General features: G+C 71.7%; 200 protein-coding genes, 6 tRNA genes and 5 pseudogenes (1 of these 211 running past the window's edge). 99 read left to right on the top strand and 112 right to left on the bottom strand.

Annotation, left to right across the window (positions count from 1 at the left end):
• Positions 1 to 91: pseudogene (locus ACFY0O_RS13860) on the top strand (lytic transglycosylase domain-containing protein); the annotation flags it as partial.
• 149 nt (positions 92 to 240) lie between these two features.
• On the opposite strand, the gene ACFY0O_RS13865 reads toward ACFY0O_RS13860, so the two are convergent.
• Positions 241 to 1,410, bottom strand: a complete 1,170-nt coding sequence (locus ACFY0O_RS13865) for a steroid 3-ketoacyl-CoA thiolase (RefSeq protein WP_344155681.1) — start codon at positions 1,408 to 1,410, stop codon at positions 241 to 243.
• Positions 1,411 to 1,675: 265 nt separating this feature from the next.
• Here ACFY0O_RS13865 and ACFY0O_RS13870 point away from each other — a divergent pair, with 265 nt between their 5' ends.
• Both ACFY0O_RS13870 and ACFY0O_RS13875 read left to right on the top strand, forming a co-directional pair.
• Positions 1,676 to 2,926 (top strand): cytochrome P450, encoded by a 1,251-nt coding sequence (locus ACFY0O_RS13870; RefSeq protein ID WP_388946740.1) that lies wholly within the window; start codon positions 1,676 to 1,678, stop codon positions 2,924 to 2,926.
• A gap of 256 nt (positions 2,927 to 3,182) precedes the next feature.
• On the top strand, positions 3,183 to 4,568 hold the full coding sequence (locus tag ACFY0O_RS13875) for an FAD-binding oxidoreductase (protein WP_388946742.1): 1,386 nt from the start codon (positions 3,183 to 3,185) through the stop codon (positions 4,566 to 4,568).
• Between the two features lie 47 nt (positions 4,569 to 4,615).
• On the opposite strand, the gene ACFY0O_RS13880 is transcribed toward ACFY0O_RS13875, so the two are convergent.
• Positions 4,616 to 6,586, bottom strand: a complete 1,971-nt coding sequence (locus ACFY0O_RS13880; RefSeq protein WP_388947262.1) for a phosphatase PAP2 family protein — start codon at positions 6,584 to 6,586, stop codon at positions 4,616 to 4,618.
• 118 nt (positions 6,587 to 6,704) lie between these two features.
• On the opposite strand from ACFY0O_RS13880, the gene ACFY0O_RS13885 reads away from it, so the two are divergent.
• Positions 6,705 to 7,022, top strand: coding sequence for an antibiotic biosynthesis monooxygenase family protein (locus ACFY0O_RS13885; RefSeq protein ID WP_388946744.1), 318 nt, complete (start codon positions 6,705 to 6,707; stop codon positions 7,020 to 7,022).
• A gap of 84 nt (positions 7,023 to 7,106) precedes the next feature.
• On the opposite strand, the gene ACFY0O_RS13890 is transcribed toward ACFY0O_RS13885, so the two are convergent.
• Positions 7,107 to 7,502 (bottom strand): nuclear transport factor 2 family protein, encoded by a 396-nt coding sequence (locus ACFY0O_RS13890; protein ID WP_388946745.1) that lies wholly within the window; start codon positions 7,500 to 7,502, stop codon positions 7,107 to 7,109.
• 104 nt (positions 7,503 to 7,606) lie between these two features.
• On the opposite strand from ACFY0O_RS13890, the gene ACFY0O_RS13895 reads away from it, so the two are divergent.
• The gene (locus tag ACFY0O_RS13895; RefSeq protein WP_388946747.1) at positions 7,607 to 8,149 is read left to right on the top strand and encodes a GNAT family N-acetyltransferase; all 543 of its coding nucleotides are present in this window, start codon (positions 7,607 to 7,609) and stop codon (positions 8,147 to 8,149) included.
• A 13-nt stretch (positions 8,150 to 8,162) separates the two neighbouring features.
• Here ACFY0O_RS13895 and ACFY0O_RS13900 read toward each other — a convergent pair whose 3' ends face one another.
• On the bottom strand, positions 8,163 to 10,211 hold the full coding sequence (locus ACFY0O_RS13900; protein WP_388946749.1) for a DHA2 family efflux MFS transporter permease subunit: 2,049 nt from the start codon (positions 10,209 to 10,211) through the stop codon (positions 8,163 to 8,165).
• Between the two features lie 602 nt (positions 10,212 to 10,813).
• Between ACFY0O_RS13900 and ACFY0O_RS13905 the strand changes: the two genes are divergently transcribed.
• Both ACFY0O_RS13905 and ACFY0O_RS13910 read left to right on the top strand, forming a co-directional pair.
• Positions 10,814 to 11,485 (top strand): peptidoglycan-binding protein, encoded by a 672-nt coding sequence (locus ACFY0O_RS13905; RefSeq protein ID WP_388946751.1) that lies wholly within the window; start codon positions 10,814 to 10,816, stop codon positions 11,483 to 11,485.
• A 132-nt stretch (positions 11,486 to 11,617) separates the two neighbouring features.
• Positions 11,618 to 12,307 (top strand): HAD-IA family hydrolase, encoded by a 690-nt coding sequence (locus ACFY0O_RS13910; protein WP_388946753.1) that lies wholly within the window; start codon positions 11,618 to 11,620, stop codon positions 12,305 to 12,307.
• Positions 12,308 to 12,336: 29 nt separating this feature from the next.
• Here ACFY0O_RS13910 and ACFY0O_RS13915 read toward each other — a convergent pair whose 3' ends face one another.
• On the bottom strand, positions 12,337 to 12,918 hold the full coding sequence (locus ACFY0O_RS13915) for a TMEM165/GDT1 family protein (protein ID WP_358896355.1): 582 nt from the start codon (positions 12,916 to 12,918) through the stop codon (positions 12,337 to 12,339).
• A gap of 536 nt (positions 12,919 to 13,454) precedes the next feature.
• Here ACFY0O_RS13915 and ACFY0O_RS13920 point away from each other — a divergent pair.
• From ACFY0O_RS13920 to ACFY0O_RS13935, 4 genes are all read left to right on the top strand, one after another.
• On the top strand, positions 13,455 to 14,138 hold the full coding sequence (locus ACFY0O_RS13920) for a DUF1524 domain-containing protein (protein WP_388946754.1): 684 nt from the start codon (positions 13,455 to 13,457) through the stop codon (positions 14,136 to 14,138).
• Positions 14,139 to 14,251: 113 nt separating this feature from the next.
• Entirely contained in the window at positions 14,252 to 15,913 is a 1,662-nt protein-coding gene (locus ACFY0O_RS13925; RefSeq protein WP_388946755.1) for an alkaline phosphatase D family protein, read from the top strand.
• A gap of 105 nt (positions 15,914 to 16,018) precedes the next feature.
• Complete coding sequence (locus ACFY0O_RS13930; protein WP_388946756.1) at positions 16,019 to 16,630, top strand: DedA family protein; 612 nt, start codon at positions 16,019 to 16,021, stop codon at positions 16,628 to 16,630.
• A 147-nt stretch (positions 16,631 to 16,777) separates the two neighbouring features.
• Positions 16,778 to 17,266, top strand: coding sequence for a hypothetical protein (locus tag ACFY0O_RS13935; RefSeq protein WP_388946758.1), 489 nt, complete (start codon positions 16,778 to 16,780; stop codon positions 17,264 to 17,266).
• Positions 17,267 to 17,278: 12 nt separating this feature from the next.
• Here ACFY0O_RS13935 and ACFY0O_RS13940 read toward each other — a convergent pair whose 3' ends face one another.
• Positions 17,279 to 17,506: a DUF2277 domain-containing protein gene (locus tag ACFY0O_RS13940; protein WP_079426589.1), complete on the bottom strand. Its 228-nt coding sequence runs from the start codon at positions 17,504 to 17,506 to the stop codon at positions 17,279 to 17,281.
• Between the two features lie 7 nt (positions 17,507 to 17,513).
• Entirely contained in the window at positions 17,514 to 18,158 is a 645-nt protein-coding gene (locus ACFY0O_RS13945) for a hypothetical protein (RefSeq protein ID WP_388946760.1), read from the bottom strand.
• Positions 18,159 to 18,268: 110 nt separating this feature from the next.
• On the opposite strand from ACFY0O_RS13945, the gene ACFY0O_RS13950 reads away from it, so the two are divergent.
• Positions 18,269 to 18,343 carry a 50S ribosomal protein bL37 gene (locus ACFY0O_RS13950; protein ID WP_099895366.1) on the top strand — a complete coding sequence of 25 codons (75 nt, stop codon included), beginning with the start codon at positions 18,269 to 18,271 and terminating at the stop codon, positions 18,341 to 18,343.
• Positions 18,344 to 18,402: 59 nt separating this feature from the next.
• Here ACFY0O_RS13950 and ACFY0O_RS13955 read toward each other — a convergent pair whose 3' ends face one another.
• Positions 18,403 to 18,840 (bottom strand): hypothetical protein, encoded by a 438-nt coding sequence (locus ACFY0O_RS13955; RefSeq protein ID WP_388946761.1) that lies wholly within the window; start codon positions 18,838 to 18,840, stop codon positions 18,403 to 18,405.
• A gap of 295 nt (positions 18,841 to 19,135) precedes the next feature.
• Here ACFY0O_RS13955 and ACFY0O_RS13960 point away from each other — a divergent pair, with 295 nt between their 5' ends.
• Both ACFY0O_RS13960 and ACFY0O_RS13965 read left to right on the top strand, forming a co-directional pair.
• Positions 19,136 to 19,537, top strand: coding sequence for a pyridoxamine 5'-phosphate oxidase family protein (locus tag ACFY0O_RS13960; RefSeq protein ID WP_388946763.1), 402 nt, complete (start codon positions 19,136 to 19,138; stop codon positions 19,535 to 19,537).
• Positions 19,538 to 19,859: 322 nt separating this feature from the next.
• Positions 19,860 to 20,507, top strand: a complete 648-nt coding sequence (locus ACFY0O_RS13965) for a hypothetical protein (protein ID WP_388946765.1) — start codon at positions 19,860 to 19,862, stop codon at positions 20,505 to 20,507.
• A 417-nt stretch (positions 20,508 to 20,924) separates the two neighbouring features.
• Here the strand turns inward: ACFY0O_RS13965 and ACFY0O_RS13970 are convergent, their stop codons facing one another.
• On the bottom strand, positions 20,925 to 21,062 hold the full coding sequence (locus tag ACFY0O_RS13970; RefSeq protein ID WP_388946767.1) for a hypothetical protein: 138 nt from the start codon (positions 21,060 to 21,062) through the stop codon (positions 20,925 to 20,927).
• 636 nt (positions 21,063 to 21,698) lie between these two features.
• Here ACFY0O_RS13970 and ACFY0O_RS13975 point away from each other — a divergent pair.
• Positions 21,699 to 22,468 (top strand): annotated as a pseudogene (locus tag ACFY0O_RS13975) (tyrosine-type recombinase/integrase); the annotation flags it as partial.
• 55 nt (positions 22,469 to 22,523) lie between these two features.
• On the opposite strand, the gene ACFY0O_RS13980 reads toward ACFY0O_RS13975, so the two are convergent.
• Positions 22,524 to 22,598 (bottom strand) — tRNA-Val (locus tag ACFY0O_RS13980).
• A gap of 85 nt (positions 22,599 to 22,683) precedes the next feature.
• Between ACFY0O_RS13980 and ACFY0O_RS13985 the strand changes: the two genes are divergently transcribed.
• The 3 genes from ACFY0O_RS13985 (at position 22,684) to ACFY0O_RS13995 (ending at position 25,152) form a co-directional block, all read left to right on the top strand.
• Positions 22,684 to 23,949 (top strand): hypothetical protein, encoded by a 1,266-nt coding sequence (locus tag ACFY0O_RS13985; RefSeq protein ID WP_388946768.1) that lies wholly within the window; start codon positions 22,684 to 22,686, stop codon positions 23,947 to 23,949.
• Between the two features lie 276 nt (positions 23,950 to 24,225).
• Positions 24,226 to 24,939, top strand: a complete 714-nt coding sequence (locus tag ACFY0O_RS13990; RefSeq protein WP_388946770.1) for a DUF4383 domain-containing protein — start codon at positions 24,226 to 24,228, stop codon at positions 24,937 to 24,939.
• A 9-nt stretch (positions 24,940 to 24,948) separates the two neighbouring features.
• Entirely contained in the window at positions 24,949 to 25,152 is a 204-nt protein-coding gene (locus tag ACFY0O_RS13995; RefSeq protein WP_045950330.1) for a zinc ribbon domain-containing protein, read from the top strand.
• Positions 25,153 to 25,168: 16 nt separating this feature from the next.
• On the opposite strand, the gene ACFY0O_RS14000 is transcribed toward ACFY0O_RS13995, so the two are convergent.
• From ACFY0O_RS14000 to ACFY0O_RS14015, 4 genes are read right to left on the bottom strand one after another with little or no spacing between them, the layout of a single operon-like run.
• Positions 25,169 to 25,828 carry an O-methyltransferase gene (locus ACFY0O_RS14000; protein ID WP_358896321.1) on the bottom strand — a complete coding sequence of 220 codons (660 nt, stop codon included), beginning with the start codon at positions 25,826 to 25,828 and terminating at the stop codon, positions 25,169 to 25,171.
• Between the two features lie 4 nt (positions 25,829 to 25,832).
• Entirely contained in the window at positions 25,833 to 26,666 is an 834-nt protein-coding gene (locus ACFY0O_RS14005; RefSeq protein ID WP_388946772.1) for an HAD family hydrolase, read from the bottom strand.
• On the bottom strand, positions 26,663 to 29,575 hold the full coding sequence (locus ACFY0O_RS14010; protein WP_388946774.1) for a phosphoribosyltransferase: 2,913 nt from the start codon (positions 29,573 to 29,575) through the stop codon (positions 26,663 to 26,665). Before ACFY0O_RS14010 ends, ACFY0O_RS14005 begins: the two co-directional genes overlap by 4 nt.
• A gap of 29 nt (positions 29,576 to 29,604) precedes the next feature.
• Positions 29,605 to 30,780 (bottom strand): HpcH/HpaI aldolase/citrate lyase family protein, encoded by a 1,176-nt coding sequence (locus ACFY0O_RS14015; RefSeq protein WP_388946776.1) that lies wholly within the window; start codon positions 30,778 to 30,780, stop codon positions 29,605 to 29,607.
• Between the two features lie 194 nt (positions 30,781 to 30,974).
• Between ACFY0O_RS14015 and ACFY0O_RS14020 the strand changes: the two genes are divergently transcribed.
• The gene (locus ACFY0O_RS14020) at positions 30,975 to 31,751 is read left to right on the top strand and encodes a TerD family protein (protein WP_388946778.1); all 777 of its coding nucleotides are present in this window, start codon (positions 30,975 to 30,977) and stop codon (positions 31,749 to 31,751) included.
• 27 nt (positions 31,752 to 31,778) lie between these two features.
• On the opposite strand, the gene ACFY0O_RS14025 is transcribed toward ACFY0O_RS14020, so the two are convergent.
• The 6 genes from ACFY0O_RS14025 to ACFY0O_RS14050 all read right to left on the bottom strand — a co-directional run bounded on the left by ACFY0O_RS14025 (position 31,779) and on the right by ACFY0O_RS14050 (position 36,355).
• On the bottom strand, positions 31,779 to 32,528 hold the full coding sequence (locus ACFY0O_RS14025) for a Tellurium resistance (protein ID WP_388946779.1): 750 nt from the start codon (positions 32,526 to 32,528) through the stop codon (positions 31,779 to 31,781).
• 143 nt (positions 32,529 to 32,671) lie between these two features.
• A complete protein-coding gene (locus ACFY0O_RS14030; protein ID WP_388946781.1) occupies positions 32,672 to 33,808 on the bottom strand; it encodes a DUF475 domain-containing protein in 1,137 nt (378 codons plus the stop codon).
• A gap of 25 nt (positions 33,809 to 33,833) precedes the next feature.
• Complete coding sequence (locus ACFY0O_RS14035; protein WP_344155774.1) at positions 33,834 to 34,409, bottom strand: TerD family protein; 576 nt, start codon at positions 34,407 to 34,409, stop codon at positions 33,834 to 33,836.
• A gap of 127 nt (positions 34,410 to 34,536) precedes the next feature.
• Complete coding sequence (locus ACFY0O_RS14040) at positions 34,537 to 35,112, bottom strand: TerD family protein (protein WP_042816748.1); 576 nt, start codon at positions 35,110 to 35,112, stop codon at positions 34,537 to 34,539.
• Positions 35,113 to 35,234: 122 nt separating this feature from the next.
• Positions 35,235 to 35,693: a peroxiredoxin gene (locus ACFY0O_RS14045; RefSeq protein ID WP_388947263.1), complete on the bottom strand. Its 459-nt coding sequence runs from the start codon at positions 35,691 to 35,693 to the stop codon at positions 35,235 to 35,237.
• Positions 35,694 to 35,929: 236 nt separating this feature from the next.
• Positions 35,930 to 36,355 (bottom strand): DUF3052 domain-containing protein, encoded by a 426-nt coding sequence (locus ACFY0O_RS14050; RefSeq protein ID WP_358896309.1) that lies wholly within the window; start codon positions 36,353 to 36,355, stop codon positions 35,930 to 35,932.
• Between the two features lie 446 nt (positions 36,356 to 36,801).
• On the opposite strand from ACFY0O_RS14050, the gene aceE reads away from it, so the two are divergent.
• On the top strand, positions 36,802 to 39,549 hold the full coding sequence (gene aceE, locus ACFY0O_RS14055) for a pyruvate dehydrogenase (acetyl-transferring), homodimeric type (RefSeq protein ID WP_388946784.1): 2,748 nt from the start codon (positions 36,802 to 36,804) through the stop codon (positions 39,547 to 39,549).
• Positions 39,550 to 39,645: 96 nt separating this feature from the next.
• Positions 39,646 to 40,452 carry a potassium channel family protein gene (locus tag ACFY0O_RS14060; RefSeq protein WP_358896305.1) on the top strand — a complete coding sequence of 269 codons (807 nt, stop codon included), beginning with the start codon at positions 39,646 to 39,648 and terminating at the stop codon, positions 40,450 to 40,452.
• On the opposite strand, the gene ACFY0O_RS14065 is transcribed toward ACFY0O_RS14060, so the two are convergent.
• Together ACFY0O_RS14065 and ACFY0O_RS14070 are read right to left on the bottom strand one after the other, a co-directional pair.
• Entirely contained in the window at positions 40,433 to 40,822 is a 390-nt protein-coding gene (locus ACFY0O_RS14065) for a peptidase inhibitor family I36 protein (RefSeq protein WP_388946787.1), read from the bottom strand. The genes ACFY0O_RS14060 and ACFY0O_RS14065 overlap by 20 nt on opposite strands.
• Positions 40,823 to 41,021: 199 nt before the next feature.
• Complete coding sequence (locus ACFY0O_RS14070; RefSeq protein WP_388946789.1) at positions 41,022 to 42,614, bottom strand: MFS transporter; 1,593 nt, start codon at positions 42,612 to 42,614, stop codon at positions 41,022 to 41,024.
• 130 nt (positions 42,615 to 42,744) lie between these two features.
• On the opposite strand from ACFY0O_RS14070, the gene ACFY0O_RS14075 reads away from it, so the two are divergent.
• The 3 genes from ACFY0O_RS14075 (at position 42,745) to ACFY0O_RS14085 (ending at position 45,780) form a co-directional block, all read left to right on the top strand.
• Complete coding sequence (locus ACFY0O_RS14075; protein ID WP_388946791.1) at positions 42,745 to 43,491, top strand: TetR family transcriptional regulator; 747 nt, start codon at positions 42,745 to 42,747, stop codon at positions 43,489 to 43,491.
• A 153-nt stretch (positions 43,492 to 43,644) separates the two neighbouring features.
• Positions 43,645 to 44,814 carry an alpha/beta hydrolase gene (locus ACFY0O_RS14080; RefSeq protein WP_388947264.1) on the top strand — a complete coding sequence of 390 codons (1,170 nt, stop codon included), beginning with the start codon at positions 43,645 to 43,647 and terminating at the stop codon, positions 44,812 to 44,814.
• Between the two features lie 96 nt (positions 44,815 to 44,910).
• The gene (locus tag ACFY0O_RS14085; protein WP_388946792.1) at positions 44,911 to 45,780 is read left to right on the top strand and encodes a DUF4429 domain-containing protein; all 870 of its coding nucleotides are present in this window, start codon (positions 44,911 to 44,913) and stop codon (positions 45,778 to 45,780) included.
• A 41-nt stretch (positions 45,781 to 45,821) separates the two neighbouring features.
• Here ACFY0O_RS14085 and ACFY0O_RS14090 read toward each other — a convergent pair whose 3' ends face one another.
• Both ACFY0O_RS14090 and ACFY0O_RS14095 read right to left on the bottom strand, forming a co-directional pair.
• Positions 45,822 to 46,841 carry an aldo/keto reductase gene (locus ACFY0O_RS14090; RefSeq protein ID WP_388946793.1) on the bottom strand — a complete coding sequence of 340 codons (1,020 nt, stop codon included), beginning with the start codon at positions 46,839 to 46,841 and terminating at the stop codon, positions 45,822 to 45,824.
• A complete protein-coding gene (locus ACFY0O_RS14095; RefSeq protein WP_358896293.1) occupies positions 46,838 to 47,221 on the bottom strand; it encodes a MerR family transcriptional regulator in 384 nt (127 codons plus the stop codon). The genes ACFY0O_RS14090 and ACFY0O_RS14095 overlap by 4 nt, the downstream gene beginning before the upstream one ends.
• Before the next feature lie 88 nt (positions 47,222 to 47,309).
• On the opposite strand from ACFY0O_RS14095, the gene ACFY0O_RS14100 reads away from it, so the two are divergent.
• On the top strand, positions 47,310 to 48,128 hold the full coding sequence (locus ACFY0O_RS14100; RefSeq protein ID WP_388947265.1) for a serine hydrolase domain-containing protein: 819 nt from the start codon (positions 47,310 to 47,312) through the stop codon (positions 48,126 to 48,128).
• Between the two features lie 7 nt (positions 48,129 to 48,135).
• Here the strand turns inward: ACFY0O_RS14100 and ACFY0O_RS14105 are convergent, their stop codons facing one another.
• On the bottom strand, positions 48,136 to 48,795 hold the full coding sequence (locus ACFY0O_RS14105; protein WP_388946795.1) for a pirin family protein: 660 nt from the start codon (positions 48,793 to 48,795) through the stop codon (positions 48,136 to 48,138).
• Positions 48,796 to 48,877: 82 nt separating this feature from the next.
• Between ACFY0O_RS14105 and ACFY0O_RS14110 the strand changes: the two genes are divergently transcribed.
• The 5 genes from ACFY0O_RS14110 to fabF all read left to right on the top strand — a co-directional run bounded on the left by ACFY0O_RS14110 (position 48,878) and on the right by fabF (position 53,773).
• Entirely contained in the window at positions 48,878 to 50,089 is a 1,212-nt protein-coding gene (locus tag ACFY0O_RS14110) for a helix-turn-helix domain-containing protein (protein ID WP_358896289.1), read from the top strand.
• Between the two features lie 89 nt (positions 50,090 to 50,178).
• Positions 50,179 to 51,093 carry an ACP S-malonyltransferase gene (locus ACFY0O_RS14115; RefSeq protein ID WP_388946797.1) on the top strand — a complete coding sequence of 305 codons (915 nt, stop codon included), beginning with the start codon at positions 50,179 to 50,181 and terminating at the stop codon, positions 51,091 to 51,093.
• Positions 51,094 to 51,112: 19 nt separating this feature from the next.
• Entirely contained in the window at positions 51,113 to 52,117 is a 1,005-nt protein-coding gene (locus ACFY0O_RS14120; protein ID WP_358896285.1) for a ketoacyl-ACP synthase III, read from the top strand.
• 59 nt (positions 52,118 to 52,176) lie between these two features.
• Positions 52,177 to 52,428, top strand: coding sequence for an acyl carrier protein (locus tag ACFY0O_RS14125; protein WP_388946799.1), 252 nt, complete (start codon positions 52,177 to 52,179; stop codon positions 52,426 to 52,428).
• Between the two features lie 79 nt (positions 52,429 to 52,507).
• Positions 52,508 to 53,773: a beta-ketoacyl-ACP synthase II gene (fabF, locus tag ACFY0O_RS14130; protein WP_388946801.1), complete on the top strand. Its 1,266-nt coding sequence runs from the start codon at positions 52,508 to 52,510 to the stop codon at positions 53,771 to 53,773.
• An 84-nt stretch (positions 53,774 to 53,857) separates the two neighbouring features.
• On the opposite strand, the gene ACFY0O_RS14135 is transcribed toward fabF, so the two are convergent.
• Entirely contained in the window at positions 53,858 to 54,352 is a 495-nt protein-coding gene (locus ACFY0O_RS14135; RefSeq protein ID WP_358896279.1) for a DUF3145 domain-containing protein, read from the bottom strand.
• 250 nt (positions 54,353 to 54,602) lie between these two features.
• On the opposite strand from ACFY0O_RS14135, the gene ACFY0O_RS14140 reads away from it, so the two are divergent.
• On the top strand, positions 54,603 to 55,499 hold the full coding sequence (locus tag ACFY0O_RS14140) for an SGNH/GDSL hydrolase family protein (protein ID WP_388946803.1): 897 nt from the start codon (positions 54,603 to 54,605) through the stop codon (positions 55,497 to 55,499).
• Between the two features lie 124 nt (positions 55,500 to 55,623).
• Here the strand turns inward: ACFY0O_RS14140 and ACFY0O_RS14145 are convergent, their stop codons facing one another.
• The gene (locus ACFY0O_RS14145) at positions 55,624 to 58,143 is read right to left on the bottom strand and encodes a glycoside hydrolase family 3 protein (RefSeq protein ID WP_388946805.1); all 2,520 of its coding nucleotides are present in this window, start codon (positions 58,141 to 58,143) and stop codon (positions 55,624 to 55,626) included.
• Positions 58,144 to 58,245: 102 nt separating this feature from the next.
• On the opposite strand from ACFY0O_RS14145, the gene ACFY0O_RS14150 reads away from it, so the two are divergent.
• From ACFY0O_RS14150 to ACFY0O_RS14160, 3 genes are read left to right on the top strand one after another with little or no spacing between them, the layout of a single operon-like run.
• Positions 58,246 to 58,821 (top strand): TetR/AcrR family transcriptional regulator, encoded by a 576-nt coding sequence (locus tag ACFY0O_RS14150; protein ID WP_388946807.1) that lies wholly within the window; start codon positions 58,246 to 58,248, stop codon positions 58,819 to 58,821.
• Positions 58,822 to 58,876: 55 nt separating this feature from the next.
• On the top strand, positions 58,877 to 60,040 hold the full coding sequence (locus ACFY0O_RS14155) for a low temperature requirement protein A (RefSeq protein WP_388946809.1): 1,164 nt from the start codon (positions 58,877 to 58,879) through the stop codon (positions 60,038 to 60,040).
• A gap of 5 nt (positions 60,041 to 60,045) precedes the next feature.
• Positions 60,046 to 60,762, top strand: coding sequence for a carbon-nitrogen hydrolase family protein (locus ACFY0O_RS14160; RefSeq protein WP_388946811.1), 717 nt, complete (start codon positions 60,046 to 60,048; stop codon positions 60,760 to 60,762).
• Between the two features lie 32 nt (positions 60,763 to 60,794).
• Here ACFY0O_RS14160 and ACFY0O_RS14165 read toward each other — a convergent pair whose 3' ends face one another.
• Both ACFY0O_RS14165 and ACFY0O_RS14170 read right to left on the bottom strand, forming a co-directional pair.
• Entirely contained in the window at positions 60,795 to 61,814 is a 1,020-nt protein-coding gene (locus ACFY0O_RS14165) for an alpha/beta hydrolase (protein WP_388946813.1), read from the bottom strand.
• A 139-nt stretch (positions 61,815 to 61,953) separates the two neighbouring features.
• On the bottom strand, positions 61,954 to 62,292 hold the full coding sequence (locus ACFY0O_RS14170) for a winged helix-turn-helix transcriptional regulator (RefSeq protein ID WP_388947266.1): 339 nt from the start codon (positions 62,290 to 62,292) through the stop codon (positions 61,954 to 61,956).
• A 98-nt stretch (positions 62,293 to 62,390) separates the two neighbouring features.
• Here ACFY0O_RS14170 and ACFY0O_RS14175 point away from each other — a divergent pair, with 98 nt between their 5' ends.
• On the top strand, positions 62,391 to 63,296 hold the full coding sequence (locus tag ACFY0O_RS14175; RefSeq protein WP_388946815.1) for an NAD(P)-dependent oxidoreductase: 906 nt from the start codon (positions 62,391 to 62,393) through the stop codon (positions 63,294 to 63,296).
• Between the two features lie 18 nt (positions 63,297 to 63,314).
• Here the strand turns inward: ACFY0O_RS14175 and ACFY0O_RS14180 are convergent, their stop codons facing one another.
• The 3 genes from ACFY0O_RS14180 to ACFY0O_RS14190 all read right to left on the bottom strand — a co-directional run bounded on the left by ACFY0O_RS14180 (position 63,315) and on the right by ACFY0O_RS14190 (position 65,882).
• On the bottom strand, positions 63,315 to 64,301 hold the full coding sequence (locus tag ACFY0O_RS14180) for an EI24 domain-containing protein (protein WP_388946817.1): 987 nt from the start codon (positions 64,299 to 64,301) through the stop codon (positions 63,315 to 63,317).
• A 68-nt stretch (positions 64,302 to 64,369) separates the two neighbouring features.
• Positions 64,370 to 64,795: an organic hydroperoxide resistance protein gene (locus ACFY0O_RS14185; protein ID WP_388946819.1), complete on the bottom strand. Its 426-nt coding sequence runs from the start codon at positions 64,793 to 64,795 to the stop codon at positions 64,370 to 64,372.
• A gap of 64 nt (positions 64,796 to 64,859) precedes the next feature.
• Positions 64,860 to 65,882: an NADP-dependent oxidoreductase gene (locus tag ACFY0O_RS14190; RefSeq protein WP_388946820.1), complete on the bottom strand. Its 1,023-nt coding sequence runs from the start codon at positions 65,880 to 65,882 to the stop codon at positions 64,860 to 64,862.
• A gap of 114 nt (positions 65,883 to 65,996) precedes the next feature.
• Here ACFY0O_RS14190 and ACFY0O_RS14195 point away from each other — a divergent pair, with 114 nt between their 5' ends.
• Positions 65,997 to 66,419 (top strand): MarR family winged helix-turn-helix transcriptional regulator, encoded by a 423-nt coding sequence (locus ACFY0O_RS14195; protein WP_079426654.1) that lies wholly within the window; start codon positions 65,997 to 65,999, stop codon positions 66,417 to 66,419.
• A gap of 25 nt (positions 66,420 to 66,444) precedes the next feature.
• Here the strand turns inward: ACFY0O_RS14195 and ACFY0O_RS14200 are convergent, their stop codons facing one another.
• Entirely contained in the window at positions 66,445 to 67,149 is a 705-nt protein-coding gene (locus ACFY0O_RS14200; RefSeq protein WP_388946822.1) for a hypothetical protein, read from the bottom strand.
• Between the two features lie 78 nt (positions 67,150 to 67,227).
• On the opposite strand from ACFY0O_RS14200, the gene ACFY0O_RS14205 reads away from it, so the two are divergent.
• Positions 67,228 to 67,821 carry a hypothetical protein gene (locus tag ACFY0O_RS14205; RefSeq protein ID WP_388946823.1) on the top strand — a complete coding sequence of 198 codons (594 nt, stop codon included), beginning with the start codon at positions 67,228 to 67,230 and terminating at the stop codon, positions 67,819 to 67,821.
• Here ACFY0O_RS14205 and ACFY0O_RS14210 read toward each other — a convergent pair.
• Entirely contained in the window at positions 67,818 to 68,498 is a 681-nt protein-coding gene (locus ACFY0O_RS14210; protein ID WP_388946825.1) for an esterase/lipase family protein, read from the bottom strand. The genes ACFY0O_RS14205 and ACFY0O_RS14210 overlap by 4 nt on opposite strands.
• Positions 68,499 to 68,721: 223 nt before the next feature.
• Here ACFY0O_RS14210 and ACFY0O_RS14215 point away from each other — a divergent pair, with 223 nt between their 5' ends.
• The 3 genes from ACFY0O_RS14215 (at position 68,722) to ACFY0O_RS14225 (ending at position 72,984) form a co-directional block, all read left to right on the top strand.
• A complete protein-coding gene (locus tag ACFY0O_RS14215) occupies positions 68,722 to 69,759 on the top strand; it encodes a rod shape-determining protein (RefSeq protein WP_388946827.1) in 1,038 nt (345 codons plus the stop codon).
• Positions 69,760 to 69,929: 170 nt separating this feature from the next.
• Positions 69,930 to 71,486 (top strand): GAF domain-containing protein, encoded by a 1,557-nt coding sequence (locus ACFY0O_RS14220; protein ID WP_388946828.1) that lies wholly within the window; start codon positions 69,930 to 69,932, stop codon positions 71,484 to 71,486.
• Positions 71,487 to 71,631: 145 nt separating this feature from the next.
• Positions 71,632 to 72,984, top strand: a complete 1,353-nt coding sequence (locus ACFY0O_RS14225) for a carboxyl transferase domain-containing protein (RefSeq protein ID WP_388946830.1) — start codon at positions 71,632 to 71,634, stop codon at positions 72,982 to 72,984.
• Positions 72,985 to 73,121: 137 nt separating this feature from the next.
• Here the strand turns inward: ACFY0O_RS14225 and ACFY0O_RS14230 are convergent, their stop codons facing one another.
• Positions 73,122 to 74,387: an MFS transporter gene (locus tag ACFY0O_RS14230; protein WP_388946832.1), complete on the bottom strand. Its 1,266-nt coding sequence runs from the start codon at positions 74,385 to 74,387 to the stop codon at positions 73,122 to 73,124.
• A 234-nt stretch (positions 74,388 to 74,621) separates the two neighbouring features.
• Between ACFY0O_RS14230 and ACFY0O_RS14235 the strand changes: the two genes are divergently transcribed.
• Entirely contained in the window at positions 74,622 to 75,800 is a 1,179-nt protein-coding gene (locus tag ACFY0O_RS14235) for a glutamate--cysteine ligase (protein ID WP_388946834.1), read from the top strand.
• 94 nt (positions 75,801 to 75,894) lie between these two features.
• Here ACFY0O_RS14235 and ACFY0O_RS14240 read toward each other — a convergent pair whose 3' ends face one another.
• Complete coding sequence (locus tag ACFY0O_RS14240) at positions 75,895 to 76,803, bottom strand: helix-turn-helix transcriptional regulator (RefSeq protein ID WP_388946836.1); 909 nt, start codon at positions 76,801 to 76,803, stop codon at positions 75,895 to 75,897.
• A 507-nt stretch (positions 76,804 to 77,310) separates the two neighbouring features.
• Between ACFY0O_RS14240 and ACFY0O_RS14245 the strand changes: the two genes are divergently transcribed.
• The 15 genes from ACFY0O_RS14245 to ACFY0O_RS14315 all read left to right on the top strand — a co-directional run bounded on the left by ACFY0O_RS14245 (position 77,311) and on the right by ACFY0O_RS14315 (position 98,668).
• Positions 77,311 to 78,576, top strand: a complete 1,266-nt coding sequence (locus tag ACFY0O_RS14245) for an MFS transporter (RefSeq protein WP_388946838.1) — start codon at positions 77,311 to 77,313, stop codon at positions 78,574 to 78,576.
• 65 nt (positions 78,577 to 78,641) lie between these two features.
• On the top strand, positions 78,642 to 82,478 hold the full coding sequence (locus ACFY0O_RS14250) for a beta-ketoacyl synthase N-terminal-like domain-containing protein (RefSeq protein WP_388946840.1): 3,837 nt from the start codon (positions 78,642 to 78,644) through the stop codon (positions 82,476 to 82,478).
• A 4-nt stretch (positions 82,479 to 82,482) separates the two neighbouring features.
• Positions 82,483 to 83,925, top strand: coding sequence for a hypothetical protein (locus ACFY0O_RS14255; protein ID WP_388946842.1), 1,443 nt, complete (start codon positions 82,483 to 82,485; stop codon positions 83,923 to 83,925).
• Positions 83,926 to 83,973: 48 nt separating this feature from the next.
• Complete coding sequence (locus tag ACFY0O_RS14260) at positions 83,974 to 84,687, top strand: GNAT family N-acetyltransferase (protein ID WP_388946843.1); 714 nt, start codon at positions 83,974 to 83,976, stop codon at positions 84,685 to 84,687.
• A gap of 27 nt (positions 84,688 to 84,714) precedes the next feature.
• Entirely contained in the window at positions 84,715 to 86,109 is a 1,395-nt protein-coding gene (locus ACFY0O_RS14265) for a KamA family radical SAM protein (protein ID WP_388946845.1), read from the top strand.
• Positions 86,100 to 87,401, top strand: coding sequence for an acetyl-CoA carboxylase biotin carboxylase subunit family protein (locus tag ACFY0O_RS14270; protein ID WP_388946847.1), 1,302 nt, complete (start codon positions 86,100 to 86,102; stop codon positions 87,399 to 87,401). Before ACFY0O_RS14265 ends, ACFY0O_RS14270 begins: the two co-directional genes overlap by 10 nt.
• A 3-nt stretch (positions 87,402 to 87,404) precedes the next feature.
• Positions 87,405 to 88,139: a thioesterase II family protein gene (locus tag ACFY0O_RS14275; RefSeq protein WP_388946849.1), complete on the top strand. Its 735-nt coding sequence runs from the start codon at positions 87,405 to 87,407 to the stop codon at positions 88,137 to 88,139.
• Positions 88,136 to 90,013 carry a non-ribosomal peptide synthetase gene (locus ACFY0O_RS14280; RefSeq protein ID WP_388946851.1) on the top strand — a complete coding sequence of 626 codons (1,878 nt, stop codon included), beginning with the start codon at positions 88,136 to 88,138 and terminating at the stop codon, positions 90,011 to 90,013. The genes ACFY0O_RS14275 and ACFY0O_RS14280 overlap by 4 nt, the downstream gene beginning before the upstream one ends.
• Positions 90,014 to 90,018: 5 nt before the next feature.
• Positions 90,019 to 90,279: a phosphopantetheine-binding protein gene (locus tag ACFY0O_RS14285; protein ID WP_388947267.1), complete on the top strand. Its 261-nt coding sequence runs from the start codon at positions 90,019 to 90,021 to the stop codon at positions 90,277 to 90,279.
• 9 nt (positions 90,280 to 90,288) lie between these two features.
• Positions 90,289 to 91,071, top strand: coding sequence for a thioesterase II family protein (locus ACFY0O_RS14290; RefSeq protein ID WP_388946853.1), 783 nt, complete (start codon positions 90,289 to 90,291; stop codon positions 91,069 to 91,071).
• 50 nt (positions 91,072 to 91,121) lie between these two features.
• Entirely contained in the window at positions 91,122 to 92,201 is a 1,080-nt protein-coding gene (locus ACFY0O_RS14295; protein WP_388946855.1) for an L-erythro-3,5-diaminohexanoate dehydrogenase, read from the top strand.
• Positions 92,201 to 93,862: a lysine 5,6-aminomutase subunit alpha gene (locus ACFY0O_RS14300; RefSeq protein ID WP_388946857.1), complete on the top strand. Its 1,662-nt coding sequence runs from the start codon at positions 92,201 to 92,203 to the stop codon at positions 93,860 to 93,862. The genes ACFY0O_RS14295 and ACFY0O_RS14300 overlap by 1 nt, the downstream gene beginning before the upstream one ends.
• Positions 93,859 to 94,686, top strand: coding sequence for an OAM dimerization domain-containing protein (locus ACFY0O_RS14305; RefSeq protein ID WP_388946859.1), 828 nt, complete (start codon positions 93,859 to 93,861; stop codon positions 94,684 to 94,686). Before ACFY0O_RS14300 ends, ACFY0O_RS14305 begins: the two co-directional genes overlap by 4 nt.
• Before the next feature lie 16 nt (positions 94,687 to 94,702).
• Positions 94,703 to 97,774, top strand: coding sequence for an amino acid adenylation domain-containing protein (locus ACFY0O_RS14310; RefSeq protein ID WP_388946861.1), 3,072 nt, complete (start codon positions 94,703 to 94,705; stop codon positions 97,772 to 97,774).
• 48 nt (positions 97,775 to 97,822) lie between these two features.
• Positions 97,823 to 98,668 carry a GNAT family N-acetyltransferase gene (locus tag ACFY0O_RS14315; RefSeq protein ID WP_388946863.1) on the top strand — a complete coding sequence of 282 codons (846 nt, stop codon included), beginning with the start codon at positions 97,823 to 97,825 and terminating at the stop codon, positions 98,666 to 98,668.
• 480 nt (positions 98,669 to 99,148) lie between these two features.
• On the opposite strand, the gene ACFY0O_RS14320 is transcribed toward ACFY0O_RS14315, so the two are convergent.
• Both ACFY0O_RS14320 and ACFY0O_RS14325 read right to left on the bottom strand, forming a co-directional pair.
• Positions 99,149 to 101,308: a hypothetical protein gene (locus tag ACFY0O_RS14320; RefSeq protein WP_388946865.1), complete on the bottom strand. Its 2,160-nt coding sequence runs from the start codon at positions 101,306 to 101,308 to the stop codon at positions 99,149 to 99,151.
• Positions 101,309 to 101,407: 99 nt separating this feature from the next.
• Positions 101,408 to 102,109, bottom strand: a complete 702-nt coding sequence (locus tag ACFY0O_RS14325; protein ID WP_388946867.1) for a hypothetical protein — start codon at positions 102,107 to 102,109, stop codon at positions 101,408 to 101,410.
• Positions 102,110 to 102,481: 372 nt separating this feature from the next.
• Here ACFY0O_RS14325 and ACFY0O_RS14330 point away from each other — a divergent pair, with 372 nt between their 5' ends.
• Positions 102,482 to 103,933: a DNA phosphorothioation-associated putative methyltransferase gene (locus ACFY0O_RS14330; RefSeq protein ID WP_388946869.1), complete on the top strand. Its 1,452-nt coding sequence runs from the start codon at positions 102,482 to 102,484 to the stop codon at positions 103,931 to 103,933.
• Here the strand turns inward: ACFY0O_RS14330 and dndA are convergent.
• A complete protein-coding gene (gene dndA / locus ACFY0O_RS14335; RefSeq protein ID WP_388946871.1) occupies positions 103,925 to 105,076 on the bottom strand; it encodes a cysteine desulfurase DndA in 1,152 nt (383 codons plus the stop codon). The two genes, ACFY0O_RS14330 and dndA, sit on opposite strands and share 9 nt — an antisense overlap.
• A gap of 74 nt (positions 105,077 to 105,150) precedes the next feature.
• Between dndA and dndB the strand changes: the two genes are divergently transcribed.
• From dndB to dndE, 4 genes are read left to right on the top strand one after another with little or no spacing between them, the layout of a single operon-like run.
• Entirely contained in the window at positions 105,151 to 106,281 is a 1,131-nt protein-coding gene (gene dndB / locus ACFY0O_RS14340) for a DNA sulfur modification protein DndB (protein WP_388946873.1), read from the top strand.
• On the top strand, positions 106,278 to 107,780 hold the full coding sequence (dndC, locus tag ACFY0O_RS14345) for a DNA phosphorothioation system sulfurtransferase DndC (protein WP_388946875.1): 1,503 nt from the start codon (positions 106,278 to 106,280) through the stop codon (positions 107,778 to 107,780). The genes dndB and dndC overlap by 4 nt, the downstream gene beginning before the upstream one ends.
• A gap of 4 nt (positions 107,781 to 107,784) precedes the next feature.
• Positions 107,785 to 109,782, top strand: coding sequence for a DNA sulfur modification protein DndD (dndD, locus tag ACFY0O_RS14350; protein ID WP_388946877.1), 1,998 nt, complete (start codon positions 107,785 to 107,787; stop codon positions 109,780 to 109,782).
• Positions 109,772 to 110,149 carry a DNA sulfur modification protein DndE gene (gene dndE / locus ACFY0O_RS14355; protein ID WP_388946879.1) on the top strand — a complete coding sequence of 126 codons (378 nt, stop codon included), beginning with the start codon at positions 109,772 to 109,774 and terminating at the stop codon, positions 110,147 to 110,149. The genes dndD and dndE overlap by 11 nt, the downstream gene beginning before the upstream one ends.
• 73 nt (positions 110,150 to 110,222) lie before the next feature.
• On the opposite strand, the gene ACFY0O_RS14360 is transcribed toward dndE, so the two are convergent.
• The gene (locus ACFY0O_RS14360; protein ID WP_388946881.1) at positions 110,223 to 111,953 is read right to left on the bottom strand and encodes an ATP-binding protein; all 1,731 of its coding nucleotides are present in this window, start codon (positions 111,951 to 111,953) and stop codon (positions 110,223 to 110,225) included.
• Positions 111,954 to 112,407: 454 nt separating this feature from the next.
• On the bottom strand, positions 112,408 to 112,941 hold the full coding sequence (locus ACFY0O_RS14365; RefSeq protein WP_388946883.1) for a hypothetical protein: 534 nt from the start codon (positions 112,939 to 112,941) through the stop codon (positions 112,408 to 112,410).
• Between the two features lie 1,329 nt (positions 112,942 to 114,270).
• On the opposite strand from ACFY0O_RS14365, the gene ACFY0O_RS14370 reads away from it, so the two are divergent.
• Positions 114,271 to 114,474 carry a GntR family transcriptional regulator gene (locus tag ACFY0O_RS14370; protein WP_388947268.1) on the top strand — a complete coding sequence of 68 codons (204 nt, stop codon included), beginning with the start codon at positions 114,271 to 114,273 and terminating at the stop codon, positions 114,472 to 114,474.
• A gap of 469 nt (positions 114,475 to 114,943) precedes the next feature.
• Here the strand turns inward: ACFY0O_RS14370 and ACFY0O_RS14375 are convergent, their stop codons facing one another.
• The 3 genes from ACFY0O_RS14375 to ACFY0O_RS14385 all read right to left on the bottom strand — a co-directional run bounded on the left by ACFY0O_RS14375 (position 114,944) and on the right by ACFY0O_RS14385 (position 117,142).
• Positions 114,944 to 115,426, bottom strand: coding sequence for an NUDIX domain-containing protein (locus ACFY0O_RS14375; protein WP_388946885.1), 483 nt, complete (start codon positions 115,424 to 115,426; stop codon positions 114,944 to 114,946).
• 362 nt (positions 115,427 to 115,788) lie between these two features.
• Complete coding sequence (locus ACFY0O_RS14380) at positions 115,789 to 116,256, bottom strand: NUDIX hydrolase (protein ID WP_388946887.1); 468 nt, start codon at positions 116,254 to 116,256, stop codon at positions 115,789 to 115,791.
• A 61-nt stretch (positions 116,257 to 116,317) separates the two neighbouring features.
• Positions 116,318 to 117,142: a creatininase family protein gene (locus ACFY0O_RS14385; RefSeq protein ID WP_388946889.1), complete on the bottom strand. Its 825-nt coding sequence runs from the start codon at positions 117,140 to 117,142 to the stop codon at positions 116,318 to 116,320.
• Positions 117,143 to 117,453: 311 nt separating this feature from the next.
• On the opposite strand from ACFY0O_RS14385, the gene aspS reads away from it, so the two are divergent.
• Positions 117,454 to 118,770 (top strand): aspartate--tRNA(Asn) ligase, encoded by a 1,317-nt coding sequence (gene aspS / locus ACFY0O_RS14390; protein WP_388946891.1) that lies wholly within the window; start codon positions 117,454 to 117,456, stop codon positions 118,768 to 118,770.
• 62 nt (positions 118,771 to 118,832) lie between these two features.
• Here aspS and ACFY0O_RS14395 read toward each other — a convergent pair whose 3' ends face one another.
• The 6 genes from ACFY0O_RS14395 to ACFY0O_RS14420 all read right to left on the bottom strand — a co-directional run bounded on the left by ACFY0O_RS14395 (position 118,833) and on the right by ACFY0O_RS14420 (position 122,769).
• Positions 118,833 to 119,615, bottom strand: a complete 783-nt coding sequence (locus tag ACFY0O_RS14395) for a hypothetical protein (RefSeq protein WP_388946893.1) — start codon at positions 119,613 to 119,615, stop codon at positions 118,833 to 118,835.
• Between the two features lie 14 nt (positions 119,616 to 119,629).
• Positions 119,630 to 120,511: a radical SAM protein gene (locus ACFY0O_RS14400; RefSeq protein WP_388946895.1), complete on the bottom strand. Its 882-nt coding sequence runs from the start codon at positions 120,509 to 120,511 to the stop codon at positions 119,630 to 119,632.
• Positions 120,508 to 121,809: a radical SAM protein gene (locus tag ACFY0O_RS14405; protein ID WP_388946897.1), complete on the bottom strand. Its 1,302-nt coding sequence runs from the start codon at positions 121,807 to 121,809 to the stop codon at positions 120,508 to 120,510. Before ACFY0O_RS14405 ends, ACFY0O_RS14400 begins: the two co-directional genes overlap by 4 nt.
• A gap of 4 nt (positions 121,810 to 121,813) precedes the next feature.
• Positions 121,814 to 122,173: a hypothetical protein gene (locus ACFY0O_RS14410; protein ID WP_388946899.1), complete on the bottom strand. Its 360-nt coding sequence runs from the start codon at positions 122,171 to 122,173 to the stop codon at positions 121,814 to 121,816.
• A 219-nt stretch (positions 122,174 to 122,392) separates the two neighbouring features.
• Entirely contained in the window at positions 122,393 to 122,557 is a 165-nt protein-coding gene (locus ACFY0O_RS14415) for a hypothetical protein (protein ID WP_388946901.1), read from the bottom strand.
• Positions 122,554 to 122,769: a hypothetical protein gene (locus ACFY0O_RS14420; protein WP_388946903.1), complete on the bottom strand. Its 216-nt coding sequence runs from the start codon at positions 122,767 to 122,769 to the stop codon at positions 122,554 to 122,556. Before ACFY0O_RS14420 ends, ACFY0O_RS14415 begins: the two co-directional genes overlap by 4 nt.
• Before the next feature lie 161 nt (positions 122,770 to 122,930).
• Between ACFY0O_RS14420 and ACFY0O_RS14425 the strand changes: the two genes are divergently transcribed.
• Positions 122,931 to 124,322, top strand: coding sequence for a helix-turn-helix domain-containing protein (locus tag ACFY0O_RS14425; protein ID WP_388946905.1), 1,392 nt, complete (start codon positions 122,931 to 122,933; stop codon positions 124,320 to 124,322).
• Positions 124,319 to 125,233, top strand: a complete 915-nt coding sequence (locus ACFY0O_RS14430) for a phosphotransferase enzyme family protein (protein WP_388946907.1) — start codon at positions 124,319 to 124,321, stop codon at positions 125,231 to 125,233. Before ACFY0O_RS14425 ends, ACFY0O_RS14430 begins: the two co-directional genes overlap by 4 nt.
• A gap of 88 nt (positions 125,234 to 125,321) precedes the next feature.
• On the opposite strand, the gene ACFY0O_RS14435 is transcribed toward ACFY0O_RS14430, so the two are convergent.
• From ACFY0O_RS14435 to ACFY0O_RS14450, 4 genes are all read right to left on the bottom strand, one after another.
• Positions 125,322 to 125,861, bottom strand: coding sequence for a hypothetical protein (locus ACFY0O_RS14435; protein ID WP_388946909.1), 540 nt, complete (start codon positions 125,859 to 125,861; stop codon positions 125,322 to 125,324).
• Positions 125,862 to 126,674, bottom strand: coding sequence for a hypothetical protein (locus ACFY0O_RS14440; protein ID WP_388946911.1), 813 nt, complete (start codon positions 126,672 to 126,674; stop codon positions 125,862 to 125,864).
• Between the two features lie 123 nt (positions 126,675 to 126,797).
• On the bottom strand, positions 126,798 to 127,034 hold the full coding sequence (locus tag ACFY0O_RS14445) for a hypothetical protein (RefSeq protein ID WP_388946913.1): 237 nt from the start codon (positions 127,032 to 127,034) through the stop codon (positions 126,798 to 126,800).
• Positions 127,031 to 127,294 (bottom strand): helix-turn-helix domain-containing protein, encoded by a 264-nt coding sequence (locus ACFY0O_RS14450; RefSeq protein WP_388946915.1) that lies wholly within the window; start codon positions 127,292 to 127,294, stop codon positions 127,031 to 127,033. Before ACFY0O_RS14450 ends, ACFY0O_RS14445 begins: the two co-directional genes overlap by 4 nt.
• 415 nt (positions 127,295 to 127,709) lie before the next feature.
• On the opposite strand from ACFY0O_RS14450, the pseudogene xerC reads away from it, so the two are divergent.
• A pseudogene (gene xerC / locus ACFY0O_RS14455) lies at positions 127,710 to 129,212 on the top strand (tyrosine recombinase XerC); the annotation flags it as partial.
• 134 nt (positions 129,213 to 129,346) lie between these two features.
• Here xerC and ACFY0O_RS14460 read toward each other — a convergent pair.
• The 3 genes from ACFY0O_RS14460 to ACFY0O_RS14470 all read right to left on the bottom strand — a co-directional run bounded on the left by ACFY0O_RS14460 (position 129,347) and on the right by ACFY0O_RS14470 (position 129,756).
• Positions 129,347 to 129,420: transfer RNA gene (locus ACFY0O_RS14460), tRNA-Ile, on the bottom strand.
• A gap of 185 nt (positions 129,421 to 129,605) precedes the next feature.
• Positions 129,606 to 129,678 (bottom strand) — tRNA-Asn (locus ACFY0O_RS14465).
• A 5-nt stretch (positions 129,679 to 129,683) separates the two neighbouring features.
• A tRNA-Asn gene (locus tag ACFY0O_RS14470) sits at positions 129,684 to 129,756 on the bottom strand.
• A gap of 146 nt (positions 129,757 to 129,902) precedes the next feature.
• Here ACFY0O_RS14470 and ACFY0O_RS14475 point away from each other — a divergent pair.
• The 4 genes from ACFY0O_RS14475 (at position 129,903) to ACFY0O_RS14490 (ending at position 135,520) form a co-directional block, all read left to right on the top strand.
• Complete coding sequence (locus tag ACFY0O_RS14475) at positions 129,903 to 130,202, top strand: YtxH domain-containing protein (RefSeq protein ID WP_388946917.1); 300 nt, start codon at positions 129,903 to 129,905, stop codon at positions 130,200 to 130,202.
• A gap of 40 nt (positions 130,203 to 130,242) precedes the next feature.
• Entirely contained in the window at positions 130,243 to 131,679 is a 1,437-nt protein-coding gene (locus tag ACFY0O_RS14480; RefSeq protein ID WP_388946919.1) for an FGGY-family carbohydrate kinase, read from the top strand.
• A gap of 188 nt (positions 131,680 to 131,867) precedes the next feature.
• Positions 131,868 to 133,601, top strand: coding sequence for an ABC transporter ATP-binding protein (locus ACFY0O_RS14485; protein ID WP_388946921.1), 1,734 nt, complete (start codon positions 131,868 to 131,870; stop codon positions 133,599 to 133,601).
• Complete coding sequence (locus tag ACFY0O_RS14490; RefSeq protein WP_388946923.1) at positions 133,598 to 135,520, top strand: ABC transporter ATP-binding protein; 1,923 nt, start codon at positions 133,598 to 133,600, stop codon at positions 135,518 to 135,520. Before ACFY0O_RS14485 ends, ACFY0O_RS14490 begins: the two co-directional genes overlap by 4 nt.
• Before the next feature lie 78 nt (positions 135,521 to 135,598).
• On the opposite strand, the gene ACFY0O_RS14495 is transcribed toward ACFY0O_RS14490, so the two are convergent.
• From ACFY0O_RS14495 to ACFY0O_RS14515, 5 genes and pseudogenes are all read right to left on the bottom strand, one after another.
• Positions 135,599 to 136,738, bottom strand: a complete 1,140-nt coding sequence (locus ACFY0O_RS14495; RefSeq protein ID WP_388947269.1) for an RNA polymerase sigma factor — start codon at positions 136,736 to 136,738, stop codon at positions 135,599 to 135,601.
• Positions 136,739 to 136,940: 202 nt separating this feature from the next.
• The gene (locus tag ACFY0O_RS14500; RefSeq protein ID WP_388946925.1) at positions 136,941 to 137,615 is read right to left on the bottom strand and encodes a DUF6445 family protein; all 675 of its coding nucleotides are present in this window, start codon (positions 137,613 to 137,615) and stop codon (positions 136,941 to 136,943) included.
• 85 nt (positions 137,616 to 137,700) lie between these two features.
• Entirely contained in the window at positions 137,701 to 139,773 is a 2,073-nt protein-coding gene (locus ACFY0O_RS14505) for a molybdopterin oxidoreductase family protein (protein WP_388946927.1), read from the bottom strand.
• 259 nt (positions 139,774 to 140,032) lie between these two features.
• Positions 140,033 to 140,659 (bottom strand): annotated as a pseudogene (locus ACFY0O_RS14510) (SDR family oxidoreductase); the annotation flags it as partial.
• A 1-nt stretch (position 140,660) separates the two neighbouring features.
• Positions 140,661 to 141,332, bottom strand: coding sequence for a vancomycin high temperature exclusion protein (locus ACFY0O_RS14515; RefSeq protein WP_388946929.1), 672 nt, complete (start codon positions 141,330 to 141,332; stop codon positions 140,661 to 140,663).
• Between the two features lie 321 nt (positions 141,333 to 141,653).
• Here ACFY0O_RS14515 and ACFY0O_RS14520 point away from each other — a divergent pair, with 321 nt between their 5' ends.
• From ACFY0O_RS14520 to dnaG, 4 genes are all read left to right on the top strand, one after another.
• Positions 141,654 to 142,364 (top strand): sirohydrochlorin chelatase, encoded by a 711-nt coding sequence (locus ACFY0O_RS14520; RefSeq protein WP_388946931.1) that lies wholly within the window; start codon positions 141,654 to 141,656, stop codon positions 142,362 to 142,364.
• A gap of 67 nt (positions 142,365 to 142,431) precedes the next feature.
• Positions 142,432 to 143,748 carry a deoxyguanosinetriphosphate triphosphohydrolase gene (locus ACFY0O_RS14525; RefSeq protein WP_388946933.1) on the top strand — a complete coding sequence of 439 codons (1,317 nt, stop codon included), beginning with the start codon at positions 142,432 to 142,434 and terminating at the stop codon, positions 143,746 to 143,748.
• Between the two features lie 93 nt (positions 143,749 to 143,841).
• The gene (locus ACFY0O_RS14530; RefSeq protein ID WP_358893010.1) at positions 143,842 to 145,116 is read left to right on the top strand and encodes an FAD-dependent oxidoreductase; all 1,275 of its coding nucleotides are present in this window, start codon (positions 143,842 to 143,844) and stop codon (positions 145,114 to 145,116) included.
• A 34-nt stretch (positions 145,117 to 145,150) separates the two neighbouring features.
• Positions 145,151 to 147,058: a DNA primase gene (gene dnaG, locus ACFY0O_RS14535; protein WP_388946936.1), complete on the top strand. Its 1,908-nt coding sequence runs from the start codon at positions 145,151 to 145,153 to the stop codon at positions 147,056 to 147,058.
• A 107-nt stretch (positions 147,059 to 147,165) separates the two neighbouring features.
• On the opposite strand, the gene ACFY0O_RS14540 is transcribed toward dnaG, so the two are convergent.
• A complete protein-coding gene (locus tag ACFY0O_RS14540) occupies positions 147,166 to 147,606 on the bottom strand; it encodes a gamma-glutamylcyclotransferase family protein (RefSeq protein ID WP_388946938.1) in 441 nt (146 codons plus the stop codon).
• Between the two features lie 168 nt (positions 147,607 to 147,774).
• Here ACFY0O_RS14540 and ACFY0O_RS14545 point away from each other — a divergent pair, with 168 nt between their 5' ends.
• From ACFY0O_RS14545 to ACFY0O_RS14560, 4 genes are all read left to right on the top strand, one after another.
• Entirely contained in the window at positions 147,775 to 148,032 is a 258-nt protein-coding gene (locus ACFY0O_RS14545) for a hypothetical protein (protein WP_388946940.1), read from the top strand.
• A gap of 474 nt (positions 148,033 to 148,506) precedes the next feature.
• A complete protein-coding gene (locus tag ACFY0O_RS14550; protein ID WP_388946942.1) occupies positions 148,507 to 149,049 on the top strand; it encodes a hypothetical protein in 543 nt (180 codons plus the stop codon).
• Positions 149,050 to 149,545: 496 nt separating this feature from the next.
• Positions 149,546 to 150,175, top strand: a complete 630-nt coding sequence (locus ACFY0O_RS14555) for a class F sortase (RefSeq protein ID WP_388946944.1) — start codon at positions 149,546 to 149,548, stop codon at positions 150,173 to 150,175.
• A 44-nt stretch (positions 150,176 to 150,219) separates the two neighbouring features.
• On the top strand, positions 150,220 to 150,819 hold the full coding sequence (locus ACFY0O_RS14560) for a GNAT family N-acetyltransferase (RefSeq protein ID WP_388946945.1): 600 nt from the start codon (positions 150,220 to 150,222) through the stop codon (positions 150,817 to 150,819).
• A 54-nt stretch (positions 150,820 to 150,873) separates the two neighbouring features.
• Here the strand turns inward: ACFY0O_RS14560 and ACFY0O_RS14565 are convergent, their stop codons facing one another.
• Positions 150,874 to 151,650: a TSUP family transporter gene (locus tag ACFY0O_RS14565; RefSeq protein ID WP_358893002.1), complete on the bottom strand. Its 777-nt coding sequence runs from the start codon at positions 151,648 to 151,650 to the stop codon at positions 150,874 to 150,876.
• Positions 151,651 to 151,845: 195 nt separating this feature from the next.
• Here ACFY0O_RS14565 and ACFY0O_RS14570 point away from each other — a divergent pair, with 195 nt between their 5' ends.
• The 3 genes from ACFY0O_RS14570 to nirD are packed head-to-tail and all read left to right on the top strand — an operon-like array spanning position 151,846 to position 156,063.
• Positions 151,846 to 153,207, top strand: a complete 1,362-nt coding sequence (locus ACFY0O_RS14570; RefSeq protein WP_388946946.1) for an NAD(P)/FAD-dependent oxidoreductase — start codon at positions 151,846 to 151,848, stop codon at positions 153,205 to 153,207.
• A 1-nt stretch (position 153,208) separates the two neighbouring features.
• Positions 153,209 to 155,734 (top strand): nitrite reductase large subunit NirB, encoded by a 2,526-nt coding sequence (gene nirB / locus ACFY0O_RS14575; protein ID WP_388946948.1) that lies wholly within the window; start codon positions 153,209 to 153,211, stop codon positions 155,732 to 155,734.
• Positions 155,731 to 156,063: a nitrite reductase small subunit NirD gene (nirD, locus tag ACFY0O_RS14580; protein ID WP_388946949.1), complete on the top strand. Its 333-nt coding sequence runs from the start codon at positions 155,731 to 155,733 to the stop codon at positions 156,061 to 156,063. The genes nirB and nirD overlap by 4 nt, the downstream gene beginning before the upstream one ends.
• A 9-nt stretch (positions 156,064 to 156,072) precedes the next feature.
• Here nirD and ACFY0O_RS14585 read toward each other — a convergent pair whose 3' ends face one another.
• The 4 genes from ACFY0O_RS14585 to dusB form a co-directional block, all read right to left on the bottom strand.
• A complete protein-coding gene (locus ACFY0O_RS14585) occupies positions 156,073 to 156,480 on the bottom strand; it encodes a VOC family protein (protein ID WP_388946951.1) in 408 nt (135 codons plus the stop codon).
• Between the two features lie 170 nt (positions 156,481 to 156,650).
• The gene (locus ACFY0O_RS14590; RefSeq protein ID WP_388946952.1) at positions 156,651 to 157,679 is read right to left on the bottom strand and encodes an ArsR/SmtB family transcription factor; all 1,029 of its coding nucleotides are present in this window, start codon (positions 157,677 to 157,679) and stop codon (positions 156,651 to 156,653) included.
• Positions 157,680 to 158,089: 410 nt separating this feature from the next.
• Complete coding sequence (gene ppdK / locus ACFY0O_RS14595; protein ID WP_388946954.1) at positions 158,090 to 160,798, bottom strand: pyruvate, phosphate dikinase; 2,709 nt, start codon at positions 160,796 to 160,798, stop codon at positions 158,090 to 158,092.
• 366 nt (positions 160,799 to 161,164) lie between these two features.
• On the bottom strand, positions 161,165 to 162,307 hold the full coding sequence (dusB, locus tag ACFY0O_RS14600; RefSeq protein ID WP_358892995.1) for a tRNA dihydrouridine synthase DusB: 1,143 nt from the start codon (positions 162,305 to 162,307) through the stop codon (positions 161,165 to 161,167).
• Positions 162,308 to 162,358: 51 nt separating this feature from the next.
• Between dusB and ACFY0O_RS14605 the strand changes: the two genes are divergently transcribed.
• The 4 genes from ACFY0O_RS14605 to ACFY0O_RS14620 all read left to right on the top strand — a co-directional run bounded on the left by ACFY0O_RS14605 (position 162,359) and on the right by ACFY0O_RS14620 (position 166,545).
• Entirely contained in the window at positions 162,359 to 163,900 is a 1,542-nt protein-coding gene (locus ACFY0O_RS14605) for an MFS transporter (protein WP_388946956.1), read from the top strand.
• Between the two features lie 67 nt (positions 163,901 to 163,967).
• A complete protein-coding gene (locus ACFY0O_RS14610) occupies positions 163,968 to 165,065 on the top strand; it encodes an aldo/keto reductase (RefSeq protein ID WP_388946958.1) in 1,098 nt (365 codons plus the stop codon).
• A 21-nt stretch (positions 165,066 to 165,086) separates the two neighbouring features.
• Positions 165,087 to 165,680, top strand: coding sequence for a TetR family transcriptional regulator (locus tag ACFY0O_RS14615; RefSeq protein WP_358892992.1), 594 nt, complete (start codon positions 165,087 to 165,089; stop codon positions 165,678 to 165,680).
• A 145-nt stretch (positions 165,681 to 165,825) separates the two neighbouring features.
• Positions 165,826 to 166,545: a VC0807 family protein gene (locus ACFY0O_RS14620; RefSeq protein WP_388946960.1), complete on the top strand. Its 720-nt coding sequence runs from the start codon at positions 165,826 to 165,828 to the stop codon at positions 166,543 to 166,545.
• A gap of 74 nt (positions 166,546 to 166,619) precedes the next feature.
• Here ACFY0O_RS14620 and ACFY0O_RS14625 read toward each other — a convergent pair whose 3' ends face one another.
• Positions 166,620 to 168,002 carry a glycine--tRNA ligase gene (locus tag ACFY0O_RS14625; RefSeq protein WP_045946251.1) on the bottom strand — a complete coding sequence of 461 codons (1,383 nt, stop codon included), beginning with the start codon at positions 168,000 to 168,002 and terminating at the stop codon, positions 166,620 to 166,622.
• A gap of 155 nt (positions 168,003 to 168,157) precedes the next feature.
• On the opposite strand from ACFY0O_RS14625, the gene ACFY0O_RS14630 reads away from it, so the two are divergent.
• The 4 genes from ACFY0O_RS14630 to ACFY0O_RS14645 are packed head-to-tail and all read left to right on the top strand — an operon-like array spanning position 168,158 to position 171,284.
• On the top strand, positions 168,158 to 169,123 hold the full coding sequence (locus ACFY0O_RS14630; protein ID WP_388946961.1) for a metal ABC transporter substrate-binding protein: 966 nt from the start codon (positions 168,158 to 168,160) through the stop codon (positions 169,121 to 169,123).
• Positions 169,123 to 169,923, top strand: coding sequence for a metal ABC transporter ATP-binding protein (locus tag ACFY0O_RS14635; protein WP_388946963.1), 801 nt, complete (start codon positions 169,123 to 169,125; stop codon positions 169,921 to 169,923). The genes ACFY0O_RS14630 and ACFY0O_RS14635 overlap by 1 nt, the downstream gene beginning before the upstream one ends.
• A complete protein-coding gene (locus tag ACFY0O_RS14640; RefSeq protein WP_388946964.1) occupies positions 169,923 to 170,789 on the top strand; it encodes a metal ABC transporter permease in 867 nt (288 codons plus the stop codon). The genes ACFY0O_RS14635 and ACFY0O_RS14640 overlap by 1 nt, the downstream gene beginning before the upstream one ends.
• 51 nt (positions 170,790 to 170,840) lie before the next feature.
• Positions 170,841 to 171,284, top strand: coding sequence for a Fur family transcriptional regulator (locus ACFY0O_RS14645; protein WP_388946966.1), 444 nt, complete (start codon positions 170,841 to 170,843; stop codon positions 171,282 to 171,284).
• Between the two features lie 91 nt (positions 171,285 to 171,375).
• Here ACFY0O_RS14645 and ACFY0O_RS14650 read toward each other — a convergent pair whose 3' ends face one another.
• From ACFY0O_RS14650 to leuA, 5 genes are all read right to left on the bottom strand, one after another.
• On the bottom strand, positions 171,376 to 172,197 hold the full coding sequence (locus ACFY0O_RS14650) for an isoprenyl transferase (protein ID WP_358892986.1): 822 nt from the start codon (positions 172,195 to 172,197) through the stop codon (positions 171,376 to 171,378).
• Positions 172,198 to 172,220: 23 nt separating this feature from the next.
• Entirely contained in the window at positions 172,221 to 172,967 is a 747-nt protein-coding gene (recO, locus tag ACFY0O_RS14655; RefSeq protein ID WP_358892985.1) for a DNA repair protein RecO, read from the bottom strand.
• 98 nt (positions 172,968 to 173,065) lie between these two features.
• Positions 173,066 to 174,748: a nucleobase:cation symporter-2 family protein gene (locus ACFY0O_RS14660; RefSeq protein ID WP_388946968.1), complete on the bottom strand. Its 1,683-nt coding sequence runs from the start codon at positions 174,746 to 174,748 to the stop codon at positions 173,066 to 173,068.
• Positions 174,749 to 175,308: 560 nt separating this feature from the next.
• A complete protein-coding gene (locus ACFY0O_RS14665; RefSeq protein ID WP_388946970.1) occupies positions 175,309 to 176,004 on the bottom strand; it encodes a TerB family tellurite resistance protein in 696 nt (231 codons plus the stop codon).
• Positions 176,005 to 176,216: 212 nt separating this feature from the next.
• On the bottom strand, positions 176,217 to 177,980 hold the full coding sequence (leuA, locus tag ACFY0O_RS14670) for a 2-isopropylmalate synthase (RefSeq protein ID WP_388946971.1): 1,764 nt from the start codon (positions 177,978 to 177,980) through the stop codon (positions 176,217 to 176,219).
• Between the two features lie 365 nt (positions 177,981 to 178,345).
• Between leuA and ACFY0O_RS14675 the strand changes: the two genes are divergently transcribed.
• The 4 genes from ACFY0O_RS14675 to ACFY0O_RS14690 all read left to right on the top strand — a co-directional run bounded on the left by ACFY0O_RS14675 (position 178,346) and on the right by ACFY0O_RS14690 (position 180,712).
• Complete coding sequence (locus ACFY0O_RS14675) at positions 178,346 to 179,425, top strand: M4 family metallopeptidase (RefSeq protein ID WP_388946972.1); 1,080 nt, start codon at positions 178,346 to 178,348, stop codon at positions 179,423 to 179,425.
• Positions 179,426 to 179,435: 10 nt separating this feature from the next.
• Entirely contained in the window at positions 179,436 to 179,708 is a 273-nt protein-coding gene (locus tag ACFY0O_RS14680; protein WP_358892980.1) for a protealysin inhibitor emfourin, read from the top strand.
• Between the two features lie 31 nt (positions 179,709 to 179,739).
• Positions 179,740 to 179,931, top strand: a complete 192-nt coding sequence (locus ACFY0O_RS14685; protein WP_388946974.1) for a hypothetical protein — start codon at positions 179,740 to 179,742, stop codon at positions 179,929 to 179,931.
• A gap of 112 nt (positions 179,932 to 180,043) precedes the next feature.
• Positions 180,044 to 180,712 (top strand): SAM-dependent methyltransferase, encoded by a 669-nt coding sequence (locus ACFY0O_RS14690; RefSeq protein ID WP_388946975.1) that lies wholly within the window; start codon positions 180,044 to 180,046, stop codon positions 180,710 to 180,712.
• 24 nt (positions 180,713 to 180,736) lie between these two features.
• Here the strand turns inward: ACFY0O_RS14690 and era are convergent, their stop codons facing one another.
• The 3 genes from era to ACFY0O_RS14705 all read right to left on the bottom strand — a co-directional run bounded on the left by era (position 180,737) and on the right by ACFY0O_RS14705 (position 184,179).
• Positions 180,737 to 181,687, bottom strand: coding sequence for a GTPase Era (gene era / locus ACFY0O_RS14695; protein ID WP_385529032.1), 951 nt, complete (start codon positions 181,685 to 181,687; stop codon positions 180,737 to 180,739).
• Between the two features lie 202 nt (positions 181,688 to 181,889).
• Positions 181,890 to 183,032: a beta-xylosidase gene (locus tag ACFY0O_RS14700; RefSeq protein WP_388946978.1), complete on the bottom strand. Its 1,143-nt coding sequence runs from the start codon at positions 183,030 to 183,032 to the stop codon at positions 181,890 to 181,892.
• A 148-nt stretch (positions 183,033 to 183,180) separates the two neighbouring features.
• Entirely contained in the window at positions 183,181 to 184,179 is a 999-nt protein-coding gene (locus ACFY0O_RS14705) for a GlxA family transcriptional regulator (protein ID WP_388946980.1), read from the bottom strand.
• A 71-nt stretch (positions 184,180 to 184,250) separates the two neighbouring features.
• Here ACFY0O_RS14705 and ACFY0O_RS14710 point away from each other — a divergent pair, with 71 nt between their 5' ends.
• Positions 184,251 to 185,570, top strand: coding sequence for an MFS transporter (locus ACFY0O_RS14710; RefSeq protein WP_388946982.1), 1,320 nt, complete (start codon positions 184,251 to 184,253; stop codon positions 185,568 to 185,570).
• Between the two features lie 106 nt (positions 185,571 to 185,676).
• Here the strand turns inward: ACFY0O_RS14710 and ACFY0O_RS14715 are convergent, their stop codons facing one another.
• From ACFY0O_RS14715 to hrcA, 12 genes are all read right to left on the bottom strand, one after another.
• Positions 185,677 to 186,042: a cytidine deaminase gene (locus tag ACFY0O_RS14715; protein WP_388946984.1), complete on the bottom strand. Its 366-nt coding sequence runs from the start codon at positions 186,040 to 186,042 to the stop codon at positions 185,677 to 185,679.
• A gap of 185 nt (positions 186,043 to 186,227) precedes the next feature.
• Positions 186,228 to 186,581 (bottom strand): MmcQ/YjbR family DNA-binding protein, encoded by a 354-nt coding sequence (locus ACFY0O_RS14720; protein ID WP_388946985.1) that lies wholly within the window; start codon positions 186,579 to 186,581, stop codon positions 186,228 to 186,230.
• A complete protein-coding gene (locus ACFY0O_RS14725) occupies positions 186,578 to 187,885 on the bottom strand; it encodes a hemolysin family protein (protein ID WP_358892972.1) in 1,308 nt (435 codons plus the stop codon). Before ACFY0O_RS14725 ends, ACFY0O_RS14720 begins: the two co-directional genes overlap by 4 nt.
• On the bottom strand, positions 187,882 to 188,379 hold the full coding sequence (ybeY, locus tag ACFY0O_RS14730; protein ID WP_358892971.1) for an rRNA maturation RNase YbeY: 498 nt from the start codon (positions 188,377 to 188,379) through the stop codon (positions 187,882 to 187,884). Before ybeY ends, ACFY0O_RS14725 begins: the two co-directional genes overlap by 4 nt.
• 13 nt (positions 188,380 to 188,392) lie before the next feature.
• Positions 188,393 to 189,454, bottom strand: a complete 1,062-nt coding sequence (locus ACFY0O_RS14735) for a PhoH family protein (protein ID WP_388946988.1) — start codon at positions 189,452 to 189,454, stop codon at positions 188,393 to 188,395.
• 129 nt (positions 189,455 to 189,583) lie between these two features.
• Positions 189,584 to 190,699 carry a carbohydrate kinase family protein gene (locus ACFY0O_RS14740; RefSeq protein ID WP_388946990.1) on the bottom strand — a complete coding sequence of 372 codons (1,116 nt, stop codon included), beginning with the start codon at positions 190,697 to 190,699 and terminating at the stop codon, positions 189,584 to 189,586.
• 173 nt (positions 190,700 to 190,872) lie between these two features.
• Positions 190,873 to 191,775 (bottom strand): ribonuclease Z, encoded by a 903-nt coding sequence (locus ACFY0O_RS14745; protein ID WP_388946992.1) that lies wholly within the window; start codon positions 191,773 to 191,775, stop codon positions 190,873 to 190,875.
• Between the two features lie 6 nt (positions 191,776 to 191,781).
• Complete coding sequence (locus tag ACFY0O_RS14750; protein WP_358892967.1) at positions 191,782 to 192,141, bottom strand: histidine triad nucleotide-binding protein; 360 nt, start codon at positions 192,139 to 192,141, stop codon at positions 191,782 to 191,784.
• 275 nt (positions 192,142 to 192,416) lie between these two features.
• Positions 192,417 to 193,163 carry a 16S rRNA (uracil(1498)-N(3))-methyltransferase gene (locus ACFY0O_RS14755; RefSeq protein ID WP_388946993.1) on the bottom strand — a complete coding sequence of 249 codons (747 nt, stop codon included), beginning with the start codon at positions 193,161 to 193,163 and terminating at the stop codon, positions 192,417 to 192,419.
• On the bottom strand, positions 193,160 to 194,251 hold the full coding sequence (locus tag ACFY0O_RS14760; protein ID WP_388946995.1) for a nitronate monooxygenase: 1,092 nt from the start codon (positions 194,249 to 194,251) through the stop codon (positions 193,160 to 193,162). The genes ACFY0O_RS14755 and ACFY0O_RS14760 overlap by 4 nt, the downstream gene beginning before the upstream one ends.
• A gap of 145 nt (positions 194,252 to 194,396) precedes the next feature.
• Positions 194,397 to 195,536: a molecular chaperone DnaJ gene (gene dnaJ / locus ACFY0O_RS14765; protein WP_358892964.1), complete on the bottom strand. Its 1,140-nt coding sequence runs from the start codon at positions 195,534 to 195,536 to the stop codon at positions 194,397 to 194,399.
• Positions 195,537 to 196,553, bottom strand: coding sequence for a heat-inducible transcriptional repressor HrcA (gene hrcA, locus ACFY0O_RS14770; RefSeq protein WP_388946996.1), 1,017 nt, complete (start codon positions 196,551 to 196,553; stop codon positions 195,537 to 195,539).
• Positions 196,554 to 196,728: 175 nt separating this feature from the next.
• On the opposite strand from hrcA, the gene ACFY0O_RS14775 reads away from it, so the two are divergent.
• Together ACFY0O_RS14775 and ACFY0O_RS14780 are read left to right on the top strand one after the other, a co-directional pair.
• The gene (locus ACFY0O_RS14775) at positions 196,729 to 197,460 is read left to right on the top strand and encodes an MBL fold metallo-hydrolase (RefSeq protein ID WP_388946997.1); all 732 of its coding nucleotides are present in this window, start codon (positions 196,729 to 196,731) and stop codon (positions 197,458 to 197,460) included.
• 28 nt (positions 197,461 to 197,488) lie between these two features.
• Positions 197,489 to 198,298, top strand: coding sequence for a DUF3097 domain-containing protein (locus tag ACFY0O_RS14780; protein WP_388946998.1), 810 nt, complete (start codon positions 197,489 to 197,491; stop codon positions 198,296 to 198,298).
• Here the strand turns inward: ACFY0O_RS14780 and ACFY0O_RS14785 are convergent.
• From ACFY0O_RS14785 to lepA, 4 genes are all read right to left on the bottom strand, one after another.
• Positions 198,276 to 198,863: a Uma2 family endonuclease gene (locus tag ACFY0O_RS14785; RefSeq protein WP_388946999.1), complete on the bottom strand. Its 588-nt coding sequence runs from the start codon at positions 198,861 to 198,863 to the stop codon at positions 198,276 to 198,278. The two genes, ACFY0O_RS14780 and ACFY0O_RS14785, sit on opposite strands and share 23 nt — an antisense overlap.
• 103 nt (positions 198,864 to 198,966) lie before the next feature.
• Positions 198,967 to 200,199 (bottom strand): radical SAM family heme chaperone HemW, encoded by a 1,233-nt coding sequence (gene hemW / locus ACFY0O_RS14790; protein WP_388947000.1) that lies wholly within the window; start codon positions 200,197 to 200,199, stop codon positions 198,967 to 198,969.
• Between the two features lie 57 nt (positions 200,200 to 200,256).
• A complete protein-coding gene (locus ACFY0O_RS14795) occupies positions 200,257 to 202,149 on the bottom strand; it encodes an AMP-dependent synthetase/ligase (protein WP_388947002.1) in 1,893 nt (630 codons plus the stop codon).
• A gap of 255 nt (positions 202,150 to 202,404) precedes the next feature.
• Positions 202,405 to 204,270 (bottom strand): translation elongation factor 4, encoded by a 1,866-nt coding sequence (lepA, locus tag ACFY0O_RS14800; protein ID WP_358892957.1) that lies wholly within the window; start codon positions 204,268 to 204,270, stop codon positions 202,405 to 202,407.
• A gap of 197 nt (positions 204,271 to 204,467) precedes the next feature.
• Here lepA and rpsT point away from each other — a divergent pair, with 197 nt between their 5' ends.
• Positions 204,468 to 204,728, top strand: a complete 261-nt coding sequence (gene rpsT, locus ACFY0O_RS14805) for a 30S ribosomal protein S20 (protein WP_358892956.1) — start codon at positions 204,468 to 204,470, stop codon at positions 204,726 to 204,728.
• Positions 204,729 to 204,928: 200 nt separating this feature from the next.
• Here the strand turns inward: rpsT and holA are convergent, their stop codons facing one another.
• Positions 204,929 to 205,921, bottom strand: coding sequence for a DNA polymerase III subunit delta (gene holA, locus ACFY0O_RS14810; protein WP_358892955.1), 993 nt, complete (start codon positions 205,919 to 205,921; stop codon positions 204,929 to 204,931).
• A 61-nt stretch (positions 205,922 to 205,982) separates the two neighbouring features.
• On the opposite strand from holA, the gene ACFY0O_RS14815 reads away from it, so the two are divergent.
• Entirely contained in the window at positions 205,983 to 206,225 is a 243-nt protein-coding gene (locus ACFY0O_RS14815) for a hypothetical protein (protein WP_358892954.1), read from the top strand.
• Positions 206,226 to 206,245: 20 nt separating this feature from the next.
• Here ACFY0O_RS14815 and ACFY0O_RS14820 read toward each other — a convergent pair whose 3' ends face one another.
• The 14 genes and pseudogenes from ACFY0O_RS14820 to ACFY0O_RS14885 all read right to left on the bottom strand — a co-directional run bounded on the left by ACFY0O_RS14820 (position 206,246) and on the right by ACFY0O_RS14885 (position 220,253).
• A complete protein-coding gene (locus ACFY0O_RS14820; protein WP_388947004.1) occupies positions 206,246 to 207,127 on the bottom strand; it encodes a YceI family protein in 882 nt (293 codons plus the stop codon).
• Between the two features lie 124 nt (positions 207,128 to 207,251).
• Positions 207,252 to 209,657: pseudogene (locus tag ACFY0O_RS14825) on the bottom strand (ComEC/Rec2 family competence protein); the annotation flags it as partial.
• The gene (locus ACFY0O_RS14830) at positions 209,654 to 210,292 is read right to left on the bottom strand and encodes a helix-hairpin-helix domain-containing protein (RefSeq protein ID WP_388947006.1); all 639 of its coding nucleotides are present in this window, start codon (positions 210,290 to 210,292) and stop codon (positions 209,654 to 209,656) included. The pseudogene ACFY0O_RS14825 and the gene ACFY0O_RS14830, both read right to left, overlap by 4 nt.
• Positions 210,293 to 210,856: 564 nt before the next feature.
• On the bottom strand, positions 210,857 to 211,702 hold the full coding sequence (locus ACFY0O_RS14835; protein ID WP_388947008.1) for a DegV family protein: 846 nt from the start codon (positions 211,700 to 211,702) through the stop codon (positions 210,857 to 210,859).
• A gap of 105 nt (positions 211,703 to 211,807) precedes the next feature.
• A complete protein-coding gene (locus ACFY0O_RS14840; protein WP_388947009.1) occupies positions 211,808 to 212,572 on the bottom strand; it encodes a hypothetical protein in 765 nt (254 codons plus the stop codon).
• Between the two features lie 123 nt (positions 212,573 to 212,695).
• A complete protein-coding gene (gene leuS, locus ACFY0O_RS14845; protein WP_388947011.1) occupies positions 212,696 to 215,566 on the bottom strand; it encodes a leucine--tRNA ligase in 2,871 nt (956 codons plus the stop codon).
• Positions 215,567 to 215,812: 246 nt separating this feature from the next.
• A tRNA-Ala gene (locus ACFY0O_RS14850) sits at positions 215,813 to 215,885 on the bottom strand.
• A gap of 145 nt (positions 215,886 to 216,030) precedes the next feature.
• Positions 216,031 to 216,264 carry a hypothetical protein gene (locus ACFY0O_RS14855; protein WP_007264019.1) on the bottom strand — a complete coding sequence of 78 codons (234 nt, stop codon included), beginning with the start codon at positions 216,262 to 216,264 and terminating at the stop codon, positions 216,031 to 216,033.
• Positions 216,265 to 216,407: 143 nt separating this feature from the next.
• A tRNA-Ala gene (locus tag ACFY0O_RS14860) sits at positions 216,408 to 216,480 on the bottom strand.
• Positions 216,481 to 216,593: 113 nt separating this feature from the next.
• Entirely contained in the window at positions 216,594 to 217,274 is a 681-nt protein-coding gene (locus ACFY0O_RS14865) for a histidine phosphatase family protein (RefSeq protein ID WP_358893049.1), read from the bottom strand.
• Positions 217,271 to 217,717: a ribosome silencing factor gene (rsfS, locus tag ACFY0O_RS14870; RefSeq protein WP_358892948.1), complete on the bottom strand. Its 447-nt coding sequence runs from the start codon at positions 217,715 to 217,717 to the stop codon at positions 217,271 to 217,273. The genes ACFY0O_RS14865 and rsfS overlap by 4 nt, the downstream gene beginning before the upstream one ends.
• A gap of 66 nt (positions 217,718 to 217,783) precedes the next feature.
• Positions 217,784 to 219,382 carry an LCP family protein gene (locus tag ACFY0O_RS14875; protein WP_388947013.1) on the bottom strand — a complete coding sequence of 533 codons (1,599 nt, stop codon included), beginning with the start codon at positions 219,380 to 219,382 and terminating at the stop codon, positions 217,784 to 217,786.
• A gap of 26 nt (positions 219,383 to 219,408) precedes the next feature.
• A complete protein-coding gene (gene nadD / locus ACFY0O_RS14880) occupies positions 219,409 to 220,026 on the bottom strand; it encodes a nicotinate-nucleotide adenylyltransferase (RefSeq protein ID WP_079426883.1) in 618 nt (205 codons plus the stop codon).
• 59 nt (positions 220,027 to 220,085) lie between these two features.
• Entirely contained in the window at positions 220,086 to 220,253 is a 168-nt protein-coding gene (locus ACFY0O_RS14885; protein ID WP_358892946.1) for a hypothetical protein, read from the bottom strand.
• Between the two features lie 151 nt (positions 220,254 to 220,404).
• Between ACFY0O_RS14885 and ACFY0O_RS14890 the strand changes: the two genes are divergently transcribed.
• Positions 220,405 to 221,463, top strand: a complete 1,059-nt coding sequence (locus ACFY0O_RS14890) for a M48 family metallopeptidase (RefSeq protein ID WP_388947015.1) — start codon at positions 220,405 to 220,407, stop codon at positions 221,461 to 221,463.
• Here ACFY0O_RS14890 and ACFY0O_RS14895 read toward each other — a convergent pair.
• The 4 genes from ACFY0O_RS14895 to ACFY0O_RS14910 all read right to left on the bottom strand — a co-directional run.
• The gene (locus tag ACFY0O_RS14895; protein ID WP_388947017.1) at positions 221,447 to 222,718 is read right to left on the bottom strand and encodes a hypothetical protein; all 1,272 of its coding nucleotides are present in this window, start codon (positions 222,716 to 222,718) and stop codon (positions 221,447 to 221,449) included. The genes ACFY0O_RS14890 and ACFY0O_RS14895 overlap by 17 nt on opposite strands.
• Positions 222,719 to 222,785: 67 nt before the next feature.
• Positions 222,786 to 223,319, bottom strand: a complete 534-nt coding sequence (locus ACFY0O_RS14900) for a hypothetical protein (protein ID WP_388947019.1) — start codon at positions 223,317 to 223,319, stop codon at positions 222,786 to 222,788.
• 77 nt (positions 223,320 to 223,396) lie between these two features.
• Positions 223,397 to 224,680, bottom strand: a complete 1,284-nt coding sequence (locus ACFY0O_RS14905) for a glutamate-5-semialdehyde dehydrogenase (RefSeq protein ID WP_388947020.1) — start codon at positions 224,678 to 224,680, stop codon at positions 223,397 to 223,399.
• 594 nt (positions 224,681 to 225,274) lie between these two features.
• Positions 225,275 to 225,590, bottom strand: the 3' portion of a protein-coding gene (locus ACFY0O_RS14910; protein ID WP_388947270.1) for a hypothetical protein. It continues 92 nt past the right edge of the window; 316 of the gene's 408 nt are visible here — the last part of the coding sequence; the start codon falls outside the window, past its right edge — the gene reads right to left on this strand; the stop codon is at positions 225,275 to 225,277.

Below are 225,590 nucleotides of genomic sequence, written 5' to 3' on the forward strand. Positions count from 1 at the left end.
CCAGATCAAGTGGGGCCTGGACTACATGAACGAGCGCTACGGCAGCCCCGTCGGCGCCTGGAACTTCTGGCAGGCCAACCACTGGTACTAAGCCGGCGGTCGCGGCGCGGCAGACACACGAGGGCCCCGGTGGCCGGCCTCCCCAGGTCCGGCCACCGGGGCCCCTCGCGTCCCATCCCACGGGTTCAGTGGTCGCCTCCGGGCGCGCGGGCCCAGGGGCTCACGCGCGGGCCCGGGGGCTCAGAGGCGCTGGATGATCGTGCCGGTGGCCAGCGCGCCCCCCGCGCACATGGTGATCAGCGCGAACTCCTTGTCGCGCCGCTCCAGCTCGTGCAGCGCGGTGGTGATCAGCCGGGCGCCGGTGGCGCCGACGGGGTGGCCGAGGGCGATGGCGCCGCCGTTGACGTTGACCTTCTCCAGGTCCTGTCCGAAGACCTGCGCCCAGCTGAGGACGACGGAGGCGAAGGCCTCGTTGATCTCCACGAGGTCGATGTCCCTGAGCGACATCCCGGCCTTGCCCAGGACCGCCCGCGTCGCGTCGATGGGCCCGTCCAGGTGGAAGTGCGGATCGGCGCCGACCAGGGCCTGGGCGACGATCCGGGCGCGCGGCTTCAGCTTGAGCGCGCGGGCCATCTTGCGGGAGGCCCACATCACGGCGGCGGCGCCGTCGGATATCTGGGAGGAGTTCCCGGCGGTGTGCACGGCCGTCGGCATGACCGGCTTGAGCCGGGCCAGGCCCTCCATGCTGGTGTCGCGCAGGCCCTCGTCCCGGTCGACCAGCCGCCACATGCCCTGCCCGGCGGCCTGCTCCTCCTCCGTGGTCGGGACCTGGACGGCGAAGGTCTCGCGCTTGAAGCGTTCCTCGGCCCAGGCGGTGGCGGCCCGCTCCTGGGAAAGCACACCGAGGCGGTCGACGTCCTCGCGGGTCAGGCCGCGGTGCCGGGCGATCCGCTCGGCGGCCTCGAACTGGTTGGGGAGGTCGACGTTCCACTCGTCCGGGAAGGGCTTGCCCGGGCCGTGCTTGGAGCCCGAGCCGAGCGGGACCCGGCTCATCGCCTCGACGCCGCAGGCGATGCCGATGTCGATGACCCCGCCGGAGACCATGTTGGCGACCATGTGGTTGGCCTGCTGGGAGCTGCCGCACTGGCAGTCGACGGTGGTGGCGGCGGTCTCGTAGGGGAGGCCCATGGCGAGCCAGGCGTTGCGGGCGGGGTTCATGGACTGCTCGCCGGCGTGGGTGACGGTGCCGCCGACGATCTGCTCGACGCAGTCGGGCTGGATTCCGGTACGGGCGAGGAGTTCCCGGTAGGTCTCGCCGAGCAGGTAGGCGGGATGGAGGTTGGCCAGGGCGCCCCCGCGTTTCCCGATGGGCGTGCGTACGGCTTCGACGATGACGGGTTCCGCGGCCATGAGCTCGTCCTCTCCTGCACACTCTGCACGGCGCCGGCGTGGCGGGCCGTCCGGCTGCCGCCCTGCTCGAACTAGTACGCGTTCTAGTTATCTACCGCAGTCTTATGACCTGGACCCCCCGCACGCAAGGGTCTTGCACGCGCCCTCCACGGATTCCACACTCAAGAGTTGACGCGGGGACCCTTGTCACTTCTAGAACTCGTTACTACCTTCAAGCCACCTTCTGATGGGCCGTCAGACCCTCGTCAGACCTTGGAGTCGCCCGATGTCCTGTCCCGTGCTGCCCGAAGGCTTCGACGCCACCGACCCCGACCTCCTGCAGGAACGGGTCCCGCTGCCGGAGTTCGCGCGGCTCCGGCAGACCGCCCCCGTGTGGTGGTGCGCACAGCCGCGCGGGATCACCGGGTTCGACGACGAGGGCTACTGGGCCGTCACCCGGCACGCGGACGTCAAGTACGTCTCCACGCACCCGGAGCTGTTCTCCTCGACCACCAACACGGCGATCATCCGCTTCAACGCGCACGTCCAGCGCGAGCAGATCGAGGCCCAGCGGCTGATCATGCTCAACATGGACCCGCCGGAGCACACCCGCGTCCGCCAGATCGTGCAGCGCGGCTTCACCCCGCGCGCCATCCGCGGCCTGGAGCAGGCCCTGCGCGACCGGGCGCGGAAGATCGTCGAGGAGGCGCGGGCGGCTTCGGCGGACGGCAGCTTCGACTTCGTCACCCAGGTCGCCTGCGAACTCCCGCTCCAGGCCATCGCCGAACTGATCGGCGTACCGCAGCGGGACCGGTCCAAGATCTTCGACTGGTCCAACAAGATGGTCGCCTACGACGACCCGGAGTACGCCATCACCGAGGAGGTCGGCGCCAACGCGGCCGTCGAGCTCATCGGGTACGCGATGAACCTGGCCGCCGAGCGCAAGGAGTGCCCGGCCAAGGACATCGTCACGCAGCTGGTGGCGGCGGAGGGCGAGGGCAACCTGCGCTCCGACGAGTTCGGCTTCTTCGTGCTGCTGCTGGCGGTCGCGGGCAACGAGACCACGCGCAACGCCATCAGCCACGGGATGCACGCCTTCCTCTCCCACCCCGGGCAGTGGGAGCTGTACAAGGCGACCCGGCCCTCGACGGCCGCGGAGGAGATCGTGCGCTGGGCCACGCCCGTGGTCTCCTTCCAGCGCACCGCCACCCAGGACACCGAGCTGGGCGGGCAGAAGATCAAGGCGGGCGACCGGGTGGGGATGTTCTACTCCTCGGCCAACCGCGACCCCGAGGTCTTCACGGATCCGGAGGTCTTCGACATCACCCGCGACCCGAACCCGCACCTCGGCTTCGGCGGCGGGGGCCCGCACTTCTGCCTCGGCAAGTCCCTGGCCGTCATGGAGATCGACCTGATCTTCAACGCCCTCGCCGACACCCTGCCCGACCTGCGGCTCGCCCCCGAGGGCGGCGGGCCGCGGCGGCTGCGGGCGGCCTGGCTCAACGGCATCAAGGAGCTCCGGGTCAACGCCGATTGACCCGTGACCCAGGGCGGCAGGGGCCGTCACCTCCCACGCCCCGGCCCCTGCCGTCCGCTGGACCGGCCGCCCGAGTGGCGCGACCGCGGAAGCGGGCCGATCCTTGCAGGACGCGGCGATCCACCGAAGGGGCGCCGGGGCCCGTCGGCCCCGGCGCCCCTTCGGCCGTCCGACCCTCGGTCGGCCGGCCGTCCGCCGCCAGGCCGTTCACCCGTTCGGGCGTGCGGGTCCCGCCGCGCGGTGCCACACTGGGGCCATGACCACGGTCACGGCTGCGCCGGGCCCCTCCTTCCGGGGCCGGCTGGTGCGGCCCGGGGACCCCGCGTACGACGAGGACCGGCGGGTCTGGAACGGCTCGGTCGACCGGCACCCCGCCCTCATCGCCTGCTGCACGGGCGTCGCGGACGTGCGGGACGCCGTACGGTTCACGGCGGGCGAGGGGCTGCCGCTGGCGGTCCGCTCCGGCGGCCACAGCTTCCCCGGGCACTCGGTGTGCGACGACGGCGTCGTCCTCGACCTCTCCGCGATGCGCGGCATACGCGTGGACCCCGAGGCCCGTACCGTCCGCGCCCAGGCGGGGGTGCGGCTCGGCGAGCTGGACCGGGAGACCCAGGCCTTCGGGCTCGCCGTCCCGGCCGGGATCGTCACGACCACCGGGCTGGCGGGGCTCACCCTCGGCGGCGGGATCGGCTGGCTGATGCGCAAGTACGGGCTGACGATCGACCAGCTGCTGTCGGTGGACGTGGTCACGGCCGACGGGTCGTTCCTGACGGCCAGCGAGAAGGAGAACGCCGAACTCTTCTGGGGGATCCGCGGCGGAGGCGGGAACTTCGGGATCGTGACGGAGTTCGAGTTCCGCCTCAACCCGGTGGGTCCCGTGGTCCTCGCGGGCCCGGTCCTGTGGCCGGTGGAGGAGTCGCCGCGGCTGCTGCGCCTGTACCGGGACTGGATCACCGACGTGCCGGACGAGCTGACCACCGCGGTCGTGCACCGCCGGGTGCCGCCGGTGCCGTTCATGCCGCGGGAGCTGCACGGGCGGCCGGTGGTGATGGTGGTGTGCTGCTACGCGGGGCCCGTCGAGGACGGCGAGGAGGTGCTCCGGCCGCTGCGCGAGGCGGGGCCGCCGCCGCTGCTGGACCTGTGCGTGCCCAAGCCGTTCACCGCCCACCAGGCGATGTTCGACCCGTCCTTCCCACGCGGGCGCTGGTACTACTTCAAGTCCTGCGACGTGGACCGGCTGGACGACGAGGTCATCGACCGCACCGCCGAGCACGCGGCCCGGATCGTGTCACCGCTCACCGCCTTCCCGATCTTCCAGCTCGGCGGGGCGATCCGGCGGGTCGGGGACGACGAGACGGCCTTCGGCGGGCGCTCCTCGGGGCACACCTTCAACATCAACGGGACGACGGAGGGCCCCGAGGGGTTCGAGGCGGAACGGGAGTGGGCGCGCGGCCTGTGGTCGGCGCTCGCCCCCTACCAGACCGGCGTCTACTCCAACTTCCTGATGGAGGAGGGCGAGGACCGGGTCGCGCAGGCCTACGGCGAGGCGAAGTACCGGCGGCTGCGGGAACTGAAGCGCCACTACGACCCCGGCAACCTCTTCCGCCTCAACCAGAACATCCCCCCGGCCACCGCCTCCTGACCCGACGTCCGGCCACCGCCTCCTGACCCTTCGTCCGGCCGCCGGTCCTACCGCCGGGCGGCGGCCAGCCGGTCCGGCTCCCCGGCCGTCCTGCGCTGCACCGGCAGGGTGACCCGCAGCCCGCGCGGCCCGGACAGGACGTGGACCAGCCCGAAGCCCGCTCCGACGACGGCCGCGCCGCCCACCGCGTCCAGCACCCAGTGGTTGGCGGTCGCCACGATCGCGCACACCGTGATCAGCGGGTGCAGCGCGCCGAGCAGCTTCTGCCAGCCCTTCGGCGCAAGCACGACGACCACGATCCCGCACCACAGCGACCAGCCGAAGTGCAGCGAGGGCATCGCCGCGTACTGGTTGGAGATCGCGGTCATCGCCCCGTACGAGGGGTTCGCCAGGTCCTGCGCCCCGTGCACGGTGTCGACGAAGCCGAGGCCGGGCATCAGCCGCGGCGGGGCGAGCGGGAACAGCCAGAACCCGGCCAGCGCGAGGGCGGTCGCCAGGCCCAGCGAGGCCCGCGCCCAGCGGTAGTCGCCGGGCCGGCGCCGGTAGAGGACGGCCAGGATCCCGAGGGGCACCACGAAGTGGAAGGAGGAGTAGTAGAAGTTGAAGAACGCCTCCAGCCACGGGGTGTCGGCCACCGCCCGGTTCACGGCCCGCTCGATGTCGATGCCGAGGACCCGCTCGATGCCGTGGATCCGGCTCCCGTTGCGTTCGGCGACGGGGCGGCTGGCGGGGGCGGCGGCGCGGATGTGCGAGTAGACCGCGTAGCCGACCCGTATCAGCAGGAGTTCCAGCGGCAGGCTGGGGCGCGACAGCGCGCGCCGCCACAGCGGCAGCAGCGGCACCCGGGCCCAGCGAGCGGGGGCCGGACGTCCGTAGCGGGTGGGAACGGGCTCGCGCCAGTACGGGGAGGAGCGCGGCAGGAACGGCACGGCGCAGGCCGCCGCCACGGCCGCGAGGAGCGGCACGTTGTCCCGTACGGGGGCCAGCGCGGCCAGGTTGGGCAGCAGGACCGCGCTCGGCAGGGTGATGGCCGGCACCACGACGGCCGGCCACACCCGCCGGTCGGCGGCCCGCTTCCCGACCTTGCCCGCCACGGCGAGCAGCACCCACAGCAGTTGGTGGCGCCAGCCGGTCGGCGAGACGGCGACGGCCGCGCAGCCGGTGACGGCGACGGCGAGCAGCAGCTGGCCGTCGCGGGCGTAGCGGGCGGCGCGGCGCAGCGCGGCCCAGGTGATCGCGGCGGCGAGGGCCGTGTAGAGGAGGATCTCGCCGGGGCCGCTGAGGCCGAAGCGGAGCAGGGCGCCGTGGACGGACTGGTTGGCGAGGCCGTCGGGGGATCCGCCGAGGCCGGTGCCGGCGAGGTGGTGGATCCAGTACGTCCACGAGTCGCGCGGCAGGGCGGCCCAGGCCAGGACGGTGGCCGCGGCGAAGCTCGCGGCGGCGGCGCGGGCGGTGGGGCGGCGGCCGGTGAGCCACAGCAGCGGGGCGAAGAGCAGGAGCGCGGGCTGGAGGGCGGCGGCGAGGCCGACGAGGAGCCCGGCGGGCTTTCCCCCGGGCACCCGGAAGACGGCGAGCAGCACCAGCAGCACGGGCAGGACGGCGGTCTGGCCCGGGAAGGCGGCCGCGCGGACCGGGAGGGAGACCATCATCAGCGCGACCAGCACGGGCGCGGCGAGCAGCGCGGTGCGGCGGGGCACCGGATCGGGCAGCCCGCGCGCCGCGACCACCCCGACGGCGGCGACGAGCAGCAGGGTCACGCAGGTCCAGGCGACCTCCAGGGAGGAGGGCGGGGCCAGGCCGGCCAGGGGCTTGAGGACGAGGCCGGCGAAGGGGGTGCCGGTGAACTGTCCGGCGTCGTAGAGGGTGCCGGGGGCGGCGGTGCCGGCCGAGAGGTGGAGGTCGCCGAACCACTCGGCCGGGGGCACGCGCAGGACGGCGGCCGCCTGTCTGACGGCGAGGACCGCGGCGAGCGCCCACAACAGGAGGCGGGCCGCCCCGAGTCTGCCGCTGCCGCCCATGACCGCGGCACGTCCGTCGGCACCGCCGTGCTCCGCCGCGTCAGCCACGCCTCGCCGTCCTCACTGGGGATCACTGCCTGGACGACGATATCCCCCGCGCGATCCCTAGGATGGCGGCATGAGCATCGTGAAGATCAACGCCCTGACCGTTCCCGACGAACAGCGGGAGGTGCTGGAGCAGCGGTTCGCCTCGCGTGCGGGGGCCGTCGAGTCCTCGGACGGGTTCGAGTGGTTCGAGCTGCTGCGGCCCGTCGAGGGCACGGACCAGTACCTCGTGTACACGCGCTGGCGCTCCGAGGAGGACTTCCAGGCGTGGATGGAGGGTCCGATGAAGGCGGCGCACCAGGGTGGCGGGGACCGGCCGAAGCCGGCGGCGTCGGGGTCGCAGGTGTGGTCGTTCGAGGTCGTGCAGCAGGCGGCGCCGAAGAAGGCGTGAGGACGGAGGGAAGGGCCCGGGGGCGTGCGCTCCCGGGCCCTTCCGTCTTCCGCCTTCCGTCGCTCGGCGCTCGGCTCTCGGCCCTCAGCTCCAGAAGGCGTCGCTCTCGTCGAGGTCCTGCGTGCACTGGTCGATGTCGGTGATCTTGCCGCCGACGATGGTGAAGAAGAGCCCCTCGTGGATCTCGATGCCCCGGTCGCCGCGGTCCGCCATGGTGGTGTGGGAGGACATCGCGTGGCCCCTGCCGTCGACCAGGACGCGCTCCAGGGTCACCCGGAAGGTACCGCCGGTCTCCTCTCCCATACGGCGGTAGAGGTCGAGGACCGCTTCCCGCCCCTTGTGGTGCCCGGACAAGGGGCTGGTGCCGGGCACGTGGTGGATGACGTCAGCCGTCATCAGGCTGCCCAGGGTCTCCATGTCGCCCTTGCCGAAGGCCTCGTAGCCGCGGCGGATCAGGGCACAGTCCGGATGCTCCGACATGACCGTCCACCCTTCGTTCGTGTGATTTACGCCTTTTCTCATCATCGGCCCGTGCCTGTGGATATTCCACGCGGGGAGCGGGGGCGGGTCTCCACAATGGCGGCATGGACAGGAATGTGATCACGACGGCAGGCAGGGCGGGCACGACGGCGGACCGGGGCGGCGCCTCCGGCTGGGCGGTGGCCCCCGAGCCGTTCACGACGGCGGACGCCACGGCCCTGCGGCGCGCGTACTACGCGGAGGTCGCGGGGCGGTACTGGGAGCGGTCCGTCACGGAGGCGGAGATCGACCAGGGGATGCTGGACTTCCCGGCCGACGAGCTGGCACCGCCGACGGGGCGGTTCGTCGTCGGCCGGCTCGACGGGCGGCCCCTGGCCTGCGGCGGCATACGGCTCCTGGACCCGGCCACCGCGGAGCTCACGCGGATCTACGTCGACGCGAGCGCGCGCGGCACGGGCGGCGGGGCGGCGCTGCTCGCCGTCCTGGAGGAGGAGGCCCGCGCGCTGGGCGCCCGGCGGATGCGGCTGGACACCAGGACGGACCTGGTGGAGGCGCGCGCCCTGTACGCGCGTCACGGGTACCGGGAGATACCGGCGTACAACTCCGGGCCGTACGCCCAGCACTGGTTCGAGAAGCCGCTGGTGTGATCGGCTGCGCCGGTCAGCGCGCCGCGTGGTCCCGGCGCGGGAGGGTGTCGTAGGGCTCCTCGGCGTCGGATCCGCACAGCTCCCGGCTGAGTTCCTCGACGAGTTTGACGAGGTCGGTGGGGCGGTCGGGGCCCCACCAGTCGCCGAGCAGTTCGGCGAGGGACTCCTGCCGGGCGCCGGCCAGCCGGTCCGCGGCCTCGCGGCCCCGGTCGGTCAGCACGAGGGAGAGCCCCTCCCTGGCGGCGAGCCCGCGCTCCTCTACCTGACGGGCGGCGTCGGTGACGGCCCTGAGCGGAACGGATGTGCGTTCGGCGAGCAGCGCCGGGTCCACCGAGCCGTACTTCTTCATCCGGAGCAGGATCCAGCTGGCGGCGGGCAGCAGGTCGTAGCCCGCCCTCGCGGTGATCTTCTCGTAGACGTGGACGCGGCCCTCGCGGGTGCCGAGCACCGACAGGGCGCGGGCGACCTCGTCGTGGGATGAGCGCTGGACGGGGTTGGAGGCGAGCGTCTCCGTCACATCGGGGGCGGTGACGGACCCGCGGAGCTTGTCCTCCTTGAGGAACCAGGCGATCAGGAACGCGAGGAGGACGACGGGGACGGCGTAGAGGAAGACGTCGGTGATGGCGCTGGAGTAGGCGTCCAGCACCCGGGGCCGCAGCGCGGGAGGGAGGGCGCCGATGGCCCGGGGGTCCGCCTCGATGCTTTCCGGGCTCGCGGCGGGCGGGAGGGGGACGCCGGCGAGGGTGGCGGTGAGCTTCTCGCCGAGCCGGCTGGTGAAGATCGTGCCGAAGATGGCGACGCCGAAGGAGGCGCCGATGGAACGGAAGAAGGTGGCACCGGAGGTGGCGACCCCGAGGTCGGCGTAGCTGACGGCGTTCTGCACCACCAGGACGAGCACCTGCATGACCAGGCCCAGGCCGGCGCCGAAGACGAAGAAGTAGGCGCTCATCTCCAGGTCGGAGCTGGTGCGTTCCAGCCGGTGCAGGAGCAGCAGGCCGACGGCGGTGACGGCGGTTCCGCTGATGGGGAAGACCTTCCAGCGTCCGGTGCGGCTGACGATCTGTCCGGAGGTGGTGGAGGCGATCAGCAGGCCGAGCACCATCGGCAGCATGTGGACGCCGGACATGGTCGGTGAGACGCCCCGGACGACCTGGAGGAAGGTCGGCAGGTAGACCATCGCGCCGAACATCGCGAAGCCGACGATGAAGCTGATCACCGAGCAGAGGGTGAAGGTGCGGATCCGGAACAGCTTCAGCGGCAGGACCGGTTCGGCGGCCCGGCGCTCGACGAACAGGAAGGCGACGAGGAGGACGGCGCCGAGGACGGCGAGGCCCACGATCCTGGCCGAGCCCCAGCCCCAGCTGCCGCCGAGGGAGGCGACGAGGACGAGGCAGGTGGCGACGCCGGCGATCAGGGCGGTGCCGAGGTAGTCGATGGTGTGCCGGGAGGGCCGGGCGGGGATCCGCAGGGCGGCCGCGATGACGAGGAGGGCGACGAGACCGATGGGGAGGTTGATGTAGAAGACCCAGCGCCAGGAGAGGTGGTCCACGAACAGGCCGCCGAGCAGCGGGCCGAGCACGCTGGTCGCGCCGAAGACGGCCCCGAAGAGGCCCTGGTACTTGCCGCGTTCACGGGGCGGGACGATGTCGCCGACGATCGCCATCGACAGCACCATCAGCCCGCCGCCGCCCAGGCCTTGCAGGGCGCGGAAGCCGATCAGCTGCGGCATGTCCTGGGCCAGCCCGCAGAGCGCGGAGCCGATGAGGAAGATGACGATGGCGTACTGGAACAGCTTCTTGCGGCCGTACTGGTCGCCGAGCTTGCCCCACAGGGGGGTGGCCGCGGTGGACGCCAGCATGTAGGCGGTGACCACCCAGGACAGGTGCTCCATGCCGCCGAGCTCGCTCACGATGGTGGGGAGCGCGGTCGAGACGATCGTCTGGTCGAGTGCCGCGATCAGCAGGCCCAGCAGGAGGGCCCCGATCGAGACGAGCACGTCCCGGGAAGCGCGTTCGGCTCCCGGGGCGGGGTTCACTGGCGACGCGGTCACGTCCTGAGCCATCGGCTCCTCCTCACGCCGGATCAACACCTCCATCCTGAGCGGTCTGTCCGGTTATGGCCTCTCGGAAGGGTTGGGTGGGGCCAAAGGGGTCTGCATAATCGCTGGCAGTGTCCAGGGAGGGGTTGTCAGTGAGCGCTGAGCGCTGTCCGGAATGCGGCGCCGCGAGCGCCGAGTGCGTGTGTGCGCGGGGGGTGGGGTTCAACCCGTTGCGCATCCGCCCCTACATGGCCGCGCCCGGGGCCGAGGGAACGGCCCCTCCCCCGACGCCGCCCCAGCCGGTCCTGGGCTCCGTGGCCCACCCCGACCCCTCCGCCGGCACCCCCTTCCCGACGTACCCGCCGGGCACTCCGGAACCCCCCGAGCCCCCGACGACCATGCTCCCGCCGGTCCCGCCGGTCCCGCCGTCTCCGGACGAGGCGCCCACGGCCATGTTCCCGCCGATACCTTCCGGCGCGGCGGACTGGCCCGGTGGGGGTCTTGAGGCGGCGACGGCCATGATCCCCGCCGTTCCGGCGGCTCCGGGCACGGCGGTTCCCCCGCCCACTCCGGGTGCTCCGGGTGCTCCGGGTGCTCCGGACACGTCGGACGAGGCCCCCACGGCCGTGTTCCCGGCAGATCCGCGCGGCGTCGGGGCGCCGGGGGCCGACCGGACGATGCGGCTGCGGGCCGTGGCCCCGCAGGGGGTGCGGACGGGGGCCGGGCGGCCGAAGCCGCGGTGGCGGGCGGTCCCGCTGCTGGCGGCGGCCGGGGCGGTGGTGGCCGCCGGAGCGGTCGCCCTGGCGCTGGGGCTGTTCACCGGCTCCGGGAAGGACGGCACGACGCTGGCGGACCCCAAGCCGTCGGTGCCCGCGACCGGCGAGGCCCCCGCCGGGCCGTCGCAGACGCCGTCCGGCCCCGCGGAGAGCGCCTCCGAATCGGCCTCGCCGTCCGCGTCGGCCAGTGCGTCCCGGTCGGCGTCTCCCTCCCCGAGCCCCTCCCGCACCTCGGCGGCGCCGTCCCCGAGCCCGTCCGCGAGCCCGCCCCGCGCCACCACGCCCGCCCCGCCTCCCCCGCCGCCCTCCAAGGCCGCGACCCTGCGCAACGGCGACTCGGGCCCCGAGGTGCTGAAACTCCAGCGGCTGCTGGCGGACCAGGGGATGTACAACGGCCGGTTCGACGGCCGGTACGGCCGCTCCGTGGAGCGGGCGGTGGAGGACTTCCAGATGGAGTTCGGGGTCTACGGGGACCCCTGGGGCGTCTACGGTCCGGCGACCCGGCGCGCCCTGGAGGGATAGGTCACGCGGGCGGCGGTGGCGCGCACCGCCCCCGGTTTTGTATCGTGTAGGAACAAAGTGGTTCCGTCCACACCCCCTGACCGGTGGACGGAACCACTTGTTCTCTTCTCCCGCCCCGTCTGGAGCCCGCCGATGTCGGCCAGCACCGCCTTCGCCCACGTCGTCCTCAACGCCAGGGCCCTGCTCCTGGACATGGACGGCACCCTCGTCGACTCCGACGCGGTGGTCGAGCGCTGCTGGCGCGAGTGGGCGCTGTCGCACGGGCTGGACCCGCAGGAGGCCCTCAAGGTGGTCCACGGCCGCCAGGGCTACGCCACGATGGCCATCCTGCTCCCCGAGCGCCCGATGGAGCTCAACCACGCCGAGAACGCCGAGATGCTGGCCCGCGAGACGGCCGACACCGAAGGCGTGGTGCCCGTCGCGGGCGCCCCGGAGTTCATGGCCGCCATCGCCCGCCTGCCGCACGCCCTGGTCACCTCGGCCGACGCCGCCCTGGCCGGAGTCCGGATGGCGGCCGCCGCCCTGCCGATGCCGGACGTGCGGGTGACCGCCGAGTCCGTGGGGGCCAGCAAGCCCGACCCGGAGGGCTTCCTCAAGGGCGCCGCCGAGCTGGGCGTGGACCCGGCCGACTGCGTGGTCTTCGAGGACTCCGGCGCAGGCATCGCGGCGGGCCTGGCGGCCGGCATGCGGGTGATCGGCATAGGCCCGCGCGCCGCCGCCCACGGCCCCACGGCCCACGTGGACGACCTCACCGCGGTGCGGGTCGAAACCGCCGGGGACGGCTCGATCCGCCTCGCCCTCACCCCCGCCCCGGCGCGATAGCCCGGCCGGGGCGGGGGACCCGGCCGGCGTCAGCCCGCGATCGCCTCGTAGAGGGAGAACCCGGCCAGCGCCAGCATGACGCAGGCCGCGACCTTGGTGATGAGCCGCAGCGGGACGTACTTCATGAGGGTGCGCCCGCCCAGGATGCCGATGCCCGCCACCGCCCAGAGCGCCAGCACGGCACCGAGGCCGACGGAGAGCGGGTTGTCGTACCGCGCCGCGAGGTTGGCGGTCATGATCTGGGTCAGGTCACCGAACTCGGCGACCAGGATCAGCATGAAGCCGGCCCCCGAGACCTTCCAGAAGGACTGGTCGGCGGGCGGCTTGACCTCTTCCTCGTCGTCGCCCTTCTTGAACAGCAGCATGGCGGCGCCCGCGAGGAACAGCAGGCCCACGACGGCCTGCACCAGCCGGTGCGGCAGGAGCGTGAGCACGCTGCCCGCGGCGATGGCGAGCGCGACGTGCACGGCGAAGGCGGCGGCCACGCCCGCGAAGACGTAGGAGGCGCGGTAGCGGGTGCCGAGCATCAGACCGGCCAGGGCCGTCTTGTCGGGGAGCTCGGCGAGGAAGACGACGCCGAAGGCGATCGCCAGCACGGTGAAGCTGAACACGGGGTGAAACCTCGATCGGTCGGGCAGGACGCCATCGGGACCGAGAGACCTGGGGTGTTTGAGGGGTCGCTTCGGCTCGGCGGCGCCCTGAAAAATGTCGACACGCCCACACACCGCGCGCATGCGGGATACGCATGCTGCGCCGCGCGCGTCGCGTCACATGGACAGGACACTGCGGCCGAAGGTCTCGCTGGCGGGCCGCTGACGCGATCCGCCTCCGGGCGCCGGCTGGTGTGACCCAGCAGTATGTCGACGGTCCGGCGAAGAGCTACTCCCCTTCTGCTCCGTCCAGGGTACGCGACGACGGCCGCGAGGCCAGGGCGTCCGGAATGTGAGCTTGGCCCCACCCTGCCCCGTCCTGGCGGCCGGAATCTCAACTTCCCCTTGAATGTGGGGCGTTGATCTCCTTGATGTGACGTGCCCATGTCGGCAATCTGTCACCTGGTGCCCATCCCCGCGACATCCGGCGCCGCCAACATGGCCGCGCCCCGCCGGGGCCGCACGGCCCCCACCCCCCCCGCTCCAGGGAGCCCCTCATGCCCCTCACGCCCTTCCGCACGCCCTCGTTCTACGCGCGTCGCCTCCGCCGCGCCGGGCGCGCCGGCGTCCTCGCCTCCGCCGTCGCCCTCGCCGCCCTCACCTCCCTCGTGAACGCGCCGGCCGCCCTGGCCTCCCCGCCCACCCCGATCAGCGCCGCCGAGGCCCGCGCCTACCTGGCCACCGTCACCCCGGCCGCCGAAGGCTCCCTCACCGGTTACAGCCGCAGCCAGTTCCCGCACTGGATCACCATCTCCGGCACCTGCAACACCCGTGAGACGGTCCTCAAGCGCGACGGCGTCAACGTCGCCACCGACTCCTCCTGCGCCGCCGTCAGCGGAAGCTGGTACTCCGAGTACGACGGCGCCACGTGGACCGCCGCCTCGGACGTGGACATCGACCACATGGTCCCGCTCGCCGAGGCCTGGCGTTCGGGCGCCAACACCTGGACCACCGCCAAGCGCCAGCAGTTCGCCAACGACCTCACCCGCCCCCAGCTCATAGCCGTCACGGACAACGTCAACCAGGCCAAGGGCGACCTCGACCCCGGCAAGTGGCTGCCGCCGCGCACCGCCTACCGCTGCACCTACGCCCGCGCCTGGGTCGAGGTGAAGCAGTACTGGGGGCTGAGCATGGACGCCGGGGAGAAGACCGCCCTGGTGAACGTCCTGAACGGCTGCTGACACCCCGCCGCTCCCCGGGAATTTTCACCCCCGCTCTCCCCCGCCAGGGGGAGGCCGGCCCCCCGCCCCGCCCCGTACCGTGATCCAAAGGGCTGTCGAGGAGGGGGAGTCTGATGGCCGGACTGCGACTGGGACCACTGCTGCGCTACGTCGACTGGGACACCGGCGGGTCCGCCACGATCTGGATCGAGGCGGACCGCCCGTGCACGGCGCGGGTGCGGTGCGCCGACGGATCCGGCGGCAGCGCCCGCACCTTCCAGATCACCGGCCACCACTACGCCCTGATACCGGTCACCGGCCTGACGGCCGGTACGGCGACGGCGTACGAGGTGCTCCTCGACGGCGTGACCGTCTGGCCCCCGCCCGACGGCCGCTTCCCGCCCAGCACGATCGCCAGCCCGGCGGTGGGAGGCGGCGCCGGCCACCCCACGCCCGAGCTGCGGATCACGTTCGGTTCGTGCCGGCAGGCCGCCCCGCCCGCCGGCCGGCGCGGACCGCACGGGGCGGACGCCCTCGACACCCTCGCGGCCCGGCTCGCGGCCGACCCGTCGCGGGGCCGCCCGGACCTGCTGCTGCTCCTCGGCGACCAGGTCTACGCCGACCAGCTGTCGAAGGACACCCGGCGCTGGCTGGCGGCCCGCCGCGACCTGCGCGAGGCCCCCGGCGCCCAGGTTGCGGACTACCAGGAGTACACCCGCCTCTACGACGAGTCCTGGGGCGACCCGGAGATCCGCTGGCTGCTCTCCACCGTCCCGAGCCTGCACATCTTCGACGACCACGACGTCATAGACGACTGGAACACCAGCGCCTCCTGGCAGGCGGAGATGCGCGCGACCCCCTGGTGGCCCGAGCGCGTCCTCAGCGGACTCATGTCGTACTGGGTGTACCAGCACCTGGGCAACCTCTCCCCCGCCGAACTCGCCGCCGACCCCCTGTACGCCGCCGTACGGGCCACCCCGGACGGCACGGACGCGCTGCGCGCCTTCGCGGCCGCGGCGGACGCCGACCCCGCGACGGTGCGCTGGAGCTACCGCCGCGACTTCGGCCGGACCCGGCTGCTGATGGTCGACACCCGGGCCGGGCGGGTGCTCGCCGAGGACGGGCGGGCCATGCTCGACCCGGCGGAGCAGCGCTGGCTCCGGGAGAACGCCCTGTCCGGGCACGGCGGCTACGACCACCTGCTGATCGGCTCCTCGCTGCCGTGGCTGATGCCGCCGCTGATCCATGACGCCGAGACGTGGAACGCCGCGCTCTGCCGCGGGGAGCGCGGGGAGCGGTGGGCGCGCATCGCGGAGGACCTGCGGCGGCGCAGCGACCTCGAGCACTGGGCGGCGTTCCCGGCGTCGTTCGCCGCCCTCAGCGATCTGGTCGAGGAGGTCGGGACCGGCCCGAAGGCCCCGGCGACGGTAGCCGTCCTGTCCGGGGACGTGCACCACGCGTACGTGGCCGAACCGCTCATACCCAGCACGGCGCGGGTCTTCCAGCTGACCTGTTCGCCGGTGCACAACTCCATCCACACCGCGGTGAAATGGGGCTTCCGGCTGGGCTGGTCCCGGCTGGGCCGCTGGCTGGGCCGCGGTTTCTCCCGGCACGGCCGGACGGGACGGCCGCCGCTGAGCTGGCGGCGTACGGGCGGCCCCTGGTTCGGCAACCAGCTGATGACGCTGACCCTGGCCGGGCGGGAGGCCGGCCTCCGGCTGGACCAGGCCCGCCGGTCGCGGGCCGGTGCCCGGCTGGTGACGGTGCTGGACCGCCGGCTCACCGGAGCGGAGTAGGCCCGGGCTCCGGGGCGGCGCCGCCGGGCGTACGCTGTATGGCTGTCAAGCCGCCCCTGCCGCTCCCCCGCGACCACGCGGCGCTCCGGACTGGGGAGTCCCGTTGTGATCGAGACGCTGGGGTCGCTGACCGCGAGCCCGTGGATCTACGCCGTGGTGGCGGTGTCGGTCCTGCTGGACGTGTTCCTGCCGGTGCTGCCGAGCGGCATCCTGGTGATCACCGCCGCGGCGGCCGCGGCGGCCGGCGGGCCGCCCGCGCGGGTCCCGGACGTCGCGGTCCTGCTCACGGTGGCCGCCTCGGCCTCGGTGCTGGGCGACCTCTCGGCCTACCGGCTGGCCCGCCGCGGCGGGCCCCGCCTGGACCGGGTCATCGTCCGCTCCCGCCGCCTGACCCGGGCCCACGACCGGCTGGGCACGGCCCTGGCCCGGGGCGGCGGCCTGCTGGTGGTCCTGGCCCGCTTCGCCCCGGCCGGGCGCTCGGTGGTCTCGCTGGGCGCGGGCAAGACGCGGCGCACGCTGGCGGAGTTCCTGCCCTGGTCGGTCCTGGCGGGCATCAGCTGGGCGGGCTACAGCGTTGCGCTGGGCTACTTCGGCACCCAGTGGCTGGGCACGGCCTGGCTGGGCACGGCGGTCTCCCTGCTGGCCCTGTTCACCGCCGGTTCCCTCTCCGCCTTCCTGCTGCGCCGCCCCTCCCCCACACCCCCGGCGACGGCCTGACGCGGTCGGCGTCCCCCGGAAGGATGGCCCGGGTGGGCCAGTGGGTCACCCGTTCACCCGGCACCAATCGCGGCCCGCCGCCCCGGCTTCTAGCGTCCAGAGCACGGCACGCCACCGAGTCGTTCCGAGGAGCCGAGGAGTCCCGCCATGCCCCCCATGCGCATCCGGCATCGTCTGACCGGAGTCGCCGCCGCGACACTGGTCATCGCAGCCGCCGCCGTACCCGCCCACGCCGCCCCCGCCGGCGGCACGACCCCCTCCGCCACCGTCTCCCCCGGCACCGTCTCCCCGGGCGGCCGCGTCGGCCTCAACGTCGACGGCTGCAGCACGCGCACCGGCCGGGCGTCCTCCCGCGTCTTCAACACCGTCAGCCTGGGCCCCGGCAGCGCCACCGCGAGCAACCTCTCCGGAACGGCCACCGTCTTCAGCGACGCGACCCCCGGCTCGTACCCCGTCACCTTCGAGTGCGGAGGCCGCCGGGTCAACGTCACCCTCCAGGTCGCCCCCGGCGCCGCGCGCGGCGGCCTCGGCGGCAGCATGGACTCCATGAGCCGGGCCCAGATCGTGGTCGGCGGCACCCTCGCGGCCGGCGCGCTCGGCGCCGGGATCTGGCTGCTGCGCCGCCGCACGGCCTGACCCCGCCGGCCCTCACACCGCGGCGGCGGCCCGTCCGCGCACCTGCACCCCGTCCAGCAGCAGCCGCGTCGCCTCGGCGACGGCGTCCACGGCGGCGTCGAACACCTCCTGGTTGTGCGCGGCGGGTGCCCTGAACCCGGAAACCTTCCGTACGTACTGGAGCGCGGCCGCGCGGATCTCCTCCTCGGTGGCCTTCTCGGGGATGGCGGGCGGGCGCAGGGTCTTGATGGAACGGCACATACCTCCACTATGACCCCGCGGGCGGCAGCTCCGCCCCGGAAAGCCGCATGACGAGCCCGGCCTGCAGCCGTCCCCGCAGATCCGGATCGGAGACCTCCTCCAGCAGGGCGATCGCCTGCCGGAGGCCCTCCGCGGCCCGCCGGTCCTCGCGGAGGGAGGCGCTCTGGGCGGCCATGTGCCGCAGGGCGGCGTCGGCCCGGCGGTGGAACAGCTGCCCGACCAGGGTGACGACCACCCCGACGGAGCTGGTCACCACGCCGACGTAGACCTCCCCGCCGCTCTCGGCCTTCCACACCCCGAGCCCGATCCCGAAGAGCAGCACGGCCGCGCCGACCCCGGCGAACCACTGGCTGGTGACGAAGCTGGCCCGCGCCTGCGCCAGCCCGTACGCGTAGTACTCGACGAGCATGGGCGTGAAGGAGTCGAGCGGTCCGCCCCCCTCTCCCCTCCCCCCGGCGGAGGCGTCCACCAGCCGCGGATCCCCTGCCTCCGCAGGCCGCTCCTCCCCCCACCGCGCGAGCAGCCGCTCCCGCTCGGCCTCCCGCACCCGCTCGAACCGCCCCCGCCCCGGCCACCAGGCGGCCAGCCCCAGCCACGCGCCCCCGAGCCCGAAGGCCCCGAGGGGCCAGACCCACTCCCCGGCCACACCCATCACCCCCCCTGCGGGATGGTCCCCGCGCCGCCGCGCGGGAAACCGGCCCGGATCCTAGACTGGCGGACGCCCGGAACATCCGCGTCGAGGCGAACCAAGGGAGACTCCCGATGGCCAAGCGAGGAAACAAGAAGCGCGCCCGCAAGAAGAAGAAGGCCAACCACGGAAAGCGCCCCAACGCCTGACCGCGGCGCCGCACACCCCGTAGCCCCCGGCCGACCGGCCGGGGGCTCGTAGACGGGGATCACCTCCCGGGTATGCCGATGAGATTCGGCCCGTTGTCGATCAGCTGGCCATGCCCCTTGGCCCGGTCCCGCTCGGCGGGCGTCACGCACAGGGTGTCCCCGACCCACTTCTCCCGCCACACGTACCCCGGCTTACAGGTCCAGGGCCCGTACGCACCCCCGCCGGGCTGCCGGTTCGGATTCGAGGCATGCACCCGGTCCCGCTCGGCGGGCGTCACGCACAGCGCATCGCCGTCATAGCTGTCCCGCCACACATAACCCGACGGACACGGCAGCGCGCCGGTGCTGACGGCCGCCGGAGCCCGGGGCACGGCGGCCGAGGCGGGCAGGGAAGCGATGCCCCCGGCGATGAAGGCGGCCGTGGTCAGGATCATCATGTAGCGGAACATCCGCCGCTTGGCGGGGGCGGGGCTCGGGGTGTGCACCTGGTGGGACATGGCTACTGCTCCTCTCGGTCTCCCGTCGCTCCGCAGCGACCGGACCTCAAGTAAGCCCCCGCCCCCCACCCCCGGTCACGCCCCGCAACCCCGTGTCTTGACACCACCCGCCACCCGTGCCCGGCCCCGCCACTCCTCGTCACAGCGCTGGCACCATCGTCACCGCCACGACGTGCGTGCCTTCGGCAGGAGCCCTGCCGGATTAGGAGTCCATGAAGGCCACCGCGGGCGAGTTCGCCCTGGCATGGCAAGCTCTAGCCGAACGATCTTCGAACCCGATCGGAAGGCGCACCAGGTGGATGTCGACGAATTCCTCGCCCGCCCCCTCGTGGCACGGGTCGCCACGCAGGGCCCCGAGGTCCGGCCCGTGTGGTTCCTCTGGGAGGACGGGGCCTTCTGGTGGCTGACCGGCTCCTACTCCCGCATGGAACGGATCCTCTCGGCCGACTCCCGCGTCGCACTGGTCATCGACACCTGCGAGCTCGCCGACGGCCAGGTCCTGTCGGTCACCTGCCGGGGCACGGCCGCCGCCGTCCCCCTGGACCGCCCCCGAGCCCTCCGCAAACTGACCCGCTACCTGGGCCCCGACCCCCACACCTGGCCGGCCCGCTTCTCGGAACCCCTGGACGACCCGGCGACCAAACTCATCCGCTTCACCCCGGACCGCCCACCCCACCTCCGCGACCTCTCCTGGTAACCCCCGCCGAACGCCCGTCGCCAGGCCGGAACCACCCGGCACAGCCACTGCAGGCGCGAACGACCCCCCACCGTGATCGGCGAGGGGTCTTTGTGCTGGTGGGCGCGGACGGTTTCGAACCGCCGACATCTGCCTTGTAGGCTCGCCCAAGCCTCTGAGCTGACCAATCGGACCCCAGCCTGGGACCCCTGGAAATACGCGCGGAGCTGTCAGTGTCCGTCCTCGTTGATGTCGTCCATGGATGTCAGACGCAGGGCCTATGCGCGGCCTGTGCTCCTTGCGCCCTCTTGCGCGCCTGACCAGCCCCCCGCACCGTGGGCAAATGCAGCTCGGCGTTCTGACCACGCAGGGAGGGCGACGCATAGTGAGTTCAGCTACACAATGGGCCACCGATACGTTCGGCGCCATAGCCAGCCAGCTGGCCGAAACCGTGCCAGCCTGCCTCGCGGAAGCACACGACAGGGCGCGCCACGCTCACGAAGGAGTCCACACCCAGACCCTGGAGGCGTACGGTCACGGGCTTCACGCAGCGCAATACGAAGCGCTCGCAGCTGGCCTCACACCGCTCGAAGGAACGACCTCCCGCCGGCTACAGGGCCGCACGGTGATGCTCATCGGCAACAACGTCATCTACCCCATCCGCTACGCGAAGAAGGACGTGCCGGTCACCGAGGCGCGGCTCAGGAAAGCTGCCGGTTTCCGAGCAGACCTGATCCGCAGGCACGGCCCAGAACCGATGCAGCAGGCACTCGACCTCGGCCTGGATGAGTTGGACGAGGGGCATGTACATCCAGACGTGGCCCTTCTGCCACCCGACCTTCGCCTGATCATCGTGGCCTACGCTTGCTCAATGGAGCGCGGCGTCATGCGAATCGAGTGGGGTTCGGCTGAGCTACGGCGCGAGGACCGGTATCTCATCTGGCACCACCATGAGGCACTCTTCCCGCCGGCCGCGCGTCGCGCCGCGTAGCCTCGGCGCCCAAAGCAGCCGCACCTGACGCTCGGCCGACCTCACCTGAGGCTGAGCAACCGACCAACGCGCTGACCAGCGGCTGAGCCGCCGCGAGTTGTCAACGTTAGTCACCGACGAGCACCCTCCCACGACCGCAAGACCCGGGAGGGCGCTTGCCTTCCGAGTCTGTAGGCACTGGCCAGGGGCGGGTGCCCGGACGTTCACCTGCGTTCACGGTCGGTCGGCCTCCGTCGTCTCGTAGTTTCCAGGCTCCCCTTTGGACGGGCCCGGACGGAGATGAATGAGACGGAAACTGCGACGGCCCGGCCGAAGCCGAGCCGCCCTTGTTGTGCAACCTTCTGATCCGCTTCTCTAGCGGGACCGGTCAGCAGCGTTCATTCCGGCTGCTTCACGAGCTCTTCGCGCCATGCATAGTCAGGAGCGGTTGCGGTGGTTGCGGTACGCCGTTGCTGTACCCCCACCGACCAAGATCACGGCCAGCGCTTGGGCGTTCGTGTAGGCACCGGCAGCTTCGGCGGCAGCGGGCCACAGGACCAGCACGATCAGGATCACCGTGACCAATCCCTTGGTTCGACCGGGATTTGACTCTTTGGTACATGACGTCAAACTCGACATGGAATCTCCAGGGGTTCCGGCCTGCCCCTCGTTGGCCACGTAGTTCCTAGGCTCACTCGACCACAGGGGCAGGCAGTTGAGACACCATCATGTGCTCGACGCCTGCGATATCAAGCCGGAGAAAATCCGGACCCCATCAACAATTTGCAATTGCGTCAGTCGGGGACGAGATTGCAACTTAGTACACCAAAGAGAGTGGTCAGCGCCGAACTTTACAACGTGCTGTTGTAAACTCTTATGTGTCAACGCGCATCACCACCTGCCCTTATAGGAGCTGATGCCCGAGCCGGCCACCCGCTTGCGCCGTCGGCAGCCACAGCCAGAGCTGCTCACCACTCCCCTTGCTGTGTCATTTAGTCGTCCACCCGGACGTGGCGGCCGTAGCAGGCGCGATGTCGGGGTAAGTGACGTAACTCACATGCTCGGCGGACTCGCGGTCGCTTTGGTTAGCAAGCAGATCTACTTGAAGTTGCCACGCTCCCTGGCCTTCCCTGTGCCCCGCCACTACTCGCCCCAACTCCCATCCCGTCTGCCATCGACCCACACGCATGTGGAGCGACCGCGGTGCCGGGCGCGGCCAAGCTCTCCGAGTGGCTGCCGTACTGGCTCGACAACATCGTGAAGCCCCACCGCAAGCGCACCACCTTCGCCAAGTACGAGATCCATGTACGGCTCTACCTCGTCCCGCTGCTCGGCTCGAAGCGTCTGGAGTCAATGAGCGTGGCCGATGTCCGGCGGGCCCTGGCGCAGTTGCAGAAGAAGACCCGCGCGGCAACGGCGAAGGAGCCACACCAGGTTCTACGGACCGCCCTCACCGCGGCCTGCCGTGAGGAGCTGGTGAGCCGGAACGTGGCCACGCTGGTGGAGCCGCCCAAGGTCGACCCGCGGGAGATGGATTCCCGGAGCCTCCAGGAGACGCTGGACTTCCTGGCCGCTGCCCGGACGGACCCGCTGTACGTGAGATCCGGGTGCGGACTCAGCGGCAACGGGTCGGCGGAGAGGCGTACGAGGACGACCCCAAGGGCCGTCGGCGCCGGCAGACGCTGCCCCTGCCCGGCAGGAGACCGGGTACGTCTTCACCACCCGAACCAGACGGCCGGTCGAGCCCAGGAACGTCTACCGGGTCGTTCACGCGGGTGGCCAAGGAGGCCGGCCTGAGGGTGATCCGGCTGCACGATGCGCGCCACGGCACGGCGGCCCTGTTGACCGCCGCCGGAGTGCCGCCCCGGGTCGTCATGGAGATCCTTGGGCACTCGCAGATCGCCGTGACCATGAACCTGTACACCCACGTCGGGCAGGACACCCAGCGCGAGGCCATCGGGCACCTGGACCGGCTGCGTTGATGTCAGTTGTGGATGCAAAAGACCCCCCACCGTGATCGGCGGGGGGTCTTTTCGCTGGTGGGCGCGGACGGTTTCGAACCGCCGACATCTGCTTTGTAAGAGCAGCGCTCTACCCCTGAGCTACGCACCCGTGGATGAGTGGACAGCCTACATGGCAGGCGCACCCCCCACGCAAACCCGTTCCCGTGGGGGAGAATGGACCCGGGCTTGGGCGGATGGGGTACGGGAGAGGGACTGTGGCGACGGCATCCCGGCGGTGGTTCGGTGGGCGGGACGAGGGGCGGCGGGCGGATGCGCAGGCGGCCAAGGACGCCGCCGCGGCCGCGTTCTACGAACTGGACACCGCCCAGCGGGACCTGCGGATCTCGATGGAGACCATCGCCGCCGCCGACGGGTCGCCCGCCGCGCGGCAGGCCGCCGAGGGGTTCGCGGCGCTCGGGCGGCGGATCGACGAGGTCAGCCACACCTACATCGAGGCCGTCGACGCGCACGACCTGGACCGGGTCGACCTGGAGGGTTCCGTCGCGGCGCAGGCCAGGCAGCAGCTGACCCGGGCCCGGGAGGAGCTCGTCCGGGTCAAGGGGGAGCTGGAGCGGTTCGCGCAGGGGCTGCAGCCGCTGCTGGACAAGGCCGAGACGCAGCTGGCCCGGGTCGCGCCGGCCCGGGAGCGGGCGAAGGCTGCGCTGCTGGCGGCGAGCGACGCGCTGGACGCCGTACGGGCCAAGGGGATGCGGGCCGACGACCTGGCGGCGCGGCTCGCGGCGCTGGGGCCCGAGCTGACGAAGCTGAACCAGGGCGCGGCGCAGCACGGGGTGCCGGAGACGGTGCAGCGGGCGGAGCGGATCCTGCGGGACGCGGGGGCGGTACGGGCCGAGGCGGAACGGCTGCCGGAGCGGGCGGCGGAGATCGACCGGCGGCTGGTGAGCCTGCGGACGCGGGCGCAGGCGCTGCGCAACCGGGCTGACCGGGTGGATCCGGTGCTCAGCGAGCTGCGTCGCCGGTTCAGCGCGGCCTGCTGGCAGGACCTCCAGCACGTGCCGGACCACGCCGTGCGGGAGGTGGCGCAGGCCGAGGAGCGGCTGGCGGAGGCCGGGCGGGCGCGGGACGAGCAGCGCTGGGCGGACGTGACGGCGCTGGTCGAGGCGGTGCGGGCGGGGCTGGACGCCGTCGACGAGGCGGTTTCGGCGGCGCAGGACCGGCTGTCGCGGCTGGAGGCGGTGGCGCGGGACCCGCAGGCGGAGGTCCAGCGGACCCGGTTCGCGATCCGCGACGCGCAGCGGCTGGCGATGGAGGGCCGCAGCGTGCCCGATCCGCGGCACGCGCGTCCGCTGGACGAGGCGGTGGCCCGGATGGAGCGGGCGCTCGCGGGCCTGGAGGGGCGCCACCCCGACTACTGGCACTTCCTGCAGGAGATGGAGGAGGTCCGGGCGGCGGTGGGCCGGGTGGTGGCGGACATGCGGGGCCGCCGCGCCGCCGGGTGAGGGGGCAGGTGAGGGGCCCAGTGCGGGCTCAGTGCGGGACCAGCTGGGGCGCTCTGGTGCGCGACCGGCTGGTGAGCCCGGTGCGGGGCGCGGGTGGGGGCCTGATGGGCGGACGGTTCAGGAGCCTGGTGCGGGGCCCGGGTGGGGAGCCTGGCGCGGGACCGCCCTGGGTGCGGGGCCGGCTGGGAGCCGGGTGAGCGGGCCCGTGGGGAGTTGTCCGGGGTGGGGGTTGGGCGGATGCTGGAGGGTGCCGGGAACGGAATCGAGGAGGGCGTCATGGCTGCCCACACTTTCCACAGGGCCCGCGAGCGCCAGGCACGCCACGCACCCCCCGCGCGCCCGGAGTCGTACGTGCCGCACGCGGCCTACGGGTGCACCGAGCCGCACGAGCACTACGCGCCGTACGTCCCCCACGAGCCCTACGGCCCGCCCCCCGAGCGGCAGGGCCCCCGGCTGGTGGAGCGCGTGCTGCACCCGGTCAACGCACGGCTCGACGAGCACCTGCCCACCGACCACAAGCTGAGCCAGGTCTACCGGGTCGGCGCCGGGCTGACCGGTCTGCTGCTGATCGTCTTCGGGGTCCTGGGCCTGGTCCACCGGATCGGGTTCTTCGACACCGGCGGCGACACCGTGCTGGCCCTGAACACCAATGGCGCGCTGAGCGTGCTGTCGATCTGCATCGGCCTCCTGCTGGTCGCCGGCATGGTGGTCGGGGGGACCTTCGCCTCCACCCTCAACATCGTGCTGGGGCTGCTGTTCATCGCCAGCGGGTTCGTGAACCTGGCGCTGCTGGACACCGGTCTGAACTTCCTCGCGTTCCGCATCCAGAACGTGCTGTTCAGCTTCGTCGTCGGCGTGATGCTGATGTGGTTCGGGATGTACGGGCGGGTGGGCAGCGCCCTCCCCCACGACAACCCGTACTGGCGCGCCCGCCACCCCGACCAGGCCGCCCGCGAGGAACGGGCCCGGGGCAGGGCGGCGGCCCGTTAGCCTGGGCGCATGCCCCGTTACGAATACCGCTGCCGGACCTGCGACGACACCTTCGAGGTCAGCCGTCCGATGGCCGAGTCCTCCGCGCCCGCCGACTGCCCCGCCGGGCACGCCGACACCGTGAAGCTGCTGTCCGCCGTCGCCGTCGGCGGGACCAGCAGTGCCCCCGCGCCCTCGGGCGGGGGCTGCTGCGGCGGGGGCGGTTGCTGCTGAGACCGGGAAGAGGGGCTCAGCGCTTGCGCGACAGGGTGAGGCCGTCCGAGATCGCCAGGAGGACGGAGTCCATGCGGGCGTCCGCCATGGCGTGGTCGTTGAACGCGCGGACGGCCGCGCCCCTGCTGCCGGGGGACTCGTCCAGCACCGTCCCGTGGAAGAGGGTGTTGTCCGTGACGATCAGGCCGCCCGGCCGCAGCCTCGGGACCAGCTCCTCCCAGTAGAGGATCTGGTTCTCCTTGTCCGCGTCCACGTAGGCCAGGTCGATGTGCGGTTCGGCCGGCATGGCGCGCAGGGTGTCGAGGGCGGGGGCGATGCGCAGGTCGATGCGGTCCGCGACGCCGGCCGCCGCCCACGCCTCGCGGCCGTACGCCGTCCACTCCTCCGACACGTCGCAGGCGATCAGGCGGCCGTCGGCCGGCAGGGCCTGGGCCATGGACAGGGCGGAGAAGCCGGTGAAGGTGCCGACCTCGACGATGTGCTTCGCGCCGGTCAGCCGGACGAGGAAGGCGAGCAGCGGGCCCTGCTCCTCCGCCGACTGCATGCCGGCGGATTCGGGGAACTTCTCCCAGGTGGTGGCGACGAGCCCCCGCTGGACCTCGTCCAGCGGGGGGTTGTGCGCGAGGACGTAGCGGTAGAGCTCATCGGTGATCTTGGTGGTGTTGCCCTTGGTCATGCGGTCAGTGTGGCAGCGCCGCGACCGCCTGCCCGAAGGCGCGGACGATCTGCTCTCCGGCGAGTACGCCCGCCTCGTGCAGGGCGGTCACCGTCGGCGCCGTCCAGTCCGCGTCGGCCAGTTCGCCGTGGCCCGGCCGCCAGGCCCGGTCGGCCGCCAACAGCAGGTCGGCGTCGAGGAGGGAGTCGCCCGCGGCGAGGGTGGTGGTGGCGCCCGTGCGGCGGGCCACCTCGCGCATGGCGGCGCTCTTGGTCAGCGGGCGCGGGACGGCGTAGATCTTGCGGCCCTGGAGCGAGACCGTCCAGCCCCGCTCCTCCGCCCAGCGGGTGAGGGCCTTAAGCCATTCGTCCGGGACCAGGGCCCGCTCGACGACCAGGTAGGCGAAGAGGTCCTCGGCGAGGCGGGCCTTGCGCAGCCACTGCGGATCGGCCACGGCCAGCAGGTGCTGGTGGACCTCCTCCAGCGGGGCGCACTCCTCGGCGAGCCGCCGGGCCACCGCGCGCCGCCAGTCCCGGTCGGGCTCCCCGTCGACCAGCAGCTGTCCGCCGTTGGCGCAGATCGCGTACGGGGCCGGGGGGCCGGGGAAGCGGATGCGCTGGTACTGCTTGCGCGTGCGGGTGGTGGTCGGGACGAAGACCGCCGCCGGGTCGGCGGCCAGGGCGGCCAGCAGCTCCGCCGCCGTCTCCGTCATGAAGGACAGCGGCTTGCCCTCGTGCACCTCGACGCACAGCAACCGCGGGGCCTGCGGGTCGGGCATGGTCAGGCCGAGGGCGGCCGCGGAGTAGATGAGCGTGCGGTCGAGGTCACTGGCGACGAGGACGGTTCCTTGGCGGGTCACTGGGCGGCCACTGCCTTTCCGTCGGCGCCGGTGGCGCCGCGCGTGAAGCGGGGGTGGATGAGTCCTACACAGGTGTACGGGAGGCCGTCGACCTCCTCGACCGGAACCCCGCGCTGCGCGGCGAGCAGGCGTACGTGGTCCAGGTCGGAGCCGGCGCCGCGCTGGGCCAGGATCTTCCACGGTACGCGGCGCAGCAGCACGCGGGTGGTCTCGCCGACGCCCGGCTTGACCAGGTTCACGTCGTGGATGCCGTACTCCTCGCTGATCCGCTCGACGGCCGCCCAGCCCACCCAGGTGGGGGTGCGGTCGGTGGCGAGGAGTTCCTTGACCTCGGCGTCGACGGCTTCGGCGACCTCGTCGAAGCGGGCGGCCACGGCGTCCACGAAGGCGGTGGAGACGTCGGCTCCGGCCAGCTCGCGGTAGAACTTCGCGCCGTGGAAGTCGTCCGGGCCGACCAGGTCGGAGCGCAGGACGGTGCGCGAGACCAGGCCGGAGACGGTGGAGTTCAGGCAGGCGGAGGGGATCAGGAAGTCCTCGCGGGTGCCGTACGTCTCGACGCAGGCGCCGGGGTCGGCGAGGACGACGATCTCCGGGTTGAAGCCGGGGAAGCCGGCCAGGGCTTCGCGCAGCTCGCGGGTGATGGCGCCCTTGCCGGTCCAGCCGTCGACGAAGACCACGTCGGCCGGGTCGTGGTGGGCGGCGAGCCAGCGCAGGGCGTTGGCGTCGATGCCGCGGCCGCGCACGATGGAGACGGCGTAGTGCGGCAGGTCCAGGCCGTGCCGGGCGGCGGCCCAGCGGCGCATCAGGACGCCGACGGGGGTTCCGGCGCGGGCCAGGGAGACGAGGACCGGGGAGGGGTGGGGGTCCCTCCCGCGCCGGCCACGGCGCAGGGGGAGCTCGGCGAGGACGGTCTCGGTGACGGTGCCGACGGCGCGGGCGACGCGGGCGGCGGAGGCGGTCAGGGCGCCCTCGTACAGCTCCTGGTAGCGCGCGGAGGGCTGGTACTCCACGGGTAGGGACTCGGCGTAGTGCGCGCCGCCGGCCTGGATGGCCTCCTCCCGCTCCTCGGTCGGGGCCTCCAGCTCGACGGCGGAGAGGTCCTGGAGCAGCCAGCCGACGTCCTCGGGGGCGTAGGAGGAGAAGGCGGGCCCGCGCAGGGGCTCCGGCAGACACGGCTCGGACACGGTCGACGGCTCCTGCCGGTGGGGGGTCTCGGATATACGGACCGCCGTGGCGGCGGGGACGCCGGGGGCGGGGCCGGCCGGGTCGCCGGGGGCGGTGGCGGCCGGGTCGGCTGTGGCACGGGCGGGGAGGCGGCCGAAGGCGCCGGCGGCGGTGCCTCCGGAGGCGGCCGCGGCGAGGTCAACGGAGGCCGTCACGGCCGGGTCGCCGGCGGCGGCGGTGGCGGCCTGGGGGGCGGGGCGGTCCTGGGCGTCCGTGGCGGGGACGGCCGGGGCGTAGGAGGGGACGACGGCCAGCACGACGCGGCCGGTGTGCGGGGCCAGGGCGGCCAGCAGCCCGGTGTACAGCTCGGGGGTGTCCCCGGCGGAGTCCACGACCGCGACGACCGCGTCGAAACCGGCGCCCGCGACGTTGTAGGCGTAGCGGTCGCCGGGGCCGTCGGCGGGAGCGTCGTGGGCGGGGAAGACCAGGCGGGTGCGGATGGCGTAGCCGGGGTCGTCCACGGCGAGGACGGGTGAGCGGGTGGTCGAGGAGAACCGCACCTCGGCCGCCGCCCCGCCCTCCTCCAGGGTCGCCGCGAGGCGCAGCGGGACGTACATCAGCTCCTCGTTGCCGAGTACGAGGACCCGCCCGGGCCCCTCGCCCAGCGCGGCGGCCACCTGCCCGGCCAGGGCGGGCAGAGCCGTCTCCAGCGCCGCCCGGTGGCCGGGGGTGAACCCGTGCCGGCCCCCGTCGGGCACCCCGGCGGGCCATTCCAGGGCCACGCGCACGTAGGGCACGCCGACCCGCCCGGCCGCGGCCGACCCCGCAGCGGCCCCGGCCCCTGGCCCGGCGGCTCCGGCCCCTGCCCCGGCGGCTCCGGGAAGGGAAACCTCCCCGCTGTCGGACACTGCCCCGGCTCCAGGCCCGCCTGGCACGGCAGCCCCGGCTCCAGGCCCGCCTGGCACGGCGGCCGAGCCCCCGGCGGCCCCCGGCACGGCGGTCCCGCCCGCGCCCCCGGTCTCGTACTCCTCCACCAGGGCCTGCCCCTTCGCCAGGACCCCCTCCGGGAGGGAGACCGTGCCCGAGGACAGGGCGAGGAGGTCCACTCGGGCGCCCAGTTCGGCGGCGAAGGCCGTGAGGCGGTCGCGGTCGGCGGCGGAGCGCATGTCGACCAGGGCGACGACCACGTAGTGGCCGCGCGGGTGCCGGGCGTGCAGGTCGCGGATGGTGTTCAGGACGGTGTTGCCGGTGGAGAACTCGTCGTCGACGAGGACCAGCGGCCCGTCCCCCGCCAGCAGCCGCGGGTCCTCGGGAAGCAGCAGGTGCGAGGTGGCGTGCGAGTGCGCCTCCTCGAACCCGCCGGCCGCCCGCACCCCCGGCACCGGCCGGCGCGTGGAGTGCAGGTAGGGGGCCGCGCCCAGCCCGTCGGCGACGCAGTGGCCGAGCCCCGTCGCGGTCTCGGCGTAGCCGAGGACCACGGCGGAGGCGGCCCGGTCGCCGAGCAGGGCCCGGACCCGCTCCCCGAGCCCGTACCCGGCGGCGTACACGGTCGCGGGCGACTGCGGGACGTGCTTGCCGAGCACCCGCGAGACCAGCAGGTGCGCCCGCTTGGGGTTGCGCCGCAGGGCCAGCCCGAGGAGCTCCGTCAGGCCCTCCCCGTCCCCGTCGGCGCCCTCCAGGCGCACGCCGAGCCGCCGCGCGACCCAGGTTCCCGACCACACGGGGTCGTTCGTCTTGCCCTTCATCGTCATCCTCGTCATCGGCGGCGGGCCGCTCACAGCTGGAGCCCGGCGGTCAGGAGGTCGACGAAGCCGACCTCCTCCTTCGCCACACCGAAGACCTCGGCGCGCAGCATGGTGCGCTCGGCCCAGGCCCGGTGGGGCTTCACCTCGTTCATCTTGTTCGTGTAGGTGGAACGCATCACTCCGCCGCCGTCGCGCTCGGGCCGCAGGATGTCCTGGGCGTCGCAGAACTCCTCGTGGGAGACGACCGACAGCGCGTGCACCGGGGTGACGTGCGCGGGGTGGATGCAGGTCTTGCCGAGCAGCCCGTTGGCCCGGTCGAGCTCGACCTCGCGCAGCAGTCCGTCCAGGTCGTGCTCGATCAGCGCGGTGCGCAGTTCCTCGACGCCCTCCTCCAGGAAGGGGCTGCGGCGCAGCTGCGGCTTGAAGAGGCGCTGCTGGCTGCGGAAGTACTCCCAGACGGGGCCGGTGACGGTGAAGCCGGTGCCGTCGGCGCGGCTGAGGACGTTGACCACGTCGGCGATGACGCCGGCCACGATCTGGACGTCGTAGGCGGTCATGTCGGGGGTGCGGCGCAGCCCGTAGACGGAGCAGAAGTCGGTGACTCCCAGGCGCAGGGCCAGGACCCGCTCGCGGTGGCGGTTCACGGTGCGGGAGATGCCGGCGAGGGCCTGGACCCGGGTCTCCAGGTGGAGGAGGTCGGGGGTCTCCAGGACGGGCATGGCGTACAGCCGGGCGAGGCCGCCGACGGCTTCGGCGTGGGCCACGGCGTCGAGGAAGGCCGTCCCACGGCTCTCGGTGAATTTGGGAAGCACGAATCCGGCCAGGTTCCGCGCGGACCGGCCGAGGCGGCGCACGAGGTCGGGTATCTGCTCGGGGGTGCGGACGCGGATGAAGAGGAGGGGGAGTTCCCCGGCGGCGGGGCCTTCGGCCTCAAGCTCGGCGAACTGCCGGACGAGGTTCTCCTCGCCGTCGACCACGTCGGCGTCGCTGATGGAATCCTCCAGGCAGAGGACCATGGAGACGACGCCCCGGCCGGCCTGCTTGCGGATGTCGGCGGCCAGCCGCGGGCGGGTGGCCGGGCTGTAGAGGGTGGCCCCGAGCGCGGCGGCGAGGATACGGGCGGGGGAGGCCAGGGTGAACTCCGCGGGCTCCTGGTGGAAGAGGCCCTTAAGGTCCACGGGCGATATGTGCCCAAAGTGACGCATGCGCTTCCCCCGTACTGCCTCGGCGGCCCAACTGGCGTGGCCGGTAATAGTACGTACGAACGTGAGTCAAGAGTTCCTCAAGCACATGAAGTTCCGGTAACCCTCTCGCACAATGCCCAGCTCCCGGGTCGGGGACAAGGGCCTACGGGGGGCCGCATTGTTCCCCACCCGTCCGGGAGGGCAGGATGACGGGCATGACGCACGCGATGCAGAAGGGCTCGAACATCCCGGTGGCCGCCACGGCGGTCCGGGCGGTGCTGCGCTGGACCACCGGGCCCGAGGTGCCGGACGTGGACGCCTCCGCGCTGCTCGTGGGGGCGGACGGGCGCGTGCGCTCGGACGAGGACTTCGTGTTCTACAACCAGCCCCGCCACCCCTCGGGGTCCGTCTGGCGCCTGGGCAAGAAGCAGATCGGGGACGGCGTCACCGACGCGGTGCAGGCCGACCTGCGGGCCGTGCCGGCGGTGGTGGACCGGGTCCTGGTCGTGGCCTCCGCCGAGGACGTGCCCTTCCAGCGGGTCCACGACCTGCGCATCCAGCTCTACGACGCCTCCCCCGGAGCCGCGCCGGAGCCGCTGGCCCACTTCGACGTGCGGCCGGAGACCGGGGCCGAGACGGCGCTGATCTGCGGCGAGCTGTACCGACGGGGCGAGGGGTGGAAGTTCCGCGCGCTGGGCGAGGGCTACTCCGACGGCCTGGTGGGGCTCGCGACGGACCACGGGATCTCCGTCGACGAGAACGCCGCCGAGGCCGGCGGGAGCGCCGCCGCGCCCGCGCCCGCCGCCGGGGCCGGCGACGACCGGACCGCCGCCATGCGCCCACCGGCGGCCGCCCCGGCCACCCAGGCCCCGCCTCCCGTCCAGCCCGCCTACGGCTACCCCCAGCAGGTGTCCTCGGTGCCCGTGCCGGCTCCGGGCGGGGACCCCTCGTTCCGGCTGCCGGTGCAGGGCCCCCAGTTCATCCGCCGCTGACGGCCGCCGGGTGCCCCCGGGCGGGGCTCAGGCCTTGGTCTTGTAGCCCCGCCCCCACTGGAGCCCCCAGCCGTACAGCCGGTCGAGCTCGGCCTGGAACCCGTACACGAACTTCACCTCGCGGCGCACGATCAGCTCGCCCTTGACGTTCTGCAGGGAGACCACCGCGCAGGAGCGGGCCTGCGCGTGGCGCTCCTCCAGCGGGATCTCGATCCTCGGGCCCGCGGTCGGGTAGAGGGTGACCAGGGCGTGGGTGCGGTCGAAGGCCGGGGTCTGGTCGTAGATGTAGACGAAGACCAGCAGCCGCTTGATGTCGTCGGCGTGGTCGAGGTTGACGTAGAGGGTCTCCCCGGAGGGGGAGCCGAACCGGTCGTCCCCGCTGAGCTTCACGTACGGCGGGTCGTTGAGGTCGCCGAGCAGGTTGCCCAGCGGCTGCACGGCGCCGCGGGTGCCGTCCGTCAGCTCGTACAGGCAGCCCATGTCGAGGTCGACGTTGACCATGCCCTGGGTGTGGGCCTGCACCATGTCGGGCTTGAACAGCTTGAACGGGTGACGCAGGAGCTGACCGCTCTGGCCGGAGCGGGCCCCTATGTCCGAGGTGCGCATCCGCCAGGAGAGGTTGACCCGGAGGTTGCCGTGGACGGCCTGCTGTTTGGTGAGCGAGACCGTCGGCTGCCTCTTGGTCAGCTCGATGGCGTTCGACGAGGCGTTGCCCGCGTCGAACCGCATCGCGCGGGCGCCCCTGATCCCGTCGAAGAACCCGTCGAAGAACCCCATGTGCCCCAACCCCCCTGGTCGGTCCGTGCGCGGACGAGCCGCGGATATGCCGCGGGGCGGCCACGCGGTCCCAGGGGATCCGCGCGGCCGCCCCGCCGAAGAAGTGACGGCTCCTGTAGGAGCGTTCCGCAATCAGGGCCGGGTCACACCCCGGCGCTGACCTCCGCGGTCTCCCCGTCGCCGCCCTCGGCCGCCAGCCGCTTGTTGCGGCGGACGGAGGACCAGAAGGACCAGGCGATCAGCACGACGCCGACGAGGCCGGTGATGACCTCGTTGATCTCGTACTGGATGGTGACGAGCAGGATCACGGCGAGGGCGCCGATGGCGTAGTGCGCGCCGTGCTCCAGGTAGACGTAGTCGTCCAGGGTGCCCTGGCGGACCAGGTAGACCGTGAGCGAGCGGACGTACATGGCGCCGATGCCGAGGCCCAGCGCCATGAGCACGATGTCGTTGGTGATGGCGAAGGCGCCGATGACGCCGTCGAAGGAGAAGGACGCGTCGAGGACCTCGAGGTAGAGGAACATGAAGAACGCGGCCTTGCCGGCCATCACGACGGCCGAGACGGGGCTGCCGCTCTTCTTGGCGGCTTCCTCCGCCTCGTGCTCGGCCTCCTCCTCTTCCTCCAGCCTGTTCTCGAAGTAGCCGGAGAGGCCGCCGACGACCATGTAGGTGATCAGGCCGAGGATGCCGGAGATGAGGACGGTCTGCGCCTTGTCCGCGTGGACGCCGCCGTGCTGGTGGGCCTGGGTGGCGAAGGTCATCGAGGTGATGACCAGGACGATCAGCGCGATGCACGCGGACAGCATGTCGATCTTGCCGAGCTTGGCGAGCGGGCGCTCCAGCCAGGCGAGCCACTTGATGTCGCGGTCCTCGAAGATGAAGTCGAGGAAGATCATCAGCAGGAACATGCCGCCGAAGGCGGCGATGGACGGGTGGGCGTCCGTGACGAGCTGCTGGTACCTGTCCTTGTCGGTCATGGCGAGATCGACCGCGTCGATCGGACCGATCTTGGCACTGATCGCGACGATGACGACGGGGAAGACCAGGCGCATGCCGAAGACGGCGATGAGCACGCCGACGGTGAGGAAGATCTTCTGCCAGTAGGCATTCATCTTCTTCAGGATTCCGGCGTTGACCACCGCATTGTCGAAGGACAGCGAGATCTCCAGGACCGCAAGGATCGCCACGATCCCAAAAGCGGTCCACCCCCCGTAGAACACCGCTGCGGCGAGACCGAGCGCAGTGATTGCGAACGACCAGCCGAAGGTTTTGAGAACCACTGGCACCCCATCGTCTTGTACGGCTTTACGAAACGTTGACCCCGAAGTCTAGAGCGATGCCCCGCAGACCCGACGCGTACCCCTGTCCCACCGCCCGGAACTTCCATTCGCCCCCGTAGCGGTAGACCTCGCCGAAGATCATCGCGGTTTCGCTGGAGGCGTCCTCGGTGAGGTCGTAGCGGGCCAGTTCCTGGTCGTCCGCCATGTTCACCACACGGATGAAGGCGTTGCTGACCTGGCCGAAGCTCTGTCGGCGGCTGTCCGCCTCGTGGATGGAGACCGGGAAGACGATCTTGTCGACCTGGGCCGGGACCTTGGTGAGGTCGATGATGATCGACTCGTCGTCGCCCTCACCCTCGCCGGTGAGGTTGTCGCCGGTGTGTTCGACGGAGCCCTCGGGGCTCTTCAGGTTGTTGTAGAAGACGAAGTACTGGTCGCCGAGCACCCGGCCGTCGCGGCACAGCAGCGCGCTGGCGTCGAGGTCGAAGTCGGCCCCCGTGGTCGAGCGCGCGTCCCATCCGAGCCCGATCAGAACCCGGGTGAGGTTCGGTGCCTGCTTGGAGAGGGAGACGTTGCCCCCCTTGGCGAGTGTGACGCCCATGATGTGGTCCTCCCCGAACGACGTGGTGATGGTGGCCCGGCCACCCGCCCCCATGGTGGCAAAGCCGGTCCGGCGCCGTACACAGAGGTGCACGGCGCCGGACGGACGAACTCGGTTCTGCTCAGGCTCAGACGTTGACGCCGAAGTCCTGCGCGATGCCGCGCAGGCCCGAGGCGTAGCCCTGGCCGATGGCACGGAACTTCCACTCCGCGCCGTTGCGGTAGAGCTCGCCGAAGACCATGGCGGTCTCCGTGGAGGCGTCCTCGGAGAGGTCGTAGCGGGCGAGCTCGCTGTTGTCGGCCTGGTTCACCACGCGGATGTACGCGTTGCGGACCTGGCCGAAGCTCTGCTGGCGGCTCTCGGCCTCGTAGATGGAGACCGGGAAGACGATCTTGGCCACGTCGGCCGGGACCCCGGCGAGGTTGACCTTGATCGCCTCGTCGTCGCCCTCGCCCTCGCCGGTCAGGTTGTCACCGGTGTGCTCGACCGAGCCGTCCGGGCTCTTCAGGTTGTTGAAGAACACGAAGTTCGAGTCGGTGGCGACCTTGCCCTGGTCGTTGGTCAGGATCGCGCTGGCGTCGAGGTCGAAGTCGACACCGGTGGTGGTGCGGGCGTCCCAGCCCAGACCGACGATGACCGCCGTCAGGTTGGGCGCGGCCTTGGTCAGCGAGACGTTGCCGCCCTTGCTGAGGCTGACTCCCACGAGTCCTCCATGTATGTGTGTGGGGCGGTGCCCCGCGTGCGTTGCTACCGGATCAACGGTTGGATCCTAGTGACGGGTTCCCGCCCGCAGGCGGTTTTCGTCCGATACCCGTCGGCAAGTCCTCAGAGGCTGTCGAGGGCCTTGATGTACTCGTTCAGGTCACGCGCGTCGGGCAGTCCGTTGACGACGGTCCAGCGGACGACGCCGTCCTTGTCGATGACGAAGGTGCCGCGGACCGCGCAGCCCTTCTCCTCGTCGAAGACGCCGTAGGCGCGCGAGGTCTCGCCGTGCGGCCAGAAGTCGGACAGCAGCGGGTACTCCAGGCCCTCCTGGTCGGCGAAGACGCGCAGGGTCGGCACGGAGTCGTTGGAGACGGCCAGCAGCTGGACGTCGTCGTTCTGGAAGCGGGGCAGCTGGTCGCGCAGCTCGCACAGCTCGCCGGTGCACACGCCGGTGAAGGCGAACGGGTAGAAGAGCAGCACGACGGCCTTCTCCCCCCGGAAGTCGGAGAGCCGCACGGTGGCGCCGTGGTTGTCCTTGAGCTCGAAGTCCGGGGCCTTCTGTCCGACCTCGATCGCCATCTCTCGCATCCCTTCGTTCCTGCCGTCCCGCACGGGGCCGTTCGGGTGAGACCCACCCTAAGGGTGACCGCCCCGGATCGGGCCGCCGGCGGGGCCGTGGCGCGCGCGGCGGGCCGGGAGGGGCCCGGAAGGAGCCGGGAGAGAGTCCGCCGGGAGCCCGGAAACGCGCACACCCCGCCGTCCCCGGGGTGATCCGGGTCGGCGGGGTGTGCGTCCGCTCGGCTGCGGGGCGCGGCTTACTTCTTGGACTTGGCGACCTTCGGCGTCACCAGCTTGGTGGAGGTCCACTCCTTGCCGACGGGCAGGCCCTTCGCCAGCGAGAGGCCGGCGGTCTCGGCGGCCTCGCTGATGTCGCTGGCCTCCACGTAGCCGTCCCGGCCCGTCTTCGGGGTCAGCAGCAGGATCAGTGCGCCGTCCTCGACCATCTCGGTCGCATCGACCAGGGCGTCCGTCAGGTCGCCGTCCTCGTCGCGGAACCACAGCAGCACGGCGTCGGCGACGTCGTCGTAGTCCTCGTCGGCGAGCTCACTGACGAGTGCCTCGACGGTGTCACGGAATTCCTGATCGACGTCCTCGTCGTAGCCGATCTCCTGGACCACCTGTTCGGACTGGAAACCCAGCCGGGCGGCCAGGCTCTCCGCGTGGTCCGCGGTCGCGCTCACGGGGTGCCTCCTGCTCATGTTCGGTGAATGTCTTTCGGCGGCGCGCGTACGCGCAGCATTGGGCGTAGTCCACACGGGCGCGGCGGATCGCGCAAGTACCCGGCCGCCGAGACCGTCGAAACGGTGACGATTGCGGCCGTCTCGCCGCAACTTTCAGGCTTCCCGCGCGGACCACCGGTGATTCATCCCACACCATTCCAGCTCATTCGGCATCGCAGGGGGACTTTCCTACCTGTTTGAGGAACGAACGGCCTTACGAACCCGTTGATCGCCCTGGGCGTAAGGTTGCGATTTGGCCCCGCCGCGTCCCGGACCGGTACGGCCCGCCCGGCGCTCCTTCCCCGCTCCAGGTGTTACCCAGTGGTAGAGGTGAAGATTCCGGCTGGGCGTAAGACCATGGGAGGCGGCGACCCAAGGCACGACTCCCCTGACAGCGAAGGAACAGCGTGGCTTCCGCATCCGATCGCAATCCGATCATCATTGGCGGCCTGCCGAGCCAGGTCCCGGACTTCGACCCGGAGGAGACCAAGGAGTGGCTCGACTCCCTGGACGCCGCCGTCGACGAGCGGGGCCGCGAGCGCGCCCGCTACCTGATGCTGCGACTGATCGAGCGGGCCCGCGAGAGGCGCGTGGCCGTCCCCGAGATGCGCTCCACGGACTACGTCAACACCATCGCCACGAAGGACGAGCCCTTCTTCCCCGGCAACGAGGAGATCGAGCGCAAGGTCCTCAACGCCACCCGCTGGAACGCGGCCGTCATGGTCTCGCGCGCCCAGCGCCCCGGCATCGGCGTCGGCGGCCACATCGCGACCTTCGCCTCCTCCGCCTCCCTCTACGACGTGGGCTTCAACCACTTCTTCCGGGGCAAGGACGAGGGCGACGGCGGCGACCAGATCTTCTTCCAGGGCCACGCCTCGCCCGGCATCTACGCCCGCGCCTACCTCCTGGACCGGCTCACCGAGCAGCAGCTCGACGCGTTCCGCCAGGAGAAGTCGAAGGCCCCGTACGGCCTGTCGAGCTACCCGCACCCGCGGCTGATGCCGGACTTCTGGGAGTTCCCGACCGTCTCGATGGGCCTCGGCCCGCTCGGCGCGATCTACCAGGCCCGGATGAACCGGTACATGGAGGCGCGCGGGATCGCCGACACCTCCAAGTCCCACGTTTGGGCGTACCTCGGTGACGGCGAGATGGACGAGCCGGAGTCGCTCGGCCAGCTCTCGATCGCGGCCCGCGAGGGCCTGGACAACCTGACCTTCGTCGTCAACTGCAACCTCCAGCGCCTCGACGGCCCGGTGCGCGGCAACGGCAAGATCATCCAGGAGCTGGAGTCGATCTTCCGCGGCGCCGGCTGGAACGTCATCAAGCTGATCTGGGACCGCTCCTGGGACCCGCTGCTGGCCCAGGACCGCGACGGCATCCTGGTCAACAAGATGAACTCCACCCCCGACGGGCAGTTCCAGACGTACGCCACCGAGTCGGGCGCGTACATCCGCGAGCACTTCTTCGGCGGGGACCAGCGGCTGCGCGCGATGGTCGAGAACATGAGCGACCGGCAGATCCAGCACCTGGGCCGCGGCGGCCACGACCACAAGAAGGTCTACGCGGCCTACGCGGCGGCCAAGGCCCACAAGGGCCAGCCGACGGTGATCCTGGCGCAGACGGTCAAGGGCTGGACCCTCGGCCCCAACTTCGAGGGCCGCAACGCCACGCACCAGATGAAGAAGCTGACGGTCGACGACCTCAAGCGCTTCCGCGACCGGCTGCACATCCCGATCACCGACGCGCAGCTGGAGAACGGCGCCCCGCCGTACTACCACCCGGGCCGCAACTCGCCCGAGATCCAGTACATGCACGACCAGCGCAGCGCGCACGGCGGTTACGTGCCCACCCGCGTGGTCCGCGCCAAGCCCCTGGCGCTGCCGGACGACAAGGCGTACGCGGCGGCCAAGAAGGGCTCGGGCCACCAGTCGATCGCCACCACGATGGCCTTCGTCCGCATCCTGAAGGACCTGATGCGGGACAAGGAGATCGGCAAGCGCTTCGTGCTGATCGCGCCCGACGAGTACCGCACCTTCGGTATGGACGCCTTCTTCCCGAGCGCCAAGATCTACAACCCGCTGGGCCAGCAGTACGAGGCGGTCGACCGCGACCTGCTCCTGGCGTACAAGGAGTCCCCGACCGGCCAGATGCTGCACGACGGCATCTCGGAGGCCGGCTGCACGGCCTCGCTGATCGCCGCCGGTTCGGCGTACGCGACGCACGGCGAGCCGCTGATCCCGGTGTACGTCTTCTACTCGATGTTCGGTTTCCAGCGCACGGGTGACCAGTTCTGGCAGATGGCCGACCAGCTGGCGCGCGGTTTCGTCCTGGGCGCGACCGCCGGCCGGACCACCCTGACGGGTGAGGGCCTGCAGCACGCCGACGGTCACTCCCAGCTGCTGGCGTCGACCAACCCGGGCTGCGTGGCGTACGACCCGGCCTACGGCTACGAGATCGCGCACATCGTCAAGGACGGCCTGCGGCGCATGTACGGCCCGACCGAGACGAACGAGCCCGGCGAGGACGTCTTCTACTACCTGACGGTCTACAACGAGCCGATCCAGCACCCGGCCGAGCCGGCCGACGTGGACGTCGAGGGCATCCTCAAGGGCATCCACCGCATCTCGCAGGGCACCTCGGGCGCCGTCGGGGCCCAGATCATGGCCTCGGGCGTGGCGGTGCCGTGGGCGCTGGAGGCGCAGCGGATCCTCGCCGAGGAGTGGAACGTCCGGGCGGACGTCTGGTCGGCGACCTCCTGGAACGAGCTGCGCCGCGAGGCCGTCGCGGTGGAGGAGCACAACCTGCTCCACCCGGAGGAGGAGCAGCGCGTCCCGTACGTGACCCGGAAGCTGTCGGGCGCGGAGGGGCCGTTCGTGGCGGTGTCGGACTGGATGCGCGCGGTGCCGGACCAGATCTCGCGCTGGGTGCCGGGGACGTACACCTCGCTGGGCGCGGACGGGTTCGGCTTCGCCGACACGCGCGGCGCGGCGCGGCGCTTCTTCCACATCGACGCGCAGTCGGTGGTCCTGGCGACGCTCACCGAGCTGGCCCGTGAGGGGAAGATCGACCGGTCGGCGCTGAAGCAGGCCATCGACCGGTACCAGCTGCTGGACGTGGCGGCCGCCGACCCGGGCGCCGCGGGCGGCGACGCGTAACAGCCGCGGCGGGAGGCCCCGGGAGGGTCACTCGTAGGTGGGGGCGCTGGGACACCTGTCCCAGCGCCCCCTTCCGTTGTCCCTACGATGATCCGTATGAAGGAACCCTCCCGCCAGGCGCGGTGGGAGCGCCGTACTCAGGTCCCCCTGCTGGTGCTCGCCGTGGCCTTCGCCGTCGCCTACGCCGTGCCGATCGTCGCGCCGGACGCGGGCGAGGGCGTGCACCGGGCGTGCACCCACGCCGAGTGGGCGGTGTGGGCGGCCTTCGCGGTGGACTACGTGGTGCGGCTGGGGCTGTCGGGGAACCGGAAGGTCTTCGTACGGACGCACTGGCTGGACCTGGCGGCGGTGGTGCTGCCGCTGGTGCAGCCGCTGCGGCTGCTGCGGCTGGTGGCGACCTTGATGCTGGTGGGGCGGCGGGCGCGGATGGCCCCGCAGATCCGGCTGACCACGTACGTGGCGGGCGCCGTGGTGGGGCTGCTGATGTTCGGCTCGCTCGCGGTGCTGAGCGTGGAACGGGACGCGCCCAACGGGAACATCAAGAACCTGGGCGACGCGGTGTGGTGGTCCTTCACCACCATGACCACCGTCGGGTACGGGGACCACTCCCCCACCACCGGGCTGGGCCGGGTCCTGGCGGTGGGGCTGATGCTGTCGGGGATCGCCCTGCTCGGTGTGGTGACCGCCAACATCGCCGCCTGGTTCATCGCCCGGTTCGAGCGCGACGACCAGGTGGAGCGGCTCCAGCTGGCGGCCGTCCGGGAGCTCCAGGAGGAGGTGCGGGCGCTGCGGGCCGAGGTCGCGCGGCTGGGCCACGGATCCCGGTGCGCGATGCCCGCCCAGGCCGCCCAGGGCCCCGAGCCGGCCGCCGGTCAGGCGGGGCCTACCGCTCCCACACCTTGAACGCCCTGACCTGGTAGGGGGACTGGGGCAGCCAGACCCCGTCCCCGGGGTAGGTCTGGAACTCGCCGGTCTCCGCGCACTCGGCCGACTGGTAGGTGGTCACCGGCCGCCCGGTGCGGTTGACGAGGGCCTGGAAGCCCGCCTTGGAAGGCAGTGCGGGCAGGGTGGTGCAGCTGTTGATGTCGAGGGTGCTGAGGTCGTAGGTCTGCCGGGTGCCCTTGAAGTCGGGTTTCGCCCACAGGCACAGCTCCCCCGTGGCACAGGGCGGGGAGGCGGCGTGCGCTCCGGTGGCGGTGGACGGGACGAGGGCGCAGGCGGCCAGGAGGGCGGCGGCGAGGGTGGTGACGCGTGCGGTGCTCCACGTACGCATGACGGGGTCAACTCCTTGTGGACGTACGGGCCCCGGACGGTTTCCGAAGGCTCCGTGGCACCACGCTGACCTGCGGCGACGTGCGGGCGGAAGGGGCTGCGGGCGGGTCCACCCTGATAGGCGACAGCCCCGCCGCACGGCTGCGGCGGGGCTGGGACGGGCGCGGGGTTGACGCGGCCGTAACGGCGGGCGGTGGGGCTCAGATGTGGGCCGCGCCCGCTCCGGCGCCGCCGTTCTCGCCGCGCTTGGTGAAGCAGGCGACGACCGCGGCGAGGACCGCGACCACTCCGGCGCAGGTGAAGGCCGTGCTCATCCCGGACACGAAGGTCTCGTGGGCCACGGAGGAAATGGTCTGGGCGACCGGCTCGGGCACGCCGGGCGGGACCGGGGCGATGCCCACCTGGACGCCCTTCTCGGCGAGTTCCAGCTGCTCGGGGGTGAGCGGGGGCAGGCTCGCCCGCTGCCAGTTGTCCCCGAACGTGTCACTGACCTCGGCCGCCATGACCGCTCCGAGGACCGCCGTGCCGAGGCTGCCGCCCACCTGCATGGCGGCCTGCTGGAGGCCGCCGGCCACGCCGGAGAGCTCCAGCGGGGCGTTGCCGACGATGACCTCGGTGGCTCCGACCATGACGGGCGCGAGGCCCAGGCCCAGCAGGGCGAACCAGAGGGACATGGTCAGGGTGCCGGTGTCCGGGGTCAGGCGGGACATCCCGAAGCAGGCGACGGCCGTGGCCACCATCCCGGCGACGAGGGGGATCCGCGGGCCGACCTTGGTGATGGCGGCGCCGGCCAGCGGCGAGCCGATGATCATCATGCCGGTGAGCGGCAGCAGCCGCAGGCCGCTGTCGACCGGGCTCATCCCGTGCACGTTCTGCAGGTAGAAGGTGACGAAGAACAGCCCGCCCATGAAGGCGAAGGCCATCAGCACCATCAGCACGGTGCCCGCGGACAGGGCCGGCGAGCGGAAGATGCCGAGCGGGATCAGCGGCTCGGCGACCCGGGTCTCCCAGACGGCGAAGAGGACGAAGCACACCAGGGAGGCGAGCAGGAAGAGCACGGTCTTCGCGTCGCCCCAGCCCCACTCGGCGGCCTTGATCAGCGCCCAGATCAGGGAGAACATCGCGGCCGACAGCAGCACGATGCCCGGCAGGTCGAAGGAGCGCGGGGCGTTCTCCGCCCGGTGGTCGAGCAGGATGAACAGGCCGAAGACCAGCGCCACGATGCCGACGGGCACGTTGATGAAGAAGACGGACTGCCAGCTGACGTGCTCCACCAGCAGACCGCCGACGATGGGCCCGGCGGCGGTCGAGGCGCCGATGACCATGCCCCAGATGCCGATGGCCATGTTCAGCTTCTCGGCGGGGAAGGTGGCGCGCAGCAGGCCGAGGGCGGCTGGCATCAGCAGGGCGCCGAAGAGGCCCTGGGCGACGCGGAAGCCGATGACGAGCCCGACCCCGGAGGACAGGCCGATGATCGCCGAGGAGAGCCCGAAGCCGGCGATGCCTATGAGGAAGGTCTGGCGGTGGCCGAAGCGGTCGCCGAGCTTGCCGGCGGTGATCAGGGAGACCGCGAGGGCCAGCAGGTAGCCGTTGGTGATCCACTGCACCTCGGCCAGGCTGGCGCCGAGGTCCTTCTGGATCGCGGGGTTGGCGACGGCGACGATCGTGCCGTCGAGGGTGACCATCATGACGCCGATCGCCACGGCGAACAGCGTGAGCCACGGGTGCCCGCGCAGCCCGGCGCGGACCGGTGACGGACTCGATTCCTTGGCGAGGGTGATCTGACCAGTCATGCGAAACAGGTTAGTGACAGCGACTGACAGTTCACAAACGGCTTAACGCGGCAGTAGCTGTCAGCTCCGTCACAGGTAACCTGACCGCTCACTCAGCGTCAGATGCAGCAGCAGAGAGGACCCCGCGGTGATGACCGACGAGCGGCCCGCCCGGGCGGCGGCCGGACTGCGCGAGCGCAAGAAGCGGCGCACCCGGGACGCGCTGCTGCGCGCGGCGCTGCTCCTGTTCATCTCGCAGGGCTACGAGCACACCACCGTCGACGAGATCACCGAGACGGTCGAGGTCTCCCAGCGCACCTTCTTCCGCTACTTCGCGAACAAGGAGGAGGTGGCCTTCGCCGTCCAGGACCTGGTCGAGTCGCACTTCGTCGCCGCGCTGGCCGCCCGCCCGACCGGCGAGCCCCCGCTGCGGGCCATGCGGGGCGCCGTGCTCGCCGCCTGGGACACCCTCGACGAGGCCCTCTCCGAGGTGGTCCCGGTCGACCTGTACATGCAGGCCTACCGGCTGATCGAGTCCACCCCGGCCCTGCTCGCCGTCCACCTGCGGCGCTCCACCGAGCTGGAGGAGCGGATCGCCCGGCTGGTCGCCGAGCGCGAGGGCCTCGACCTCGACGCCGATCCCCGGCCGCGGATCGCCGTCGCCGCGTTCTGCGGGGTGATGCGGGTCACCGGGCGGCTCTGGGGGCAGGGCGAGGACGTGAGCGTGACCGCGATCCGGCGGATGACGGAGGCCTACCTCGACCAGATCGGCCCCGCCCTGGCCGAGGACTGGCGCGGCCGATCGTCCGGGGCGGGGGGCGGGGGCCCGGAGCATCCGTCGGCGCGTTCCGGCCACCCCGCCGACGACCCCAACAGCCCCTCTCGCGACGGAGCGTGACCGCGCGGGGCAAGGGGTACCCCGGTCGGCCGTGAGTCCGGTCACCCCTGGCACCACTGACTCCAGAGGTCTCCTAGTCTGGCTCCAGTGAACCTGCCCGGCCGCCCCGCCCACCCCGTCGCCGACGCCCCCGTGCGCCCGGCCGCCCTGCGCATGCTGCTCGCGCTCGGCGTCGTCTTCCTCATGCTGGCGACCACCGGCTGGACCGCCGTGCACCGCCCGGACACCGCCGTTCCGGCGCGGGCCGCCGCACTCGCCGCATGGGCCGCCGCGCGGATCGACGGCCGGCCGGTGCCCGCCGCCGACGCCCCCGTACGGACGGTCGCCCGCTTCTTCGCCGGCCTCGACGCCGCCCAGCGGACCCACCTCGCCGACGGCTACCCGCTCGTGGTCGGCAGCCTCGACGGCGTGCCCGCCGCCACCCGCTACCGGGCCAACCACAACGCGCTCACCCAGGCCGCGCGGCTGGAGGAGGCCCGGGGCGAGGACGTCGCCCTCACCCCGGCCGACCGCGCCAACGCCATACGCCGGGCGCACCGCTTCGAGTCCCTCGCCGAGGACGGCCGGCAGATCCTGCTCTTCGACCCCAGCGGCGACGGCCTGGTCGCCGAGGTCTACGGCGACCTCGACAGCGCCCGCCGGGTCTCCGTGATCGTCCCCGGGGTGGACACCGACGCCCTCACCTTCGAACGCAGCCAGCGCCGGCTCACCGCCCCCGCCGGCATGGCGGGGTCCCTGTACGAGGCCGAGCGCGCGGCCGCGCCCGCGGCCCGTACCGCCGTCATCGCCTGGGCCGGCTACGTCGCCCCCGCCGGGGTCGGGGTGGACGCCGCGACCGGCCGGCTCGCCGTGCAGGGCGCCGTGCGGCTGGAGTCCCTCGCCGCGGCGCTGCCCGGGGACGCGAGCGTGGCCCTGTTCTGCCACAGCTACGGCTCGGTGGTGTGCGGGGTCGCCGCCCACGCCCTGCCGCGGCGGGTGACCGACGTCGTGGTGGCGGGCAGCCCCGGCATGCGCGTCGGGAACGCCGCGGAGCTGCGCACCTCCGCGCGGGTGTGGGCCACGCGGGCCGAGGGCGACTGGATCGCCGACGTGCCGCACCTGGAGGTGGGCGGGGTCGGCCACGGCGCGGACCCGGTGTCGCCCGCGTTCGGCGCCCGGCTGCTCTCGGCCGACGGGGCCCACAGCCACACCGGCTATTTCGAGCCAGGCACCGCCTCGCTGGAGAACTTCGCCAAGATCGGAACCGGCGGTTTCGGTTCCGTCGCGTGCGCGAACGGCGGCACCGACTGCCGGGGCGGAATTTCCGGCACGGACGGTAACTGACGGCGGTTGATCCACCGCGAACCCGTAGCAAGTCGAAAAAAACGGCCCGGAGGACGAGGGGGACGCGCGGGGGCGCGTCCCTTTACCATGTGCCGCATGGGTGACGTACTGGCCGGAAATCATGCCGTCTGGGAGTTCGACGCCGACTCGGACTCGGTGCTCATCCGCTTCGCACGGGGGATGCGGACTCCAAGACTCTGGCACGCGCTGGGCGAGCGCCGGATCCCCCTCGAAGCGCTGTCCGGGGTGACGGTGGACACCGTCACGCCCGGAGTCGGGCGCCGGGAGGCCGTGGCGCTGCGCGCCATACCGCGGCCCGGGGCCGATCCGCTGATGGAGGCTGCCGCCGGGCAGCTGAAGGAATCCTGCGATCCGTACCGGCTCGTGCTGCCGGGCGACCGGGCGGAGCAGGCCGTGGCCTTCGCGGAGGCGCTGCGCGAGCGGCTGGGCCCGGGCGGGGACGGGGACGTGACCCCGGCGGAACGATTCCTCGTCGCGGTGCCGCAGCCGCCGCTGACGCTCAAGGCGTACGACGCGCGGGTCGGGTTCGACGGCTCGGCCGTGACGTTGCACTGGTCACGGACGGGCGCGAGCAGTACGAAGTGGCGGGCCGGGGACCAGAGGTACGCGCTGGCCGCGCTGGCCGGGGTGGAGTGGGTCTCCCCCGACCGCCCGGGGGGCGGCTACCTGCGGCTGCGGCCGTGGGACGCCGCCGAGGCCGTCATGGCCCCCGACCACGACCTCGCGGCGGCGGTGTTCGGCGTGGGCTACGGGGCGGTGCACGAGTCACTGCCGTTCGCGGCGGCGGTGCTGGCCGCGCTGCGGGAGCGGGCACCGGTGGGGACGGTGCCCCGGGCCCGGGTGTCGGGGGAGCGGCTGCGGCACCTCAGCGAGCTGCACAGCACCGGGCTGCTGACGGACGCGGAGTACGAAACCCTCCGCGCCCGCTTCACGGCGGGGGCGTAGCCGCCTGCCGGTGCCGGTGGTCCCGCCGCGCGGCGCCGGGGTCAGGCTTCGCGCGCCGCCGACGTGAAGGTCATGTCCGGGTAGCGGGCGCCCGCCACCTGGGAGGCGAGGGGTTCCAGGAGGGCCAGGTCCGCCTCCGTCAGGGTGATCCGGGTCGCGGCCGTGTTCTCCGCGAGGCGCCCCGGCTTCCGGGTCCCCGGGATCGGTACGACCGTCAGCCCGTGCACCGACGCCCGCTGCTGCACCCACGCCAGCGCCACCTGCGCCGCCGTGACCCCGTGCGCGGCGGCGATCTCCCGGACCGGGGCCAGCAGGGCCGCGTTGGTCTTCGCGTTCTCCCCCGTGAAGCGGGGCTGCGCGCGCCGGAAGTCGCCGGCCGACAGCTCGGCGTCCGCGTCCGCGAAGGACCCCGTCAGGAACCCGCGCCCGAGCGGCGAGTACGGCACGAAGGCCACCCCCAGCTCCGCCGCCGCCCCCACCGCGCTGCGCTCCACGTCCCGGCTGAACAGCGACCACTCCGACTGCAGGGCCGCGATCGGATGCACCGCGTGCGCCTCGCGCAGCTCGGGTCCCGTGACCTCGCTGAGCCCCAGGTGACGCACCTTGCCCTCCCGCACCAGCTCGGCCATCGCGCCCACCGACTCGGCGAACGGCACGGCCGGGTCGTGCCGGTGCATGTAGTAGAGGTCGATGACGTCCACGCCCAGCCGCCGCAGGCTCCCCTCGACGGCCTGCCGGACGTACGCGCGGTCGTTGCGGACCCCCCGGTAGGCCGGGTCGTCGCTGCGCTCGATGGCGAACTTCGTGGCCAGGGTGATCTCGTCCCGGTGGGCGGCCACGAACGGCGCCAGGAACTCCTCGTTCGCCCCGCGCCCGTAGACGTCCGCCGTGTCGAAGAGGGTGACCCCGGCGGCCAGCGCCGCGTCCAGGGTCGCGCGGGCCGCCGCCTCGTCGGTGTCCCCGTAGAACTCGCTCATGCCCATGCAGCCGAGGCCCTGGATCCCGACGACCGGGCCCCCCTTGCCCAGCTCGGCGCGTGCGATGGTGGTCTGCTCCGTCATGACTGTGCCTTCCCCGTTCCCGCGTACAGTGCGATCTTGAAGTCCAGGACGTCCAGCGCGTCCGTCAGCTCCGCGACCCGCGCCAGCACCTCCCGGCGCGTGCGCTCCAGGAGCGCCCGGCGCTCGTCGACCGTGTGGTCCCCCTCGCGGACGAGCTCGGCGTACCGGACCATGTCCGCCACCGACATCCCGGTGGCCCGCAGCTTGCCCACGAAGGCCAGCCAGTGGAGATCCTTGTCGCTGAACCGCCGCTGCCCCGAATGGGAGCGGTCCACGTGCGGCATCAGGCCGATCCGCTCGTACCAGCGCAGCGTGTGCTGGGTCAGACCGGTCCGCGCCTCGACCTCGCTGATCGTGTACCGCGTCTCCGTCAGGTTCATGACCTCTACGCTAAAACCCTTGAGTGCACTCCAGGCAAGTGCGCCCAGTAGGCTCGGGCGCATGGAGAGCATGGAGGGCGTCAACCGCCTGGAGAGCCTGCGGGCCCTGGAGAACTGGCCGGTGCCGACCGCCGCGGCGGCCGTGGTGCGCGCCGACGGGAGCCTGGCCGGAGCCCACGGTCCGGTGGACCGCCGTTTCCCGCTGGCTTCGGTCACCAAGCCGCTCGCCGCGTACGCGGTCCTCGTCGCGTACGAGGAGGGGGCGGTCGAACTGGACGAGCCAGCCGGCCCCGAGGGCTCGACGGTCCGTCACCTCCTCGCCCACACCAGCGGACTGGCCTTCGACGAGCACCGCGCGACGGCCCCGCCCGGACAGCGCCGGCTGTACTCCAACGCCGGCTTCGAGGTGCTCGGCGACCACCTCGCGAAGGCCACCGGGATCCCCTTCGCCGACTACCTGCGCGAGGCCGTCTTCGAGCCGCTGGGCATGAACTCCTCGTCCCTGGAGGGCTCCCCCGCCAAGGACGGCGTCTCCACCGTCTCCGACCTGGTGCGCTTCGCCGCCGAACTCCAGGCGCCCCGGCTGCTGGACGTGCGCACCGTCGCCGAGGCCACCGCGGTGGTCCACCCCGGCCTCAAGGGCGTCCTGCCGGGCTACGGGCACCAGTCGCCCAACGACTGGGGGCTCGGCCTGGAGATCCGCGACGGCAAGTCCCCGCACTGGACGGGGCTCACCTCCTCCCCGCGCACCTTCGGGCACTTCGGCCAGTCCGGCACCTTCCTGTGGGTGGACCCCGACGTCCGCGCCGCCTGCGTGGCGCTGACGGACCGCGCCTTCGGCCCCTGGGCGATCGAGGCCTGGACCCCCTTCACCGACGCGGTCCTCGCGGAACTGCGCTCCCGCTAGGGGCGGCCTAGGCCGGCAGTTCCCAGATCAGCAGTTCGCCCGGGGAGCCGGCCGTGACCTCCAGGTCCTTCTCGCCGGTGATCCGGGCCGAGTCCCCGGGCCCGAGCTCCGCCCCGTCGAGCCGCAGGTCCCCGTGGACCACGTGCAGGTAGACCCGCTCCGCGGCCGGTACGGGGAAGCGCTCGCCCGCGCCCGGCCGGCGGACGTGGAGCACCGCGCCGGCCGCCGGGACCTCGTACGGGGTGCCGTCCGCGAGGTTCCGCACGACCTCGTACGAGGGCTCCCCGCCGGCGGCCAGCGGCGCGAGCCACGTCTGCACGAACCGCAGCGGCCGGTCGCCGTCGTTGCGCTCGACGTGCCGGGCCCCGCTGCCGGAACCGAGGCGCTGGACGTCCCCGGGGCGGACGGCGGAGGTGTGGCCGGTGGTGCTGTCGCGGTGGGTGAGTTCGCCCTCGACCACCCAGGTCACGATCTCGGTGTGGCTGTGCGGGTGCTCGTCGAAGCCGGATCCTGGGGCCAGCAGCTCCTCGTTGCAGGCGAGCACCGGGCCGAAGCGGATGTTGTCCGGGTCGTAGAAGGACCCGAACGAGAAGGCGTGCCGGGTGGTGATCCCGGTGAGCGGAGCCCCTCCCGCGTACCGGTCGGCGGCGCGGCGTACATCGATCATGGGTGCCACCGTAGCCGCCCCGCCCGGACCCGGGCCCGGGACCCGAGTCCGCGCCGGGCCGCCGATAAGGCAGTCTTGTCCCGTGCCCCAACCCGAACGTGAGCATTCCCCCGAGACCCGGCCCGCGCATCCGGCCCATCCGCACGCCGCGACGCTGCGCCGGCTGGAGAAGTCCTCCGGCCGGCTCGCCGCCAACGCCATCGCGCGCATGGACGAGTCCCTGCCGTGGTACCGGGCGATGCCGCCGGAGAACCGGTCCTGGATCGGCCTGGTGGCCCAGGCCGGCATCGCCGCGTTCACGGAGTGGTTCCGGCACCCGGAGACCCCGCAGGCCATCTCCACCGACGTGTTCGGCACGGCCCCCCGGGAGCTGACGCGGGCGATCACCCTGCGCCAGACCGTGGAGATGGTCCGGACCACGATCGAGGTGATGGAGGCCGCGATCGACGAGGTGGCGGCCCCCGGCGACGAGTCGACCCTGCGCGAGGCGCTGCTGGTGTACGCCCGGGAGATCGCCTTCGCGACCGCCCAGGTGTACGCGCAGGCCGCCGAGGCCCGCGGGGCGTGGGACGCCCGGCTGGAGTCCCTCGTCGTCAACGCGGTGCTGTCGGGCGAGGCGGACGAGGGCGCCCTGTCCCGCGCGGCGGCGCTCGGCTGGAACTCCCCCGAGCACGTGTGCGTGGTCCTGGGGACCGCTCCGGAGGGGGACAGCGAGCTGACGGTCGAGGCGATCCGCCGCGCGGCCCGCCACCACAAGCTCCAGGTGCTCACCGGGGTGCTGGGCGACCGCCTGGTGGTGATCGCCGGTGGCAGCGACAATCCGCTGCAGGTGGCGAAGTCCCTGATCGGGCCGTTCGCGGCGGGGCCGGTGGTGGCGGGGCCCGTGGTCCCGGACCTGCTGAACGCGACGAAGTCGGCGCAGGCGGCGGCCGCGGGGCTGAAGGCCTGCACGGCCTGGCAGGACGCCCCCCGTCCGGTGCTGGCGGACGATCTCCTGCCCGAGCGCGCGATCGCCTCGGATCCCTCGGCCAGGGAGCAGCTGGTGGAGGAGATCTACAGACCGCTGGAGGAGGCGGGCTCGGCGCTGCTGGAGACGCTGAGCGTCTACCTGGAGCAGGCGAGCAGCCTGGAGGGGGCGGCGCGGATGCTCTTCGTGCACCCCAACACGGTGCGCTACCGGCTCCGACGTGTGACCGACGTCACCGGTTGGTCACCCTCCGATGTCCGGTCGGCCTTCACGCTGCGGATCGCCCTGATCCTCGGGCGTCTGGCCGACGGAGATCAGCAGCCCTAGACTTTTGTCGGACATCAACAATTACCCCGACGGTTCTTCGTCCCTGTCCCCACGGGCGGCGGAGACCACCCACAAGAGAGAGTGTGAGGGTGCTCGTACTCGTCGCTCCCGGCCAAGGCGCTCAGACGCCCGGCTTCCTGACTCCCTGGCTCGAACTCCCCGGCGCCGCCGAACGCGTCGCGGGGTGGTCGGACGCCATCGGGCTGGACCTCGTCCACTACGGCACCAAGGCCGACGAGGACGAGATCCGCGACACGGCGGTGGCCCAGCCCCTGCTGGTCGCGGCCGGCCTGCTGTCCGCTTCCGCGCTGAACACCTCGGCCTTCGGTGCCGTCGCCGGCCACAGCGTCGGTGAGATCACCGCCGCCGCGTACGCCGGTGTGCTGGGCGAGGGCGACGCGCTGTCGTTCGTCCGCAAGCGCGGGCTGGCGATGGCCGAGGCCGCCGCCGTCACCGAGACCGGCATGGCCGCGGTCCTGGGCGGTGACCAGGACGTGGTCGTCGCGCACCTGCAGAACCTGGGCCTGACGCCGGCCAACATCAACGGCGCGGGCCAGATCGTGGCCGCCGGCACGGCGGAGCAGATCGCGGACCTGGTGGCGAACAAGCCCGAGGGCTCGATGAAGGTCGTCGCCCTCAAGGTCGCGGGCGCCTTCCACACGCACCACATGGCGCCCGCCGTCGCCACGCTGGCGGAGGCCGCCCAGGCCCTCGCCCCGGCCGACCCGGCGCTGAAGTACGTGTCCAACAAGGACGGACTCGTGGTCGAGTCGGGCGCCGACGTCGTCGCCCGCCTGGTCGGCCAGGTCGCGAACCCGGTGCGCTGGGACCTGTGCATGGAGACCTTCTCCAAGCTGGGCGTCACCGGAATCGTCGAGCTGAGCCCCGGCGGCACCCTGACGGGTCTGGCCAAGCGCGCGCTCAAGGGCGTGCCGAACGTGGCACTGAAGACGCCGGACGACCTCGACAAGGCCGCGAAGCTCATCGCCGAGCTGACGGCCTGAGAGTAGGAGCCCACACAGCATGTCCAAGATCAAGCCGGCCAAGGGCTCCCCGTACGCCCGCATCCTCGGCGTCGGCGGCTACCGGCCGACCCGGGTGGTGCCCAACGAGGTCATCCTCGAGAAGATCGACTCCTCGGACGAGTGGATCCGCTCGCGCTCCGGCATCGCGACCCGGCACTGGGCCTCGCCCCAGGAGACCGTCGCCGCGATGTCGGTGGAGGCCTCCGGCAAGGCGCTCGCCGACGCCGGGGTCTCCCCCGAGCAGATCGGTGCGGTGATCGTCTCGACGGTCTCGCACTTCAAGCAGACCCCGGCCGTCGCGACCGAGATCGCGCACCGGATCGGCGCCGTCAAGCCCGCCGCCTTCGACATCTCCGCGGGCTGTGCCGGCTTCGGCTACGGCCTGACCCTCGCCAAGGGCATGGTGGTGGAAGGTTCCGCCGAGTACGTCCTGGTCATCGGGGTCGAGCGGCTGTCGGACCTGACGGACCTGGAGGACCGCGCGACGGCCTTCCTGTTCGGCGACGGCGCCGGCGCCGTGGTCGTCGGCCCCTCGGACGAGCCGGCCATCGGCCCCACGGTGTGGGGTTCGGAGGGCGACAAGTCCGAGACCATCAAGCAGACCGTGCCGTGGGACGAGTTCCGCAGCACGGACGCCGCCCAGAAGTTCCCGGCCATCACCCAGGAGGGTCAGGCGGTCTTCCGCTGGGCCGTCTTCGAGATGGCCAAGGTGGCCCAGCAGGCGCTCGACGCGGCCGGGATCACCGCGGATGACCTGGACGTCTTCATCCCGCACCAGGCCAACATGCGGATCATCGACTCGATGGTGAAGACTCTCAAGCTGCCGGAGCACGTCACGGTCGCCCGTGACGTGGAAACCACCGGCAACACGTCGGCCGCCTCGATCCCGCTCGCCATGGAGCGGCTCCTGGCGACCGGAGCGGCGAAGAGCGGCGACACCGCGCTCGTCATCGGCTTCGGGGCGGGGCTCGTCTACGCCGCGACGGTCGTTACCCTCCCCTAGGGCCCGGATCACCTCCCGGACCTGAACCACCAGCTAGCTAGCTACAGAAGGAGCGCCACATGGCCGCCACGCAGCAGGAGATCCTCGAAGGTCTCGCGGAGATCGTCAACGAGATCGCGGGCATCCCGGTCGAGGACGTCGAGATCGACAAGTCCTTCACCGACGACCTGGACGTCGACTCGCTGTCCATGGTCGAGGTCGTCGTCGCCGCCGAAGAGCGCTTCGAGGTGAAGATCCCGGACGAGGACGTCAAGAACCTCAAGACGGTCGGCGACGCCGCCGACTACATCCTGAAGCACCAGGCCGCCTGAGCCTGACGAGCGTTTGTCGCCACCCGGCGGTGGCGCCGTGACAATTCAGCACCCCCTGAGACGTGGAGAAAGAATTCCTGTGAGCCCGACCAATCGCACCGTGGTCGTCACCGGTATCGGCGCAACCACTCCGCTGGGTGGCGACAGCGCTTCGACCTGGGAAGGTCTGCTCGCCGGCCGGTCCGGCGTCTCGCCCCTGGAGGGCGAGCGCTTCGCCGAACTGCCGGTCCGCATCGCCGCCCAGGCCGCCGTGGACCCGAGCGAGGTACTCCCCCGCCCGCTGGCCCGCAAGCTCGACCGCTCGGCGCAGTTCGCCCTCATCGCGGCCCGTGAGGCCTGGGCCGACGCGGGTTACACCGCTCCGGCGGGCGAGGACGAGAGCATCGTCCCCGAGCGTCTGGGCACCGTGATCGCCTCCGGCATCGGCGGTGTCACCACCCTGCTCGACCAGTACGACGTACTGAAGGAAAAGGGTGTGCGCCGGGTCTCCCCGCACACCGTCCCCATGCTCATGCCGAACGGCCCCTCGGCCAACGTCGGCCTGGAAGTCAACGCCCGCGCCGGTGTGCACACCCCCGTGAGCGCGTGCGCTTCCGGCGCCGAGGCCATCGGCTACGCCGTCGAGATGATCCGTACCGGCCGTGCCGACGTGGTCGTCGCCGGCGGTACCGAGGCGGCGATCCACCCGCTGCCGATCGCGGCGTTCGCCAACATGATGGCGATGTCCAAGAACAACGAGAGCCCGACCACGGCCTCCCGCCCGTACGACAAGGCCCGCGACGGCTTCGTCCTCGGCGAGGGCGCCGGCGTCGTGGTCCTGGAGTCCGCCGAGCACGCCGCCAAGCGCGGCGCCCGGGTCTACTGCGAGGTGCTGGGCCAGGGCCTGTCCGCGGACAGCCACCACATCGCGCAGCCGGAGCCGACGGGCCGCGGTGTCGCCGCCGCCCTGCGCAACCTGCTCGACAACACGGAGCTGGACCCGTCCGAGCTCGTCCACGTCAACGCGCACGCCACGTCCACCCCGCAGGGTGACACGGCCGAGCTGAAGGCGCTGCGCAAGGTCCTGGGCGACGACCTCGACCACATCGCGATCTCCGCGACCAAGTCGATGACCGGTCACCTGCTGGGCGGCGCCGGCGGCATCGAGACGGTCGCGACCGTGCTGGCGCTGTACCACCGGATCGCCCCGCCGACCATCAACGTCGACGAGCTGGACGACGAGATCGACGCGGACATCGTGCGCGGCGAGCCCCGCAAGCTGCCCGTCGACGGTCCGATCTCCGCGATCAACAACTCCTTCGGCTTCGGCGGCCACAACGTCTCCCTGGCGTTCCGCACGGTCTGAGTCCGGGGGTAGAGACCCGTACCACGGGGAAGGCCCCCTCCCGGCAGTGCCGGGAGGGGGCCTTCCCCGTACGCGTCCGCGGGCTCAGACCACCTGGTGCAGCCAGCGGACCGGGGCGCCCTCGCCGGCGTAGCGGAAGGGTTCCAGTTCGTCGTCCCAGGGCTTGCCGAGCAGCTTGGCGATCTCCGCCTCCAGCTCGGTCTCGCCGCGCGCGGAGCGGGCGAGGGCGGCGCGCAGCCGGTCCTCGGGGATCAGGATGTCGCCGTGCATGCCGGTGACGGCGTGGAAGATGCCGAGGTCCGGGGTGGAGCTGTAGCGCTCGCCCTCGGCGGTCGGGCAGGGTTCGGCGGTCACCTCGAAGCGCAGCAGGTGCCAGCCGCGCAGGGCGGAGGCGAGTTTCGAGGCGGTACCCGCCTCTGCCTGCCAGGAGAACTCGGCTCTCCAGGTGCCGGGGGAGGCGGGCTGCCGGATCCAGTCGAGGTTCACCCGCACCCCGAGCACGCCCGCAACAGCCCATTCCACGTGCGGGCAGAGCGCGCGCGGTGCGGAATGCACGTACAGAACTCCACGTGTCGTCACCGGGACCTCCAGTGTGGGACGAGGTCGGGAATAAACTCCAGAAAACGGACAGTATGTGACGTGATGTAATGTAACGGAAAATAATGGACATTGCTTAGCGGCACCTGCGGCCGAAACGCCACGGGAAAAAGCTACCGTGCGCCGGGGGTCATGGTGTGACGTACGGTCGCTCCGAAGCCCGTAAACACAGAGCATTCACTCAGCAGGACGCCCTCGGAAGGACACGGGGCGACGAGGGAGGGACCACCCGATGCGCACCACCGTCGCGCGCCGCCGCGTACGCCGGACCGTCACCGGCGTGGGCGTGGCGGCGGCCGTTCTGGCCGCGACGGTGACGGGCTGTGACGACGGCGGCCCGCCGAAGGCGGGCGAGCGGGGGGCGCAGGCGAAGCCGCGCTGGAACCCGGCTCCGGCGTCCGTCGCCGCCGTCGGGGACTCCATCACCCGCGGGTTCGACGCCTGTTCGGTACTGGCCGACTGCCCGGAGGTCTCCTGGGCCACCGGCAGCGACCCGACCGTGAACTCCCTGGCCGCCCGGCTGCTGGGCGAGGCGCAGGTGCCCGCCCGCAGCTGGAACTACGCGGTGACGGGCTCGCGCATGGCGGACCTGCCCGGGCAGCTGGCCGAGGCCGCGGAGCACAAGCCGGGCCTGGTCACGGTGATGGTGGGCTCGAACGACGCCTGTCGGCCCACGGCTTCGTCGATGACCTCGGTGGCGGACTTCCGGGCCCAATTCGAACAGGCGTTGAAGGGACTGCGGGCGGCCTCGCCGGAGTCGCAGGTGTACGTGTCCTCCGTGCCGGACCTCCAACGGCTGTGGGAGCAGGGCAAGGACATCCCGATGGTCCGGCAGGTCTGGAAGCTGGGCATCTGCCAGTCCATGCTGGCCGAGCCCCTGGCCGCGGACACGGGGGCGACGGCCCGGCGGGAGAAGGTGCGGGCGCGGGTGGTCGAGTACAACGAGGTGCTGCGCCAGGTCTGCGCGGCCGACGCGCTGTGCCGCTACGACGGCGGGGCCGTCTTCCAGTACCCGTTCGGGGCGGAGCAGCTGAGCCACTGGGACTGGTTCCACCCGGGCCGGGACGGGCAGGCGCGGCTCGCGGAACTGGCCCACCGGCAGGTGACGGCGGCCGAGCCGCCGCGTTGACGGCGTAGCCGTGGAAGGGGGCCGGGAGCCGGTGTCAGGGGCCGCTCCCGGCCCGGTCTTCCGGCCGGGGCGGGGGTGATTTCCGGCCAATCCCCCGCCCCGGCGTGTCGTGGGCCCGCTGCGGCTACAGGTCGAGGGTGGCCGTCAGCCGGATGTCGGCGTGCGAGTGGCTCGCGCGGACCTCGTAGGTGCCGCCGATCCGGCGCCAGCCGTACGCCTCCTCGTCCCAGATCTCGAAGGCCCGGGCGGGCAGCGGGATCTCCACCTCGACGCCCTCGCCGGGCGCGGCGGCGACGGAGGCGAAGGCGGCCAGCCAGCTCGCCGGGCGCTCCACGGGGTCGGCGACGGGGGCGAGGTAGATCTGGACGACCTCGCGGCCGGGCCGGGTGCCGGTGTTGGTGAGGCGGACCCGGACGGACTCGGCGGTGGCCTCCAGGGACTCGTAGGCCCAGCCGGTGTAGCCGAGGCCGTGCCCGAAGGGGTAGGCGGGGGTCACGCCGTGCGCCTCGTAGGCCCGGTAGCCGATGAGCAGCCCCTCGCGGTACTCCAGGCGCCCGTCCTGCGGGACCACCTCGGTGACGGGCGCGTCGGCGAGGGTGGCGGGCCAGGTGGTGGGCAGGCGGCCGCCGGGCTCGGCGTCCCCGAGGAGCACGTCGGCCAGCGCGGCCCCGCCCTCCTGCCCGGGGAACCAGCCCAGCAGGACGGCGGCGACGTCCTCGCGCCAGGGCAGTTCCACCGGGGAGCCGGCGTTGACGACGACCACGGTGTTCGGGTTGGCGGCGGCGACGGCCCGTACCAGGTCGTCCTGGCGGCCGGGCAGCGCGAGGTCGGCGCGGTCGAAGCCCTCGGACTCCACCCGCTCGGTGGTGGCGACGACCACGACGGCCGTGTCGGCGGCGCGGGCGGTCCGGACGGCCTCGGCGATCAGCTCGTCGGGGTCGCGGCGCGGGCCGAGGTGGAGGAGGGAGAACATCACGGCCTTGAGCGGCATCGCGTCCATGTCGGGGACCTGGTGGGCCAGCGAGACCTCGACGGGCTCCCCGGCGGTCAGGACGGCCCGGGCGCGCTCGCTGGGGGCGCCGAAGAAGGCCTCGAACGGGTCGGCTTCCGCGCCCATCTCCTGGACGCCCTCCCACAGGGTCCGGCCGCCGACGGCAAGGCGGAAGGCGCCGAGCCCGCGGGTGCCGAAGACGTGCTCGCCGCTCTCGCGGGGCAGGAACGTCCCGGTGACCTCGATGGAGGCCATCGTCTCGTACGTGACCCCCTCGGGCAGGTCCTCGCCGATCCACTGGACCTGTCCGGACGGCAGGGCGGCCTCGCCGAGGACCGTCCCCGAGGCGTCCCGGCAGACGGCGCGCAGCTCGAAGCCCTGCCCGGCGGGGGCGGGTTCCTCGCTCGGGTCGGCACCGACGGCGTAGGTCAGGGCGCCCTCGGGGAGGGCGGCGGTGAGTCCGTCGAGCGGGGAGAGGACGCGTTCGGGGAAGACGGTGGCGCTGCCGCCGCCCAGGATCCGGGCCTCGCGGGCGGCGGCGCCGATCAGGGCGACGGTGCGGCCGGCGGCGCGGTCCAGCGGCAGGGCGCCGCCCTCGTTGCGGACGAGGACGGCCCCGCGGGCGGCCAGCTCGCGGGCCAGGGCCTGCCCGTCGACCGGCGCCGGGAGTTCGGTGACGGCGGCGGGGGCGCCTTCCAGCAGTCCCGCGCGGGCGGCGAGGCGCAGGACGTTGCGCACGGCCCCGTCGACGGTGGCACCGGCGGCCTCCCCGGCGCGGACGGCGGCGGCGAGCGCGGGCCCGTAGACGGTCGTCGGGCCGGGCATGGCCACGTCGAGGCCGCCGTCGATGCAGCCGGTGGTGGAGCGGGCGGCCATCCAGTCGGAGACGTTGCAGCCGTCGAAGCCCCACTCGCCGCGCAGGATCCCGTTCACCAGCCGCGCGTGCTCGGTCATGGTGGTGCCGTTGACCCGGTTGTAGGCGGTCATGACGCCCCAGGGGCGGGCGCCGCGGACGATCGCCTCGAAGGGCGCCAGGTAGAGCTCGCGCAGCGGCCGCGGGGCGATGGCGCAGTCGACGGTGAAGCGCTCGGTCTCGGCGTCGTTGCCTGCGAAGTGCTTGACGGTGGTGCCGATGCCGCCGTCCTGGACGCCCCGGACGTAGCCGGTGCCGATGGCCCCGGTCAGGTACGGGTCCTCGGAGTAGCACTCGAAGTGGCGGCCGCCGAGCGGGGAGCGGTGCAGGTTGACGGTGGGCGCGAGGAGGATGTGGACGCCCTTGCGGCGGGCCTCCTGGGCCAGGAGCCGGCCGGCCCGGCGGGCCAGGGCCGGGTCCCAGGAGGCGGCGAGGGCGGTCGGGGAGGGCAGGGCGATCGAGGGGTCGTCGGCGGTCCAGCGCACGCCGCGGACGCCGACGGGGCCGTCCGACATGACCAGGGAGCCCAGCCCGATCTCAGGGAGGGCGGGCAGGGACCACATGTCCTGGCCGGCCAGCAGCCGGGTCTTGGCGTCGAGATCCAGCTTGTCCAGGGCGGCTCCGACGGCGTCTTCGCGCAGCTGCTGGCTCGCGCGCTCGTCGGGGACCTGATCGGCAGCGGTCACGGCCGTGCCTCCTCGCTCTGTGGGTGCGGTGCGGTGGGCCCATCGTGGACCCATCCCCTGTAGGACGGTATGCCTTGTAATCTTTTCGTGATGCATTGATGACGTACGGTCGTACGACAGCCGGGCAGGTCCGGCCGGAAGGGGCGTGACGGGGCGATGGCCAGGGCGAAGAGCGAGGAACGCCGCGGCGAGATCGTCCGCGCGGCGGTCGAGGTGATCGCCGAACGCGGCTACCGGGGCGCCTCCCTGGGCTCCGTCGCCGAACGCGTGGGCCTGACCCAGCAGGGCCTGCTGCACTACTTCCCGACCAAGGAGGCCCTCCTCGTCGCGGTCCTGGAGGAACGCGACCGCTGGGACACCGGCGGCGGCTCCCGCGCCTCGGCCGGCGCCTGGCGCCTGGACCTGCTGGCCTCCCTCGTCGACTACAACGCCATGCGCCCCGGCATCGTGCAGACCTTCTCCGCCCTGCTCGGCGAGAGCGTCACCGACGGCCACCCGGCCCGCGCCTTCTTCACCGAGCGCTACGCCCAGGTCCGCGCGGAGATGGCCGACCTGCTGCGCGCCGAGTTCGGCGAGCGCCTGCCCTCCGGCCTCACCCCGGAAGCGGCCGCCCCGCTGCTGACGGCGGTGATGGACGGCCTCCAGTACCAGTGGCTGCTCGCCCCGGAATCGGTGGACATGCCCGCCGCGTTCCGCTCCTTCCTGACCCTGCTGAGGGGCCCCGACGCGTAGCCCCCCACCGCCGACGGGCATCCTTTCCCCCGGACTTCGAGCGGGGGGACACGACATGGAGCCGCAAGCGCCGCAGCACGCGGAGGAGCGCGAGAAGAAGGTCACGTGGTCGGAGCTGTTCTTCGACCTGGTGCTGGTGTTCGCCGTGACCCAGGTCTCGGCACTGCTCCACCACGACCACGGCTGGGCCGGCACCGGCCGGGCCCTGATCGTGTTCATCCCCGTCTACTGGGTGTGGGTGGGCAACACCGTCCACTCCAACACCCATGACGCCGACCGGCCCCTGGAGCGGCTCGGCCTCTTCGCCGCCGGGCTGTGCGGCCTGCTGATGGCCCTGGCCCTGCCCGACGCCTTCGGGGACCGCGGACCGCTGCTGGCCGGCGCCTACCTCTGCGCCCGGCTGGTCCTCGCCGCCCTCGCGCACGGCCGCAACCGCCGCCTGCGGCTCACCCCGGTGACCCTGTCCGTGCTGGTCAGCGGCCCGCTCCTGTTGGCCGGATCCTTCCTCGACGGACCGGCCCGGATCGCCCTGTGGGCGCTGGCCGCCGCCGTGGACCTGGCCGCGCCCCGGCTGACCCGCCGCGCCATGGTCCGCATCGCCTTCGACTCCGGCCACCTCGCCGAGCGGTTCGGCCTGTTCGTGATGATCGCGCTCGGCGAGTCCATCGTGGCCGTCGGCGCCCCGGTGGCCTCCGCCCCCGAGCTGGACACCGGCGCGCTGGCCGCCGTCGCCGTGGCCTTCACCCTGGTCTGCGGCCTGTGGTGGGTCTACTTCCACCTCGCCGCCGACGCCGTCCGGCACGGCCTGGAGACCGCCGCCGTACGGGCCGACGTGGCCCGGCAGGTCCTCTCGTACGGGCACCTCTCGCTGATCGCCTCGATCATCGCGGTCGCCGTCGGCATGGCCGAGGCCGTCGCCCACCCCGGGACCCGGCTCCCGCTCGGCGTCGCCGCCCTCCTCCACGGGGGCTGCGCCCTGTTCCTGGCCACCTTCGGGTACACCCGCTGGCACCTGTTCCGCTCCTGGTCGGTGACCCGGCTGACGGCCTCCGCCGTCGTCCTGCTCCTGCTGCCCGCGGCCGTCCTGCTGCCCTCGCTGGCGGCGCTCGCCCTGCCGACCGCGGTGGTGACCGGGCTCAACCTGGTCGAGCTGGCCTTCGTCCGCCGCCGCGGCGAGCTCCCCGGCGCCCCCGCCGCCGCCCCCGCCCTGACATCCTGAAGCCCATGAAGATCGCCGCCGCACAGCTGACCTGCATACCCGCCGACGTCACCGCCAACGCCGCCCGGGCCACCGCCCTCGCCGCCCGGGCCCGGGACGAGGGCGCGGAGCTCGTCGTCTTCCCCGAACTGACGCTCACCGGCTACGAGATGGAAGCCCTCGCCCAGGACCCGGCCCTGTGGCTGTCCGGCCCCGACGACCCCCGCCTGGACGGGCTGCGCTCGGCCGGCCCCGCCGTCGCCGTCAACGCCGCCCTGCGCACGGACGGCCCGCTGCCGGCCCTCGCGACCCTGGTCTACGACGCGGCCGGCGCGCACCTCACCAGCTACGCCAAGCAGCACCTCTACCAGCACGAACAGGGCGCCTTCACCCCCGGCACCACGGACGGCCGCTTCGCACTCGGCGGCATCCGCTTCTCCCTGGGCGTCTGCTTCGACAACCACTTCCCCGACCTGCCCGCCCGGGGCGCGGCCGACGGCTGCCGCGTCCACCTCGCCAGCTCCCTCTACGGCACGGGCGACGGCATCACCGAACGCGCCACCGTCTACCCGGGCATGGCGAAGGAACACGGCCTCTACGTGGTCCTCGCCAACCACGTCGGCCCGGCCGGCCCCTGGACGGGCTGCGGCGGCGCGGCCGTCTGGGCCCCGGACGGCACCCTCCTCGCCGAGGCCGACACCTACACCCCGACGGTGGCCACGGCGGACGTCCCGGCCGCCTAGGTCTGAGGCGCGCCTGCCGGACCGGGCGGGGCTCAGCGGAGCAGGCTGCCGAAGAAGTCCAGCATGCGGTCCGCCGCGACGCTCCAGTAGGGCCAGTTGTGGCCGCCCGGCCGCAGGACCGTCTCGGTGTCGGTCCCCCGGGCCGCGAAGGCGGTGGTCAGGTCCTCGGTCCCCGGCAGGTGGTTGGCGTCCTCGGTCCCGCAGGCGAGGTGGTAGCGGGCGCGGCGGAGGCGGTCGGGGGCCGTGCGGCGGAGGATGTCGGCCAGGTCGTACTCCCGGAAACGGTCCGTCAGGCGGGCCGGGCCCTCCAGGTCACGGCCGAAGGCGTGGCCGAAGAAGCGGTTCCACTCCTTCATCGGGATCGCGCGGTAGCCCTCGTCGGTGAAGTGCGCCGTGCTCAGTCCGGCGGCGGCGCCGAACAGGCCCGGGTAGCGCAGGGCGTACATCAGCGCCCCGTAGCCGCCCATGGAGAGTCCGGCGACGGCCCTCCTCTCCGGCCGGCCGCCCAGCCCGTGGGCCTTCTCGACGGCCGGGACGAACTCCTGGACGAACATGTCCTCGTAGCGCAGGGTGTCCCCGCCGGATCCGGCGGCGGCGATGTCGTTGACGTAGAACGTCTCGTCCTGGCCGCCGCCCGGCCGGCCGGGGTCGCGCCGGGCGTCGGGCATGACGAGGGCGCACGCCGGGATCCGGCCCGCCGCGACGGCCCGGTCCAGGGTCGCCACGATGCCGCCCTTGACGACCCAGTCGGTATGGCTCCCGCTCGTGCCGTGCAGGAGGAACAGGACCGGGATCCCGGTACCCCGCCCGGAGCCCGCCCGGGCCGACAGGTAGAGGCTGTACGGGACGTCCCGCCCGAGCAGCCTGCTGCGCACGGCCAGGTCCGTGCGCAGCGAGCCGGCCCCGGAGGCGGACGGACCCGGCGACGCGACGGAGCCCGCCTCCCCCGGCGCCCCGCCGCCGCCCCGCAGCAGGAAGGCCGCTGAGGCGACGGCCGCGACCGATCCGCCGACCCCGGCCGTGAGCAGGGAACGGCGCGCGGGACGTTTCATCATGGCTTCCTCAGCGTCGGCACCGGGCGCCCACTGGCCCGCACCCATGACACGCCCACCCTCCGCGTCGAGGCGAGCAGCCACGCCGCCGGGGCGGCGGAACGGGGGACGCCCCCCGCCCGCGGACCGGCGCCCAGCCCTAGACCGAATCCGGCAGCAGGTGCTTCGTGCCCCACTCCCCCAGGGACTCCAGGGCCCCGCTCAGCTCCCGGCCGAGCGGGGTCAGCGAGTACTCCACCCGCGGCGGGACCTCGTCGAAGACCTCGCGGTGGACTATGCCGTCGGCCTCCAGCTCGCGCAGCTGCGCCGCGAGGACCTTCTCCGACACCCCGGGGACCAGTCGGCGCAGCTCACCGAACCGGCGGCCCGGGCACTGCTCCAGCTCCCACAGGATCGACACCTTCCACTTCCCGTCGATCACCGCCATCGCCGCCGCGATCCCACAGTGGTCCGCACCCGGCCTGCGCACCGTCGCCATCCCGCCCACCCCTCCCACCTGCACGCTCACCCCGGGGTAAGCACCCACTCCCAAGTGCGTACTTGAGCCCCCGTCAGCCTGCCACCAGGCTAAACGCCATGACCGACAACGACACCCGGCACCGCCCGCTCACCCTGCTCGGCCTCGGCGACATGGGCACCGCCCTGGCCCGCACCTGGCTCGCCGCCGGCCACCCCCTGACCGTCTGGAACCGCACCCCCGCCAAGGCCGGGCCCCTGGCCGCCGAGGGCGCTTCCGTCGCCGCCACCCCCGCCGCGGCCGTCGCCGCGAACCGCCTGATCGTGCTCTGCCTGCTGGACGACGCGAGCATCGCCTCCGTGCTGGACGGGATCGACCTCACCGGCAAGGACCTGGTCAACCTCACCACCGGCACCGCCGCCGAGGGCCGCGCCCGCGCCGCCTGGGCCGAGACGCGCGGCGCCCGCTTCGTGGACGCCGGGATCATGGCCACCCCGTCGATGATCGGGGTCCCGCAGGCCGGCGGCTACGTCTTCTACAGCGGCTCCCGCGCCCTCTTCGACACCCACCGGACCACCCTGGAGGTCCCGGCCGGCGCCCGCTACGTCGGCGAGGACCCTGGCCACGCGGCCCTGCACGACGTGGCTCTGCTGAGCGCCATGTACGGCCTGTTCGCCGGGGTCTCGCACGCCTACGCGCTGATCGAGGGCGAGGACATCGCCCCGAAGGACCTGGCCCCGCTGCTGTCGGAGTGGCTGGGCGCGATGGGCTTCTTCGTCGGGAACGCCGCCGAACGGCTGACCTCCCGGGACTTCACCACCGGGGTGGTCTCCAGCCTGGCCATGCAGGTGGCGGCGAGCGGCACGCTGCTGCGCACCGCCGCCGACCAGGGGGTCAGCGCCGAGCTGCTCGCGCCGTACCTGGACCTGATGCGCGAACGCCTGGAGGCCGACCCGGCCGCCCACGGGGCCGAGGACACAGTGGGCGCCATCACCCTCCTGCGCCGCACCGCCCCCGGGCACTGAGCCGCCAGGGGCCCGGCCTCAGGAGGAGGAACGCGGGTCCTGCCCGGAGACCGGGGGGTAGCCGTATGGCTGCCGGTACGGGGGCGCCTGACCCGGAGCCTGCTGTCCGTAGCCCTGCCCGGGAGCCGGAGCGTAGCCCTGGCCGCCGTACGGGCCCGCCGGGGCGGGGCCACCGTAGGGTCCGGTCGCGCCGTAGGGTCCGGTCGCGCCGTAGGGAACCGCCGGGGCCTGGGCGGCGTCCCCGTCCCCGCCCTCGGAGGCCTCGGCGTCGTCCCCCACCAGGTCCCGCGCCAGCAGGGTCGCCCCCGCCACCGCGCCCGGCATCAGGAAGACCGCGAGCAGCGGGATCAGGAACAGCAGCACCAGCGGTACCCCGAAGCCGAGCGCCGTCGCGCGCCGCCCGCGCAGCAGGGTGAGCTGCTCGTCCAGGTCCACCCGGCGCCGCTGGAGGGCGACGGAGGTGAGCTCCTGGGTGAGGAAGAAGCCGGAGACGCAGAACCCGATCGCCGGGACCACCGTCTGCCCGACCACCGGGATGAACCCGAGGGCGAACAGCAGGATCCCGTACAGCAGCACCCGCACCAGCAGCCGCAGGCTGTCCCGGGCGGAGATCCACAGGTCCGCCCAGAACGAGCGCCCCGACTCCGGGACCCCACCGCCCTCGGTGCGGTCGACCTGCTCCGAGAGGGACTCGTAGAAGGGCTGGCCGACCAGCAGCGTCACGGCGGTGAAGGTGATCACCGAGACGAAGAGGCCGAGGGAGACGACCACGGCGGTCAGGAACCCGCGGAACAGCCCGAGCCAGGGCGAGGACCAGTCCGAGGCGAACGGCGTCGCCCACACCGTGAAGTCGTCGGCCCCGTAGAAGAGGCCGGTCAGCGCGGCGCCGTAGAGAACCAGCGTGACCAGGCCCGGCAGCAGGCCGAAGCCCAGCCAGCGGCCGTTGCCGAACACCCATCTCTGTCCGGCCCACAGGTACCGGAAACCCCCCGCAAGATCACGCATGCGGCCAGTTTACGGCGAAGGCCGCACCCCCCGAGGGGGTGCGGCCTTCATGAGCTGCGGCGCGAGCGTCAGGCGACGTTCAGCTCGACCGTGATGTTGCCGCGGGTCGCCTTGGAGTAGGGGCAGATCTGGTCGGCCTTCTCGACCAGGTCCTTCGCCACGGCGGCGTCCACGTTCGGGATCGAGGCGGTCAGCTTGACGATGATGCCGAAGCCCTCGTCGTTCTTGCCGATGCCGACCTCGGCGGTCACGGTGGAGCCGGTGACGTCGACGTTCTCGTTGCGGGCCGCGACGCTGAGGGCGCCCTGGAAGCAGGCGCTGTAGCCGGCGGCGAACAGCTGCTCCGGGTTGGTGCCGGCGCCGCTGCCGCCGAGCTCCTTCGGCGGGTTCACGACGACGTCGAGCCGGCCGTCGTTGGTGGCGACGCGGCCGTCACGGCCGTTCTCGGCGATGGCGACGGCCGTGTACGCGACGTCGGACTGGGTGATGGACATGAAAACGGATCCTCCAGATAGTCGCCGCGACTCGCGCCCACGATCGCGACGGTATGGAGGGAGCCTAACGGGTGAACGTGACGATCATCTTTCCGGTGTTCTCGCCGCGCAGCATTCCGAGGAAGGCGTCGGTCGCGTTCTCCACGCCCTCGACGACCGTCTCGTCGTAGCGCAGCTCGCCGGAGGCCAGCCAGCCGGCCACGTCCTTGACGAACTGCGGCTGGAGGGCGGCGTGGTCGCCGACGAGGATGCCCTGGAGGCGCAGGCGCTTGCCGATGACCAGGGTGAGGTTGCGCGGGCCGGGGGTGGGCTCGGTCTCGTTGTAGCCGGAGATCGCGCCGCAGAGGGTGGCGCGGCCGTGCGGGTTCATCTCGGCGATGGCGGCCTCCAGGTGGTCGCCGCCGACGTTGTCGAAGTAGACGTCGACGCCCTCGGGGGCGGCTTCCTTCAGCTGCTTCGCGACGGGGCCGTTCTTGTAGTTGAAGGCGGCGTCGAAGCCGTACTTCTCCGTGAGGAGGGTGACCTTCTCGTCCGAGCCGGCGGAGCCGATCACCCGGGAGGCGCCCTTGATCTTCGCGAACTGGCCGACCAGGCTGCCGACCGCGCCCGCCGCGCCGGAGACGAAGACGGAGTCGCCCTCCTTGAAGGAGGCGACCTCGAAGAGGCCCGCGTAGGCGGTCAGGCCCGGCATGCCGAGGACGCCGAGGTAGGCGGAGAGCGGGGCGAGGGAGGCGTCGACCTTGGTGGCGTGCTTCGCGTCGAGCTCGGCGTACTCGCGCCAGCCCAGCATGTGCAGGACGTGGTCGCCGACGGCGAAGCCCTCGGCGTTGGAGGCGACGACCTCGCCGACCGCGCCGCCCTGCATCGGCTCGTCCAGCTGGAACGGCGGGATGTAGGACTTGGTCTCGTTCATCCGGCCGCGCATGTACGGGTCCACCGACATGTGGAGGTTGCGGACCAGGATCCGGCCGGCGCCGGGCTCGGCGGAGACGGGCACCTCACGGAGGGCGAAGTCCTCGGCCACGGGCCAGCCCTGCGGACGGCGGACGAGGTGCCACTCGCGGCTGACGGCGGGGATCTGAGACATGAGGGACTCCAGGAAGTGGGAGGGGAGGCGGGCGGGAAGCGGAATGCTTCACGTCCTGAAACAACCATGCTCCTGGATATTTCATGTTGTCAAGCAAATGGGTACGCTGGTGGCATGTCCAGTCGTCGCGCAGATCCAGTGACCGTCGAGGTCGTCGAGCTCATCGGCGACGTCGTGGCCCGCTACCACATGGAGTACGAGGAGGCGGCCGCCCGCCACCAGCTCACCGGCGCCCAGGCGAAGGTCCTGACGCTGCTGTCGCTGGAGCCGCTGCCCATGCGCCGCATCGCGCAGAAGCTGCGCTGCGAGCCGTCCAACGTCACCGGCATCATCGACCGCCTCGAAACCCGCGGCCTGGTCGAACGCCGGCCGGACCCGGCCGACCGCCGGGTGAAGCTGGCCGCGCCGACGGAGGAGGGGGCCGAGACGGCGGAGCGGCTGCGCGAGTCGCTGGACTTCGCGCGCGAACCGCTGGCCGGACTCTCCGCGCAGGAGCGCACGGCACTGCGGGACCTGCTCAGGCGGATGCTGGGCTGAGCGGGCGGGCCGGGTCCGGTCAGCCCTACGAGCAGCCGAAGATCCAGAACACGCAGGTCTTGGTCGGCTCGGGCTTCGGATTGCCCGGCTTGGTCTTCGTCGGGGTGGGCTGCGCCGTGCCGGTCGTGCCCGGTGCGGGCTGCCCCGGCGTCGTCGTCTTTACGGCTCCCCCACCGCCGGAACCTTTCTGCGAAGGCGTCTCCGTGGGGGCGGAGGCGCTCCCGCTCGGGCTCGCCGACGCCGACCCGCTCGGGCTCCCGCTGGGCCGGGCCGTCCTCGCCGCCCCGCCCGCGCCCTTCGGCATGGCGGAAGGCGCGACCGGAGCCTGGCTGGGCAGGGCGTCGGGCTGGGCGGGTCCGCTGTCGGTGAGCTCCACCCGGTCGGCCCGGTTCACGCCCCCGTCGTCGCCCGCGATGCGGGCCACGGCGATCGAGCCGCCGGTCGCGAGCGCCAGCCCCAGGCCGACGGCCAGGGCGGTCCGCCCCCGCCTGCGGCGGGAGGCCGCGCGTTTGCGCGTACCGGCGCGGCCCTGGTGGGGGGCGGTCAGCACGACGAGGGAGTCCGCGAACACCTCGGCCAGCGCCGGCTGTGCCTCCGGGCCCGGGTGCGGGTGCGCCCCGGCGGCGGCGGTGGGCGCGGCGGCCACCAGATACTCGGCCGGGGTCCCGCAGCCGGCGCACGCGAGCGCTCCGTTGAGGTGCCTCTGACAGGCGGGGCAGAAGTAGTTCATGGCGCCCGCAGGCTATGCGGTCCCCGGCAACATAAGTATTCCGGGAGCGTGAGGATTATGTGTGGAATCGTGGCCTCCATGACCGCGACCCCGAACCCGGACCGTCCGGCAGCCTTCGGGCCGGGCGCCTTCCAGCTGGTGCTGCTGCGCAGGATGGCGGACTTCCAGCCCGCTCTCGCGGAGGCGGCCCGGCTGCGGCTTGGGGCGACCCTCGCCGAGCAGCGGGAGGCCAACCGGCGCTGGCAGGCGATGGTCCGATCACCCCGCTCGCGCGGGGCGCTGGCCCGCTACCGGTCGGTGCTCGGGCCGCCGGAGTCGGCCGAGCCGCGCCGGATCGGGGACCTGGAGTGCGAGGCGCTGCTGTGGCCGGTGCCGCTCTGGCCGGAGCTGCGCTTCGAGGTGCTGGCCGCGCCGGACGGGGCGGTGTGGAACGAGTGGCTGGTGCGCGCCCCGGGCCTGCCGGGGCCCGTACTGGAGACGGAGGCTGACCTGCTGCCCTGGGCGGCGACGGTGGACGAGGTGGCCCGCGCCTTCGCGCCGGCCCGGCCGATGGAGGGCACCGCGCCGACGCGCTGGCGGCTGGCGTTCAGCGCGTCGGGACGGGCCCTGGTGGCGGAGTTCACGTACGGGCTGCTCCAGCGGGTGCAACCGGCGGACGAAGAGACGGCCTAGGAGCGCAGGAAGGCGCGGACCCCGGCCGAGGTGGCGGCGTCTCCGAGCAGATCGTTGTGGGTCAGGCAGCCGACCGGGGTGTTCAGGGCGCCGGTGAGCGGGACGCTGCCGTCGGGGTTGACCACCTCGTCGCAGTCCGACCAGAAGGTCGCGTACTTCACCGCGCCCGGGGTCTCGTCCCCGGCGGCGAGGTTCTTCACCACGTAGGAGCCCGGGGTCATGTCACGGCACGCCTGGTCCCACAGGGCGCAGGCCCATGCGGTGGAGGTGCCGTGGTTGGGCCCGGCCAGCGAGACCCAGTGGTCCACGGTCTGCGTGCCGCCGCCGTACTTGACGTACCAGCGGCTGACGAGCGAGCCGAAGGAGTGGCCCACCATGTCCACGCGGGCGGCGCCGGTCTGGCGGCGGACCTCGTCCACGTAGGCGGCGAGGCGGCCGGAGAGCACCTCGTTGACGGACTGGTGGGTGTCGTAGCCGAACGAGAACAGCTCGGAGTCCGCGTACCCGTCGGCCCGCAGGTCCGCGCGCAGGGAACCCCAGACGCCGGGGTCGGCGTTGTATCCGTGGACGAAGACCACCGGATTGCGGGCGACGGCCGCGGCGTGGGCCGTGACCGGTGTGAAAAGGGTGAGGCAGAGGGTCAGGAGCGCCAGGAGTCTCTGGCGGGGCGTCAGCATCGGGTCCCCTTTACCTTGTTACGCACGGGTAGCGCGGATGGTGCGCGCATGGTGCTGCCTGTCGGTACAGAAATCCACCCCCGTGCAGCACGTGCGCCCCGTACGACCCGCCCCGGCCGGAGCATTCCAGCGGGCGGTATGCCCCATTGACCCGAGAAGATATGAATTGCGACCGGCATCCGCCGGTCCCCTTCTGCACCAAGCGCTCTCGGGAGGACCTGCCGTGACCGTCAGTCTTGAGCAGTTGCGCCGCTGCCACGTCGCCGTCGACCTGGGAGCCGCGAGGACCCGCGTCTACGTGAAGGGCGCCGGGCTGGTCGTCGACGAGCCCAGCGTCGCCGCGGTCAACACCCGCACCGGCGCCCTCATCGCCGTCGGCACCTTCGCCGAACGGATGACGGGCCGCACGCCCGACTACATCCGCGTCGTCCGCCCCGTCTCCGGCGGCACCGTCGTCGACATCGAGATGGCCCAGCGGATGCTGCGTCACCTCCTCGGCGAGAAGCTCCGCCGCGCCCTGCGCCGCAAGCCCCGGCTGCGCGCCGCCTGCTGCACCCCGCACGACGCCGACCCGCTGGCCCAGCGCGCGGCCGTCGAGACGATGGTCGGACTGGGGGCGCGGCGCGTCGAGCTGGTCGACACCCTGATCGCGGCGGCCGTCGGCTGCGGCCTGCCCGTGGAGCAGCCGACCGCGACGATGATCATGGTGTGCGGAGCCGCCGCCACCCAGGTGGCGGTGCTCTCCCTCGGCTCGATCGTCACCGCCCAGCGGATCCCCGTCGGCGGCGAGGCCATCGACCACGCCGTGGTCCAGCACCTGCGCCACGCCCACGAGCTGATGCTGCCGAGCCAGGCCGTCCGCCCCCTCCAGCTGGCCCTGCACGGCAACGGCATCACCCCGGACGGCCCCGCCTCCACCCTGATCCACGGCCGCGACGTGTCCACCGGACTGGCCCGCTCGGTCCACGTGGACACCGCCGCCGTGCGCGACGCCATCCACACCCCGCTGACGGCCGTCCTCGACGGCATCGGCCGGGTGCTGCGCGACTGCCCGCCGGACCTGGTCGCGGACCTGACGGACCGGGGGATCATGATGGTGGGAGGCAGCGCCCTGCTGCCGGGGCTGGACCAGATGCTGAGGGACTCCACCGGAATGCCCGTGGCCATCGCGGAACGGCCCGACGTGTGCGCCGTAATGGGTCTCGGCGCGATGCTCGAAGGGAAGATCGCCCCGATGGTCCTCAACCCGCTGGCCGAATGACGCGGGAGCCAACCGCCGAGGGCCCGGGACCGGGGTCGGGACCGGGCGCGGGCTCGGGCTCCGGTTCGGAGCCCGGGTCCGGGGCGAAGCCCGGGTCGGGGGCGGAGCCCGGGTCGGGGGCGGAGCCCGGGTCGGGATCGGAGCCCGGGTCGGGATCGGAGCCCGGCGGGGTGGTGGCGGGCGCGGCGCCGGCCAGCCTGCCGGTGCTGCTCGACGCCGTCCTCAGCGTCGGCTCGGAGCTGGAGCTCCAGGCCACCCTCCAGCACGTCGTGGACTCCGCCACCGACCTGTGCGGAGCCCGCTACGGCGCGCTCGGGGTCGTCGACCCCGAGCGCGGCCGGCTGACCCAGCTGTTCACCGCCGGGATGAGCGAGGCCGAACGGGCCGCGATCCCCCGGCTGCCGGACGGCCGCAGCGGCGTGCTCGGCGCACTGATCGCCGACCCCCGGCCGCTGCGGCTGGACGACCTCACCCAGGACCCCCGCTCGGCCGGGTTCCCGCCCGGGCACCCGCCCATGCGCAGCTTCCTGGGCGTGCCGATCAGGGTCCACACCGAGGTCTTCGGCAACCTCTACCTCACCGAGAAGCGCGGCGGCGGCCCCTTCACGGACGAGGACCTCGCGCTGATGCGGGTGCTGGCCTCGCAGGCCGGGATAGCGATCGGGAACGCCCGCCTGTACGAGACCGCCCGCCGCCGGGAGCGCTGGATCGAGGGCGCGGCCGCCGTGACCACCACCCTGCTGGCGGGGCGGCCGGCGGCCGACGCCCTGATGTGCGTGGCCGAACGGGCCCGGCTGCTCGCGGACGCGGCGGCCGGCGTGGTGCTCCAGCCCACGCCGGAGGGCGGCATGGAGATCGTGGCCGCCTCCACCCAAGGGGACCCCGGCGACCTGGTCGGCACGACCATCGCCCCCGGTTCGGCGGTGCTGGTGCAACTGCTGGGCGGTGAACCCGTCTTCATAGAGGACTCGGCGACCGACCCCCGGATGACCACGCACGTGCGCAAACGCTTCGGGCCGAGCATGATGCTCCCGCTCCAGAGCGGCGGCCAGCTGATCGGCACCCTCGCCCTGCCCAGGGCCCGGGGCGGCCGCCCCTACGACGCCGTGGACCGGCTCCTGGCCTCCCAGTTCGCCTCCCAGGCGGCCCTCGCCCTGGTCCTGGCCGACGCCCAGCACGACCGCGAGCAGCTCGCGGTGTACGAGGACCGCGACCGGATCGCACGCGACCTGCACGACCTGGTCGTCCAGCGGCTGTTCGCGACGGAGATGATGCTGGAGAGCACCCGACGCCGCTCCTCGAACGCCCCCACGGGCGACGGGGCGGACGTAGGCGACGAGCTGAGCCGGGCGGTGGACGAGCTGGACTCCACCATCCAGGAGGTCCGCACCGCCATCTTCGCCCTCCAGCAGCCCCCGACGGACGCCCCGACCACCTTCCGCGGCCGGGTCCTGCGCGAAACCGGCGGGGCGGCGGTCCTGTTGGGCTTCCAGCCGTCGGTGCACTTCGCGGGCGCGGTGGACGCCCTGCTCCCGGACCGCGTGACGGACGCCCTCCTGGCCACCCTCCGCAGCGCCCTGGCGGCGGCCCACCGCCGCCGCGAGGTCACGGCGATCGAGGTCGAGATCGACGCCACCCCCTCCCGAGTCCGCCTCACGGTCTCGGACGACGGCTACACGGAGACGGACACCCGAGGCACAACGGTGACATGGGAGTCGGGCCTGTAGCCCACGGCGCGGGGGTGGGCCGGAGCCGGGAGGCCGGGCAGGGTCGGGGGAGGGCCGGGTCCCGGCGGGGCGGTCTCAGAGCAGGGTTGGGGCTGGTGATTCCGTCACCGCCCGCCGTGAGCCCCCACCGCCTACCCTGGGCCCCGTGACGACCCGTCTCTCGGCCCGTGCCGCCATCGCCGCCCTGACCGACCCCGGGAGCTTCGGGGAGTTGCCCGCGCCGTGTGCGGAGTATCCCGATGACGACGGCCCGCTCGGGTGGGACGGGTACGACGCCTCGCTGGCGCGGGCCGGCGCCCGGACCGGGGAGCGGGAGTCCGTGGTGACCGGGACCGCCCGGGTCGGCGGGTTCGAAGCGGTGCTCGTCTCCTTCGAGTTCGGGTTCCTCGGCGGGAGCCTCGGCCGCCGTACCGGTGACCGGCTGGAGGCCGCGTACGCGCACGCCCGCGAGCGCCGGCTGCCGCTGGTCTCCCTGATCGCCACCGGCGGCTCCCGCATGCAGGAGGGGATGCTCGCGCTGACGCAGCTCCAGCGGGTGGCCCGCCAGTGCGTGCTGACCCGGGCCGCCGGGCTCCCGCAGATCGCGGTGCTGCGCGACCCCACCACCGGCGGGGGGTGGGCCACCCTCGGGGCGGGGGCCGACGTGGTGCTGGCGCTGCCCGGGGCGCAGGTCGGCTTCGCGGGGTCCCGGGTGCGGCCGGCCGACGCCGATCCGGCGGCCTACACCGCCGAGGGGCAGTACGGCGCCGGGCACGTGGACGCCGTCGTCCCTCCGGCGGAGCTGCCCGGGGCGGTCGGGGACTGGCTGCGGGTGCTGGCCGCGCCGCGGGCCGCCGGGCCGGTCGAACCCCCGGCCGCGCTGGGCGGCGTGACGCCCCCGCAGACCGGCTGGGACGCCGTCCGGCAGGCCCGGCACCCCGGGCGGCCCCGCGCGCAGGCCTACCTGGACGCGTACTTCGGGCTGCGGATGCCGTTGCGCGGGGACCGGGCCGGGGCCTTCGACGCCGGGATGCTGTGCGGGTTCGGGCTGCGGGAGGGCCGGGCGGTGGCGTACGCCGCCCAGTGCGGCACCGCCACCCGCCCGGCGGGCTACCGTACGGCCGCCCGTGTGATCCGGCTGGCGGACCGGCTCGGGATCCCGGTGCTCACCCTGGTCGACACCCCGGGCGCGGCCAACGACGCCGCCGCCGAGCACGCGGGCGCCGGCCCGGCCATCGCGGACTGCTTCGCGGCGGTCGCGGCGGCCACCGTCCCGGTGACGACCCTGCTGATCGGCGAGGGCGGCTCGGGCGGGGCGCTCGCCCTGGCGGCGCCCGGGAACACCTGGGTGACCCCGGACAGCTACTTCTCCGTCATCGCCCCCGAGCTGGCGGCGGCCATCCTCAAGCGCCCGCCCGAGGAGGCCCCGGCCACGGCGGACCAGCTGCGCATCCGGCCCCAGGACCTGGTCGACCTCGGCGTGGCCCGGGGCGTCGTGGGCCCGGAGGACGGCGCGTAGGCGCCTCCGCGGGGCCCTGGCCTCTGCCGCCGCCCTCCGGCGGGCGGATGCCCGCCGGCATGGCCCATCTCGACACGTGGCGGCAGAGGCGGCCGGGCAGCGCAAGGGGTCCCCGGGCTGCCTCCGCCGGACAGGCCCTAGGCCTGCGGCGACCGCGCGTCGTACCGGGCGAACGAGCGCCACCGGGCGGCCAGCAGCCCCAGCACGACCACGCACGCCAGCCCGCCGCCCGTGATGGCTACCGCCGGGGAGGTGAGGTCGGCGACGGTGCCGGCCAGGAAGTCCCCGAGGCGGGGCCCGCCCGCGACGACCACGATGTACACGCCCTGGAGCCGGCCGCGCATCCCGTCCGGGGTCGCGGCCTGCATCATCGTGGAGCGGAACACCATCGAGATGGTGTCTGCGCATCCGGCCAGCGCCAGGAAGAAGAGCCCCAGCCACAGGTTCCGGGTCAGCCCGAACACGGCGATGGCCAGCCCCCACGCCGCGACGGACAGCAGGATCGCCAGGCCGTGCCGCCGGATCCGCCCCTGCCAGCCGGAGAACACCCCGCCGAGCAGCGCGCCCACGGCGGGGGCGGCGACCAGCAGGCCGACGGTCTTGGCGTCGCCCCCGTACCAGAGGACGGCGATGGCCGGGAACAGCGCCTTCGGCTGGGCGAAGATCATCGCGGCCATGTCGGAGAAGAAGTTCATCCGGATGTTGGGCCGGGTGCCGAGGAAGCGCAGCCCGTCCAGCACCGAGGCCCGACCCTTGCGGCCCTCCGGCAGGGGCTCGGGCAGCATCGAGGGCAGCCGCCACATGGCGTACAGGGCGGCGATGAAGGTGACGGCGTCGATCAGGTAGGCCGCCTGGTAGCCCCACCAGCCGACGATCAGCCCGCCGAGCACCGGGCCCAGCATGGTCCCGGAGGTCATGGTGACGGAGCCCAGCGCGTTCGCGGCGGGCAGCTGCTCGGGCGGCAGCAGCTTGGGGATCATGGCCGAGCGGGCGGGCCCGTTCAGCGCCCCGCAGACCGACTGGAGGGCGACGACCGTGTAGAGCAGCCAGACCTGGTGGTAGTCGAGCAGCGCGGCGGCGGCCAGGCCGGAGGAGAGCACGGTGAGCCCGACCTGGCTGCGCAGGCCCAGCTTGCGCCGGTCCACGGTGTCGGCGATGGCGCCGCCGTACAGGCCGAAGACGACCAGCGGGACGAGCGAGAAGAGACCGACGAGGCCGACGGAGAAGCTGGAGCCGGTGATCTCGTAGACCTGGAGCGAGATCGCCAGGGCGGTCATGGCCTGGCCCATCCAGGAGATGGTGCCGCCCACCCACAGCCGTCTGTAGTGGGCGGAGGTGCGCAGCGGGGTCAGGTCGGCGAATATGCGTCGCCTCGGTCGGGGCGGGGAGGCAATACCAGTCACACGGGATGGTAACCAGCGCGGTCTAGGGCGCCCCTGGAGCCGGGGACGGGTTCATCGGGGTTCATGGGGCCATCACACACGCGCAACGTGCGACCCACCCGGACCGGGGGTTTCAGGGCGGGATCGCTCTTGCCGCTAACTCGCCATTATCACCCGACATTTGACCGGATCGGCGTTGCCCCGTGGCCGCCTGTTCGGCCCATGATGAAAGACTCGTATGTCCAGGGAGGCGTAGTGATCGATCCTGGCAACAGCACCACGAGCACCGGTGACACCGGCCCCGCGGGCCACGGCCTGCGCACGGCGAGCGGTGCCACCACCCCCCTCACGGTCGGGGTCGAGGAGGAGTTCCTGCTCGTCGACGACCGCACGTTACGGGTGGTCCCGGCCGCGCCCCGCGTCCTGGCCACCGCCGCCGGGCTGCCCCAGCAGCTGCACCCAGAGGGGACCCGGTACCAGGTGGAGATCTCCACCCCGGTCGCCGATTCGGCGATCACCCTGCGCGAGGAGCTCGCCGCCCTGCGGCGGACCCTCGCGGCGGCGGCCCGCGAGCACGGCTGCCGGCTGCTGGCCGCCCCCTCGCCCGTCGTGGCCGTCGAAGGGCCGCTGCACCTGACCGACGACGAGCCGCGCCAGCGCGAGCAGCACCGCCGGTTCGGCGCGCTCACCGACACCCTGGTCAGCTGCGGCCGTCACATCCACATCGGCACCCTCGACGTGGACACGGCCGTGGCGGTGTCCAACCGGGTCCGCCCCTGGCTGCCCACGCTGATCGCGCTGGCGGCCAACTCCCCCTTCTGGGGCGGCCGTGACACCGGCCACTCCAGCTGGCGGGCGATGGCCTGGGCCGGCTGGCCCTCGGCGGGTCCGCCCCCGCACTTCCCGTCCACGGCCCACTTCCGGCGCTCGGTGCAGACCCTGCTCGGCTCCGGGGCGGCCCTGGACACCAAGATGGTCTACTGGGACCTCCGTCCCTCGGGGAACTGGCCGACCCTCGAAATCCGGGCGCCCGACATGTCCCCGGACATCGACACGGCCGTGCTCCAGGCGGAGCTCGGCCGCGCCCTGGTCTCCTCGGCGCTGCGCGACATCGCGGAGCAGCGGCCCGAGCGGCCGGTACGGGACGAGGTGCTGCGGCTCGCGCGCTGGCGAGCGGCCCACGACGGCCTGGAGGGCTTCGGCCTGGACCCGTACACGGGCGCCGAACTCCCGGCGGCCGACCTGGCGGAGGCCCTGCTCGACCTGGTCGCCCCCGACCTGGCCGCCGCCGGAGACCTGGACCACGCGGCGCGGACCCTGGGCGGACTGCTGCGCGACGGCTCGGGCGCGGCCCGGCAGCGGGCGGCCTTCGCGCGCCGCCAGGACCTGATGGACGTGCTGCGCCACCTGGTGGAGGAGACCGAGAAGGCCTGACCGGTCCTTCCGCACGGCCACGGTCGCGGCGCCCGCTCGGGGCGTCCGCGGCCGCGGCGCGTCCCGCGGGGGGGCCGGTGACCTGCTCAAGGGGTCAAGAAACCGACAGGGCCGCGCCTTTGGCTTCGAGCAGATCCGAACGGGCAATGGCGTAACCGAGTTCGCACCTGCTGCGCGTGTCGAGCTGGGTCATCAACGCCTTCACGTGCTCCCGGTAGTTGCGGAGGCTCAGGCCCGCGCGGCGGGCTCCCACCTCGTCCGTTTCCCCCTGGGTGACGAGCCGGGCCACCGAGAGCCGGGTGCTGTCGATCGCGTACCGGTAGGCCTTCTGGTCCATATCGACGGAGAACTGTGTCGCCCGCGTCCAGGAGCGCTCGAACGTTCCCTTGAGGAAGCGTACGACCGCGGGCTGTCTGACGGCTATCGCCGTGGACCTCTCGTCGTTGCAGGGGATGAACGCGACGGTTTCGTCCACGATGATCAGGCGGTCGAAGAACTCTTCAAGAGTGCGCACCTTCGATCCGTGACCGCTGACGCGCTCCACGTAGTAGCGGGTGGCGGCACTGAAGCGGGCGGTGTGCTGGTAGAGGGTCCGTATCCGCACTCCGCGCCCGAGGAGCCGCACTTCCCGGTCGAAGGAATGGTCGAGGGTCTCGGCCTGGCGCCCGCCGCCGGGCTGGGCCGTGATCACCTCTGTTTCCACCGTTTCGAGTGCAGCATTGATGGCGTCGTTGATCACTTCGAATCCCTGGAGCACTTCGAACTCGGGAGTGCCCAGCAATTCGACCCCGTGGATCGCGTCGGACGTCGACGGCCCGCGCGGCTGGGCCTGAATTCGCCCTACGTGATCCTCGATCTCTGATACCTGTCGGCGCAGCTCGCGCTGGATCTGGCGCAGGAGAGGCAAGGCGGCGGCTGTCTTCGGCCCCCCGGCCGAAGAAATGTGCGCTGTGGCCTGAAGCGCACCCAATGAGGGGGCATGTGCCCCCGAAGCGTCGTTCATGTCCGAAAATTCCACTCATATCCCCCATCAGCTTGTGGCTGGATAGATGATGATACCCAGGGCTCCTTCCGTGGATTCGGGGGCACTGGCAGAGTGACCCGGTGAAAAGGATGGCCTGCCGAATGTGGATTACGACTGCGCGGCGGGAAGTAATTACGGGGAGTTCAGAGCACATGTTCATTCGGTTTGTCGTGGCTCTGACGTGTGCGGCAGTCGCCTCTTTCGGGTTCGCGTTCGCCGGCACCCACTCCACTGCGGGCCACGCAGGTGCGCCGGCCGTCAACGACATCGGCTGGGACTAGTCGATTCGCCTGGCCACACACCACGTGACCTTTGAGGCCCGCATCAAAGATGCGTGCGGTCGCAGTTGATGAATCGGCTTCCCTGACGGCGGCAGGACGGTAGCGGGGTCTGGTCGCCCATGTGCGGCACATTCTCCGCGGGACGGTACAGGTCTTCAAAGCGATGAGTTTTTCGTCTTTCATGGGCGTGCTTCGGCGTGCCCGCATGGACGTCACGCCGCTTCGGCAGCGTGATTTCCGGCTGGTGATGGCGAGCGGTGTCATCACCATGTTCGGAAACTTCACCACCTATGTGGCGATCCCCTACCAGATCAAGGAGCTCACCGGCTCCTACGTGGCGGTGGGCCTCGTCGGCGTGATCGAGCTCGTGCCGATGATCCTGTGCGGGCTGTACGGCGGTGCGCTGGCGGACTCGATGGACCGCAGGCGGATCATCCTCACGACCGAGATCGGCATGACGGTGCTCGGCCTGGCCCTGCTGGGCAACGCCCTGCTCGAGAACCCCGTCGTGTGGCTGCTCTACGTGGTCGCGGGTGCCATGGCGGCCCTGGACGGCCTGCAGCGGCCGGCGCTCAACGCGCTCACCCCCCGGTTGGTCCCGCGCGACCAGATCCCGGCGGCCAACGCCCTGCAGGGGCTTCGCTGGCAGATCGGCGCCATCGCGGGCCCCGCGATCGGCGGTCTGCTGGTGACCCAGGTGGGGCTGGGCGCCGCTTATGGGCTCGATGTCGCTTCCTTCATCGTCTCCGCCCTCCTGCTGTCGCGCCTGCGTCCGACGGCCGTTCCCGAGGGCGCCGAGCCCCCCAGCCTCAAGTCGATCGCGGACGGCGCCCGGTACGCCTTCTCGCGCCAGGAGCTCGTCGGCACCTACCTGGTGGACATCGCCGCGATGTTCCTGGCCATGCCGACCTCGCTGTTCCCCTTCGTGGCGGACGCCCTCGACGCGCCGTGGGCGCTCGGTCTCATGTACACAGCAACATCGGTCGGCGCCCTGCTGGTGACGCTCACCAGCGGGTGGGTCAAGCACGTGCACCGGCATGGACTGGCGGTCCTGCTGGCCGCGGCGGTCTGGGGCCTGGCGATCACCGGCTTCGGCGCGGTGTCGAACATCGGCCTCGCGGTGACCTTCCTGGTCGTGGCGGGCGCCGCCGACATGGTCAGCGGCCTCTTCCGGCAGACGATCTGGAACCAGACGATTCCCGACAGCTACCGCGGGCGCCTCGCCGGCATCGAACTGCTCTCGTTCTCGATCGGCCCCACGCTCGGGCAGACGCGGGCCGGCGGCATGGCCGCGGTCTACGGCCTGCGCGGAGCCATCGTCTCGGGCGGACTCATGTGCGTGGGCGCCGCGGCGCTGCTCGGCGCCGTACTTCCGCGCTTCACCCGCTACGACGAGCGCACCAGCCCCCACAACGACGCGAGTCCGGAGCCACAGGCCGAGGCGGACGCCTCCGTGCCGCAGCAGGGCTGATCTGACCTCGACCCCCGGCGACGGGGGTGAACCGAAGAGTGAACGAAGTGGATCTGAAACAGCACATGGACGCGCAGGCAAGCGTGGAACAGCTGGACATCTGGCTCGCGGTCCAGCAGGACCCGGAGTCCGCCCGCTACAACGTTCCCGTCTACCTGGACCTGCAGGGGCCGGTGGACGTGGCGGCACTGCGGCTCGCCCTCGCGGATGTGGCGGGCCGGCACGGCGCGCTGCACAGCCGGTTCACCCTTGAGGGAGGTGCGCTGCGCGAGACGCGCGGGGAAGCAGTACCCGTACCACTGCTCGTGCACGACCGGGGCGCGGCCGCCGGCCGGGACGAGGCCTTCCGGCTGGCCGTGTCCGACGCCGCCAGGCCGCTGAACCTCTCGGGCGGAAGCCTGCTGAGGGCCGGCCTCTTCCCGTACGCCGACGCCCGTGCCGACACCGCAGTGCTGTGCCTCGTCACGCATCACATCGTCGCGGACCGCTGGTCCCTGGACGTGCTGTCGCGCCACCTCATGGAGGCGTACTCGGCACGCGTCGAGGGCCTCGCCCCCGACCTGGGCGCGCCGGCCCCGCAGGAGGCCTCCTCGCCCGAGGCGGACCGGTTCGGCGCCCCGTACTGGCAGGAGCTCCTGGACGGCGAGTGGGCGTGGCTGCTTCCGCTGCCCGACCGGGTACGGGAGGAAGCCGCCCCGCAGGCCCTGCGCAGCTCCGGGACATTCCTTTCGGACGGTGCGTTCGCAGGCCTGCGCGAGCGGGCCGGTGAGCTCCATCTGTCGCCCACCCTCGCCGTGTTCGGCGCGTGGACGCTGCTGCTGCACGGCTGGAGCGGCATCGGCGACGGCATCATCGGCATGCCGTTCAGCGGACGCAACGCCGAGTCCAGCCATGACGAGGTCGGCCTGTTCACCCGCGTACTGCCGGTCCGCAGCAGGCTCGCGCGGGACACGGCGGTCGCCGGCCACCTGGAGGAGCTGCGCGACCAGGTCCTGGAGTCGATGGAGTACTCCGAGGTACCGGTCGATCACCTGCGCGGCCGCCAGAACGCCGCCGGGGACAGCGCGTTCGTCCCCCGCAGCGTGTTCACCCCGTACGGCGAGCCCCCGACCCTCACCGCCGCCGGAGGCCTCACCGCTCGGCCGCTGGACGACCCCGAGGACCTGGCGCACTACCCGGTCTCCCTCGTGATGCTGGAGGAGGACGGCCGTCTCCAGCTCCGGGTCGACTACGACTCCCGCATCTACGGTCCGCAGACGGCGCAGCTCCTGCTCCGCCAGCTCGTGACCGTCGTCGAAGGACTGTGCGAGGACGCCGACCGCACCTGTGGCGAGCTCCTCGACGACCTCGCCCGCCCGGTGCCCGGCACGGCCGACGCTCCGTCGGACGCACAGCCGGTCCCCGGCCTGCTGGAGCTCGTGACGGCCCAGGCGGAGCGGAGGCCCGGGGCGGTCGCCGTGCGGCGCGGCTCGTACGAGCTGACCTACCGCGAGCTGGTGGACCGTGCGCGGGCCGAGGCCGTCCGGTGGGAGGACGCGCCGGCCGGCACCGCGGCGCTTCCCGGTGCGCCGGGCGCCGAAGCGGTGGTGCGTGCGCTGGCCGACGCGTTCGCCGCGGCCGAGCCGGGCGTGACCGGGTCCGAAGGAGCGCAGGACGCGCGCCGCGCCCTCCACGCCCTCGGCCGCGTCGTCTCGGGGGACTTCCTGGGATTCGGCGAGGACGACACCGTCGCGCACCTGGCTCCGGCGGGCTCGGACGGCGCCGCCTACGAGATCTGGGGAGCGCTCTCGCGGGGAGCCTGCCTGGCCGTCCCCGACGAGGAGGACGGGTCGGGCGCCGAGGGGCTGCGCCGCACGCTGCACCGCCACCACGTCACGGCACTCGTGCTGGCCACGGACCGGTTCCACTCCCTCGTGGACGGGGCGGTCGACGTCCTGCAGAGCGTCCGGCACGTGCGGGTCTTCGGCGGTCCGCTCTCGGTGCCCCTGGTGCGCCGCGCCCTGCGCTGGTGCGGTGCGGGCGTCCTGAGGTTCGGGTACGTGCCGCGCCCGGGAGCCCTCGTGGCGACCTGCGCCGTCCTCGACGCCGTCGAGGAGCACGCGACCGCCGTACCCCTCGGCGAAGCCGGCCCCGGCGTCCGTGCGGAGGTCGTCCTGGCCGGTGCGGCGTGCCCGGCTCCGGTGGGCATGCCCGGTGAGCTCGTGGTCGACGGCGTACGCGCTGCCTCCGGGCCGCGGGTGCGCAGGACGCCGGCCGGACGGCTGGAGCCGGTACGGGAGGACCGTCCGCGCCGGGAGGAAGCGGCGGCCGTCGCCGCCCCGAAGGCCCTGGCGCCCCCGCGTCCGGCGGACGGCGAGGCGGTCGGCCTGGTCCTCGCGGCCTGGGGTGCCGTACTGGCCGCCGGGCCCGAGGGCATCGACGACAACTTCTTCGACGTCGGTGGCAATTCGCTGCTGGTGATCAGGCTCCAGCAGTCCATCCGTGAGCTCTCCGGGGTCACGGTCGCCATACCCGACCTCTTCCGCCACACCACGGTCCGGACGCAGGCGGCCCTGCTGGAAGGCGGGCCGACGCCGGTGCTTCCCGCGGCCCCGCAGCAGCCGGCCAGGACCGTCCAGTCGGACGACGACATCGCGGTGATCGGGATGGGCTGCCGTTTCGCCGGATCTCCGGACAAGGACGCCTTCTGGAGCAACCTGCTGGCCGGCAGGCAGCTCATCACCACGAGCCCCGACCCGGAGCAGCCGGACCTCGGCAACGGCTCGAAGCGCATCCCGCGCTGGGGCCTGATGGGCGACGGCGTCGGCTACGACGCGGAGATGCTCGGTTTCTCGCAGGACGAGCTGGCCACCGCCGATCCTCAGCACGGCGTGCTCTACGAATGCCTCTGGGCGGCGGTCGAGGACGCCGCTCTGAAGATCTCCGACATCGGCCCGTCGACGAGCCTGTTCGTCGGGGCGGACCGTTCGAACGAGAACACCTACTGGGGCACCCGCGAACAGCCCCTCCGCGCCGACGACGTCATCGCGACCAGCGCCACCTTCATGCCGTCGCGCTTCGCCTACTGGAACAACCTGTGGGGTGAGAACCTCCTCATCGACACGGCGTGCTCCACCTCACTGGTGGCCGTACACCTGGCCTGCGCGAGCCTGCGCAGCGGCAGCAGCGACTACGCGCTGGCCGGCGGGGTGTCCATCGACAACCCGGAGGACGGCGGCTACACGTTCACCCCGGGCCACCTCTACTCCAAGGACGGCGTGTGCCGTCCGTTCGACGTGCACGCGTCGGGAACCGTCGGCGGGGACGGCGCCGGAGCGGTGCTGCTGCGCAGGCTCTCCGACGCGGTCCGTGACGGCGACCCGATCTACGCGGTCATCCGCGGCAGCGCGGTGAACAACGACGGCATCTCCCGCGTCGGGTACTCGGCGCCCGGAGTGGAGGGCCAGGCACGGGTGATCCGCAAGGCCCTGGACGCGGCGGGCGTCACGGGGGACCAGGTCGACTACGTGGAGCCGCACGGCACCGGAACGCGGCTCGGCGACGCGATCGAGGCGATCGCGCTGTCCGAGGCCCTGGGTCCGGACGGTCCGGAGGTAGCCGTGGGCGGGCTCAAGTCGTCCATCGGTCACACCAACCACGCGGCCGGAGTCGCGGGTCTGATCAAGGCGGCGCTCGCCGTGCACAGCGGGATCCTGCCCGGCACTCCGACGGCGAGCGAGCCCATCGGCGAGATGAGCGCGAACGGCGGCCGGCTCCGGCTGACACCGCAGACCCGGGCCTGGCCCGAGCGGGAGCACCCCCGTACCGCGGGTGTGAGTTCGTTCGGCGTGGGCGGCACCAACGCCCATGTCGTCCTGCAGGAATTCCGAGGCAGTGACCTCGAAGCGAAGAGCGGGGTCTAACGGCATGACGACGAACGACGTGTTCGGCAGCGCGCATCGGATCATCGCGCTGTCCGCGCGGTCTCCGGAGGCACTGCTCGCCGCACGCGGCAGCCTCGCCGCCCGGCTGACGGCCGAGCCCGGGCTGAGCGTGCACGACGTGTCCACCACGCTCGCGGTCGGCCGCGAGCAGCTGCCGGAGCGGTGGGCCGCGGTGGTGGCTGATACGGCATCGGCCGTGGCGGCGCTGCGCGGTGAACCGGCGGGCACGGCCGCGCCGGTGGCCGAGGGCCGGCCCGCCACGGCCGTGCCGCCGCGGGTGGTCCTCTCCTTCACCGCGGCGGGTTTCGAAGGCGCCCGGGCGCGGGGGGTCCGCGCCTACGCGGCGCACGGTGAGGCCCGCCGGTGGCTGGACCGTGCGGCCCAGGTGCTCGACGACGTCCTGCCCGTGCCGCTCCTGAAGTGGTTCGAGCTGTCGGACGACGAGTGGTCGGACGATCCGGCGATGACCGCGCCGGCGGCACTCGCCGTCGACTTCGCGGTGGCGCGCACGCTGATGTCCTGGGGCGTCACCCCGAGCGCGGCGACCGGCGCGGGAGTGGCGGGCTTCACCGCCGAGGCGGCCATGGACTCCCTCGGGTTCGACGACGCGCTGCACCGGGTCGCCAACTGGGGACGCATGGTGTCCGAGGGCGAGATCGACTACGACGACTCCGAAGCCGTCGAGCACCCCGAGGACCCCGGTGCCCTGGTCGTCGAGGTCAGTACGGAGAACGATCTGCCGTTCCTGCTGGCCCGGTTGTGGTGCCAGGGCGTGGTGGCGGACCTGACGACGGGGCTGCCCGGCCGTCGGCTGCGCCTTCCCGTCTACCGGTTCCAGCGCGATTCCAGCTCCCGTACGGCGCCGCGCACCGAGCCGGAGGGCCGGCCGCTCAACGCCCTCGAGCAGCGTCTGGTCTTCCACGACCTGGTGCGCCGGAGCAGCAATGCCGAGCACACCGCGGTGGCGCTGGCGGAGGTGGACGGACCGGTGGACGCCGCTGCCCTGCAGGAGGCCTTCGCCGGACTGCAGGCCGACCGGCCGGCGCTGCGGACCACGTTCCGCAGGATCGGTGACAAGTGGCGGGCGGTCGTCGGCCCGCAGACGGCCCGGCTGTCCGTCCGGACGCCGTCCGTCGCGGCGGACGGGGGCGAACAGGACGCCGGGGCCGCGCGCGCGGAGGTCGTCCGAGAGATGGAGCTGACCGCCTTCGCCCCCACCGACCCGGTCCTCGTGCACGGCCTGCTGGCCGTGGGGGACGACGGCAGGAACCTGGTCGGTCTGGCCGTCCACCGCGCCCTCCTGCCGGGCACGTCGGCCGCAGCGCTGCTCGAAGAGCTCGCCGGGCGCTACGGGCGCCGGACGGACCCCGCCGGCGAGCGGGGCGACGGCGGCTGGCACGCACTGCCGGCCACCACACGTACATGATCTTCAGCAAGGGAATTCCAGCACATGCGTAATTGGCCCATCTCGGGTTTGAGTGTCACGACGCCGCGGGTCGAGCTCCGGTGGCCGTCCCAGCACGACCTCGACGACCTCGCCGACCGGGGCGCCGAAGGCGTCCACGACCCGGCATACATGCCCTTCTTCTCGCAGTGGACCGACGGTGACCAGGCCACGGTCGCCAAGCGGGTCCTCCAGCGTCACTGGGGTGCGCTGGGTTCCTGGACGCCCGAGGACTGGACGCTGTACCTCGCCGTGGTCCACGAGGGCACCGTCGTGGGTTCCCAGAGCCTCGGGGCGCGCAACTTCGCCACGGCGCGCGAGGTTCTCCTCACCTCCTGGCTCGGCTACCGGTTCCATGGCATGGGGCTCGGTACCCAGGCCCGCGCGGCGGCCCTGCACCTCGCCTTCGAGGGGCTGGGCGCGGACTACGCGGTCGTCGTCGTACGGCAGGACAACGGCCCCTCCCAGCGGGTGTGTGAGAAGTTCGGCTTCCTCAAGGACGGCACCCAGATCAACTCGGTGCGCGGCACGGTGTCGGTCAGCGACCGCTACCGCCTCGACCGCGAGCGCTGGGAAGCCCGCCGTGAGATCACCGCCGAGATCCGCGGGCTCGAGGCGGGGCGCACGCTCTTCGGCCTGGACGGCGGCATCGCGGAGCCGGCCGCGCCCGCGTCGCGCGTCTCCCACGCCTCGACGCTGTCCGGTGTCCATTACCTGGAAGAGTCCGACCAGGAAGTCGGCTGACCTTCCCCCATGCGAATCGGATAGCCCGTGACCATTCTTGAACAACCCTATGCCTACAGTCATCGTGAACTGGTGGAGCCGGACTGGCGCCGATTTCCCGCATGGCGTGACGTAACTCCGGCCGAATGGGCGTCGCTGCAGTGGCAGCGGCTCAATTGCGTGCGAAACGTACGGCAATTGCGCAAGGTGCTCGGCGACCTGGTGAGCGAATCGTTCTACGCGGATCTGGAGCGCGACCGCGAAGAGCGGGCGACCATGTCGCTGCTGATTCCGCCGCAGATGATGAACACCATGGCCGTCGGTGTGGAGCCGGCCGGCCCCGGCAGTCTGACCGAGGCGTTCTACGCGGACCCCGTGCGCCGCTACATGCTGCCGGTGTTCTCGGACCGTGCGACGGAGTGGCCCTCCCACCCGCGGGCGACCCGTGACTCGCTGCACGAGCAGGAGATGTGGGCCGTGGAGGGGCTGACGCACCGCTACCCCACCAAGGTGCTCGCGGAGATCGTCTCCACGTGCCCGCAGTACTGCGGGCACTGCACCCGCATGGACCTCGTCGGGCAGTCGACGCCGGTCATCGAGAAGCTGAAGTTCGAGGCCAAGCCGCAGGACCGGCTCACCGCCATGCTCGACTACATCCGCAGCCAGCCGGGCGTGCGCGACGTGGTCGTCTCCGGCGGCGACGTGGCCAACCTGCCGTGGCCCCGGCTCGAGGCCTTCGTCGACGAGCTCCTGCGGATCGAGAACGTACGCGATGTGCGCCTCGCCTCGAAGGCCCTGATCGGGCTCCCTCAGTACTGGCTGTCGGACGAGGTCCGGGCCGGCATGGAGCGGATCGCGGCCACCGCCAGGAAGCGGGACGTGCAGCTCGCGATCCACACCCACGCGAACTCGGCGCAGTCCGTCACCCCCCTGGTGGCCGATGCGGCCCGCGCCATGCTCGAAACCGGGATCCGCGACATCCGCAACCAGGGCGTGCTGATGCGCGGGGTGAACAACTCCGCGAAATCGCTGCTCGACCTCTGTTTCGCGCTGCTCGATGACGCGGCGATCATGCCGTACTACTTCTACATGTGCGACATGATCCCGTTCAGTGAGCACTGGCGGGTTTCCGTCGCCGAGGCCCAGGAACTGCAGACCCAGATCATGGGATATCTGCCGGGCTTCGCCACGCCGCGCATCGTTTGCGACGTCCCGTACGTCGGAAAGCGCTGGGTCCACCAGGTCTCGGAATACGACCGGAGCCGCGGCGTCTCGTACTGGACGAAGAACTACCGCACATCCATAGAAATGCAGGACCCCGACGCCCTGGTGCGCACCTACGAGTACCTGGACCCGGTCGACACGCTCCCGGCCGAGGGCCAGGAGTGGTGGCGCAAGGAAGCGATCCGTGCCGCCGAGGAGGAGGACGGCTCATGCCGCTGATCGCGCTGTTCAACCTCGGGGGCGCGGTAGGACTGCCGGAGCTCCTCGACGCCGCCGATGCCGAGTACCGCCTCCTGGTGGTCACTTCCGGGGTGGAGTCGCGGGCGGCTTCGGACCTGGCGGCGCTCGAAGGGATCGTCGACCACCTCGACGCCTCGGGCATGGCACCGGACGCGCTCTGCGACGCCCTGGCGGCCCGCGGGGTCGAGGGTGTACTGACCTTCAGCGACGAGATGATCCCGACCGTCGCGGCGGTCGCGGAGCGCCTGGGCCTGCCGTACCACTCCCCGGAGACGGCCGCCGCGGTCACCCGCAAGGACGTCCAGCGCCGGGTCTTCGCCGAGGCCGGTGTGCAGACCATGCGGCACACGACCTTCGACGACGAGGCCGGCATGCGACGTGCGGCCGCCGAGGTGGGGTTCCCCGCCGTACTCAAGCCGGTGGCCGGCAACGGAAGCACCAACGTCTACCCCGTCGACAGCGTCGAGGAGCTCACCGCCGCCCTGCGGAAGGCGGCTGCGGGCACCCCGTCGGACGCCATCCGCTTCGGCGACTTCCCCGGCTTCGGCGACTGCGTGTGGCAGCTCGAAGAGCGGCTGCGGGACGGCTCTCACCCCAGCGTGCCCTGGCTCGGCGACTACGTCTCGGTGGAGACGCTCAGCCTGGGTACGGACGGCCACTGGCACTTCTGGGTCACCGACAAGCTCCCGCTGCTCCCCCCGTTCCGTGAGTCCGGCGCGGTCGGCCCGACCCAGCTGCCCGACGACCTGCGGGAAGAGGTCTGCGCCCTGGTGTCGGCGGGACTGACCGCGCTCGGCGTCTCCTCGGGGGTCAGCCACACCGAGGTGAAGCTGACCCCGGAGGGCCCGCGCATCATCGAGGTCAACGGCCGCGTGGGCGGGCAGATCCCGGCCCTGATCGGCCAGGCCAGCGACCTGGACGTGGTGCGGATGGCGCTGCACGCCGCGGCGGGCCGTGCGGATCGCGTACCGGTACGGATCACCGGAACCGCGGCCCTCCTCGACATCCACGCGCCCGCCACGGCCACCGTGGTGGAGCAGCTCGCGGACTCCGAGGAACTCAAGCGGATACCGGGAGTCTGGCGGGTCGACGTACGGGCGGCCCCCGGCACCCGTGTCGACTACCGGGCGGGCCTGCTCGGCAGGGTCCAGAACGTCTGGTTCACCGTCGGCTCCCTCGAGGAGCTGCACCGGTCGCTGACCGCCGTCCACGAGTTGGTCGACGCGACGAGCCGGTACACCCACGCCCACGCCCCGGAAGGGACGGTCTGACCCGTGACATCCGTTCCCGTGGTGTGCTTCCCGCCCGCCGGTGCGGGCCCCAGCTTCTTCCAGCAGGCGCAGGGCCGCTCCGAACTGCTCGACCTCCGGCCGGTCGATCTCCCCGGCAAGGAGGCCCTCTTCACGGAACTGCCCGCCGAGACCATCCCCGAGCTGGTCGAGGCGGTCCTACCGGCCGTCCGGGCCGCGCTCGGCGACGCCCCGAGGGCGGCGCTGTTCGGCCACTGCTTCGGCGCGGTCGTCGCGTACGAGACCGCGCAGGCGCTGCTGCGCGACGGTCACCGGGGCGAACTCGTCCTCTTCGCCAGCGGATCCCATCCCCCGGGCGTACCCAACGCGGTCAGGCTCACGGGCCTGTCCGACGAGGAGTTCATCGCCGGGGTCCGACGGATCGCCGACTACGACCACCCGGCACTGGACGACCTGGAGCTGCGCGAGCTGCTGTTGCCCGCGCTGCGGGCCGACATCGCCGCGCACGAGTCGTACGCGCCCGCCTGGCCGGACGTCCTGCCGGCACCCGTCGTCGCGGTCCGGGGCGCCGACGACGCCCTCGTCTCCGCCGCCTCCTCCTCGGGGTGGGCCGCGGTGACGTCCGGCGGCTTCGTCGCTCGGGAACTGCCCGGCACCCACATGTATCCGACCGACGACTGGTCCGGGCTGAGCGCCCTCATCGAGCGGGAACTCCTGCCGGCGCGCGCCACCTCGAGCACCGCTGGGAACAGAACGTGATCACGACACCCCACCCCTCGGCCCAGGCCCCCGCGGCCACCTTCGGCGCAGGACTCGTCCACGGCGGGTTCTCCGAGCAGGCCCGCCGGACCCCCGACGCCCTCGCGCTGACCGCGGACGGCACCTCGGTCACCTACCGGGACCTCGACAAGTGGTCCGACCGGCTGTGCGCCGGGCTGCGCGCCTCGGGCGTGGAGCCGGGATCCCGCGTGGGAATCCTCCTGGACCGGTCCACGGAGCTCATCGCCGTACTGCTGGCCACGCTCAAGGCCGGCGCGGTCTACGTGCCGATGGACCCGGCCACCCCTGCCGACCGGCTCCGCTTCATTGCGTCCGACGCCGCTCTGGTCCTCACGGTCGTGGAGCAACGGGACGCGTCCCGCGACGCCGGGAGCCCGCGGGCCACCGTCGCCGCCCTGCTCGCTGCGGCCCCCGACGGTCCGAGGAGCGCCGCGGCGCCGTCCCCGGGCGAGCCGGCCTACGTGATCTACACCTCCGGTTCCACGGGGAAGCCCAAGGGCGTCGTGGTGCCGCACGGGAACGTCATCGCGCTGCTCGACGGCACGGCGGACGAGTACGCCTTCGGCCCCGACGACGTCTGGACCTGGTTCCACTCGGCGGCGTTCGACTTCTCCGTCTGGGAGATGTGGGCCTGTCTGCTGACGGGCGGCCGTCTGGTGATCGTGCCGGAGTCGGCGCGGCGCAACCCCGACGAGTTCCGGCAGCTGCTCGTGGACGAGTCGGTGACCGTCCTCAACCAGACTCCGTCCAGCTTCGCCCAGGTACTGGACGTGGAGTGCCGCCGGCCCGCCCGGCTCGCCCTGCGCCTGGTGGTCTTCGGCGGCGAGCCGCTCGACACCCGCTCCCTGCTGCCGTGGTTCGACCTGCACCCCGAGACGGAATGCCGCATGGTCAACATGTTCGGCATCACCGAGACCACCGTCCACGTCACCGCGCAGACCATCACCCGGGAGCTGGCCCGGGCCGGATCGCGGTCGGTCGGCCGCCCCATCCCCGGCTGGTCCGTCCGGGTCGTGGACGAGCAGCAGCGCCCGCTGCCGCCCGGCGAGAGCGGCGAGATCGTCGTCGGCGGGGCGGGCGTCGCCTCGTACTACCTCAACCGCCCCGAGCTGACGGCCGAACGCTTCGTCGCCGACCCGGACACCGGGGAACGGCTCTACCGCAGTGGGGACCTGGGCCGGCTGGCCGCCGACGGCACGCTGGAGCACCTCGGGCGGATCGACAGCCAGGTGAAGCTGCGCGGATACCGCATCGAACTCGGCGAGATCCGCAGCGTCCTGCTGGACGACGCCCGGGTCCTGGCGGCCGCCGTGGTGCTCACCAACGCATCGGACGCGGCGACCGCCCGCCTCGACGCCTACGTGGTGCCGGCGCCCGGAACGGACCCGGCGGAAACGGGCTCCATCCTCGCCGCGGCGGCCGGGACCCTGCCCTCCTACATGGTGCCGAGCACGCTCACCCTGCTGGACGCCCTGCCGCTCACGGCGAACGGGAAGCTCGATCCGTCGGCGCTGCCGCCCGCGACCGTCGGCACCGCGTCTCCCGCCGGGGAAGGAACCGGCCAGGGGGGCGACGCCTCGGAGGAACCGGCCGGCCTGGAGGGCGTCGTACTGGCCGTATGGCGGGAGGTACTGGCCGCCCGGGTCGGTCCCGACGACCACTTCTTCGACATCGGCGGCAACTCCCTGCTGGCCGCCCGGGTCACCAGGGCTCTGCGGGACGCGGGCGTGGACCGGATGTCCGTCCGGGACCTGTACGTCCACCCGACCCCGCGCCGGCTCGCCGGACACCTGGCCGCGCAGGGCTCCGCGCCCGTGCCGGACCACACCTCGCACCGAACGGAAGGCCGTTGAACACCATGCACGTGCCCGCACACGACTCGGAGACCGACGTCGCAGCCCTGGTCAGGGACGCCTGGACGGAGGTGCTCGAAACGGAGGACTTCGCCGACGACGCGCACTTCTTCTCCATCGGCGGCAACTCCATAGCGGCGATCCGCGTCATGGGTGCCATCAGCAAGGTGGTCGGGCAGCGTGTCCCGGTCCGACTGCTCTTCGAGAACCAGACGGTGCCCGCCCTGACGGCCGCGGTCGCCTCCTGGCTCGACGCGAACAAGTAGGCCGCACCCATGACGACGGTGAGCACCCGGACCGGACCGGCGTACCAGCAGAGGCTGCCGGTACAGCGGTTCGGCCGGAACCCCGGCGCCGAGCTCGTCCTCTACTGTTTCCCGCACGCTGGAGGCAACGGAGCCGCCTACCAGCCGTGGACCGCGCTGGTGCCCGGCACGGTGGACGTGCGGAGCGTGCGGCTGCCCGGCCGCCCGGGCCATCTGGAGGACGACCCGTTCACGGACCTGCGTGGACTGGCCGCCGCTCTGGCCGGTGTCGTGGCCCAGGACGCGGCGGGAACGCCGTTCGTGCTGTTCGGCCACAGCATGGGGGCACTGCTCGCCTTCGAGGTGGCCCGGGAACTGCGTCGTTCGCACGCGCCGCAGCCGCTCCGGCTGGCCCTCTCGGGTACGTCGGCGGCCCACCGGCGCACCCCGCTCGCGCCGGTACACACGCTCGGCGACGACGAACTGGTCGCCGCCGTCAGCGCGCTGGGCGGCCTGCCGGACGAGGTGGCGGCCTGTCCGGAGCTGCTGGAGCTGCTGCTCCCCTCCCTGCGCGCGGACTTCGCCATGGTGCACGGCTACCGGTACGAGGAGCAGGCGCCGCTCGCCGTCCCCTTCTCCGTCTTCGGCGGCTCGGACGACGAGCGCGTGCCGGCCGCGGACCTGGGCGGCTGGGCCGAGCTGACGAGTGCGCGCTGCTCCGTCCGCACCCATCCCGGTGGCCACTTCTACCTCGGCGAGTTCGCCGCCGACGTCGTGGCCGGGATCCTCACCGACCTCGGATCCGCACAGTGACGTATCCACAGCAAGCCAAGCAGCAGGACAATGAGCCAAGGAATCACTCCATGACCAAGACCGCGCAAGAGGGGTCTGCGATCGGACTCCACCGGGTCCTCGAACCCGCCGGCGTCCTTCCCCAGGCCGCGCACCGCCTGGACACGCGCCCGCAGCTGTGGAGGGACGAGGTCCGGATCCGGGTGGAGCGGCTCAATCTCGACGCCGCCTCCTACCGTCAGCTGTCCGCCAAGCACAACGGCGACGGGAGCCTCATCCGCGACGAGGTCTGCGCGATCATCCGCGAGCGGGGCAAGATGCACAACCCGGTGACCGGGTCGGGCGGCATGCTCGTGGGCGTCGTCGAAGAGGTCGGGCCGGACTCCGCCCTCGGCTTCGCCGTCGGTGACCGCGTCACGACCCTCGTGTCGCTGACCCTCACCCCGCTGGCCATCACCGACGGCCTGCGCGACTGGGACGGCCTGTCCGAGCAGGTGCCCGCCGAGGGCCACGCCATCCTGTTCGGCCGTTCGGTCGCCGCGGTGGTTCCCGATGAGGTGCCGCCGCCGGTGGCCACCGCGCTGATGGACGTCTGCGGAGCGCCGGCGCTCACCGCACGCGTGGTGGCGGACCATGTCGCACGCGGCCGCGCACCGCGCGTGGTCGTGATCGGCGCCAGCGGCAAGAGCGGCTCCCTGTCGCTGGTCGCCGCCCGGCGCGCGGGCGCCGCGCAGCTGATCGGCGTCGTACCGAACGAGCGGGAAGCCCGCCGGCTGCGTGAGGCGGGGCTCGCCGACGTGGTCGTGGTCGCGGACGCGCGCGACGCCGTGGCCTTCGCCGCGGCGGTGAGCGAGGCGGCCGGCGGGCCGGCGGACGTGACGGCGGTCTGCGTGGACGTCGCGGGCTGCGAGGGAAGCGCGATCCTCGTGACGGGTGACCGCGGAACCATCATCTTCTACTCGATGGCGACCTCCTTCCCCGCGGCGGCGCTGGGGGCCGAGGGCCTGGCCGCGGACGTGACCATGCTCATCGGCAACGGCTACGCGGCCGGTCATGCCGAGTACGCCTTCGACCTCCTGCGGTCGGAGCCCGGTGTGCGCACGCTCTTCGAGGGACGGCTCGCGGCCGAGGCGGGGGTGGACGCGAAGTGATGAACGGGGAAGACTTCTTCAGCCTGGACCAGGAGCGGCCGACGGCCCTGTCCTCCGTGAATTCCGGCCCGAAACTGGATCTGGATCCGGCGCTGGTGGCCAGGGCCCGGAAGCTGGCGGAGCGCGCCGGAGCACCGGTGATCGAGCTGGCCAAGACCCACACCACCGTAGCGGTGGAGCGGGCCGTGCTCCGGCTTGGCGGGCTGTCCGGCGCCGACCGGGAAGGCGTCCCCCGGGCGAACCTGCTGCTGGACTCGGTCCGGGCACAGGTCGGTCTCGAACACGGTACGGCGCTGCCGGTCTGGGACGCCTGGAACACCGGCGACTTCGCCGACCTGAACGAGCTCGCCGACCAGGCCGCCGCGGGCCGGGTGAAGTTCCGTATCCCCAAGGGTGCGGCGGCCGACCGGGCCCGGGCCTCCTCGCTGGCGTTCGTCGGCACGGGAATGGACCGGATCGACCGGCAGCGCAGCCGGCGTACCGCGATGACCAAGGGGTTCGGCGACGCGGTGAAGCCGTGGATCTACCTCATCGTGGCCACCGGCGACATCTACGAGGACATAGCCCAGGCCCAGGCGGCGGCACGGGCCGGTGCGGACATCGTCGCGGTCATCCGGTCGACGGGGCAGTCCCTCATGGACTACGTCCCGGAGGGGGCGACCCGCGAGGGATTCGCCGGGACCTACGCCACGCAGGAGAACTTCCGGCTGATGCGTGCGGCCCTCGACGACGTGTCCAAGGACGTCGGGCGCTACATCCGGCTCACCAATTACGCCTCCGGGCTGTGCATGCCGGAGATGGCGGTGCTGGCGGGGCTGGAACGCCTGGACATGATGCTGAACGACTCGATGTACGGGATCCTCTTCCGCGACATCAACCCGCTCCGCACCTTCGTCGACCAGCGCTTCTCCCGGCAGATCCACGCACGGGCCGGCATCATCATCAACACGGGCGAGGACAACTACCTCACCACCGCGGACGCCGTCGACGCGGCGCACACGGTGACCGTCAGCCAGCTGCTCAACGAGCACTTCGCCCGCGAGGCGGGCCTGGAGGACTGGCAGATCGGTCTCGGCCACGCCTTCGAGATCGATCCGGAGCGCAAGGACTCGTTCCGGCTGGAACTGGCCCACGCGATGCTGGCGAAGACCCTCTTCCCCGACGCACCGCTGAAGTGGATGCCGCCGACCCGCCACATGACGGGGGACATCTTCCGCGGCTACCTGCTGAACGGTTTCTTCAACCTGGCCGGTGCCCTGACCGGGCAGTCCATCCTGCTGGTCGGAATGATGACCGAGGCCGTGGTGACCCCCTGGCTCTCCGACCGGGACCTCGCCCTGCGCAACGTGCGCTACGTACTTGACGCGGCCGGAGGGCTGCACGAGGACTTCCGCCCCGCGCCCGACGGGTTCATCGCCGGCCGTGCCCGGCACGTCCTGGGCGAGGCGGTGGAACTGCTGGAACGGATCTGCGACGACTCGCTGATCACGGCGATCGCGGAGGGGACCTTCGGGCTCATGCACCGCCCCCCGGAGGGCGGCAAGGGCCGCGAGGGCACCCTGGCGCACGCCGAGGGCTATTTCAACCCGGCCACCGAACTCCTGGAGTGCGGACCGACGAAGGTTCTGGCCGGTGCCGGAACGAACGGAGGAACGGCATGACCATGTATTCCGCAGCAGACGAGGCCGCACAGGGGGGCACCCCGCGGGCCAAGCCGAAACAGCTCGTCCGCCCGTACGGGGACACCACCGGGGACGGTATGGTCCAGGTGTCCTTCTCGCTGCCCCTGCCTCCCGGGAAGCTCGCCGAGGGCGCCGCCCTGCAGCTGGCCGGGAAGATGGGCGTCGAGTCGGCCATGGTGGTCCATGTCCAGGGCATGGGACCGGACTTCACCTTCTTCGTGGTGTACGGCCGGATGCGGCACGGCGTGGACCTCTCGGAGGTGGTGGTCCTGGAACGGGACTACCCGCTGCTGGGCACGAAGGAGACCAACCAGAGGATCGAGGCGACGCTCGGGCGCAAGCTCGTCGTCGTGGGCGCCTGCATCGGGACCGACGCGCACACGGTCGGTATCGACGCGATCCTGAACATCAAGGGGTTCGCCGGCGAGAAGGGCCTGGAGTACTACCGGGAGATCTCGGTGCTGAACCTCGGTGCCCAGGTGACCGTGCCGGAGCTGCTGGCGCGGGCCAAGGAGGCGGGAGCGGACGCGGTCCTGGTCTCCCAGATCGTCACCCAGCGCGATGTGCACCTGAGCAACACCCGCGAGTTCGCGCAGGCCTTCCGGGCCGGGTACCCGGAGGGCCGCTGCCCGCTGCTGATCGTGGGCGGTCCCCGCTTCGACGAGACGATGAGCGCCGAACTCGGCGTCGACAAGATCTTCTCGCGCGGGGCCACTCCGGCCGAGGTCGCGAGTTATCTCGTCCACGCGGTCACGGGCGACAAGGACCGCCACCTCGATGAGCAGCACGTCGTGACGGCGTAGCAGGAAGAAGACTCAGGTGAACTACATCGTCGTGGCCAACGCCGGCGGGCAGTACGCCGTCCGCGCGGCCGACGGCCCGCCGCTGCCGTCCGGCTGGCGGGAGGCCGGCGTCCGGGGCACGGAAGAGGAGTGCCTCGACCACGTGGCGCGGACCTGGACCGACGTCGTGCCGGACCCGGACCCCAGCGGGTCCGCGTCCGGATCCGAGCCCGGTCACGGGTCCGGTTCCGCCGACGGCCGGTTCCTTCCCGCCGTGCTCAGGGAGGTCGCGCGGCGGACGCCGCTCGCCCCCGCCCTGCGCTGGCGGGACGGCGGGCACGTGAGCCACGGCGAGCTGGACGCGGCGTCGGACCGGCTGGCCACCCGGCTGGCCGGGGCCGGCGTCCGGCGGGGCGATGTCATCCCGGTGCGGCTGCCCCGTTCCCCGGGGCTGGTGACGGCGCTGATCGCGGTGCTGAAACTGGGCGCGGCCTACGTCGCCGTGCCGGCGGACTGGCCCGTCACCCGGCTGGAGCAGCTCGTACGGGTCTGCCGGTCACCGGTGGCCGTGGACGACGAGGCGAACCCCACGCAGTGGACCTGCCCGTCCGTCGACCTGACCGCCGCCATGCCCGATGTCGGCGCCTACGCTCCGGCCGCCCCCGTCGAGATCGACGGCGGCGACCCCGCCTGCGTCTTCTTCACCTCCGGCAGCACCGGTGAGCCGAAGGGAGCGGTGTGCCCGCACCGCGCCCTCACCGGTCTGCTGACGGACCCGGACTTCGCGGACTACCGCGACGGAGTCGTCACCCTGCAGGCCGCGGCCCTCCCCTGGGACGCCTTCGCCCTGGAGCTGTTCGGCGCCCTGCTGAACGGCGGCTGTTGCGTCCTGCCCGACGGCGGGCCGCTCGGGCCGCTCGAACTGAGGGCCGCTGTCGAGGAGTCCGGGGTCAACACCCTCTTCCTCACGACGTCCTTGTTCAACATGCTCCTCGACGTCGACCCCGGCTGCCTGTCCGGACTGCGACAGGTGATGACCGGCGGCGAGAAGGTGTCCGTGCCGCACTTCCGGCGCTTCCGCGAGCTCCACCCGCGGACGAGGCTCATTCATGCCTACGGGCCCGTGGAAGCCACCGTCTTCACCACCACCCACACCGTGACGGACGCCGATGTCGCTGACGAGGCCACGGACATCCCGATCGGAATTCCGGTTCGGGGCGCGGGCCTTCACGTGCTGGACTCCGCCGGATCCCCCGTGGGCGCGGGCGAGACCGGTGAGCTGTACGTGTCCGGCATCGGCCTCTGCCACGGCTACCTCGGCAACTCCCGCGAGACGGCCCGGCGATTCGTTCCGGTTCCCGTACCCGGACGACCCGGCAGCCGGGCGTACCGGACCGGGGACCTGGTCCGGATGGCGCCGGACGGGGTGCTCAGCTACGTGGCACGAGCCGATCGCCAGGTGAAGCTCCGGGGCGTACGCATCGAACCCGGCGAGGTCGAGTCCGCGCTCCGGACCTGCGGCGGAGTGCTCGAGGCGGCTGTCGTTCCGGTACGGGACGCGGCGGGCCGGGTGATCGCCCTGCACGGCTGGTACACCGGACGCGGCGCGATGAACTCCTCGGCGATCCGCGCCGAGTTGGGCGGGAAACTCCCGGCGGCCTGTGTGCCCGCGACACTGGGGCGCCTCGAAACGCTGCCGCGCGGCCACTCCGGCAAGATCGACACCAGGGCGCTGGAGACGCTGGCGGGCACGGCGGTGACGGTTCCCCCCGTCACCCGTGAGCTGGTGATCCGGCTGCTGAGCGAGGTGCTGGGCCGCCCGATGCAGGACTCCGACGCCGAGTTCGTCCACCTGGGGGGCTCCTCGCTCTCCGCGACGACGCTGGCGGTCCGGCTGGCCCGGCTGACGGGACGGCGGATCGGTGCGGCGGACATCCTGGCGAACGGCACCGCCGGCGGCATCGCCGAGTACCTGGAGCAGGCGCCGCTGAGCGTCCCGCCGACTGCCGCCGCTTCCCCTGCTCCCCTTCCGCCCGTCGAGCACCCCGACTCCGCCGCCCGGCTGTTCCGGGTGACGGGGGTGGTGGACCAGGAGGCACTCGGACTCGCCCTCGACGACGTGGTGAAGCAGCACCCCGTGCTGTCGCAGGGCCGGGGCGCGGTGCTGTCCGTCGCCCCTGCCGTAGGAGCTCCCGAGGAACTTCTCGACCGGCAGCACGCGGCCGGACCCGGCCCGGGGGACCCGACCGTACGGATCGTCCTCGCTCCGGTGGCCGAGGCCGAAGACACCGGTGGCGGCGAGTGGGCCCTGGCCGTGTCGGTGCGGCGCGCCCTGGTCGACGAATGGTCCGTCCGCATCCTGCTGGAGGACCTCGGTTCGAGCTACCGGGCCCGTCTCGCGGGCGGCCGTGCCGAGCTCGAACCCGAAGAGCGTCCGTTCCAGGAATGGCGGGGCGGCGCGCTCCAGGAGGCCGCGCCGGGCGGCCTGACCGGGATCGCCTGGCCTTCCCCGTCCTCGCAAGCGCACGGGGCACCCGGGGGACGCGAGGCGCGGGTCGTCAATGTGCCGGCGCACGTGCGCACGTACGCCCGTACGGAAGGCGTCACCTTCACCGCCGTCCTGCTCGCGGCCACGGCGGCGGCGTTGCGGTCGGTCACGGGCGCGGACGACCTGCTGGTGGCGGTTCCGGTTTCGGGCCGGGACGCTCCCGGCCTGGAACGCACGATCGGACCCGTCGCGCGCTTCCTCCCCGTACGGCTGGGCCCCGCGTCCGGCCCCCGCGGCGCCCAGGAGGCCCTGCTGACCGCCATGCGGGCCGGCGCGGCCGCGGGCGGAAGCACGGCGCAGAGCTTGCCGCAGCCGTGCCAGGTCGCTGTCGTGCACCACCTGAGGCCGGTGGAGAACCTGGCACTGCATGGTACGAAGGTGCGTCCGGTGCAGCCCGAGCCCGATGGCACGGGGTATCAGATGGCGCTCGACGTCCGCCCCCGGCCCGGCGGCGCCTGGTCGGTGTCACTCGTCACCGACCGGTCCGTGGTGTCCGGCGGGACGGCTGCGGCCCTGCACGCGGCACTTGAGGCGGAGTTGTCGGCTCCGGTCTCCCGCTGAGATTTCTGTTGCATTCGGTCCGACGTGGAACAAGGAGAACGATTTCCGATGGAACCGCACGCTGATACCGCTCAGGCCCTGTTGGAACGACTGGAGGGCTTCTTCGACGCGGTTCCGCGCAACGGTGCCCGCGCCGAGGACCACGGGCCGCTGACCCTGTTCATCAGGGAGGGCTCGGGCTGGCCCTTCTACGCCCGTCCGCTGCGCGGGTGGCAGGGGCGGCCGGTGACCGCCGCGGACGTGAGCGCGGTCCGTGCCCGGCAGCGCGAGCTCGGCGTACCGGAAGCCTTCGAATGGGTCGCCGAGACCGCCCCCGGGCTGCGGGCCGCGGTCGAGGAGTCCGGGCTGGAAGTGCACGAGTACCCGCTGATGGTGCTGGTGGACGACGCTTCCGCGACCGCCCTGGACGACCCGCAGGAAGGGGTCTCCGTACGGATGCTGACCCCGGGCGACGAGGCACTGGCCGGGGCCCTGGCCATGCCGCACGTCGCCTTCGCGGCACCGGGCACCACGGTCGGAGCGGCCGGCTCCGCCGAACTGGCCGAGGTGGTGGAGTCCCGCGCGGGCGACGGCTCCGTGGAGCGCTCCACGGCCCGCATCCGCGCCGGGCTGACCGGGATCGCCGCCGCCCTGGAGGAGGGCGACGTCCTCAGCTCGGGACAGCGCAACTCAGTGGACGGCGTCAGCGAGGTCGTCGCCGTGGGAACCCTTCCCGCCGCCCGTCGGCGCGGCCTGGGCCTCGCGGTGACGGCGGCCCTGATCGCCGACGCGCGTGCGCAGGGCAGCGAGGTCGTCTTCCTCTCCGCGAGCGATGACGACGTGGCGAGGATGTACGGCCGCCTCGGCTTCCGGCGCGTGGGCACGGCCCTGACCGCGGAGCCCGCCGAAGCCTGAGCCGCCCGGCAGCGGATCCGTGGAAGCCCCAGGACTCACTCACCGGGACCTGGGGCTTCTGCCGTTCCTCCCCCGTGACGCTCGTCACCTGCCTGCGCGACGACCCCAGAAAACGCCGGAGCCGCAGGTGAGAACGATTCTTCACCTGCGGCTTGCGGTGGGGCGGGTGGGACTCGAACCCACGGCCGACGGATTATGAGTCCCGGGGAGATCGTCCAGGACGATCAAGCCTGACCCCTACCTGTCCTTAAGTGCCTGGTCAGCGGCCCCTCGCCGTCCAGCTGAGTGAGCCTTAACGGGCTTGGATCAAGATCCTCCAAGCCCGTCCGCTCACGCATCGCTCACGCAGGAGGCGATCCTTCACCCATCATGCAACTCGGCGTGCCACAAAGCTGTCGTTTGCCTGTGTCGAGCAACCGTGGCGCGACACCGGCCAGTCGGCAGTCAGCCTCGCTTACAGAGGATGACTTGGCCAGACTGTCACTCCTCGTCGAGCAACTCCTCGTAGCTCAGCGGACGAGAGTCTGCATCAACCGCCTCGTCGTCATCTGTGGAATCCCCGTTGTCGTCCGCAGTTGCAGCAGCGTCCCGGGCCACGCTCGCAAGAGCAGGAGAGAGCCACGCATCGAACTCTGACTCCTCCACGAAGAACCAGTTCACCAGCGCCTTGCGAAGTGCCTTGGTGGCCAAGTCTTCCGCCGCGCTGCGTCGCTGGGCGTCCGTCTGACCTGGCTTGCTGGTCTTGAGTGCTTTGACGCGTTCCTCGATACAGAAGGCCAGGTACATCCTGCGGGCGTCCGACACCAACCTCTCGAATCCCTCTCGCCCGTCGAACCACTCAGCGACGTGCTTCCACGAGTCAGGGCCGGCAAGAGCCTGGAGCCAGAAGTATCGGAAGTAAACGGCACGCGCTGTTTCCAGTTTTGGAATCTGGTTAATTGGATCCGGAACCGTTTTACCAAAGGCGAGTCGCCTGTCCCGAACCCTCCCCTTTCCTGCATCGTTCAGGAAGAAGGCGTTCCACCCTCGCGCGAGCGCGTCAGTAAATTCTGGAAGCTCGTCAAGCTTCCATTTCTTAATTTCGCTCTTCCTCAGCTCCCAAAGGGAGCCCAACGTCATGGCCAGGCCGAGTTGGCAGGCGTGAGTATTCAGCACCAGGTACGCAGACTTGCTAGCCTCACGCTTGTCCTCTGCGGTCGATCCGAGGTATTCTTCCGCCCGAAGCACCTCGAAAGACCCCTCCTTCTCCTGTATCACCTCCCAAGCTCGGAGAACATCATCGTCCGGCTTCCGCCGACTGACCCCCGGCTTGTTTCGCGACTCTTCCTTGTAGTGCTCATAGCTGTCTTTCAATGTCCAGTACACTCCTACGCCACCAAATAGCGCATCGCGCGCGAGCGAAGCGAAGATCTCCACACCACTCCAACCCGCCTCCATTCGACGGAGAGCGCGAGCGTGCGCGGCGTAGGGGGCTACTTTCGACAGCAAGGTGAGGATAGAAATCCCCCAAGTCTCGGAGAAGCGAGCACTCAGAACCTCGGACTTTCCAAGCGGGAAGTTCTCATTACCAATGGCGTCCCGGCGGTACGTGAATCCTTCGTCCTGCACCTCCGCCTTAAACAGCTTCCCTACTTCAAGCTGCTGCCGCATGAAGGCATCCCGCTCAGGCTTATTTTCACGACTACTAATCTTCTTCGTGACATCCCTCAAATATTTCGGCGGACCAAAAACGCAACGGTTCACCGCTTCCTTGAGTAGGTGAATGTTCGTCATGACAGACCAGCGCGCCGGCCGAGTTGTGTTGACGTCGGGATTGTCGTACTCGACGGCATACAGGGGAATCAGGCCGTCACTCTCAGGACGCCTTAGGCCGCTGAGCATACTGCGGGTAAGGACATTCACAAGCTCTGCATCGGAGAGCAGGATGATCCTCGACTCACTTGGGGCTTTAGCCTCCTTGTTCACGTCAACGAACAGGGTTCGCGCCGCCTCGTGCGCGTGACCTGATTCGCCGACCCGATCAGGAAACCAGCAAACAGTGACAGGGACTTCGACGTTGGACAAGTCCACGTGGGAGGAGATGGCCTCGTCTGCGAGGTACCTCTGCACCTGCTTCTCATAGAAATCGCGGAATTTCTCACCTCGACTTCCCCTCCACTTGTGCGACATAGTGCGGTCAATGGCGAGCAGCGCCATCGCCCTATGCTGGCCGTCCAGAACAACCAGTCTGGAAGCATGCTCATTCCAACGCAGCTGGGCCAAGTTCACAGGGTGGTACTCCCCCTGCTCGTCGACCACGCGTCGCACAGCAAAGGCATCGCCCGCCTGCACTTGCTTCCAGACAAGATCTTGGTCTTCGACCTTCTCCGTTTCCCCAAACGCAGGAAAACGCGAGGGCGCCCCCTCGCTGAAAGGCAAGAGAACAGCCATGATCGGCGGGAAGAACGCGGGTCCGGTCGCACGGTTCTTGAGCAGATAGGGGATCAAGCCCGTTGCAACACGGTGGTCATCGAGGTCGCGCTGGAGCAGTTGATTGAAGTCGAGGACATCCGCATCCATCACCTCGCGAACCGGGGACAAGTGCTGTGTCAATAGCCGCTCGGGCGCCGGGGACTCCTGCCCCAAGCGCGCCTTGGTCATAATGTATTCGACCCGCCCGGCAGGGGTACTGAAGGTGCCCCAAGTCCCCTGCACGTAGTCGCGAAACGTACTCTTGACGGTAGAACGGAACAAAACAGATCACTGCCTTCCCAGAATTGGCGCGAAAAGACGGTGGAGCAACCACTCTGCCGATTGGGCGCTCTCACGCAGAGACTTGGCGTCAATATTTGATTCGAGCACCTTCAGATCAATGACCCAAGCTTCCAGGTTTTCCATTGCAATACCTCGCGATGCAGCACGCTGCCCGAATGTCCTTGCGTCTGCCCTCAGCCTGTCTGCATCATTGGGATTGGTTCGGAGCCACTCCATAGCCTTGTTGTAGCTCGTGCGATGTCTCTGGAGACGCTCATTGAGATTCTCAGCAACGCCGATATACAACGGGGACGAGAAGACCGGCGTCGCACGAGCAAGGAACTGAGCCAGCAAGCGACGCCCCGTCTGCGAGCTGATGGTGTTTTCCAAGGCATCCCTGTCCCGCTCCCGCCGTTCCCTCTCCCGGCGGTCGACGTCCTCGGCACGCAGTTGGAACTCGCGCCGGCTGACGCCATGGTCAAGCTCAAGGACCCCATCCCACCGGCCCCCGTAAGGGGCAGACCCGCGGAGAGTTATGGGTAGCGGTTCGTAGTAGCTGGCGTACTCACGCAAAAGACCGAGGAACCCCTCGATAGAAGCATCCTGACCGTCGACCGGCTTCGTCTCCCAGTCCTGAGGGCTCGCCTGGAACCTCACATACCAGGCGTAAATCCCTGGCGACTCGGGTGCCTGTTCAACTTCGAGCATGCCGAATCGCGATGCTGCGTGATCCTCAGCCCCAGCACGCGCGTCCTCCACTGCCCCCAAGATCGACCCCGTCTTCTGTTGTTTGTTGCTCTTCTCTGACGGTCCAGGCGGCGGACCTAGATCAGAGTATGCCGACCACCAACCCTTCGCGGCGGTTCCCCATGCATCGCCGGCTGTGAAGGTCCCTTGTCCAGACGGCGGGCTGGCGGCCGGGCTGACAGCCGAGTGCGCGTCGGGTTCGAGGGCTCGGGTCGGTGGTGCAGTTGTCGCAGCGGAAGCTTCACCAAACAAACGGACAGTGCCCGGGCTGTGGGTGGCGCACCTCCCCGCCGTTACCCTGCGGGCGTCCCCCAAGTTTGCAAGGGCGTGAGCATGGAGCAGCAGGCATGGAGCAGCGACCGCAGACTCACCGCGATCAGTCGCGCACACCTCTCCGTGCCCGCCAGACAGGCAGTGATCGACAGACAAGTACTCCCCGGACGTACCGTCCTTGACTACGGTTGTGGCCGCGGTGGTGACGTGCGCACCCTTCAGAAGCTGGACTACCGCGCCGTTGGTTGGGACCCGTTCTACCTACCCAAGACGACGCTGGAGCCCGCGGACGTTGTTCTTCTTACCTACGTCCTCAACGTCATCGAAGAGCCGCAGGAGCGGCGTCGGACGCTGAAGACAGCGTGGGAACTGGCGGGAACAGTCCTGGTCGCCTCAGCGCGCCTGACCTGGGAAAGGTCAAAGATTCGCGGTGAGACGTTCGGTGACGGCCTGCTAACCAGCCGGCAGACGTTCCAGCACCTCTTCGGGGCGAGCGAACTTCGCAACTACGTTGAAGAAGTAACGGGCGTGCGGACAGTCTCCGCGGCACCAGGGATCGTCTATGCCTTTAAGGACGAGAGGGCGCGGCTGGGCTACCTCGCTCAACGGATCGTTCCCGACGCGGAGTGGCTCGCCTCCGAAGACACGACCTCGGCGATCGCCGCAGTGGTCGACCACATGGAGCGGCGCGGGCGCCTCCCCCGCATGGAGGAAGTGCCACAGCCAATGGCTGAGTGTCTCGGCCACCTACGCCCCAATGAACTGCGTCGCCTTGTCCGGGACTCTGCCGAGGAAGCCAAGGTCGAGGAGGGCCGCAAGCGGTCCATGCTCAATACCCTGCTCTTCCTGGCCGTCGAGCTCTTCAACGGCCGCGGCCCTTTCAACAGCCTCCCCGTCAGTGTCCAGCTCGATGTCCGCGCCTTCTTCACCTCCTACAAGGAGGCATGCCAGCGATCCGACCGTCTCCTGCTGAAACTCCGCGACGACGCGTACCTACGCGGAGCCATGAACGCCTCCGCGGTTGGGAAGCTGACCCCAACCGCGTTGTACGTCCACCAGCGCGCCCTCGACCGCATGCCCACGGTCCTGCGTCTGTACGAGCACTGCGCCTCGATCGCGGCCGGCCGTCCACAGGATTGGACCGTGGCCAAGCTGCGTCACCAAGGACGCGCAGTGAGCTGGCTCGACTACCCCGACTTCGACAGCGACCCGCACCCGCGGATCTTGTCGTCGTACCAGGTAGACCTCAAAACTCTCGAGGCCTCCCACACCTCATACGCGGAATCCATGAACCGGCCTCTGCTGCACCGCAAGCACGAGTTCCTGGCTCCCGACGATCCGGACGTCGAGCGGTACAAACGACTCACGGCAGCAGAGGCGAGAGCGGGGCTGTACGAGCACCCTCACCTCATCGGTACGGAGAACGGCTGGGAAGCCGAGCTCCTCCGCTGTGGGCGCGAGTTGCGGGGGCATCGTCTGGTCCGGCGGGCACCGCATGACCGATCAAGCTGAGTCCGGCTGCAAGCGCATGATCGTATTTGCCAGCTCGGTGGGGTCCAGGTCCATCGTCTCGTTGGGGCACCACGACAGGCGGAGCCCGTTGGAAGCCACTTCTTCGGGCAGACCCATGGCGGTCAGGACGTGGCTGGGGGTGTAGGAGGCGCTCGTACAGGCAGAGCCCGTCGCTACGGCGACCTGGTCCTTCAACATCACGATGAGCGCCTCGGCGTCTACGCCGTCGAACGTCAGGTTGAGAATGTGAGGAACAGTGTGATCCTGATCGCCATTGACCCGGAAGCGGGTCTTCGCGAGGGCGTCCAGGAGCCGGATGCGGAAAGCAGTCGCCTCCTTGCCCCACTGGGCGTGTTCCTTGTGGAAGATCTTCGCCGCCTCAGCCAACCCCATGATCAACGGGACCGGGAGGGTACCCGGTCGCAAGTTCCGTTCCTGACCGCCGCCAAACATGATCGGCTTGAGGGGCAGGGTGTCCCAGCCACGGTGGCGGGCCAGCAGCATTCCGACGCCCTTGGGGCCTCCGATCTTGTGGCCGCTGACGCTGATCAAGTCGATCGGTGCCGTGAGGTCCGGCGTCAGCTTCCCGTAGCCCTGCGCGGCATCCACGTGCATGTACGTGGATGTCTCCCGCAGCTTCTGAGCGAGCTCAGCGACAGGCTGTACGACTCCGGTCTCGTTGTTGACGTGCATGAGCGACACCAGCAGGGTGTCCGGCCGCAAGCGTTCCATCACGGCGTCGACGCTGACGCGCCCTGACGGGCCAGGTTCGATGAAGTCGACCTCGAAGCCTCGTGTCTGCAGGTGCTCAAGAGGCTCGATGACCGCTTTGTGCTCAATTGCAGAGGTGATAATGTGACGTCGGCCACTCTCTTCGCCATGGGGGGCTAGACCCAGCAGCGCGATGTTGTTGCCCTCAGTCGCACCGCTGGTGAAGATCAACTCATCCACCTCGGCATTGAACGTGCCGGCTAGGTACTGCCGCGCACGCTGCACGGCACGTTTCGCCCGGGAGCCGTACTCATGGGTGCGGCTGCCCGCGTTGCCGAACTCTTCAGTCATCCAATGCAGGACAACCTCAGCCACACGCGGGTCCACGCGCGTGGTCGCTGCCGCATCGAGATACGTCACCACTAGCCCCACCACACCTCTGTGCGTTAATCCTGCACGACCTGTACGTCTAATCCCTGACGTACAAGTACGATACCGTTGCGCAGGTGGGATCACAGTCACCTTCGCAGCTCGCCGACGCTGCCACCTCTTCAGGCTTCGAGTACATCTTCCCAGCCATCCGAGGAGTCCAGGCGGGGCGCGAGTTCTACGTGTCCATGTGTCCGCTTCGCCTCATTCCGAAGATCTTCCTGTTCGATGAGGACGAGCTGGCCCCTGAAGTGCGCGCCCAGCGGGTGCTGAACAAGGGGAGACTCCCAGCCCTCACTCGGTACATCGTGGACAATCCGGACGATTACGTTTTCAGTGCGCTGACGGCGTCCGTGGATGGCGAGATGTACTTTGAGAGCATCTCCGACTCCGGTGTGGGGATGCGGGCAGGGCAGATCCGCATCCCCATGGCCGCGCGCTTCCTCATCAACGACGGCCAGCACCGCCGCGCTGCGATCGAGCAGGCACTCAAGGAGAACCCGGATCTCGGCGAAGAGACCATCGCCGTCGTCTTCTTCCACGATGCCGGCCTAGCCCGCTGCCAGCAGATGTTCGCCGACCTCAACCGACACGCCGTTCGCCCGGCCCGGTCCATCGGCGTGCTGTACGACCACCGAGACGACCTAGCCATCATTACCCGACTCCTTGCGATGAAATCGCCCGTCTTCAAGGGGCACGTGGAGATGGAGAACAGCACCCTCTCCCAGCGGTCGCGCAAGCTTTTCACTCTCAGTGCGGTCTATTACGCAACCCAGTCACTTCTTCAAGGGCTTGAAGTTGAGAAGGAACAAGCGCAGACGCTCGCTGAGGAGTACTGGGAGGCTATTGACGTGGTCATCCCGGAATGGTCTTTGGTGCGCCGCCGCGAGTTGACTGCACCCGAGGTTCGTCGTGACTTCATCCATAGCCATGGCATCGCATTGCACGCCCTAGGAAGAATCGGTAACACCCTCCTGAGGAACGCGAATGCGCCCAAAGCGTGGAAGTCGAAGTTGGCCCGCTTGAAGTCTGTGGACTGGACGCGCGGGAACATCGACTGGGAAGGACGAGCACTCGTGGGTGGCCGGGTGTCAAAGAGCCACCAAAACCTGACTTTGACCGTGAATTACCTCCGACAGCACATGGACCTTCGGCTAAGCCCCGAAGAACAGCGTGTAGAGGACGCATACGCACGAGGAGATGCATGAGCACCGTGGCACGTCCCGTGGCTTTCCAGGGCCGGGGCCTTTCCGAGATTGTGAACGAGCTAACGGATGAAGTACGTGAGCTCTACACCGCGGACGAGGTGCCTTGGGTAATCGGCTACAGCGGTGGTAAGGATTCCACTGCTGTCCTTCAACTCGTATGGCTTGCTCTGCAAGGATTGCCGGCTGACCAGCGCACCAAGCCGGTGTATGTGATCAGTACTGACACCCTGGTCGAGAATCCAATCGTTGCCGCCTGGGTGTCGCAATCACTTGAGACGATGAAGAAGGCTGCGACCGAGCAGAGCCTGCCGATCGAACCGCATCGGCTCACCCCCAAGGTGGAGGACACCTTCTGGGTCAACTTGATTGGCCGCGGCTACCCGGCCCCTCGGCCGAAGTTCCGTTGGTGCACTGAGCGCATGAAGATCAAACCATCGAACCGCTTCATTCGCCAGGTTGTACGTCGTCACGGTGAGGCCATCCTCGTCCTCGGCATCCGCAAGGCTGAAAGTCAAGCCCGCGCTCGAGCTATGGCAAAGCACGAGAAGCGGCGCGTGCGCGACCGCCTATCCCCCAACGGCAACCTCCCAAACTCGCTCGTGTACAGCCCCATCGAGGACTGGACCAACGATGAGGTCTGGGCGTTCCTCATGCAGCAGGCCAATCCATGGGGCTACAAGAACAAGGACCTGCTCACCATGTATCAGGGGGCATCCAGCGACTCCGAATGTCCGCTGGTTGTGGACGACACCACCCCGTCCTGCGGTGACAGCCGGTTCGGCTGCTGGACATGCACGCTTGTGGACCAGGACAAGTCCATGACTGCCATGATCCAGAACGACCCGCAGCAAAAGAAGTGGATGCGTCCCCTCCTCTCTCTGCGCAACGAGCTGGACGATGTGTCGAAAGAGAAAGAGACACGTGACTTCCGTCGGATGAACGGCCGCGTGCAGCTGTTCAACGACCGCATCATCCAGGGCCCCTACACCCAGAAGGCTCGTGAGGACTGGCTGCGGAAGCTGCTTCGCGCCCAGGCGCACGTCCGTAAGGAAGGTCCCGAGGAGGCCCGCAACATCGAGCTGGTGACGATGGAAGAGCTCCATGAAATCCGTCGCATCTGGGTGTTCAAGAAGCACGAGGTAGAAGACATTCTCCCGCGGATTTACGAGGAGGAGACGGGCGAGAAGTTCCCCGGGCAAGACCTGGAGGAAAGCCTGGTCATCCGCGCAAACGAGATCGACCTCCTTCGCAAGATCTGCGGTGACGACGAGATCCACTTCACCATGGTCCGTGAACTACTGGCTGTCGAACGTGAATACAGGACCAAGACGCGGCGAAAGGGTCTCTACGAGGCTCTCGAAAAGGTGATCGAGAAGGGGTTCTACGAAAGTAAAGAAGACGCGCTGGAATTCGCGCAGCTTAAGCAAGCTACGCACGAGGGTGGCATCCGACCCGAGACCGCAGAACAGCCCCAGGCCCTGACTTTGGACGAAGAGTAGAACGATGCTCCTGCATAACATCACGCTGCGCGACTTTGGGGCCTACCAAGGCGAACAACGGCTCGACCTCCGCACAGAGCCCGGACGCCCCATCGTCCTAATCGGCGGACTGAACGGCTGCGGTAAGACCACACTTCTCGATGCCATCCAGCTCGTTCTCTATGGTCCCAAAGCAGACTGCAGCGGCCGCGGCAGCCGCCCCTACAATGACTACCTTCAGCAGTGCATCAATAGGAAGGCCGACCCCGCTGAAGGCGCGTCCATCGCCTTGGAATTCTCCATTATCGTAGAGGGAGAAGAACGCTACTACCGAGTTGTCAGGAACTGGTACTTCACCGGCAGTAAGACTCTGCGTGAATTTCTGACTGTCTTGGTCGACGGAGAGTTCAGCCGCACAATGACGGAGGGTTGGGCCGATCACGTCGAGACGATCCTTCCGCTCGACGTAGCCACACTCTTCTTCTTCGACGGAGAGAAGATCGAGGAGCTTGCCGACCCACGCAGCGCAGCCAGGGTCATCGAGTCCGCCATTCACTCCCTCCTCGGCGTCAGTGCCGTAGAACGACTGCGCCAGCTCCTCAAGACCCTTGAGAACCGTCAGCGACTGTCCGATGCCGACCAAGATGTACTGAACAAGATCCGCAAGCAGGAACTGGAGTTGGAGCAGGCCACCCAGGCCGCATCTGACGCCCACCAACTCATGGCGGCTGCCCGTTCAGAGCTTCTCGTGCGGCAAAAAGACTTGGGTGACATCGAGGGAAAGTTTGAGGATGCAGGCGGCAACGAGTACGAGCGCAGAAAGGAACTGGAGGCCGAGCGTAACCGCGTCAAGAATCAATCGGTGGCTACGAACAAGGCTTTGGTCTCTCTAGCCGAGGGCCCGCTTCCCCTTCTGCTCCTGCAGGATCAGCTCGCCGGCGTCAAGAAGCAGGCAAGCCTGGAAAAGGAAGCCGATGACGCCTCGCGCTTTCTCGGCGTCCTAGAGGAGCGCGACGAGTGGCTGCTCAAGCAGGTCGCTGAGGAGCTGCCCGCTGACGCCCGCTCCGCGCTGCAGAAGAAGCTGACTAGCGACCGCAAGAAGCGTGCGGCGGCCACAGACTTGGAGCATAACCTGGGGCTTCCGCACGACGCCTTGCTGCAATTGTCAGCACTGGACCAAGCCCTGGCTAGTGACCTTGCCCGTGCCCGCGATCTCCTGCAGGAAGCTGCCGACATCGCGGAGCACCTCGAGGTCGCGCAGCAACGGGTGGAAGCCGTGCCTGACGATGAGTTCATTGGCCGGCTCGTTGATGAGCGCCAGACTGCTATGGACAGGATGGCGGTCGCACAGGCCGAGTTCCAGCGAGGCGAAAACCTCCACACTGAAGCAGTCGCGCGACGCCGACGGCTTGAGGAAGAGCTGGACCGTGTTCATCGCTCCCGTCGTGCGGCCGAGTGGCGTTCTGAGTGGCTCAAGCGAGTGGTCAAGTATTCAGAGAAGACACGGGGCACCCTTGAGCAGCTCGGGGACGATCTTCTCGCCCACCACATCGAAAACGTCGAAGCCGCTGTTTTGCACAGCTTCAATACGCTCATGCGTAAGCAGGGTCTCATCCGTGACATCGAAATCAACACGGACGACAAGTTTGCTCTTGCCCTCACTGGGCCGGACGGCGAGACCATCGACCCCAGCCGGTTGAGCGCCGGCGAGCGTCAGCTGCTTGCGGTCTCCCTCCTGTGGGGGCTGGCTAAGACCGCGGGCAACCGGCTGCCGAGCATCATCGACACCCCGCTCGGCCGCCTGGACAGCAAGCACCGGGAGCACCTCGTGGACCGTTACTTCCCCAAGGCTGGTCGCCAGGTGCTGCTCCTGTCCACGGACGAGGAGATCGATGAGAAGCTACTCGGTCGCCTCAAGCCATATCTCTCCCATACGTACACCCTCGTGCACGATGACAGGACCTTCACCACCACCGTCGAACCGGGCTACTGGTGGACCGCAGGAGCAGCGCATGTCGCTTGAGACCATCCGCCTCTCGCAGACGGCGAAGGACCAGCTCGTCTGGCTCAAGCGCCACACAGGCATTACACACTGGAATGTCCTATGCCGCTGGGCCCTTGCCCTGTCGCTGCGTGACGCTTCGACTCCGCTAGTGAAGGACGTCGTCACCGACTCAAACGTCGAGATGAGCTGGAAGACGTTCGCCGGGGCCTACGGAGACGTATACCTAGCCTTGCTGAAACAACGGTGCCTCGCAGACGGAGAGGAGCCCACGGACGAAGCCGTATCCCGTACGTTGATCATCCACATTCACCGCGGGGTCGGCTTCCTCCACGGGCGGCGCAATCTGAGAAGCATCAGCGACTTCATGTCGCTCGCGGTGGCTTAGCAGCCCGAAGGGCCGGCGCGACACCCATGTGTCCTGCCGGCCCTTCATACTGTCCGCGAGCCGTCAGCTGAGCTCAGAGGACATCCTTGATCTTCGTGAGGTACTGCTCGGTGAAGCTGCCCCACCACTTTCGCAGCTCCTTGTACTGGTCGACGGGCGTCTCGTGCATGGACTCGGCCTTCGCGTACGCCACGAGGAGCAGGGTGATCGCTTCGACGGCTCGGCGAGCCGTTGCGGACACGTTGGGCCCAGTGCCCGTGCTGCCCTCCTTCGACAGCAGCTGCAAGGGCTCGTACATCTCCTGGTAGAAGACGTGGCGCTGGTTCAACCGGATGATCGTCTGGTCCTTGAGGTGCGTGAGCTGGAAGAGATCATCTCCGGGAACATCCACCGTCTCGATGACGAATGGAAGCTCCTTGATCTCCTCCACGTAGGCAGCCTTCTCCTCCTCCGTCGTGTTCCGTCCAGCGTCCTTCGCCAGGTTGTCGTACTCCCTCTCCTGCTGAGCCGGCGTGGGAACCTGCTTGACCCGGGCCTTGGGCATGGTGCGGTCCACGTCCTTGAGGGCCTTCGTGATGGGGGCGTGCTCGCCGGACTTCACTGCGTCGTCGCGGTTGACCTCGCCCCACACCCGGTCGATCTCGTCACGCGCCTTTGGGATAACGCTCTCCGCGATGGTCCGCAGGGTCCTGCGGAGCTCATCAGCGGGGACGGCCCCGCGCTTCACGTTGCGAACGCCCATCATGCGGTCGAGCTCCGGGGTGAAGTAGACCTCGAAGCCGATGTACCGGTCCTTGGTTTGGATGCCGGAGGGAAAGAGCTTGGCTACGGGGGTGTAGCTGATCTCGCGGTCAAGCCGCATGAAGCTGATGGCGCCCTCGTTCTCCGGGATCCGCAGCCGCTTGGCGAAGGCGTCGCCGCCAGCGCCCTTGAAGCGCAGGATCTCGGGCGGTGCCAGAGCGATGACGACGCGGATCTTGTGATCAGTGCCCTGCACCTTGACTTCTTCGTTGAAGAACACCTGACCGTGGAAGTGCCGTGCCTCAGCGCGTGACTCGCCGTTGGTGCGTGCCAGTTCCTCGGTGAGCACCTGGTCGGCCCAGGTGCCCTTACGGAGAAACGTCGGGTCGTGGGGCTTCAAGTCCGTGTGGTCGACGGTGATCCGGATGCCACCGCTCAGGAACTCGCGGAAGATGCGTGCCAGCTCCTTGTTCATCTCGTTGCGAATGTGATCCGGAGTGCTCCGGCCATGGCCGTCAGATACCCGGTCGATCTTCGACCACGTCACCATGGTGCCCGAGCCCTCCGGAAAGTAGACCTCGAGGTGGGGGGGGAGAGGCTCGTCATCGGGAGGATAGATCCCGACCTTGTCGCCGCGCTTCTCGGCCTCAATGCCCTCTTCGAGATCGAAGAACACATGCCGGATCTGCTCGCTGCCCTCGACGCGGGACCAGGCGTCGATGCGCATGCCGACACTGAGACCGGCGAGCTTCGCACCGACACCGAACTTCCCGATGGTCTTCTCGGACATGAACCTCTTGGAGAAGCCCAGCTGCAGATAGTGCTGCAGCGTCTCGTCGTCCATGCCCTCACCGTCATCGATGAAGGAGACCTGGGTGAGGGTCTTCTTGCGGCTCTTCATCGCTTCCTCGGTGATGATCTGAATGTGGTTCGCGCGGGCTTCGAGGCTGTTGTCGATCACCTCTCCGACAGCAGACGGGAAGTTGTGGCCCGACTCGCGGAGGCTGAGAAGTGCCTGCCCGGAGAGGACGACCGGGATGATGTCCATGCTGGCAGTGGTCATGATGTGCTCCTGGTGTCAGAAGGGCGTGGTCGGGGAAGGGCCCGCCTCAAGGCGCGTTCGATGGCCGTTTCAGGGCAGAACGGGCAACGGCGGCCCGTCCCGGCGGGGCTGGCAGGGTGTATCTGATTCCGGATCGTGTGGCCCGCGGACCGGTACTGGTGGTACCAGTACGACTCGATCGCATAGGCCTGGTGGGAGTTGCGGGCCGGGGCCACGAGGAAGTGAGTTGCACACCCGCGGAGTGGATGACGCGACAATCTCCGCCGGAGGCAGTTGTCCGACCGCCCCACATACAGCGGGCGCGCACCTTCCTGCTCGTGCTCCATCAGTAGATAAGCCCCGAGGGTCCCGGTCGGGATCTGCATATTCACGATGCTCCGCGTGAACCGGAGAGCGACCCCGGAGGTGCCCTCGTACGGTTCAGCCACCCGGACGTGAACCTTGGTGGACATCGTCATGCGCTGCCGCTGATGAGCGCCCGGGCGTGGACACGGAGGGCGCGTCGGGCACGCTCAACCGTTGCCACGGAGACGCCGGTCTGCCTGGCGGAGTCAGAGACGGTCGCCATGTCCAGCATGCCCTGGAGGCAGCCAAGGCCGTGAGAGCCAATCGTCGCAGCGAAGGCGGCCAGCTCCTGAATGGTTTCGGCTGCGAGTGCCCACGCCTCGGGGGTGTCGTAGGTGACCATATCGATGACGAGCGAACCATCCGCTGCGGTCGTGGACACTCGGCGGCGAGCAGCGTCGGCCAGGGGCTGGCAAGCGGCACGCCGGCGGGCACTGGCCTCCGAGCGGCGGATCGTACGACGCGCGTCCCGGATGACGTTCCTGCACAGGAGGTCGGGATCATCGGCCACACGTTTGTGACCAAGTGCGAGGTTCAGAGCGGTGTCGAGCACGTCGAGGTACTCGCCGTCCCACGCCCTTGCCTTGCTCTTCCCGTACAGACGGCGCATCGTCTCGGCGCGCACGTCGTTGATCTGGAGCATCAAATGCCCCTCCCCGGGTGCCCGACTGCTGTATGTCGGACCCACTCAGTTGTGACCCGCTCGCCCTTTGGCCGTCGTCGCCGTTCGGTCGACTTCGGCATGAGCAGGTGTTGGAACTGTAGAGCAGGCCGCCGACGCTCGGCGGTGGAACGCTCACATCACCTAGGGGACAGCAAAACAGCACCTCCCGTCACGGAAGTTGCGTTGGACACCAGGTGTGCAGGTCAAAGGGCTGGCGGGGAGCAGGGGTTACGAGACGTGCGATGCCGATCAGCCCCCAGCGGGTGGCGTTGGAACCATCTCGGATCAGGCCCCCTGCGTGGTCGCTAGGGCCGTCGCCTACACGTGCCCAACCGGCAACCGCCGGCCAAACCTGTAGTTCTTCTTCACAACGCCAGCTACATAGATCGATCCCCAGGTCGGATCTCGGTCCCACGGTCCAGCACCAGGGGCTCCTGATGCTGGCTCAGCTAGACTCGGGAGCCATCAAGACAACCTGTCGTATGGCAGCCCTGCCTGAGGGGCATCGACATCGGCCGACCTGCGTCCGACACGCTCCAAAGCGCAAGGAGCAGCAGGAAGTTGTCTCAGTCAGGCGCCTCGTCGTCGGCCGGGCAATGGCTTCCTGGCTGGCCTTGCCGGAACGGCATAGGTACTGCGACATACCTGAGCCCGCCACAATGACAGCAGTCGCACGAGTCGCTCACTAGTGCTGACTGCACACCCACGTCGTCGGTTCTCCATGGACGACCAGATCGAGGTCCACGGTGGTGGCTGCATCGCACATCTGGCACGCCACCTGGTAAGTGCGCCGCATGCGCACAGGCTGCACGAGTTCATGGGCATGCAGCGTGAACGGGACCCTCTTGCACCTGACGGTAATGATTAGCCATAGGTCAAGCTCAGGATGAGGCGAAATGCTCCTGACTGTCAGGTGTTCGTCGGCGTTTGACCGGAGCGCGAAGACATCGCCGCGCTTCAAGCGGGATGTGGTGAGCGCCGACGGAAGGCTGACAGTGACGAGTACACCCTTAGGCACGACGGGGGCAGGCATCTGCGGCTCATCGCGGGCGCCCGCTTCTACCCCTTCACGTTCATTGTGTTGCGGCTCCGGCAGGGACGTCTGCGCCTGCCTGTCGATTGAGCCCCTCATGCCACCCGCTCCCTTGCGACCGACCCGGATCGCGCACGCAATCGCGGGGTCCCCTTTGCGGGCAGACTACAGCATGCTAGGCATGCTACAGCTCGCCAGGTGCCCGATTACATGCCTAGCTTGGCGCTGTGATCGAATTCGCCCCCGACGTTCCTCGCTGGCGACAGGTGGCCGAGGTGCTGCGACAACGCATTGCTGATGGCACGTACCCGCCGCGCTCTCGCGTGCCATCAGTAGTGCAATTGACCGAGGAGTTTGGAATCGCCGCGGCCACTGCACAGAAGGCGTTGCGCGCACTCCGGACGGAGGGGCTGACGTATACGGAGCCGGGTTTGGGCTCGTTTGTCTCGAGAGAACAGCCTTATACCTCCTCCGGTTGAGCGTGAAGAGAGGCTGATCGAAGTTTCAGGAGGATTGGCTGAAGCGTCCACACCTCCGGCGAGGTGGCCCTGAATCGCTGCGTCCTCCTTACCTTCACCAGTAGGTCACCACCGGGGCCCAGCGCGAGCAAGCACTGCTCGACGTCCTGCTGAAGCAGGCAGAGGAGAAGGGCATGAGCGCCGAGCCCATGTAGGACTACGCGAACATCTTCCGCTTCGGCTGCCCGCCAACACGGCGGACTCGGCGCTGGCCTGGGGCGGATCCTAATGATCGTGCTCGGCCTGGACTCCATCCGCGAGGCGGCGATCCTGTTCCGCGGGGAGAACCGCCTGACCGCCGTAGGAGCAATGCCGGAGCTTCATCCGTCGGCTGTGTTCCGAGCCTGCTTGTTGGGCGGTTGCCGCTGCCTCCGCGAGGCGGGGGCGCGGGGACGGCCCTCGGTCGGCCAGAGCGTCCGTCGATGATTGGTTACGTTCCCGTTGCCGGCGGCTCCCCGTGCTCCAGATAGGCAGTCAGGTCGGACGCTCGTGCCTGAATGGCGGCGGCAATTCGGCGCGCCAGGCGAGGGATGGTGAGCGCCGTTACCTGCTCAGCGTTGTGGAAGTCGTAGCCGTGGAGCTCGTCCGGTTGCAGGGCGATCTGCCGACGCTCGTCGGTGCTCAGGCGGCCGCCGTCGAAGAGGTAGAGGACCTTGTCCCCCTCACCCGGGTTTGGTGCCCAGTCCACGACGAGGAGGCGGCCGATGTGTGGGGTGATGCCGAGCTCCTCCTGAACCTCACGCACACAAGCTTGTCGGGGCGACTCCCCCTCCTCGACGTAGCCCCCGGGGATGTCGCGGTAGTCCTTGTAGGACGGCTCGACGAGGAGGACTCGATCGGCTTCGTCGAAGAAGAGAGCGCCGGCTGCCATGCGGGGGCGGGCCATCTTCGCTTCGTGCTCGTTCTCGCTCACAAATCGGACTCTAGCTGCCCGTGCCGATGCCCAGCCTCGGGCGGGCAGGCGAGGAAATGGGAAGGCCGACCTCTGGTCCCGCGCCTGTAGCCGGTGACAAGCTCACAGCTCAAGTAGTGGGGGAATCGGTGGCCGAAGGGTGCGCGCTAAAGGAGGTGCTGGCGCGCGAGTTCCGCTTGCGACGCGTGTCTGCTCGTGTATGCGCTCGTGTACTGCGACATGACGACGCCGCCCGCCTGCGAACGGGATACCGCCGATGTGCGGGTGGCGGAGATCGTGGGCCGTTACGGAGCCGACAGACTCGTGGGGCGATTCATCCGTCGTGCTTCGCCGGAGCTCCTCGCGGCAGTGGCGCGCGAGGATCAGCCGAGGTAGGGGTAGCTGCCGGCGAGGTAGTCGCCGATCTGCTGGCGCATGCTGACGTGGATGTCGTATTGGTCGAGGTCGGCGGGCTGGACGAAACGGACGCCGTTGGCCTCGTCGTTGATCGTGGGCTCGCCGCCGACAGGGCGGCCGATGTAGGTGTTCTCGTACTGCTGGCGGATCTCGCCGTCGGTGTAGGCGACGATGTGGTTCGGGTTGGTGTAGACGCCGAGGAAGCCGGTGATCTCGGCGACGATGCCGGTCTCCTCCAAGCACTCGCGTACCGCGCACTGGGCCGCGGTCTCGCCGATGTCCTGGGCTCCGCCCGGCAGAGCCCACTGGCCGGTGTCGCGGCGGCGCTGGAGCAGGATGGCGCCGCGGTCGTCGACGACGAGCAGGTTGCTGGCCGGGATGAGGGTGTTGGCCTTGGGTGCGTCGGGATCGTTGTAGTACTCAGTCCTGCCCATGTGTGCCGGTCCCCTCGTGGTCGGGTATCCGGGCCCCGCAACGACCTGGACAACGTGCAGCTTACGAAAGCTGACGGTTGACTCGGGACTGTCGGCTCTCGTCGCTGGCTATTCCAAGGGCGCCGAGGTGTGCAGCAAAGCTCTCCACCAGGTTCGCGAGCAGTGCCTTGCCCTTTCCTGCGGTGGCCTGGGACGGGTACCCGACGACGCCCGAGGTCGTGTATTCGGTCATGCCGTGTACGAGGAGGAAGGGGCGTGCTCCTCCGTCGTGATCGGCCTTGGCGTAGCCGTCGCGGACCAGTTCGGGTGCCGCGTGGAGGAGGATGGAGGTCTCGACCTCGCCGGCGTGCATGTCAGCGTGGCGGTCTGAAACGAGGCCAGCGTGGGCGCGGGCGCGGTCCCATTCAGCGCCGAGGGGAAAGAGGGACACGACAGGACCGTCGACGTTCGCTTCCTGGACGATGTTGGACAGGACGTAATTGCCGCCGTGGCCGTTGATGATCACCAGCTTGTGGATGCCCGTGTGGGCAAGGGAGACCCGGATGTCCTCGATCACCGCGTACAGCGTCTTCGCGCTGATGCTGACGGTGCCGGGGAACGCAGCATGCTCATGACTGCATGACATCGTGATCGGCGGGAGAAGGTGCACTCGGTAGGCGTCGACTATCGCCCGGCCGATGATGCACGCGATGGCTGTGTCGGTGATCAGCGGCAGATAGCGGCCGTGCTGCTCGAAGGCACCGACCGGCAGCACAGCCACCTCAGGCTGCTGCTCCTGGACATCCGTGCTGGTGGCAAGCGGCAGCAGGTCCATGACACTCCTGATGTCGGCAGCGGCAGCCGCGGCGAGGGTTGTCGCAAAATCGATCACGCCGTGCGACGTCACGCTGATTCCGTTGCGGGGCTCTTGCGCGGTCCCTATTCTCAGGGGCAACGCGTCGACGGAGACAAGTAGCTGAAGATCACGCGAGCAGAGAGAGCCGCCGGTAGCTGGGAAGGCGGACTCGCGCCCGAGGTGAAGACCCTCCTGAGCGCGGGGAGGAACGGCCGCCTGGCCCAATGCCCCGCCGGTTCGCCCCCGTCACAGGGCTGAATGAGGCTGCTGCCCTCGGGTGGCGGCGAAAGTGCGGTGGTACCGCGAGTTCCCTTCTCGCCCGCACTCCCAAGGGATCATGACGACGCCCCTGGAGGGCTGCGATGATCCACACTACGAGCCGCGTTCTGACCTCTGACCTACGCGGCCACATCGACCAGACCGTCTCTGTCTCCGGCTGGGTGAACGCACTCCGGCTGCAGCGCAAGATGCAGTTCGTGATCCTGCGCGACCACTCCGGCATGGTCCAGGTGACCCACAAGCGCGACGGCGGCCCGCTGGAGGCCGTGCTCGAGTCCCTCACCCCGGAGTCCGCCGTGCGGATCACAGGGCGCGTCGTGGACGCGGCCCAGGTCAAGCTCGCCGGCCTGGAGCTCGTCCCCGAGTCGGTCGAGGTGCTGAACCTGGCCGAGACGCCACTGCCGATCGACGAGCACACCGGGCCCGAGCACCGGCTGGACTGGCGGTTCCTCGACGTCCGCAAGCGGGAGACCGCGCAGCTGGTGTTCGCCGTGCAGACGACCCTTGAGCAGGGCCTGCGGGAGTACGCCATGGAGCATGGCTGCACGGAGATGCACACCCCGAAGCTGATGGGGACCGCCTCGGAGTCCGGGGCGGAGGTGTTCAAGCTCGGGTACTTCGACCGGTCGGCGTACCTGGCGCAGTCGCCGCAGTTCTACAAGCAGATGGCGGTGGGGGCCGGCATCGACCGGGTCTTCGAGATCGGGCCGGTCTTCCGTGCCGAGCCGTCGTTCACCTCCCGGCACGCGACCGAGTTCACCGGCGTCGACGTGGAGCTGTCGTGGATCGACGACGTCGAGGACGTGATGGCCTTCGAGGAGCAGATGCTCGCCCACGCCATCGCCAAGGTCGCCGAGGTCCACGGGGAGCGGATCCGGGAGGTCTTCGGGGTCGAGGTGGCGGTACCCCAGACTCCTTTCCCGCGGATCACGATGGCCGAGGCGCAGGAGGTCCTGCGGGCCGGCGGCTGGGACCCCGAAAGGGTGAAGGAGGACCTGGACCCGGACGGTGAGCGACGGATCGCCGCGCACATGAAGGAGCGCACGGGCCACGAGTTCGTGTTCATCACGCACTACCCGGCGACCATCCGGCCCTTCTACCACATGCGCCCTGCGGACCGGCCGGACCTGACGCTCAGCTTCGACCTGCTGTGGAAGGGCTTGGAGGTCACCACCGGCGCCCAGCGCGAGCACCGCTCCGACGTCCTGCTGAAGCAGGCGGAGGAGAAGGGCATGAGCACCGAGCCGATGCAGGACTACCTGAACATCTTCCGCTTCGGCTGCCCGCCGCACGGCGGACTCGGCGCCGGCCTCGGGCGGATCCTCATGGTCATGCTCGGCCTGGACTCCATCCGCGAGGCGGCCTTCCTCTTCCGCGGACCGAACCGTCTGACTCCCTGATCGAGTTCGTACGGCCGCTGCCCCCGCCGCCGTCTGGCGGTGGGGGCAGCGGCACAGGGTGCTCAGTACCGGGTGTGGCCCAGGTCGAGGGTCCACGCCTCAGCGGGGTGCTTGTCCCAGTGGGACCGCAGGGCCAGCTCACGGTCGGCGTAGCGTCCCTGGTGGCACAGGCCGCCGTGAGACAGCGTGACGCTGAGGGCGAGCGGGGACTCGGTGGTCACCCAGTGCGGCGTCAGGGCGTGGCTCCACAGTTGGTCGCCGGGGTGCATGGTCACCGACTGCCGATCCGTCTCGTCGTGGGCCGGCGGTTCCTCGGCGGTGGTCTCCCCGATCACAGCGGCTTCGGCCGTGAGGTGCTTGTCGGGGTTGTGATAGCTGTGGAAGGTCTTGGTGCCGTGGACCTGCCACACGAGGCCGTGCGAGTTGTCGTTGTGGTACGTCGAGGCCGCCTCCTGGGAGGACAGGAAGAGGATCGGCGTGCACCGCTGCCAAGTGAATCCCTGGGAGGCAAGGTATGTGCGCCAGGGGACCATGACCTCGTCCTGGAAGCCGTCGAGGAGTTCGTCATAGAACCGGGCGAGGTTGAAGTGCACCAGGCGGAAGGGCCAGGTGGTGATCTCCTCGACTGGTGCTGTCCGGAAGGCGGCAGTTCGGTCCATGCGGACCTGCCAGTCCTCGTCGCCGAGGATCGTGAAGCGGACCTCCTCGTCCCGGCGGATGTGGTCGAGGATGTCGATGGCGGGCATGAAGAGGTAGTCGAACGGGACGTGCAGGCGGAAGTTCGGCGGTTGCCTCCAGCAGGCGGTGAAGTTGTGCGGGTCGGTAACGGAGACCGGCGGGTGCACGATGACTCCCTCGCTCAGGCCGCCGCCGCGCAGGCGCGCGATGCGGGGCGGCAGATGGCAGCACAGTCGGGCCCGACGCGATCCTTGGCCGGGGCCTCGAGGAACCCCCTGATTTCGGTCCGCCTGGCGTGGACGTTGACCGCGTCCGAGCCGTAGGGGCAGCGCCGTATCTCACCCTCGGCGGACATGTAGAGGGTCGCCGACCGGCAGCGGTGGCCCTCGTCGTCGGACAGCTGCATCCGGCGAAGATCATCGAGGTAGGACCGGTAGGCGTTGGACAGGCGGAAGCGCCCGGCCAGGGCGGCCGTGTCGGCCTCCCTGCGCTCCACGGAGTCCTGGAGCGACCCGCCGCCTCTGCGCAGGCCCTGTGCGCTGAGGAGTACGGGGCTGAGCTGGACCTCGATGTCCGTCCCGGCGACGAGGTCGGCGATGTGCTCGACCTCCTTCTCCGCCACATCCCAGTAGGTCAGGTGGAGGACCTTCGCGGGGACGTCCACGGCACGCAGCGTCGCAACGGCGGAGGCCGCGGTTCGGGTCGTCCTACCGAGGGCCATCGCGCCCTCGGAATCGGCGGAGACGGTGACGTTGGCCAGCAGGTGCTCGACCTCCGCGAGGGCGGTGACCTCTGCCTCGGTCCGGGCCGAGGTCACCATGGACACCGCCATGCCGAACTGGTGGGCCAGCCGGACGAGCTGCCGGAGATCCGGATGGTGGGTGGGCTCGCCTCCGGTCAGGCAGACACCCTCCACCCCGGTCTCCTTCAGCCGGGACAGGGCGCGGCTGTACGTGTCGATGGTAAGGAAGCCGTGGGCGCGGTCGGCGCGGAAGCAGAAGCCGCAGGCGACCTTGCAGTGGCCCGCCGTCGAGACCAGCGCAGTACGGGCGGCGGCGCTCATTGGACCCCCGTGTTGTCCCAGACCGCGATGGACACGGTGCTCGTGTAGAAGGCGCACATCTGCGGGTCCGGGGTGTCGCCGCTGATGAGGGCCTGCTCGTTTCGGGACGGTCCGCCGCATATGGCCAGGGCCGGGCAGTCGACACAAGCGGGGATCGGGGCAACCTTCTTGGCCGCCGCAGCCAGCAGGCCGGGGTTCTGGCGGAGCTCATCGACGGTGTGGAGGAACGAGGGCTCGGTGAAGTTGATGTCGCACACGCTGACGCGGTTACCGGGCAGCAGGGCGGCGTTCAGGCTGCGGTCGCCCTGCATGTGGTCGAACAGCATCGGCCGTCGGGTGTCGAGGGCCTGGAACGCGCGGTCGAGAACCGAGAAGAGCATGCCGCCCCTGCCGAGCGCGGTCAGCCGGGCCTCGTACAGCTCGCGAGCCAGCTCGGCGCCGTTGACTCTCCACTCACCCCCCGTGGGGATGGGGGTGTTGACGTAGATGAACTTCAGGCCGAGGTCGTCGATGATCCACCGCACGGTCTCGGCCAGGCGTCCGATGTTCGAGGCCGTGGGGGTGAGGTTGCAGCCGACGTGCAGGCCCTTGGCCGTGACCAGGCGGCCGACGTTGCGGCGAATCCGGTCGTCTGCGGGCTGGCCACCGAGAAGGAGCCGGTTGGCGGAGTTGATCCCCGGCGGGCCGTCGATGGAGATCCCGACCCCGTACTCGCGCTGCACGAAGTGGTCGAGGGCTTCGTCCGTGAGCCGGGCGCCGTTGGTGACGACGGTGCGGCGGACACGTGCGACGCCGTAGCGGGCGGCGAGGGTGTCGGCGAGCTCGTCGCCGTACTTCATGAGGTCGAAGCGGATCGTCGGCTCGCCGCCGAACCACTGGATCGACACCTCCTCCTGGCCGGCGTTCTGCTCGAACAGGAACTCCAGGCCGGTAGCGAGCTCCTCCTCGGTCATGTCCGGCTTCCCGGTGTTGGTGTCGACGAAGCAGTACGTACAGGCCATGTTGCAGCGGTCGGTGAGGACCACCCGCAGCCCGCTGATCCGCTGCGGTGTCGGGTCGAAACCGAGAGCGTCGAGGCGGTTGTGGAGTGCTTCACGGCGGTCGGCGGCGGGGCCGTCCTGGGTGAAGCCGAGCCCGGCGAGGGCTTCATGGGTCGCGGTCGGGGAGACTCCGGCGAGGTCAGCGACCTCGCCGGAGTCGAGAAGCACACTGTCCAGGGTGACCGGGTCGAGGAGGACAGCCTCCCCGTCCCGGTCGTACTGGAAGTACTTCCCCCACAGCAGCAGGGGAGCGGCCACTGGGTCAGGCCGCCGTTTCCTCTTCGGCGATGCCCAGCTCGCCCATGACCGCGCGGACCTGCTCCTCGGCGTCGGCCTGGAGCCGGGCCGAGGCCGCGGGGCTGCCGCCGTCGGAGAGGACGATGACGCCGGGCAGCGTCGGGTTGGGCGCGATGACCGTGAGGCCGGCGGGCTCGGTGCTGATGACCATGATCGCGTCGGTCAGCTCGACCCAGTCGGTGCGGTCCTTGAGCGCGTCGAGGATGCGGCCCTGCTTCTCGCGGAAGGAGGCACGCTCCCCCATCCACACGCCCGCCTTGGACTTGGAGTCCACGACGTCCGCGTAGATCAGGTGGTTCTGCTTCTCTTTCCTGGGTTGTGGCATGGCTGAGCTCCTTCATCGGAGGTGTCCGCCCATCGGGACGGTTTCGAGGTCCGCGCTGTGGCGGCGCCCCGCGTACGTGCTGCTGGTGGCGCCGTCTCCGGTGCCGAGCGGCACCGTTGCGGATTTTGTGCATCGGGCAGCCCCAAGCCCGCGGGGCTCTGGGCTGGCCATCCCTGCCGCTGCCGTGTCACAGAGCGCAGCGAGGGCAGGGAAACCTGTTCAGCTCTCCGGAGTGCTGTCCGGTGCCGACCACGAGGGGGCCGCCTGGTCGGCGTACGCGGCGTGGGCTGCGGAGAGCGCGATGGCGGCAAGTCCCGCGGCGGTACCCAGGGCCCACAACCAGGCGAGGGCCGTGCCGAGCGTGTCGGAGGACCGGCCTGTCATCGGGGGTTCAGCTCCCGTTCGCGCCGGTCGATCGCCTGGCCGGTCTGGATGTGCAGCAGCTCGACCTGCGCCGGCGTCATCACGAGTACCGTCACCTCGGTCGTGCCGTCGTCGAGGTGCACGGTGACGGGCAGACGCGCCTGGCCGGCCTCGTGGTCGTACTGGACGTCCCGCTGGACCGGGGTGACGCGCGCTATTCCTCTCGGAAACATGGCTCGGCCTTCCATGACGGGGCTGGGTTGTCCGAAAAAGCCGCCAGACCAGCGGCAGTTGGGTCGTTCGCTTGGTAGAAACCTTGCGTGCTGGCCCCGTTACGGGGCCAGCTGTGGATGCGTACAGCCACGCTGTACGCATCAGGGGGAAGGGAGCGCACATGCCTCAGCCATCGAAAGACCTTGACCCGACCAGGTCACCGCGGGACTGGTTCGGTGCACACCTGCGCCACTGGCGGAAGGTCCGCAGGCTGTCTCAGCAGGCGCTCGGGCAGGCCGTCCACGTCAGCGGCAGCCTGATCGCCAAGATCGAGAAGGCTGAGCGCCCGTGCGACCTCGCTCTGGCCCGCCGCCTCGACCGCGCGCTGGACACCGGGGGAATCCTGGAGTGGCTGTGCCTGCGCGCGGGCAGCGATGTGGACAAGGTCCTCGACGATGCGGACAACACGGCCGTGGCCCCGGTTCCGGCGGGTGCACTGAGCTTTCCCGGGGTCATGCTGCCTGTGGCCGAGAGCACCACCGATGACGGGAAACACGTGGAACGCCGCACCTTCCTCGCCGGCTCCGGAGCCGCCGCCTTGTTAGCAGGCACGCCCCTCTCCCACCTGATCAGACCCAGCGAACCCTCCCTGCTCCCCACCACGATCCGTCCCCAGGACATCGATCAGATCGAGGCCGCTGCGACCGTGCTCGCCGGGTGGGATCACCACTACGGAGGCGGCGGGATCGTCCGCACCGCTGCCGAGACCCAACTCCGCTGGGCCTCCGCCCTACTGGAACTCCCCTGCCCTGAACCGCTGCGGCCAGCCCTCTTCGCCGCCGCGGCCCGCCTCGGGATGGTCGTCGGCGCTGCCGACTTCGACGCCCAGGCACACCAGGACGCACGCAGGGTCTTCGCCTTCGCCGCCGCCTGCGCCGAGGAGGCCGGCCAGTGGCACCTCCGCGCCAAGGTGTACTCGTACCGGGCGCGGCAATCCGTATGGCTGGGAGACGCGGACTCCGGCCTCACCTACGCCGAACTCGGACTCGCACACGAGAACAGGCTCACCGGCACTGAGCGCGCCATGCTCCATATCGCCAGGGCTCGCGCCCTGGCCAAGACCGGGGACGTTCAGGCGACGCTGCGGGCGGTCGGCCAGGCCGACGATGCATTCGCCCAGGCGAGGCCCCACGAGGATCCACCGTGGATGTCCTACTATGACGCCGCGCAGCACGCCGGCGACACCGGCCATGCGCTCTATGACCTTGCTCTGGTCGGCTACAAACCCGAAGCAGCTGCGGAGCGTCTCAGAACCGCGGTCGAAGGCCACACGGCCGCCTACCCGCGTTCCCGCGTGTTCTCCCGAACGAGACTGGCCTCCCTGACCATGGCCTCCGGAGACCCGTCCGAGGCCAGCCTGATCGGGCACCAGGCTCTCGATGAAGTCACCAAACTACACTCGGGACGGGCAGTTGATGACGTACGGCACCTCGCGAAGGTCGCCGCCGCCCACCGGATGATCCCCGAGGTGACCGAGCTGCGCGACCGCATCAAGGAGACGATCAGAACGTGACCCTCGCCCCCACCGACAGCGTCACGCTCTCCCGCCACACGCTACTCGCCGCCTGCCTGGAACTGGGCCTTGCCACTGCGGATGCCGAGCCGATCCGAATCGCGGAGAACGCGATATGGCGGCTCCCTGGGCAACTCGTGGCCCGGATCTCTCGGCCAGGGCGTACGCGTGTTGCCCAGCGCGAGATCGCGGTCGCCAATTGGCTGGGCAGTCATGGCATCCCTGCCGTCCGTCCCGCTCCCGGGCTCGACCAGCCGGTCACCATCAACGGCAGGGCTGTGACGATCTGGGAGGAACTGCCCCCACACCGTGACGGCACGGTCAGCGAGATGGCCCACCTCCTCAAGGCCCTGCACTCGCTACCTGAGCCCGACTTCGAACTTGAGCCCCTGGAGCCGTTCGGCAAGATCCGGACCAGGCTGAACCAGGCGAAGGCTCTGGACAGTCCCACTTCGTCGTGGCTTCACGCGTACACCGACAGGCTGGAGGAAGCCTGGCTCCAGCTGCTGCAGACCCCGGCCCTCTCCACCTGCGTTCTGCACGGTGATGCCTGGGTCGGCAACGTGGCGTCCGCCGAGGATGGCACGGCCTATCTCCTCGACCTCGACAGCTTCACCACGGGCCCTAGGGAGTGGGACCTGACGTCCACCGCTGTGAAGCTCACTTCTACGGGCAGCATCACCCTGGACGACTACGAGGGCTTCTGCGCCATCTACGGCGTCGATGTCACCGCCTGGGACGGGTACGAAGTCCTCCGCGACATCCGGGAGCTCCGCATGACCGCCTACTCAGCACGGATCGCGACGGAGCACCCGGACCACCCGCACGTCCTCCGCGAGGCTCTGCACCGAGTCGAATGCCTGAAGGGCCTTCAAGGGCAACGGCCTTGGCACTGGACAGCCGTGCCGTAGCCCGCTCGGCCGCCCCGCGCAACGGAGCAGCGGAGCAACCTGGAAACGGGCAGAGGAGAAAACGTTCAAAGAGCCCAGGTGTGGGGCACTACGCGGCGACGGTTTCGTGTCGCACGGGGAGCGCCCGGTAAGGGGCGAGTGCGCGGCGGGCTTCGGCAGGGATTGGGCTGCCCGTAGCCGCCACTCGTGCCGCGACTTCCGCAGTCGGTCGCGTGCTGGTCAGCTGGCGCTGCTCGACCGGCGGAGTGAGGCCGACGGCAACGGCATGGCGAATGGCCCGAAGCTCGGCCAAATAGGCGACCGTGTCGTCGGGGTCGGCCTCCGGGACGGGATCGATGTGTCGCTGGAGGAGCTCAGCGCGGCGAGGGGCCCAGGCGCTGAGGATGTCGGTCGGTTCCACGGATCGGTACTGCGCGGTGCGGTCGCGCCCTTGCTGCTCGTAGAAGCGGTCCACGGCCCGGGCTGCGTCCCAGCTGACCGAATCCTGGACCGCCGGAACGCCGGCAAGCGCATCGCCCCACGGCCGGATGAGCTCGGCAGCCTGGTGATGCGTGGACATCAGGCGGCGCAGGCGGCTGTCGAACATGCCGGCGTGATTGAGCAGCGCGGCCACTTCCTGCAGATCCATTCAGACGCCTCCGTCCTGGGTGAGAAGGGCGAGTCCGCCCATGAGGGCGGCGGTGTGGCCGCTGTGGGTCGGTTGGGTGAGTGGGACGACGTTCGTGGTCAGATTTGGAGGGAAGGTGCGCTGGTCCAGATCAGCCCATGCCCGGAGCCAGTAGCGGGCCGACTTGGGAGCGTCTCCTGGCGCGGTGCGGCGGGCGACGACCTCGACCAGGGCGTGTGTGCCGTGGTGCTGGATGAGGTCTTCGAGATCGTGCTGCTCGCTGGGGCTGAGGTTCCAGTGGACCGGCAGTCCCTCGGCCTTCATCGCAAGGGCGAGTTGGCGAACGGGTTCGCTGGTCATGGAACGGATGGAAGTCGCGCGCGGCTGCTGTTCTTTGTGTTGTTTCTGGTTCCTTGCGTTCTGGGGGCCTGTGACCGGCCCCCTGCGGGCCTGTGACAGGTCCCCCACCGGGCCTGAGACCGATCCCCTGGAGGCCTCTTGCCGACCCGGGTCTGTGAGCGGCCCAGGCTTCTCACAGGCCCCCTGTTTCTGTCCACGAACATGATCCACCGCAAGCGGCAACTGGTAGACGGTCTCGCCGCGCGGCCCCTTGGCCTCCTCCTTGATGGCCAGCTCACCCATCTTGATCAGATTGTCGATCGCCGCTCGCAAGCCCGATCGCGTGGCGTTGGTCCGCTGCAGGAGCATGGTCGTCCCGGCGTACGCGGTGCACTTCGCGTCTGGGCACTTGTCGGCGATGGCCAACAGGGCCATACGTGCGAGGCCTCGGGATGAAGAGTGGTTCCAGACCCAGTCCATGGCGTCGAGGCTCACCGGTCACCCCGCCCGGTAACGATGAAGTGGCAGGCGGGACGCGGGATAGGGTTCGTCATATGCACCTCCTGTGCGGCGGCGCGGGGCGGGCTTGGTCGTTCACACCCCGTGCTGCCGTCTGGTCTATGCGGCGGCTGCTGTGGTGGCCGTTTCCGGCTGGATGCCGAGGACTTCGAGAAGTTCGGCGGTGAGTACGCGTTGCGCCCTGCCGAGGCGCAGGGTGCTGACTGGTAGCTCGCCGCGCCTGGCGAGGTCGTAAGTCGTGCTGCGCTTGAGCCCGAAGGCTCGCCCTGCGGTCTCAAGGTCGATCACTGGTGGCAGTGCCAGCAGTTCGTCGCGTGTGAGGGGCGCCCCGCTCATCGACTCGCCTCCCCTGAGACTTGGGCCGTCAGATCCCCCAGCACCTGCGCGTACCTGAGGGCTGGCTCGCCTCGGGGCGCACGCTTGCCTCGCTCCCACCGCCAGACGGTGGAGGGATCGACCTCGCAGAGGGCTGCGATCTCGGCGAGGGACAAGCGAGCCGCCAGCCGAGTACGGCGCGCTGCACCCGATATCGCCTCTTCCCGGACGCGGGAAAGGCTCAGAACGTCGGCATTGATCATGGCCCGAACGTAGCCCATATTTTTCCGAATTCAAAACTTCCGCCGTTAAGCCGGGGCCGCAACGAGAGGCGAATAATACTGTAGCGAAGCGCACGGTTCGCCAAGTTAGGAATGGGCGCCTTTAGGCTCCTCGCCTGTGCCGCGCTCAGGGCATCAACACAGCGATTTCGTCGCGGTTTGACCTTGCCGGTTCGTTGCCTATGATCAGCCCCAGATGACGCTTCCAGCAGGTCAGGGCCCTGCGACTTGCCCCTCGGAACGCCACAGGGCCCGCACGCCCTGCTGAAACCGCACCACCGAAATGGCGTCCACGGAATTTCGAAAGGCAAGGAAAAATAAGGAAAGGTGAGGGCACCCAGGGTCAGATAGGGGCATCTTCAGTCACTGCTAGATACCGGCCGATATCCCAGAACAGCCAGCAAGGAGACAACTCATGAAGGGCTCGACGTACCGTCGTTGCCATTGCAGGGACGCCGAGACGGGGAAGCCTCTCGGCAGTAAATGCCCGAAGCTGAAGCAGCGGCGGCACGGTAGCTACTCGGTGCGGCAGGAGCTGCCGCCGCACGAGGATGGCCAGCGGCGGTCGTTCAGCCGGGGTGGGTACGAGACGAAGGTCGCCGCCCAGGCCGACCTCGACCACATACGGGCCCTGCTGGCGCTGCCGGAGGCGGACGACGAGGAGGGGCGGCGGCAGATCGCGGAGCTGCTGGAGCTGGTGGCCGACGAGAAGGGGCCGCTGCCGGACCTGGAGGAGACGCGGCGGCGGTTCGCGACCGGGCAGAAACTCACGTCCCGTCTGACCGTTGGCGACTGGCTCGACATGTGGCTGGCAGGGAAGAAGACCCGTAGGACCACCACCAGTGGCTACAGCACCCACGTTCGCGTCCACCTCAAGCCGCGCATCGGGCACGTGCGGCTGGACCGGCTGAACGTCGGGCACCTGCGCGACATGTTCGACGCCATCACGTTCGAGAACGAGGTGATCGCCTCGGACAACGCAGCTCGTCGCGAGCAGGCCGCCCGCTGCAAGTGGGAGAGGGACAGCAGGCCCCCGGCGGCGGAGCGGGCGCGACTGGACGCGGAGAAGGCCAAGCTCGCCGCCATGAAGCCCTTTCGGAAGATCACCGGGCCCGCGACCCAGCAGAGCATCCGCCGGACACTTAGGGCGGCTCTGAACGCCGCGATCGCCCAGCAACTGCTGACATTCAACCCGGCCTCACATGTCGAGCTGGCGTCCGGGAAACGACCCAAGGCGCAACTGTGGACCGATGAGCGGGTGCGGCGGTGGCGCGAGACCGGTGTGAAGCCGAGTGCCGTCATGGTGTGGACTCCCGATCAGGTCGGGGTGTTTCTCGATGCCGCGGAGGGCGATCGGCTGTACGCGCTCTTCCATGTGATCGCCTTCCGCGGACTGCGGCGCGGCGAGGCCGTCGGTCTGGACTGGACGAACGTGGACCTGGAGGGCGGTCTGCTGACGCCGGCCAAGGAGATCGTCGTAGACAACTGGGAGGCGTTCGAGTCCGAGCCCAAGACCGACGGCAGCGCGGCCACCATCGCCCTCGACAGCGGCACGATCGAGGCGCTGCGGGAACATCGGGCGCGGCAGAGGCGTGAGCGGCTGAGGTTCGGAACGGCGTGGCGGGACACGGGAAAGGTGTTCACGCAGGAGGACGGGTCCTGGCTGCATCCGGAGACGGTGTCCGACGCGTTTCGGCGGATCCTGGGGTCCACCGATCTGCCGCCGATCAGTCTGCGTGATCTACGTCATGTCGCTGCGACGCTGACGCACGCGGGCGGCGGGGACATCCACACGATCAAGGAGACCCTGCGGCACTCAACGATCACGCTGACCTCGGACACGTATACGAGTCTGCTGCCGCAGGTGGACAGGGCGGCGGCGGAGGGAGCCTCGCGGATCGTGCCGCGGGCCCGGCGCATAGCCGCTTCCGGAACTGGCGCTCACGCATCGCTCACGCACACGACCCGGAACGACGAGGTGCCCCAACCCAAGAAGCCCGGGCGGGGCACCAAGTCTGCTGGTCAAAACGATTCTGCTGACCAGCTTTGCGGTGGGGCGGGTGGGACTCGAACCCACGGCCGACGGATTATGAGTCCGCTGCTCTAACCGGCTGAGCTACCGCCCCTTCACGGCGTGGCGCGTACATGTGTGCGCGCCGTCTGCCGCAGCATAGCCGCTCATACGATCTCCTGCTTCGGTTGCCTCGCATGATCGGCTTCGCATGTTCAGAGAGACCGCGCTGACGGCTGCCCGGTTCCAGGTCCGGGCCAAAAAAGAAAGAGGACCCGACCGGGTCCTCTTCCCTTCTTGCTCCCCCGACTGGACTCGAACCAGTAACCTGCCGGTTAACAGCCGGCTGCTCTGCCAATTGAGCTACAGGGGACCGCGCTCCCCCGACTGGACTCGAACCAGTAACCTGCCGGTTAACAGCCGGCTGCTCTGCCAATTGAGCTACAGGGGATTGCTGCGGTGCCACGAACAGCCCACCTCCGGCCTTGCCGGGGGGCGAGCGCCCGTTGCGAGTCATAGATTAGCGCAAGCAGGGGGGTGCTCCGCCAATCGGTATCGCCAGCCGGCCGGGCACCGACACGACGAAGGGTGGCAGGCATGCGGTACAAGGTCACGTTCCTCGCCGGGGTGGCCGTCGGCTACGTGGTGGGAACGGCCGCGGGGCGCGAGCGGTACGAGGGGATGAAGAAGTCCGCGCGGCGCGTCGCGCAGAACCCGGTGGTGCGCAACGCCGCCGAGACGGCGGGGCAGACCGGGCGGGCGTTCGCCGGGAAGGCCTTCGCCGTCGTCGGCGACAAGGTGGGCGGCGCGCTGCCGGCCTCCGTGGCGCGGCGGGTGCCGGGGCTGCGGGAGCGGGGGCAGGGATACGAGGACGAGTGGGGGACCAGCAACACCTGACCCTCCTGGGAGAGCCGTCCGGTGGGGCAGAATTCTCCGCATGGGGATAGTCGCCGGGCTGGACAGCTCTTCCACCTTCACTCGCATCGTCGTCTGTGACACGGACACGGGCGCCGTACTGCGCCAGGGCTACGCACCCCATCCGCAGTCCGCGGGCGAGACGGTCGCCCACGAGACCGACCCGCAGGCCTGGCTGCTCTCCCTGGGCGAGGCCGCCGGCGGCGGGCTGCTGGAGGGCGTCCAGGCCATCGGGGTCTCCGCGCGGCGCGGCCTGCTGGCACTGGACGCGCAGGGCGGGCTGGTCCGGCCCGCGCTGGTCGGCAACGACCGGCGCGGGCAGGTCGCCGCGGCCGACCTGGTCGAGGCGCTCGGGGGCAAGGCCGCCTGGACGGCGGCCGTGGGCTCGGTCCCGCACCCCGCGCAGCCGATCGTGAAGCTCGCCTGGCTGGCCCGTACCGACCCGGAGGCCGCGCGCCGGGTGGCGGTGCTGATGTCCCCGCACGACTGGCTGGTCTGGCAGCTGCTGGGCCGGCCCGCCCGCCGCACCACCGACCGGGCGGACGCCTCCGGGACCGGGTACTGGTCGGCGGCCACCGGCTCCTACCGGCCGGACCTGGTCGAGTTGGCGCTCGGGCACCAGGCGCTGCTGCCCGAGGTGCTCGGTCCGTGCGACGCCGCCGGGATGACCCCGGAGGGGCTGTTGATCTCCGCCGGGACCGGGGAGACCACGGCGGCCGTCCTCGGGCTGGGCCTGGGCCCCGGGGACGCGGTGGTCTCGCTGGGGGCCACCGGTTCGGTGATGGCCGTGCACCACGAGGCCCTGGTGGAGCCGGGCGGCCTGGTCACCTCCCTCGCCGACGCCGGCGGCATGCACCTGCCGGTGGTGAACACCTCCAACGCCGTACGGACCCTGCGCGGCACCGCCGACATGCTCGGCACCGACCTGGAGGGGCTGAGCGCGCTCGCGCTGAAGTCGACGCCGGGTGCGCACGGGCTCGTACTCCTGCCGTACCTGGAGGGAGAGCGCACGCCGAACCTGCCGCACTCCGCCGGGACCCTGTCGGGGCTGCGCCGGGACTCGATGAAGCCGGAGCACCTGGCGCGGGCCGCCTTCGAGGGGATGCTGTGCGGGCTGGTGGACGCCCTGGACGTGCTGCGGCACCGGGGCGTGGGCATCCGGCGGGTGTTCCTGCTGGGCGCGGCCGCCGAGCTGCCCGCCGTGCAGGCCGCCGCGCCGGGGCTGTTCGGAACGCAGGTCGTCGTGCCCGCGCCGGCGGACTACGCGGCGCTGGGCGCGGCCCGGCAGGCGGCGTGGGCGCTGGGGGTGCGGCAGGGCACGCTCGCCCCGCACACGCCTCCGCTGTGGCCGGCGCCGGCCGCGCAGGTCTTCGAGCCGGACGAGGAGTTCGCGGCCTGGCAGGCGGTGCGCCAGCAGTACGTCACCACGCGGGAGCAGCTGCACCCCGGGGCCTTCTGAGGCGCGCGGGGCAGAGGGCGCGCCCGGTGCGCAACCCCTGTGCGGGCGCGAATCCTGGCAGCAAGGGGACCTTGGCACGAAGCGGCCTACTCCTTTTGTCCCGGCTTTGCGAAAAGCGGTAGGGATCAAGCCCCCGGTTGCCGCAGGATGGGGTGAACCCCTCGATCTTGCCTACCCGGAGCCTGCGCGTGCTCATACGACTCCTGCGGACGTACCTGCGTCCGCACCGCAAACCCATCGCCGCACTGGTGCTGCTGCAACTCCTGCAGACCAGTGCGAGCCTCTACCTGCCCACGCTGAACGCCGACATCATCGACAAGGGCGTCGTCAACGGTGACACGGGATACATCCTGCGCTTCGGCGCACTGATGCTCGGTGTCTCACTCGTCCAGCTCGTCTGCAACATCGGGGCCGTCTACTTCGGCGCGCGGACCGCCGCCGCGCTGGGCCGCGACGTCCGCGCCGCCGTCTTCGACCGGGTGCAGAGCTTCTCCGCCCGCGAGCTGGGCCAGTTCGGCGCGCCGTCGCTGATCACCCGCACGACCAACGACGTCCAGCAGGTGCAGATGCTGGCGCTGCTGACCTTCACGCTGATGGTCTCGGCGCCGATCATGTGCGTCGGCGGCATCGCCATGGCGCTCTCGCTGGACGTGAAGCTGTCGGGCGTGCTGCTCGCGGTGGTGCCGGTGCTGGGCGTCTCGGTCGGCGCGATCGTCTGGAAGACGCGTCCGCTGTTCCGTCTGATGCAGCAGCGCCTCGACGTGGTCAACCGGGTGCTGCGCGAGCAGATCACCGGCAACCGGGTGATCCGCGCCTTCGTCCGCGACGGCTACGAGGAGGAGCGCTTCCGCGGGGCGAACACCGAGCTGACCGGGGTCTCGCTGGCCTCGGGGCGGCTCCTCGCGCTGATGTTCCCCGTCGTGCTGCTGGTCGTGAACATCTCCAGCGTGGCCGTCATCTGGTTCGGCGCGATGCGCGTGGACGGCCGGGAGATGGAGATCGGCCAGCTGACGGCCTTCCTCGCCTACCTGATGCAGATCGTGATGGCCGTGATGATGGCCACCTTCATGTTCATGATGGTGCCGCGCGCCGAGGTCTGCGCCGAGCGCATCCAGGAGGTCCTGGACACCGAGTCCAGCGTGGTCCCGCCCACCGACCCGGTCCGCAAGCTGCTGCGGCGCGGTCAGCTGGAGCTGCGCGGCGCGGACTTCCACTATCCGGGGGCCGAGGCGCCGGTGCTGCGCGGGGTGGACCTGGTGGCCCGCCCCGGTGAGACCACGGCGGTGATCGGCTCCACCGGCAGCGGCAAGTCCACGCTGCTGGGCCTGGTGCCCCGGCTGTTCGACGCGACCGGCGGCGAGGTCCTCGTCGACGGCGAGGACGTGCGCCGGCTGGACCCGCAGCTGCTGGCCAAGACGGTCGGCATGGTCCCGCAGAAGCCGTACCTGTTCTCCGGGACCGTGGCCTCCAACCTGCGCTACGGGCGCCCGGACGCGACGGACGAGGAGCTGTGGCGGGCGCTGGAGGTGGCCCAGGCCAAGGAGTTCGTCTCCGCGCTGGAGGGCGGCCTGGAGGCGCCCATCACCCAGGGCGGCACGAACGTGTCCGGCGGCCAGCGCCAGCGTCTGGCGATCGCCCGCACGCTCGTGCAGCGCCCGGAGATCTACTTGTTCGACGACTCCTTCTCGGCCCTGGACTACGCGACGGACGCGGCGCTGCGCGCGGCGCTGGCACGTGAGACGCAGGAGGCGACGGTGGTCATCGTCGCCCAGCGGGTCTCCACGATCCGCGACGCCGACCGGATCATCGTCCTCGACGAGGGCCAGGTGGTCGGCGAGGGCCGCCACCACGAGCTGATGGCCGGCAATGAGACCTACCGGGAGATCGTGCTCTCCCAGCTGACGGAGGCGGAGGCCGCATGAGCGGGCCCGGAGGACGGATGATGACGGGCTCGCCCCAGAGGTCCATGGACTTCAAGGGGTCGGGCAAACGGCTGCTGGGGCAGCTGGCCCGGGACAAGGCGAAGCTGTGGGGCATGGTCGCGGCCGTGGTCGGCAGCGTCGGCTGTTCGGTGGTCGGGCCGAAGATCCTCGGCGAGGCCACGGACCTGGTGTTCGCGGGCATCGTCGGCCGGGAGATGCCGGAGGGCCTGACGAAGGAGCAGGCGCTGGAGGGGCTGCGCTCCCAGGGGCACGGCGGCATGGCCGACATGCTGGCGAGCACCGACTTCACGCCGGGCGAGGGCATCGACTTCGGCGCCGTCGGGGTCGTGGCGCTGTGGGCGCTGGCCGTCTTCGGCATGGCGGCGGTGCTGATGCTGGTCGCGACGAGGCTGTCGAACCTCGTGCAGAACGGCATGGTGTTCCGGATGCGCGAGGAGCTCCAGGCGAAGCTGTCGCGGCTGCCGCTGTCGTACTTCGACCAGCAGAAGCGCGGCGAGGTGCTGAGCCGGGCGACGAACGACATCGACAACATCGGGCAGACGCTCCAGCAGACGCTGGGCCAGCTGATGAACTCGCTGCTGACGATCGTCGGCGTGCTGGCGATGATGTTCTGGATCTCCCCGCTGCTGGCGCTGGTCGCGCTGGCGACGGTGCCGGTCGCCATGGTGGTGGCGGCGAAGATCGGCAAGAAGTCGCAGCCGCAGTTCGTGGCGCAGTGGAAGACCACCGGCGCGCTGAACGCCCACATCGAGGAGATGTACTCCGGCCACGCGCTGGTGAAGGTCTTCGGGCGGCAGAAGGAGTCGGCGGAGGTCTTCGCCGAGCAGAACGAGGAGCTGTACCGGGCCTCGTTCAGGGCGCAGCTGGTCAGCGGCATCATGCAGCCGGTGATGTTCTTCATCTCGAACATCAACTACGTGCTGGTGGCGGTCGTCGGCGGGCTGCGGGTGGCCTCGGGCACCCTGTCGATCGGTGACGTGCAGGCGTTCATCCAGTACTCGCGCCAGTTCTCGATGCCGCTGACGCAGGTGGCGTCGATGGCGAACCTGGTGCAGTCCGGCGTCGCCTCGGCGGAGCGGGTGTACGAGCTGATGGACGCGCCCGAGCAGGAGCCGGACGCTGAGGTTCCGGAGCGTCCGGAGCAGCTGCGCGGACAGGTCGTCCTGGACAAGGTGGCCTTCCGCTACGAGCCGGACAAGCCGCTGATCGAGAACCTGTCGCTGAGCGTGGAGCCGGGCCAGACGGTCGCGATCGTCGGCCCGACGGGCGCGGGCAAGACCACGCTGGTCAACCTGCTGATGCGGTTCTACGAGGTCACCGGCGGCGAGATCGCCCTCGACGGGGTGGACATCGCCAAGATGACCCGCGAGGAGCTGCGCTCGGGGATCGGCATGGTCCTGCAGGACACCTGGCTGTTCGGCGGGACCATCGCGGAGAACATCGCCTACGGCGCGGCCCGCGAGGTCACGCGCGCCGAGATCGAGGAGGCCGCGCGGGCGGCGCACGCGGACCGGTTCGTCCGTACGCTGCCGGACGGCTACGACACGGTGCTCGACGACGAGGGCGCGGGTGTCAGCGCGGGCGAGAAGCAGCTGATCACCATCGCCCGGGCGTTCCTGTCGGACCCGGTGATCCTGGTCCTCGACGAGGCGACGAGCTCGGTGGACACCCGTACCGAGGTGCTGATCCAGAAGGCGATGGCGCGCCTGGCGCACGGCCGTACGTCCTTCGTGATCGCGCACCGGCTCTCGACGATCCGGGACGCCGACGTGATCCTGGTGATGGAGAACGGCTCGATCGTGGAGCAGGGCACGCACACGGAGCTGCTGGCCGCCGAGGGCGCGTACGCGCGGCTGTACGCGGCGCAGTTCGCGCAGGCGGTCGCCGAGGTCGACTGACCGGCGGTGCGCGCGAGCGGGTGGGGGCGTCCTTCGGGGCGCCCCCTTCCCGTTCGCGGGGTGGCCGGGCGCGCGGCGTCAGTCGAGGTAGCCGCGCAGCTGGTCCGCGAAGGCGTGGTCGCGGAGCTTGGCGAGGGTCTTGGACTCGATCTGGCGGATCCGCTCCCGGGTGACGCCGAAGATCCGGCCGATCTCCTCCAGGGTGCGCGGGCGGCCGTCGGCGAGCCCGTAGCGGAGCTGGACGACCTTGCGTTCGCGTTCGCCGAGGGTCGACAGGACGGCTTCGAGGTGTTCGCGCAGCAGGAAGAAGGCGGCGGACTCCATGGGGGAGGCGGCGTCGCCGTCCTCGATGAGGTCGCCGAGCGCGACGTCCTCCTCCTCGCCGACGGGGGCGTGCAGGGAGACCGGTTCCTGGGCGAGGCGCAGGACCTCCAGGACGCGTTCGGGGGTCAGTTCCAGGTGGAGGGCGACCTCTTCGGCGGTGGGTTCGTAGCCGCGTTCCTGGAGCATGCGGCGCTGGACGCGCACGACGCGGTTGATCAGCTCGACGACGTGGACGGGGACGCGGATGGTACGGGCCTGGTCGGCGAGGGCCCGTGACATGGCCTGGCGGATCCACCAGGTGGCGTAGGTGGAGAACTTGTAGCCGCGGGCGTAGTCGAACTTCTCGACGGCCCGGATGAGTCCGAGGTTGCCCTCCTGGACCAGGTCGAGCATGGTGAGGCCGCGGCCCACGTAGCGTTTGGCGACGGAGACGACGAGCCGCAGGTTGGACTCGATGAGCCGGCGTTTGGCCATGCGGCCCATGACGACGAGTTTGTCGAGGTCGACGGCGAGCTGGGAGTCGAGGTCGGTGGCGCCGGCGAGCCGTTCCTCGGCGAAGAGTCCCGCTTCCACCCGGCGGGCGAGTTCGACCTCCTCGGCGGCGGTCAGGAGCGGGATCCTGCCTATCTCGCGCAGGTACTGGCGGAAGAGGTCGGCGGAGGGGCCGCCCGCGGCCGGTCCGGCGGGACCGCGGGCGGGCTGCGGGGGCGGCTGCTCGATGAGTTCGAACACCTCGGGTTCTTCGTCCCCGCCGTGCTCGGCGGCTTCGTGCGCGGCGGTGTCCGCGGTCTCGTCCACGGCCTCGGCCTCTGCCTCTGCGGGTGCGGCTTCACCGGCGTGGAAGGAGCTGCCGGCGGGGTGGCTCACGTTCACGGTCAGGGTCCGGGTCTGCACGGGGGCGACCTCCAGGGGCTCCGAGGACGGTGGCACCGCACCTCAGTGTGGGGTACGACACATCGCTGCCACGAGGGGCGTGCGGGCACTTTCTGACCCGCTGCGTGACCGGATGGTTACCCCCCGGCGGCAACCCCGATGCGGATCGGACTCATGTCCGAGACGATCGGGGCCGCGGCCCGGGCCCGTGCGGGGCGTCCCGTCAGGCCATCCAGAAGAAGACGGCCGTCATCCGCTTGTCCTCCAGGGTGGTGCCCCAGTAGCCGGTGGCGCTGTGGATCAGGTTGGCGGAGTAGAGCAGGAGGCGGTTGTAGCGGTGGGGGACGCGGAGGTCCTCGGTGAAGGAGTCCTCGGGGACGAAGCGGGTGCCGAGGGCGTCGACGAGGTTGTTGTGCGGGGCGAGGACCTGGTTGCCGCCGAGGACCCCGCCGGGCAGGCTCTGCCGGTAGAAGCTGGTGCCGCAGTCCTTGGGGATGCCGGGGGTCAGGTAGAGCACGGCGGCGTAGCGGCACACGGTGCGGGAGTCGGTGTGCGGGCGGGACTCGCACTCCCCCTCGCCGACGACCTGGACGCAGTTGTGGTTGAAGGTGCCGGCCCCGGCGGGGTCCTCGGCCCAGATCCGCTTCGCCCCGGTGGCCTGCCGCACCAGCTTCTCCACGTGGGCGAGTTCGGCCGGGTCCAGGGCGGGCATGGCGCGCAGGCCGGGCCAGGGCTCGGGCTTGTGCGGGGCGCCCTGGACCCAGTCGCCCTTGGCGAGGCAGCGTTCCCGTACGGCGTCGGCGTCGGGCAGGACGTCGTCCAGCACCCAGTAGTCGCGGCCGCGGGTGGGCTTGCGGTAGGGCAGCACGGGGAGGGTGTTCGAGGGTCGAGATGACATGCGCGGAACGCTAGTTGCGGGAGCTGTGAGGCTCCCCAAAGCGGGTCCCAAGAACGCGGCAAGAGATGGTCCGCGGGCCTGCGGGCTACGCGGGCTCCACGCGGACCGCGCAGACCTTGAACTCGGGCATCCGGGAGACGGGGTCCAGGGCGGGGTTGGTGAGGGTGTTGGCGCGGCCCTCCCCGTACCAGTGGAAGGGCATGAACACGGTGTCCGCCCTGATGGCGTCGGTGATCCGGGCCGGGGCCACCGCCCGGCCGCGCCGCGAGGTGACGGCCAGCGGGGCGCCGTCGGCCACCCCGAGGCGGGCGGCGAGGCGCGGGTGGAGCTCCACGAAGGGGCCGGGGGCGGCCTCGTTGAGCTCGGGCACGCGGCGGGTCTGCGCCCCGGACTGGTACTGGGCGACGACCCGGCCGGTGGTGAGCAGCAGGGGGTAGTCGGCGTCGGGGGTCTCGGCGGCCTCGCGGTGGGTGACGGGGGCGAAGCGGGCCCGGCCGTCCTCGGTGGCGAAGCGGTCCAGGAACAGCCGGGGCGTGCCCGGGGAGCCGTCGGGGCAGGGCCAGAAGACGCCCTGTTCGGCGGTGATGCGGTCGTAGGTGATGCCGGAGTAGTCGGCGGGGCCGCCCGCGGAGGCGCGGCGCAGTTCGGCGAAGACCTCCTCGGGGGCGGTGGGGAAGCCCTTGTCCAGGCCGAGGCGGGCGGCGAGTCCGTGCAGGACCTCGAGGTCGCTGCGGACGCCGGGCGGCGGGGTGAGGGCCTGGCGGCGCAGCAGGACGCGGCCTTCCAGGTTGGTGGTGGTGCCGGTCTCCTCGGCCCACTGGGTGACGGGCAGGACCACGTCGGCGAGGGCGGCGGTCTCGGAGAGGACCACGTCGGCGACGGCGAGGAAGTCCAGGGAGCGGACGCGTTCCTCGACGTGGGCGGCGCGGGGCGCGGAGACGAGGGGGTTGGAGCCCATGAGGAGGAGGGCCTTGACGTCGCCGCCGAGGGCGTCGAGGAGTTCGTAGGCGCTGCGGCCGGGGCCGGGCAGGGTCGCGGGGTCGACGCCCCAGACCCGGGCGACGTGTTCCCGGGCGGCGGGGTCGGTGAGCTTGCGGTAGCCGGGGAGCTGGTCGGCCTTCTGGCCGTGCTCGCGGCCGCCCTGGCCGTTTCCCTGGCCGGTGAGGCAGCCGTAGCCGGAGTAGGGGCGGCCGGCCCGGCCGGTGGCGAGGCACAGGTTGATCCACGCGCTGACGGTGTCGGTGCCCTTGGCCTGCTGTTCGGGGCCGCGGGCGGTGAGCACCATGGCGGCCTCGGGGGCGCAGAACAGCTCGACGGCGCGGCGGAGCCGGGGCACCGGGACGCCGGTGATCCGCTCGACGTGCTCGGGCCAGTGGGCCATGGCGGCGGCCCGGGCGTCCTCCCAGCCGGTGGTGCGGGCGGCGATGAACTCCGGGTCGGTGCGGCCCTCGGCGACGACGAGGTGCAGCAGGCCGAGGGCCAGGGCGAGGTCGGTGCCGGGGCGGGGGGCCAGGTGGAGGTCGGCGAGTTCGGCGGTGCGGGTGCGGCGGGGGTCGACGACGACGAGGGTGCCGCCGGCCTCCTTGAGCTCGGTGAGGTAGCGCAGGGCGGGGGGCATGGTGTCGGCGGGGTTGGAGCCGACGAGGATCACGCAGCCGGTGCGGGGGATGTCCTCCAGGGGGAAGGGCAGTCCCCGGTCCAGGCCGAAGGCCCGCTGGTGGGCGGCGGCGGCCGAGGACATGCAGAAGCGGCCGTTGTAGTCGATCTGGGAGGTGCCGAGGGCGACGCGGGCGAACTTGCCGAGGGCGTACGCCTTCTCGTTGGTGAGCCCGCCGCCGCCGAAGACGCCGACGGCGTCGGGGCCGTGCGTGCGGCGGGTGCGGGTGAGGCCGGCGGCGACGGCGTCGAGGGCCTCGTCCCAGCCAGCCGGGACGAGGGGGCCGCCGGGGCGGGTGCGGATGAGCGGTTCGGTGAGGCGCACCCGGGAGGAGAGCACGGCGGGGGCGGTGCGGCCCTTGCCGCAGAGCGCGCCCCGGTTCACCGGGAAGTCGGCCCGCTCCTCGACCGTGACGCCGTCGGTGTGCGGCCGGAGGTTCATGCCGCACTGCAGGGCGCAGTAGGGGCAGTGGGTGGGGGTGACTGCCTGGGTGCTGTGCATACGGGCCAGGGTGCGGGTGGGGTGTTACGCGGGGTGCGGGCGCGTGTTACGGGCCGGGGTGCGGCGGCTCAGCGGCGCCGGCGGGGGGCCGTGAGGCTATGGACAGCCCGCCTGGGCCCCCCAGCGGTAGCTGGGGGAGTTCGAGGCGACTGGCGCGCAGTGCCCGTACGGGGTCAGGGGCGGAGCCCCTGGGAACGGAGGAAGGGCGGGTAGGGGACGGCCCCGCGCAGCGGCGCTCCCGGCCCCGGCCCAGGATCGGCTACTGCCCCGTCAGGTACCGGACCGTCAGGCCCGCCGTCCAGCCGCCGTCCACGGCCAGCTCGGCCCCGGTGACGTAGGACGCGGCGTCGGAGAGGAGGAACGCGACGGCCGCCGCGATCTCCTCGGGGACGCCGACGCGGCCCAGCGGGGCGCCCGGATGGTGACCCTCCCCCGCCTGGATCCCCACCGGCGCCGTCATCGGGGTCAGCGTCATCCCCGGATGCACCGAGTTCACCCGGATCCGCGCCTCCGCCAGCTCCACCGCGCCGATCTTCGACAGCCCCCGTACGCCCCACTTGGACGCCCCGTACCCGGCCGTGAGGGCCAGCCCGGTGAGCCCGGCGGCCGAGGAGATGTTGCCGACGGAGCCCCCGCCGTTCGCCCGCAGCAGCGGGATCGCGGCCTTGAGGCCGATGAACGTGCCGACCAGGTTGACCTCGACGCACCGGCGGAAGTGCTCGACGCTCTCGTGCTCCAGGAAGTGCCCCGTCGCGATCCCGGCGTTGTTGACCAGTCCGGCGAGCCGGCCGAACTCGGAGACCGCGTGGTCCAGGACGGCCTGCCAGTCGGTCTCGCTGGTGACGTCGTGGCGCAGGAAGCGGGCCGCGTCCCCGAGCTTCGCCGCGTCAGTCTGTCAGAGCGCCCAGGGCCCGCGACACCCCCTCCTCCTTGGGCCCGAGGAACGTCGGCCGCGGCTCGAAGACGGCGTCGACGGCCGCCTTGCCGGCCGCGAAGACCTCGCGGGCGCCGCCGTAGTACCAGGTGGAGTCGTGCTTGTTGTCGACCCCGACCCCGTACGCGTCCACGCCCGCGGCCCGGCACAGCGTGACGGCCCGGTGGATGTGGAAGCTCTGGCTGACCAGCACCGCCCGGCGCACGCCGAAGACCTCCCGGGCGCGCACGCAGCTGTCCCAGGTGTCGAAGCCGGCGAAGTCGCTGACGATCTGCCGGTCGGGCACCCCGTGCCGGGTGAGGTAGGCGCGCATCGCGTCGGGCTCGTCGTACCCGGTACGGCCGTTGTCCCCGGTGACAAGGACGGCCTTCACCTTCCCGGACCGGTACAGCTCGACGGCCGCGTCCAGGCGGGACGCCAGGTACGGGGTGGGCCGGCCGTCCCACAGCCCGGCCCCGAAGACGACGGCCACCCCGGCCGCGGGCGCCTGCGCGGTGGTGCGCAGCCGGGCGGCGGCGGTGGCGTGGGTCCAGGCCGACGGCAGCAGGGCCAGCGCGCACAGCGCCATCACGGCCTGCACCGCCCGCCGCCGGGCCCGTACGGTGCCGAGGCTCGGTCGGCGCATGGCTCTTCCCCCTGGTGGTCGTGGCTGCGCCGCCCCCGGCGGCTCTTCCCGGGTCAGGACGGTCCGGACCGCCGGGACGGTTCCCGGTCGGCCGGAGCTGTGAGCTCCCGGCAAACACCCGTCACCGCCGCGCAACGCACCGGCAACGTGCGGCCCGCAGGATCGGTCCATGACGGAGCCGGTGCACCCTCCCGAAAGCCAGTCCCCGCTCTCCCTCCCGTTCGGCGGCGCGGCCGAGCTGCTGACCCGGATCACCCACCAGCTCGGCGCCCAGCTGAGCGGAGTGCGCCCGCCGCGCGCCCGGCCCCACGGAGCCCCCTCATGCACCCCACCCTCGTCGCCGTGGCCCACGGCAGCCGCGACCCCCGTGCCGCCCTCACCGTCCTCGCCCTCCTCGAACGGGTCCGCGAGCTCCGCCCGCGCCTCGACGTCCGGCTCGGGCACGTCGAGCTGAACCGGCCGCTGCTCGCCGACACCCTCGCGGACGCCACCGGTGCGGCCGTCCTCGTCCCCCTGCTGCTCGGGCACGGGACCCACGTCAAGCGCGACCTGCCCGCCGCCGCGGCCCGCGCCGGGCACCTGCGCGTACGGGTCGCGGCGCCGCTCGGGCCGCACCCGCTGCTGGTGGAGGCCCTGTTCGAGCGGCTCCTGGAGGCCGGCTGGCAGCCCGGCACCGCCGTGGTGCTGGCCTGCGCCGGTTCCCTCGACCCCGAATCCGCGGCCGGCTCGCGCCGCACCGCCGCCCTGCTCTCGGAGCGGCTCGGCGGGGTGCCCGTGGTCCCGGGGTACGCCTCGGCGGCCGCGCCGGCCGTCCCCGAGGCCGTACGGGCGCTCGTGGCCCGGGGCCACCGGGTGGCGGTGGCCTCGTACTTCACCGCCCCCGGCCGCTTCGCCACCGCGAGCGCCGCCGCCGCACCGGGCCCGGCCGCGGGCCCCCTGGGCGCCCACCCGGCCCTGGCCCGGCTGGTCCTGCACCGCTACGACCAGGCCCTGGCCCGCCCCGCGCACGAGCGGGAACTGGCCACCGCCTGACGACCGGACGGGACCGGGCTGGACCGGATTGCTCGGATTGTCGGTGTCTCCGGTTACCTTCTGATACATGGAAGGCACCGCGCTCACCCCCGCGTACGAGTCCTACGACCCCGCCGCCACCGAGCGGTGGGCCGCCGAGCCCGACAAGAGGCCCGGGCGGACCGCCTTCCAGCGCGACCGCGCCCGGGTGCTGCATTCGGCCGCGCTGCGCCGCCTCGCCGGCAAGACCCAGGTGGTCACCCCGGGCACCCGCTCGTACGACTGGGACGCGAGCCCCCGCACCCGGCTGACCCACTCCCTGGAGTGCGCGCAGGTCGGCCGGGAGCTCGGCGCGGCCCTCGGCTGCGACCCGGACCTCGTCGAGGCCGCCTGCCTGTCGCACGACATGGGGCACCCGCCGTTCGGGCACAACGGCGAGGAGGCGCTCAACGAGTTCGCGAAGGACTGCGGCGGCTTCGAGGGCAACGCCCAGTCGCTGCGCCTGCTGACCCGGCTGGAGCCCAAGCGGTTCGTGCCCGACCCGGCGACGGGCGAACCGGCGAGCGTCGGACTCAATCTGACCCGGGCCTGCCTGGACGCCGCCACCAAGTACCCGTGGGCGCGTGGCGGACACCCCACCGACCCCGATTCGGTGAAGTTCGGCGCCTACGAGGACGACCTGCCCGTCTTCGAGTGGCTGCGGCGCGGCGCGCCCGCCGACCGCAAGTGCTTCGAGGCCCAGGTGATGGACTGGTCGGACGACGTCGCGTACTCGGTGCACGACTTCGAGGACGGGCTGCACGCCGGGCACCTCGACCCCAACCTGCTGTTCGCCGAACCGGAGCGGGCCGCGATCTGGCGGGTCGCCATCGGCCGCTACGTGCCCGCCGACACGGATCCGGAGGAGCTGCGCGAGGCGCTGGACCGGCTGATGGAGGAGGAGTGGTGGCCGCACGGCTACGACGGCTCCGCCGTGGCGCAGGCCCGCCTGAAGGACGCCACCAGCCAGCTGATCGGCCGGTTCTGCCTGGCCGCCGAGACCGCCACCCGTGAGGCGTACGGGCCCGGCCCGCTGACCCGGTACGCGGCGGAGCTGGTGGTCCCGCGCCGGGCGCGCAACGAGTGCGCCGTCCTCAAGGCGGTCGCCGACCTGTACGTGATGCAGCGCGACGAGCAGGAGCGGCTGCGGGCCGACCAGCGCATCGTCCTGGCCGAACTCGCCGAGGCGCTCAGCGCCCGCGCGCCGGAGGGACTCGACCCCCAGTTCCGGGCGATCTTCGACGCGGCGGGAGACGACAAGGCCCGCAAGCGGGCGGTCATCGACCAGATCGCCTGCCTCACGGACGCCTCCGCCCGGTCCCTGCACGCCCGCCTCACCCGTCGCGGGCGGCGCGCCGAAGGGTGAGCCGATCGGGCCATTCCCCCTTCACGGGGCAGGCTCGGTGCGGGACGCTCGCATGTGGCCGCACATGGCGGAGAGGTTATGAGGAGGCATCAGGTGGTCGACGCACACCAGACGTTCATCATCGTCGGCGCGGGGCTGGCCGGGGCGAAGGCCGCCGAAACGCTGAGGTCGGAGGGGTTCACCGGCCGGGTGATCCTGATCGGCGACGAGCGCGACCATCCCTACGAGCGGCCCCCGCTGTCCAAGGGCTACCTGCTGGGCAAGGAGGAGCGCGACAGCGTCTTCGTGCACGAGCCGTCCTGGTACGCGGGCGCCGACATCGAGCTGCACCTGGGGCAGCCCGCCGTGCACCTGGACCGCGAGGCGAAGACGGTGCGGCTGGGCGACGGCACCCTGCTGCACTACGACAAGCTGCTGCTGGCGACCGGCTCCGAGCCCCGCCGCCTGGACATCCCGGGCACCGGCCTCGCCGGGGTGCACCACCTGCGCCGGCTCGCCCACGCCGACCTGCTGCGCAAGGCCCTGACCTCCCTGGGCCGGGACAACGGCCACCTGCTGATCGCGGGCGCGGGCTGGATCGGCCTGGAGGTGGCGGCCGCGGCCCGCTCCTACGGCGCCGAGGTGACCGTGGTCGAGCCGCTGGCCTCCCCGCTGCACGCGGTGCTCGGACCGGAGATCGGCCAGTTCTTCGCCGACCTGCACAGCGAGCACGGGGTCCGCTTCCACTTCGGGGCGAGGCTGACGGAGATCGTCGGCCAGGACGGCATGGTGCTGGCCGCCCGCACCGACGACGGCGAGGAGCACCCGGCGCACGCGGTGCTCGCCGCCATCGGGGCGGCACCGCGCACCGCGCTCGCCGAGACCTCCGGGCTGGCCCTGGTCGACCGGGAGCACGGCGGCGGCATCGCCGTGGACGCCTCGCTGCGCACCTCCGACCCGGACGTCTTCGCCGTCGGCGACGTGGCCGCCGCCCAGCACCCGGCGCTGGGCACCCGGGTGCGGGTGGAGCACTGGGCCAACGCCCTCAACGGCGGCCCGGCCGCCGCGCGGGCGATGCTGGGGCAGGAGGTCTCGTACGAGCGGGTGCCGTACTTCTTCTCCGACCAGTACGACGTGGGCCTGGAGTACTCGGGGTACGCCCCGGCGGGCAGCTACGACCAGGTGCTGGTGCGCGGGGACGTGGCCAAGCGCGAGTTCATCGCGTTCTGGCTCTCCGAGGGCCGGGTGCTGGCCGGGATGAACGTGAACGTGTGGGACGTCACCGAGCACATCCAGAACCTGATCCGCTCCAAGGCCCCCGTGGACCGCGAACAGCTGGCGGACCCTTCCGTTCCGCTTGACTCCCTGGTCCCCGCCCAGGGGGCCTGACGGGATTGCCGCCGCCCCACCGTAGAATTCACGGGTGGCAGGACGGATCAACGACGACGACGTGAAGGCGGTACGGGACGCGGTCCCGATCGACGCCGTGGTCTCGGAGTACCTCCAGCTGCGCAACGCCGGCGGCGGCAACCTCAAGGGCCTGTGCCCCTTCCACGACGAGAAGTCCCCGTCCTTCCAGGTCAGCCCGAGCAAGGGGCTCTACCACTGCTTCGGCTGCCAGGCCGGCGGGGACACCCTCGACTTCGTCATGAAGATCGACCACCTCTCGTTCTCGGAGGCGGTCGAGCGGCTGGCCGGCCAGGCCGGCATCACCCTGCGCTACGAGGAGGGCGGCTACACCGCCGGCACCAGCGGCCGCGGCGAGCGGATCCGGCTGGTCGAGGCGCACAAGGCGGCCGCCCAGTTCTACGCGGACCAGCTCGGCGGCGCCGAGGCCGAGATCGGCCGCCGCTTCCTGGCGGAGCGCGGCTTCGACCAGGGGGCGGCCGAGCACTTCGGCGTGGGCTACAGCCCGGCCGGCTGGGACCACCTGACCCGGTTCCTGCGCGGGCGCGGCTTCAGCGACAAGGAGCTGATCCAGTCCGGCCTGGCCCAGGACAGCCGCAGCGGCAAGCCCATCGACCGCTTCCGGGGCCGGCTGATGTGGCCGATCCGGGACATCAGCGGCGAGGTGGTCGGCTTCGGCGCGCGCAAGCTGCGCGAGGACGACAACGGCCCCAAATACCTGAACACCCCCGAGACGCCGATCTACAAGAAGTCCCAGGTCCTCTACGGCATCGACCTGGCCAAGAAGGAGATCGCCAAGACCTCCCGGGCCGTGGTCGTCGAGGGCTACACCGATGTGATGGCCTGCCACCTGGCCGGGGTCACCACCGCCATCGCCACCTGTGGCACGGCCTTCGGCGGGGAGCACATCAAGATCCTGCGCCGGCTGCTGATGGACAACGCGACGGCCGAGGTGATCTTCACCTTCGACGGCGACGCGGCCGGGCAGAAGGCGGCGCTGCGGGCCTTCGAGGACGACCAGAAGTTCGCGGCGGAGACCTCGATCGCGATCACCCCGGGCGGGATGGACCCCTGCGACCTGCGGCTCGCGCAGGGCGACGCGGCGGTGTCCGGTCTGGTGGAGTCCCGCACCCCGCTGTTCGAGTTCGCGCTGCGGCACATCGTGTCCCGGCACAACCTGGAGAACCCGGCGGGGCGGGCGGCCGCCCTGGACGAGGCGGCCCCGGTGGTCGCCGGGATCAAGAACATCGCGATCCAGCACGAGTCGGCGGTGCAGCTGGCGGGCATGCTGGGCATCCGCGACGAGCAGTTCGTGGTCAAGCGGGTCGCGCAGCAGGCGCGCTGGGCGCGCGAGCGCGGCCAGCAGTCGGGGCAGCGGCAGCCGGGCCGCCGTTACGAGGAGGCCCCGGCCGCGCCGTCGTCCGCCGCCGCCCAGCCGAGCGGTCCGGCGCTGAACCTGCGCAGCCCGGCGCACCGCACGGAGCGGGAGCTGCTGAAACTGGCGCTCCAGCGGCCGGCCCTGGTCTCCCCCGCCTTCGACGCGTACGGGACGGACGAGTTCACCGCCCCGCCCTACGCGGAGGTCCGCCAGGCCATCCAGGACGCGGGCGGTGCCGCCCAGGGCACGGAGGACTACCTGGCCCGGGTGCGGGAGGCGGCCCCGAACGACACGGTGCGCGCGCTGGTGACGGAGCTGGCGGTGGAGGCCATCCACGCGAAGACGGTGGACGAGGTGTACGCGGGGGTCCAGCTGGTGCAGGTCCGCCTGCGGGCGGTGGACCGCCGGGTGCACGAGATCCAGGGCCAGATGGCCCGCCTCGGGCCTGCGGCCCCGCCCGAGCAGCACGCGGCGGTCCAGCAGGAGCTGTGGGTCTTGCAGCAGTACGCCCAACGCCTCCGCAACCGGGGCGCGGAAGGCCTGTAGGCCCTGGGGGCTCCGCCCCCAGACCCCCGCGCCTCAAACGCCGGCGGGGCTATTCATAGCCCCGCCGGCGTTTGAGGCGATGGGCGCGCAGCGCCACCCCGCCCCCACTACCTTCGCAGCCAGTCCCCGTCGGGGATCTCGGTGCCCGCCCGCGCCAGCCGGAGGGCCAGCGGCGCGGCCGCCAGGTACACCCAGGCCCGCACCCGGCTCCCGTCCCTCCGGACGGCCTCCCGCGCGACCCGGTCGTAGACGTTGCGCGGGCTGCCCGGCCCGGCGTACTCCTCCAGCAGGTCCAGCGCGCCCAGCAGCTCCCCGTACGCGTCCGCCGCCGGCGTGATCAGCTCCCCCGCCGTCACCGACCCCGCCCGCTCCACCGCGTACGGGTACCCCGGCCCCTCGTACAGCGCCACCCCCGGCAGCCGGGCCGGCTCCTCCGCGGTGGTGCGGCCGCGCAGGAACAGCCGGTGGTTGACCTCGCCGGGCCGCAGCGTGCCGTACACGAAGAACGGCAGGACGCCGCCGGATCCCGGCCGATCGACCGATGTCACGAGCCCCTCCTTCGGCTACGCCGGACCTGCCCGGGCCGGGCCGAAAGGCCCGTCTTTCCCGTGCACCCCCACCGTACGCACCGCTGTTACACGATCTCCCGGTCGCTGTGACAGTCGCCGATTACCGTCCGATTCATCCCCCTCCCTCACCCCCACGGTTCCGTTCCCATGTCGCGATCACCCCGCCGCCTCCCCACCCCCGCGCTGCTCTGCGCCGCCGCCGCACTGGCCGCCGGGGGCTGTGCCGCTCCCGGCGGGCTGGCCGCCGGGGAGCCCGTGGCCCCGGCGTCGGCGCAGCCCCGGCCGCAGGCCCTCTGGCCGGCCTGGGCCGACGACTCCCCGAAGACCCCCGGCGCGGCGACCGGCACCCGGCAGCCCCCGCCGGGCCGCTGGCGGACGCGCCCGAGGTGGGCCCCGAGGGGCTGACGGCGGTACGGGCGGCCGAGGTCGCCGAGGCCGACCCGCGCATGCGGATGTTCGCCGAGAAGGCCGCGATCAGCGCCCCCGGCCGGTCCGGGATCCGTCCGCCCGTCTACCTGGACCTGACCGGGGACGGCCGCAAGGAGCTGATCGTCGCGGCCGACACCGAGACCGGCCGCACGGCACTGAGCCATCGCCTTCGGGCAGGCCCAGGTGATCGGCGCCGGGGTGCGCCTGTGGAACCCGGCGGACGGGGGCGCGGCGGCGACGGTGACCCTGCCGCAGGCCTGAGCGGGGCGCTTGAGGGGCGGGTGTCACCCGGACGGGGTGGGGGTGCCCGGATGGCCGCGCGGGGCCTGTGACGTGCACGGATCCCGTTCCCGGGGGCGCCCGGAACGGGATCTGACGAGGGGTCAGCAGGCGGTTGCCGGGCGGCCCGGTTTTCCTCAAGACACGACCCCGTGTCCCCTGGAGTGACGCATGCGCCGCAGGACCGCCCACGCGCTGACCGCCGCCGCACTGACCGCCGCCGCCTTCGCCGGCCCGGTCGCGGGAGCGGTGGCCGCCGCGGACCTCGGCATGCCCCCCTTCGCGCCGGGGGACTTCGCCGTGCTGGAGGTCTGGCCGAAATCCGCCGTGCCAGGCACCACGGTCACCGTGAACACGAAGGCCTGCGGCCCGGGCGGCCACGCCGAGGGCGACGCCACCACGGTGGGCGGGGGCCGGTTCAAGCTGACGCCGGGCACCCACAAGGAGGTCGTGGCGGGCCAGTTCCAGGTCGCCCGGGACATCCGGCCCGGGAAGTACGGCATCGGCGCCACCTGCGCCGACGGCAAGTTCGCCACCGGCGACCTGGTCGTCACCGAGCACGGCCCCCAGGGGCACGTGCGCACCGGGGTGGGCGGTGGCACCTCCACCACCACCGATCCGGCCAAGATCACGGCGGGAGCGGCAGTGCTGGCCGCGGCCGCCGTCGGCGGTACCTGGCTCCTGCGTCGCCGGGCGAGCGGCACGCGGAGCTGACGGGCGCCCACCGCGGCCGAGGCCGCGGTCCGACCGGTACCGCCCCCCGTCGCCCGCCCCGCGAGGTCCCCCCGTTCGCGGGGCCGGCGACGGCCACTCCTGTCCACGGCGAGGCGAGGGGGTACGAGGCATGGCCGGCTTCCCGGGCTTCCGGGGCGACCGCGCTCCGCGGGCCACGGGCCCCGCACGACACCACCGCCCCGGCCCCGCCACGGACGGGGCCCCGGCCCCCGGGACGGCCCCGGGATCCCGCACGGGTTCAGGGCCGGCCTCCGGCAAGCAAACGGGCCCGGGCCCCTGGACGGCCCCGGGTTCCGGCGCGGGCTCAAACGCGGCAGTCGGCGTAGGGGGGACCTCCGGCCCGCAGACGGGCCCGGGGCCCTGGGCGGCCGGCGGCGCGGGTGCCGGCCGCTGGGCCCTCCGGGCCTCCGGGACGGGTACGGGCTTCCGGCGCTCCGCCGGACACGGCGGTCCCGGCCACGACTCCGGCCACGCCATGCGCCCCGGCCGCCCCGGGCGGCGCGGGCAGGTCGGGCTGGTGGCGCTGGCCGCCTGCGTCGGCGTATGGCTCGTGACCAGCGGTTCCGGCGAGACCGTCCGGCCGCCGCTGCCCTCCCCCGCCGACGCCCTGAGCGCGCAGGCCCGCTACCCCGGCAGCATCGCCGCCCTGCCCGGCTCCCCGCCGACCCGGATCCGGATCCCGTCCATCCACGTGGACGCCCCGCTCACCGGGCTCGGCCTGGAGCACGACGGCAGCCTTGAGGTGCCGCCGCCCGCCCGGGGCGACCTCGCGGGTTGGTACCGGGACGGCACCACCCCGGGCGCGACGGGCACCGCCGTGGTCGCGGGCCACGTGGACAACGCGAGCGGCCCCGCGGTCTTCTACCACCTGGGCGCCCTGCACCGGGGCGCCGCGATCGAGGTGGCACGCGCCGACGGGCGCACGGCGGTGTTCACCGTCCACGCGGTCGAGGTCTACGACGCGAAGTCCTTCCCGGACCGCCGCGTGTACGGGCCGTCGCCGCGCGCCGAGCTGCGCGTGATCACCTGCGGCGGCGGCTTCTCCCCGCGCACCGGCTACCAGGGCAACGTGGTCGTTTTCGCCCATCTCACCGGGACCTACTGAAACCCGGCACCCCACCGTCCCGACCAAGATCATCGGCTTGCAGAATGACCCGTATGTCGACAACGAACACGCCCAGGGCAGCCACGGCCGACGACGCCGCGGACATCGGCCGCAGCCTGGCCCGCGCCTTCTCCGACGACCCGATGATGTGCTGGTTCTTCCCCGACGGGGCCACCCGCGAGGAGGGCATGGCCCGGTACTTCGAGACGCTCCTCACCCGGCACTACGGCCGCCACGGCGTGTGCGAGCGCACCGACCTGGCCGCCTCCTTCTGGGTGGCGCCGGACGGCCGCGCCCTGCCCGACGACGAGACCCTCGACGAGCTCGCCACCGTGCTCGGCGACCGGGCGGGGGTGTTCCGCGAGGGCATCGTGGCCGCCGCCGAACACGCGCCCCCGGAGAAGCACTGGTACCTGGCCGTGCTGGGCGCCGACCCGGCCGGCCAGGGCCAGGGTCACGGGGCCGCGCTGCTGCGCTCGGGCCTGGCCCAGGCCGACGCGGCGGGCCTGCCGGTGTACCTGGAGTCCTCCAAGGAGTCCAACGTGCCCTTCTACGAGCACTTCGGCTTCACCCTGCTCGGCGAGGCCCAGCTGCCCGGCGGCGGCCCGACCCTCTGGGTGATGCGCCGCGCCCCGCAGGCCTGACGCACCGGCGGGCGCGCGACCCCGGGGTCCCGCGCCCGCTTCGGCCCAGGCCGCCTACCCCCACTGCTCCAGACCCAGCTTGACGACCAGCGCGCCGACCACGGTCAGCAGCACGCCCCGGACGAAGCCGCTGCCCTTCTTCAGCGCCATCCGGGCACCGACCATGCCCCCGGCCAGGTTGAACACGGCCATCAGCGCGGCAAGCTGCCAGAACACCATCCCCTGGTAGGCGAACATCGCCAGCGCCCCGGCGTTGGTGCAGCAGTTGACGATCTTCGCGGTGGCGGAGGCGGTGACCAGGTCGAGGTGGAGCAGGGCGGTGAGGGCCAGCACCAGGAACGTTCCGGTGCCGGGGCCGATGAGGCCGTCGTAGAAGCCGATGCCCAGGCCGGCGAGGGCGATGGTGAGCAGGACCCGCCGCCGGGAGACGGGCGAGGCGGAGGGGGCGGCGCCGAAGCCGGGCTTGAAGATCACGACGGCCGCGACCACCACGAGCACGCCCATGATCAGCGGCCGCATCGTGTCCTTGCTGATCCCGCCGGCCAGCGCCGCCCCGCCGACCGACCCGGCGAGCGCGGCCAGCCCGATCCGGACGGCGAGCTTCACGTCCACGGGGGTCTTGCGGACATAGGTGACGGCCGCCCCGGCCGTGCCGACGATGGCCACCGCCTTGTTGGTCCCGAGGACGGCGGCGGGCTGGGCGTGCGGGAGGCCGAGCAGCAGGGCGGGCAGGAGCAGCAGTCCGCCGCCGCCCACCACCGCGTCGATCCAGCCGGCCGCCGCCGCGGCCGCGCACAGCACGATGATCATGGTCGTTGATATGTCAGGCACGGACCCGACCCTAGGGAGCGGATCGATGCAGGTCGCATCGATTCCCGGAAAGTTGCGCGAAGCTTGAGCTTCACGCCCCCGCCCCACCGCCCGCCGGACGCCTCACCGGCCGCAGCGGCAGGCGCTGAGGGCGGCGTTCCGTCCGGGTAACAGGAGCGATGCGGCGGGGAAACAGCCGCCCCGCACGCTCGTTCCATGACCTCGAAGCAGCGTGTGGTGGTGATCGGCGGCGGCCTGGCGGGCCTGCGGCTCGCCGCGCGGCTGGGCCCCTCCGCCGCGGTGACCGTCCTCGGCGAGGAGTCCCACGCGCCCTACAACCGGGTCCTGCTGGCGGAGGTGCTGGCCGGCCGGTACACGCCCGACGTGGCCGCGCTGCCGGCTCCCGGGCCGGTGCTGCGGCGGGGGGTGCGGGCGGTACGGATCGACCGTGACGCGCGCCGGGTGCGCTGCGACGACGGCACGGCCCCGGAGTACGACGTCCTCGTGCTGGCCACCGGCTCGAACCCGGTGCTGCCGCCGCTGCGCGGGCTGTTTCCGCCCGGCGGCGGGGAACTCCCCGACGGGGTGCACGCGTTCCGAACCATGGACGACTGCCTCGCCCTGGACGCGGCCGTGCGGCCGGGGCTGCGCGCTGTGGTGATCGGCGGCGGCCTCCTGGGCGTCTCCGCGGCCCGTGCGCTGGCCGCGCGGGGTGCGCAGGTGGTCGTGGCCCAGCAGGCGGAGCGGCTGATGGAGCGCCAGCTCGACGCCGACGCCTCGGCGCTGCTGCGGGAGCACCTTGTGGGGCTGGGGATGGAAATCCACACCGCGTGCCGCGTCAGGGGGCTGGCGACCACGCCTGCGGAGCCGCCGCGCGGGGAGGTGAGCGCACCGGCCACGCAGCGCCCGGAGCGGGGTCCGGGGCGCAGCCCCGGGGACCGGGGGAACGGCGGGGCGGGGAGACGGCTCCGCGCAGCGGCTACCGGCACCCCGCCCGGCCAGGGCCGCCGCGTCATCGGGGTCGAACTCGCCGACGGCTACCGCCTCGCGGCCGACCTCGTCGTCATCGCCTGCGGCGTCCGCCCCCGCACCGGACTGGCCCGGGCGGCCGGGCTGGAGGTCCGCCAGGGCGTGGTCGTCGACGACCGGCTGCGCACCAGCGACCCGGCCGTCCACGCCATCGGCGACTGCGCCGAGCACGCCGGTCGCCTGTACGGCCTGGCCGGCCCCGCGCTGGAGCAGGCCGACGCCCTCGCCGCCGCCCTCTGCGGCTCCCCCGCCGACTACACCGGCACCCGCGCCCTGACCCGGCTCACCCTCGGCGGCGCCGACCGCCCCCTGGACCTGGCCGCCTTCGGCGACCCCACCCCGCTCCCCGGGGACGACGTGGTCCGCCTCGCCGACGCCACCCGCCGCACCTACCGCAAGGTCGTCCTGCGCGGCGACCGGCTCGTCGGCGGGGTCCTGCTCGGCGAGCTCTCCACCGTGGGGGCCCTGGCCCGCACCTGGGCGGGCGACGAGTCCCTGGACGCCCCGCACGACACGTTCCACCTGCTCACCGACGACGGAGGCCACTGACATGACCGAGCCCCAGCCCGCGATCGTGCTCATCGGGCACGGCATGGTCGGCCAGCGCTACCTTGAGGCGCTCGCCGAACGCGGGGCCACCGCCACGCACCGGGTGACCGTGCTCTGCGAGGAGCCCCGGCCCGCCTACGACCGGGTGCACCTCACCTCGTACTTCTCCGGCACCAGCCCCGAGGAACTCTCCCTCGCTCCGGCCGGGTTCATGGCGGAGCACGGCATCGACCTGCACCTGGACGACCCCGCCGAGTCCGTCGACCGGGAGGCCCGTACGGTCACCTCCCGCTCCGGGCGCGTCTTCCCGTACGACGTGCTGGTCCTGGCGACCGGCAGCTACCCCTTCGTCCCGCCCGTCCCCGGCAAGGACGCCCGCGGCTGCTTCGTCTACCGCACCGTCGAGGACCTCCTCGCGATCGAGGAGTACGCGAAGACCCGCACGACCGGCGCCGTCGTCGGCGGCGGCCTCCTCGGGCTGGAGGCGGCCGGCGCCCTGCGGGGCCTCGGGCTGTCCGCGCACATCGTGGAGTTCGCGCCGCGGCTGATGCCCGTCCAGGTGGACGAGGGCGGCGGCGCGGCCCTGCTGCGCACCATCGAGGAGATGGGCCTGACCGTGCACACCGGCGTCGGCACCCAGGCGGTGCTGACCGGCGAGGACGGCTCGGTCACCGGGATGAGCCTGTCGGACGGCTCGTCCCTCGACACCGAACTCGTCGTCTTCTCCGCCGGTGTCCGCCCCCGCGACCAGCTCGCCCGGAACTGCGGCCTGGCCGTCGGCGAGCGCGGCGGGATCTCCGTCGACGCCCGCTGCCGCACCTCCGACCCCCGCGTGTACGCGATCGGCGAGTGCGCGCAGGCCGTCGACGGCCGGGTCTACGGCCTGGTCGCGCCCGGCTACGAGATGGCCGAGACCGCCGCCGAGGACCTGCTGGGCCGCGAACGGGAGTTCACCGGCGCCGACCTGTCCACCAAGCTGAAGCTGCTCGGCGTGGACGTGGCCTCCTTCGGCGACGCGCACGGCACGGCCGAGGGCAGCCTGGACGTGGTCTGGTCCGACTCCCGCTCCGGGATCTACAAGAAGCTCGTCCTGTCCGCCGACGGCGTCCTGCTCGGCGGGGTCCTGGTCGGCGACGCCGACGCCTACGGCACGCTGCGCCCGCTCACCGGCAGCGTCCCGCCCATCGCCCCCGAGCAGCTGGTGCTGCCCGCCGGGCTCGGCCCCGCCGCGCAGCTGGGCCCGGCCGCGTTGCCCGACACCGCGGTGATCTGCTCCTGCCACAACGTCACCAAGGCGGCGATCACCGCCTGCTCCACCCTGGCCGAGGTCAAGAAGTGCACCAAGGCCGGGACGGGCTGCGGCGGCTGCGTCAAGGTGCTCGGGCAGCTGCTGCCGCCCGCCGCCGATCCGGGACTGTGCGGCTGCTTCGCGCACACCCGGGCGGAGCTGTACGAGATCGTCCGCACCCGCCGCCTCGCCTCGTTCCGGGAGCTCCTGGACGGGCACGGCCGGCCGGAGGCCCGGGGCGGCGAGGGCTGCGAGGTCTGCAAGCCCGCCGTCGGTTCGATCATCGCCTCGCTCGCCCCGGCCGTGGGCGCGAGCGGCTACGTCCTCGACGGGGAGCAGGCCGCCCTCCAGGACACCAACGACCACTTCCTGGCGAACCTCCAGCGCAACGGCTCGTACTCGGTGGTGCCGCGGATCCCGGGCGGCGAGATCACCCCGGAGAAGCTGATCGTGATCGGCGAGGTGGCCCGCGACTTCGGCCTCTACACGAAGATCACCGGCGGCCAGCGGATCGACCTGTTCGGCGCGAGCGTGGACCAGCTGCCCGCGATCTGGGCCCGGCTGGTCGACGCCGGCTTCGAATCCGGGCACGCGTACGGCAAGGCCCTGCGGACGGTGAAGTCCTGCGTGGGGCAGACCTGGTGCCGCTACGGGGTCCAGGACAGCGTGCGGATGGCCATCGACCTGGAGCTGCGCTACCGGGGCCTGCGCGCCCCGCACAAGCTGAAGTCGGCGGTCTCCGGCTGCGCCCGCGAGTGTGCGGAGGCGCAGAGCAAGGACTTCGGGGTCATCGCGACGGCCAACGGCTGGAACCTCTACGTCGGCGGCAACGGCGGAGCCGTCCCCCGCCACGCCGACCTCCTCGCGCAGGACCTCTCCGACGCCGAACTCGTGCGCCTCATCGACCGGTTCCTGATGTTCTACATCCGCACCGCCGACCGGCTGGAGCGCACCTCCACCTGGCTGGAGCGGCTGGAGGGGGGCCTGGACCACCTGCGCGACGTGGTGGTGCACGACTCGCTCGGGCTGTGCGCGGAGCTGGAGGCGCTGATGGCCGAGCACGTGGCCCACTACCGCGACGAGTGGGCCGAGACCCTCCAGGACCCGGACCGGCTGCGGCGGTTCGTGTCCTTCGTGAACGCGCCCGGCGCCCCCGACCCGACCGTGCGCTTCGTCCCCGAACGCGACCAGGTCAAGCCCGACCTGGCCGTCCTGACCCTGGGAGGTCCGGTCCGATGACGGTGGAACTGCGGGTGGCCGAAGGCTGGCTGACGGTGTGCGAGCTGTCCTCGCTCGTCCCCGGGCGCGGGGTGGCGGCCCTGCTCCCGGACGGGAGCCAGGCGGCGGTGTTCGTCGACCGCGCGGGGCGCCCGTACGCGATCGGCAACCAGGACCCCTTCACCGGTGCGCAGGTGCTCTCGCGCGGGCTGGTGGGCTGGTCGGCGGGCCGGGCGTTCGTGGCCTCGCCGCTGCTCAAGCAGCGCTTCGACCTGGAGTCGGGGCGCTGTCTGGACGACGAGGAGGTGACGGTCCGGACCTACCCGGTGCGGACCGCCGCGACCTCGTGAGGCGGAGGGTCAGCCCTGGACCACGGACGGATCCATCCACATGATCTCCCAGGTGTGGCCGTCGAGGTCGTCGAAGGCCCGGCCGTACATGACGCCGTGGTCCTGGGCGGGGCGGGGTTCGGTGGCCCCGGCCGCCAGGGCCCCGTCGACCAGCTCGTCGACCGCGTCGCGGCTCTCGGCACTCAGGCAGACCAGCACCTCGGAGGTGGTGCGGGCGTCGGCGATGGCCTTGTGGGTGAAGTCCTTGTAGCGGCCGTGGGTCAGGAACATCGCGACGATGGTGTCGGAGATGGGCATGGAGGCGCAGTTCTCGTCGGTGAACCGGGCGTTGAAGGAGTAGCCCAGCTTGCCCCAGAACGCCTTGGTGGCCTCCAGGTCGCTGACGGGCAGGTTGACGAAGATCATGGTGGAGGACATCCCGGCGTCTCTTCTCTCTGGGGCGGGCCGCGCGGTGCGCGTGCTCCGTTCGCTGCTGTCGAGGGGTAGACCGGGGGCGCCGCCGGAACTCATCGCCGGGCGCGGGATTTTTTTGCCGCCGAAGCGGCGGCGGCCGGAGGGGCCGCCGCCGCTTCAGGTGAACCGATCCTTCAGGAGACCACCGCGCCGCCCTTGAGGAGGGCCGCGCCCAGCGGGGTCACCGTGTGCAGGACCGCGTTGCCGTGGCGCAGGGTGGTCACCAGGCCCGCCTCGCGCATCACGCAGGCGTGCTGGCTCGCCGACGCCAGGGAGACCCCGGCGCGGCGGGCCAGTTCGCTGGTGGTCGCCCCGTCGCCGATGGCCCGCAGCACCACCGAGCGGGTGTGGCCCACCAGCTTGCCCAGGGTGCGCTGGCGCTGCTCCTCGGCCGGCCGGGCGGCCTCCCCGCCGGCTCCGGCGCCGGCCAGCTGGGCGGCGGCCGGGTAGACCAGCACCGGCGGCAGTTCCGGGTCGTGGAGGGTCACCGCGGTGCGCCGGCAGAAGAACGACGGCTGGAGCAGCAGCCCGCGCCCCCGCAGCCGTACGTCCCGGTCCACCGGGTACTCGCACTCCAGCACCGGCGCCCGCCAGCGCAGCATCGGCGGCAGCGAGGCCAGCAGCTCGTCCGCGCCCCCGTCGAGGAGGGCGCGGCCGCGTGCGGCCCGCTCGGCCTCGATCTGGGCCTGGATGTGGGTCCAGTACGGTTCCACGGCCGCGCGGTGGTAGCCGCGCAGCTCGCCCAGCAGCCGGGGCAGGTACTTGGTGCCGCCGTCCATGAACTCCCGCAGCCGGGTCGGCGGCGGGGTCCCGAAGGCCGCGCCGAAGCCCGCGGCGGCGCCCGCGCCCACGAGGGAGAGCTCGTGGCGCAGCCGGTCCGCGGGGAGCCCGCGCAGGGCGTCGAGGCCGACGTCCCACCCGTACTGGCCCTCGGAGGGGGTCAGGAAATCGGGGAAATAGCCGCGAGCCGGTATGAGCGCGCTCAGCAGCCTTGTTTCACCATTCAACCGGCTCCGGGCTTCCGTACGCCATTCGCCGAACAGCCGGGCGTCACGCCGGTCTCTTAAGCGATGAAAACTAAGAATCGTTTCCCACAACGCATCGGGACGCCCTGCCATCCGTACGCGTGCCAGGTCCACTCCAGTGAAATGGATACGCAGCACCGAACCCCCACCTGTGCAACCGCAATCCCCCCGCCCCACGAGTATGCACGCCGTCACACGTGGTCACCACGCCCTTTCGGCCACAGTTGAAACCCCTTTCGGCAGGGGCGTGACAAGCGAAATCCTGTACTCCGCCAGGCACACTCCGGCGCGACCGAAACGCTCCGTGAAGGCCGTGGGGGGCTTTGCGGGGCCTGGCGGTCGGTCGCACCGGGAAGCGCCGACGTGCCTGGCGGATAGGCGGCAGGCGGCGGACGGGTGGGGATCCGTCCGCCGCCTGGCGCCGTAATGACTTCGTTGAATATTTCGCGAAACCCGGCCGGGTGAGGCCCAGGGGTCTTCCGCACAGTGGGAAGCGCCCGCCCCCGGCAGTCAGGGAACCGGGGGCGGGCGCTGTCAGGGGGCCGGGCTCAGCGGCTGTCGGAGCCCTTGGCCTCGGCGGCGGCCCGGCCGGCCTCCAGGCGCGCCACCGGGATCCGGAAGGGCGAGCAGGAGACGTAGTCGAGGCCGACCTCGTGGAAGAAGTGCACCGACTCGGGGTCGCCGCCGTGCTCGCCGCAGACGCCGAGCTTGAGGTCGGGGCGGGTGGCCCGGCCCTGCTGGACCGCGTGGCGCACGAGGGAGCCGACGCCGTCCTTGTCGATGGTCTCGAAGGGCGAGACCCCGAAGATGCCCTTCTCCAGGTAGGCGGTGAAGAAGCTGGCCTCGACGTCGTCGCGGGAGAAGCCCCACACCGTCTGGGTCAGGTCGTTCGTGCCGAAGGAGAAGAACTGCGCGGCCTCGGCGATCTGGGCGGCGGTCAGCGCGGCGCGCGGCAGCTCGATCATCGTGCCGATGCTGAGCTTGAGGCTGGTGCCGGTGGCGGCCTCGACCTCGGCGATGATCGCGTCGGCCTCCTCGCGGACGATCTCCAGCTCCTGGACGGTGCCGACGAGCGGGACCATGATCTCGGCGCGCGGGTCGCCCTTGGCGTTCTTGCGCTCGGCGGCGGCCTCGGCGATCGCCCGGACCTGCATGGCGAACAGGCCGGGGATGACCAGGCCGAGGCGGACACCGCGCAGACCCAGCATCGGGTTCTGCTCGTGCAGCTTGTGCACCGCCTGGAGCAGGCGCAGGTCGTTCTCGTTGGCGTCCTGGCGGGACTCGGCGAGGGCGACGCGCACCGACAGCTCGGTGATGTCGGGCAGGAACTCGTGCAGCGGCGGGTCCAGGAGGCGGACGGTGACGGGCAGGCCGTCCATCGCCTCGAACAGCTCGACGAAGTCCTTCTTCTGCAGCGGCAGGAGGGCACTGAGTGCCTCCTCGCGCTCGGAGTCGGTGTCCGCGAGGATCAGGCGCTCGACCATCTCACGGCGCTCGCCGAGGAACATGTGTTCGGTGCGGCACAGGCCGATGCCCTGGGCGCCGAAGCGGCGGGCGCGCGAGGCGTCCTCGGCGTTGTCGGCGTTGGCGCGCACCCGCAGGCGGCGGACGCGGTCGGCGTAGGCCATGATCCGGTGCACGGCGGCCACCAGCTCGTCGGCGTCGTCGGCGCCGGCGTGCATCCGGCCCTCGAAGTACTCGACGACCGGGGACGGCACGACGGGTACCTCGCCGAGGTAGACCTTGCCGGTGGAGCCGTCGATGGAGACGACGTCGCCCTCCTCGATGACCTGCCCGCCGACCGTCATGCGGCGGCGCTTGGTGTCGACGTCGAGCTCCTCGGCGCCGCAGACGCAGGTCTTGCCCATGCCGCGGGCGACGACGGCGGCGTGCGAGGTCTTGCCGCCGCGCGAGGTCAGGATGCCCTCGGAGGCGATCATGCCGTCGAGGTCGTCGGGGTTGGTCTCGCGGCGGATCAGGATGACCTTCTCGCCGGAGCGGGACCACTTGACGGCCGTGTACGAGTCGAAGACGGCCTTGCCGACGGCCGCACCCGGGGAGGCGGCGATGCCGCGGCCCAGGAGGGTGGTCTTGGCGGACTCGTCGAAGCGCGGGAACATCAGCTGCGCCAGCTGGGCCCCGGTGACGCGCTGGAGCGCCTCGGCCTCGTCGATCAGGCCCTGGTCCACGAGCTGGGTGGCGATGCGGAAGGCGGCGCCGGCGGTGCGCTTGCCGACGCGGGTCTGGAGCATCCACAGCTGGCCGCGCTCGATGGTGAACTCGATGTCGCAGAGATCCTTGTAGTGGGTCTCCAGCGTCTCCATGATCGTCATGAGCTGGTCGTACGAGGCCTTGTCGATGGCCTCCAGGTCCGCGAGCGGGACGGTGTTGCGGATGCCCGCGACGACGTCCTCGCCCTGGGCGTTCTGCAGGTAGTCGCCGTAGACGCCCTGGTGGCCGCTGGCGGGGTCGCGGGTGAAGGCGACGCCGGTGCCCGAGTCGGGGCCGAGGTTGCCGAAGACCATGGAGCAGATGTTGACGGCGGTGCCCAGGTCGCCGGGGATGCGCTCCTGGCGGCGGTAGAGCTTGGCGCGGTCGGTGTTCCAGGAGTTGAAGACGGCCTCGACGGCGAGGTCGAGCTGCTCGCGGGCGTCCTGCGGGAACTCGCGGCCGGCCTCCTTCGCGACGATCTTCTTGAAGGCCTTGACCAGCTTCTTGAGGTCGGCGGCGTCGAGGTCGGTGTCGACGGTGACCTTCTTGGCGGCCTTGGCCTCGTCGAGGGCGTCCTCGAAGAGCTCGCCCTCGACGCCGAGGACGGTCTTGCCGAACATCTGGATCAGGCGGCGGTACGAGTCCCAGGCGAAGCGCTCGTTGTCGGCCTGCGCGGCGAGGCCGACCACGGACTCGTCGGAGAGGCCGATGTTCAGGACCGTGTCCATCATGCCGGGCATGGAGAACTTGGCGCCGGAGCGGACGGAGACCAGGAGCGGGTCGTCGGACTGGCCGAGCTTCTTGCCCATCTTCGTCTCGAGGGCGGCGAGGTGCGCGCTGACCTCGTCACGCAGCTCGGCCGGGGCCGAACCGCTGTCGAGGTAGACCTTGCAGGCCTCGGTGGTGATGGTGAAGCCGGGAGGGACCGGGAGACCGAGGTTGGTCATCTCGGCGAGGTTGGCCCCCTTGCCGCCGAGAAGGTCCTTGAGGTCCCGGTTGCCCTCGGTGAAGTCGTAGACGAACTTCTGATCTTTGTTTTCCGACACGGGTCTCGACTCCTCGAGGACTCGGGTGGCTGCCCTGACGGCCAGGAACATACCCAGATCGAAGGCTTATCGGTACGTCCACTTGGCGGTCATGGGGCCGTAACCACCCGTGCGCCACCGTATCGAAAGTAACCGGTCGGTAATGAGAACCTCCGAACAGCGTTCACATCCCGAAGGGTGAGGTGCCCAGAACCGCTAGATTGCGCTCGGATGAGCGATCATCGATACATTTGCGTTCAACTCTTGAACGAACAAAGGGTGGCACCCAGTGCCACCCTTTGGAAGTCTTACCCGTGACTTGCGCGCTCATCTGAGCGAAACCTCTCCCATGCGTGGCGTATATCACGCACGCCGCAGGGCGATTTGTCAGCCTCCGGACGTGTCCAGCTCGGCGTCCTCGCTCACACCGGCGCAGTCGTACGGATCCTTCAGCCAGCCGTCCGGCAGGACAACCCGGTTGTTTCCGGACGTCCGGCCGCGCGGGCCGTCCGCGCTGTCGGGCCAGGCCTGGTCCAGGTCGAGCTCGCTCAGATGAGCGTCCAATTCGGCCAGGGAGGAGACGACCGCCATCTTCCCGCGCATCTCCGAGCCGACGGAGAACCCCTTGAGGTACCAGGCGACGTGCTTACGGAAGTCGATCACCCCGCGCGCCTCGTCCCCGATCCACTCCCCCAGCAGCTGCGCGTGGCGCAGCATGGCGGCCTTGACCTCGCGCAGGGTGGGCTTGAGGAAGTCCTCCGGGCGGCCCTCGAAGGCGGCGACCAGGTCGTTGAACAGCCACGGGCGGCCCAGGCAGCCGCGCCCCACGACCACGCCGTCGCAGCCGGTCTCGCGGACCATGCGCAGGGCGTCCTCGGCGCACCAGATGTCGCCGTTGCCGAGCACCGGGATCTCCGGCACGTGCTCCTTGAGGCGGGCGATGGCCTCCCAGTCGGCGGTGCCGCCGTAGTGCTGGGCGGTCGTGCGGCCGTGCAGGGCGATGGCGGTGACCCCCTCCTCTACGGCGATCCGGCCGGCGTCGAGGTAGGTGAGGTGGTCGTCGTCGATGCCCTTGCGCATCTTCATGGTCACCGGCAGGTCGCCGGCGCCCGCGACGGCCTCGCGGAGGATGGCGCGCAGCAGGTGCCGCTTGTAGGGGAGGGCCGAGCCGCCGCCCTTGCGCGTGACCTTGGGGACGGGGCAGCCGAAGTTGAGGTCGATGTGGTCGGCGCGGTCCTCCTCCACGATCATGCGGACCGCCTTGCCGACCGTGCCGGGGTCCACCCCGTACAGCTGAATCGACCGCGGCTTTTCGCTCTCGTCGAAGTGGATCAGCTGCATGGTCTTCTCGTTGCGCTCGACCAGGGCGCGGGTCGTGATCATCTCGCTCACGAACAGCCCCTTGCCGCCCGAGAACTCGCGGCAGAGGGTCCGGAAGGGGGCGTTGGTGATGCCGGCCATCGGCGCGAGCACCACGGGGGGCTGCACGGTGTGCGGGCCGATCGCGAGGGGGGCGGGAAGCGTGGTCATCCCCCCATTGTCCCGCAGCGCCGTCCCCTGCTTATTCGTACGATCGGCGGTATGCATCACATCAGTGGCGTGGATCACGGGAGCCGTCGGCACCGCCTGCTCGTCCTGGGCATCTGCTGCATGAGCCTGCTGATCGTCAGCCTGGACAACACCGTCCTGAACGTGGCCCTGCCGGCGATGCGCCGCGAGTTCGACGCGTCGGTCTCGGGGATGCAGTGGACCATCGACGCGTACACCCTGGTCATCGCCTCGCTGCTGATACTGGCCGGGTCGACGGCGGACCGGGTCGGGCGGCGGAAGGTCTTCGCCCTGGGGCTGGTGCTGTTCACGGCGGGGTCGGTGCTGTGCTCCCTGGCGCCCGGCCTGCACTGGCTGATCGTCTTCCGGATGGTCCAGGCCGTCGGCGGGGCCATGCTCAACCCCGTCGCAATGTCGATCATCACCAACACCTTCACCGATCCGAAGGAGCGCGCCCGCGCCATCGGCGTCTGGGGCGCGGTGGTCGGCATCTCGATGGCCGCCGGTCCGCTGATCGGCGGGCTGCTGGTGGACTCGGTGGGGTGGCGGTCGATCTTCTGGGTCAACCTGCCCGTCGGGCTGGCCGCCCTGGCGCTGACCCTGCGGTTCGTGCCGGAGTCCCGCTCCGAGCGGCCGCGGCGGCCGGACCCGGTGGGGCAGCTGCTCGTCGTGGCGCTGCTGGGCGGGGTGACGTACGCGATCATCGAGGCGCCGTCCGAGGGCTGGGGCTCGCCGCCGATCCTGGCGTGCGCGCTGGGGGCGGCGGCCGCGCTGGGCGGGCTGCTGTTCTACGAGTCCCGGCGCCGGGACCCGCTGATCGACCCCCGGTTCTTCCGCAGCGCCCCGTTCAGCGGGGCGACCGTGATCGCGGTGAGCACCTTCGCCTCGCTCTCCGGGTTCCTCTTCCTGACCACCCTCTACCTCCAGGAGGTGCGGGGGCTGAACGCGCTGGACGCGGGGCTGCACATGCTGCCGATGGCCGCGATGGCCTTCTTGTGCGCGCCGGTCTCGGGGCGGCTGGTGGCCAACCACGGGCCGCGGCCCTCGCTGCTGGTGTCGGGGGTGGCCATGGGCGCGAGCGGGCTGCTGTTCGCGGCGTTCTCGGCGGAGGCCTCGACTCCGCTGATGTTCACCGGTTACGTCCTCTTCGGCATCGGCTTCGGCCTGGTCAACGCCCCGATCACCAACACGGCGGTGTCCGGGATGCCGCGTTCCCAGGCGGGGGTGGCGGCCGCGGTGGCCTCCACCAGCCGGCAGACCGGCGGGGCGCTGGGCGTGGCGGTGATCGGGGCGGTGCTGGCGGCCGGGACCTCGGGCGGCGCGGACTTCGCGACGGCGACCCGGCCCGCGTGGTGGATCATCACGGGCTGCGCGGTCCTGGTGCTGGTCGTGGGGGCGGTCACCACCGGCCCGTGGGCCCATGCCACCGCGCTGCGGACCGCGCGGGAGCTGGAGCCGTCGACGACCGCCCCGGCCTCTCCCCCTCCCCCTCCTCCCCCGGCGCCGGGCCAGGCCCCGGGCCCGCGGATGGACGGCGGACTGCCCCCGGCCCCGGGGCCGGCTCCGGCGGGCTGACGCCCCCGGCCGACCCCGTGGGGTGACAGATATTGAAATCTGTCATCCGTCATGCCACTCTTGTTCCATGACCACGAACGAGAGCACCTCCGCGTCCACCTCCGCGTCCACCTCCGCGTCCACTGCCGCATCCGTCCCCGCCGCCGTCCGCCTCGGCGCCACCGGGCCGTCCGTCTTCCCCCTGGGTCTGGGCTGCATGGGCATGTCCGCGCTCTACGGCGAGGCCGACCGGACCGAGTCCCTGGCCACCCTCCACGCCTTCCTGGAAGCCGCCCCCGAGGGCATGGACGCGCTCCTGGACACCGGCGACTTCTACGGCATGGGCCACAACGAGCTGCTGATCAACGAGGCCCTGCGCACCGCCCCGGCCGCCGCCCGCGAGCGGGCGCTGACCAGCGTCAAGTTCGGCGCCCTGCGTACGGTCGAGGGCGGATTCACCGGGTACGACGGGCGCCCCGAGGCCGTGAAGAACTTCCTGGCCTACTCGCTCCAGCGGCTCGGCCGGGACCACATCGACGTCTACCGGATCGCCCGCGTCGACCCCGACGTCCCGATCGAGGAGACCGTCGGCGCCATCGCCGAGGCCGTCCAGGCGGGGCACGTACGGCACATCGGCCTCTCCGAGGTCGGCGCGGACACCCTGCGCCGGGCCGCGGCGGTGGCCCCGATCTCGGACCTCCAGATCGAGTACTCGCTGATCTCGCGCGGCATCGAGGACCGGATCCTGCCCACCGCCCGCGAACTCGGCATAGGCGTGACGGCGTACGGCGTGCTGTCCCGAGGCCTGATCAGCGGGCACTTCAGCCGGGACCGCGCCCTCGCCCCCGGCGACTTCCGCGGGATGAGCCCCCGCTTCCAGGGCGAGAACCTCGGCCGCAACCTCGACCTGGTCGAGGCCCTGCGCAAGGTCGCCGAGGAGAAGGGCGTGAGCGTCGCCCAGATCGCGATCGCCTGGGTGCTCGCCCAGGGCCCGCGGCAGGGAGTCGACATCGTGCCCCTGGTCGGTGCCCGCCGCCGGGACCGGCTGACCGAGGCCCTCGGCGCCCTGCGGGTCGAGCTCGGCGACGCCGACCTGGCCGCCATCGAGGCGGCGGTGCCGGCGGGGGCCGCGTCCGGCGACCGGTATCCGGCCGCGCAGATGGCCCACCTCGACAGCGAGCACTGAGCTGGCGGTACGGTCGTACCCATGCCCTCCGCTGCTGCCGAGCCCCTGACCCCCGAGCGCATCCTCGAGACCACCGAGGAGGTGCTGCGCCGCTTCGGCCCGACCAAGGCCACCGTCGTGGACGTGGCGCGCGCCCTGGGCGTCAGCCACGGCAGCGTCTACCGGCACTTCCCCTCGAAGGCGGCGCTGCGGGAGGCCGTGACGGACCGCTGGCTCGCCAAGAGCGTGGTCATGCTGGAAGGGATCGCGTCGGCGCCGGGCGAGACGGCCCCCTCCAAGCTGGAGTCCTGGCTGGAGGCCCTCTTCGAGGCCAAGCGCCACAAGGCGGGCGACGACCCGGAGCTGTTCGCGACCTACACGGTGCTGCTGGGCGAGAACAGCGGGGTGGTCGACGCGCACCTGACGGAGCTGATCGACCAGCTGACCCGGATCATCGCCGAGGGTGTCGCCGCCGGCACCCTGGCCGCGCCCGACGTGCCGGCCGCCGCGCGGGCCGTCTTCGACGCCACGGGCCGCTTCCATGACCCGCAGTACGTGTCGGAGTGGCTCTCCCCCACGATCACGGCGGAGTTCGAGGCCGTCGTCGGGCTGGTCATCAGGGGCCTGCGCGCCTGAACTGGCGCGGCCGCGCGCCCCGTTGTGCGGAATTCGACGCTCCGCACGGCTTGGCGATCATTTTGAGCCGTGTCGACTTGTACATGTCAGTGACAGTTCCTTACGGTCCCCTTACCGCACTACTCAGCACGTTCCAGGGGGAACCTTGTCCACGGCAGCAGTACAGCCCTCACCTCCCGCACGCTCCGGCGGAGCCGCCGCCATCGGCCTGATCCTGACGATCGCCCTCAGCATCGTCGCGCCGATCGTCACCTACAACACGCTCGTCGACGACCACGGCTGGAGCGAGGCCTCGGCCCTGCTCGTCAGTGGCGCCTGGCCGGTCCTCGACAGCGCCATCATGGTGGCCTGGCGGCGCAAGCTGGACGAGTTCGCCATCGTCACCCTGGTGTTCCTGGCGATCACCGCCGCCGTCTCCCTCGTCGGCGCCAACTCCACCCGTGCCCTGCTGGTCAAGGACTCCGCCGTCACGGGGCTGTTCGGCCTCCTGTGCCTGGCCACGCTGCTCGCACCGCGTCCGCTGATGTTCTACTTCGGCCGGAAGTTCGGCACGGACGGCACCCCGGCGGGCGTGGCGTACTACAACGGCCTGTGGCAGTACGAGGGCTTCCGCAACGCCCAGCGCCGCATGACCCTGGTGTGGGGCGTGGTCTACCTGATCGAGGCGGCCGTCCGGGTCGCCCTGTCGTACGTCCTGGACACCTCCACCATGGTGACCATCAGCCCGTTCCTGATCTACGGCACGCTCGGCGGCCTGGCCCTGTGGACGGTCGGCTTCGTCAAGCGCACCAAGGCGGAGGGCGAGAAGCGGGCCGCCGCGGCGGCCACCGCCGCGGCCGGACAGGCCGGGAGCCCCGCGGCCTGACGGCCGCGGCCGCGAAAAGACCGGTGGCCCGGCGCGCGATCCGCGCACCGGGCCACCGGTCTTTCGTGCAGGTCCTAGCAGCCGAGCAGGCGGCTGCCGAGGTAGGCCTGGATCTGGTCCAGGGAGACGCGCTCCTGCTTCATGGTGTCGCGCTCGCGCACGGTCACCGCGTTGTCCTCAAGGGTGTCGAAGTCGACGGTGACGCAGAACGGCGTACCGATCTCGTCCTGACGGCGGTAGCGGCGGCCGATGGCGCCCGCGTCGTCGAACTCGATGTTCCAGTTCTTGCGCAGGTCGGCGGCGAGGCCCTTGGCCTTCGGCGACAGCTGCGCGTTGCGGGACAGCGGCAGGACGGCGACCTTGACCGGGGCCAGGCGCGGGTCGAAGCGCATCACGGTGCGCTTCTCCATGGCGCCCTTGGCGTTCGGGGCCTCGTCCTCGACGTACGCGTCGATCATGAACGCGAACATGGCGCGGTTGACACCGGCCGCCGGCTCGATGACGTACGGGGTGTACTTCTCCTTCGACTCCTGGTCGAAGTAGACGAGGTCCTGGCCGGACGCGGCGGAGTGGGCCTTGAGGTCGTAGTCCGTGCGGTTGGCGACGCCTTCGAGCTCGGAGAACTCGTTGCCGCCGAAGTTGAAGCGGTACTCGATGTCGGCGGTGCGCTTCGAGTAGTGGGACAGCTTCTCCTTCGGGTGCTCGTACCAGCGCATGTTCTCCTCGCGCATACCGAGGCCGCGGTACCAGTTCCACCGCTCCTGCATCCAGTACTCCTGCCACTGCTCGTCCTCGCCCGGCTTGACGAAGAACTCCATCTCCATCTGCTCGAACTCGCGCGTGCGGAAGATGAAGTTGCCCGGCGTGATCTCGTTGCGGAAGGACTTGCCCATCTGCGCGATGCCGAACGGCGGCTTCTTGCGCGAAGAGGTCTGCACGAGGGCGAAGTTGGTGAAGATGCCCTGGGCGGTCTCGGGGCGCAGGTACGCCTTGGAGCCGGTGTCCTGGGTCGGGCCGAGGTGGGTCTCCAGCATGCCGGAGAACTGCTTCGGCTCGGTGAACTGGCCCTTCACGCCACAGTTGGGGCAGTTGACGTCGGCCAGGCCGTTCTCGGGGAGGCGGCCGTGCTTGGCCTCGTAGGCCTCCTCCAGGTGGTCGGCGCGGTGGCGCTTGTGGCAGGAGGTGCACTCGGTCAGCGGGTCCGAGAAGGTCGCGACGTGGCCGGAGGCCACCCAGACCTCGGGGGCCAGGATCACGGAGGAGTCGATGCCGACGATGTCCTCACGCCCGGTGACCATGGCCTTCCACCACTGGCGCTTGATGTTCTCCTTGAGCTCGACACCCAGCGGGCCGTAGTCCCAGGCAGCCCTGGAGCCGCCGTAGATCTCACTGCAGGGGTAGACGAAGCCACGGCGCTTGCTCAGGCTGACGAGGGTTTCGATCTTGTCGGCGGCCACGGTGCTCTCTTCATTACGAGGACGAACGGCGAAGGCTTTAGGTTACCGGCGCCCGCACCCTCCACTTCAAGTCGGTACCCCCTTCCAGCATGCTCCTCCGGGCCCCCCACCTGGCTTTTTGACAACGGTTTCCATCTTTGATGAAAATGGATGTCATGAACGTACGACGCCTCATACCCACCGCCGCTCTCGCCGGCGCCGTCGCCCTGGCCGGGACGGCCCTCACCGCCTGTTCAGGGGCGGGCGCGGCGGGCGCGGACCAGGACGGCAGGCTGAGCGTGACGGCGTCGTTCTACCCCCTGCAGTTCCTCGCCGAGCGGATAGGCGGGGACCACGTGAAGGTCTCCAGCCTGACCAAGCCGGGCGTCGAACCGCACGACCTGGAGCTCACCCCCCGGCAGATCGGCGGGCTGGGCGACTCGGACGTGGTCCTCTTCCTCAAGGGCCTGCAGCCCGCCGTCGACAAGGCCGTCGCCCAGTCCGGCGTGAAGGACGTGGTGGACGCGGCCACGCTCACCCGGCTCGAGGTACACGGCACCTCCGGCGAGGAGGACCACGACCACGCCGACGGGGAACACGACCACTCCCACGGCGAGGCGGGCGAGGACCCGCACGTCTGGCTCGACCCGGTCAAGTACGCGGAGATCGCCAAGGGCTTCGGCGCCACCCTGGAGAAGGCCGACCCCGCCCACGCGGCCGACTACCGCAAGAACACGGACGACCTCGTGGCGAAACTGGGCGCACTGGACGGCGAGTTCAAGGAGGGCCTGAAGAACACGGCCTCCAAGACCTTCATCACCACCCATTCCGCTTTCGGCTACCTCGCCGAACGCTACGGCCTCGACCAGGAGGGCATCTCCGGCGTCGACCCCGAGGCCGAACCCAGCCCGGCCCGGATGAGGGAACTCCAGGCCGTGGCGAAGAAGGACAATGTCACCACCGTGTTCTTCGAGGCCCTGGCCAGCGACAAGACGGCCAAGACCCTCGCCCGGGACACGGGGCTGCGGACCGACGTCCTCGACCCCCTTGAGGGGATCACCGGCAAGTCGCAGGGCGCCGACTACTTCGAGGTCATGCGGTCCAACCTGAAGAACCTCCAGAAGGCCCTCGGAGCGAAGTGATGACATCTGCGACGACACCCCGGCCGGCGGACGACGACCAGCCCGTCATATCCCTGCGCGGGGCCACGGCCTCGCTCGGCTCCCGCCCCGTACTGCGCGGGGTCGACCTCACCGTCCACCGGGGCGAGGTCGTCGCCCTGCTCGGCGCCAACGGCTCCGGCAAGTCCACGGCCGTCCGCGCCGTGGTCGGCCAGGTGCCCCTCAGCGACGGCACCCTCTCCCTCTTCGGCACCGACTTCCGGCGCTTCCGCCAGTGGTCGCGCATCGGCTACGTCCCCCAGCGCACCACCGCCGCCAGCGGCGTCCCGGCCACCGTCCGCGAGGTCGTCTCCTCCGGCCGCCTGGCCCGCTCCCGCTTCGGGATCCTGCGCAAGGCCGACAAGGCCGCCGTCGACCGCGCCCTGGCCCTGGTCGACATGGACGCGTACGCCGACGCCTCCGTCAACGCCCTCTCCGGCGGACAGCACCAGCGCGTGCTCATAGCCCGGGCGCTGGCCGTCGAACCCGAGCTGCTGATCATGGACGAGCCGATGGCCGGGGTGGACCTGGCCAACCAGGGGGTCCTCGCGAACGCCCTGCGCGAGCAGGTCGCCGCCGGCACCACCGTCCTGCTCGTCCTGCACGAGCTGGGCCCGCTGGAGCCCCTGATCGGCCGCGCCGTCGTCCTGCGCGACGGCTGCGTCGTCCACGACGGCCCGCCGCCCGAGGCCGTCGGGCAGCACGCCCTTCCCGGGCACGACCACGTACACCCCCACGCGGCGCACGACGCCGAGCCCCTGCGGACGGGACTGCTGAGCTGATGGACATCCTGCACGAACCCTTCATGCAGCGGGCGCTGATCGCCGCCGCGCTGGTCGGCATCACCGCCCCCACGATCGGCACCTACCTCGTCCAGCGCCGCCAGGCGGTCATGGGCGACGGCATCGGCCACGTCGCCATGACCGGTGTCGCCCTGGGCTTCCTGCTGGGCACCAGCCCGATCTGGATGGCCACCCTCGTCGCGATCGTCGGCGCGGTCGGCATGGAGCTGATCCGCTCCCGCGGCAAGACCAGCGGGGACATCGCGCTCGCCATGCTCTTCTACGGCGGCCTGGCCGGCGGCGTCATGATCATCAGCATGGCGCCCGGCGGCTCCACCGCCAACCTCAACAGCTACCTCTTCGGTTCGATCAGCTTCGTCTCTCCCGAGGACGTCACCGCCGTGGTGATCCTCGCCGCCTTCGTCATCGCCGTCACCCTCGGCCTGCGCCGCCAGCTGTTCGCGATCAGCCAGGACGAGGAGTTCGCCCGCGTCACCGGCCTGCCGGTGCGCGCGCTGAACCTGCTGATGGCCGTCACCGCCGCCGTCACCGTCACCGTGGCCATGCGCATCGTGGGCCTGCTGCTGGTCAGCGCCATGATGGTGATCCCCGTCGCGGCCGCCCAGCGGGTCGCCCGCGGCTTCGCCGCGACCCTGTCGCTGGCGATGGCGATCGGCGTGGTGGTCTCGCTGAGCGGCACGGCCGCCACCTACTACATCGACGCGCCGTCCGGCGCGACGATCGTGCTGCTCGCGATCGCCGTCTTCGTGGCCACGACGGCCCTGTCCACGCCCCTGGCCAGGCGCCGTGCCAAGGCCGCCCGGGCCGCCGAGGAGGTCTGCACCCGGGACGACGTGAAGGTCTAGGACGACCGGCCGCCTGGCACAATGAGGCGAGGCCGAAACGAGGAGGAACCGGTGGCGACTGCGCCTGGCGAGACGAATACCGCGCCAGTACGAGGGCGATCCACCCGGCAGCGGGCCGCCGTGGCGGCGGCGCTGGACGAGGTGGACGAGTTCCGCAGTGCCCAGGAGCTGCACGACATGCTCAAGCACCGCGGCGACTCCGTGGGCCTGACCACCGTGTACCGCACCCTCCAGTCCCTGGCGGACGCCGGCGAGGTGGACGTGCTGCGCACCAGCGACGGCGAGTCCGTCTACCGGCGCTGCTCCACGGGCGATCACCACCACCACCTGGTGTGCCGCAAGTGTGGCAAGGCGGTCGAGGTGGAGGGGCCCGCGGTGGAGAAGTGGGCGGAGGCCATCGCCGCCGAGCACGGCTACGTGAACGTGGCCCACACCGTCGAGATCTTCGGCACCTGCGCGGACTGCGCGGCCGCCGGCTCGTCCGAAAGGGTCTGATTCCGGTCGAACACCGGTCGGGATCCGGCCGATGTCGTACGGCTCCGCCGCCGGCCCCTCGGGGGTCCGGCGGCGGAGGCGTATCCGGGGGTCAGCTCTCGGAGCCCTCCGGCTGGTTCGGGACCGCGCCGCCGAAGCGGCGGTCGCGCTTGGCGTACTCCAGGCAGGCGTCCCACAGGTGGAGCCGGTCGAAGTCCGGCCACAGGACGTCCTGGAAGACCATCTCGGCGTAGGCGCTCTGCCAGATCAGGTAGTTGGACGTGCGCTGCTCGCCGCTGGGGCGCAGGAACAGGTCCACGTCCGGCATGTCCGGGTAGTAGAGGTACTTGGCGAGGGTCTTCTCGTTGACCTTCGAGGGGTCCAGCCGGCCGGCCTTCACGTCCTCGGCGAGGGCCTGCGCGGCGTCGGCGATCTCGGCGCGGCCGCCGTAGTTCATGCAGAAGTACAGGGTGAGCTTGTCGTTGCCCTTGGTCTGCTCCTGGGCGACCTGGAGCTCCTTGGCCACGGACTTCCACAGCTTGGGCATGCGGCCCACCCAGCGCACCCGGATGCCGAGGGCGTCGAGCTGGTCACGGGTCTTGCGGATGAAGTCCCGGTTGAAGTTCATCAGGAAGCGGACCTCGTCGGGCGAGCGCTTCCAGTTCTCGGTGGAGAAGGCGTACAGGGAGATGTTCTTGACGCCCATCTCGATGGCGCCCTGGAGGACGTCGAGGACGCGTTCGGCGCCGACCTTGTGGCCCTCGGTGCGCGGCAGGCCCCGCTCCTTGGCCCAGCGGCCGTTGCCGTCCATCACGATCGCGACGTGCTCCGGGACCAGCTCGCCCGGGATCCTCGGCGGGCGGGCGCCGGTCGGGTGCGGTTCGGGGATCGTGTACTCACGGCGGGAGAGTCCCAGGAATCCGCGTACTGCCATGGCGCTTCGGTCTCCGATCTCGGTCACTTCTCTACGTAACGCAGGGAACGCAGCCCGCGTTCCAGATGCCAGTGCAGATAGGCGGAGACGAGTCCGCTCCCCTCGCGCACGTGCCGCGGCTCCGCCGCGTCGGCCGTCGGCCAGTCCCCCGTCAGCAGGGCGCTGAGCAGCCCGATGGCCTCAGCAGATGGTACGACGCTTCCGGGGACCCGGCAGTCGCCGCATATGACCCCGCCCGCGCCGACGGAGAAGTGCCGGTTGGGGCCGTGGATGCCGCATTTCGCGCAGTCGTCGAAGCTGGGCGCGTAGCCGTTGACGGCCAGGGAGCGCAGCAGGAAGGCGTCGAGGATCAGGTGCGGCTCGTGTTCGCCGCGCGAGAGCGTGCGCAGGGCGCCGACCAGCAGCAGGTACTGCTGCACGGCGGGCTCGCCCTCGTTCTCGGTGAAGCGTTCGGCGGTCTCCAGCATGGCGGTGCCGGCGGTGTAGCGGGCGTAGTCGGTGACGATGCCGTTGCCGTAGGGGGCGATGATCTCGGTCTGGGTGCACAGCGGCAGGCTGCGGCCGACCAGCTCGCTGCCCCGGGCGAAGAACTGCACGTCGGCGTGGGAGAAAGGTTCAAGCCGGGCGCCGAACTTGGACTTCGTGCGCCGTACTCCGCGGGCGACGGCCCGCACGCGGCCGTGGCCGCGGGTGAGCAGCGTGATGATGCGGTCCGCCTCTCCCAGCTTCTGGGTGCGCAGCACGATGCCGTCGTCGCGGAAGAGACTCATGGGCCCATTGTCCCCCGTGCGCGGACAGCACCGGCCCCCGTCCGGAGCGGTCGTCCGGACGGGGGCGGCACCCCTTGGGAGGTTCGGTGGGGCGGCGGTCAGACGGCGGGGGCCCCCGCCGCGTCGGCCTCCTCGGCCCCTGCCCCGGCCGCGCCGTCCTCGGCGGCGTCCGGCTTGACGGAGCCGCCCGGCTTGGCGGAGCCCTCCTCGGCGGCGGCCGGCTGGGCGGAGTCCTTCGCGGAAACCGTCGCGGAATCCTTCACGGAGTCCTTCGCGGCGTCCGGCTCGGCGGCGTCCTTGGCCGGGCCCTTCTCGGCGGTCGCGGGGGCGGCGGCCGGCTGGGCGGGTACCTCGGCGCGCCCGGTCAGGGTCTCGGCCAGCGCCTCGGCGAGGGCCTCGGCCGGGGCGGCCGTCTGCGCGTCGTCCTTGGCCAGGCCGTTGAAGACCAGGTTCAGGACGATGGCGGCGGTGGCACCGAGGGTCACACCGCTGTTGAGGAGCGAGGACACGTCCGGGCTCATGTGCTTGTCGAAGTAGGCCGGGACCGTGGCCGGGAAGAGCGCGAAGGCCAGGGAGACGCCGACGATCAGGGCGTTCTTCTCCTCCTTGAGGTCCACCTTGGCCAGGGTCTGGATACCGGCGAGGGCGACCATGCCGAACATCACGGTGGCGGCGCCGCCGAGGACGCCCGGCGGGACGGAGGCGACGATCGCGGCGGCCTTGGGGATCAGGCCGAGGACGATCATGAAGACACCGGCGGCCACGACCACGAAGCGGCTCTTGACCTTGGTCATCCGCACCAGGCCGACGTTCTCGGCGAAGGCGACGTACGGGAAGGAGTTGAGGATGCCGCCGAGGGCGGTGGCGGCGCCGTCGGCGCGCAGGGCGCGGGCGACGGTCTCGCTGTCGACCTCCTTGCCGACGATGTCGCCGACGGCGTAGGTGTCACCGGTCGTCTCGACCATGGTGATCAGCATGACGATCAGCATGAGGAGGATCGGGAACCATTCGAACTTCGGGGCGCCGAAGTGGAAGGGGGTGGTGACGCCGATCCAGTCGGACCTGCCCACGTCGCCGAACTTGGCGTCGCCGAGCAGGAAGGCGACGGCCGTGCCGCCGACCAGGCCGAGCAGGATGCCGATGCTGCGCAGGAACGGGCCGCCGAACTTCATCAGGACGAGGATGAAGAGCATGGTGCCGCCGGCGTAGGCCAGCTGCGTGGGCACGCCGCCGTCGGCCACGGTCGGGGCGCCGCCGGCCGCGTCCTTGAGGCCGACGGGGATCAGGACGATGCCGAGGACCGTGATCACCGTGCCGGTGACGACCGGCGGGAACAGCCGCATGACCGCGCGGAAGGCCTTGGCGGGCAGCCAGGCGAAGGCGAAGGTCGCGATGCCGGCGGTGATGACCGCGCCGTAGATGACCAGCAGGGCGGCGGTTCCGCCGCCGGCGCCGAGGCCGATGGCGATCATCGGGGAGACCGCGGTGAAGGTCACGCCCTGGATCAGCGGGAGCCGGGCGCCGACGCGGCCGACGCCGAAGGCCTGGATGATCGAGGCGATGCCGCAGGTGAAGAGGTCCGCGTTGATCAGGTAGACCAGCTGTTCAGGGCTCAGCTTCAGCGCACTGCCGACGATGATCGGGACGATCACCGCGCCGGCGTAGAAGGCGAGTACGTGCTGGAAGCCGTACAGCGCGAGCTTGGGGAGGGGGAGCACCTCGTCGACCGGGTGCGAGCTCTGCTCTCCGCTTGCGGAAAGCCGGGCGGCGACACGTGCCATCTCTGCCTTGCCCTTCAAGGAGGTAGGTAATTGAGAGGAAGCTGGTTATCCCCTGGCCGGAGTGGGTCGCTAACCCGTTGGTCCGCCGGGGTTGTCAGTGGGAACACGCAGATCTCGTCGTGTGACCGGAATTGAACGCCTGTGGGAGGGCTCACAGGTATCGGACACTCCGACAAAGTGTGGCCGATCCGGAACGCTCTCTCTGGAGGTTTCTCCCATGGCGGGGCGCCGTGGACAGGAGTATGGGAATCCGGTCCTGAAGCCCGCCGTTCTCCCCGCGCACCTGCGCAGTTCCCTTCCCTGACAGGGGATTTGCGGGTTCACGTGTATGCGGACGCGCACATCGGAGGACCCCGTTCCGGCCGTCCGGAATCCGGAATTCGTGTACGGAATGGGGTACTCCACCCCCGAAACGGACGCTTCGGATCTCTGTTTCCGGCCGGTACGGCCGAATCGTTACTCCACAACCGCCCACATGCCGGGATTTCCACCCCGAAAACGCGTCCGGGCCCGGCGGAAAAGACTCCGCCGGGCCCGGATCCGCACACGGGAGGGGCGCGTCAGGGCGCCCGCACCGCCGACAGCAGCCCGGCCACCTCGTCCGAGCCCATCCGCAGCGCCGCGCCCACGGTGGCGAGCACCTCGCGCTCGGCCGGGATGTACGGCCCGTCGGCGAGGGCGATCCGCGCGCCCTGCAGCAGGATCGATTCACGTCCGGGGCCGGCCAGGTGCGCGGCGAGCGGTTCCAGCGCCTCGTGGAGCTCGATCGACAGCGCCGCCCCGCAGCACTCGGGTCCGTCGTAGAGCCCCAGCCGGCCCTCGTCGGTGGCCAGCGCCTCCACGAGGGACTCCAGCTGCTCCTCGGTGCAGTCCGTGAAGCCGGCGCCCCGTACGGCCGTCACGGCGGCCTCCAGCGCGCTGCGCGAGGAGGTCCCGCCCGCGGCGAGCACGGCCAGCGTCACGGTGTGCACGGCGTCGCGCAGCAGCGAGGAGAACCGGGTGGTGGTCAGGTGGTCCAGCACCTCGGTGCCGAAGCGCTCGCGGCAGGCCTGGCACTCGACGACGGGTCCGGCCTGCCCGCGCGGCAGCACCGGCAGGCCGAGCACGGTGAAGCGGCGGCGCCCGGTGCGCCGGCGGTAGTTGCGGTCACCACCGCAGCCGGGGCAGAAGAACTCCCCGTCGCCCACGGTGTTCCAGCTGGTACGGATGCCCCAGAGCGTCAGCTTCCGGCCGTTCCCACCCCGAACTGGCAGCACGTCGCACCTCCGTAACTCCCCGGGCAACGACGCCGGGTTGGCGTGATGTTAGCCACATCGGTGAGTGTGCGTCAGTCGTGCGACAAGACAACATGGCCCCGGGGGCGCACTTGGCCGATCTGCGCCCCCGGCCGGCGGGCCCTCGGACGGCCCCGGAACGCGGCGGAGCCCCGCTCCTCCGGCTGGAGGGGCGGGGCTCCGTCAGGGGTGGTTCAGCGGCCCGCGCGGTTGACGGCGGAGATGACCGCCTTCAGGGAGGCACGGGTGGTGTTGGCGTCGATGCCGATGCCCCACAGGACCCGGCCGTCGATGGCGCACTCGATGTACGAGGCGGCCACGGCGGAGGCGCCCTCGCTCATCGTGTGCTCGGTGTAGTCCAGCAGTCGGGCGTCCACGCCGATGCCGGCCAGCGCGTCGAAGAAGGCCGAGATCGGACCGTTGCCGGTGCCGTTCAGGACCGTCTCCACGCCGTCCACGACCGCCTCGACGGTCAGCGTGTCGGTGCCGTCCTTGTCGGTGGTGGTGGAGCCGGAACGCAGCTGGATGCGCCCCCACGGGTTCTCGGGGTTGGGCAGGTACTCGTCCGAGAAGACCTCCCAGATCGCCTTCGGCGTGACCTCGCCGCCCTCGGCGTCGGTCTTGGCCTGGATGATCCGCGAGAACTCGATCTGCATGCGGCGCGGCAGGTCCAGCTTGTGGTCGTTCTTCAGGACGTACGCGATGCCGCCCTTGCCGGACTGGGAGTTGACCCGGATGACGGCCTCGTAGGAGCGGCCGACGTCCTTCGGGTCGATCGGCAGGTACGGGACGGCCCACTCGATCTCGTCGACGGTCTTGCCCCGGGCGGCCGCGTCGGCCTCCATGGCGTCGAAGCCCTTCTTGATGGCGTCCTGGTGGGAGCCGGAGAAGGCGGTGTAGACCAGGTCGCCCGCGTAGGGGTGGCGCGGGTGGACCTCCATCTGGTTGCAGTACTCGCTGGTGCGGCGGATCTCGTCGATCTGCGAGAAGTCGATCTGCGGGTCGATGCCCTGGGAGAACAGGTTCATGCCCAGGGTGATCAGGTCGACGTTGCCGGTGCGCTCGCCCTGTCCGAACAGGCAACCCTCGATGCGGTCGGCGCCGGCCATCAGGGCCAGCTCGGCGGCGGCGACGGCGGTACCGCGGTCGTTGTGCGGGTGCACGGAGATGCAGATGTGCTCGCGGCGGGTCAGGTTGCGGGCCATCCACTCGAAGCGGTCCGCGTGGGTGGAGGGCGTGGAGCGCTCGACCGTGGCGGGCAGGTTCAGGATGATCTCGCGGCCCTCGGCCGGCTGCCAGACGTCGCAGACGGCCTCGCAGACCTCCAGGGCGAAGTCCAGCTCGGTGTCGGTGAAGATCTCCGGGCTGTACTGGTAGCCGAAGGTCGTCTCCGGGCCCAGCAGCTTGTCGGCGTACTCCATGACCAGGCGGGTGCCGTCGACGGCGATCTGCTTGATCTGCTCCTTGGAGCCGCGGAAGACGACCCGGCGGAAGGTCGGGGCGGTCGCGTTGTACAGGTGCACGGTGGCGCGCTTGGCGCCGACCAGCGATTCGACGGTCCGCTCGATCAGGTCCTCGCGGGCCTGGGTCAGTACGGAGATGGTGACGTCGTCCGGGATCGCGCCCTCTTCGATGATGGAGCGCACGAAGGCGAAGTCGGTCTCGCCGGAGGAGGGGAAGCCGACCTCGATCTCCTTGTAGCCCATGCGCACCAGCAGGTCGAACATCTCGCGCTTGCGGGCGGGGGTCATCGGGTCGATCAGCGACTGGTTGCCGTCGCGCAGGTCGGTGGAGAGCCAGCGCGGGGCCTTGGTGATGCGGGCGTCCGGCCAGGTGCGGTCGGCGATGTCCACCTGCTCGTACTGGCCGTACTTGTGGATGGGCATCCCGGAGGGCTTCTGGGTGTGGGTCGCGTTGGTGATGGGCGTGGGGCGACCGACAAAAGGCTGCTGGCTCATGGCGTTGGGCTCCTCGCGTGTCCGCGTGTAGTTCGCTGAACGGCCGACGGCGGTAGTGAAAACCGCAACACCAAACTCCGCGGGGAGGGGGCCGGCCTACGACTACAGACCCTCGCCGCGGCAGCTAAGGAGAAGCAGCCCGAAACGCATGATGGGCCGAGCCTAACCGAGCCGCGCCGTGTCGCGAGGACCTGTTTCAGTATGCAAGACCGCCGCGTCCGATTTACACCCTTTGTGACCCAAGACGCCCTTCATCCCGCAAGGTCCGGCGGATCCGTCAACACGGCGCGTCGGCTTTGAGACAACCGAATGAATCATGCTCGCCGCTAGTGACAGAGACATCACCCACTGCCACATTTCCGGGCATGGATGCCTTCCTTTCCCACGGACACACCCCCCACCACCCCGTCTTCTGCACCGTGGTGCCGCCGCACCTGCTGGACGAGGTCGCCCGGTCCACGGATTCCACCCGGGCCGACGCCGCCCAGCGCACCCTGGAGACCGACGCCCTCCTGCGCACCCGGCGCCGGATCAGCACCGTCCGCGGGATCGTCCCGGCCGACGCGGACCCGTCCCCCGTCGAGGGCCCGCGGCGCACGATCTACGACGCCCAGCACCACACCCGGCTGCCCGGGAAGAAGGTCCGCGCGGAGGGGGCCGACGCCTCCAAGGACGCCACCGTCAACCGCGCGTACGCGGGGCTGGGCGCCACGTACGAACTCTTCCTCAAGGCCTACGGCCGGCACTCGATCGACGGCTCCGGCCTGCCGCTGGACGCGAGCGTCCACTACGGCGAGGCCTACGACAACGCCTTCTGGGACGGGCAGCAGATGGTCTTCGGCGACGGGGACGGGGACCTGTTCCTCGACTTCACCGTGTCGGTGGACGTCATCGGGCACGAGCTGACCCACGGGGTGACCCAGTACACGGCCAACCTCGACTACCACGGCCAGTCCGGCGCCCTCAACGAGTCGATGTCGGACGTCTTCGGCTCGCTGATCAAGCAGTACTCCCTCGGCCAGACGGCGGACCAGGCGGACTGGCTGATCGGCGCCGGGCTGCTCGGGCCCAACGTCACGGGGGTCGCGCTGCGCTCGATGAAGGCGCCGGGGACGGCGTACGACGACGACGAGCTCGGCAAGGACCCGCAGCCGGCCACGATGGACGGCTACGTGACCACCTCCCGCGACAACGGCGGCGTCCACATCAACTCCGGCATCCCCAACCACGCCTTCTACGTCGTGGCGACCGAGCTGGGCGGCAAGGCCTGGGAGCGGGCCGGGCAGATCTGGTACGACACCCTGACCGGCGGGCAGCTGGAGTCCCGGGCGGACTTCAAGGACTTCGCCCGGCTGTCGACGGCCGCGGCCGTCGCCCGGTACGGGGAGGGCGGCGCCGAGCACCAGGCGCTCCAGAAGGCCTGGGCGGCCGTCGGCCTGGGGTAGGAATGGGGACATGAAGATCGAAGTGGTGCGGACGGGCGGATTCGCGGGCATCGAGCGGCGGGCCGAGGTGGACACCTCGGGCCGGCCCGACGAGCAGGAGTGGCGGGACCTGGCCGAGCTGGCCCTGACCCCCCACCCCCTGGCCGCCGAGGGACCGGGCGGGGTCCGCGACGGGTTCGCCTACCTCATCACGGTGGACGGGCGGACGGTGTCCTGCCAGGACCCCCACCTCACGGACGCCCAGCGCGGCCTGATCACGCGGGTGCTGAAGGAAGGCGCGTAGCGGCGGGGCCCCCGGCCCGGGCGGTAACGGGATGCCCCGGGCCCGGCGGCCCCGGCCCTCGCTCGGAGGCCCCGAGGCCACCCCCGCCGACGTACGGAAGGTGCTGGAGGGGCAGCGGGAGCTGGAGGTGCCCGAAGCGTTCGCATGGGTGGCCGAAAACAGCCCCTCCCTGCGGGCCGCCGTGGAAGCGGCGGGGCTGCACGTCCGGCGGCCTGACGCCTGAGCCTCAGCCGCTTTTTTGCGGAAACGGCAAGAAGGTTTGCCCGGGTCACGGGCGGGGGCGGAGCATCGGCGGTGTCCGTACAGGCGCTCACCGCACCCACCGAGGAGACCGCGTGCCCACCCCCTCCCCCACCCACCACGAGCACGAACACGGCCACCGCGTCGAGGCGGCCGGCCAGGCGTTCTGGGATTCCCGCTACCGCGAGAGCGAGCGGATCTGGAGCGGCCGGCCCAACTCCGTGCTGGTCCGCGAGGCCGCCGGCCTCGCCCCCGGCCGGGCCCTGGACCTCGGCTGCGGCGAGGGCGCCGACGCGGTCTGGCTGGCCGGACGCGGCTGGACGGTGACCGGCACCGACATCTCCCCCGTCGCCCTGGAACGGGCGGCCGGGCACGCCGCCGAGGCGGGCGTGGCCGACCGGATCGCCTTCGAGCGCCACGACCTCGGGGAGTCCTTCCCCGCCGGGGAGTTCGACCTGGTCGCGGCCTGCTTCCTGCACAGCCCGGGCGAGATGCCCCGCGAGCGGATCCTGCGCACCGCCGCCGCGGCCGTCGCCCCCGGCGGGGTCCTGCTGGTGGCCGGGCACGGCGGCCCGGCGCCGGGCGCCGAGAACCCGCACCCCGACCTGCACTTCCCCACCCCCGAGGAGGTGCTGGCCGGCCTGGAGCTGCCCGAGGACGGCTGGGAGGTGCTGGTCTGCGCCGAGCACGAGCGGGTCGGCACGGAGGCCGACCGGCCCGGGCACGGCTACGACAACACCCTCACGGTCCGCCGCCTGGCCTGAGCCGGGACCGCGCCGGGATCGGGATCAGAAGCCGAGCTTGCGCAGCTGCTTGGGGTCCCGCTGCCAGTCCTTGGCGACCTTCACGTGCAGGTCGAGGAAGACCGGCGTGCCGAGCAGCGCCTCGATGTGCTTGCGCGACTTCATGCCGACCTCCTTCAGGCGGGAGCCCTTGGGGCCGATGATGATGCCCTTCTGGCTGGGCCGCTCGATGTAGACGTTGGCGTGGATGTCGAGCAGCGGCCGGTCCGCCGGGCGGTTCTCGCGCGGGATCATCTCCTCGACCACGACGGCGATGGAGTGCGGGAGCTCGTCCCGGACGCCCTCCAGCGCGGCCTCGCGGATCAGCTCCGCGACCATCACCATCTCGGGCTCGTCGGTGAGGTCGCCCTCCGGGTAGAGCGGGGGGCTCTCCGGCAGCATCGGGGCGATCAGGTCGGCGAGCAGCTGCACCTGGGTGTCACCGACGGCGGACACGGGGACGATCTCGGCCCACTCGATGCCGAGCTCGGCGCCGAGCTGCTGGATCGCGATGAGCTGCTCGGCCAGCTGCTTGGACTCGACCAGGTCGGTCTTGGTGACGATGGCGATCTTGGGGGTCTTCTTGATCCCCGCGAGCTCCTTGGCGATGAACTTGTCGCCGGGGCCGAGCTTCTGGTCGGCGGGCAGGCAGAAGCCGATGACGTCGACCTCGGCCCAGGTGGTGCGCACCACGTCGTTGAGCCGCTCGCCGAGCAGGGTGCGCGGCTTGTGCAGACCGGGGGTGTCCACGAGGACCAGCTGGGCGTCGGGGCGGTGCACGATGCCGCGGACGGTGTGGCGGGTGGTCTGGGGCCGGTTCGAGGTGATCGCGACCTTGGTGCCCACCAGCGCGTTGGTCAGGGTCGACTTGCCCGCGTTGGGGCGGCCGACGAAGCAGGCGAAGCCCGCGCGGTGCGGGGCGGTGGGCTCGGGGGAACGATCGCTCATACGGGCCATTCTCCCCGATGCCGCCCTGCCCGCCGACCAGCCCGCCCCGCAGGGGTGCCGGGTGCCGCTGCGCGGGCTGTCCCCGACCCGCCGTTCCACCGTTCCCAGGGGCTCCGCCCCGGACCCCGTGCGTGCGCTGCGCGCCCGTCGCCTCAAACGCCGGCGGGGCTATTCATGGCCCCGCGCAGCGGCAGCCGGGCGGTGGGTCGGGCTAGGACAGGGTGAGGGTCAGGGTCGCCCGGTACGCGCCCGGCCGGGTGTACGCGGGCAGCCGCAGGGTGACCGGCGCGTCGACCGTGAACCGGCCGCCCTCCCCCGAGGCGAGCACCGCCCCCTCCGCACCGACCGCCCCCGCGGGACCGGCGCCGCACCCGCCCCCGCACACCGGGTTCCACGACAGCGAGGCGCCGGGGACCGGGGCACCGTCGGCCCCGGTGAACCCCGTCAGCCTCCCCCGCAACGTCCACCGCCCCGCACCGGGACCCCGCGTGTCGACCACCGTCACCGTCCCGATCCGGCCGGCCGCGCCCGCCGCGCCCCCGTACCCGACCGCGCCCAGCGTGATCGCCGCCCCGGCCTGCGTCATCGTCAGCGAGCCCACGGCGGGGACCGGCTCGACGACCGTGTACGCCTCCGGCCGCGCACCCCGCTCCGCCGACCAGGCCGCGCCCTCGTAGGCGACGACCCCCGTCGTCCCGGGGTCCGCCACCACCAGCTCCGCCGTGAACGCCCCGGACCGGTCCGCGGTGGCCGCCGCGCGGTCGGCCGTCCCGGCGGCGCCCGCGCGGCCGGCGACCGTCACGGCCGCCCCCGGCGTGAACCCGGCCCCCGTGACCCGGACCCGGGCGCCCGGCTCCCCGTACGAGGCGCCGAGGGCGAGGCCCCGCAGGTTCATGAGGGGCAGCGGGGCCACGGTGAGCCGCGCCGCGACCGGCGCCGACGGCCCGGCCGCCGCGCAGGCGGCCCCCGCCAGCGCGTAGCCGCCCGGGGTGAGGGTGATCGGGCCGCCCCCGGTGACGACGAAGCTCCCCTTCATGACCGCGCCCCCGGATCCGCCCGCGGCAGCGACCGGCACCTCGCCGGTCTGGGCCCCGCCCAGCAGGATCCGCCCGGTCGGGGCGGGGAGGGCGCCCTCGGCCGGGGGCGGCAGGGGGGTCCGGTCCAGCCGGTAGGTCACCGTCACCGTGTCGCCGGCCCGCGGCGCCGGGTCGTCCACCTCGATCCGGGCCGCCGTCGGCCCCTCGGCGTCCGGCAGGCAGTGCGTGGGGAACTCCACCCGCCCCGGGGGCGTTTCACCGTCGGCCGCCGCCGGCGCCCCCAGCGCTCCCCCGGCGGTGGCCGCGAGTACGGCCATGCCCGCGACCGCCGCCCGGCTCCTCCCGCGGCGCGCCCCGCTCCTCATCCGCCCGGCCCCCTCCCGCCGCCCCGCCCTGCCAGAGGGCCATTCACGGGCGGGCGGCGGGAGAAGTCAATGCGCACGGACGGCAGAAGCTGACGCAGCGTCAGGAACCGGCGGCCTCGGCCCCCGCGGCCCGGAACGTCCGCCGGTAGGCCGTCGGGCTCACCCCCAGCACCGCCTGGACGTGCTTGCGCAGCGACTGCGCCGTCCCGAAGCCCGCCTCCCGCGCCACCGCCTCCATCGGCAGTTCCGTCCGCTCCAGCAGCTGCCGCGCCCGCTCCACCCGCTGGCCGGTGATCCACTCCCCCGGGCTGACCCCCGACTCCTGGCGGAAACGGCGCGTGAAGGTCCGTACCGACATGGCCTCCTGCCGGGCCAGGTCGCTCAGCGGGAGCGGCTCGTGCAGCCGGTCCAGCACCCACGCCCGCGCGGCCGCGGTGCTGGACCGCTGCGGCTCCGGCACGGGCCGGGAGACGAACTGCGCCTGCCCGCCGTCCCGGTGGGGCGGCACGACGGTCCGCCGGGCCGCCTCGTTGGCGACGGCCGCGCCGTGGTCGCGGCGGACGATGTGCAGGCACAGGTCGACGCCGGCGGCGACCCCGGCGGAGGTCAGCACGTCCCCGTCGTCGGTGTAGAGCACGTCGGGGTCGACCCGTACGGCCGGGAACAGCCGCTGGAAATGCTCGGCGGAGGCCCAGTGGGTGGTGGCGGGCCGGCCGTCCAGGTACCCGGCGGCCGCCAGGACGTAGCCGCCGGTGCAGATGGAGACGAGGCGGGTGCCGGGCCGGATGTGGGCGAGGGCCGCCGCGAGCCCCGCCGTCAGCCGGCCCTCCTCGTAGACCGGCCCCAGCTCGTAGGAGGCGGGCACCACCACGGTGTCGGCCGTGGCGAGCAGCTCCGGGCCGTGCTCGACGTGGATGGCGAAGTCGGCGTCCGTGCGGACCGGCCCGGCGGCGAGTCCGCAGGTCAGGATCTCGTACAGGCGGCGTCCGCCCGGGCTCTTGGCGTAACCGAAGATCCGGTGCGGGATGCCGAGTTCGAAGGGCAGCAGCCCGGCGAGGGCGAGGATGACGACGCGGTGCGGCTTCGCGGCAGGGGCCATGGCCCGATCGTATCGAAGGGTGTCGGTCAGGCCACTGTCGTACGGGCCCCTCCTGGCCGGAAGCTGTCGGGGTGACGCAGACAGCACCCACCTCCAGCACCCAGGACACCGCCCCCGCGGCGCCCCGCGAGCCCGGCCGCATCCACCGGGCCTGGTTCGCCGCGGCCGTCGCCTTCGTGACGATCATCGGCGCGGCCGCCTTCGCCTCCCTGCCCGGACTGCTCATCGAGCCGCTGCACCAGGAGTTCGACTGGTCGCGCGGGACCATCGGTTTCGCGGTCTCCGTGAACCTCGCCCTCTACGGGCTCACCGCCCCCTTCGCCGCCGCCCTGATGGATCGGTTCGGCATCCGGAAGGTCGTCGCGCTCGCCCTGACCGTGATCGCGGGCGGCTCGCTGGCCACCGTGTGGATGACGGCGTCCTGGCAGCTGGTGCTGTTCTGGGGCGTGCTCGTCGGCCTGGGCAGCGGATCGATGGCGCTGGCCTTCGCGGCGACGGTGACCAACCGCTGGTTCACCGCCCGGCGCGGGCTCGTCACGGGCATCCTCACCGCCGCGGGCGCCTCCGGGCAGCTGATCTTCCTGCCGCTGCTGTCCTGGCTGGTGGAGCACCACGGCTGGCGGCCGGCCTCGGTCACCGTGGCGCTGGCGGCCCTGTCCGTCGTCCCCTTCGTGTGGCTGCTGCTGCGCGACCACCCGGCGGACGTGGGCCTCGCCCCGTACGGGGGCGCCTACGCGCCCAAGCCCGCGCCGGTCCAGGGTGCGGCGCGGCGGGCGGTGGCCGTGCTCTTCCGGGCGGCCCGGACGGGGCCGTTCTGGCTGCTGGCGGGCACCTTCGCGATCTGCGGGGCCTCCACGAACGGGCTGGTCCGCACCCACTTCACCCCGGCCGCCCACGACCACGGCATGCCGGTGACGGCCGCCGCCGGGCTGCTCGCGGTGATCGGGGTGTTCGACGTGCTGGGGACCATCGCCTCCGGCTGGTTCACCGACCGGTTCGAGGCCCGTCGCCTGCTGGCGGTCTACTACGCCCTGCGCGGGGTGTCGCTGATGTTCCTGCCGGTGCTGCTGGCGCCGGCCGTACATCCGCCGATGGTGCTGTTCATCGTCTTCTACGGGCTGGACTGGGTCGCGACCGTGCCGCCGACCATCGCCCTGTGCCGGGAGCACTACGGGCAGGACGGCGCCATCGTCTTCGGCTGGGTGCTGGCCTCGCACCAGGTGGGGGCGGCGCTGGTGGCCTACCTCGGCGGGGTGGCCCGGGACGCGCTCGGCTCGTACGACCTGGTCTGGTACGCCTCGGGCGCGCTGTGCGCGGTGGCGGCGCTGATGGCGATGGTGATCCGCCGCCGCCCGGCCGGGACCGCTACGGCCGCGGCCGCCGCCGTCTGAGCCCCGGCCCTCGCGGGACCAGGACCGGAACCCCCGCGAGGACCGGAACCGCGCCGCCCGGACCGGAACCGCGCCGCCCGGATGCGTCGGGCGGCGCGGAGGGGGTTCAGGCCCCGGCGGGGGTGGTGGACTTCAGAGTGCCGTCCGGGCCGGCGAGCAGGACCGGGGTGGCCGGGCCGCCGAGGTCGCGGACCGCCGCGCGGTCGGCCTCGGCCGGGGCGTCGGCCGCGCTGACCACGGCCGCGGCCTCCAGGGAACGGGCGCCGCTGGCCACCGCCATCGCGACGGCCGTCTGGAGCGCGCTGAGCCTGAGGGAGTCCAGCTCCACGGTCCCGGCGACATAGGTGCGCCCGGTCTCGTCGCGGACCGCCGCTCCTTCGGGGACCCCGTTGCGCGCCCGGGCGCTGCGCGCCAGGGTGATGATCTTGCTGTCCTCGGGGCCGATCCCCGCGCCCACGCTGCTCTCGGTCATAGGCGAAAGCATAGGGAGCACCCCGGCAGGGCCGCGCAACGACCCCGCCGGGGCGGTTCCCCCGTCGCGCCTCCCCCCGGGGCGCAGGACAAACCTAAACAGCGAAACGGCTGCCCCCTGCGATCCGAAGGTCCCGAACCGATATGACCTTCGACCCTAACCTTCGGCCGGGAAGCAGCCAGGACTCAAGGCCGGTCCAGCCGCAGCCGCTCCGCCCTCGGCAGGCCCGCCACGACCAGGTCGTACGAGTCCTCCACCAGCTCGCGCACCAGCGCGTCCGGCAGTTCCCGGACCGACACGGTGTTCCAGTGCCGCTTGTTCATGTGCCAGCCGGGCACGATCGCGGCGTGCTGCTCGCGCAGCCGCACCGCCGCCTCCGGATCGCACTTGAGGTTGACCTTCAGCGGCTCGCCGTCCAGCGCCGACAGGGCGAACATCTTGCCCAGCACCTTGAACACGGAGGTCTCCGGGGTGAAGGGGAACTCCTCCACCGCCGCGTTGAAGCTCAGACAGAACGCGCGCAGCTCCGCCGGGGTCATTCCCCCTCCTCCCGCTCGACGGCCTGCGGAACCACCGGCTCCACGAGCACCGTGACGATCTTGTTCCGGCGGCCCGCCGGGGATTCGGCCGTCAGCCGCAGGGGCCGCCCGTCCGGCAGGTCCACCACCGCCGAGGCCCCGGCGATCGGCACCCGGCCCAGCGCCTTGGCCAGCAGCCCGCCGACCGTCTCCACGTCCTCGTCGTCGAAGGCCAGCGCCCCGAACAGCTCGCCCAGGTCGGTGATGTCCAGGCGCGCGGTGACCCGGTAGCGGTCGTCGCCGAGCTCCTCCACGGGCGGGAGTTCCCGGTCGTACTCGTCGGTGATCTCGCCGACGATCTCCTCCAGGATGTCCTCGATCGTGACGATGCCGGCCGTGCCGCCGTACTCGTCGATGACGACGGCCACGTGGTTGCGCACCGACTGCATCTCGCGCAGCAGGTCCCCGGCGTTCTTGGTGTCGGGCACGAAGACCGCCGGCCGCATCACCGTGGAGACCAGGTCGCTCTCGGCCTCCCGGTTGATGTGCGTCCGGCGGACGAGGTCCTTGAGGTAGACCATGCCGACGATGTCGTCCTCGTTCTCCCCGGTGACCGGGATCCGGGAGAAACCGGAACGCAGGGCGAGGGTGGTCGCCTGGCGGATGGTCTTGTAGCGCTCGATGCAGACGAGGTCGGTGCGCGGCACCATCACCTCGCGCACCAGCGTGTCACCGAGCTCGAAGACCGAGTGCACCATCCGGCGCTCGTCGTCCTCGATCAGCGATTCCGCCTCCGCGAGGTCCACCATCGCGCGCAGCTCGGCCTCGGAGGCGAAGGGCCCCTTGCGGAAGCCCTTGCCCGGGGTGAGGGCGTTGCCGATGAGGATCAGCAGCTGCGGGATCGGCCCCATGATCCGGGCCAGCGGGACGAGGACGTACGCGGCCGCCGTCGCCGTGTTCAGCGGGTGCTGGCGGCCGATCGTACGGGGCGAGACGCCCACCGCCACGAACGAGACCAGCACCATCACGGCGATGGCCACCAGCAGCGCGGTCCAGTTCTCCCCGAACGCGTCGAGGCAGACGTACGTGACGAGCACGCCCGCCGCCATCTCGCAGGTGACGCGGACCAGCAGGGCCACGTTGACGTAGCGGGTGGGGTCGCCGGCGACCTGGGCCAGCTTGGCGCTGCCGCGCCGGCCCTCCCGTACGGCCTGGTCGGCGCGGAAGCTGGAGACGCGGGCGATCCCGGACTCGGCGCAGGCGGCGAACCAGGCCACCACCGTCAGCAGGACCGCCCCGGTGATCAGCTGGTAGGCGCCGGTCACGAGACGGTCGGGGCCGGGGAGGGACCGGTCAGCCCGCGCTCACCGCGCCAGCCGTCGACGATGGCCGCCTGGAGGCCGAACATCTCGGCCTTCTCGTCCGGCTCCTCGTGGTCGTACCCCAGCAGGTGCAGCACCCCGTGGACGGTCAGGAGCTGGAGCTCCTCGTCCATGGAGTGCTGCGTGGGGGCGTCCTCGCCCTGCTTCTTCGCCACCTCGGGGCACAGCACGATGTCGCCGAGGAGCCCCTGCGGGGGCTCCTCGTCGTCCTTCGACGGCGGCCGCAGCTCGTCCATCGGGAAGGACATGACGTCGGTGGGTCCGGGCAGGTCCATCCACTGGATGTGGAGCTGCTCCATGGCGTCCTCGTCGACGACGATGACGGAGAGCTCGGAGAGCGGGTGGATCCGCATCCGGGTGAGCGCGTAGCGGGCAATGTCGAGGATCGCCTGCTCGTCGACTTCGGTTCCGGACTCGTTGTTGACGTCGATCGACATGGTGCGCTGGGTTCTACTTCCGCTGGTTGCCGTTCCGGGCCGGACCGGTCTCCCGGGCCGCCTGGCTGTCGTCGTACTTCTCGTACGCGTCGACGATACGGCCGATCAGCTTGTGCCGGACGACATCCTCGGAGGTGAGCCGCGAGAAGTGGATGTCGGGTACCCCTTCGAGGATCTCCTGGACCTGGCGCAGACCGCTCCTGGTGCCGTTCGGGAGATCGACCTGCGTGATGTCACCGGTGATGACGATCTTCGAGTCGAACCCGAGGCGGGTCAGGAACATCTTCATCTGCTCGGGGCTGGTGTTCTGCGCCTCGTCGAGGACGACGAAGGCGTCGTTCAGCGTCCGGCCGCGCATGTACGCCAGCGGGGCCACCTCGATGGTGCCGGCGGCCATCAGCCGGGGGATGGAGTCGGGGTCCATCATGTCGTGCAGGGCGTCGTAGAGCGGGCGCAGGTACGGGTCGATCTTGTCGAAGAGGGTGCCCGGCAGGAAGCCGAGCCGCTCCCCCGCCTCGACGGCGGGCCGGGTCAGGATGATCCGGCTGACCTGCTTGGACTGCAGGGCCTGCACGGCCTTGGCCATGGCGAGGTAGGTCTTGCCGGTACCGGCAGGGCCGATGCCGAAGACGATCGTGTTCTTGTCGATCGCGTCGACGTACCGCTTCTGGTTGAGGGTCTTGGGGCGGATGGTGCGGCCGCGGCTGGAGAGGATGTTCTGGGTGAGCACCTCGGCCGGGGTCTCCAGCGGGCGCCCCTCGGCGTCGCTGCCGTTCGCCTTGAGCATGGCGATCGAGCGTTCCACTGCGTCCTCCGTCATCGGCTGCCCGGTGCGGAGCACCAGCATCATCTCGTCGAACAGGCGCTGGATCAGGGCGACTTCCGCCGCTTCCCCGACCGCGCTGACCTGGTTGCCCCGGACGTGGATGTCGGCCCCCGGGAAGGCCTTCTCGATCACGCGCAGCAGCGCGTCGCCCGAGCCGAGCACGGTCACCATCGGGTGCGTCGCCGGGACGGTGAAGTGGGCTCGCGTCTGGCCCGGAACGGGGCTGTGGGCTGTCGGTGTCTGAGTCATGGGCCGGCACTGTGGCCTGCGCATACCTCCCGCTGAGGGGCCGCGCCGATCGACGGCCTCCGGAGTACCAAGGGTACGTCCACCCCCGACCGTTCCCGAGGGGTTTTCCGGCCCGGGCCGGGGCCCCTCCTAGGCGGGGCTGCGGAAGCCGATGGTGGGGACGGCGCGGCGGCGGGAGCAGGGGCCGGCGCCGGGCGGGACGAGGGCGTCCAGGAAGCCGTAGCGGCCGCGCAGCTCCTCGGGGGCGGTGCGCCACCAGTGGGCCACCTCGGACCAGCCCGGGGCGGAGAGGGAGCCGCCGAACTCCTGCACCGAGAGGGCGGCGGTCAGGCCGGCGAAGGCCAGCCGGTCCGCCAGCGGCCACCCCGCCAGGCTGCCGGTGACGAACCCGGCCACGTACACGTCCCCGGCCCCGGTGGGGTCCAGGGCGTCGACGGTGATGGCGGGGGCCTCCGCGGTCTCCCCGGTCCGGGAGTCCACGGCGTACGAGCCCTCCGAGCCCATGGTCACCACCGCGACCGGCACCTTCTCCGCCAGTGCCCGGGCCGCGGCGCGGGGACAGTCGGTGCGGGTGTAGCGCATGGCCTCGCCGGCGTTGGGCAGGAAGGCCTCGCAGTGCTCCAGGTCGGTCAGGGAGCCGAGCTCCCAGCGGCCGGTGTCGTCCCAGCCGACGTCGGCGAAGATCCGCGAGCCGCGGCGGGCCGCCTCCCCGATCCAGTCCTCGCGCCGGTCGGCGGCGAGCGAGGCCACGGCGGCCCGCGTCCTCGGCGGACACCAGGGGAAGGGGCCGGGGCCGGCCGGGGGCGGGGCCTCGTGGCCGTGGGAGACCATCGTGCGCTCGCCCTCGTAGGCCATGGAGACGGTGACCGGGCTGTGCCAGCCCTGGACGGTGCGGGACATCGACAGGTCGATGCCCTCGCCCTGCGCCAGGGCGTCCCAGCAGTACTCGCCGTAGTGGTCGTCGCCGAAGGCCGCGGCGAGGGAGGTGCGGAGCCCCAGGCGGGCCAGGGCGGTGGCCATGTTGGCGACGCCGCCGGGGCTGGAGCCCATGCCGCGCGCCCAGGACTCCGTCCCGCGGACGGGGGCGGAGTCGAGGCCGGTGAAGATGATGTCGAGGAAGACCGTGCCGGTCAGGAAGACGTCGCAGCCCGGCTCCTGGGGGTCGCGCAGGGGGCCGAGCGGGTCGAGGTCGTCGAGTGCGTGGAGCGCTCCGGGGCGGCTGGTGCGGCTGTCCCGACTGGTCACGGTGTACTCCCCGTTGAAGTGTCGTTTCTGCGGTCGGCCGAGGGGCTGCCAGGTCTGCCCGGGGGCCCCGAGGCCGAATCCAGTGTGACGCACCTCACCTGAGCCGGGCTCTCCTCCCGCCTTCGCCCCACTGGTGCGCGGAGCGGGCCCCTGCCCGCACCCGCACCGCGCGGCTACCGCTTCGGCAGGGCGACCCGGGAGAGGTCGGCCGCGACGGTCAGCTCCCCCTCGAACCCCGCCGCCCGCGCCTCCCGTTCGAACTCCGAGGGGTCGGAGTAGCGCTGCGAGAAGTGCGTCAGCACCAGGTGCCGGACCCCGGCGTCCCGCGCCGCGCCCGCCGCCTGCCCGGCGGTGAGGTGGCCGTGGTCCTCCGCGAGCGCCCGGTCCGCGTCGAGGAACGTGGACTCGATGACCAGCATGTCGCAGCCCTCGGCCAGCTCGGTCACCCCCGGGCACAGCCGGGTGTCCATGACGAAGGCGAACCGCTGCCCCGCCCGGTGCTCGCTGACGTCCTCCAGGGTGACCTCCCCCAGCCGCCCCTCGCGCTGGATCCGCCCGACGTCCGGGCCCTTGATCCCGTACCGCGCGAGCAGCTCCGGCCGCATCCGGCGCCCGTCCGGCTCGGTGAGCCGGTAGCCGAAGGACTCCACCGGGTGCGACAGCCGGCGGGCCTCCAGGACGTACGAGGGGCCCTGCGCGAGCACCCCGTCCTCCGCCACCGGCTCCTCCCGCAGCCGTACCGTCTCCCGGTAGGCGGTCGCGTACCGCAGCCGGTCGAAGAACTTCTGCCCGGAGGCCGGGTAGTGCGCGGTCACGGGGTGCGGGACCTGGTCGAGGTTGATCCGCTGGATCACCCCGGCCAGGCCGAGGCTGTGGTCACCGTGGAAGTGGGTGACGCAGATCCGGTTGATGTCGTGGGCCGCGACACCGGCCCGCAGCATCTGCCGTTGCGTGCCCTCGCCCGGGTCGAAGAGGATGCCCTCGCCGTCCCAGCGCAGCAGGTAGCCGTTGTGGTTGCGGTGCCGGGTGGGCACCTGGCTGGCGGTGCCGAGGACCACGAACTCGCGTACGGACACGGACCGCTACCCGGGGGGCCACTGGAGGCCGCGGCCGCCCAGGACGTGCAGGTGGGCGTGGAAGACGGTCTGGCCCGCGCCCGCGCCGGTGTTGAACACGACCCGGTAGCCGTGGTCGGCGACCTTCTCCTCGGCGGCGATCTCCCCGGCCTCACGCAGTATGTCGGCGATCACGGCCGGCTCGGCGGCGGCGAGGGAGGCGGCGTCGGGGTAGTGCACCTTCGGGATGACCAGCACGTGCGTCGGCGCCTGCGGGTTGATGTCCCGGAAGGCCAGGGTGGTTTCGGTCTCCCGGACCACGGTCGCGGGGATCTTCCCCTCGACGATCTTGCAGAACAGGCAGTCCGCCTGCGGTTCCCCGGCCATGGCTGCGCCTCCCGTGACGTTGATCGGTCGGGGCATGCTACCGGCCCGGCCCCCGCGTCCGCCCGACCGGCCGAGCGGGCCTCGACCTTCCCGCGCGAGCGCCCCGAGCGGCGCGGGCGGGGACGGCGGCGCCCACGCCCCGGCCCCGCCCGCGGAACACGGCGCGTACGGCCGGCCGCACGCGCCGGCCCGTGCGGCCGCGGCGCCCGACCCGCGGCCGCCGGATCAGCCCGCCGCGCCCGGTGCCGCGCACCGGCGCGTTGACGGAGCGCCTTCTAGCCCCAGCGTCCCGTGCGTGCCAGCAGCACGGCGGTGGCCGCCGTGCCCGCCGTCGAGGTGCGCAGGACGCTGGGGCCCAGCCGGTACGGGCGGGCGCCCGCCTCCGCGAAGGCGGCCAGTTCCTCCGGGGAGACCCCGCCCTCGGGGCCGACCACCAGGACCACCGAGCCCGACTCCGGCAGGGCGGCCGTCGCCAGCGGCTCCGAGCCCGCCTCGCGGTCCTCGTGCAGCACCATCGCCAGGTCGGCTCCGGCCAGCAGGGCGGCCACCTGCTTGGTGGACAGCGCCTCGCCGACCTCCGGGAAGCGCACCCGGCGCGACTGCTTGCCCGACTCCCGCGCGGTGGACCGCCACTTGGCCAGGGACTTGGCCCCGCGGTCGCCGCGCCACTGGGTGATGCACCGCGAGGCCTGCCACGGCACGATGGCGTCGACGCCGGTCTCCGTCATCGTCTCGACCGCGACCTCGCCGCGGTCGCCCTTGGGCAGCGCCTGCACCACCGTGATCCGCACGGTCGGCTCCGGCTCCTCCCGGATCTCGTTCAGGTCCATGACCACCAGGCGGTCCTTGCCCTCGGCCGCCTTGACCACGCCCTCCGTCCAGCGGCCCCGCCCGTCGGTGAGGACCACGTCCTCACCGGGGCCCAGCCGCTTCACGGACACCGCGTGCCGTCCCTCGGGGCCCTCCAGCACGAACTCCGGCCCCGCGGGGACCTCTTCGACCACGAACACGGGGGCCGTCATGACGCTCTCCTCATCTGCAACACCTTCAACGCACTCTGCGCCTCGGCCAGTTCGGCCGCCAGCACCTCCACCAGCTCCCCCGCGGGCAGCGCCCGGGCCAGCCGGTGCCCCTGCCCGGCCCACAGCCCCATGCCCTGCGGGTCCCCGGCCGCGGCGGCCGCCTTGCGCAGCCCCGAGGTCATGTGGTGGATCTGGGGGTAGGCGGCCGGGGCGTAGGGGCCGTGCTCGCGCACGAACCGGTTCACCAGGCTCCGCGCGGGCCGGCCCGAGAAGGCCCGGGTCAGCTCGGTGTGCGGGAACATCGGGTCGGTCAGGGCCTTCTTGTGCAGGGGGTGGGCGCCCGACTCCCGGCAGGCCAGGAAGGCCGTGCCGAGCTGCGCCGCCTCCGCGCCCGCCGCGAGCAGCGCGGCGATCTGCGCGCCGCGCATCACCCCGCCCGCCGCGATGATCGGCAGGGCCACGGCCTCGCGGACCTGGGTGACCAGGGTGAGCAGTCCTACGCCGGCCGTGCCGTCGGTCTGCGGGTCGTCGCGGTGGGTGCCCTGGTGACCGCCGGCCTCGACGCCCTGGACGCACACGGCGTCGGCGCCGGCCGCCTGGGCGGTGCGGGCCTCCTCGGCCGAGGTCACGGTGACGATCGTGTAGGTGCCGGCCGCCCGCAGGCGCGCCAGGGCCGCGGGGTCGGGGCAGCCGAAGGTGAAGGAGACGACCCGGACCGGGTCCTCCAGCAGGATGGCGAGCTTGGCGTCGTAGCCGTCGTCGCTGGTGCCGATGATGTCCTCCTCGGCGAGGGAGACCTCGTACCAGCTCGCCTCGCCGGCCAGCTGCCCGCGGTAGGCCTCGACGGCGGCCGGGTCGGCGTGGTCGGCCTGCGGCAGGAAGAGGTTCACGCCGAAGGGGCGCCGGGTGAGCCCGCGCGTCTGTTTGATCTCCTGGTACATGCCGTCGGCGGTCTTGTAGCCGCCGGCCAGGAAGCCGAGGCCGCCCGCTTCGCACACGGCGGCGACGAGGGGCGGGCCGGAGACGCCGCCCGCCATGGGAGCCTGCACGATCGGGTACGGGTGGAGACCGTTCGGTGCGGAGGACATGGACTGCATCGTGCCATGTCCGGGTCACGGCTCCGAATCATGGCATTCGCCTGGCATAGTCCGCTTTCCCGGCGGGGCCGGAGCGGCGAGAGCCCGGTACGGGGTCTCCCGTACCGGGCTCTCGCGGAGTCCGTCCGCCGAGCGGTCAGCGGCCGTTGAACGCGTCCTTCAGGCGGCTGAACAGGCCCTGCTGGCCCGGCGCGAACTGGCCCATGGGCCGCTCCTCGCCGCGCAGCTTGGCGAGCTGGCGCAGCAGCTCCTCCTGCTGGGCGTCCAGCTTGCCGGGGGTGGTGACCTCGACGTGGACGATCAGGTCGCCGCGGCCGCCGCCGCGCAGGTGCGTGACGCCGCGCCCGTGCAGCGGGATCGCCTGGCCGGACTGGGTGCCCGGGCGGATGTCGATCTCCTCCATGCCGTCCAGCGTCTCCAGCGGGCACTTGGTGCCCAGGGCCGCCGCCGTCATGGGGATGGTGACCGTGCAGTGCAGGTCGTCCCCGCGCCGCTGGAAGGTCGGGTGCGGCAGCTCGTGGATCTCCACGTAGAGGTCGCCGGCGGGGCCGCCGCCGGGGCCGACCTCGCCCTCGCCCGCGAGCTGGATCCGGGTGCCGTTCTCGACGCCGGCCGGGATCTTGACCGTCAGGCTGCGGCGGGAGCGGACCCGGCCGTCGCCCGCGCACTCGGGGCACGGGGTCGGGACCACGGTGCCGAAGCCCTGGCACTGCGGGCAGGGGCGCGAGGTCATGACCTGGCCCAGGAAGGACCGGGTGACCTGCGAGACCTCACCGCGGCCGCGGCACATGTCACAGGTCTGCGCGGAGGTGCCGGGGGCGGCGCCCTCGCCGGAGCAGGTGCCGCACACCACGGCGGTGTCGACCTGGATCTCCTTGGTCGTGCCGAAGGCGGCCTCGTCCAGCTCCAGGTCGAGGCGGATCATGGCGTCCTGGCCGCGGCGGGTCCGCGAGCGCGGGCCGCGCTGCGAGGCCTGGCCGAAGAAGGCGTCCATGATGTCGGAGAAGTTGCCGAAGCCGCCCGCCCCGAAGCCGCCCGCGCCGCCACCGCCGCCCGAGGAGGACAGCGGGTCGCCGCCGAGGTCGTAGACCTGCTTCTTCTGCGGATCGGAGAGGACCTCATAGGCCGCGTTGATCTCCTTGAAGCGCTCCTGCGTCTTCGGGTCCGGATTCACGTCCGGGTGGAGTTCACGCGCGAGGCGGCGGAAGGCCTTCTTGATCTCGTCCTGCGATGCGTCGCGGCGCACGCCGAGTACGGCGTAGTAGTCCGTGGCCACTTACGACTCCGCCAGGATCTGTCCGACGTAACGTGCCACTGCGCGTACCGCTCCCATCGTTCCGGGGTAGTCCATGCGGGTCGGTCCGACCACGCCGAGTTTGGCGACTGCTTCGCCGCCCGAACCGTAGCCGACGGACACGACCGACGTGGAGTTGAGCCCCTCGTAGGCGTTCTCGTGCCCGATCCGTACGGCCATCCCCGACTCCCCGGCCTCGCCCAGCAGCTTGAGGAGCACCACGTGCTCCTCGAGCGCTTCCAGGACGGGCCTGATCGTCAAGGGAAAATCATGTCCGAAGCGAGTGAGGTTGGCGGTGCCGCCGATCATCAGCCGCTCCTCCGCCTCCTCGGCCAGGGTTTCGAGGAGGGTCGCGAGCACCGCCTTGACGGTGGCCCGGTCGTCGACCTCGAACGACTCCGGCAGGTCCTGCACCAGGTTCGGGACGTCGGTGAAACGCCGGCCGACCACCCGGCTGTTGAGCCGTGCCCGCAGGTCGGCGAGGGATTGCTCGCCGAAGGGGGTCTGGGTGTCCACCATGCGCTGCTCGACCCGTCCGGTGTCGGTGATCAGCACGAGCATCAGGCGGGCCGGGGCCAGCGACAGCAGCTCGACGTGCCGGACGGTGGAGCGGGTCAGCGACGGGTACTGGACGACGGCCACCTGGCGGGTGAGCTGCGCGAGCAGCCGCACCGTGCGGCCGACGACGTCGTCGAGGTCGACGGCCCCGTCGAGGAAGTTCTGGATGGCCCGGCGCTCGGGCGTCGACAGCGGCTTGACGCCGGCCAGCTTGTCGACGAAGAGGCGGTAGCCCTTGTCGGTGGGGATCCGGCCGGCGCTGGTGTGGGGCTGGGCGATGTAGCCCTCCTCCTCCAGCACGGCCATGTCGTTGCGCACGGTGGCCGGTGAGACGCCCAGCTTGTGCCGCTCGGTGAGGGCCTTGGAGCCCACGGGCTCCTCCGTCCCGACGTAGTCCTGGACGATGGCGCGCAGCACTTCGAGTCTGCGTTCACTGAGCATCGCGCACACCTCCGGATGCGGTCGGTCGTCGGGCGGTCGTGGTCGGGCGGTCCTGCGGTCCTGCGGTCTTGATCGGCTGGCACTCTGCTCGGCCGAGTGCCAGAGATCCCCCGGTCAGTGTACGGCCGGGTAGTACGCAGCAGGCAAGGGTGGCCCGCCAGGGTAGCGTCGCGGCATGGACGTACGTTGGGAAGAGGCGGGCTGGGAACGGGTGGCCCCGCGGGTGGGCCGGCGACGGCTCCCGGTGTGGGACTGCACGGTGGGGCTGGTGGTGGGGGACGACTCGGTGCTCCTGATCGACCCCGGATCGAGCGTCCGGGAGGGGGCTGAGATCCGTGCCGAGGCGGAGCGGCTGACCGGCCGGCACGTGACCCATATCGCATTCACGCACGGACATTTCGACCACGTGCTGGGCGGTGCCGCCTTCGCGGGCGCCCGGACCTACGGCGCGGTGGGGCTGGACCGGCTGCTGGCCACGCCCGGGGGCCGTGAGGAGCTCCGGTACAGCGCGGTGGCCCAGGGCCTGGCGGAGGACGAGGCCGCCGAGGCGTGCGACCTGCTGACGGCGCCCGGGCACCTGGTGTCGGGCGAGTGGACGCTGGAGCTCGGCGGGCTCCAGGTGCTGCTGGCGAACGTGGGGCCCGCGCATTCCCAGCACGACCTGGCCGTCTTCGTGCCGGGCGAGCGGGAGACGGTGTTCTGCGGGGACCTGGTCGAGGAGTCCGGGGAGCCCCAGGCGGGCTCGGACGCGGTGCCGGGCCAGTGGCCGGCGGCGCTGGACCGGCTGCTGTCACTGGGCGGGGAGGACGCCCTGTACGTGCCGGGTCACGGAGCGGTGGTGGACGCGGGCTTCGTGCGTGCGCAACGCGCCACACTGGCGGCCCGGTTCGGCGTGTCGGGAGCGTGAGGGCCGCGGCTCTCCTAGTGTCGGCCGGATGCGTGAGTACTCCCCCGACCTGACCCCGCAGTGGAAGCGCCCCAAGCCCGTGCCGGAGGTGCCTGCCGACCCCGATCTGGTGGTCGAGGTGGCGGGCACGGACTTCTGCGGCGCGGTGGTGGCGTGCGAGGCGGGCACGGTGACCCTGGAGGACCGCTTCGGCAAGCGCCGGGTCTTCCCGCTGGAGCCGAGCGGCTTCCTGCTGGACGGGGCCGTGGTGACCCTGACCCGCCCGTCACGGGCCCCGGCCGCGCCGGCCCGTACGGCCTCCGGCTCGATCGCCGTCCCGGGGGCGCGGGCGCGGGTGGCCCGGGCGGGGCGGATCTACGTGGAGGGGCGGCACGACGCCGAGCTGGTCGAGCGGGTGTGGGGTGACGACCTGCGGATCGAGGGCGTGGTGGTGGAGTACCTGGAGGGGGTCGACGACCTCGCGGCGGTGGTGGCGGAGTTCGCCCCGGGCCCGGACGCCCGCCTCGGGGTCCTGGTGGACCACCTGGTGCCGGGTTCGAAGGAGTCCCGGATCGCGGCGTCGGTGACCGGCCCGGACGTGCTGGTGGTGGGCCACCCGTACGTGGACGTCTGGCAGGCGGTGAAGCCGTCGGCGCTGGGCATCCGGGCGTGGCCGGAGGTCCCGCGCGGCCAGGACTGGAAGACGGGCGTCTGCCGGGCCCTGGGCTGGCCGGAGAACACGGGGGCCGCCTGGCAGCACATCCTGTCCCGCGTGACGTCCTACCGCGACCTGGAGCCGACGCTGCTGGGGCGGGTGGAGGAACTGATCGACTTCGTCACGGCCGGCGGTAGCGCTTGAACTTTGGAAGTGTGCGGAACTCGGTGGTGTCCAGCTTGATCCCCAGGACATCCACTGGAACCGGCAACCCGAACGCAGTGGTGAGTTCCACGTCGTAGTCCGCTTCCTCTCCCCGCCCCGTCGGCTTCGTCAGCAGGACGCACACAGCCTCAAAGGGGTCGATGATCAGATATGCCGGAACCCGGCCGGCCGCGTACATCGACCGCTTGATCTCGTAGTCGGTGTGGACGCTGTTCTTCGACACGACCTCAACCAGCAGAGTGGTCGCTGGGGCCGGAACAAGCCTCCCCGGCCCCTCAAACGCGCCGTGCTCAACCACCACCAGGTCGGGCTGCGGCTCCGATGTCTCGCCGGGAATGGCGATGTCCTGCGTCTGAACCGGATACCACCTGTCGAGGGGAATCTGCTTCAGCACATGCAGGATGATCAGATTGTGGACCCAGTCGAGCCCGGCCATCATCACGATGTCCCCCCTGAGGAGCTCAGCCTTGAAGCCCTCCGGGACCACCAGGTCCTCGAAGAACTTGGCGACATCCGTGATCAGCCGGTCATCCACAGCAGTCATCTCCGTGGTCCTCCGCGTTCGCCGCCGTCGCTTACGGCGGCGAGCCTAGGTCCAGCGTAAGCAGTGGCATCCGGGTTCCGCGGGCATTCACCCGACTGGGGGATCAGTCCACCAGGTCCCGCACCACCGCGTCCGCCAGCAGCCGCCCCCGCAGGGTCAGCACCGCGCGGCCGGCCTCGTACGGGGCCGCCTCCAGCAGGCCGTCGGCCAGGGCGCGGCGGGAGGCCTCCAGGCCCGCCGGGGCCAGCAGGGACAGGGGGACGCCGTCGACCAGGCGGAGCTCCAGCAGGATCCGCTCCACACGCCGGTCCTCCTCCGAGAGGAGCTCGCGGCCCGCGCCCGGGGAGCGGCCCTCGGCGAGGGCGGCCGCGTAGGCGCCGGGGTGCTTCACGTTCCACCAGCGGACCCCGCCCACGTGCGAGTGGGCCCCGGGGCCGGCACCCCACCAGTCGGCGCCGCGCCAGTACAGCTCGTTGTGCAGGCAGCGGCCGGCCTCGGAGGTGGCCCAGTTCGAGACCTCGTACCAGGAGTACCCGGCCTCGGCCATGACGGAGTCCGCGATCAGGTACCGGTCGGCGTGGACGTCGTCGTCGGTCATCGGGACCTCGCCGCGGCGGATCCGGCGGGCCAGCTGGGTGCCCTCCTCGACGATCAGCGCGTAGGCGCTGATGTGGTCCGGTCCGGCGCCGAGCGCGGCCTCCAGGGAGACCCGCCAGTCCTCGTCGGACTCGCCGGGGGTGCCGTAGATCAGGTCGAGGTTGACGTGCTCGAAGCCCGCCGCGCGGGCCTCGGCGACGCAGGCCTCGGGGCGGCCGGGGGTGTGGGTGCGGTCGAGGACCTTCAGCACGTGCTGCTTGGCGCTCTGCATGCCGAAGGAGATCCGGTTGAACCCGCCGGCGCGCAGCTCCGCCAGGTACTCGGGGTTCACGGACTCGGGGTTGGCCTCGGTGGTGACCTCGGCGTCCTCGGCCAGGCCGAACTCGTCGCGGATCGCCCCGAGCATGCGGACGAGGTCCGCGGCGGGCAGCAGGGTGGGCGTGCCGCCGCCGACGAAGACGGTCCGTACCGCGCGCGGGTCGTCGCCGAGCACCTTGCGGGCCAGGCGGACCTCGTCGATCAGGGTGTCGGCGTAGTTCTCGCGGGAGGCGAGGACGCCGCCGGTGCCGCGCAGCTCGGTGGCGGTGTAGGTGTTGAAGTCGCAGTACCCGCAGCGGGTGGCGCAGTACGGGACGTGCAGGTAGAAGCCCAGGGGCCGCTCCCCGGCGCCCGCCAGGGCGTGCGACGGCAGCGAGCCGTCTTCGGGCATGGGTTCACCGTCGGGCAGTGCGGAAGGCATGCGCCCATTGTCCCGCACCGCCCCATGGTCGTTTACGCCCTCGGTCCGGGGGCGGGGTCAGGCCTCCCGGGAGCCGGCGTACATCTCCTCGATGAGGTGCTTGAACTCGCGCTCGACGACCGGGCGCTTCAGCTTCAGGCTGGGCGTGAGGTCGCCGTGCTCGACGTCCAGGTCGCGCGGCAGGATCCGGAACTTCTTGATCGTCTGCCAGCGCTGGAGGTTCTCGTTGAGGGTCTGTACGTAGGTCTCGATCAGCCGGTCGGTCTCGGGGGCGGCCAGGACCTCGCCGTACGTCTTGCCCTCCAGGCCGTTCTCGGCGGCCCAGCCGAGGATGGCGGGCTCGTCGAGGGCGACCAGGGCGGAGCAGAAGTTGCGGTCGGCGCCGTGGACGACGATGGCGGAGACGTACGGGCAGATCGCCTTGAACTGGCCCTCGATCTCGGCCGGGGCGACGTACTTGCCGCCCGAGGTCTTGATCAGGTCCTTCTTGCGGTCGGTGATGCGCAGGTAGCCGTCCGGGGAGAGCTCGCCGATGTCGCCGGTGTGCAGCCAGCCGTCGCTCTCCAGGACCTCGTCGGTCTTGTCGGGCTGGCGGTGGTAGCCCTGCATGATGCCGGGGCCGCGCAGCAGGACCTCGCCGTCGTCGGCGATGCGGACCTCGGTGCCGGGGAGCGGCTTGCCGACGGTGCCCGTGCGGTAGGCCTCGCCGGGGTTGACGAAGGAGGCGGCGCTGGACTCCGTGAGGCCGTAGCCCTCCAGGATGTGGATGCCGGCGCCGGAGAAGAAGTAGCCGATCTCGGGGGCGAGGGCGGAGGCGCCGGAGACGGCGGCGCGGAGCTTGCCGCCGAAGGCCTCGCGGAGCTTGGAGTAGACGAGGGCGTCGGCGACCTTGTGCCGGGTGGAGAGGCCGAAGGGGGCGGTGGCGCGGCCGGTGCGGCGGTAGTTGTCCTGGGTGACCTTGGCGTACTCGCGGGCGACGCCGACCGCCCACTGGAAGATCTTGTACTTGGCGCCGCCGCCGGCCCGGGCCTTGGCGGCCACGCCGTTGTAGACCTTCTCGAAGATGCGCGGGACGGCCGCCATGTAGGTGGGCTGGACCACCGGCAGGTTCTCGATGATCTTGTCGATGCGGCCGTCGACGGCGGTGACGTGCCCGACCTCGATCTGGCCGGAGGTGAGCACCTTGCCGAAGACGTGCGCGAGCGGCAGCCAGAGGTACTGCACGTCGTCGCTGTTGATCATGCCGGTGGCGACGGTGGCCTTGGCCATGTACGACCAGTTGTCGTGCGGGAGGCGGACGCCCTTGGGGCGGCCGGTGGTGCCCGAGGTGTAGATGAGGGTGGCGAGCTGGTCGGCGGTGATGGCCGCGATCCGGTCCTTGACCGCCGCCGGGTGCTGGCCGAGGTACTCCTTGCCGCGCGCCTCCAGGTCGGCCAGGGAGAGCACCCAGCCCTCGGGGTCGCCGTCGGCGGCCACCGCGTCGGCGGCGTCCATGACGACCACGTGGCGCAGGTCGGGCAGGTCGGCGCGGCGCTCGCGGGCCTTGGCCAGCTGCTTGCCGTCCTCGGCGATGAGCACCCGGCTCTCGGAGTCCGAGAGGATGAAGGCGGACTCGTCCGCGTTGGTGCTGGGGTAGATCGTGGTGACGGCGCCGCCGGCGCACATCACGCCCAGGTCGGCGAGGATCCACTCGACGCGGGTGTTGGAGGCGAGGGCGACGCGCTCCTCGGCGTGCAGGCCGAGGGTGATCAGGCCGGCGGCGATGGCGAAGACCCGGTCGGCCGCCTGTCCCCAGCTGAGCGACTTCCAGTCGTCGGGGCCCCCCTCGGGGCGGGCCGAGGGCACGGGGTAGCGGTAGGCCTCCCCGTTCGGCGTGGCGGCGACGCGGTCAAGGAAGAGGGCCGCCACGGTGGGCGGACGGTTCTCGATCAAGGTCTGTGTGTCGCTCACGACATCCTCCGGACCGGGTCCACGCGGCCAGGGCGTGGGCGTGGGGCGCTTGGGACTGGCGGGGGCCGGCCGCCGGGTACGCGGCTGGCGGGTTTTCATTACCGGCCGGTTAACTGGCCGGTAACCATCGAGCTTTGATCAGGGTAGAGGCCGACCGGCCGGTACGTAAGGGCCCCCGAGCGGCCGCTTCATAACGAAAAGGGCCCCCATGCGTGTGCATGTGGACCCTTTTCGCGCGACATGGAACGGCCGCGGCTACTTCTTCTTGGCGCTGGACTCGTCGCTGGAGAGGACGGCGATGAAGGCCTCCTGCGGGACCTCCACGGAGCCGACCATCTTCATGCGCTTCTTGCCTTCCTTCTGCTTCTCCAGCAGCTTCCGCTTACGGGAGATGTCACCGCCGTAGCACTTCGCGAGGACGTCCTTGCGGATGGCGCGGATGGTCTCGCGGGCGATGACGCGGGAGCCGACGGCCGCCTGGATCGGCACCTCGAAGGCCTGCCGCGGGATGAGCTCGCGCAGCTTGGCGACCAGGCGCACCCCGTAGGCGTAGGCGGCGTCCTTGTGGCAGACGGCGGAGAAGGCGTCGACCTTGTCGCCGTGGAGCAGGATGTCCACCTTGACCAGGCTGGAGGCCTGCTCGCCGGTGGGTTCGTAGTCCAGGGAGGCGTAGCCGCGCGTCTTGGACTTCAGCTGGTCGAAGAAGTCGAAGACGATCTCCGCGAGCGGGAGCGTGTAGCGGATCTCGACGCGGTCCTCGGAGAGGTAGTCCATCCCGAGGAGGGTGCCGCGGCGGGTCTGGCAGAGCTCCATGATCGCGCCGATGAACTCGGTGGGCGCGAGGACGGTGGCCCGGACGACCGGCTCGTATACGTCCTTGATCTTGCCCTCGGGGAACTCGCTCGGGTTGGTGACGGTGACTTCCTTGCCGTCCTCCAGCACCACCCGGTAGACCACGTTGGGCGCGGTGGCGATCAGGTCGAGGCCGAACTCGCGCTCCAGGCGCTCGCGGACCACGTCCAGGTGCAGCAGGCCGAGGAAGCCGACGCGGAAGCCGAAGCCGAGGGCCGCGGAGGTCTCCGGCTCGTAGACGAGCGCGGCGTCGTTGAGCTGGAGCTTGTCCAGGGCCTCGCGCAGCTCCGGGTAGTCCGAGCCGTCGAGCGGGTACAGGCCCGAGAAGACCATCGGCTTCGGGTCCTTGTAGCCGCCGAGGGACTCGGTGGCGCCGCCCGTCATCTGCGTGATGGTGTCGCCGACCTTGGACTGGCGGACGTCCTTCACACCGGTGATCAGGTAGCCCACCTCGCCGACGGACAGGCCGTCGGCCGGGAGCATCTCCGGCGAGTTGGTGCCGATCTCCAGCAGCTCATGGGTGGCGTTCGTGGACATCATGCGGATGCGCTCGCGCTTGTTGAGCGTGCCGTCCACGACACGGACGTAGGTGACCACGCCGCGGTAGGAGTCGTAGACCGAGTCGAAGATCATCGCGCGGGCCGGGGCGTCCTTGACGCCGACCGGGGCCGGGACGGTCTGGACGACGCGGTTGAGCAGGGCGTCGACGCCGAGGCCGGTCTTCGCAGAGACCCGCAGGACGTCGTCGGGGTCGCAGCCGACCAGGTTCGCGAGCTCCTCGGCGAACTTCTCCGGCTGGGCGGCCGGCAGGTCGATCTTGTTCAGGACCGGGACGATCGCGAGGTCGTTCTCCATCGCCAGGTACAGGTTGGCGAGGGTCTGGGCCTCGATGCCCTGGGCGGCGTCCACCAGGAGGATGGTGCCCTCGCAGGCGGCGAGGGAGCGCGAGACCTCGTAGGTGAAGTCGACGTGGCCCGGGGTGTCGATCATGTTCAGGATGTGCGTGGTCCCCGTGCCGTCGCCCTCGGTCGGGGCCCACGGCAGGCGGACCGCCTGCGACTTGATCGTGATGCCGCGCTCACGCTCGATGTCCATGCGGTCGAGGTACTGGGCGCGCATCTGCCGCTGGTCGACGACGCCGGTGAGCTGCAGCATCCGGTCGGCGAGGGTCGACTTGCCGTGGTCGATGTGCGCGATGATGCAGAAATTGCGGATCAGCGCCGGGTCGGTACGGCTCGGCTCGGGCACGTGGCTGGGGATGGCGGGCACGCAGTGTCCTGATTCTCGGGTCGCTGTCGGATCTGCTGTCGAACGGTACGCAGGCTCCCATGGTCCCATGGACGGGGCCATGCGCTCGGTTTGGGCCGGTCGGAGCGCGCCTGGTAGCCTGGGTGGCTGTGTCTCGCATGCCCTCTAGCACTCGAGGCACATCCGGAAAAATACTCTGAACCTGAAAAGGCTCTTTCGTGGCGAACATCAAGTCCCAGATCAAGCGGAACAAGACCAACGAGAAGGCCCGCCTTCGCAACAAGTCGGTCAAGTCCGAGCTGCGCACCTTCATCCGCAAGGCCAACGAGGCCATCCTCGCCGGCGACACGGAGAAGGCCACCGCTGCGGCCCGCCTGGCTTCCAAGAAGCTGGACAAGGCCGTCTCGAAGGGTGTCATCCACAAGAACGCCGCCGCCAACAAGAAGTCGGCGCTGGCCTCCAAGGTTGCCGCCATCTGAGGTTCCGCACTCGATGTGAACGCCGGGAAGGACCAAGCGGGCCCTCTCATCCGCTCCTGACCGGCATCCAGCGCCGCACGCGGCCTGCGTTCGCCACGCGGGTGCGGCGCACACAGCAGTGACCGAAGGCCCCGGCCTCCGCCCTTCCCCAGGGCGGCGACCGGGGCCTTCGTGTGTGCGCGGACGGGGCCGGACAGGCCCTAGCGGCGCTGCGGCCGCGCGGCCCGGGCCACCGCCACGACGGCCTTCTCCAGGGCGTACTCGGGGTCGTCCCCGCCGCCCTTGACCCCCGCGTCGGCCAGCGCGACGGCGCGCAGCGCCTCCGAGACCCCGTCCGCCGACCAGCCGCGCATCTGCTGGCGGACCCGGTCGATCTTCCACGGCGGCATGCCGAGGTCCCGGGCGAGATCGCCGGGGCGGGCTCCGCGCGGGGCGGAGGCCAGCTTCCCGATCGCCCGGACGGCCTGCGCCAGCGCGCTGGTGATCAGCACCGGGGCGACCCCGGTAGCCAGGGACCAGCGCAGGGCCTCCAGGGCCTCCGCAGCCCGCCCCTCGACCGCCCGGTCGGCGACGGTGAAGCTGGAGGCCTCCGCGCGGCCGGTGTAGTAGCGGCCGACCACGGCCTCGTCGATGGTGCCCTCGACGTCCGCGCACAGCTGCGCCACCGCGCTCGCCAGCTCCCGCAGGTCGGCGCCGATCGCGTCGACCAGGTTCTGGCAGGCCTCGGGCGTGGCCGAACGGCCCAGGGTCCGGAACTCCTGCCGGACGAAGGAGAGCCGGTCCGCGGCCTTCGTCATCTTGGGGCAGGCGACCTCCCGGGCCCCCGCCTTGCGCGCGGCGTCCAGTACCGCCTTGCCCTTGACCCCGCCCGCGTGGAGGAGGACCAGGGCGATCTCCTCGTACGGGTCGGCGAGGTAGGCCTTGACCTCCTTCACCGTGTCCGCGCCCAGGTCCTGCGCGTTGCGCACGATCAGGACCTTGCGCTCGGAGAAGAGGGACGGGCTGGTCAGCTCGGCCAGGGTGCCGGGCTGGAGCTGGTCTGAGGTGAGGTCCCGGACGTCCGTGTCGGCGTCGGCCGCGCGGGCGGCCTGCACCACGTCCCGGACGACGCGGTCGAGCAGCAGGTCCTCCTGCCCCACCGCGAGGGTGATCGGGGCGAGGGGATCGTCGGTGGGGTTCTTCCTGGTGGCCATCGGCTCCAGCATCCCACGCCGCACCGACAGCCCCCCGCGTCCGGTGCCCGAGAATGGTCCGGTGAACCTGCGACATGTACTGGTCCTGCCCGACCGTGACGCCGCCGAGGAGGTGGCCCAGGAGGCCGTCGACCGCTTCGGCCTGCCCGAGGAGCCGCAGCTGGTGCGCGACGCGCTGGCCGGCGAGGACGACGCCGAGGACGCCCAGTGGCTGGTGGTCGTCGAGGACCCGCAGCAGCGGCTGGAGGCCGCCGTGCTGGACGAGCTCGCCGCCGAGTACGAGGGCTGGCTCGAAGCCCCCTGAGCCCCCCGGCCGGGCCGCCCTCAGGCCTTGTGGACGATCTGGACGTCCAGCGTCACTTCCACGCTCGAACCGATCGCAGCGACCCCCTGGGCCAGCATCGACTGCCAGTTCAGGGCGAAGTCCTCGCGCTGCAGCTCCGCCGTCGCCCGGCAGGCGGCGCGCGGCTCGCCCTCCAGCCCCGTGCCCACGCCCAGGTACCGCGTGTCCAGGGTGACCGAGCGGCTCACCCCGTGCAGGGTCAGGGCACCCGCGACGGCCCAGCTGCTGCCGCTGCGGTGGATGAACCGCTCGCTGTAGAACTCCACCGTCGGATGGCGCGCCGCGTCGAGGAAGTCCGCCGACCTCAGGTGGTCGTCCCGCATCCGCATCCCGGTGTCGATGCTCGCCGCGTCGATGATGACGTGCATGGAGGAGTCCTCCATGCGCTCCCCGATCCGCACCGCCCCGGCGAAGGTGTTGAACCTGCCGCGGATCCGGGCGAAGCCGATGTGCTTGGCGGTGAAGCCGATCGAGGAGTGCGACGGGTCCAGTTCCCAGTGGCCGGGCTGCGGGAGCACCGGCGGCTCCACCGCGTCCAGGACGATCTCCGCCGTGCCGGGCTGCGCCGGGTCCCCCACGAGCGTCGCCCCGTGGAACGGCGCGTAGCCCTCGGCGCTGACCGACAGCCGGTACTCCCCCTCCGGCATGGCTGCCGTGAACCCCCCGTACGGGTCCGTCTCTCCGCTGACGACCCGTCGGCCTATCGGGTCGGTCACCTCGAACTTGGCCTGCCGGATGGGCTGGTGGACCGTGTCGAGGACCCGGCAGCTCAACAGGCGTGCCGTGGGCGGCAGTGTCAGTGTGGCGGACGTCTGCGAACTTCCGCTCCCGGCCGTATCCGTCCCCCGTCGGCGACCGAACATGGCTGATGCACCCCCGTGCTGTGTGTACTTGGTCGGTCCTGGCGAAGAGGCATTCGATCATGCTGTCGGGTTGTGGGCAAACAGAATGGTCGCGCCCGGTATGACCGCGCCTTTTCGGACGCCGTCCGGCCGGAACCGCACGCAGCCCCGGACCGCTGCCGCAGACCGCCACGGAGCCGTCCGTATCGGTGCGCAGCACAGCCGCCCCAAGGGATTCGAGCCGTGCGAGGGTGCTCCGCGCAGGGTGCCCGTAGCGGTTGCCGGAGCCGACCGGGACCAGGGCGAGCCGTGGCCGGATCCGTTCCGTCAGGGCCGGGTCCTGGTGGGCCGAACCGTGGTGGGCGACCTTGAGCACGTCCACCGCGCCCAACTCCGGATGCTCCCTCAGCAGGGCCTGCTGGGCTGCCGGTTCGAGGTCTCCCAGCAGCAGGAACGTCAGCCCCGAGGCGCGTGCCAGCAGGGCCACGCTCGCGTCGTTGGGCCCCTGTGGCGCCGGTGCGTCGGCCGAGGGCCACAGCACCTGCCATTCCAGCCGCCCGGCCCGCCGCCGCTCCCCCGCCACCGCCGCCACGACGGGCACCCCGGCCCCCGCCGCCGTCCGCCGGACCTGGGCCGCCCGGCCGGGCGGATCCGCCACCGCGGTGGTTTCGATCACACCGACGGAACGGCCCCGCAACACCCCGGACAGCCCGCCCACGTGGTCGGCGTGAAAGTGCGTCAGCAGCAGCAATGGGATGCTTGTCACACCGAGGGCGCGCAGGCAGGCGTCCACCGGGCCCGGTTCCGGTCCGGCGTCGACCACGACGGCCGTCCCCGGTCCCACGGCGAGCGCGGCGGCGTCCCCCTGGCCCACGGCGCACTGGACGTAGCTCCAGTCCGGCGGCGGCCAGCCGGCGAGCGCACGGGTCAGCTGCGGCGGCCGCACCACCGCCACCAGCAACAGCACCGCCACTCCCGCCCGGACACCGCGCCGCCGGCCGAACCGGACCCCGAGCCCCACCAGGGCCGCCGTGACCCCCGCCAGCAGCAGCCCTCCCGCGACCCCGCCGGGCCAGGCCAGCTCCGCCCCCGGCAGCCGCGCCCCGGCCCGCGCGACGGCGGCGATCCACCCCGCCGGCACCCCCGCGCACCGGGCCAGCAGCTCCGCGAGCGGCATGCACCACGGGGACGCCGCGAGCGCGGCGAAGCCGAGCACCGTGGCCGGCCCCGCGGCGAGCTCCGCCAGCAGGTTGCACGGCACCGCCACCAGGCTCACCCGGCCCGACAGCACGACCACCACCGGGGCGCACACGGCCTGCGCCGCGGCCGCGGCCCCCAGGGCCTCCGCGAGCCTCGACGGCACCCCGCGCGCCCGCAACGCCCCGGCCCAGCGCGACCCGAGGGTCAGCAGCGCACCGGTGGCCAGCGCCGACAGCAGGAACCCGTACGCCCGGGCCAGCCAGGGGTCGTACAACACCAGCAGCAACACCGCCGCGGCCAGGGCCGGGAGCAGGGACCTGCGCCGGCCCGTGGCCAGGGCCAGCAGGGTCACCGCCCCGCAGGCGGCGGCCCGCAGCACGCTCGGATCGGGCCGGCACACCACCACGAACCCCACCGTCAGGGCCGCCCCGCACAGGGCGGTGAACCGCAGCGGCAGCCCCAGCCGTGGCGCCAGCCCGCCCCGCTCCACCTGCTGCGCGCGCCCCGGGGGCCCGATGAGCAGGTAGAGCACCACGGTCAGGTTGGACCCGGAGACGGCCAGCAGGTGCAGCAGGTCGGTGGCTTCGAACGCGTCGTGCAGCTCGGACGGGACCCGGGAGGTGTCCCCGACCACCAGGGCCGGCAGCAGGGCGCGGGCGTCCCCCCGAAGCCCGTCGGAGGCCTCCCGCAGCCCGGCCCGGAGCCTCCCGGCGGCCCGCTGCGCGAGCTCCGGGCCACCCCTCACCCGGGGCGGGACGTCCCCGGCCGGCCGCAGCAGCGCCACGGCCCGCTCCCCGTCCCCCGCCGGGGCCAGCCGGGCCGCCACCGCGACCCGGACCGAGGGCTGCAGCCGGGCCCACTCCGGATGCCCGGCCAGCACCCGGACCGGGGTCTCCACCCGGGTAGCCGTTCCGTCGGGGCCCGTCACCCGGGTCACCACCGCGTCCAGCACCACCACGGGCGGCCCGCTCCCGCTCCGGGCGGCCCGGGGGTCGGAACCCACGGTGAGCTCCGCGACGACCTCGGCATGCTCCCCGGCGAGCCGGGCCACGGGCCCCGCCCGCGCCTCGGCCCGCTCCAGCCCGGCCACCCCCGCCCCGGCGGCGGCGCACAACAGCGCGGCCGCCACCGCCGTACCGACCCGCCACCCGGGCCGCCCGCCACGGCCCCCCGCCACCAGCAGCACCCCCGCACCGACCACCGCGACCCCCACCCCGAGGGCGCACCACCCGGCCGGCACCCCGAGCCCCACGGCGGCCGCGCCCCACGCCGCGAGGGCGGGCCCCACCAGCCGCAGGTCCGCCGGCCCGGCCCGCTCGGCCCCGGCGTCGCCCGGCCCGGCGGCGCTCACAGCCGGACCAGCTTCCGGAGCTCGGCGAACCTGCGCTCGCCGATGCCGTCGACCTGCCGGAGGTCCTCCACGGTCCGGAAGCCGCCCCGGGCGGTGCGGAACTCCACGATGTGCCGGGCCAGCACCGGCCCGACCCCGGGCAGCCCGTCCAGCTGCTCGGCGGTCGCACTGCCGAGACTCAGCGGACCGGGGCCGGGGCCGCCCCCGGAGCCCCCGCCACCCGGCGCGGGCGGCGCGCCGACCCCGACCAGGACCTGCTCCCCGTCCACCAGCACCCGGGCCCGGTTGAGCCCGGTGGTGTCCGTACCCGGCCGCACTCCCCCGGCGGCGGCCAGCGCGTCCTCCACCCGCGAGCCGCCGGGCAGCCGCAGCACGCCGGGCTCACGGACCTTGCCGCCGACGTCCACCACGATGCGCCCGCCCGGCCCGCCCCGGCCCGCTCCCGCCACCGGGGGCGGGGTCGCGGGCGGCGCGGGGGCGAGCACCGCGGGCGCCGTCACCGGCTGCGGCCGGGCCGACCAGTACTGCTGGGCGGCGAACCCCACCGCGAGGGCCAGCACCACCCCCACGGCGGCCACCGCCCGGGGCTCCACCCCGCACCGGGCCTGCACCCACACCGGCAGCCGCTCCCGCACCGCCGGCCACCGCCCGGCCCCCGACGCCGAAAGCCGCTCCCCGCCCCCCAAGGGCGCCTCGGACAGACCCTCCGGCACCGAAGGCGACCCGGCGGCCGGAGACCGCCCAGCAGCCGAAGGCAGCCCGGGCACGGGAGGCGGCCCCGACACCGGAGGCGGCCCGGGGTCGATCTCCGGGACGGAAGGCGGCGGCTCAGGCACCGGAGGCGGCTTGGGGTGGCGGGGCGGCGGGGCGGCGCCCAGCAGCGCCTCCGCCCGGCGGCGCACGGCGGCGGGGTCCGGGCGGGGCTGCGACCGGGCGCGGCGGTGGTCCCGCAGCCGCCCGTCGGACCGCCGCCCCCTCCCGGGCCCGCTCCCCGCACCCCGGCCACGGCCGAGGTCGGAAGAGGCGTTGTCGTCGAAGGATCCGGAGGTACCTGAGAGGCGGCGTGCGGCACGCGTTCGAAGAGTCATGCCACGACGCTAGGCCCGGCCCCCGACACCCCGCTCGGAGTCATCAATTCCGGTGCATAACCAGCCCGTTGTGGAAAACTCCGCCACCCGTTCCGGTGTATCCGCCCCGGATCAGCGCGGCGAAACCACCGCCGCCAGCAGCCCCGGCCCGGTGTGCGCGCCGATCACCGCCCCGACCTCGCTCACATGCAGCTCGACCAGGCCCGGGATCCGCTCCCGCAGCCGCTGCGCGAGCTTCTCGGCCCGTTCCGGCGCCGCCAGGTGGTGGACCGCCACGTCGACGCCGCGCGCCCCGGCCCGCTCGACGGCGAGCTCCTCCAGCCGGGCGATGGCCCGGGAGGCCGTCCGCACCTTCTCCAGCATCTCGATCCGCCCGCCGTCCAGCGTGAGCAGCGGCTTGACCGCGAGCGCCGACCCGAGGAGGGCCTGCGCCGCCCCGATCCGGCCGCCACGGCGCAGGTAGTCGAGGGTGTCCACGTAGAAGTACGCCGACATCTCCGCGGCCCGCTTCTCGGCGGCGGCCACGGCCTCGTCGACGGAACCGCCCGCCTCGGCCGTCTCGGCGGCGGCGAGGGCGCAGAAGCCGAGCGCCATCGCGACCATGCCGGTGTCCACGACACGCACCGGCACGGGGGCCGTCTTCGCGGCGACCACGGCGGCGTCGTAGGTGCCGGAGAACTCGGCGGAGAGGTGCAGGCTCACGATCCCGGTCGCACCGGCCTCCGCCGCCGCCCGGTAGGCCTGCACGAAGCGGTCCGGGGCAGGGCGGGAGGTGGTGACCGAGCGGCGCTTCTGCAGGGCCGTGGCCAGGCTGCGGGCCGAGATCTCCGTGCCCTCCTCCAGGGCCTCGTCGCCCAGTACGACGGTCAGGGGCACGGCGGTGATCCCGTGCCGCTCCATGGCCGGCGGGGGCAGATAGGCCGTGGAATCGGTGACGATCGCGACATGGCGGGACATGAGCCGGAGGTTACCGCCCGAGGGGGCGATCCGGCAGCCCGGGCCACGACCGTCACCCCTACCGCTCCGGCCTGCCCGGTCCTCAGCCCGCCCCTGCCGCCGCGCTCAGGAAGCGGCCTCCGGCCGGGGAGCCTTCTGCCAGGGGTAGGACACCGCCGGCCCGGACGGATCCAGCGCGGGCCGCTGCCGCCCGGAAGCCTCGCCCGCCGCACCCGAGGCAGCCGCACCCGAGGCAGAGGCACCCGCGCCCCGCGCGGGCCCCGGTCCGGCTCCAGCGTCCCACGCCGCAGCCGCGGCCGTCAGGTCGTCCACCGACTCCCGGGACCAGTCGCGCAGCGCGCTCGACTCCACCTCGATCTGCGCCGACAGCGCCGCCAGGTCCTCGTCGGCGAACTGACGGGCCCGGTCGCGCGCCGCCCAGCGCAGCGAATCGGCGGACTCGGTGATCTGGGCGGTGCGCTCGCGCAGCCCGGGCAGGCACTCCGCGATCCGCTTGCGGTCCGGCTCCTGCTCCAGCCGCTTGAGCTCGTCGTCCAGCTCGTGCCCGTGCCGGCTGAGGCGCTCGAAGAGGGCGATCGACTCCTTCAGCGAGGCGTCCGCCTGGACCCCCTGGTAGAGGGCCGCCTGCGTGGCCCGCATGGACGTCCGCAGGTCGAGCCGCAGCTGCGCCAGCGCCGCCGTGACCCCGGACTGGCCGAGGGTCTTGGCCCTGAGGGTGGTGTCCTCGACCGTCCGGCGGGCCTGCGTGATCGTCCGGTCCACGCCGCGCTTCGCCGCGCCGACCGCCTTGACCGCGGCCCAGGCGCCCAGCCCCAGGAAGGCGAACAGCACCACCAGGGCAAAGATGATGACCAACGCGCCTACCTCCATGAGGTTCCCTTCCCCGGCCTGTCCCCGTCCCCTCCACCGTAAACGCCACGGGCAGGCCGGGGGTTCCAAACGAACCCCCAACCTGCCCGTACGGGATCACCCCGAGACGCGGTACCCGCGCCCTCAGATGACGATGTTCACCAGCTTCGGCGCGCGCACGATCACCTTGCGGACCTCGGCGCCGCCCAGCGCGGCGACGACGGCCGCGTCGGTGACCGCCAGCTGCTCCAGGTCGGCGTCCGAGATCGTCGGCGGCACCTCCAGGCGGGCCTTGACCTTGCCCTTGACCTGGACCACGCAGGTGACCGTCTCGTCCACGACGTACGCCGGGTCGGCGACCGGGAAGTCCTGGTGGACGACCGAGTCGGTGTGGCCCAGGCGGTGCCACAGCTCCTCCGCGATGTGCGGGGCCAGCGGGGCGATCAGCAGCACCAGGCGCTCGGCCACGGACCGCTCCAGCGGGCGGCCCGCCTTCGTCAGGGCGTTGTTCAGCTCGGTGATCTTGGCGATGGCGGTGTTGAACCGCAGGCCCGCCATGTCCGAGCCGGCCCCGTCGATGGCCTTGTGCAGGGCGCGCAGGGTGTCCTCCGCGGGCTCGGCGTCGACGACCGTCACCGCGCCCGTCTCCTCGTCCACCACGTTGCGCCACAGGCGCTGCAGCAGCCGGTACTGGCCGACGACGGCGCGGGTGTCCCACGGGCGCGAGACGTCCAGCGGGCCCATCGCCATCTCGTACAGGCGCAGCGTGTCCGCGCCGTACTCCTCGCAGATCTCGTCCGGGGTGACGGCGTTCTTCAGGGACTTGCCCATCTTGCCCAGCTCGCGCCTGACCTGCTCGCCCTCGAAGAAGAACTTGCCGTCGCGCTCCTCGACCTCGGTGGCCGGGACCGGGAAGCCGCGCTCGTCGCGGTAGACGTAGGCCTGGATCATGCCCTGGTTGAAGAGCTTGTGGAACGGCTCGACCGAGGACACGTGGCCCAGGTCGAACAGCACCTTGGACCAGAAGCGGGCGTACAGCAGGTGCAGCACCGCGTGCTCGGCGCCGCCCACGTACAGGTCGACGCCGCCGTGCGGGGCGCTCTCGCGCGGGCCCATCCAGTACTGCTCGATCTCCGGGTCGACCAGCGCGTCCGCGTTGTGCGGGTCCAGGTAGCGCAGCTCGTACCAGCAGGAGCCGGCCCAGTTCGGCATGGTGTTGGTCTCGCGGCGGTAGGCGCGCACCCCGCGCCCGTCGCCCAGGTCCAGCTCCACGTTGACCCAGTCGGCCTTGCGCGACAGCGGGGTCTCCGGCTGGGAGTCCGCGTCGTCGGGCTCGAAGGTGCGCGGCGAGTAGTCCTCGACCTCGGGCAGCTCCAGCGGCAGCATCGACTCGGGCAGCGCGTGGGCCACGCCGTCCTCGTCGTACACGATCGGGAAGGGCTCGCCCCAGTAGCGCTGGCGGCTGAAGAGCCAGTCGCGCAGGCGGAAGTTCACGGTGCCCTCGCCCAGGCCCCGCTCGGCCAGCCAGTCGGTGATGGCGGCCTTGGCCTCCGCCACGCCCAGACCGTCCAGGGAGATGCCCTCGCCGGCCGAGTTGACCAGCTTGGCGTCGTAGGAGCCGAAGGCGTCCTCCCACTCGGCCGGGTCGGTGCCGCGGCCGTCGGTGGGCTCGACCACGCAGCGCATCGGCAGCTCGAAGGCGCGGGCGAACTCGAAGTCGCGGGCGTCGTGCGCCGGGACGGCCATGATCGCGCCGGTGCCGTAGCCCATCAGCACGTAGTCGGCGACGAAGACGGGGACCTTCTCGCCGCTGACCGGGTTGACGGCGTACTCGCCGGTGAAGACGCCGGTCTTCTCCTTGGCGTCGGCCTGCCGCTCGACGTCGGACTTGGCGCCGGCCTGCTTGCGGTACGCGGCGACGGCCTCGGCCGGGGTGGCGTGTCCGCCGGTCCAGGCCTCGCGGGTGCCCTCGGGCCAGGCGGCCGGAAGGAACTTCTCGACCAGCGGGTGCTCGGGCGCCAGCACCATGTAGGTGGCGCCGAACAGGGTGTCGGGTCGGGTGGTGAAGACGGTGATGGCCTCGTCGCCCAGGGGGAAGTCGACGCGCGCGCCCTCGCTGCGGCCGATCCAGTTGCGCTGCTGGAGCTTGATGGCCTCGGGCCAGTCCAGCGCGTCCAGGTCGTCCAGCAGCCGGTCGGCGTACGCGGTGATGCGCATGTTCCACTGGCTCAGCCGGGACTTGAAGACGGGGAAGTTGCCGCGCTCGGACCGGCCGTCGGCGGTGACCTCCTCGTTGGCCAGCACGGTGCCCAGCCCGGGGCACCAGTTGACGGGCGCGTCCGAGGCGTAGGCCAGGCGGTACTGGTTCAGGACGTCGGCGCGCTCGGCGGGGGTCAGCTCCGCCCAGGCACGGCCCCCGGGGACCTCACGGGAGCCGTTCTCGAAGGCGGCGACCAGCTCGGCGATGGGCCGGGCCTTGTCCGCGTCCGTGTCGTAGTAGGAGTTGTAGATCTGCAGGAAGATCCACTGGGTCCACTTGTAGTACTCGGGGTCGATCGTCGCGAACGACCGGCGCTTGTCGTGGCCCAGGCCCAGCCGGCGCAGCTGGAGCTTCATGTTCTCGATGTTGGCCTCGGTCGACACGCGCGGGTGCGTGCCGGTCTGCACGGCGTACTGCTCGGCCGGCAGGCCGAAGGCGTCGAAGCCCAGGGTGTGCAGGACGTTGTGGCCCGACATGCGCTGGTGGCGGGCGTAGACGTCGGTGGCGATGTACCCGAGCGGGTGGCCGACGTGCAGGCCCGCACCGGAGGGGTACGGGAACATGTCCATGATGAACTTCTTGGGCCGGGCGACGACGGCCGGGTCGCCGGCCAGGTCACCGGTCGGGTTGGGCGCCTCGTAGGTGCCCTCCGCGTCCCATACGTCCTGCCAGCGTGCCTCGATGTCGGCGGCCATGGCAGCCGTGTAACGGTGCCCCTCGGCCGCCTCGGGGGCCGGGGTGTTCGTCTCGCTCATGATTCCTGAAGCTCCATCGATCGTCTCTGCCGTCTCTGCCTGCCCAAACGAAAAAACCCCTCGCACAGGAGGGGACGCCGCGCCGATGCCGACCTTCTCGGGGTCGGTGCTGCTCAGCGCGGCTCGGTAAGCAGAAGGCGTACGGCACGCATGGCGCCAGGGTACCGCAGGGGCCCGTGCGGCCGCTCTGCCGTTCCGCACAACGAGAAGAGGGCCACCCGATCCGGGTGGCCCTCTTCCACACTGTGGAGCTAAGGAGAATTGAACTCCTGACCTCCTGCATGCCATGCAGGCGCTCTACCAACTGAGCTATAGCCCCTTGTTTCTCTCTGCCGCCGGGCCCCTTCTCGGTTTCCCTTGCCGGTTCCCCCTGGCGACATCGAGAACATTACACGGTCATGGCCCCAGACCAAAAATCGGTTTCCCGGGGGTCGTTATGACCGATTCGCCCGCCATCGACCGGGTCATGCCCGGGCGAACTGGTAGAAGCGCTTGAGCGTGCAGTGCTCGTCGAGCAGCCGGCCGTAGATCGGCTCGCCCTCCAGCTCCCGGTACGTCTCGATGGGGTCGCCCTTTATGATCAGCGCCCGCGCGCATTCCTCGCACCAGTACTGGTAGTCGGGATTGACGGGCTCCATGTCCCGAACGATCGGCGTGCCGTTGTTGCACCAGTCGCAGCGCCGCCGGTGTGCACCCATCCGTCAGCGACTCCCTCCCGCGTCGGACCGTCGTGTCCCCCTCCGGCCGTCCGATTCTGCCACGCCGGTCCCGGCGGGGTCAGCAAGCACAGGAGGGACAAACGCAAGGATCCCGCCCCCTGTTGGGGACGGGATCCTGATTGTGGAGCTAAGGAGAATTGAACTCCTGACCTCCTGCATGCCATGCAGGCGCTCTACCAACTGAGCTATAGCCCCGCTCTCCGCGGCGTTCCCCCCGTTTCCGGTGTTCTTCGCTGCGAACAAGAAGAACTCTAGCCTGTGACCAGCCGGAAAGTGAAATCCGGGTCGGAGCGGCCCCGCGGAGGGGCTCAGTCGTCGTCGCCGAGCACCGGCTCCGGCAGGGTGCCGGCGTTGTGCTCGAGCAGCCGCCAGCCCCGCGCGCCCTCGCCGAGGACGGACCAGCAGCAGTTGGAGAGCCCGCCCAGGCTCTCCCAGTCGCGCGCCTCCAGCCGCAGCAGGCGGCCGATGGTCGTACGGATGGTGCCGCCGTGGCTGACGACGACCAGCGTCCCGCCCGGGGGCAGCCGGTCCGCGTGGTCGAGCACCACCGGGGCGGCCCGGTCGGCCACCTCGGTCTCCAGCTCGCCCCCGCCGCGCCGCACGGGCTCGCCGCGCTTCCACGCCGCGTACTGCTCGCCGTACTTCGCGACGATCTCCTCGTGCGTCAGGCCCTGCCACTCACCGGCGTACGTCTCGCGCAGCGCCTCGGTGTGCGCCACGGGCAGGCGCGTGATGGCGGCCAGCTCGGCGGCCGTGGCCGCGGCACGCTTCAGGTCGGAGGCCACGATGGCGTCCGGACCCAGCGAGGCGAGCAGCCGGGCGGCGCGGCGCGCCTGCGCCAGCCCCGTCTCGGTCAGCTCGATGTCGGTGGAACCCTGGAAGCGGCGCTCCAGGTTCCAGGAGGTCTGGCCGTGCCGCCAGAGGACGATCTTCCTGCCGGTGCGGGCGGAGCCGCCACCGGAATTCGCCGTACCGGTGGCCCCGCTCAGAACAGATCACCGTCCAGGTCTTCGTCGCCCTGTGCCTCGCGCAGCTTGGCGTGCTCCTCGGCCTTGCCGATGGTGAGCTTGGCGTCCTCGGGGAGTTCGATCTCGGGGCAGTCCTTCCACAGGCGCTCCAGCGCGTAGAAGACGCGCTCCTCGCTGTGCTGGACGTGGACCACGATGTCGACGTAGTCGAGCAGGATCCAGCGGGCGTCGCGGTCGCCCTCACGGCGCACCGGCTTGGCGCCGAGCTCCTTGAGGAGCCGCTCCTCGATCTCGTCCACGATCGACTTGACCTGGCGGTCGTTGGGCGCGGAGGCGAGCAGGAAGGCGTCGGTGATCGACAGCACGTCGCTGACGTCGTACGCGATGATGTCGTGCGCGAGCCGGTCGGCCGCCGCCTGGGCGGCGGTGGTGATGAGCTCGATGGAGCGGTCCGTGGCGGTCACTGGCCATGCTTTCGGGTTGGCGGGCAGATCCCTACAAGGGTCTCATGTACTGCAGGCCCCGCCCCGTCAGGACGGTTTCCAGTCCTTGCCCAGGGTCACCACGACGTCCGCGTTCACCACGCTCTCCGCCTTCTTCACGGCCGTCTCCGCCAGCCCCAGCGTCTTGGCGACCTCGACCGCGCGGGCCCGCTGGCCCTCGTCCTGGTACGTGACCTGCGAGGTGGCCGCCGGCCGGTCGGCCCTGCCCCCGTCCACGAGGGCGTAGCCGCCGTTGAGCAGCGCGGCCTTCGCCGCGACCTGCGCCTTCTCGTCGCCGGTGGCGTCCTTGAGGCCCACCCGCGGGGCCGCGCCGGGCTGGGCGGCGGCGACGGATCCGCCGAGGAGCTCCTTGACCACCTTCTTGGAGGCCTCGTCGGTGAGACCGCCGTCGGGCTTCACCGAGAGCACCTCGGTGCGGTACGCGGCCGTCTTGGCGTGCTCGCCGATCCGCGCCAGGAGGCCGCCGAGGTTCTGCGCGTCGAGCCCCGGGTCCAGGATCTGGCCCATGCTCTCGACGGTCGTCGCGGCCGCCTTCGGGTCGGAGGGGATCTTGCGCAGGACGGCGTACAGGACCCGGCCGGTGCGCTCCAGCTGCTTGGCCTCCGGTTCGCCCGGGGCGCGGTAGGTGGCGTAGGCGACGGCCATGGCGCCGGTCAGGCTCTGCCGGGGGCCCTGCCCGACGGCCGGGGTCTTGGCCCGGTCGTCGGAGGGCACGGCGGTGTCGGTGTCGGTCTCGATGCCGCCGACCAGCTCGACCAGGCGCTCCAGGAAGGGGGTGTCCAGGCGCCACGTGCCGCCGATGCGGGTGCCGAGGGCGGTGTCGAGGGCCTCGCGGGTGCCGATGCCGCCGTCCTCGACCGACTGGCCGAGGGTGGTGCCGGTGCCGTCGTCCTTGGTGACGGCGAGGGTGTTGGGCAGCAGGACGGTGGCGCCCTGCCGCGCGGTGACGTTGTCCACGAGGAGGGCGGTGGAGCTGCCGCCGCGCTTGGTGTTGCGCAGGTGGACGACGATCATGTCGCGCTTCTGGGCGCCGACCGCGGTCGCGGGGCCCTTGGTCCGGCCGGGGCCGTCGAGGAAGGGCAGCTCGTCCGCGTACCAGAGCCAGCCGAGGCCGCCGACGAGGAGCAGGGACAGGGCGACGGCCAGGGCGACCACCCGGTGGCGGCCGCGGCGGCGGGCCTCCTCGCGGCGCTCGGTGCGGCTCTCGGTGAAGGCGAGCCAGTCGATGACGTCCTCGGAGTCCTCGTCCGGCTGGTCGATGAAGGCGAACTGCTCGGTGCGGTAGCCGGCGGGCTCCCGCCCGGCCGGCTCCGCCGGGTCCGCCGGTTCCGGCCGGCGCGGCTCGGGGACGGGGACCGGGGCGGGGGCGGAGGGCTGGGCGGGGGCCTGGGGGGCGGCGGCCTGCGGGGGGATCCACTGCGGGGGCTGCTGGTGGGTGTCGTACCCGTAGGAGGGGGCCTGGGGGGCGTACCCCTGCGCCTGCTGCCCGTAGTCGTACTGCTGCTCGTACGGGGGCTCGTACTGCTGCGCGGGCACCTGGCCGTACAGCGGCCGGCCGTACGGGTCGTAGCCGATGAGCTGCTGCTGGGCGGCGTACGGGTCGTACGGATCCTGTGGGTCGTTCACCGCGGGCCTCTCGTCGTTCCGGAAGCTCAGGCTCCCCGGTACAGCTCACGCTTGTCGATGTAACGCACGACGCCGTCCGGGACCAGGTACCAGACGGGGTCGCCCTCGGCGACGCGGGCGCGGCAGTCGGTGGAGGAGATCGCCAGGGCGGGCACCTCCACGAGCGAGACGCCGCCCTCGGGCAGGCCGTCGTCGGTCAGGACGTGGCCGGGCCGGGTCACCCCGATGAAGTGGGCGAGGGAGAAGAGCTCGTCGGCGTTGCGCCAGGTGAGGATCTGCGCGAGGGCGTCGGCGCCGGTGATGAAGAAGAGGTCGGCGTCCTCGTTGAGCGCGCTCAGGTCGCGCAGGGTGTCGATCGTGTACGTCGGCCCGCCGCGGTCGATGTCGATGCGGCTCACCGAGAACTGCGGGTTCGAGGCCGTCGCGATGACCGTCATCAGGTAGCGGTCCTCGGCGGGCGACACGGCCCGCTGGGACTTCTGCCACGGTTCACCCGTGGGGACGAACACCACCTCGTCGAGGTGGAAAAGGGCGGCGACCTCGCTGGCGGCCACCAGGTGTCCGTGATGGATCGGGTCGAACGTCCCGCCCATCACGCCGAGCCGGCGCTTGACCGGGCCCGTAGGCACTTCCTGCTCTCCCATGAGCGCAGAGCCTACTGGCCCGGTGCCGCGCGCGCGGAGGCCCGGTCCGGACGAAGGGTTCAGCGGTCGCGGTTCAGACGCGTGGTCACCCAGAGCAGCAGCAGGAGGACGAAGAGCGCACCGCCACCGGTCAGGTAGGGGCTCAGGCTCTCGTGGTTGCCACCGTGCTGCTCGGTGCCCTCCGAGGCGAGGAGGACGAGGTTGTTGGCGGTGGTGGAGAGGCTCATCAGGCAGGTACCTATCGAGTCGGGGAGCGAGCGGAGACTTCCCTCACATCGTATGCGGGGGCCCGGGGCACGCTCACGCCGACTCATGCGTTGGAGAGGATGGACAGAGGATGGACGCAGTGCAGCACAGGCCGATCCAGGGGGAAGCGCCATGACCGACAGCGGATTCGAGAAGACACCGGCACGCGACCGCCGGAGGTTCCCGGGCATCTCCTCGCGGGCCTACGAGCACCCGGCGGACCGCTCGGCGCTGGTCGCCCTGCGTAAGCTGACCGGTTTCGACACGGTCTTCAAGGCCCTCAGCGGGCTGCTTCCGGAGCGCAGTCTGCGGCTGCTGTTCCTGTCGGACTCGGTGCGGGTGGGCGAGACCCAGTTCCCCCATCTGTACGAGATGCTGCGCGACGCCTGCTCCATCCTGGACCTGGAGAAGGTCCCGCAGATGTACGTACAGCAGGACCCGAAGCCGAACGCCATGTGCATCGGGCTGGACGAGCCGATCATCGTGGTGACGACGGCGCTGGTGGAGCTGCTGGACGAGGAGGAGATGCGGGCGGTCGTGGGCCACGAGGTGGGCCACGCGCTGTCGGGGCACTCCGTGTACCGCACGGTGCTGCTGTTCCTGACGGGCCTGGCGCTGAAGGTGGCGTGGATCCCGCTGGGCAATGTGGCGATCATGGCGATCGTCACCGCGCTGCGGGAGTGGTTCCGCAAGTCCGAGCTGTCGGCGGACCGGGCGGGGCTGCTGGTGGGGCAGGACGTGAACGCGTCGATGCGCGGGCTGATGAAGATCGCCGGCGGCAACCACCTGCACGAGATGAACGTGGACGCCTTCCTGGCCCAGGCCGACGAGTACGAGGCGGCCGGGGACCTGCGCGACTCGGTCCTGAAGATCCTCAACGTGCTGCCGCGCACCCACCCCTTCACCACGGTGCGCGCCGCCGAGCTGCGCAAGTGGTCCAAGAGCCGGGACTACCAGCGGATCGTGGACGGGCACTACCCGCGGCGGGACGAGGACAAGGACACCTCGGTGGCCGACTCCTTCCGCCAGTCCGCCTCGCACTACGCGGACTCGGTGCGCACGAGCAGGGATCCGCTGATGAAGCTGGTCGGCGACATAGCCGGCGGCGCGGGCGACCTGGGCGGGAAGCTGCGCGACCGGTTCGGCGGCGCTGCCGGCGGCGAGCAGAAGCCGCCTACCGGAGAGGGCTGACGGAGGCCGGCGGGGGCGGCGCCTGGGGCAGGGCCACGGGCGGTCCCGCCGCGGCCGGGCCCGGCTGCGGCCCGGCCGGGGACGGCGCGGACCGCGACGGTTGCGAGGGTTGCGCGGGCTGGGCCGACGGGTCCGGTGGGGCCGCCGCCGGGTCCATCACCCCGCAGAGTCCGGCCGTGCGCCGGGGGTGGCCGCTGGCGTACGGGTCGCTGGCCGGCGGGCCCACGGTGGTGGGGCCGGCTCCGGCCGGCAGCGGGCGGAAGCTCCCGGCCGGGTCCGCGGCGCAGTCCTGGGGTCCGGCCATCGTGTAGGAGGAGGCCACCTCCGCCCGCCGGCTGGTGAGGTCCTCGTGGTCGAAGCGCAGCCGCAGCTCCCGGCGGACCGTGAACAGCGAGGCCGTGTCGGCTCCGGCCGGCGGCCCGGAGGCTCCCCGTACGGCGTACACGAAGGTGTGGTCGGTGGTGACGACGAGCACCTCCGGGCTGACCTCCTCGAAGGCGAGGGTGCCGCTGACCCGGACGCGGGAGTCGGCCAGGGCCGCGGTGTGCGGGTCGAAGCGGACCAGCCAGCCGGTGGCGGCGTGCCGGCCGTCCCCGGAGGGCGAGGCCATGCTCTCGTCGAACTGGGCGAGTTGTCCGGGGTCCAGCAGCACGCGCACGGGCCGGGAGGCGCTGCCGGAGAGCACGTCGGGGTCGAGGGAGGACTGCACCAGGTAGTCCTTGGCGATCGACAGCGCGGCGAGGACCTGGCTCTCGGTGAAGTGGTGGGTGCGGCGTACGGCGGGCAGGGTGATGCCGGCCGCCCCGGTCCGGTAGTCCGCCGCGGGGCTGTGGGCGTACAGGTCGGCCGGTGTGCCGCCGGGTACGGCGGCCGATGGCGCCAGGGGCACGACGGTGCTGCTGAGCGGCTCGGCGTTGCCGCCGGCCGGGGGCACGTACGGGTTGCGCACGCCCAGGTAGACGGCGACCGCGAAGGCCGAGGCGATGAGCAGGACCAGCAGCATGCCCTGGCGTGCGCCACGGCCCGGGGTGCCGGTGCCCCGGCCCGCGGAGCCGCCGGAGGACCAGATCGAGCGGCTGCGGACGGCCCGGGCGTGCTCGCCCATGCGTTCCTCGGCGGAGAACTCCTGGAGCCTGGCGGCACGGACGAAGTCCTCGTCGAACACCACCGACCGGTACTCGTCCGGGCGCAGTTCGTCGTCACCCCCGCCGATTCCCTCGGGGGTGCCGTTGGGTGGATCTCCTGGTACGGCCATCGCTTCTCCCCGCTGTCCCCGCTTCAGAGAAGCCCCCAGCTCCTGACGGGAGAGCGGGGTCGTACCTTCAGGGTTGGCGGACGACGGGGTACGTAAACGCGCCGACGCCGGCGACTTCCCCGAGCGGGGTACTGGCGGGCGCGGGGGCGGGGTCCGCCTCGCCCGCGGCGCTGCGGTAGACGGCGCTGAAGGCCAGGGCGACCATGCCGAGCCCCATGACGACGGCGAGCACCCAGGCGACCGGTCTCAGCCAGCCGGCCCGGCCGCGGTAGGGGCGCAGGCTGCCGCCGTAGGCCCCGTACGGTCCCTCGGCGTAGCCGTGGGGCCCGGCTCCCCAGGCGGGGTCGTCGAGCGGGTACCCGTCCGGGTGGCCGTAGTCGTCCTCGCCCGCCCAGCCTCCGGCGACGCGGGCGGCCTCCGCCTCGGCGCGGGCCAGGTCGGCGGCGCGCTGGCGTTCGGCCGCGCTCGGTTCAAGTATCTCGGCGCTCCGGACGAAGGCCTCGTCGAACACCACGGAGGCGAAGTCCTGATCCGCGCCTCCGCGGTCGTCGTCGGGCTCCCCGTCGTCCGGGAACGGCTTGCCCCCCACGTCGTCCGGCACGGGAACAGCGTAGACCTGGGGGGCCGCTTTGGGCAGGGTGAAAGCCGGAATCCGGCCACACCGGGTTCGGGTGGCGGTTACCGGATGTGACCGTCGCCGGTGACGATGTACTTGGTGGAGGTGAGCTCGGGCAGGCCCATCGGGCCCCGGGCGTGCAGCTTCTGGGTGGAGATGCCGATCTCGGCACCGAACCCGAACTGGCCACCGTCGGTGAACCGGGTGGAGGCGTTCACGGCGACCGTGGTCGAGTCGACCAGCTGGGTGAAGCGGCGGGCGGCGGCCTGCGAGGTGGTGACGATCGCCTCGGTGTGGCCGGAGGTCCAGCGGCGGATGTGGGCGACGGCGTCGTCGAGGGAGTCCACGACGGCGGCGGCGATGTCGTAGGACAGGTACTCGGCGGCCCAGTCCTCGTCGGTGGCGGGCAGGGCGGTGACCTTGCTGTCCTCGGCGGCGGCCAGGACCCGGGCGTCGCCGTGGACGGTCACGCCGGCGTCGGCGAGGGCGTCGAGGGCGCGGGGCAGGAAGGCGTCGGCGATGTCGCGGTGGACGAGGAGGGTCTCGGCGGCGTTGCAGACGGAGGGCCGCTGGGCCTTGGAGTTGACGAGGATGTCCACGGCCATGTCGAGGTCGGCCTGGGCGTCGACGTAGACGTGGCAGTTGCCGGTACCGGTCTCGATGACCGGGACGGTGGACTCCTCGACGACGGTCTTGATGAGGGAGGCGCCGCCGCGCGGGATGAGCACGTCGACGAGGCCGCGGGCGCGCATCAGCTCGCGGACGGAGTCGCGGGACTCGCCGGGGACGAGCTGGATCGCGTCGGCGGGCAGGCCCGCGCCGGCGATCGCGTCGCGCAGGATGGCGACGAGGGCGGTGTTGGAGGCGTAGGCGGAGGAGCTGCCGCGCAGGAGGACGGCGTTGCCGGACTTCAGGCAGAGCGCGGCGGCGTCGACGGTGACGTTGGGGCGGGCCTCGTAGATGATGCCGACCACGCCCAGGGGGACGCGGATCTGGCGGAGGTCGATGCCGTTGGGGAGGGTCGAGCCGCGGACGACCTCGCCGACGGGATCCGGGAGGGCCACGACGTCGCGCACGTCGGAGGCGATGGCGGCGACCCGCTCCGGGGTGAGGGTGAGCCGGTCGACGACGGTCTCGCTGGTGCCGGCGGCGCGGGCCTTCTCGATGTCCTGGGCGTTGGCGGCGACGATCTCGTCGGTACGGGCCGTCAGGGCGTCCGCGATGGCCAGCAGGGCCGCGTCCTTGGCGGACCGCGGGAGTGGGGCGAGGGCCGCGGCGGCCGTGCGGGCCGCTGCCGCGGTGGCGAGGACGGGGGAGGTCGCGGGGGCGTCGTCGAGCGAGGTCATGCCGCCAAGGTTAGTCCCCGCTCCCCGGCCGTCCCACGGGGTTCCACCCCGCGAGACGGTCCCATCGGCGGGTGCCGGCTCCCGTGCCGGGGCGGCGGCCGCGAACACCCCGCTGCGCGGAGCCGTCTCCCCGCCCCGCCCTTCCCCCGTTCCCGCCTCAGTCGCCGGCGCGGCTGAAAGACTCTGGGGCTCCGCCCCAGACCCCGCGCCTCACCGGGCGCGGAGCGCACGGTGTCGGGGGCCGGGGCTAAGCCCCGGGATCCTTCAGCCCCGGCGGCGATTGAGGCGCGGGTCCGAGGGCCCGGGGAACGGGCGAAGGGCGGGTAGGGGACATCGCCCCGCGCAGCGGCCCACCGCCGCAGCCGGCATCAGGCCCCGGCCACAGCGGCACCAGCCCGCACACCACGACCGCCCCAGCCGCTGGCGCGCCGGCCCCGGCCACAGCGGCACCAGCCTGCACACCGCGACGACCCGCACCCGGCACCCGACGCCCGCCGGGGCCCCCGGGTCCGCCCCGCCGTCGGCGGTCGGAGGCCGCCGCAGCGGCGCGAAGCCGGGGAGGCGCCCCGGCGCCGAGCCGCGCAAGCGGCGCGTTTAGTAAGGGTGCACGCCCACCGGGTGGGCCGGGGGTGGCCCGTAGCCCTCGGCGACGCGTTGGTGGTAGGTCGTGCGGTCGATGACCTCCAGCCCGACGATCTCCCACGGAGGCAGCCGCGCCGTCGACCGGTGCTCGCCCCACAGCCGCAGGGCGACGGCCGCGGCGTCGTGGAGGTCGCGGGCCTCCTCCCAGTACCGGATCTCCGCGTGGTCGTCGGCATACCGGCTGGTCAGCAGGAAGGGGTGGTCGTGCGCGAGCTGCTCCAGCCCGCGCCGCACCTCCGCCAGCGGCGCCGGTCTGCCCGAGACGCTC

Origin of the sequence: Streptomyces sp. NPDC001594 (assembly GCF_042893675.1) — a bacterium.
Classification (GTDB): domain Bacteria; phylum Actinomycetota; class Actinomycetes; order Streptomycetales; family Streptomycetaceae; genus Streptomyces.

Coding starts and splice junctions, on each gene's coding strand:
- ACFY0O_RS14020 (WP_388946778.1), top strand. CDS start 30,975: ATGACGCACGCGATGCAGAAGGGCTCGAACATCCCGGTGGCCGCCACG.
- ACFY0O_RS14300 (WP_388946857.1), top strand. CDS start 92,201: ATGAACGGGGAAGACTTCTTCAGCCTGGACCAGGAGCGGCCGACGGCC.
- ACFY0O_RS13935 (WP_388946758.1), top strand. CDS start 16,778: ATGCCCCCCATGCGCATCCGGCATCGTCTGACCGGAGTCGCCGCCGCG.
- ACFY0O_RS14060 (WP_358896305.1), top strand. CDS start 39,646: ATGAAGGAACCCTCCCGCCAGGCGCGGTGGGAGCGCCGTACTCAGGTC.
- ACFY0O_RS14570 (WP_388946946.1), top strand. CDS start 151,846: ATGACCTCGAAGCAGCGTGTGGTGGTGATCGGCGGCGGCCTGGCGGGC.
- dndE (WP_388946879.1), top strand. CDS start 109,772: ATGTCGCTTGAGACCATCCGCCTCTCGCAGACGGCGAAGGACCAGCTC.
- ACFY0O_RS14240 (WP_388946836.1), bottom strand. CDS start 76,803: ATGAACGACGCTTCGGGGGCACATGCCCCCTCATTGGGTGCGCTTCAG.
- ACFY0O_RS14675 (WP_388946972.1), top strand. CDS start 178,346: ATGGATGCCTTCCTTTCCCACGGACACACCCCCCACCACCCCGTCTTC.
- ACFY0O_RS14685 (WP_388946974.1), top strand. CDS start 179,740: ATGCCCCGGGCCCGGCGGCCCCGGCCCTCGCTCGGAGGCCCCGAGGCC.
- ACFY0O_RS14560 (WP_388946945.1), top strand. CDS start 150,220: ATGACCCGTATGTCGACAACGAACACGCCCAGGGCAGCCACGGCCGAC.
- leuS (WP_388947011.1), bottom strand. CDS start 215,566: ATGAGCGAGACGAACACCCCGGCCCCCGAGGCGGCCGAGGGGCACCGT.
- ACFY0O_RS14285 (WP_388947267.1), top strand. CDS start 90,019: ATGCACGTGCCCGCACACGACTCGGAGACCGACGTCGCAGCCCTGGTC.
- ACFY0O_RS14010 (WP_388946774.1), bottom strand. CDS start 29,575: ATGAAGGGCAAGACGAACGACCCCGTGTGGTCGGGAACCTGGGTCGCG.
- ACFY0O_RS14515 (WP_388946929.1), bottom strand. CDS start 141,332: ATGCGCCGACCGAGCCTCGGCACCGTACGGGCCCGGCGGCGGGCGGTG.
- ACFY0O_RS14380 (WP_388946887.1), bottom strand. CDS start 116,256: ATGGGCAGGACTGAGTACTACAACGATCCCGACGCACCCAAGGCCAAC.
- ACFY0O_RS14785 (WP_388946999.1), bottom strand. CDS start 198,863: ATGACTGCTGTGGATGACCGGCTGATCACGGATGTCGCCAAGTTCTTC.
- ACFY0O_RS14295 (WP_388946855.1), top strand. CDS start 91,122: ATGACCAAGACCGCGCAAGAGGGGTCTGCGATCGGACTCCACCGGGTC.
- ACFY0O_RS14150 (WP_388946807.1), top strand. CDS start 58,246: ATGGCCAGGGCGAAGAGCGAGGAACGCCGCGGCGAGATCGTCCGCGCG.
- holA (WP_358892955.1), bottom strand. CDS start 205,921: ATGGCCACCAGGAAGAACCCCACCGACGATCCCCTCGCCCCGATCACC.
- ACFY0O_RS13885 (WP_388946744.1), top strand. CDS start 6,705: ATGAGCATCGTGAAGATCAACGCCCTGACCGTTCCCGACGAACAGCGG.
- ACFY0O_RS14125 (WP_388946799.1), top strand. CDS start 52,177: ATGGCCGCCACGCAGCAGGAGATCCTCGAAGGTCTCGCGGAGATCGTC.
- ACFY0O_RS13895 (WP_388946747.1), top strand. CDS start 7,607: ATGGACAGGAATGTGATCACGACGGCAGGCAGGGCGGGCACGACGGCG.
- ACFY0O_RS14750 (WP_358892967.1), bottom strand. CDS start 192,141: ATGGCCGGGGAACCGCAGGCGGACTGCCTGTTCTGCAAGATCGTCGAG.
- ACFY0O_RS14210 (WP_388946825.1), bottom strand. CDS start 68,498: ATGCTGACGCCCCGCCAGAGACTCCTGGCGCTCCTGACCCTCTGCCTC.
- ACFY0O_RS14415 (WP_388946901.1), bottom strand. CDS start 122,557: ATGACAGGCCGGTCCTCCGACACGCTCGGCACGGCCCTCGCCTGGTTG.
- ACFY0O_RS14735 (WP_388946988.1), bottom strand. CDS start 189,454: ATGACTCAGACACCGACAGCCCACAGCCCCGTTCCGGGCCAGACGCGA.
- ACFY0O_RS14505 (WP_388946927.1), bottom strand. CDS start 139,773: ATGCACAGCACCCAGGCAGTCACCCCCACCCACTGCCCCTACTGCGCC.
- ACFY0O_RS14315 (WP_388946863.1), top strand. CDS start 97,823: ATGGAACCGCACGCTGATACCGCTCAGGCCCTGTTGGAACGACTGGAG.
- ACFY0O_RS13910 (WP_388946753.1), top strand. CDS start 11,618: ATGTCGGCCAGCACCGCCTTCGCCCACGTCGTCCTCAACGCCAGGGCC.
- ACFY0O_RS14305 (WP_388946859.1), top strand. CDS start 93,859: ATGACCATGTATTCCGCAGCAGACGAGGCCGCACAGGGGGGCACCCCG.
- ACFY0O_RS13920 (WP_388946754.1), top strand. CDS start 13,455: ATGCCCCTCACGCCCTTCCGCACGCCCTCGTTCTACGCGCGTCGCCTC.
- ACFY0O_RS14700 (WP_388946978.1), bottom strand. CDS start 183,032: ATGGCCGTACTCGCGGCCACCGCCGGGGGAGCGCTGGGGGCGCCGGCG.
- ACFY0O_RS14715 (WP_388946984.1), bottom strand. CDS start 186,042: ATGACCGAGAGCAGCGTGGGCGCGGGGATCGGCCCCGAGGACAGCAAG.
- ACFY0O_RS14075 (WP_388946791.1), top strand. CDS start 42,745: ATGACCGACGAGCGGCCCGCCCGGGCGGCGGCCGGACTGCGCGAGCGC.
- ACFY0O_RS14245 (WP_388946838.1), top strand. CDS start 77,311: ATGGACGTCACGCCGCTTCGGCAGCGTGATTTCCGGCTGGTGATGGCG.
- ACFY0O_RS14270 (WP_388946847.1), top strand. CDS start 86,100: ATGCCGCTGATCGCGCTGTTCAACCTCGGGGGCGCGGTAGGACTGCCG.
- ACFY0O_RS13945 (WP_388946760.1), bottom strand. CDS start 18,158: ATGGGTGTGGCCGGGGAGTGGGTCTGGCCCCTCGGGGCCTTCGGGCTC.
- ACFY0O_RS14410 (WP_388946899.1), bottom strand. CDS start 122,173: ATGCCACAACCCAGGAAAGAGAAGCAGAACCACCTGATCTACGCGGAC.
- ACFY0O_RS14450 (WP_388946915.1), bottom strand. CDS start 127,294: ATGGGCTACGTTCGGGCCATGATCAATGCCGACGTTCTGAGCCTTTCC.
- hemW (WP_388947000.1), bottom strand. CDS start 200,199: ATGCCTTCCGCACTGCCCGACGGTGAACCCATGCCCGAAGACGGCTCG.
- ACFY0O_RS14255 (WP_388946842.1), top strand. CDS start 82,483: ATGACGACGAACGACGTGTTCGGCAGCGCGCATCGGATCATCGCGCTG.
- nirB (WP_388946948.1), top strand. CDS start 153,209: ATGACCGAGCCCCAGCCCGCGATCGTGCTCATCGGGCACGGCATGGTC.
- ACFY0O_RS14175 (WP_388946815.1), top strand. CDS start 62,391: ATGACCGACAACGACACCCGGCACCGCCCGCTCACCCTGCTCGGCCTC.
- ACFY0O_RS14435 (WP_388946909.1), bottom strand. CDS start 125,861: ATGGATCTGCAGGAAGTGGCCGCGCTGCTCAATCACGCCGGCATGTTC.
- ACFY0O_RS14180 (WP_388946817.1), bottom strand. CDS start 64,301: ATGCGTGATCTTGCGGGGGGTTTCCGGTACCTGTGGGCCGGACAGAGA.
- ACFY0O_RS14820 (WP_388947004.1), bottom strand. CDS start 207,127: ATGTTCGGTCGCCGACGGGGGACGGATACGGCCGGGAGCGGAAGTTCG.
- ACFY0O_RS13925 (WP_388946755.1), top strand. CDS start 14,252: ATGGCCGGACTGCGACTGGGACCACTGCTGCGCTACGTCGACTGGGAC.
- ACFY0O_RS14545 (WP_388946940.1), top strand. CDS start 147,775: ATGTCGCGATCACCCCGCCGCCTCCCCACCCCCGCGCTGCTCTGCGCC.
- ACFY0O_RS14195 (WP_079426654.1), top strand. CDS start 65,997: ATGTCCAGTCGTCGCGCAGATCCAGTGACCGTCGAGGTCGTCGAGCTC.
- ACFY0O_RS14155 (WP_388946809.1), top strand. CDS start 58,877: ATGGAGCCGCAAGCGCCGCAGCACGCGGAGGAGCGCGAGAAGAAGGTC.
- ACFY0O_RS14905 (WP_388947020.1), bottom strand. CDS start 224,680: ATGACCTCGCTCGACGACGCCCCCGCGACCTCCCCCGTCCTCGCCACC.
- ACFY0O_RS14000 (WP_358896321.1), bottom strand. CDS start 25,828: ATGACCAAGGGCAACACCACCAAGATCACCGATGAGCTCTACCGCTAC.
- ACFY0O_RS14500 (WP_388946925.1), bottom strand. CDS start 137,615: ATGTCATCTCGACCCTCGAACACCCTCCCCGTGCTGCCCTACCGCAAG.
- ACFY0O_RS13875 (WP_388946742.1), top strand. CDS start 3,183: ATGACCACGGTCACGGCTGCGCCGGGCCCCTCCTTCCGGGGCCGGCTG.
- ACFY0O_RS13940 (WP_079426589.1), bottom strand. CDS start 17,506: ATGTGCCGTTCCATCAAGACCCTGCGCCCGCCCGCCATCCCCGAGAAG.
- ACFY0O_RS14045 (WP_388947263.1), bottom strand. CDS start 35,693: ATGGCGATCGAGGTCGGACAGAAGGCCCCGGACTTCGAGCTCAAGGAC.
- ACFY0O_RS14095 (WP_358896293.1), bottom strand. CDS start 47,221: ATGAACCTGACGGAGACGCGGTACACGATCAGCGAGGTCGAGGCGCGG.
- nirD (WP_388946949.1), top strand. CDS start 155,731: ATGACGGTGGAACTGCGGGTGGCCGAAGGCTGGCTGACGGTGTGCGAG.
- ACFY0O_RS14840 (WP_388947009.1), bottom strand. CDS start 212,572: ATGGAGGTAGGCGCGTTGGTCATCATCTTTGCCCTGGTGGTGCTGTTC.
- ACFY0O_RS14855 (WP_007264019.1), bottom strand. CDS start 216,264: ATGGGTGCACACCGGCGGCGCTGCGACTGGTGCAACAACGGCACGCCG.
- ACFY0O_RS13965 (WP_388946765.1), top strand. CDS start 19,860: ATGCAGCTCGGCGTTCTGACCACGCAGGGAGGGCGACGCATAGTGAGT.
- ACFY0O_RS14640 (WP_388946964.1), top strand. CDS start 169,923: ATGGACATCCTGCACGAACCCTTCATGCAGCGGGCGCTGATCGCCGCC.
- ACFY0O_RS14015 (WP_388946776.1), bottom strand. CDS start 30,780: ATGCGTCACTTTGGGCACATATCGCCCGTGGACCTTAAGGGCCTCTTC.
- ACFY0O_RS14035 (WP_344155774.1), bottom strand. CDS start 34,409: ATGGGCGTCACACTCGCCAAGGGGGGCAACGTCTCCCTCTCCAAGCAG.
- ACFY0O_RS14890 (WP_388947015.1), top strand. CDS start 220,405: ATGACCGACAGCGGATTCGAGAAGACACCGGCACGCGACCGCCGGAGG.
- ACFY0O_RS14320 (WP_388946865.1), bottom strand. CDS start 101,308: ATGACCAAGGCGCGCTTGGGGCAGGAGTCCCCGGCGCCCGAGCGGCTA.
- aspS (WP_388946891.1), top strand. CDS start 117,454: ATGATCCACACTACGAGCCGCGTTCTGACCTCTGACCTACGCGGCCAC.
- ACFY0O_RS14420 (WP_388946903.1), bottom strand. CDS start 122,769: ATGTTTCCGAGAGGAATAGCGCGCGTCACCCCGGTCCAGCGGGACGTC.
- ACFY0O_RS14325 (WP_388946867.1), bottom strand. CDS start 102,109: ATGCTCGAAGTTGAACAGGCACCCGAGTCGCCAGGGATTTACGCCTGG.
- ACFY0O_RS14205 (WP_388946823.1), top strand. CDS start 67,228: ATGACCGCGACCCCGAACCCGGACCGTCCGGCAGCCTTCGGGCCGGGC.
- ACFY0O_RS14425 (WP_388946905.1), top strand. CDS start 122,931: ATGCCTCAGCCATCGAAAGACCTTGACCCGACCAGGTCACCGCGGGAC.
- ACFY0O_RS14185 (WP_388946819.1), bottom strand. CDS start 64,795: ATGTCCATCACCCAGTCCGACGTCGCGTACACGGCCGTCGCCATCGCC.
- ACFY0O_RS14140 (WP_388946803.1), top strand. CDS start 54,603: ATGCGCACCACCGTCGCGCGCCGCCGCGTACGCCGGACCGTCACCGGC.
- ACFY0O_RS14170 (WP_388947266.1), bottom strand. CDS start 62,292: ATGGCGACGGTGCGCAGGCCGGGTGCGGACCACTGTGGGATCGCGGCG.
- ACFY0O_RS14250 (WP_388946840.1), top strand. CDS start 78,642: ATGGACGCGCAGGCAAGCGTGGAACAGCTGGACATCTGGCTCGCGGTC.
- ACFY0O_RS14400 (WP_388946895.1), bottom strand. CDS start 120,511: ATGAGCGCCGCCGCCCGTACTGCGCTGGTCTCGACGGCGGGCCACTGC.
- ybeY (WP_358892971.1), bottom strand. CDS start 188,379: ATGTCGATCGACGTCAACAACGAGTCCGGAACCGAAGTCGACGAGCAG.
- ACFY0O_RS14705 (WP_388946980.1), bottom strand. CDS start 184,179: ATGGCCCCTGCCGCGAAGCCGCACCGCGTCGTCATCCTCGCCCTCGCC.
- ACFY0O_RS14025 (WP_388946779.1), bottom strand. CDS start 32,528: ATGGGGTTCTTCGACGGGTTCTTCGACGGGATCAGGGGCGCCCGCGCG.
- ACFY0O_RS14090 (WP_388946793.1), bottom strand. CDS start 46,841: ATGACGGAGCAGACCACCATCGCACGCGCCGAGCTGGGCAAGGGGGGC.
- ACFY0O_RS14290 (WP_388946853.1), top strand. CDS start 90,289: ATGACGACGGTGAGCACCCGGACCGGACCGGCGTACCAGCAGAGGCTG.
- ACFY0O_RS14755 (WP_388946993.1), bottom strand. CDS start 193,163: ATGACGGCCCCCGTGTTCGTGGTCGAAGAGGTCCCCGCGGGGCCGGAG.
- ACFY0O_RS14445 (WP_388946913.1), bottom strand. CDS start 127,034: ATGAGCGGGGCGCCCCTCACACGCGACGAACTGCTGGCACTGCCACCA.
- ACFY0O_RS14525 (WP_388946933.1), top strand. CDS start 142,432: ATGGAAGGCACCGCGCTCACCCCCGCGTACGAGTCCTACGACCCCGCC.
- ACFY0O_RS14080 (WP_388947264.1), top strand. CDS start 43,645: ATGCTGCTCGCGCTCGGCGTCGTCTTCCTCATGCTGGCGACCACCGGC.
- ACFY0O_RS14720 (WP_388946985.1), bottom strand. CDS start 186,581: ATGACCCCGGCGGAGCTGCGCGCGTTCTGTCTGAGCTTCAACGCGGCG.
- ACFY0O_RS14605 (WP_388946956.1), top strand. CDS start 162,359: ATGCATCACATCAGTGGCGTGGATCACGGGAGCCGTCGGCACCGCCTG.
- dndD (WP_388946877.1), top strand. CDS start 107,785: ATGCTCCTGCATAACATCACGCTGCGCGACTTTGGGGCCTACCAAGGC.
- ACFY0O_RS14330 (WP_388946869.1), top strand. CDS start 102,482: ATGGAGCAGCAGGCATGGAGCAGCGACCGCAGACTCACCGCGATCAGT.
- ACFY0O_RS14780 (WP_388946998.1), top strand. CDS start 197,489: ATGCGTGAGTACTCCCCCGACCTGACCCCGCAGTGGAAGCGCCCCAAG.
- ACFY0O_RS13990 (WP_388946770.1), top strand. CDS start 24,226: ATGGCTGCCCACACTTTCCACAGGGCCCGCGAGCGCCAGGCACGCCAC.
- ACFY0O_RS14630 (WP_388946961.1), top strand. CDS start 168,158: ATGAACGTACGACGCCTCATACCCACCGCCGCTCTCGCCGGCGCCGTC.
- ACFY0O_RS14885 (WP_358892946.1), bottom strand. CDS start 220,253: ATGAGCCTCTCCACCACCGCCAACAACCTCGTCCTCCTCGCCTCGGAG.
- ACFY0O_RS14835 (WP_388947008.1), bottom strand. CDS start 211,702: ATGTCCCGCCATGTCGCGATCGTCACCGATTCCACGGCCTATCTGCCC.
- ACFY0O_RS13870 (WP_388946740.1), top strand. CDS start 1,676: ATGTCCTGTCCCGTGCTGCCCGAAGGCTTCGACGCCACCGACCCCGAC.
- ACFY0O_RS14775 (WP_388946997.1), top strand. CDS start 196,729: ATGGACGTACGTTGGGAAGAGGCGGGCTGGGAACGGGTGGCCCCGCGG.
- ACFY0O_RS13955 (WP_388946761.1), bottom strand. CDS start 18,840: ATGTCCCACCAGGTGCACACCCCGAGCCCCGCCCCCGCCAAGCGGCGG.
- ACFY0O_RS14895 (WP_388947017.1), bottom strand. CDS start 222,718: ATGGCCGTACCAGGAGATCCACCCAACGGCACCCCCGAGGGAATCGGC.
- ACFY0O_RS14660 (WP_388946968.1), bottom strand. CDS start 174,748: ATGGCACGTGTCGCCGCCCGGCTTTCCGCAAGCGGAGAGCAGAGCTCG.
- ACFY0O_RS14120 (WP_358896285.1), top strand. CDS start 51,113: ATGTCCAAGATCAAGCCGGCCAAGGGCTCCCCGTACGCCCGCATCCTC.
- ACFY0O_RS14085 (WP_388946792.1), top strand. CDS start 44,911: ATGGGTGACGTACTGGCCGGAAATCATGCCGTCTGGGAGTTCGACGCC.
- ACFY0O_RS14490 (WP_388946923.1), top strand. CDS start 133,598: ATGAGCGGGCCCGGAGGACGGATGATGACGGGCTCGCCCCAGAGGTCC.
- ACFY0O_RS14550 (WP_388946942.1), top strand. CDS start 148,507: ATGCGCCGCAGGACCGCCCACGCGCTGACCGCCGCCGCACTGACCGCC.
- ACFY0O_RS14585 (WP_388946951.1), bottom strand. CDS start 156,480: ATGTCCTCCACCATGATCTTCGTCAACCTGCCCGTCAGCGACCTGGAG.
- ACFY0O_RS14145 (WP_388946805.1), bottom strand. CDS start 58,143: ATGGGTCCACGATGGGCCCACCGCACCGCACCCACAGAGCGAGGAGGC.
- ACFY0O_RS13995 (WP_045950330.1), top strand. CDS start 24,949: ATGCCCCGTTACGAATACCGCTGCCGGACCTGCGACGACACCTTCGAG.
- ACFY0O_RS14105 (WP_388946795.1), bottom strand. CDS start 48,795: ATGATCGATGTACGCCGCGCCGCCGACCGGTACGCGGGAGGGGCTCCG.
- dusB (WP_358892995.1), bottom strand. CDS start 162,307: ATGACCACGCTTCCCGCCCCCCTCGCGATCGGCCCGCACACCGTGCAG.
- ACFY0O_RS14480 (WP_388946919.1), top strand. CDS start 130,243: ATGGGGATAGTCGCCGGGCTGGACAGCTCTTCCACCTTCACTCGCATC.
- ACFY0O_RS14160 (WP_388946811.1), top strand. CDS start 60,046: ATGAAGATCGCCGCCGCACAGCTGACCTGCATACCCGCCGACGTCACC.
- recO (WP_358892985.1), bottom strand. CDS start 172,967: ATGAGTCTCTTCCGCGACGACGGCATCGTGCTGCGCACCCAGAAGCTG.
- dndC (WP_388946875.1), top strand. CDS start 106,278: ATGAGCACCGTGGCACGTCCCGTGGCTTTCCAGGGCCGGGGCCTTTCC.
- ACFY0O_RS14070 (WP_388946789.1), bottom strand. CDS start 42,614: ATGACTGGTCAGATCACCCTCGCCAAGGAATCGAGTCCGTCACCGGTC.
- era (WP_385529032.1), bottom strand. CDS start 181,687: ATGGCCCGTATGAGCGATCGTTCCCCCGAGCCCACCGCCCCGCACCGC.
- ACFY0O_RS14365 (WP_388946883.1), bottom strand. CDS start 112,941: ATGCTCCAGATCAACGACGTGCGCGCCGAGACGATGCGCCGTCTGTAC.
- ACFY0O_RS14190 (WP_388946820.1), bottom strand. CDS start 65,882: ATGTCTCAGATCCCCGCCGTCAGCCGCGAGTGGCACCTCGTCCGCCGT.
- leuA (WP_388946971.1), bottom strand. CDS start 177,980: ATGAGCCAGCAGCCTTTTGTCGGTCGCCCCACGCCCATCACCAACGCG.
- ACFY0O_RS14760 (WP_388946995.1), bottom strand. CDS start 194,251: ATGTCCTCCGCACCGAACGGTCTCCACCCGTACCCGATCGTGCAGGCT.
- ACFY0O_RS13880 (WP_388947262.1), bottom strand. CDS start 6,586: ATGGGCGGCAGCGGCAGACTCGGGGCGGCCCGCCTCCTGTTGTGGGCG.
- ACFY0O_RS14680 (WP_358892980.1), top strand. CDS start 179,436: ATGAAGATCGAAGTGGTGCGGACGGGCGGATTCGCGGGCATCGAGCGG.
- ACFY0O_RS13865 (WP_344155681.1), bottom strand. CDS start 1,410: ATGGCCGCGGAACCCGTCATCGTCGAAGCCGTACGCACGCCCATCGGG.
- ACFY0O_RS14065 (WP_388946787.1), bottom strand. CDS start 40,822: ATGCGTACGTGGAGCACCGCACGCGTCACCACCCTCGCCGCCGCCCTC.
- ACFY0O_RS14475 (WP_388946917.1), top strand. CDS start 129,903: ATGCGGTACAAGGTCACGTTCCTCGCCGGGGTGGCCGTCGGCTACGTG.
- ACFY0O_RS14165 (WP_388946813.1), bottom strand. CDS start 61,814: ATGAAACGTCCCGCGCGCCGTTCCCTGCTCACGGCCGGGGTCGGCGGA.
- ACFY0O_RS13890 (WP_388946745.1), bottom strand. CDS start 7,502: ATGTCGGAGCATCCGGACTGTGCCCTGATCCGCCGCGGCTACGAGGCC.
- ACFY0O_RS13900 (WP_388946749.1), bottom strand. CDS start 10,211: ATGGCTCAGGACGTGACCGCGTCGCCAGTGAACCCCGCCCCGGGAGCC.
- ACFY0O_RS14615 (WP_358892992.1), top strand. CDS start 165,087: ATGCCCTCCGCTGCTGCCGAGCCCCTGACCCCCGAGCGCATCCTCGAG.
- ACFY0O_RS14520 (WP_388946931.1), top strand. CDS start 141,654: ATGCACCCCACCCTCGTCGCCGTGGCCCACGGCAGCCGCGACCCCCGT.
- hrcA (WP_388946996.1), bottom strand. CDS start 196,553: ATGCTCAGTGAACGCAGACTCGAAGTGCTGCGCGCCATCGTCCAGGAC.
- ACFY0O_RS14650 (WP_358892986.1), bottom strand. CDS start 172,197: ATGGCAGTACGCGGATTCCTGGGACTCTCCCGCCGTGAGTACACGATC.
- ACFY0O_RS14360 (WP_388946881.1), bottom strand. CDS start 111,953: ATGACCACTGCCAGCATGGACATCATCCCGGTCGTCCTCTCCGGGCAG.
- ACFY0O_RS14635 (WP_388946963.1), top strand. CDS start 169,123: ATGACATCTGCGACGACACCCCGGCCGGCGGACGACGACCAGCCCGTC.
- ACFY0O_RS14200 (WP_388946822.1), bottom strand. CDS start 67,149: ATGAACTACTTCTGCCCCGCCTGTCAGAGGCACCTCAACGGAGCGCTC.
- ACFY0O_RS14610 (WP_388946958.1), top strand. CDS start 163,968: ATGACCACGAACGAGAGCACCTCCGCGTCCACCTCCGCGTCCACCTCC.
- nadD (WP_079426883.1), bottom strand. CDS start 220,026: ATGGGAGAGCAGGAAGTGCCTACGGGCCCGGTCAAGCGCCGGCTCGGC.
- ACFY0O_RS13985 (WP_388946768.1), top strand. CDS start 22,684: ATGGGGTACGGGAGAGGGACTGTGGCGACGGCATCCCGGCGGTGGTTC.
- ACFY0O_RS14555 (WP_388946944.1), top strand. CDS start 149,546: ATGCGCCCCGGCCGCCCCGGGCGGCGCGGGCAGGTCGGGCTGGTGGCG.